General features: G+C 48.6%; 240 protein-coding genes, 1 pseudogene, 2 riboswitches and 2 other annotated features (2 of these 245 running past the window's edge). Of the genes and pseudogenes, 78 read left to right on the forward strand and 163 right to left on the reverse strand.

Annotated features, from left to right (window positions below; all coding sequences use genetic code 11):
* On the forward strand, window positions 1–29 hold the end of the coding sequence (locus tag KNP04_RS05135) for a hypothetical protein (RefSeq protein WP_214694419.1). 133 nt of this gene lie to the left of the window's left edge; 29 of the gene's 162 nt are visible here — the last part of the coding sequence; its start codon lies off the left edge, out of view; it ends in the stop codon at window positions 27–29.
* Between the two features lie 46 nt (window positions 30–75).
* Here KNP04_RS05135 and KNP04_RS05140 read toward each other — a convergent pair whose 3' ends face one another.
* Window positions 76–792: a peptidoglycan DD-metalloendopeptidase family protein gene (locus KNP04_RS05140; RefSeq protein WP_214874907.1), complete on the reverse strand. Its 717-nt coding sequence runs from the start codon at window positions 790–792 to the stop codon at window positions 76–78.
* A gap of 194 nt (window positions 793–986) precedes the next feature.
* Window positions 987–1,463 carry a DUF305 domain-containing protein gene (locus KNP04_RS05145; protein ID WP_214874908.1) on the reverse strand — a complete coding sequence of 159 codons (477 nt, stop codon included), beginning with the start codon at window positions 1,461–1,463 and terminating at the stop codon, window positions 987–989.
* 168 nt (window positions 1,464–1,631) lie between these two features.
* Here KNP04_RS05145 and KNP04_RS05150 point away from each other — a divergent pair, with 168 nt between their 5' ends.
* From KNP04_RS05150 to KNP04_RS05160, 3 genes are read left to right on the forward strand one after another with little or no spacing between them, the layout of a single operon-like run.
* Entirely contained in the window at window positions 1,632–1,970 is a 339-nt protein-coding gene (locus KNP04_RS05150) for a hypothetical protein (protein ID WP_214874909.1), read from the forward strand.
* Between the two features lie 30 nt (window positions 1,971–2,000).
* Window positions 2,001–2,675, forward strand: a complete 675-nt coding sequence (locus tag KNP04_RS15485) for a response regulator transcription factor (protein ID WP_353047906.1) — start codon at window positions 2,001–2,003, stop codon at window positions 2,673–2,675.
* The gene (locus KNP04_RS05160) at window positions 2,672–4,081 is read left to right on the forward strand and encodes a sensor histidine kinase (RefSeq protein WP_214874910.1); all 1,410 of its coding nucleotides are present in this window, start codon (window positions 2,672–2,674) and stop codon (window positions 4,079–4,081) included. Before KNP04_RS15485 ends, KNP04_RS05160 begins: the two co-directional genes overlap by 4 nt.
* Window positions 4,082–4,099: 18 nt before the next feature.
* Here the strand turns inward: KNP04_RS05160 and KNP04_RS05165 are convergent, their stop codons facing one another.
* Window positions 4,100–5,044: a F510_1955 family glycosylhydrolase gene (locus tag KNP04_RS05165; RefSeq protein ID WP_214874911.1), complete on the reverse strand. Its 945-nt coding sequence runs from the start codon at window positions 5,042–5,044 to the stop codon at window positions 4,100–4,102.
* 58 nt (window positions 5,045–5,102) lie between these two features.
* A complete protein-coding gene (locus KNP04_RS05170; RefSeq protein ID WP_251129830.1) occupies window positions 5,103–7,112 on the reverse strand; it encodes a heavy metal translocating P-type ATPase in 2,010 nt (669 codons plus the stop codon).
* Between the two features lie 133 nt (window positions 7,113–7,245).
* On the opposite strand from KNP04_RS05170, the gene KNP04_RS05175 reads away from it, so the two are divergent.
* The 4 genes from KNP04_RS05175 to KNP04_RS05190 all read left to right on the forward strand — a co-directional run bounded on the left by KNP04_RS05175 (window position 7,246) and on the right by KNP04_RS05190 (window position 11,486).
* Complete coding sequence (locus KNP04_RS05175; protein ID WP_251129831.1) at window positions 7,246–8,766, forward strand: multicopper oxidase family protein; 1,521 nt, start codon at window positions 7,246–7,248, stop codon at window positions 8,764–8,766.
* 169 nt (window positions 8,767–8,935) lie between these two features.
* Complete coding sequence (locus tag KNP04_RS05180) at window positions 8,936–10,078, forward strand: sensor histidine kinase (RefSeq protein ID WP_214874912.1); 1,143 nt, start codon at window positions 8,936–8,938, stop codon at window positions 10,076–10,078.
* 88 nt (window positions 10,079–10,166) lie between these two features.
* Window positions 10,167–10,310: a hypothetical protein gene (locus KNP04_RS05185; protein WP_026825140.1), complete on the forward strand. Its 144-nt coding sequence runs from the start codon at window positions 10,167–10,169 to the stop codon at window positions 10,308–10,310.
* A gap of 90 nt (window positions 10,311–10,400) precedes the next feature.
* The gene (locus KNP04_RS05190) at window positions 10,401–11,486 is read left to right on the forward strand and encodes a GGDEF domain-containing protein (RefSeq protein ID WP_214874913.1); all 1,086 of its coding nucleotides are present in this window, start codon (window positions 10,401–10,403) and stop codon (window positions 11,484–11,486) included.
* Window positions 11,487–11,526: 40 nt separating this feature from the next.
* Here the strand turns inward: KNP04_RS05190 and KNP04_RS05195 are convergent, their stop codons facing one another.
* From KNP04_RS05195 to KNP04_RS05225, 7 genes are all read right to left on the reverse strand, one after another.
* Window positions 11,527–12,201: a glycerophosphodiester phosphodiesterase gene (locus KNP04_RS05195; RefSeq protein WP_214874914.1), complete on the reverse strand. Its 675-nt coding sequence runs from the start codon at window positions 12,199–12,201 to the stop codon at window positions 11,527–11,529.
* Between the two features lies 1 nt (window position 12,202).
* The gene (locus tag KNP04_RS05200; RefSeq protein WP_214874915.1) at window positions 12,203–13,510 is read right to left on the reverse strand and encodes an ABC transporter substrate-binding protein; all 1,308 of its coding nucleotides are present in this window, start codon (window positions 13,508–13,510) and stop codon (window positions 12,203–12,205) included.
* Window positions 13,511–13,526: 16 nt separating this feature from the next.
* Window positions 13,527–14,336, reverse strand: a complete 810-nt coding sequence (locus KNP04_RS05205; protein ID WP_214874916.1) for a carbohydrate ABC transporter permease — start codon at window positions 14,334–14,336, stop codon at window positions 13,527–13,529.
* A complete protein-coding gene (locus KNP04_RS05210) occupies window positions 14,333–15,238 on the reverse strand; it encodes a carbohydrate ABC transporter permease (protein ID WP_214874917.1) in 906 nt (301 codons plus the stop codon). The genes KNP04_RS05205 and KNP04_RS05210 overlap by 4 nt, the downstream gene beginning before the upstream one ends.
* Entirely contained in the window at window positions 15,235–16,326 is a 1,092-nt protein-coding gene (locus KNP04_RS05215) for an ABC transporter ATP-binding protein (RefSeq protein WP_214874918.1), read from the reverse strand. Before KNP04_RS05215 ends, KNP04_RS05210 begins: the two co-directional genes overlap by 4 nt.
* Window positions 16,323–16,919: a glycerol-3-phosphate responsive antiterminator gene (locus KNP04_RS05220; RefSeq protein WP_214874919.1), complete on the reverse strand. Its 597-nt coding sequence runs from the start codon at window positions 16,917–16,919 to the stop codon at window positions 16,323–16,325. The genes KNP04_RS05215 and KNP04_RS05220 overlap by 4 nt, the downstream gene beginning before the upstream one ends.
* A 194-nt stretch (window positions 16,920–17,113) precedes the next feature.
* Window positions 17,114–18,595: a cryptochrome/photolyase family protein gene (locus KNP04_RS05225; protein ID WP_214874920.1), complete on the reverse strand. Its 1,482-nt coding sequence runs from the start codon at window positions 18,593–18,595 to the stop codon at window positions 17,114–17,116.
* 64 nt (window positions 18,596–18,659) lie between these two features.
* Between KNP04_RS05225 and KNP04_RS05230 the strand changes: the two genes are divergently transcribed.
* A complete protein-coding gene (locus KNP04_RS05230) occupies window positions 18,660–19,286 on the forward strand; it encodes a class I SAM-dependent methyltransferase (protein WP_214874921.1) in 627 nt (208 codons plus the stop codon).
* A 4-nt stretch (window positions 19,287–19,290) separates the two neighbouring features.
* On the opposite strand, the gene KNP04_RS05235 is transcribed toward KNP04_RS05230, so the two are convergent.
* The 6 genes from KNP04_RS05235 to KNP04_RS15445 all read right to left on the reverse strand — a co-directional run bounded on the left by KNP04_RS05235 (window position 19,291) and on the right by KNP04_RS15445 (window position 23,735).
* Entirely contained in the window at window positions 19,291–19,569 is a 279-nt protein-coding gene (locus tag KNP04_RS05235; protein ID WP_012727334.1) for a hypothetical protein, read from the reverse strand.
* Window positions 19,570–19,626: 57 nt separating this feature from the next.
* A complete protein-coding gene (locus tag KNP04_RS05240; protein WP_214874922.1) occupies window positions 19,627–20,676 on the reverse strand; it encodes a C45 family autoproteolytic acyltransferase/hydrolase in 1,050 nt (349 codons plus the stop codon).
* 63 nt (window positions 20,677–20,739) lie between these two features.
* Window positions 20,740–22,476: a methyl-accepting chemotaxis protein gene (locus KNP04_RS05245; protein ID WP_214874923.1), complete on the reverse strand. Its 1,737-nt coding sequence runs from the start codon at window positions 22,474–22,476 to the stop codon at window positions 20,740–20,742.
* A gap of 95 nt (window positions 22,477–22,571) precedes the next feature.
* The gene (locus tag KNP04_RS05250; RefSeq protein WP_214874924.1) at window positions 22,572–23,027 is read right to left on the reverse strand and encodes a hypothetical protein; all 456 of its coding nucleotides are present in this window, start codon (window positions 23,025–23,027) and stop codon (window positions 22,572–22,574) included.
* Between the two features lie 11 nt (window positions 23,028–23,038).
* The gene (gene fabZ, locus KNP04_RS05255) at window positions 23,039–23,461 is read right to left on the reverse strand and encodes a 3-hydroxyacyl-ACP dehydratase FabZ (protein ID WP_031422282.1); all 423 of its coding nucleotides are present in this window, start codon (window positions 23,459–23,461) and stop codon (window positions 23,039–23,041) included.
* A 13-nt stretch (window positions 23,462–23,474) separates the two neighbouring features.
* A complete protein-coding gene (locus KNP04_RS15445) occupies window positions 23,475–23,735 on the reverse strand; it encodes a DNA-directed RNA polymerase subunit beta (protein WP_214694488.1) in 261 nt (86 codons plus the stop codon).
* Between the two features lie 194 nt (window positions 23,736–23,929).
* On the opposite strand from KNP04_RS15445, the gene mscL reads away from it, so the two are divergent.
* Window positions 23,930–24,307: a large conductance mechanosensitive channel protein MscL gene (mscL, locus tag KNP04_RS05265; protein ID WP_214874925.1), complete on the forward strand. Its 378-nt coding sequence runs from the start codon at window positions 23,930–23,932 to the stop codon at window positions 24,305–24,307.
* Between the two features lie 26 nt (window positions 24,308–24,333).
* Here the strand turns inward: mscL and KNP04_RS05270 are convergent, their stop codons facing one another.
* The 4 genes from KNP04_RS05270 to KNP04_RS05285 all read right to left on the reverse strand — a co-directional run bounded on the left by KNP04_RS05270 (window position 24,334) and on the right by KNP04_RS05285 (window position 29,118).
* Window positions 24,334–25,431: a glycerate kinase family protein gene (locus tag KNP04_RS05270; protein WP_214874926.1), complete on the reverse strand. Its 1,098-nt coding sequence runs from the start codon at window positions 25,429–25,431 to the stop codon at window positions 24,334–24,336.
* 65 nt (window positions 25,432–25,496) lie between these two features.
* Window positions 25,497–26,279, reverse strand: a complete 783-nt coding sequence (locus tag KNP04_RS05275; RefSeq protein WP_214874927.1) for a flagellar hook-basal body protein — start codon at window positions 26,277–26,279, stop codon at window positions 25,497–25,499.
* A gap of 11 nt (window positions 26,280–26,290) precedes the next feature.
* Window positions 26,291–27,064: a flagellar hook-basal body protein gene (locus KNP04_RS05280; protein ID WP_214874928.1), complete on the reverse strand. Its 774-nt coding sequence runs from the start codon at window positions 27,062–27,064 to the stop codon at window positions 26,291–26,293.
* 98 nt (window positions 27,065–27,162) lie between these two features.
* The gene (locus KNP04_RS05285) at window positions 27,163–29,118 is read right to left on the reverse strand and encodes a HAMP domain-containing sensor histidine kinase (protein ID WP_214874929.1); all 1,956 of its coding nucleotides are present in this window, start codon (window positions 29,116–29,118) and stop codon (window positions 27,163–27,165) included.
* A 187-nt stretch (window positions 29,119–29,305) separates the two neighbouring features.
* On the opposite strand from KNP04_RS05285, the gene KNP04_RS05290 reads away from it, so the two are divergent.
* Together KNP04_RS05290 and KNP04_RS05295 are read left to right on the forward strand one after the other, a co-directional pair.
* Complete coding sequence (locus tag KNP04_RS05290; RefSeq protein WP_214874930.1) at window positions 29,306–31,087, forward strand: sensor histidine kinase; 1,782 nt, start codon at window positions 29,306–29,308, stop codon at window positions 31,085–31,087.
* On the forward strand, window positions 31,068–31,847 hold the full coding sequence (locus KNP04_RS05295) for a response regulator (RefSeq protein WP_214759775.1): 780 nt from the start codon (window positions 31,068–31,070) through the stop codon (window positions 31,845–31,847). The genes KNP04_RS05290 and KNP04_RS05295 overlap by 20 nt, the downstream gene beginning before the upstream one ends.
* A gap of 62 nt (window positions 31,848–31,909) precedes the next feature.
* Here KNP04_RS05295 and KNP04_RS15490 read toward each other — a convergent pair whose 3' ends face one another.
* From KNP04_RS15490 to glyA, 23 genes are all read right to left on the reverse strand, one after another.
* A complete protein-coding gene (locus KNP04_RS15490) occupies window positions 31,910–32,074 on the reverse strand; it encodes an SDR family oxidoreductase (protein WP_214875173.1) in 165 nt (54 codons plus the stop codon).
* 45 nt (window positions 32,075–32,119) lie between these two features.
* Window positions 32,120–33,106, reverse strand: coding sequence for a rod shape-determining protein (gene mreB, locus KNP04_RS05305; protein ID WP_074035900.1), 987 nt, complete (start codon window positions 33,104–33,106; stop codon window positions 32,120–32,122).
* Window positions 33,107–33,187: 81 nt separating this feature from the next.
* Window positions 33,188–34,489 carry a UDP-N-acetylglucosamine 1-carboxyvinyltransferase gene (murA, locus tag KNP04_RS05310; RefSeq protein WP_214874931.1) on the reverse strand — a complete coding sequence of 434 codons (1,302 nt, stop codon included), beginning with the start codon at window positions 34,487–34,489 and terminating at the stop codon, window positions 33,188–33,190.
* A gap of 242 nt (window positions 34,490–34,731) precedes the next feature.
* On the reverse strand, window positions 34,732–34,950 hold the full coding sequence (locus tag KNP04_RS05315) for a DUF1146 family protein (RefSeq protein WP_214874932.1): 219 nt from the start codon (window positions 34,948–34,950) through the stop codon (window positions 34,732–34,734).
* A gap of 200 nt (window positions 34,951–35,150) precedes the next feature.
* Window positions 35,151–36,341, reverse strand: a complete 1,191-nt coding sequence (locus KNP04_RS05320; RefSeq protein WP_214874933.1) for an EAL and HDOD domain-containing protein — start codon at window positions 36,339–36,341, stop codon at window positions 35,151–35,153.
* 149 nt (window positions 36,342–36,490) lie between these two features.
* Entirely contained in the window at window positions 36,491–36,901 is a 411-nt protein-coding gene (locus tag KNP04_RS05325) for a F0F1 ATP synthase subunit epsilon (protein ID WP_012727354.1), read from the reverse strand.
* A gap of 28 nt (window positions 36,902–36,929) precedes the next feature.
* Window positions 36,930–38,348, reverse strand: a complete 1,419-nt coding sequence (gene atpD / locus KNP04_RS05330) for a F0F1 ATP synthase subunit beta (RefSeq protein ID WP_074035892.1) — start codon at window positions 38,346–38,348, stop codon at window positions 36,930–36,932.
* Window positions 38,349–38,382: 34 nt separating this feature from the next.
* The gene (atpG, locus tag KNP04_RS05335; protein WP_074035890.1) at window positions 38,383–39,240 is read right to left on the reverse strand and encodes an ATP synthase F1 subunit gamma; all 858 of its coding nucleotides are present in this window, start codon (window positions 39,238–39,240) and stop codon (window positions 38,383–38,385) included.
* 36 nt (window positions 39,241–39,276) lie between these two features.
* On the reverse strand, window positions 39,277–40,785 hold the full coding sequence (atpA, locus tag KNP04_RS05340) for a F0F1 ATP synthase subunit alpha (protein ID WP_214694518.1): 1,509 nt from the start codon (window positions 40,783–40,785) through the stop codon (window positions 39,277–39,279).
* Between the two features lie 18 nt (window positions 40,786–40,803).
* Window positions 40,804–41,337, reverse strand: a complete 534-nt coding sequence (locus KNP04_RS05345; protein ID WP_074035886.1) for a F0F1 ATP synthase subunit delta — start codon at window positions 41,335–41,337, stop codon at window positions 40,804–40,806.
* Window positions 41,337–41,864 (reverse strand): F0F1 ATP synthase subunit B, encoded by a 528-nt coding sequence (gene atpF, locus KNP04_RS05350; protein ID WP_074035884.1) that lies wholly within the window; start codon window positions 41,862–41,864, stop codon window positions 41,337–41,339. Before atpF ends, KNP04_RS05345 begins: the two co-directional genes overlap by 1 nt.
* A gap of 71 nt (window positions 41,865–41,935) precedes the next feature.
* Window positions 41,936–42,157 carry a F0F1 ATP synthase subunit C gene (gene atpE, locus KNP04_RS05355; protein ID WP_214694520.1) on the reverse strand — a complete coding sequence of 74 codons (222 nt, stop codon included), beginning with the start codon at window positions 42,155–42,157 and terminating at the stop codon, window positions 41,936–41,938.
* A 65-nt stretch (window positions 42,158–42,222) separates the two neighbouring features.
* On the reverse strand, window positions 42,223–42,960 hold the full coding sequence (gene atpB, locus KNP04_RS05360) for a F0F1 ATP synthase subunit A (RefSeq protein WP_214694522.1): 738 nt from the start codon (window positions 42,958–42,960) through the stop codon (window positions 42,223–42,225).
* Complete coding sequence (locus KNP04_RS05365; protein ID WP_074035876.1) at window positions 42,960–43,367, reverse strand: ATP synthase subunit I; 408 nt, start codon at window positions 43,365–43,367, stop codon at window positions 42,960–42,962. The genes atpB and KNP04_RS05365 overlap by 1 nt, the downstream gene beginning before the upstream one ends.
* Window positions 43,364–43,591 carry a hypothetical protein gene (locus tag KNP04_RS05370; RefSeq protein ID WP_026825087.1) on the reverse strand — a complete coding sequence of 76 codons (228 nt, stop codon included), beginning with the start codon at window positions 43,589–43,591 and terminating at the stop codon, window positions 43,364–43,366. Before KNP04_RS05370 ends, KNP04_RS05365 begins: the two co-directional genes overlap by 4 nt.
* A 662-nt stretch (window positions 43,592–44,253) precedes the next feature.
* Complete coding sequence (upp, locus tag KNP04_RS05375) at window positions 44,254–44,883, reverse strand: uracil phosphoribosyltransferase (protein WP_074035874.1); 630 nt, start codon at window positions 44,881–44,883, stop codon at window positions 44,254–44,256.
* A 102-nt stretch (window positions 44,884–44,985) separates the two neighbouring features.
* Window positions 44,986–46,194, reverse strand: coding sequence for a hypothetical protein (locus KNP04_RS05380; protein ID WP_214874934.1), 1,209 nt, complete (start codon window positions 46,192–46,194; stop codon window positions 44,986–44,988).
* Between the two features lie 191 nt (window positions 46,195–46,385).
* Window positions 46,386–47,081, reverse strand: a complete 696-nt coding sequence (locus KNP04_RS05385; protein WP_214874935.1) for a hypothetical protein — start codon at window positions 47,079–47,081, stop codon at window positions 46,386–46,388.
* A gap of 108 nt (window positions 47,082–47,189) precedes the next feature.
* Window positions 47,190–48,425, reverse strand: a complete 1,236-nt coding sequence (locus KNP04_RS05390; protein ID WP_214874936.1) for a HAMP domain-containing sensor histidine kinase — start codon at window positions 48,423–48,425, stop codon at window positions 47,190–47,192.
* Between the two features lie 2 nt (window positions 48,426–48,427).
* Window positions 48,428–49,105 (reverse strand): response regulator transcription factor, encoded by a 678-nt coding sequence (locus KNP04_RS05395; protein ID WP_214744568.1) that lies wholly within the window; start codon window positions 49,103–49,105, stop codon window positions 48,428–48,430.
* A gap of 65 nt (window positions 49,106–49,170) precedes the next feature.
* Window positions 49,171–49,419 (reverse strand): hypothetical protein, encoded by a 249-nt coding sequence (locus tag KNP04_RS05400; protein WP_214874937.1) that lies wholly within the window; start codon window positions 49,417–49,419, stop codon window positions 49,171–49,173.
* A 99-nt stretch (window positions 49,420–49,518) separates the two neighbouring features.
* Entirely contained in the window at window positions 49,519–50,463 is a 945-nt protein-coding gene (locus tag KNP04_RS05405; protein WP_214874938.1) for a hypothetical protein, read from the reverse strand.
* A 4-nt stretch (window positions 50,464–50,467) separates the two neighbouring features.
* Window positions 50,468–51,721, reverse strand: coding sequence for a serine hydroxymethyltransferase (glyA, locus tag KNP04_RS05410; protein ID WP_074035858.1), 1,254 nt, complete (start codon window positions 51,719–51,721; stop codon window positions 50,468–50,470).
* A 128-nt stretch (window positions 51,722–51,849) separates the two neighbouring features.
* Here glyA and KNP04_RS05415 point away from each other — a divergent pair, with 128 nt between their 5' ends.
* The gene (locus KNP04_RS05415) at window positions 51,850–52,635 is read left to right on the forward strand and encodes an alpha/beta hydrolase (protein ID WP_214874939.1); all 786 of its coding nucleotides are present in this window, start codon (window positions 51,850–51,852) and stop codon (window positions 52,633–52,635) included.
* A gap of 49 nt (window positions 52,636–52,684) precedes the next feature.
* Here the strand turns inward: KNP04_RS05415 and KNP04_RS05420 are convergent, their stop codons facing one another.
* The 10 genes from KNP04_RS05420 to rho all read right to left on the reverse strand — a co-directional run bounded on the left by KNP04_RS05420 (window position 52,685) and on the right by rho (window position 60,895).
* Window positions 52,685–53,227 (reverse strand): TIGR01440 family protein, encoded by a 543-nt coding sequence (locus tag KNP04_RS05420; protein ID WP_483297965.1) that lies wholly within the window; start codon window positions 53,225–53,227, stop codon window positions 52,685–52,687.
* On the reverse strand, window positions 53,224–53,664 hold the full coding sequence (gene rpiB, locus KNP04_RS05425; RefSeq protein WP_074035852.1) for a ribose 5-phosphate isomerase B: 441 nt from the start codon (window positions 53,662–53,664) through the stop codon (window positions 53,224–53,226). Before rpiB ends, KNP04_RS05420 begins: the two co-directional genes overlap by 4 nt.
* A 4-nt stretch (window positions 53,665–53,668) precedes the next feature.
* Window positions 53,669–54,169 (reverse strand): low molecular weight protein arginine phosphatase, encoded by a 501-nt coding sequence (locus KNP04_RS05430; RefSeq protein WP_214694549.1) that lies wholly within the window; start codon window positions 54,167–54,169, stop codon window positions 53,669–53,671.
* A 21-nt stretch (window positions 54,170–54,190) separates the two neighbouring features.
* On the reverse strand, window positions 54,191–55,201 hold the full coding sequence (locus tag KNP04_RS05435; protein WP_214874941.1) for an L-threonylcarbamoyladenylate synthase: 1,011 nt from the start codon (window positions 55,199–55,201) through the stop codon (window positions 54,191–54,193).
* Window positions 55,182–56,042, reverse strand: a complete 861-nt coding sequence (gene prmC, locus KNP04_RS05440) for a peptide chain release factor N(5)-glutamine methyltransferase (protein ID WP_483297966.1) — start codon at window positions 56,040–56,042, stop codon at window positions 55,182–55,184. The genes KNP04_RS05435 and prmC overlap by 20 nt, the downstream gene beginning before the upstream one ends.
* Entirely contained in the window at window positions 56,039–57,109 is a 1,071-nt protein-coding gene (prfA, locus tag KNP04_RS05445; RefSeq protein WP_074036532.1) for a peptide chain release factor 1, read from the reverse strand. Before prfA ends, prmC begins: the two co-directional genes overlap by 4 nt.
* A gap of 82 nt (window positions 57,110–57,191) precedes the next feature.
* Window positions 57,192–57,803, reverse strand: coding sequence for a thymidine kinase (locus tag KNP04_RS05450; RefSeq protein ID WP_214744592.1), 612 nt, complete (start codon window positions 57,801–57,803; stop codon window positions 57,192–57,194).
* 106 nt (window positions 57,804–57,909) lie between these two features.
* Window positions 57,910–59,133: a cation:proton antiporter gene (locus KNP04_RS05455; RefSeq protein ID WP_214874942.1), complete on the reverse strand. Its 1,224-nt coding sequence runs from the start codon at window positions 59,131–59,133 to the stop codon at window positions 57,910–57,912.
* 99 nt (window positions 59,134–59,232) lie between these two features.
* The gene (locus KNP04_RS05460; RefSeq protein ID WP_012727387.1) at window positions 59,233–59,475 is read right to left on the reverse strand and encodes a type B 50S ribosomal protein L31; all 243 of its coding nucleotides are present in this window, start codon (window positions 59,473–59,475) and stop codon (window positions 59,233–59,235) included.
* A gap of 82 nt (window positions 59,476–59,557) precedes the next feature.
* Entirely contained in the window at window positions 59,558–60,895 is a 1,338-nt protein-coding gene (rho, locus tag KNP04_RS05465; RefSeq protein ID WP_214874943.1) for a transcription termination factor Rho, read from the reverse strand.
* A 381-nt stretch (window positions 60,896–61,276) separates the two neighbouring features.
* On the opposite strand from rho, the gene KNP04_RS05470 reads away from it, so the two are divergent.
* A complete protein-coding gene (locus KNP04_RS05470; RefSeq protein WP_214874944.1) occupies window positions 61,277–62,242 on the forward strand; it encodes a C40 family peptidase in 966 nt (321 codons plus the stop codon).
* A 40-nt stretch (window positions 62,243–62,282) separates the two neighbouring features.
* On the opposite strand, the gene KNP04_RS05475 is transcribed toward KNP04_RS05470, so the two are convergent.
* The 10 genes from KNP04_RS05475 to KNP04_RS05520 all read right to left on the reverse strand — a co-directional run bounded on the left by KNP04_RS05475 (window position 62,283) and on the right by KNP04_RS05520 (window position 71,231).
* Window positions 62,283–62,768, reverse strand: a complete 486-nt coding sequence (locus KNP04_RS05475; RefSeq protein WP_214874945.1) for a DUF421 domain-containing protein — start codon at window positions 62,766–62,768, stop codon at window positions 62,283–62,285.
* A gap of 16 nt (window positions 62,769–62,784) precedes the next feature.
* A complete protein-coding gene (locus tag KNP04_RS05480; RefSeq protein WP_214874946.1) occupies window positions 62,785–63,555 on the reverse strand; it encodes an ABC transporter permease in 771 nt (256 codons plus the stop codon).
* Window positions 63,545–64,471, reverse strand: a complete 927-nt coding sequence (locus KNP04_RS05485; protein ID WP_214874947.1) for an ATP-binding cassette domain-containing protein — start codon at window positions 64,469–64,471, stop codon at window positions 63,545–63,547. Before KNP04_RS05485 ends, KNP04_RS05480 begins: the two co-directional genes overlap by 11 nt.
* 77 nt (window positions 64,472–64,548) lie before the next feature.
* Window positions 64,549–65,520 (reverse strand): class II fructose-bisphosphatase, encoded by a 972-nt coding sequence (gene glpX, locus KNP04_RS05490; RefSeq protein ID WP_214874948.1) that lies wholly within the window; start codon window positions 65,518–65,520, stop codon window positions 64,549–64,551.
* 14 nt (window positions 65,521–65,534) lie between these two features.
* On the reverse strand, window positions 65,535–66,791 hold the full coding sequence (murA, locus tag KNP04_RS05495) for a UDP-N-acetylglucosamine 1-carboxyvinyltransferase (protein ID WP_214874949.1): 1,257 nt from the start codon (window positions 66,789–66,791) through the stop codon (window positions 65,535–65,537).
* Between the two features lie 27 nt (window positions 66,792–66,818).
* Window positions 66,819–67,469, reverse strand: a complete 651-nt coding sequence (gene fsa, locus KNP04_RS05500; protein ID WP_214784819.1) for a fructose-6-phosphate aldolase — start codon at window positions 67,467–67,469, stop codon at window positions 66,819–66,821.
* Between the two features lie 152 nt (window positions 67,470–67,621).
* On the reverse strand, window positions 67,622–68,476 hold the full coding sequence (gene fba, locus KNP04_RS05505; protein ID WP_214694578.1) for a class II fructose-1,6-bisphosphate aldolase: 855 nt from the start codon (window positions 68,474–68,476) through the stop codon (window positions 67,622–67,624).
* A gap of 161 nt (window positions 68,477–68,637) precedes the next feature.
* The gene (locus KNP04_RS05510) at window positions 68,638–68,997 is read right to left on the reverse strand and encodes a response regulator (protein ID WP_074035830.1); all 360 of its coding nucleotides are present in this window, start codon (window positions 68,995–68,997) and stop codon (window positions 68,638–68,640) included.
* Window positions 68,998–69,088: 91 nt separating this feature from the next.
* Window positions 69,089–69,445, reverse strand: coding sequence for a DUF1093 domain-containing protein (locus KNP04_RS05515; RefSeq protein WP_214694582.1), 357 nt, complete (start codon window positions 69,443–69,445; stop codon window positions 69,089–69,091).
* Between the two features lie 127 nt (window positions 69,446–69,572).
* On the reverse strand, window positions 69,573–71,231 hold the full coding sequence (locus KNP04_RS05520) for a glycerol-3-phosphate dehydrogenase/oxidase (RefSeq protein WP_214786243.1): 1,659 nt from the start codon (window positions 71,229–71,231) through the stop codon (window positions 69,573–69,575).
* A 261-nt stretch (window positions 71,232–71,492) separates the two neighbouring features.
* Here KNP04_RS05520 and KNP04_RS05525 point away from each other — a divergent pair, with 261 nt between their 5' ends.
* Window positions 71,493–72,608 carry an NADH-dependent flavin oxidoreductase gene (locus KNP04_RS05525; protein ID WP_214874950.1) on the forward strand — a complete coding sequence of 372 codons (1,116 nt, stop codon included), beginning with the start codon at window positions 71,493–71,495 and terminating at the stop codon, window positions 72,606–72,608.
* A 20-nt stretch (window positions 72,609–72,628) separates the two neighbouring features.
* Here KNP04_RS05525 and KNP04_RS05530 read toward each other — a convergent pair whose 3' ends face one another.
* On the reverse strand, window positions 72,629–73,174 hold the full coding sequence (locus tag KNP04_RS05530) for a GNAT family N-acetyltransferase (RefSeq protein ID WP_214875175.1): 546 nt from the start codon (window positions 73,172–73,174) through the stop codon (window positions 72,629–72,631).
* A 31-nt stretch (window positions 73,175–73,205) separates the two neighbouring features.
* A complete protein-coding gene (locus KNP04_RS05535; protein ID WP_214874951.1) occupies window positions 73,206–74,048 on the reverse strand; it encodes a TVP38/TMEM64 family protein in 843 nt (280 codons plus the stop codon).
* Window positions 74,049–74,366: 318 nt separating this feature from the next.
* Here KNP04_RS05535 and KNP04_RS05540 point away from each other — a divergent pair, with 318 nt between their 5' ends.
* Window positions 74,367–75,062, forward strand: a complete 696-nt coding sequence (locus tag KNP04_RS05540) for an ABC transporter ATP-binding protein (protein WP_214874952.1) — start codon at window positions 74,367–74,369, stop codon at window positions 75,060–75,062.
* The gene (locus KNP04_RS05545) at window positions 75,056–77,656 is read left to right on the forward strand and encodes an ABC transporter permease (protein WP_214874953.1); all 2,601 of its coding nucleotides are present in this window, start codon (window positions 75,056–75,058) and stop codon (window positions 77,654–77,656) included. The genes KNP04_RS05540 and KNP04_RS05545 overlap by 7 nt, the downstream gene beginning before the upstream one ends.
* A 57-nt stretch (window positions 77,657–77,713) precedes the next feature.
* On the opposite strand, the gene KNP04_RS05550 is transcribed toward KNP04_RS05545, so the two are convergent.
* From KNP04_RS05550 to KNP04_RS05560, 3 genes are all read right to left on the reverse strand, one after another.
* A complete protein-coding gene (locus KNP04_RS05550; RefSeq protein WP_214792861.1) occupies window positions 77,714–79,309 on the reverse strand; it encodes a CTP synthase in 1,596 nt (531 codons plus the stop codon).
* A gap of 248 nt (window positions 79,310–79,557) precedes the next feature.
* Window positions 79,558–80,037 (reverse strand): DNA-directed RNA polymerase subunit delta, encoded by a 480-nt coding sequence (gene rpoE, locus KNP04_RS05555; protein ID WP_012727404.1) that lies wholly within the window; start codon window positions 80,035–80,037, stop codon window positions 79,558–79,560.
* Window positions 80,038–80,117: 80 nt separating this feature from the next.
* Window positions 80,118–81,434: a hypothetical protein gene (locus KNP04_RS05560; protein WP_251129866.1), complete on the reverse strand. Its 1,317-nt coding sequence runs from the start codon at window positions 81,432–81,434 to the stop codon at window positions 80,118–80,120.
* A gap of 178 nt (window positions 81,435–81,612) precedes the next feature.
* Between KNP04_RS05560 and KNP04_RS05565 the strand changes: the two genes are divergently transcribed.
* On the forward strand, window positions 81,613–82,911 hold the full coding sequence (locus tag KNP04_RS05565; RefSeq protein WP_214874955.1) for a globin-coupled sensor protein: 1,299 nt from the start codon (window positions 81,613–81,615) through the stop codon (window positions 82,909–82,911).
* A gap of 38 nt (window positions 82,912–82,949) precedes the next feature.
* Here the strand turns inward: KNP04_RS05565 and KNP04_RS05570 are convergent, their stop codons facing one another.
* From KNP04_RS05570 to KNP04_RS05600, 8 genes and pseudogenes are all read right to left on the reverse strand, one after another.
* Complete coding sequence (locus KNP04_RS05570) at window positions 82,950–85,076, reverse strand: (Fe-S)-binding protein (RefSeq protein WP_214874956.1); 2,127 nt, start codon at window positions 85,074–85,076, stop codon at window positions 82,950–82,952.
* 92 nt (window positions 85,077–85,168) lie between these two features.
* The gene (locus KNP04_RS15345; RefSeq protein ID WP_251129834.1) at window positions 85,169–85,390 is read right to left on the reverse strand and encodes a hypothetical protein; all 222 of its coding nucleotides are present in this window, start codon (window positions 85,388–85,390) and stop codon (window positions 85,169–85,171) included.
* A gap of 15 nt (window positions 85,391–85,405) precedes the next feature.
* Window positions 85,406–85,885: a hypothetical protein gene (locus KNP04_RS05575; RefSeq protein ID WP_251129835.1), complete on the reverse strand. Its 480-nt coding sequence runs from the start codon at window positions 85,883–85,885 to the stop codon at window positions 85,406–85,408.
* Between the two features lie 7 nt (window positions 85,886–85,892).
* Window positions 85,893–86,411: a GNAT family N-acetyltransferase gene (locus tag KNP04_RS05580; protein ID WP_214874957.1), complete on the reverse strand. Its 519-nt coding sequence runs from the start codon at window positions 86,409–86,411 to the stop codon at window positions 85,893–85,895.
* A gap of 167 nt (window positions 86,412–86,578) precedes the next feature.
* Window positions 86,579–87,007 (reverse strand): hypothetical protein, encoded by a 429-nt coding sequence (locus KNP04_RS05585; RefSeq protein ID WP_074035800.1) that lies wholly within the window; start codon window positions 87,005–87,007, stop codon window positions 86,579–86,581.
* The gene (locus KNP04_RS05590) at window positions 87,007–87,423 is read right to left on the reverse strand and encodes a YwiB family protein (protein WP_214874958.1); all 417 of its coding nucleotides are present in this window, start codon (window positions 87,421–87,423) and stop codon (window positions 87,007–87,009) included. Before KNP04_RS05590 ends, KNP04_RS05585 begins: the two co-directional genes overlap by 1 nt.
* A 51-nt stretch (window positions 87,424–87,474) precedes the next feature.
* Window positions 87,475–87,795, reverse strand: a pseudogene (locus tag KNP04_RS05595) (GNAT family N-acetyltransferase); the annotation flags it as partial.
* 97 nt (window positions 87,796–87,892) lie between these two features.
* On the reverse strand, window positions 87,893–89,599 hold the full coding sequence (locus KNP04_RS05600; protein ID WP_214874959.1) for a glycoside hydrolase family 13 protein: 1,707 nt from the start codon (window positions 89,597–89,599) through the stop codon (window positions 87,893–87,895).
* Between the two features lie 213 nt (window positions 89,600–89,812).
* Here KNP04_RS05600 and KNP04_RS05605 point away from each other — a divergent pair, with 213 nt between their 5' ends.
* On the forward strand, window positions 89,813–90,277 hold the full coding sequence (locus KNP04_RS05605; RefSeq protein ID WP_214874960.1) for a GNAT family N-acetyltransferase: 465 nt from the start codon (window positions 89,813–89,815) through the stop codon (window positions 90,275–90,277).
* 47 nt (window positions 90,278–90,324) lie between these two features.
* Window positions 90,325–91,089: a MerR family transcriptional regulator gene (locus tag KNP04_RS05610; protein ID WP_214874961.1), complete on the forward strand. Its 765-nt coding sequence runs from the start codon at window positions 90,325–90,327 to the stop codon at window positions 91,087–91,089.
* 9 nt (window positions 91,090–91,098) lie between these two features.
* On the opposite strand, the gene KNP04_RS05615 is transcribed toward KNP04_RS05610, so the two are convergent.
* Genes KNP04_RS05615 through KNP04_RS05635 form a run of 5 tightly spaced genes read right to left on the reverse strand, consistent with a single transcriptional unit; the run spans window position 91,099 to window position 96,277 of the window.
* Window positions 91,099–91,758, reverse strand: coding sequence for a hypothetical protein (locus tag KNP04_RS05615; RefSeq protein WP_214874962.1), 660 nt, complete (start codon window positions 91,756–91,758; stop codon window positions 91,099–91,101).
* A gap of 19 nt (window positions 91,759–91,777) precedes the next feature.
* Window positions 91,778–92,356, reverse strand: a complete 579-nt coding sequence (locus KNP04_RS05620; protein ID WP_214874963.1) for a hypothetical protein — start codon at window positions 92,354–92,356, stop codon at window positions 91,778–91,780.
* Between the two features lie 12 nt (window positions 92,357–92,368).
* Window positions 92,369–93,511 (reverse strand): aminotransferase class I/II-fold pyridoxal phosphate-dependent enzyme, encoded by a 1,143-nt coding sequence (locus KNP04_RS05625; protein WP_214874964.1) that lies wholly within the window; start codon window positions 93,509–93,511, stop codon window positions 92,369–92,371.
* Window positions 93,508–94,347 carry an NAD-dependent epimerase/dehydratase family protein gene (locus KNP04_RS05630; protein WP_214874965.1) on the reverse strand — a complete coding sequence of 280 codons (840 nt, stop codon included), beginning with the start codon at window positions 94,345–94,347 and terminating at the stop codon, window positions 93,508–93,510. Before KNP04_RS05630 ends, KNP04_RS05625 begins: the two co-directional genes overlap by 4 nt.
* A gap of 13 nt (window positions 94,348–94,360) precedes the next feature.
* On the reverse strand, window positions 94,361–96,277 hold the full coding sequence (locus KNP04_RS05635) for a polysaccharide biosynthesis protein (protein WP_214874966.1): 1,917 nt from the start codon (window positions 96,275–96,277) through the stop codon (window positions 94,361–94,363).
* Between the two features lie 396 nt (window positions 96,278–96,673).
* On the opposite strand from KNP04_RS05635, the gene KNP04_RS05640 reads away from it, so the two are divergent.
* Window positions 96,674–97,426, forward strand: coding sequence for a homing endonuclease associated repeat-containing protein (locus tag KNP04_RS05640; RefSeq protein ID WP_214744652.1), 753 nt, complete (start codon window positions 96,674–96,676; stop codon window positions 97,424–97,426).
* Window positions 97,427–97,475: 49 nt separating this feature from the next.
* Here KNP04_RS05640 and KNP04_RS05645 read toward each other — a convergent pair whose 3' ends face one another.
* The 4 genes from KNP04_RS05645 to speE form a co-directional block, all read right to left on the reverse strand.
* Window positions 97,476–98,432, reverse strand: coding sequence for a sodium-dependent bicarbonate transport family permease (locus tag KNP04_RS05645; RefSeq protein WP_214874967.1), 957 nt, complete (start codon window positions 98,430–98,432; stop codon window positions 97,476–97,478).
* 217 nt (window positions 98,433–98,649) lie between these two features.
* Entirely contained in the window at window positions 98,650–99,009 is a 360-nt protein-coding gene (locus KNP04_RS05650; RefSeq protein WP_031422162.1) for a Na-translocating system protein MpsC family protein, read from the reverse strand.
* Window positions 99,010–99,891: an agmatinase gene (gene speB, locus KNP04_RS05655; protein ID WP_214694652.1), complete on the reverse strand. Its 882-nt coding sequence runs from the start codon at window positions 99,889–99,891 to the stop codon at window positions 99,010–99,012. It lies immediately after the preceding gene.
* Window positions 99,888–100,727, reverse strand: coding sequence for a polyamine aminopropyltransferase (speE, locus tag KNP04_RS05660; RefSeq protein WP_214874968.1), 840 nt, complete (start codon window positions 100,725–100,727; stop codon window positions 99,888–99,890). The genes speB and speE overlap by 4 nt, the downstream gene beginning before the upstream one ends.
* A 240-nt stretch (window positions 100,728–100,967) precedes the next feature.
* Between speE and KNP04_RS05665 the strand changes: the two genes are divergently transcribed.
* From KNP04_RS05665 to cls, 4 genes are all read left to right on the forward strand, one after another.
* A complete protein-coding gene (locus KNP04_RS05665) occupies window positions 100,968–101,867 on the forward strand; it encodes an EAL domain-containing protein (RefSeq protein ID WP_251129836.1) in 900 nt (299 codons plus the stop codon).
* Between the two features lie 189 nt (window positions 101,868–102,056).
* Window positions 102,057–103,241 (forward strand): chloride channel protein, encoded by a 1,185-nt coding sequence (locus KNP04_RS05670; protein WP_214874970.1) that lies wholly within the window; start codon window positions 102,057–102,059, stop codon window positions 103,239–103,241.
* Between the two features lie 65 nt (window positions 103,242–103,306).
* Window positions 103,307–103,657 (forward strand): hypothetical protein, encoded by a 351-nt coding sequence (locus tag KNP04_RS05675; RefSeq protein WP_214874971.1) that lies wholly within the window; start codon window positions 103,307–103,309, stop codon window positions 103,655–103,657.
* A 46-nt stretch (window positions 103,658–103,703) separates the two neighbouring features.
* A complete protein-coding gene (gene cls / locus KNP04_RS05680) occupies window positions 103,704–105,233 on the forward strand; it encodes a cardiolipin synthase (protein ID WP_353047907.1) in 1,530 nt (509 codons plus the stop codon).
* Here cls and KNP04_RS05685 read toward each other — a convergent pair.
* From KNP04_RS05685 to ypfJ, 9 genes are all read right to left on the reverse strand, one after another.
* Entirely contained in the window at window positions 105,209–105,742 is a 534-nt protein-coding gene (locus KNP04_RS05685) for a TVP38/TMEM64 family protein (protein WP_251129837.1), read from the reverse strand. The two genes, cls and KNP04_RS05685, sit on opposite strands and share 25 nt — an antisense overlap.
* Window positions 105,743–105,807: 65 nt before the next feature.
* Complete coding sequence (locus KNP04_RS05690) at window positions 105,808–107,085, reverse strand: dicarboxylate/amino acid:cation symporter (RefSeq protein ID WP_214874974.1); 1,278 nt, start codon at window positions 107,083–107,085, stop codon at window positions 105,808–105,810.
* 157 nt (window positions 107,086–107,242) lie between these two features.
* Window positions 107,243–107,746 (reverse strand): YwhD family protein, encoded by a 504-nt coding sequence (locus tag KNP04_RS05695; protein WP_214874975.1) that lies wholly within the window; start codon window positions 107,744–107,746, stop codon window positions 107,243–107,245.
* A gap of 55 nt (window positions 107,747–107,801) precedes the next feature.
* Entirely contained in the window at window positions 107,802–108,851 is a 1,050-nt protein-coding gene (locus KNP04_RS05700; protein WP_214874976.1) for a DUF871 domain-containing protein, read from the reverse strand.
* A gap of 60 nt (window positions 108,852–108,911) precedes the next feature.
* Window positions 108,912–110,285 carry a PTS transporter subunit EIIC gene (locus tag KNP04_RS05705; RefSeq protein WP_214874977.1) on the reverse strand — a complete coding sequence of 458 codons (1,374 nt, stop codon included), beginning with the start codon at window positions 110,283–110,285 and terminating at the stop codon, window positions 108,912–108,914.
* Between the two features lie 14 nt (window positions 110,286–110,299).
* A complete protein-coding gene (murQ, locus tag KNP04_RS05710; protein WP_214821371.1) occupies window positions 110,300–111,193 on the reverse strand; it encodes an N-acetylmuramic acid 6-phosphate etherase in 894 nt (297 codons plus the stop codon).
* A gap of 101 nt (window positions 111,194–111,294) precedes the next feature.
* The gene (locus tag KNP04_RS05715; RefSeq protein ID WP_214874978.1) at window positions 111,295–111,762 is read right to left on the reverse strand and encodes a GNAT family N-acetyltransferase; all 468 of its coding nucleotides are present in this window, start codon (window positions 111,760–111,762) and stop codon (window positions 111,295–111,297) included.
* Window positions 111,759–112,607 carry a MurR/RpiR family transcriptional regulator gene (locus KNP04_RS05720; protein ID WP_074035742.1) on the reverse strand — a complete coding sequence of 283 codons (849 nt, stop codon included), beginning with the start codon at window positions 112,605–112,607 and terminating at the stop codon, window positions 111,759–111,761. Before KNP04_RS05720 ends, KNP04_RS05715 begins: the two co-directional genes overlap by 4 nt.
* Before the next feature lie 94 nt (window positions 112,608–112,701).
* The gene (gene ypfJ / locus KNP04_RS05725; protein ID WP_214694680.1) at window positions 112,702–113,556 is read right to left on the reverse strand and encodes a KPN_02809 family neutral zinc metallopeptidase; all 855 of its coding nucleotides are present in this window, start codon (window positions 113,554–113,556) and stop codon (window positions 112,702–112,704) included.
* Window positions 113,557–113,730: 174 nt separating this feature from the next.
* On the opposite strand from ypfJ, the gene KNP04_RS05730 reads away from it, so the two are divergent.
* On the forward strand, window positions 113,731–113,919 hold the full coding sequence (locus KNP04_RS05730; protein WP_012727443.1) for a 2-hydroxymuconate tautomerase: 189 nt from the start codon (window positions 113,731–113,733) through the stop codon (window positions 113,917–113,919).
* Window positions 113,920–113,971: 52 nt separating this feature from the next.
* Here the strand turns inward: KNP04_RS05730 and KNP04_RS05735 are convergent, their stop codons facing one another.
* From KNP04_RS05735 to KNP04_RS05745, 3 genes are read right to left on the reverse strand one after another with little or no spacing between them, the layout of a single operon-like run.
* Window positions 113,972–114,625 carry a hypothetical protein gene (locus KNP04_RS05735; RefSeq protein ID WP_214874979.1) on the reverse strand — a complete coding sequence of 218 codons (654 nt, stop codon included), beginning with the start codon at window positions 114,623–114,625 and terminating at the stop codon, window positions 113,972–113,974.
* A gap of 21 nt (window positions 114,626–114,646) precedes the next feature.
* The gene (locus tag KNP04_RS05740; protein WP_214694684.1) at window positions 114,647–116,233 is read right to left on the reverse strand and encodes a Na/Pi cotransporter family protein; all 1,587 of its coding nucleotides are present in this window, start codon (window positions 116,231–116,233) and stop codon (window positions 114,647–114,649) included.
* 21 nt (window positions 116,234–116,254) lie between these two features.
* Complete coding sequence (locus tag KNP04_RS05745; RefSeq protein ID WP_214874980.1) at window positions 116,255–117,550, reverse strand: HD domain-containing protein; 1,296 nt, start codon at window positions 117,548–117,550, stop codon at window positions 116,255–116,257.
* 106 nt (window positions 117,551–117,656) lie between these two features.
* On the opposite strand from KNP04_RS05745, the gene KNP04_RS05750 reads away from it, so the two are divergent.
* Complete coding sequence (locus tag KNP04_RS05750) at window positions 117,657–118,499, forward strand: lipoate--protein ligase family protein (protein ID WP_214874981.1); 843 nt, start codon at window positions 117,657–117,659, stop codon at window positions 118,497–118,499.
* A gap of 8 nt (window positions 118,500–118,507) precedes the next feature.
* Window positions 118,508–119,353: a DegV family protein gene (locus KNP04_RS05755; protein ID WP_214874982.1), complete on the forward strand. Its 846-nt coding sequence runs from the start codon at window positions 118,508–118,510 to the stop codon at window positions 119,351–119,353.
* A gap of 39 nt (window positions 119,354–119,392) precedes the next feature.
* Here KNP04_RS05755 and KNP04_RS05760 read toward each other — a convergent pair whose 3' ends face one another.
* Window positions 119,393–121,342, reverse strand: coding sequence for a glycoside hydrolase family 3 protein (locus KNP04_RS05760; protein WP_214874983.1), 1,950 nt, complete (start codon window positions 121,340–121,342; stop codon window positions 119,393–119,395).
* Between the two features lie 321 nt (window positions 121,343–121,663).
* On the opposite strand from KNP04_RS05760, the gene lipA reads away from it, so the two are divergent.
* Both lipA and KNP04_RS05770 read left to right on the forward strand, forming a co-directional pair.
* Window positions 121,664–122,566 (forward strand): lipoyl synthase, encoded by a 903-nt coding sequence (lipA, locus tag KNP04_RS05765; RefSeq protein ID WP_353047915.1) that lies wholly within the window; start codon window positions 121,664–121,666, stop codon window positions 122,564–122,566.
* Between the two features lie 17 nt (window positions 122,567–122,583).
* Window positions 122,584–123,414: a lipoate--protein ligase family protein gene (locus tag KNP04_RS05770; protein ID WP_214874985.1), complete on the forward strand. Its 831-nt coding sequence runs from the start codon at window positions 122,584–122,586 to the stop codon at window positions 123,412–123,414.
* 33 nt (window positions 123,415–123,447) lie between these two features.
* Here the strand turns inward: KNP04_RS05770 and desA are convergent, their stop codons facing one another.
* The 4 genes from desA to KNP04_RS05790 form a co-directional block, all read right to left on the reverse strand.
* Entirely contained in the window at window positions 123,448–124,461 is a 1,014-nt protein-coding gene (desA, locus tag KNP04_RS05775; RefSeq protein WP_074035721.1) for a Delta(5) desaturase DesA, read from the reverse strand.
* 204 nt (window positions 124,462–124,665) lie between these two features.
* Window positions 124,666–126,207 (reverse strand): alpha-amylase, encoded by a 1,542-nt coding sequence (gene amyS, locus KNP04_RS05780; protein WP_483297967.1) that lies wholly within the window; start codon window positions 126,205–126,207, stop codon window positions 124,666–124,668.
* Window positions 126,208–126,385: 178 nt separating this feature from the next.
* Window positions 126,386–127,513, reverse strand: a complete 1,128-nt coding sequence (locus tag KNP04_RS05785; RefSeq protein WP_214874987.1) for a YfbR-like 5'-deoxynucleotidase — start codon at window positions 127,511–127,513, stop codon at window positions 126,386–126,388.
* Between the two features lie 11 nt (window positions 127,514–127,524).
* Window positions 127,525–128,544 (reverse strand): ion channel, encoded by a 1,020-nt coding sequence (locus tag KNP04_RS05790; RefSeq protein ID WP_214874988.1) that lies wholly within the window; start codon window positions 128,542–128,544, stop codon window positions 127,525–127,527.
* Between the two features lie 106 nt (window positions 128,545–128,650).
* Between KNP04_RS05790 and KNP04_RS05795 the strand changes: the two genes are divergently transcribed.
* The 5 genes from KNP04_RS05795 (at window position 128,651) to KNP04_RS05815 (ending at window position 131,738) form a co-directional block, all read left to right on the forward strand.
* Window positions 128,651–129,109 carry a hypothetical protein gene (locus tag KNP04_RS05795; protein WP_214694705.1) on the forward strand — a complete coding sequence of 153 codons (459 nt, stop codon included), beginning with the start codon at window positions 128,651–128,653 and terminating at the stop codon, window positions 129,107–129,109.
* The gene (locus KNP04_RS05800) at window positions 129,106–129,474 is read left to right on the forward strand and encodes a hypothetical protein (protein ID WP_012727458.1); all 369 of its coding nucleotides are present in this window, start codon (window positions 129,106–129,108) and stop codon (window positions 129,472–129,474) included. The genes KNP04_RS05795 and KNP04_RS05800 overlap by 4 nt, the downstream gene beginning before the upstream one ends.
* Window positions 129,471–130,700 carry a glutathionylspermidine synthase family protein gene (locus tag KNP04_RS05805; protein WP_214874989.1) on the forward strand — a complete coding sequence of 410 codons (1,230 nt, stop codon included), beginning with the start codon at window positions 129,471–129,473 and terminating at the stop codon, window positions 130,698–130,700. Before KNP04_RS05800 ends, KNP04_RS05805 begins: the two co-directional genes overlap by 4 nt.
* The gene (locus tag KNP04_RS05810) at window positions 130,697–131,110 is read left to right on the forward strand and encodes a DUF350 domain-containing protein (RefSeq protein ID WP_074035708.1); all 414 of its coding nucleotides are present in this window, start codon (window positions 130,697–130,699) and stop codon (window positions 131,108–131,110) included. Before KNP04_RS05805 ends, KNP04_RS05810 begins: the two co-directional genes overlap by 4 nt.
* Before the next feature lie 70 nt (window positions 131,111–131,180).
* Window positions 131,181–131,738, forward strand: coding sequence for a hypothetical protein (locus KNP04_RS05815; protein ID WP_214874990.1), 558 nt, complete (start codon window positions 131,181–131,183; stop codon window positions 131,736–131,738).
* 41 nt (window positions 131,739–131,779) lie between these two features.
* Here KNP04_RS05815 and KNP04_RS05820 read toward each other — a convergent pair whose 3' ends face one another.
* Window positions 131,780–132,880 (reverse strand): globin domain-containing protein, encoded by a 1,101-nt coding sequence (locus tag KNP04_RS05820; RefSeq protein WP_214874991.1) that lies wholly within the window; start codon window positions 132,878–132,880, stop codon window positions 131,780–131,782.
* A 186-nt stretch (window positions 132,881–133,066) separates the two neighbouring features.
* Between KNP04_RS05820 and KNP04_RS05825 the strand changes: the two genes are divergently transcribed.
* Window positions 133,067–133,507, forward strand: a complete 441-nt coding sequence (locus KNP04_RS05825; protein ID WP_214874992.1) for an RrF2 family transcriptional regulator — start codon at window positions 133,067–133,069, stop codon at window positions 133,505–133,507.
* A gap of 19 nt (window positions 133,508–133,526) precedes the next feature.
* On the opposite strand, the gene KNP04_RS05830 is transcribed toward KNP04_RS05825, so the two are convergent.
* Window positions 133,527–134,462 (reverse strand): ring-cleaving dioxygenase, encoded by a 936-nt coding sequence (locus tag KNP04_RS05830; protein ID WP_214874993.1) that lies wholly within the window; start codon window positions 134,460–134,462, stop codon window positions 133,527–133,529.
* Window positions 134,463–134,578: 116 nt separating this feature from the next.
* Here KNP04_RS05830 and KNP04_RS05835 point away from each other — a divergent pair, with 116 nt between their 5' ends.
* From KNP04_RS05835 to KNP04_RS05855, 5 genes are all read left to right on the forward strand, one after another.
* Window positions 134,579–134,788 carry a helix-turn-helix transcriptional regulator gene (locus KNP04_RS05835; protein ID WP_214694717.1) on the forward strand — a complete coding sequence of 70 codons (210 nt, stop codon included), beginning with the start codon at window positions 134,579–134,581 and terminating at the stop codon, window positions 134,786–134,788.
* Window positions 134,785–135,252 (forward strand): hypothetical protein, encoded by a 468-nt coding sequence (locus KNP04_RS05840; protein WP_214874994.1) that lies wholly within the window; start codon window positions 134,785–134,787, stop codon window positions 135,250–135,252. Before KNP04_RS05835 ends, KNP04_RS05840 begins: the two co-directional genes overlap by 4 nt.
* A gap of 129 nt (window positions 135,253–135,381) precedes the next feature.
* Window positions 135,382–136,710 carry an MATE family efflux transporter gene (locus tag KNP04_RS05845; RefSeq protein WP_214821402.1) on the forward strand — a complete coding sequence of 443 codons (1,329 nt, stop codon included), beginning with the start codon at window positions 135,382–135,384 and terminating at the stop codon, window positions 136,708–136,710.
* Complete coding sequence (gene gshAB / locus KNP04_RS05850) at window positions 136,694–138,985, forward strand: bifunctional glutamate--cysteine ligase GshA/glutathione synthetase GshB (protein ID WP_214874995.1); 2,292 nt, start codon at window positions 136,694–136,696, stop codon at window positions 138,983–138,985. The genes KNP04_RS05845 and gshAB overlap by 17 nt, the downstream gene beginning before the upstream one ends.
* A gap of 137 nt (window positions 138,986–139,122) precedes the next feature.
* A complete protein-coding gene (locus tag KNP04_RS05855; protein ID WP_214874996.1) occupies window positions 139,123–139,623 on the forward strand; it encodes an SRPBCC family protein in 501 nt (166 codons plus the stop codon).
* Between the two features lie 45 nt (window positions 139,624–139,668).
* Here KNP04_RS05855 and KNP04_RS05860 read toward each other — a convergent pair whose 3' ends face one another.
* The 8 genes from KNP04_RS05860 to KNP04_RS05895 form a co-directional block, all read right to left on the reverse strand.
* Entirely contained in the window at window positions 139,669–140,040 is a 372-nt protein-coding gene (locus KNP04_RS05860; protein ID WP_214874997.1) for a YidH family protein, read from the reverse strand.
* A gap of 8 nt (window positions 140,041–140,048) precedes the next feature.
* Window positions 140,049–140,693 carry a response regulator gene (locus KNP04_RS05865; RefSeq protein ID WP_214874998.1) on the reverse strand — a complete coding sequence of 215 codons (645 nt, stop codon included), beginning with the start codon at window positions 140,691–140,693 and terminating at the stop codon, window positions 140,049–140,051.
* Window positions 140,680–141,705, reverse strand: a complete 1,026-nt coding sequence (locus KNP04_RS05870; RefSeq protein ID WP_214786117.1) for a PAS domain-containing sensor histidine kinase — start codon at window positions 141,703–141,705, stop codon at window positions 140,680–140,682. The genes KNP04_RS05865 and KNP04_RS05870 overlap by 14 nt, the downstream gene beginning before the upstream one ends.
* A gap of 154 nt (window positions 141,706–141,859) precedes the next feature.
* Window positions 141,860–142,420 (reverse strand): hypothetical protein, encoded by a 561-nt coding sequence (locus tag KNP04_RS05875; protein WP_214874999.1) that lies wholly within the window; start codon window positions 142,418–142,420, stop codon window positions 141,860–141,862.
* Between the two features lie 16 nt (window positions 142,421–142,436).
* Entirely contained in the window at window positions 142,437–143,630 is a 1,194-nt protein-coding gene (locus KNP04_RS05880; RefSeq protein WP_214875000.1) for an NAD(P)/FAD-dependent oxidoreductase, read from the reverse strand.
* A gap of 272 nt (window positions 143,631–143,902) precedes the next feature.
* A complete protein-coding gene (locus KNP04_RS05885) occupies window positions 143,903–144,967 on the reverse strand; it encodes a threonine aldolase family protein (RefSeq protein WP_214875001.1) in 1,065 nt (354 codons plus the stop codon).
* Between the two features lie 55 nt (window positions 144,968–145,022).
* The gene (locus KNP04_RS05890) at window positions 145,023–146,003 is read right to left on the reverse strand and encodes a zinc-binding dehydrogenase (RefSeq protein ID WP_214875002.1); all 981 of its coding nucleotides are present in this window, start codon (window positions 146,001–146,003) and stop codon (window positions 145,023–145,025) included.
* A 2-nt stretch (window positions 146,004–146,005) separates the two neighbouring features.
* Entirely contained in the window at window positions 146,006–146,497 is a 492-nt protein-coding gene (locus tag KNP04_RS05895; protein WP_012727473.1) for a lactoylglutathione lyase family protein, read from the reverse strand.
* Between the two features lie 118 nt (window positions 146,498–146,615).
* Here KNP04_RS05895 and KNP04_RS05900 point away from each other — a divergent pair, with 118 nt between their 5' ends.
* The gene (locus KNP04_RS05900) at window positions 146,616–146,924 is read left to right on the forward strand and encodes a winged helix-turn-helix transcriptional regulator (RefSeq protein ID WP_031422089.1); all 309 of its coding nucleotides are present in this window, start codon (window positions 146,616–146,618) and stop codon (window positions 146,922–146,924) included.
* A gap of 28 nt (window positions 146,925–146,952) precedes the next feature.
* Here KNP04_RS05900 and KNP04_RS05905 read toward each other — a convergent pair whose 3' ends face one another.
* A complete protein-coding gene (locus KNP04_RS05905) occupies window positions 146,953–147,333 on the reverse strand; it encodes a VOC family protein (protein WP_214875003.1) in 381 nt (126 codons plus the stop codon).
* Window positions 147,334–147,408: 75 nt separating this feature from the next.
* On the opposite strand from KNP04_RS05905, the gene KNP04_RS05910 reads away from it, so the two are divergent.
* Window positions 147,409–147,891, forward strand: coding sequence for a GNAT family N-acetyltransferase (locus KNP04_RS05910; RefSeq protein ID WP_214875004.1), 483 nt, complete (start codon window positions 147,409–147,411; stop codon window positions 147,889–147,891).
* Window positions 147,892–147,907: 16 nt separating this feature from the next.
* Here the strand turns inward: KNP04_RS05910 and KNP04_RS05915 are convergent, their stop codons facing one another.
* The 5 genes from KNP04_RS05915 to mtnK are packed head-to-tail and all read right to left on the reverse strand — an operon-like array spanning window position 147,908 to window position 153,538.
* On the reverse strand, window positions 147,908–148,909 hold the full coding sequence (locus tag KNP04_RS05915; protein WP_214875005.1) for an ABC transporter permease: 1,002 nt from the start codon (window positions 148,907–148,909) through the stop codon (window positions 147,908–147,910).
* A 1-nt stretch (window position 148,910) separates the two neighbouring features.
* On the reverse strand, window positions 148,911–150,284 hold the full coding sequence (locus KNP04_RS05920; protein ID WP_214875006.1) for a sugar ABC transporter ATP-binding protein: 1,374 nt from the start codon (window positions 150,282–150,284) through the stop codon (window positions 148,911–148,913).
* On the reverse strand, window positions 150,284–151,363 hold the full coding sequence (locus KNP04_RS05925; RefSeq protein ID WP_214875007.1) for a sugar ABC transporter substrate-binding protein: 1,080 nt from the start codon (window positions 151,361–151,363) through the stop codon (window positions 150,284–150,286). The genes KNP04_RS05920 and KNP04_RS05925 overlap by 1 nt, the downstream gene beginning before the upstream one ends.
* Window positions 151,356–152,390 (reverse strand): S-methyl-5-thioribose-1-phosphate isomerase, encoded by a 1,035-nt coding sequence (gene mtnA / locus KNP04_RS05930; protein WP_214875008.1) that lies wholly within the window; start codon window positions 152,388–152,390, stop codon window positions 151,356–151,358. Before mtnA ends, KNP04_RS05925 begins: the two co-directional genes overlap by 8 nt.
* Window positions 152,387–153,538: an S-methyl-5-thioribose kinase gene (gene mtnK / locus KNP04_RS05935; RefSeq protein ID WP_214875009.1), complete on the reverse strand. Its 1,152-nt coding sequence runs from the start codon at window positions 153,536–153,538 to the stop codon at window positions 152,387–152,389. Before mtnK ends, mtnA begins: the two co-directional genes overlap by 4 nt.
* 82 nt (window positions 153,539–153,620) lie before the next feature.
* Window positions 153,621–153,723: riboswitch (SAM riboswitch) on the reverse strand.
* Between the two features lie 205 nt (window positions 153,724–153,928).
* Window positions 153,929–154,030, forward strand: a riboswitch (SAM riboswitch).
* 70 nt (window positions 154,031–154,100) lie between these two features.
* Between mtnK and KNP04_RS05940 the strand changes: the two genes are divergently transcribed.
* The 4 genes from KNP04_RS05940 to KNP04_RS05955 are packed head-to-tail and all read left to right on the forward strand — an operon-like array spanning window position 154,101 to window position 157,063.
* Window positions 154,101–155,255 (forward strand): 2,3-diketo-5-methylthiopentyl-1-phosphate enolase, encoded by a 1,155-nt coding sequence (locus KNP04_RS05940; RefSeq protein WP_214875010.1) that lies wholly within the window; start codon window positions 154,101–154,103, stop codon window positions 155,253–155,255.
* Window positions 155,252–155,902: a 2-hydroxy-3-keto-5-methylthiopentenyl-1-phosphate phosphatase gene (locus KNP04_RS05945; RefSeq protein ID WP_214875011.1), complete on the forward strand. Its 651-nt coding sequence runs from the start codon at window positions 155,252–155,254 to the stop codon at window positions 155,900–155,902. The genes KNP04_RS05940 and KNP04_RS05945 overlap by 4 nt, the downstream gene beginning before the upstream one ends.
* A complete protein-coding gene (locus KNP04_RS05950; RefSeq protein WP_214759857.1) occupies window positions 155,899–156,516 on the forward strand; it encodes a methylthioribulose 1-phosphate dehydratase in 618 nt (205 codons plus the stop codon). The genes KNP04_RS05945 and KNP04_RS05950 overlap by 4 nt, the downstream gene beginning before the upstream one ends.
* A 13-nt stretch (window positions 156,517–156,529) precedes the next feature.
* Window positions 156,530–157,063 carry a cupin domain-containing protein gene (locus tag KNP04_RS05955; RefSeq protein ID WP_214694760.1) on the forward strand — a complete coding sequence of 178 codons (534 nt, stop codon included), beginning with the start codon at window positions 156,530–156,532 and terminating at the stop codon, window positions 157,061–157,063.
* A gap of 38 nt (window positions 157,064–157,101) precedes the next feature.
* On the opposite strand, the gene KNP04_RS05960 is transcribed toward KNP04_RS05955, so the two are convergent.
* Complete coding sequence (locus KNP04_RS05960) at window positions 157,102–157,932, reverse strand: TerC family protein (RefSeq protein WP_214694762.1); 831 nt, start codon at window positions 157,930–157,932, stop codon at window positions 157,102–157,104.
* Window positions 157,933–158,189: 257 nt separating this feature from the next.
* Here KNP04_RS05960 and folE2 point away from each other — a divergent pair, with 257 nt between their 5' ends.
* On the forward strand, window positions 158,190–159,101 hold the full coding sequence (gene folE2 / locus KNP04_RS05965) for a GTP cyclohydrolase FolE2 (protein WP_214875012.1): 912 nt from the start codon (window positions 158,190–158,192) through the stop codon (window positions 159,099–159,101).
* 38 nt (window positions 159,102–159,139) lie between these two features.
* Here folE2 and KNP04_RS05970 read toward each other — a convergent pair whose 3' ends face one another.
* The 3 genes from KNP04_RS05970 to pta form a co-directional block, all read right to left on the reverse strand.
* Window positions 159,140–159,304 carry a hypothetical protein gene (locus tag KNP04_RS05970; RefSeq protein ID WP_012727488.1) on the reverse strand — a complete coding sequence of 55 codons (165 nt, stop codon included), beginning with the start codon at window positions 159,302–159,304 and terminating at the stop codon, window positions 159,140–159,142.
* Window positions 159,304–159,603: a rhodanese-like domain-containing protein gene (locus KNP04_RS05975; protein ID WP_074035656.1), complete on the reverse strand. Its 300-nt coding sequence runs from the start codon at window positions 159,601–159,603 to the stop codon at window positions 159,304–159,306. The genes KNP04_RS05970 and KNP04_RS05975 overlap by 1 nt, the downstream gene beginning before the upstream one ends.
* Before the next feature lie 104 nt (window positions 159,604–159,707).
* Window positions 159,708–160,697: a phosphate acetyltransferase gene (gene pta, locus KNP04_RS05980; protein ID WP_214744764.1), complete on the reverse strand. Its 990-nt coding sequence runs from the start codon at window positions 160,695–160,697 to the stop codon at window positions 159,708–159,710.
* A 338-nt stretch (window positions 160,698–161,035) separates the two neighbouring features.
* Between pta and hemQ the strand changes: the two genes are divergently transcribed.
* Entirely contained in the window at window positions 161,036–161,812 is a 777-nt protein-coding gene (gene hemQ / locus KNP04_RS05985; protein ID WP_214694768.1) for a hydrogen peroxide-dependent heme synthase, read from the forward strand.
* A 75-nt stretch (window positions 161,813–161,887) separates the two neighbouring features.
* Window positions 161,888–162,034: a hypothetical protein gene (locus KNP04_RS05990; protein ID WP_012727492.1), complete on the forward strand. Its 147-nt coding sequence runs from the start codon at window positions 161,888–161,890 to the stop codon at window positions 162,032–162,034.
* A 3-nt stretch (window positions 162,035–162,037) separates the two neighbouring features.
* Here KNP04_RS05990 and KNP04_RS05995 read toward each other — a convergent pair whose 3' ends face one another.
* A complete protein-coding gene (locus KNP04_RS05995; RefSeq protein WP_214875013.1) occupies window positions 162,038–162,976 on the reverse strand; it encodes an ATP-grasp domain-containing protein in 939 nt (312 codons plus the stop codon).
* Between the two features lie 152 nt (window positions 162,977–163,128).
* Here KNP04_RS05995 and KNP04_RS06000 point away from each other — a divergent pair, with 152 nt between their 5' ends.
* Window positions 163,129–164,619 (forward strand): potassium/proton antiporter, encoded by a 1,491-nt coding sequence (locus KNP04_RS06000; RefSeq protein ID WP_214875014.1) that lies wholly within the window; start codon window positions 163,129–163,131, stop codon window positions 164,617–164,619.
* 41 nt (window positions 164,620–164,660) lie between these two features.
* Here KNP04_RS06000 and trpA read toward each other — a convergent pair whose 3' ends face one another.
* The 5 genes from trpA to trpD are packed head-to-tail and all read right to left on the reverse strand — an operon-like array spanning window position 164,661 to window position 168,886.
* The gene (gene trpA, locus KNP04_RS06005; RefSeq protein ID WP_214875015.1) at window positions 164,661–165,428 is read right to left on the reverse strand and encodes a tryptophan synthase subunit alpha; all 768 of its coding nucleotides are present in this window, start codon (window positions 165,426–165,428) and stop codon (window positions 164,661–164,663) included.
* On the reverse strand, window positions 165,425–166,612 hold the full coding sequence (gene trpB, locus KNP04_RS06010) for a tryptophan synthase subunit beta (RefSeq protein ID WP_214744775.1): 1,188 nt from the start codon (window positions 166,610–166,612) through the stop codon (window positions 165,425–165,427). The genes trpA and trpB overlap by 4 nt, the downstream gene beginning before the upstream one ends.
* On the reverse strand, window positions 166,609–167,163 hold the full coding sequence (locus tag KNP04_RS06015; RefSeq protein WP_214875016.1) for a phosphoribosylanthranilate isomerase: 555 nt from the start codon (window positions 167,161–167,163) through the stop codon (window positions 166,609–166,611). Before KNP04_RS06015 ends, trpB begins: the two co-directional genes overlap by 4 nt.
* The gene (gene trpC, locus KNP04_RS06020) at window positions 167,139–167,900 is read right to left on the reverse strand and encodes an indole-3-glycerol phosphate synthase TrpC (RefSeq protein WP_214875017.1); all 762 of its coding nucleotides are present in this window, start codon (window positions 167,898–167,900) and stop codon (window positions 167,139–167,141) included. The genes KNP04_RS06015 and trpC overlap by 25 nt, the downstream gene beginning before the upstream one ends.
* On the reverse strand, window positions 167,897–168,886 hold the full coding sequence (gene trpD / locus KNP04_RS06025) for an anthranilate phosphoribosyltransferase (RefSeq protein ID WP_214875018.1): 990 nt from the start codon (window positions 168,884–168,886) through the stop codon (window positions 167,897–167,899). Before trpD ends, trpC begins: the two co-directional genes overlap by 4 nt.
* Window positions 168,887–168,941: 55 nt before the next feature.
* Window positions 168,942–169,169: a binding site (T-box leader), on the reverse strand.
* A gap of 48 nt (window positions 169,170–169,217) precedes the next feature.
* Window positions 169,218–169,447: a binding site (T-box leader), on the reverse strand.
* 194 nt (window positions 169,448–169,641) lie between these two features.
* On the opposite strand from trpD, the gene KNP04_RS06030 reads away from it, so the two are divergent.
* The gene (locus tag KNP04_RS06030) at window positions 169,642–171,003 is read left to right on the forward strand and encodes an amino acid permease (protein ID WP_214875019.1); all 1,362 of its coding nucleotides are present in this window, start codon (window positions 169,642–169,644) and stop codon (window positions 171,001–171,003) included.
* 84 nt (window positions 171,004–171,087) lie between these two features.
* Here KNP04_RS06030 and KNP04_RS06035 read toward each other — a convergent pair whose 3' ends face one another.
* The 3 genes from KNP04_RS06035 to KNP04_RS06045 form a co-directional block, all read right to left on the reverse strand.
* Window positions 171,088–172,596 (reverse strand): murein hydrolase activator EnvC family protein, encoded by a 1,509-nt coding sequence (locus KNP04_RS06035; RefSeq protein WP_214875020.1) that lies wholly within the window; start codon window positions 172,594–172,596, stop codon window positions 171,088–171,090.
* 421 nt (window positions 172,597–173,017) lie between these two features.
* Window positions 173,018–173,383: a DUF423 domain-containing protein gene (locus KNP04_RS06040; RefSeq protein ID WP_214875021.1), complete on the reverse strand. Its 366-nt coding sequence runs from the start codon at window positions 173,381–173,383 to the stop codon at window positions 173,018–173,020.
* Between the two features lie 12 nt (window positions 173,384–173,395).
* Complete coding sequence (locus KNP04_RS06045; RefSeq protein WP_012727503.1) at window positions 173,396–174,001, reverse strand: trimeric intracellular cation channel family protein; 606 nt, start codon at window positions 173,999–174,001, stop codon at window positions 173,396–173,398.
* Between the two features lie 93 nt (window positions 174,002–174,094).
* On the opposite strand from KNP04_RS06045, the gene KNP04_RS06050 reads away from it, so the two are divergent.
* Window positions 174,095–175,732, forward strand: a complete 1,638-nt coding sequence (locus KNP04_RS06050; protein WP_214875022.1) for an ABC1 kinase family protein — start codon at window positions 174,095–174,097, stop codon at window positions 175,730–175,732.
* On the opposite strand, the gene KNP04_RS06055 is transcribed toward KNP04_RS06050, so the two are convergent.
* On the reverse strand, window positions 175,671–177,254 hold the full coding sequence (locus KNP04_RS06055) for a GNAT family N-acetyltransferase (RefSeq protein ID WP_214875023.1): 1,584 nt from the start codon (window positions 177,252–177,254) through the stop codon (window positions 175,671–175,673). The two genes, KNP04_RS06050 and KNP04_RS06055, sit on opposite strands and share 62 nt — an antisense overlap.
* The gene (locus KNP04_RS06060; protein ID WP_214759871.1) at window positions 177,251–177,763 is read right to left on the reverse strand and encodes a glycerol-3-phosphate acyltransferase; all 513 of its coding nucleotides are present in this window, start codon (window positions 177,761–177,763) and stop codon (window positions 177,251–177,253) included. The genes KNP04_RS06055 and KNP04_RS06060 overlap by 4 nt, the downstream gene beginning before the upstream one ends.
* A 93-nt stretch (window positions 177,764–177,856) precedes the next feature.
* Here KNP04_RS06060 and KNP04_RS06065 point away from each other — a divergent pair, with 93 nt between their 5' ends.
* The gene (locus tag KNP04_RS06065) at window positions 177,857–179,269 is read left to right on the forward strand and encodes an NAD-dependent succinate-semialdehyde dehydrogenase (RefSeq protein WP_214875024.1); all 1,413 of its coding nucleotides are present in this window, start codon (window positions 177,857–177,859) and stop codon (window positions 179,267–179,269) included.
* Between the two features lie 46 nt (window positions 179,270–179,315).
* Here KNP04_RS06065 and KNP04_RS06070 read toward each other — a convergent pair whose 3' ends face one another.
* From KNP04_RS06070 to KNP04_RS06095, 6 genes are all read right to left on the reverse strand, one after another.
* Window positions 179,316–179,948 carry an HAD family hydrolase gene (locus tag KNP04_RS06070; RefSeq protein WP_214875025.1) on the reverse strand — a complete coding sequence of 211 codons (633 nt, stop codon included), beginning with the start codon at window positions 179,946–179,948 and terminating at the stop codon, window positions 179,316–179,318.
* 115 nt (window positions 179,949–180,063) lie between these two features.
* Window positions 180,064–180,429: a rhodanese-like domain-containing protein gene (locus KNP04_RS06075; RefSeq protein WP_214875026.1), complete on the reverse strand. Its 366-nt coding sequence runs from the start codon at window positions 180,427–180,429 to the stop codon at window positions 180,064–180,066.
* A gap of 108 nt (window positions 180,430–180,537) precedes the next feature.
* Window positions 180,538–180,816 (reverse strand): DUF5327 family protein, encoded by a 279-nt coding sequence (locus KNP04_RS06080; RefSeq protein WP_214759879.1) that lies wholly within the window; start codon window positions 180,814–180,816, stop codon window positions 180,538–180,540.
* A 62-nt stretch (window positions 180,817–180,878) separates the two neighbouring features.
* Window positions 180,879–182,165: a DUF2252 domain-containing protein gene (locus KNP04_RS06085; protein ID WP_214875027.1), complete on the reverse strand. Its 1,287-nt coding sequence runs from the start codon at window positions 182,163–182,165 to the stop codon at window positions 180,879–180,881.
* Window positions 182,166–182,178: 13 nt separating this feature from the next.
* Window positions 182,179–183,129 (reverse strand): peptide-methionine (S)-S-oxide reductase MsrA, encoded by a 951-nt coding sequence (gene msrA, locus KNP04_RS06090; RefSeq protein ID WP_214875028.1) that lies wholly within the window; start codon window positions 183,127–183,129, stop codon window positions 182,179–182,181.
* Between the two features lie 82 nt (window positions 183,130–183,211).
* On the reverse strand, window positions 183,212–183,394 hold the full coding sequence (locus KNP04_RS06095; protein WP_214821456.1) for a hypothetical protein: 183 nt from the start codon (window positions 183,392–183,394) through the stop codon (window positions 183,212–183,214).
* Window positions 183,395–183,618: 224 nt separating this feature from the next.
* Here KNP04_RS06095 and KNP04_RS06100 point away from each other — a divergent pair, with 224 nt between their 5' ends.
* On the forward strand, window positions 183,619–184,695 hold the full coding sequence (locus KNP04_RS06100; RefSeq protein ID WP_214875029.1) for a diguanylate cyclase: 1,077 nt from the start codon (window positions 183,619–183,621) through the stop codon (window positions 184,693–184,695).
* 128 nt (window positions 184,696–184,823) lie between these two features.
* On the forward strand, window positions 184,824–185,348 hold the full coding sequence (locus KNP04_RS06105; RefSeq protein ID WP_214875030.1) for a hypothetical protein: 525 nt from the start codon (window positions 184,824–184,826) through the stop codon (window positions 185,346–185,348).
* A 261-nt stretch (window positions 185,349–185,609) separates the two neighbouring features.
* Here the strand turns inward: KNP04_RS06105 and cydC are convergent, their stop codons facing one another.
* The 8 genes from cydC to arcA all read right to left on the reverse strand — a co-directional run bounded on the left by cydC (window position 185,610) and on the right by arcA (window position 197,261).
* Window positions 185,610–187,325 (reverse strand): thiol reductant ABC exporter subunit CydC, encoded by a 1,716-nt coding sequence (gene cydC / locus KNP04_RS06110; RefSeq protein ID WP_214875031.1) that lies wholly within the window; start codon window positions 187,323–187,325, stop codon window positions 185,610–185,612.
* A complete protein-coding gene (cydD, locus tag KNP04_RS06115) occupies window positions 187,322–189,046 on the reverse strand; it encodes a thiol reductant ABC exporter subunit CydD (protein ID WP_214875032.1) in 1,725 nt (574 codons plus the stop codon). The genes cydC and cydD overlap by 4 nt, the downstream gene beginning before the upstream one ends.
* Window positions 189,047–189,168: 122 nt before the next feature.
* Window positions 189,169–189,858, reverse strand: a complete 690-nt coding sequence (locus KNP04_RS06120) for a Crp/Fnr family transcriptional regulator (protein WP_214875033.1) — start codon at window positions 189,856–189,858, stop codon at window positions 189,169–189,171.
* Window positions 189,859–189,970: 112 nt separating this feature from the next.
* Entirely contained in the window at window positions 189,971–192,313 is a 2,343-nt protein-coding gene (locus tag KNP04_RS06125) for a glycoside hydrolase family 31 protein (protein WP_214875034.1), read from the reverse strand.
* A gap of 161 nt (window positions 192,314–192,474) precedes the next feature.
* Window positions 192,475–193,437, reverse strand: a complete 963-nt coding sequence (arcC, locus tag KNP04_RS06130; RefSeq protein ID WP_214875035.1) for a carbamate kinase — start codon at window positions 193,435–193,437, stop codon at window positions 192,475–192,477.
* Between the two features lie 14 nt (window positions 193,438–193,451).
* Window positions 193,452–194,927, reverse strand: coding sequence for an arginine-ornithine antiporter (gene arcD / locus KNP04_RS06135; protein WP_214875036.1), 1,476 nt, complete (start codon window positions 194,925–194,927; stop codon window positions 193,452–193,454).
* A gap of 54 nt (window positions 194,928–194,981) precedes the next feature.
* On the reverse strand, window positions 194,982–196,010 hold the full coding sequence (argF, locus tag KNP04_RS06140; protein ID WP_214875037.1) for an ornithine carbamoyltransferase: 1,029 nt from the start codon (window positions 196,008–196,010) through the stop codon (window positions 194,982–194,984).
* A 21-nt stretch (window positions 196,011–196,031) separates the two neighbouring features.
* Entirely contained in the window at window positions 196,032–197,261 is a 1,230-nt protein-coding gene (gene arcA / locus KNP04_RS06145) for an arginine deiminase (protein WP_214875176.1), read from the reverse strand.
* A gap of 324 nt (window positions 197,262–197,585) precedes the next feature.
* Here arcA and mgtE point away from each other — a divergent pair, with 324 nt between their 5' ends.
* Window positions 197,586–198,944: a magnesium transporter gene (gene mgtE / locus KNP04_RS06150; protein WP_214875038.1), complete on the forward strand. Its 1,359-nt coding sequence runs from the start codon at window positions 197,586–197,588 to the stop codon at window positions 198,942–198,944.
* A 64-nt stretch (window positions 198,945–199,008) separates the two neighbouring features.
* Here the strand turns inward: mgtE and KNP04_RS06155 are convergent, their stop codons facing one another.
* The 4 genes from KNP04_RS06155 to KNP04_RS06170 form a co-directional block, all read right to left on the reverse strand.
* Window positions 199,009–199,281, reverse strand: a complete 273-nt coding sequence (locus tag KNP04_RS06155; RefSeq protein WP_214875039.1) for a hypothetical protein — start codon at window positions 199,279–199,281, stop codon at window positions 199,009–199,011.
* Window positions 199,282–199,423: 142 nt separating this feature from the next.
* On the reverse strand, window positions 199,424–200,500 hold the full coding sequence (locus tag KNP04_RS06160) for an RNA-guided endonuclease InsQ/TnpB family protein (RefSeq protein WP_214875040.1): 1,077 nt from the start codon (window positions 200,498–200,500) through the stop codon (window positions 199,424–199,426).
* A gap of 4 nt (window positions 200,501–200,504) precedes the next feature.
* Window positions 200,505–200,906, reverse strand: coding sequence for an IS200/IS605 family transposase (tnpA, locus tag KNP04_RS06165; RefSeq protein ID WP_214875041.1), 402 nt, complete (start codon window positions 200,904–200,906; stop codon window positions 200,505–200,507).
* Between the two features lie 109 nt (window positions 200,907–201,015).
* Window positions 201,016–201,339: a hypothetical protein gene (locus KNP04_RS06170; protein WP_214875042.1), complete on the reverse strand. Its 324-nt coding sequence runs from the start codon at window positions 201,337–201,339 to the stop codon at window positions 201,016–201,018.
* Window positions 201,340–201,533: 194 nt separating this feature from the next.
* Between KNP04_RS06170 and KNP04_RS06175 the strand changes: the two genes are divergently transcribed.
* Entirely contained in the window at window positions 201,534–203,312 is a 1,779-nt protein-coding gene (locus KNP04_RS06175; protein WP_214875043.1) for a solute:sodium symporter family transporter, read from the forward strand.
* A 21-nt stretch (window positions 203,313–203,333) separates the two neighbouring features.
* Here KNP04_RS06175 and KNP04_RS06180 read toward each other — a convergent pair whose 3' ends face one another.
* Entirely contained in the window at window positions 203,334–203,966 is a 633-nt protein-coding gene (locus KNP04_RS06180; protein ID WP_214875044.1) for a sensor domain-containing diguanylate cyclase, read from the reverse strand.
* Entirely contained in the window at window positions 203,967–204,233 is a 267-nt protein-coding gene (locus tag KNP04_RS06185) for a hypothetical protein (protein ID WP_214875045.1), read from the reverse strand. It abuts the gene before it with no gap.
* A 147-nt stretch (window positions 204,234–204,380) separates the two neighbouring features.
* Here KNP04_RS06185 and KNP04_RS06190 point away from each other — a divergent pair, with 147 nt between their 5' ends.
* The 4 genes from KNP04_RS06190 (at window position 204,381) to KNP04_RS06205 (ending at window position 206,819) form a co-directional block, all read left to right on the forward strand.
* Window positions 204,381–205,421 (forward strand): serine hydrolase domain-containing protein, encoded by a 1,041-nt coding sequence (locus tag KNP04_RS06190; RefSeq protein ID WP_214875046.1) that lies wholly within the window; start codon window positions 204,381–204,383, stop codon window positions 205,419–205,421.
* Window positions 205,418–205,780: a GNAT family N-acetyltransferase gene (locus KNP04_RS06195; RefSeq protein WP_214875047.1), complete on the forward strand. Its 363-nt coding sequence runs from the start codon at window positions 205,418–205,420 to the stop codon at window positions 205,778–205,780. The genes KNP04_RS06190 and KNP04_RS06195 overlap by 4 nt, the downstream gene beginning before the upstream one ends.
* A gap of 38 nt (window positions 205,781–205,818) precedes the next feature.
* Window positions 205,819–206,526, forward strand: a complete 708-nt coding sequence (locus KNP04_RS06200) for an SDR family NAD(P)-dependent oxidoreductase (RefSeq protein ID WP_214875048.1) — start codon at window positions 205,819–205,821, stop codon at window positions 206,524–206,526.
* Window positions 206,527–206,609: 83 nt separating this feature from the next.
* On the forward strand, window positions 206,610–206,819 hold the full coding sequence (locus KNP04_RS06205) for a hypothetical protein (protein ID WP_214744831.1): 210 nt from the start codon (window positions 206,610–206,612) through the stop codon (window positions 206,817–206,819).
* Window positions 206,820–206,837: 18 nt separating this feature from the next.
* On the opposite strand, the gene KNP04_RS06210 is transcribed toward KNP04_RS06205, so the two are convergent.
* Entirely contained in the window at window positions 206,838–207,260 is a 423-nt protein-coding gene (locus KNP04_RS06210) for a hypothetical protein (RefSeq protein WP_214875049.1), read from the reverse strand.
* 143 nt (window positions 207,261–207,403) lie between these two features.
* On the opposite strand from KNP04_RS06210, the gene KNP04_RS06215 reads away from it, so the two are divergent.
* Window positions 207,404–208,396, forward strand: coding sequence for an MDR family oxidoreductase (locus KNP04_RS06215; protein ID WP_214875050.1), 993 nt, complete (start codon window positions 207,404–207,406; stop codon window positions 208,394–208,396).
* A 67-nt stretch (window positions 208,397–208,463) separates the two neighbouring features.
* Here the strand turns inward: KNP04_RS06215 and KNP04_RS06220 are convergent, their stop codons facing one another.
* From KNP04_RS06220 to KNP04_RS06235, 4 genes are all read right to left on the reverse strand, one after another.
* Window positions 208,464–208,808 (reverse strand): YflT domain-containing protein, encoded by a 345-nt coding sequence (locus KNP04_RS06220; protein WP_214744836.1) that lies wholly within the window; start codon window positions 208,806–208,808, stop codon window positions 208,464–208,466.
* A gap of 96 nt (window positions 208,809–208,904) precedes the next feature.
* Window positions 208,905–210,365 (reverse strand): UDP-N-acetylmuramoyl-L-alanyl-D-glutamate--2,6-diaminopimelate ligase, encoded by a 1,461-nt coding sequence (locus KNP04_RS06225; protein ID WP_214875051.1) that lies wholly within the window; start codon window positions 210,363–210,365, stop codon window positions 208,905–208,907.
* 150 nt (window positions 210,366–210,515) lie between these two features.
* Window positions 210,516–210,716: a helix-hairpin-helix domain-containing protein gene (locus tag KNP04_RS06230; RefSeq protein WP_074035562.1), complete on the reverse strand. Its 201-nt coding sequence runs from the start codon at window positions 210,714–210,716 to the stop codon at window positions 210,516–210,518.
* Window positions 210,713–210,946 (reverse strand): hypothetical protein, encoded by a 234-nt coding sequence (locus KNP04_RS06235; protein ID WP_214744842.1) that lies wholly within the window; start codon window positions 210,944–210,946, stop codon window positions 210,713–210,715. Before KNP04_RS06235 ends, KNP04_RS06230 begins: the two co-directional genes overlap by 4 nt.
* Window positions 210,947–211,068: 122 nt before the next feature.
* On the opposite strand from KNP04_RS06235, the gene KNP04_RS06240 reads away from it, so the two are divergent.
* Window positions 211,069–211,284: a zinc ribbon domain-containing protein gene (locus KNP04_RS06240; RefSeq protein WP_214786007.1), complete on the forward strand. Its 216-nt coding sequence runs from the start codon at window positions 211,069–211,071 to the stop codon at window positions 211,282–211,284.
* A gap of 156 nt (window positions 211,285–211,440) precedes the next feature.
* Window positions 211,441–211,746 carry an RNA polymerase sigma factor gene (locus KNP04_RS15495; RefSeq protein ID WP_214875052.1) on the forward strand — a complete coding sequence of 102 codons (306 nt, stop codon included), beginning with the start codon at window positions 211,441–211,443 and terminating at the stop codon, window positions 211,744–211,746.
* Here KNP04_RS15495 and KNP04_RS06250 read toward each other — a convergent pair.
* Window positions 211,692–212,492, reverse strand: a complete 801-nt coding sequence (locus tag KNP04_RS06250; RefSeq protein ID WP_214875053.1) for an HAD family hydrolase — start codon at window positions 212,490–212,492, stop codon at window positions 211,692–211,694. The two genes, KNP04_RS15495 and KNP04_RS06250, sit on opposite strands and share 55 nt — an antisense overlap.
* Before the next feature lie 398 nt (window positions 212,493–212,890).
* Between KNP04_RS06250 and KNP04_RS06255 the strand changes: the two genes are divergently transcribed.
* The 4 genes from KNP04_RS06255 (at window position 212,891) to KNP04_RS06270 (ending at window position 215,344) form a co-directional block, all read left to right on the forward strand.
* Entirely contained in the window at window positions 212,891–213,451 is a 561-nt protein-coding gene (locus KNP04_RS06255; protein ID WP_214875054.1) for an RNA polymerase sigma factor, read from the forward strand.
* A complete protein-coding gene (locus KNP04_RS06260; protein ID WP_214875055.1) occupies window positions 213,448–214,170 on the forward strand; it encodes an anti-sigma factor in 723 nt (240 codons plus the stop codon). The genes KNP04_RS06255 and KNP04_RS06260 overlap by 4 nt, the downstream gene beginning before the upstream one ends.
* Window positions 214,171–214,233: 63 nt before the next feature.
* Window positions 214,234–215,139, forward strand: coding sequence for a Gfo/Idh/MocA family protein (locus KNP04_RS06265; RefSeq protein ID WP_214875056.1), 906 nt, complete (start codon window positions 214,234–214,236; stop codon window positions 215,137–215,139).
* A 13-nt stretch (window positions 215,140–215,152) separates the two neighbouring features.
* A complete protein-coding gene (locus KNP04_RS06270) occupies window positions 215,153–215,344 on the forward strand; it encodes a hypothetical protein (protein WP_214875057.1) in 192 nt (63 codons plus the stop codon).
* A 43-nt stretch (window positions 215,345–215,387) separates the two neighbouring features.
* Here the strand turns inward: KNP04_RS06270 and KNP04_RS06275 are convergent, their stop codons facing one another.
* Window positions 215,388–216,287, reverse strand: a complete 900-nt coding sequence (locus tag KNP04_RS06275) for a DMT family transporter (protein WP_214875058.1) — start codon at window positions 216,285–216,287, stop codon at window positions 215,388–215,390.
* Window positions 216,288–216,612: 325 nt separating this feature from the next.
* Between KNP04_RS06275 and abc-f the strand changes: the two genes are divergently transcribed.
* Window positions 216,613–218,457, forward strand: coding sequence for a ribosomal protection-like ABC-F family protein (gene abc-f, locus KNP04_RS06280; protein ID WP_214875059.1), 1,845 nt, complete (start codon window positions 216,613–216,615; stop codon window positions 218,455–218,457).
* Between the two features lie 17 nt (window positions 218,458–218,474).
* Here abc-f and KNP04_RS06285 read toward each other — a convergent pair whose 3' ends face one another.
* The gene (locus tag KNP04_RS06285) at window positions 218,475–218,639 is read right to left on the reverse strand and encodes a hypothetical protein (RefSeq protein WP_198930028.1); all 165 of its coding nucleotides are present in this window, start codon (window positions 218,637–218,639) and stop codon (window positions 218,475–218,477) included.
* 567 nt (window positions 218,640–219,206) lie between these two features.
* On the reverse strand, window positions 219,207–220,055 hold the full coding sequence (locus KNP04_RS06290; RefSeq protein WP_214875060.1) for a Cof-type HAD-IIB family hydrolase: 849 nt from the start codon (window positions 220,053–220,055) through the stop codon (window positions 219,207–219,209).
* A 133-nt stretch (window positions 220,056–220,188) separates the two neighbouring features.
* Between KNP04_RS06290 and KNP04_RS06295 the strand changes: the two genes are divergently transcribed.
* The 8 genes from KNP04_RS06295 to KNP04_RS06330 all read left to right on the forward strand — a co-directional run.
* Entirely contained in the window at window positions 220,189–221,703 is a 1,515-nt protein-coding gene (locus KNP04_RS06295; RefSeq protein WP_214875061.1) for a glycine betaine uptake BCCT transporter, read from the forward strand.
* A 138-nt stretch (window positions 221,704–221,841) separates the two neighbouring features.
* Window positions 221,842–223,116: a kynureninase gene (gene kynU / locus KNP04_RS06300; RefSeq protein ID WP_214875062.1), complete on the forward strand. Its 1,275-nt coding sequence runs from the start codon at window positions 221,842–221,844 to the stop codon at window positions 223,114–223,116.
* A gap of 12 nt (window positions 223,117–223,128) precedes the next feature.
* Window positions 223,129–223,968, forward strand: coding sequence for a tryptophan 2,3-dioxygenase (gene kynA / locus KNP04_RS06305; protein WP_074035540.1), 840 nt, complete (start codon window positions 223,129–223,131; stop codon window positions 223,966–223,968).
* Between the two features lie 15 nt (window positions 223,969–223,983).
* Window positions 223,984–224,604 (forward strand): arylformamidase, encoded by a 621-nt coding sequence (gene kynB / locus KNP04_RS06310; RefSeq protein ID WP_214875063.1) that lies wholly within the window; start codon window positions 223,984–223,986, stop codon window positions 224,602–224,604.
* Window positions 224,605–224,916: 312 nt separating this feature from the next.
* Window positions 224,917–225,735 carry an SDR family oxidoreductase gene (locus KNP04_RS06315; protein ID WP_214875064.1) on the forward strand — a complete coding sequence of 273 codons (819 nt, stop codon included), beginning with the start codon at window positions 224,917–224,919 and terminating at the stop codon, window positions 225,733–225,735.
* A gap of 15 nt (window positions 225,736–225,750) precedes the next feature.
* The gene (locus tag KNP04_RS06320; RefSeq protein ID WP_214875065.1) at window positions 225,751–226,632 is read left to right on the forward strand and encodes a DJ-1/PfpI family protein; all 882 of its coding nucleotides are present in this window, start codon (window positions 225,751–225,753) and stop codon (window positions 226,630–226,632) included.
* An 83-nt stretch (window positions 226,633–226,715) separates the two neighbouring features.
* Window positions 226,716–227,618, forward strand: a complete 903-nt coding sequence (locus tag KNP04_RS06325; protein WP_214875066.1) for a helix-turn-helix domain-containing protein — start codon at window positions 226,716–226,718, stop codon at window positions 227,616–227,618.
* A 139-nt stretch (window positions 227,619–227,757) separates the two neighbouring features.
* Window positions 227,758–230,686 carry the 5' portion of a glycosyltransferase family protein gene (locus tag KNP04_RS06330; protein WP_214875067.1) on the forward strand. It continues 1,487 nt past the right edge of the window, so the window shows 2,929 of its 4,416 coding nt (coding positions 1–2,929); its start codon is at window positions 227,758–227,760; its stop codon lies beyond the right edge, outside the window.

The raw sequence follows: 230,686 nt of genomic DNA on the forward strand, positions 1-230,686 counted from the left end.
GACGAAACAAACGAACAACGATCCACTAACCAAAAAGCACGCGCTCCCACTGATTGGGGAGCGCGTGCTTTTGCGTTAAAACATCGTATACGGATTGATACTATTTGCTGGCGATGAACTGCTATACACATAGCTGTTCCGATGTACTTCGAAATGGAGATGGTTTCCGAACGAGTTGCCAGTATTTCCGACAGCTCCGATCGTCGCTCCTTTTGTGACCGTCTGTCCTTTGACGACATTGAGGCGGTCGAGGTGTGCGTACACCGTGATGTATGTTTGCCCGTTCAACTGATGGGTCATCATGATGTGATTCCCGTACGCCCCGTAATTCCGGGCGACGATGACTTGTCCAGACGCGGCAGCAATGACCGGTGTCCCTCTCGGTGCCGCCAAGTCGATGCCGTTATGGAACGTGTAGCCGTATTGTCCGCTAGCAGGACCATATTTTTGCGTCAACGTCCCTTTTGTCGGGATGACCATCTTCGCTGTCGACGTCGTCGAGAGTGTCGTCACACTATACTTCTTCACATATGTACTCGATACGTAACGAGCTGTGCCGTTGAAGTTGATTTTCGTCCATCCCCCGCTCACGCCAAGGTATTTGAACGATTGTCCCAACTTGGCACTGCCGACGATCGCATACGTCGTGCCTGGGCCCGAACGGACGTTTAAACTGTTGGTCGTGACTTTGACATGATAGGTGGTCGCCGCTTCAGCAGGCGTACCGGCTGGGGTGAAGATTCCGACGGTGAGCAAGACGGCACAGAGGAGAGAGAGCATCTTTCGTTTCATGTTATGGTAAATCCTTTCAATTATGTATTTAAATTTTTAATTTTTATATTATCTTGATGAAAAAATTTTACCACCAAAACGAACCGACAAATATGTCATTTATATTTCAAATAAAGGAAAACAAAATATAACTTACTCCCCTTATTTTCCCTCTAAAACAAATAAACACAGTCGATGACGACTGTGTTTGTCAATTATTCTTGATTCTCTTCTGCGTTCTCTTCTTCATCCTCTAAATCTTTAATCAATTGCTTCATCTCTTCGATTTCACGGCGCTGTGCCTTGATGATCTCTTCCGACAGTTCTTTGACGCGCGGGTCCTCAATTTCGGCGCGCTCACTCGTCAAGATGGCAATCGAGTGGTGCGGAATCATCGCTTTCATCCAACTGACGTCATCGACCGTCGTTTGACTACGTACGAGCCAGAGCGAGGCACTAAAGACGAGGGCGCTGACCCCTAGGATGATAAAGTTAACTGTTTTATTCTTATACATTCCCCACATAAAGAGAAGCATGACGATCGCCATGACCGATCCCATGATGAGTGCCATATACAACCTGGTCTGACTATAGAAGATATGATTGAACTGAAACACGTTTAAATACATGAGCCAATACATAATAAATGTAGAGACCGCGATCATGATTCCAAATTTTCCGTACGATTTCATCTCGTTCACCCTTTCTTGTTATGCATGTAGAAGTACTTTTACCTAGTTGTTCTACACTCAAACCTGCATGTTTCTTAGTCATGGCGTGTTTTTATAGCTTTTCACTTCTTTTTCACAAACGTCGGGTACACTAGTGAAATTGAGATGATTCAAGGAAGGGGAACGACAATGCAAGAGCTGACGTTACGTGACGTATTGGCAACACTGGATTCTGTCTTATCTTGGTCGTATCTCGACCGTCCTGAAGAGATGGCGATTCGCGGCATCGGAACGACACCAGAAAAAATAAAAAAAACTTTTTTATATGTATGCACACGTCCGATTAATGAACGGGGTGTCGATTTAGTGAAGGCGGCCATCCGGAACGGGGCAGTCGCCATTGTCACGGATCGCCCGATTGACGCGAGAGTGCCCGTCATTTACTGTCGAGACGTCGCACGCGCATGTGAACAACTACAGACTCTTTTCGCCACGGAAGGAAATCACGCGAAGCACGCGGAACGATAATAATAAGAATAAAGAAAGGAGGAGTACAAGGTGAAGATTCTCATTGTAGACGATGAAGAAAAAATGAGACATTTGATTCGTCTGTTTCTTGAGGGTGATGGGTACTCTTGCATCGAGGCGAGCGATGCTCGTTCCGCACTCGACAAAATCGAAGAGCGACCGGATCTCGTCCTTTTAGATATTATGATGCCAGAAGTAGATGGGATTTCACTTTGTCGTCAGTTAAAGACGATGGACCCGACATTACCTGTCGTCTTATTGACGGCACGTTCAGACAATGAAACGACCATCCAAGGATTAGATGCGGGGGCAGATGATTACGTCACCAAACCGTTCGATGGGAACGTGCTCCTCGCCCGTATTCGCGCCGTCTTACGCCGGACCCGTGTCGTCAACATCCAATATGGACCACTTCGTTACGATGAGGAGAGCGGACGCGTTTTGTATGAAGAACAAGAGATTGTCCTCACACCGAAAGCGACGGCCATCTTAAAACTGTTCCTTCAGCACCCGAATCGACTCTTCAACCGCCTAGATTTATTTGACCTCGTCTGGCCCTACTCTGCAGAATCCGACCCTCGCACAGTTGATGCGCATATTCGTATGATTCGAGAAAAGTTAGGAGATGCAGGATTTCCGATTGATGATTATTTAAAGACGGTATGGGGACGTGGATATCGATGGACAGAGGAGCGTTCCGGATGAAGCGAAGTCGTAACAGTCTACCGTTTCGCATCAGCCTCGTCTTTCTCCTATCAACCCTATTGATTGAAGGTGTATTGTTTCTTCTCCTCTATCACACGCTTCTCGGCGAACGCGTTGTAGAAGAAATCAATCGCCTTGAATCTCGGGCCGAGAGCCATGCGAGCGTATTAGCTATGAATTTTTCCGAAGAGACGATTGATCATGTAGCAACCATGGAAAGTGAGACCGATACGAAAGTCGCCATCACCGATTCGACTCATGAGGCGCTACAAACTTCGCGCTCTTTTCCTCAAGTTTTAGTCGACACCGTCGATGCGAAAAAACAAACTGGCCCCTTCGACGACACGACTGTCCTCGAGGACGACTGGGAAAACGAACCGTATTTGAGCGTTCGTACGCCAATCACAGATGATACCGACAGACGGTATGGATACGTCTATATGTTTTTACCGACCGAAATCATTCATGGAATTAGCCATCGGCTCCAGTGGCGATTCCTATATATCACGGCGATCGCGCTCGTGACGACCGTCTTGACGTTCATCCTCTTGAGTCGATTGATTTCAAAACCAATCCAATCATTGAAACAAGCAACGGAGAACGTATTGACAAACCCAGACGATTTACAGTTACCGACGAATCGTGTCGACGAAATCGGTGAATTAGCGCGTGCCATCGAATCGATGTCAGTGGAACTATCAAGACTACGGCGGGAACGTCGTCAGTTTTTATCCGACCTATCGCATGAAATCAAGACCCCCCTCACGTACTTGAGGGGTTACGCCGAAATCGCTTCGAAAGAGAGCACGCCCGAATCATTACGCAAACAGTCGATTCAAACGATTTTAGATGAGAGCCGGTCGCTCACAGAGCTCGTCGAAAATGCGTTTCAATTGGCACAGCTCGATGAAAACACGTTCTTGTTGCATCGAGAAGAAGTGACCGTCACGACGTTTTGTGCGGACTTACGTCGAATGCTCGATACGATGTTCCGGATGACGACGATTCGCTTCGATGCTGCACCGAACGCGGGACAACAAGACATCGCTCTTACATTGGATCGGCACCGGATGCTCCAAGTCTTCCGCTCCATCGCCCATAATGCGATTGAACATAGTGAGGCCTCTCATGTCTCCCTGCGCTCAAACGTCACGGACACTCACCTGATTCTGACCATTACAGACGACGGGAAAGGGATTCCTGAAGAAGATTTACCGCACATTTTTGACCGCCTGTATCGTGTGGAAAAATCACGGTCCCGACAGACCGGTGGCAGTGGACTCGGACTCGCCATCGCTGACCAAATCGTCAACCGTCACGGCGGAGAATTGACAGTCACGTCTGACGCATCGGGCACTTCTTTCACCGTCACGCTTCCACTCGACAAAAAGACGCCTATCCTTTAATGGAAAGGCGTCTTTTGATCAGTTGAGCTCACCTTTGTCGAGGCGCATCTCCCATTCCCCGTCTGTAAACTCATATACGCTGTTATCCGATGTGACAAGCAACATGCGCTCCTCTTTGACTGCCAATTCGATTGGCACAGCGTCTGCTTGAAGCTCTGGAAGATTGAACGTCTCTGTCGACTCATCGTCTAAGTTGAAACGAACCCCTTCGAAAGAACCATCTGTCTGTCTTACGTAGGCCAACTGCCCCTCATCCGCTCCGACCATGACGACCTGTTCTGCTTCAACAAGTGGCTCGAACGAATCTCCAGAGTCATTCGAAACGAGGATGCCGGACGGTCCATAGAAGAAGACGCGCTCCGCATCCGTCGCATCGGCGACGATTCCTGCCACTTGCGCCTCCTCTATTCCTTGTACCTGCATCGGTTCAAATGAGCTCCCACCATCGATGGAACGATAAAATCCCGGCTCTAGCTCCGAGGTCGCTTCTTCCAAATAAACGTAGAGTGTACCCGTGGCATAACCGGCGCTCATATAGTGGAAATCTGCCTCGCCTTCAAGCGACCGACTCTCGAGTACCGCCCCATGATTTTTTCCATGCATGACCCCAAGTGGATTTTTGAAATCTGTCCGACGATCGGGGTGACCGCTCGCATAAAATCCATCCTCGACGACTTCGAACCCCATATAGTCATGGCGATTTGTCGGAAGCGTATACCAACCGTCTTCTCGATATTCCATCAACCCGGCATGTGTTGCGATGACAGGACGTTCGTCGTCTTGCCAAAATCCTGCCCCGTGGATGTGGGAGACCATTTCATCCGCTCCCACGCGTTGCCACACGTCCTGTGTCTCTGTCGTTTCATTTTCTGATTGGTTTGTATCCGATGGCGCCTCTTCTGCACCACACGCCGACAAGAGCAGTGGAGTCAGTAATAGTGATAGCATTAACGTTCGTTTCATCTCGATCCCTCCATCATTAGCATCCCCTCTAGCATACGTGCTAAAGATGAAAAACTTGTTAAATCTTCAAAAGTCGAGCGTTGATAGCGACAATGACAGTACTTAGACTCATCAAAACGGCACCGATGGCTGGTGATAGGATAATGCCAATTGGCGCCAACACGCCCGCAGCGAGTGGGATGGCGACGATGTTGTAACCAGCGGCCCACCACAAGTTTTGAATCATCTTCCGATATGTGTTTTGTGAAAGTTCCAAAATCGATAGGACATCTTTCGGATTGCTGCGGACGAGGACGATGTCTGCTGTCTCGACAGCAACGTCTGTCCCGCTCCCGATTGCGATTCCGACATCAGCTTGCGCTAAGGCCGGGGCATCATTAATCCCGTCTCCGACCATCGCTACTTTGCTACCATCTTTCTGGACGTCTTTTACCTGGTTCGCCTTGTCGTCTGGTAATACTTCGGCATACACGTCATCGATACCGAGCTGACCCGCGACCCAATGTGCGACCTTCTCGTTGTCACCCGTCAACATGATGGAGCGGATGCCTTTTTCACGAAGGGCCTCGACGGTCTCCTTCGCCTCTTCCCGTACTAAATCGGCCATCGCAATCATACCGACCCATTCCCCGTCCTTCAAGACAAAGACGACGGTCTTTCCTTCTTCCGATAATCGCGTGAACGTCTCTTCATCGATTTGAATGTGCTGATTGCGAATGTGTCGTGGACTGACGACTTGTATGTGCGCACCGTCGACCGTTCCTTCTAAACCGACACCTGTCATCGAGCCAAAATGGTCGACAGCGGAGAGCTTCAACTCCCGTTTTTCTATTTCTCTCAAAACTCCTTGTGCGAGTGGATGTTGCGACTCTCGCTCAACCGATCCTGCAAGTTGTAACACGTCTTCTTCCGTATAAGATGAGCTCGCCTGTACGTCCGTGACGCCGAAATTCCCTTCCGTCAACGTACCGGTCTTATCAAAGATGACGGCATCGAGTCGACGCGCTTCTTCAAATTGGGTCCGATTACGGATGAGAAGACCTTGTTTCGCCGATAGCGTTGTCGAAACGGCTACGACGAGCGGTGTCGCCAGTCCGAGTGCATGCGGACACGAGATGACCATGACCGTCACCATCCGTTCGACCGCCGTTCCGACCGAGTAGCCGAGCATGAACCAGATGGTGAACGTGATGACTCCAGCAGCAATCGCGATGTAAAACAAGTATTTTGCTGCACGATTCGCTAGGTTTTGAGCACGTGACTTCGATTTTTGTGCTTCGCTCACCAACTCGATGACTTTTGACAAATACGTAGTTTCTCCCGTACCGATTGTTTCAATCGTCAAACTACCTTCTTGGTTGATGGAACCTGCGATGACGTCCTCACCTTCTGACTTTTCGACGGGGAGCGATTCACCGGTCAACATCGACTCATCGATTGTCGTCTGTCCTTTGATAATCTTCCCGTCTACCGGAACCTGTTCCCCTGGTTTGACGAGAATCCGATCTCCTTCTTTAAGCTCAGAGATTGGGACGTCTTCCGTCTCTTCCCCGTTGATGCGATGCGCCTCGTTCGGTAACAGTTGGACGAGTTGCTCCAACGCATTTGACGCCCCCATGACCGAACGCATTTCAATCCAGTGACCGAGTAGCATGATCACAATCAGTGAAGCGAGTTCCCAAAAGAAGTCATGGCCACTTCCGTATCCAAAGACGACAGCGGCACTATAAAAGTAAGCGACACTGATTGCTAAGCCGATCAGCATCATCATACCCGGGCTACGATCCCGCAGCTCCTCCATACTCCCTTTTAAGAATGGCCATCCACCGTATACATACACAATCGTTGCTAAGACAAATAAGATTGTTTTTTCAAATGGAAAATCAAGTTCAAATCGAAGCCATTCTTGAATCATATCCGACAACAGGAGGATCGGAATCATCAGACCGAGCGAAACAAAAAAGCGCCGTTTAAAGTCTTCAATCATATGTTCATGTCCATGTCCTCCGTGATGAGAATCATGACTCTCTTCATGGTGTTCATGGTGTTCGTGATGTTCATGTTCCATTATTCATCCTCTCCTTTATACGGATGATATACCCCTATGCGGTATATAAATAAACGAATTTGGGCTTTCATGTTTCTTTCACAATTAAGTGGTAAAACAAAGTAAGGACTGATAGATAAAGGAGTGTTACAAGATGAAATCAAAAGGAATATGGTTCCTATTAACGGGGATATTGATCGGGATCATTGTAGTTCTACTGTTCGTCTTATTCAATGGAAGATGGAACATGAACAATATGAATCATATGTGGGGCGACAATTCAACGTTTGAACAGATGGATGATTATATGATGGGCAACGATGGAATGACAGGAAATGGCGGACCGATGGGACACGGAACAACGCAAGCACTCGAGGCATCTGACGAACCGGAACAATCGCTTCCGATTCCCTCCCCCTTGAAACCAGACCGCGTCACGGACAGTACCGTCTATTATACGGTAGTAGCAGATGAAGGAACGTCACGGTTCTTTCAAAATGGAAAATCGACAGAAACGCTTGGATATAACGGGAACTTACTCGGACCGATGCTCGAGCTCCCAAAAGGAAAGACGGTCGTGATTGATACAATCAACCGATTGGATGAACCGACGACGTTCCACTGGCACGGTCTTGTTATCCCTGCCGAAATGGACGGAGGGCCGCATCAAGCTGTAGCAGCGGGTGACCGTGCACAAGTTCGACTCGATATCGACCAAGAGCCGAGTACGCTTTGGTTTCACCCCCATCCGATGGGATCGACAGCTGAACAAGTTTACAAAGGGCTCTCCGGTCTTCTTTATGTGACCGACGATGCACAGAGTGGTCTCCCGAATGACTATGGTGTCGACGACATCCCGCTTATCGTACAGGATCGGCTCTTCACAAAAGATGGTGAACTTGACTACGATGCTCATATGAACGCCGACGGGACGACGGGTGATACGATTCTTGCGAACGGAGCCATTAATACAACGTTTGATGTCCAGACTGAAACGCTCCGAGTCCGCCTTGTCAATGGTTCGAACGCGCGCGATTTTGACTTTACACTATCAAACGGGGAAAACATGACGCAAATCGCGGCAGACGGCGGGCTGTTGGAACAACCGGTTTCTTTGAAGACCATCTCGTTGACACCAGGCGAACGGGCCGAAGTGTTGATTGATTTTTCAGAAATAGAAGATGATGTCGCCTTAGAGGCTGATGGAGTATCTTTCACTACGTTTCGTGTTGGTGAACTCGACAAAACGTCCATCGATATACCAACGAGCAAGAAAACAATGACTCCAGTGAATACGAAAACAGACCGTCAGCTCACCTTGTTCGGGATGGGGAATATGGTGTCTATCAACGGCGATACGTATGATCCAGATCGAATCGATATAAAAGTGAAACAAGGGGACACAGAGATATGGGAAATCGAGAACAAACCAGACATGATGGGCGGGATGACGCATCCTTTCCACATCCACGGCGTCCAGTTCCGAATCATCAGTCGAGATGGCAATCCACCAGCCGATTATGAGAAAGGTTGGAAAGACACGGTCGCTGTTGCTCCTGATGAACGGGTAAAAATTGAACTTACCTTCACCGAAACCGGCACGTTCATGTATCATTGCCACATCCTCGAACACGAAGAAAATGGAATGATGGGGCAACTGAAAGTCACTAAATGAATCGAATCTCTCCGCTTACTATGCGGGGAGTTTTTTTTGTTGCGATTCGTATAATTCGTCCCGATTTCGGTACGTTTCTGTTAGGACTATTGCCCGTATATGGATTCCCTCTCGAATGTCGTATACTTGTTGTGAATGAATGTACAAATGTTCGCGAGGAGGTATGTCAATGCGCCGATTCCGTAGGGTTAGGCAGAAACGCTCCGCTCGTCAAAAACAGGAACGCCATACGTTCTCCATCGCTTCCGTCGTGGAAGAAGTGCAGGATGCGATGTGTTATATCGATTTCTCGAAACACCGTCTCTATACAAATGATCTCCTTCATCACTGGTGCCCTTCGATGACGACTCAATCGTTCACCTCGATGGAAGTATTGACTCGCTTTCTCTATACGACGTTCGAAGAACATGGTGCCGACATGTCCCAAGTCACCCATTTGATTCAAGAACTGCTTGAGTGCGAGACAGAGAAATGGCCAAGCATGACGTCACGACGTATTCAATTCGATGATCGGACGCTACACTTGATCTTCAATTTCACCCGAACACCTCGGGGCGTCTTCATCATGTGGCGTGACCAGACGGAAGCCGTTCGCTTTGAAGAACGAAAAGATGCATTTCTCGCCGAATTATCCCATGACTTCCGTACCCCTTTGACCGCAATCCATGGCTATACCGAATTGTTGATGGCGCGTCATGAAGGTTCCGAGAAGTCTTATCACATGCTGGAACAAGTGAAACAAGAATCGGAGCGGCTCGAGCGCCTCGTCGATAATTTTTTGGACTACCAAAAAGAAAGCTATACGGCCGAACAATTGACCGTGACGACATTCGCGCTTCGCCCCCTATTAACAGACGTCATGGCGAGTTATCAAACGACTTCGCCACTTCATACAGTGACCTTTGAGACGAATGACGTCTGGATTCAAGCAGACGAAGAAAAGTTACGGCAATTGCTCCATAACTTGATCGGGAATGCCATCAAATATTCTCCAGATGGCGGGACCGTCCATACACAAGTCGAGGAATGTGACGGTACGGTGGTATTGTCTGTATCTGATACCGGCATCGGGATTCCGGAAGATGCGCTCCCTTATGTATTTGACGAATACTATCGTGTCGACTCCCTCGCTCATCAATCCATCAAAGGCACGGGGCTCGGTCTACGGATTTGCAAACGAATCGCTGAAGCCCACGGTTGGGGTATCCATGCAGACTCCACATACGGAGAAGGTACGACGTTCACGATTGAGCTTCATACCCGGCACACATGCCCCTTGCCACGAACATCCTTTACAATCACGTCCGACTGATTCGTTCAATCGGACGTTTTTTCATTTCATGATGTAAACCGATTCAATTTTGGGAATAGAGAAGTGACGAAGAGAGGAGGAAATGAAGATGAAACAACGAGGATACTTATCCATCCCGGTCGCTGTCGTGTTCGCCGTCGTTTTTGGTCTCACGCTCGATAACTGGTGGCTCGGGATTGGGATTGGCATCGCCATGTTCTTTGCGTTTCGAGGCACGAAGAAAAAAGCGTGAAGACGAAGTGAATTTTTGCACATCTCTGATTGACATTATTTTGAAGACTGCTACGGTTAATGTATAGTCTACCGAAAAGGTCGTGAAGGAATGACGCTCACCGTCTTGTTACTGAACGCCTGTGTTGCGTTCACCGGATTTTACATCATCTCAAAAATTTATCACTCTTCACTATTCAATTCGCAACGTCTTCGTAGTTTCGTGATTGGATTATTGGCCGGTGCGCTCGGTCTCTTTTTAATGTACAATGCCGTCGAGGCCAACGATACGGTGCGTGTGGACTTACGTCATCTACCGCTCGTCTTACTCGCGTTTTACGGAGCTCGGACACCATTGTTTATTGCGACACTCGTCATTGCGAGCACGCGCTTCCTGTTCGGGATGACGGAACAAGCTTTCATCGCCTTTATTGCGACGTTCATCGTCAGTGTCGGGATGCTATGGATTCATCGTCTCCTTCGCGAACGACTTTTCATGCAAAGTATCTTCTTAAACGTATGGGCGCTATTCGTCATCTCGATTGCCGTCTACATCAATATGGGATGGAGTACAGCATACGTGTCCCTCGTCTTGACCATTTGGATGGTCGGAATGCTAGTCGGTCTGCTGTCGAGTATACTTACGATTGACTTAGAGAAGACGACTCGACGTGCGCTCGAATATAAACGCTCCGCTGAACGAGACCATCTGACAGGTCTGTTCAATCGTCGCGTCTGGGACCGTTACACCGCTTCACTCGGTGAGGACGACCGCACGTACAACATCCTTGCGCTCGATATCGATCACTTCAAACATGTGAACGATACATACGGTCACGGAAATGGCGACCTCGTCTTGCAACAGTTTGCTGACATTCTAAAAGTGGAGACACGCGCACACGATACGGTCGCTCGGATCGGTGGCGAAGAGTTTGTCATCTTGATGTATGATTTGACGCCAGAGAAAGTGGATAAAGTGGCTAACCGGATTCGGGAACGTGTTGCCACTGAGACGTTCTACTTGAACGACTTCCCACCGATTCAAATTACGACGTCCGTCGGGGTCGCACACGGTACCGCCCATCCTATCAAACGGATGGTCGACCTCGCAGATTCGGCGCTCTATCAAGCAAAAAATGAAGGACGCAACCAAGTCGTCGTCTCGACGGTTGCATCACCAGAACCCATCATGACATGAACGAACCCCGCTCCTTCATAGGAAGCGGGGTTTTGTCTGCTTATTTTGCGAACCGTTCAACTTCATCCGTCATGATGGCTGCTACCGGCATCGAAGGCAGGTCTTTCACGTCGTTGATCGTGTAGACACGTGTCTCGAGTGCCGTCCGTTTCGTCTCTTCCCACGCTTTTGAGCCGATAAACTCGGTCTGTGCGTGGATTGCCTCTGCTCGAATCGTTTCAGCGAACGAGACGGTATCTGCTTCTCCCGTGAGCGTCAACACGGCAAGGCGTGCGTGCGGTGCCACATCCCGCATCCGGACGAGCGTCTCTCGATTGAACGAGGAGAAGACGACGCGACCCGTCATGTGAAACTCATCGACGGCGAGCCAGGCGAGTCGTTCGATTCCAGGATACGCGTATTGATCTGTCTTCAATTCAACGTTCAGTGTAACGTTACTCCGCCCAATCAAGCCGAACACTTCTTCTAACGTCGGGATCCGTTCGTACCCATCAATCTTCAATTGACGTAGCTCCTGAAGTGTCATGTCTTTCACCCATCCGGTCCCATCGGTTGTCCGATCGACGGTCTCGTCATGGATGACGACGAGCCGACCGTCTTTTGACAGTTGCACGTCGAGCTCGATTCCGTCCACATGTGGGAGGGCCGCCTCGAACGCGGACAACGTATTTTCCGGATAATTGGCGCTATACCCGCGATGTGCGTAAATCAACATCTCACTGCCCCAAGGTGGAAGTCGTCTCTTCGGCCGCACGTTTCAATGCGTCTTCAACCGATACACCTTGATACAAACTCTCCATCGCATTGACGACACTTTGTCGTGATTGTGGGAACGTCGAAATGAGTGCACCTTGTGTCGCTGGTGATGGCTTCGTCTCGCTGAGCTGGTCGACCGTTACTTTGAGCTGTGGATATTTCGCCCACATCTCTTCGACGATTGGTTCGTTGTATGCGTCAGGGTTGATCGCGAAGTAGCCTGTGTCGACATGCCACTGGGCTTGTGCTTCCGTTGAAGACACATACTTCATGAACTCCCATGCACCTTCTTTCGTTTCTTCGGCGATGCCGTCACCCATCCAGAGTGATGCGCCACCGATGACGACACCTTGGCGGTCTGCTTCGTTCGGCACTGGCAAGTACGAGGCACCAATCTCAAAGTCTGCGCTGTCCGCTACGGTACGGATCCCGGCTGACGAGTCAAGATACATGGCGACTTTACCAGATTGGAACGCTGCACGCATATCGTCCCAGTTTTGACCGACGTTCATGAACGTCTTCTCATCGTACATCTCTTTGATTAAGTTGAACGCATTCTGCCCTTCTTCCCCATCGAACACAGCCTTCGTCGGCTCACCACTGCGTCCGTTATCGTTATCGACGTAAAGTCCACCTTGCGCGGCGACAAGCTGTTCGAAGAACCAACCATAGTTGAGCATCGTGAAGCCGGTCTGGTCGTCCGTCGTCAACTTCTTCGCTGCTGCTTTCAATTCGTCATACGTACGCGGTGCCTTCTCCGGGTCAAGTCCTGCCTCTTTAAATGCATCCTTGTTGTAGATAAGGACTGGTGTCGAAGAGTTGAACGGCATCGAGTATTGCTTGCCGTCTACTTGGTAATAGCTCAAGATGTTCTCTTCCCACATGCTTGTGTCAAAGTCCTCTTTGTCGATGAACTCTTGGACCGGTGTGATCTTATTCGAATCAATCATGTATTTCGTCCCGACCTCGAACGTCTGCATGATGGCCGGTGCGTCTTCCGAACCGGCGACCGCATTAAACTTCGTCAGTGCCTCCTCGTACGTTCCTTGAAAGATCGGTTTTACTTCATAGTCGTCTTGCGAAGCGTTGAATGCATCGACCTGTGTGTTCAATGCTGTCTCCAAATCCCCGCTCATCGCGTGCCAAAAGACGACTTCTGTCTTTCCGTCTTCCGTTGTCGCCGCGACCGGCGCCGCTTCTTCACTGCCACATGCCCCGAGTAACAATACCGAACTTGCCAACCCTGCGAATAGTCCAAACTTTTTCATCTGTTATGTCCCCCTATTATTTGATCGCGCCTTGCGTCAATCCTTCTTGTAGATGTTTTTGTCCTGCGAATAACAATAAAAGTGTCGGAATGATGATCAAGACGACCGCTGCCATGACGACGCCCCAGTCCGAGGCGACCTCGTTCGACTGCATCTGTTTGATTCCGATTTGGACCGTCCGCGCCTGTTCCGTGTTCGTGACGAGAAGCGGCCATAAGTACATGTTCCAAGTCGTCAAAAAGCTATATACCGACAATGTGACGAGTGGTGTCTTCGATACTGGCAAGACGACATTCCAGAAGAAGCGGAATCGGCTGATCCCGGCGATTTGAGACGCTTCATACATCTCATATGGAATCGTCTTGAACTGTTGCCGGAGTAGAAACGTCCCGAATGCGAGTGCGAAGAACGGCACCGATAGTCCCCAGGCGGTGTTGAGCCATCCGAGTGACTGGATTGTCAAAAAGTTCGGCACCATCGTCGCTTCCCATGGGACCATCATCGTCGCGAGGAAGAGCATGAAGATGAGCCCTTTTCCTTTAAAATCGATGAAGACGAATGCGAATGCCGCAAGACTCGATAAGACGACCTGTCCCATCATCACGAGGAGCGCGACAACCAGACTGTTCACTAAGTACGTCATCATCGGGATTCGTTCGAACGCGGCGATATAGTTTTCAAATGACGGGTCGCGTGGGAGCAGATGTCCCTGAAGTACTTCCTTCCCGTCCATCAGACTGATTGAGAACGCATAGGCGATCGGGAACAGCATGACGATGGCGCTCAAGAAGAGAAGGACATATACGCCTATATTCCGTAGTCTCATTGGTAATGCACCTTCCTTTCGACCAATTTAAATTGGAGCCATGTCAACAGAAGGACGGCGATAAATAAGAGCACGGCTTGTGCACTGGCACTCCCGACGTTGTAGTTGATGAACGCATCTTTATAGATGGCATAGACGATGACGTTCGTCGCATTCGTCGGTCCGCCTTTCGTCAACAAATCAATCTGTCCGAACGTCTGGAAGGCGTTGATGAGCGAGATGATGCCCACGAAAAAGAGCGTCGGCGACAACATCGGGATCGTGATCGCGCGTAACTGTGTCCAATAGCTCGTCCCGGCGATATCCGCACTCTCGTATAGCGTCCGGTCGATGTTTTGCAGACCGCCGAGAAGAATCAAAAACGTGAAGCCGATGTTCATCCAGACGGTCGCAATCGAAACGGATAGGAGCGCATATTGCGGGTCTAGGAGCCACTGTACGCCGCTGGCACCGATTGCCTCGAGGAACCGGTTGAAAATGCCGATTGACGGGTTGTACATGAACATCCAAATGACCGATGAGGCGGCGACACTCATTCCCATCGTCGCCGAGAATGCTGTTCGAAAGATGCCGATGCCCTTTAATTTCTCATTGGCAAGTAGCGCGAGCCCGAGTGCGATGAGAATCGTCAGCGGGACCGTCAAGAGGACGAATCCGACCGTCGCCTGGATGCTTTGCCAAAACGCCGCACTCGTGAACAAGTTGCTGTAATGACCGACGCCGACAAATTCGAGTGGCGTCCCTTGCGTGTCCGTCCGAAAGAAACTCAAGTACATCGTCCGGAGGAGCGGATAGACGAGAAAGACACCAAACAAGATGATGGACGGGGACAAGTACAACAGCCCGCTCGCCGCGTCCGACAGTCTCGCGCGGACCTTCTCCCTCGGTAAGGCGACCGTCATTGGAACACCTCCAACGCCTCAAACAGCTTCGGCTGTCGTGGCTCGATGCGATGCCCGTTCGCGTCAAAGAGCGACATCTGTTTCGAATCCACATAACACGCGACTTTTTCTCCGACGGTGAGCGGCCATTGTCCTGGCCATTTCGCCAACCATTCATTGCCACCGACATCGAATGCGAGAATCGTCTCGGTCCCGAGTACTTCGATGTTTTTAAGCTCCGCATAAAACGTCACGTCTTCGTCGGCAGGTTTAATCTGTTCTGGACGTACGCCGAGCGTCGCTTCTGACACTTCTGTCAATGCGTTCGGATGGAACAGGCGTCCGTCCGCTGCCATCCACCCTTTTTCTTGTCGGGTGACCTCGACTAGGTTCATCGGGGGCGACCCAATGAACGAGGCGACGAACGTGTTCGCTGGTTTGTTGTATAGGTCGAGCGGCTTCCCGACTTGTTGCACTTCCCCTTCATTGAGAAGCATGATGCGATCCGCCATCGTCATCGCTTCGACTTGGTCATGAGTGACGTAAATCATCGTCAGTCCGAGCTTTCGTTGCAACTGGCGAATCTCCGAGCGCATCTTCGCACGCAGTTTCGCGTCCAAGTTCGAGAGTGGCTCATCCATCAGGCAAATCGGCGCCTCCGTCACGATGGCTCGCGCCAACGCGACCCGTTGTCTCTGACCACCTGAGAGTTCACGCGGCTTCCGTTTCAAATAATCAGTGAGCCCGAGCGTCTCGGCCGCCTGGATGCAACGCTCTCGTTGCTCTAGTTTCGTCAGCCCTTTCGTATGTAGCCCGAACGTGATATTTTTCTCGACCGTCATATGTGGATAAAGGGCATAGTTTTGGAAGACCATCGACAAGTGACGTTCGCTCGGTTTCATCCCGTTTGCTGCCACTCCGTCGATGCGAAGCGTTCCGCCCGTGATGGATTCGAGCCCTGCAATCATGCGAAGCATCGTACTCTTGCCGCATCCCGATGGTCCGACAAGCGCGAAGAACTCTCCTGCTTCGATCGTCACGTCGATACCCCGAATGACTTCCGTCTCCCCGAATGATTTTGTCAGTTGTTGTAGTTGGATCGTTTTCATACCAATTCCTCCTTCTGACTTTGGACCTTCCAAAGTCGTTCGTCCCCGGTCGAAACCGCGAATGCCCCATGATCAAGGGCGCGATGTACATCGATTGGTTGACGAATCATGCCACCCGTCACAATCGGGAAAGAGACTTCCTGGGAAATCTTCTCGACGACACTCGGAATCAGACCAGGCATGAGTTCGATCGCATCCGGTTGTTGCGCTTCGGCGAGTTTGAGCCCGCTCGTGACCGCGTCCGAATCGACAAGAAACAGTCGCTGAACCGTCAACAGCCCTGCCCGTTTTGCGTGCTGAAGTACCGATGCTTTCGTCGTGACAATCCCGTCGGCGCCGACACGTTTGGCGAGATAGTCAATGCCATCTCGGTCGAGGCTGATCCCATTGATCCGCTCGGCGTGGAGGAAGACCGTTCGATTCTCTCGTTTCAAATGCGCCACATAGCGGTCGAGCGTACTGAGCGTCCCCATCATGAGGAACGTCGTCGTCACATCCGTCTTTAAAAACGCTTCGATTTGTTTCGGACTCTTGATTGAGGCAATCATCCGTTCCTGCCCCATTCGTGCAATCGCTTCATTCACTTGAATCATCCTTTCTTGAAAAAAGGACCAACAGAAACGACACGTCATGGACGTACGGGCTTCTGTTGGTCTCTCAAAGGTTCTACCGGTAAGTATTCACTTGGATAGTGAGGGGGTCTCACAGCTCTTATCGTAGCGGACGATTGTAAAGCTACCATAAAGGAATCGCTAAGTTTCATGAAGGAAACGTAAAAAAAACCGATTCACGGGGAATCGGCTAATGTCTGTTCAGCTTTCGCTAAAATATCTGATTTGACGTCATCATCTCGCCCTTGCCAATTGCGGACCATCATCTTCATCCGCTGATTTTTCGAGAATCTTTCCTCGTGCCGATCGATGAAACGCCAGTAAAGGGCGTTGAATGGACAAGCATCCTCTTCGGTCGTATGTTTCGGGTTATACGGACAGTCTCCACAGTAATCACTCATTCGGTCGATATACTTCCCAGAGGCGACATATGGTTTCGTGGCAAGTTTCCCGCCGTCCGCATGGAGGGCCATCCCGAGCACGTTCGGTAAGACGACCCAGTCATGGGCATCGATATACATCTCATTGAACCAGTCGCTCGTCTGCTTCGGTGAGATTTCAAACAACGTCGCGTAGTTTCCGAGCACCATCAGCCGCTGGATATGATGGTTGTGGGCATGCGCCACGACCGGCTTTAAACTTTGATGCAGACAGTTCAAGTCCGTCTTTGCGTCCCAAAAGAAGGACGGTAAGTCGCGTTCATGCTTGAACGTGTTCACCTCTTCATAGCCCGGCATGACGGCGAGGTAGACGGCGCGCATATATTCCCGCCATCCGAGTATTTGGCGAACGAATCCTTCGACCGATGACAAAGGGGCGTCGGCCTGACAAGCCGCCTCGACGACTTCATGTGGCGTCAACAAACCGATGTTGATGGCAGCCGACAATAGGCTGTGTGACATCTCCGGTTCATCCGTCATCATCGCATCCTGATACGGACCGAACGTCTTGAGCCGCTCGTTCACAAACCGATTCAACGCCCGTCTCGCCTCGGTGTGTGTGACCGGCCAATGAAACGGGGTCACCTCGCCCGGGTGATCCGAGAATGTCGACTCGACTTTTTCGATGACATCTTTCGTGATCGCGTCCGGGCGAAAATGGATGGCAGACGGAAACATCAGCCCTTCTTTCGGCGGTTTCCGATTCTCCGCGTCAAATGACCACTTCCCACCACGCGGCTTCCCGTCTTCGAGCAAGATATCGAACCTTTTGCGCATCTGGCGATAAAACCGATCCATCCGCCAAGGTTCGTTTCCGAGTGTATCTGTCGCTTCTTCTTTCGATAAGTAGAAGAGCGGGACATCCGTATGTTCGATAATCTGATGTTTCTTACCAAATTGCTTGAGCTTTTTAGCCATCGGTTCATCCGTGACGGCGGTGACATGAACCTCGTCCGGCTCGTACTGGTTGAGGTGGTTGTCCCATGCCTCCTGAAACGAATCCGCTTCATGGTAATCGACGGTGTACCCTTTGTCGCGCAGTTCTTCCGCAAAGTGTCGCATCGCCGAGAAGATGAGGACGAGTTTTTGCTTATGGTACGGACGCCACGTCGCGCGAGACGTTGCCTCGATCATGACGATGACGTCATCTTCTTTCATATGCTTCAACATCTCGAGTTCATGTGAGAGTTGGTTGCCGAGTATCCAAAATGAACGCATGTTGTTGACTCCTTTGTCTCATCAATATGCTACAATCGAGCTACTTTCGAAGTGAGGTGACAGTATGCTCCCACAAGTGTTCAAAAACTGGGTGGACAGTCAGTACGAAAACCCACGTGGTCCCGTCGGAAAATATATCGGGGAAAAGATGGTGCGCCAACACCGTATCGAAGTCGAGTGGACGATCGAACAGTTACAGATGCATCCAAACGCCACCGTACTCGAACTCGGGTGTGGAGCCGGTGATGCGCTATCGACGATTCTTCAAAAGTGGGAAGATGTGAACGTGATTGGCCTCGATCGCTCGAAGACGCTCATCACTTCTGCCGAGAAACGTAACGCTGCGTCCATCCAAAAGGGACAAGCTCGCTTGATTGAAGGAGATTTTCATCAGTTGGCGATGACCGACGCATCCGTCAATCACGTCTTCAGCATCCACACGCTATATTTTTGGGAAGATGCCACGACCGTCTTGTCTGAAATTGAACGTGTCTTGAAACCGAACGGCACATTTATCATCACGTACTGTGATGGAAAAGGCGATGTGCAATGGGATGGGATTGCCAACATGATTCATGAAGAGTTCATTCCCAAGGCGACGAAACTCGGATTCCAGGGCGTATCAGTGCGACGCGGTCCCGACTCGCGTGACTATCGTACGGTCGCAGTAATCGGTAGAAAGTCGGGGTAATCACTTACCCCCGACTCTTCCGTGTTAACGTCAATCCACCAAATCCACTGATGACGGCAATATAAAACCCTAAATCGTAAAACCAGCCGGTATTGTTCACTTCATACACTCGATACGTGTCATTGAATAACCCTAAAATGAGTGAGATTGGTGCAATCCACCCGTGCCAGATCCCCCAGAAAAAGCCTGCCGGGTCCGTCGTGTACGTCCCGTCGCCGGGCACACATCCACCGAGTAACGTCACAAGCGTCAGCATAATGAGTATGATACCAAATCGTTTCATCTTTCATCCCTCCTGTTATGTGTATTCCCGTTTCTACAAAAAAAGCACTGACAAACGTCAGCGCCAAAGTTGGACCGTATTCGCAAACTCGATATCGGTCGCAAGTTCCCCGTCAAGCGCATGAAGGTCGAAGTCTTCCCCATCGAGCCATTTTTGGAAGTCGAAGATGACCGGGTCCCGGTCCCCACCGAGCGCGAACCACGTCTCGAGCGTTTCTGGGAAATAGGCTGCTGTATGAATCGTCCCCGCCCAGCTCTTGTACAGTTCCGAGAAAACGCCCTTGTCGGTGTCGTTCATGAGGCGGAACGCACTCTCCGCGTCTTGAATCAAGTGTTGTACTACTTTGATTTCCATCATGCGACGCGTGGAATCGTCCAGGTGGTAGCGATTCTCGTGTTGCAGTAACTCGAAATGATTCGTACATATATTCGATTCCCGCACCTGAATATCCCGCGGTGTCGCCTCAATCACGCGTGTCTTCGACGACTTGTCATGGACGACGTACGTGAAGGAACCGCGATGCGGAATCTCTTTTAATAAGTCGACTGCTTCCTCCACGGTCGCGCACGTCTCGAGAATGATGCGCCCAATCATCTGGCAGACAAATCCGTCACCCGGTCGACGACGATTGATAAAGTTGTACCCCATCGCGAGACCTTTCTCATTCATCCCGTCCATGCGGCCCGTGACACGAGAGACCGGTCCGATGACAGCATATCCATCATCCGGTTGAAAGACATTGTAACGCCCGTCGTACGTCATCGGATGATAGTCGTAATTTCTCACAAGGAAATTGTCCCCTGTCAGAATCGAACACCCGCTGATTGGATTATTGACGCGGAAATGTCCGAAATGGAGCAACGTATCATTGAGAGACAGTTTGAGCTCGTCTTGAAGCCCAATCAATTCTTCCCAAATCTTTGGAGCAACTGCATCAAAAGCAGCCTTCGCCTCCGTCGCGTCAATCTCAAATCGGGGCACACGTAGCTTCCATTGGTCCGTACGGTTTTCGAGCAGTTGACTGCGTTTTATATATTGTCCTTGAAATCGACCGAAGTTGTAATGACTTCCTCGAAATTGCGTCAGTTCACTAGAGAATTGTTGCATGAAAAAACCTCCCTTGCGCCCATTATAGCGGACACAGGAGAGGTCTGTCTGAAGTGAGACTGCTTACAACTTGAACTGGCGACTCATCTGTTGCATCGATTCCGCTGTCGTCGACAAATCTTTGACGAGACGGTTCATCGTCTCACTCGTCGCCGACATCTGCTCCGTCGAAGCGGCCACTTCCTCGTTCCCGGCCGTGCTCTCTTCTGAGATGGAAGCAATCTCTGACAAGCCGTGCTGGATATGGTCTTGGTTCGTCTTCACCCGATCGAGCTGACTACGCATCGAGCCCGTCAGCTGTTGCATGTGGCGGACACTTCGCTCGATTTCTGTGAAGGCACGTTTCGTCGACTCGAGCGTTTCCTTTCCTTCCTCTGCTGCCGTCATACTCTCCGTGAACGTCTGACCAAGGGCGATCGAATTTTGTTTGACGCTTCCGACAATTTCTGAGATTTCACTGACGGACTCGGCGACACTGTCAGATAGCTTCCGAATCTCCGAAGCGACGACTGCAAACCCTTTCCCGTGTTCACCCGCACGTGCCGCTTCGATTGCCGCGTTCAATGCGAGCAGGTTCGTCTGTTGCGAGATTTGGCGAATCATCGTGACGAGCTCCGTCACTTCATCCGCCTGTTGTTCGAAGTCACGGACTTGTCCTTGTGACGACTTCACCTGTTCATGGATATGTGTCATCTGGTCGACGGCACTCTCCATATAGCGAAGCCCATCCATCGTCACCCGACTGACGACTTCTGCCTGTTCGCTCACTTGATCTCCGTCTGACGTGGTTTGCTCGACGAGCGTCGAGAATTCGTTCATATGCCCGTATAAGCGCATCGTCAACACACTTTGATTTTCGACACCGCTCGCAATCTCTTCCATCGTATAAGCGATTTGACGAGACGCGTCATTCACTTCTTCCGAGATGTTCGAGACGTTCCCACTCTCGTCCCTGACCGTCTGTGCCGACGTTTGGATACCAGCGATTAAGTCTTTTAACATGTGGGTCATCTTGTCCATCGATACAGTTAGACGCTTGATTTCATCATTCGATTTCAATTGAATAGTTTCTACTTCTTTCGTTGCCGTCGCCAAGTCGCCTTCTGCAATCGACGTCGCAACGCGTTCTAGCGCTTGGAGAGGACGTAACTTCCAGCCAAGGTACTTCCAGATGATGACGCCTGCGACAACAAGTAAGATAAGGAGACCAATCAAGATTGGCGGCAAGCTCTCAGTCAGCACATCTCCTGTGATCGCTGCGACTTCTGTTGCTGCCTTGTCAATTCCGAGGACCCCGATGACCTCGCCACCTTGTTTGATCGGAACGAGCACTGTGACATACTGCCCGTATTCCGGGTCATCAATCACGTCCGTCGTGACAGTCTCCCCTTGAAACGCAGCTTTCGCTTCCTCGTACGTTAGCGCAGTGGTAGGTGTCCCAATGTCTGCTGCGTCTTCCTGACTCAAGCCATCAATGATGATTTGAACTTCTTCGCCCTCGGTGGCAATCGTATACACATACATGGCCCCGATTTGTTGACGATATGTATCCAAGTATTCTCGCAACTTTTCATATTGCTCGCTTTTTGACGGATTCGCCATGAAGGATGCATATTCATCGCCATCCATCGTCTCCAAAATACGTTCGCCGTCTTCAATCAGGGTGGCATGCAACGTGCTAAGTACGGAATGCTTCGTACTAAAATATTGCACGACCCCGAACAAGACGATGAGCAGGGTGACGAAGACTAACATCGCTGCTACGATACGCTTTTGTAACGACTGTGATTTCTGTTTCATCTCGATTTCCTCCATTCTGTCCTTACTCTTTGTATCGGATAGAATGCATCAATCTCCATAAAAAAACAGACGATTTTCGACAAAATCGTCTGTTTTTATTCAATGTTTGTCGAATCGATGACTTCGAGTGGGATCGTAACTTCTGCCTCACCTTCCTCCACGAGATGGAAGAGTGGAAGTGTATCCGATACGAAAAGATCAGGATCGACGTCGGTCTGATATTCATACGTTCGAATGTCTTCTTCCCGCTCTGCAATCAGTTCGCCGAACGGAATCGCGATTCGTTCTCCATCGACCTCATAACTCATGACCGTCGTCGGATCGAGGCGGCGATTTTCAAGCATACGAATTGTGAAGAGCATCGTTGTATTGTTCGTCCGTTCAAGCGAAACGGCAATCGCATCGGATTGTCCTGCCCGCTTCTCAATCATCGCTTCATCCACGTTCTGTTCATAGACAATGTTCTCTTCGTTCGACTCTTCCGTCTGTAGTTGCTGACAGCCCACAATCGTCATTAAGCCAACTAGTAAAACAATTACTAAAGCACGCATCCCATTTCTCCTTACTTCAAGGCGAAAGTGAGTTCTGCTTCACAAGCAACTTCTCCATCGACTGTGGCCACGGCACGTCCTTTACCGATGGGTCCACGAATTTTCATGATTTCTACTTCAAGGCGAAGCTGATCACCCGGGACGACTTGACGTTTGAAACGACAGTTGTCAATCCCTGCGAAAAAGGCGAGCTTGCCTCGATTCGATTCGTCTTTCAACATTGCAAAAGCACCGACTTGTGCGAGTGCCTCGACAATCAAGACGCCTGGCATGACGTTATAGTCTGGGAAATGCCCGTTAAAGAACTCTTCGTTCGCCGTGACATTTTTTAATCCGACAGCACGCTTCTTTTCTTCGACTTCGATAATTCGATCAATTAACAGAAACGGGTATCTGTGTGGAATTACTTCTTTAATTTGCTCAATTGTATACATCCATCCACCGCCTTTAAGAGGTTAGCCAAAAATCGGTGATATGGCGCCACGTCTCGATGTCAAACACATCTCTCCAGTCGCCTCCGCCAATGACGCTATATCCAATGATTGCTCCAAGGGCGAGCATCGCGATTGCCAACACTAAAACGACGAGTACACGCAGTAAGATCGGGAATCGACGATGATTCGACAATCGTGATCGCTGCTTCTGCTTCGTCTCTTGTTCTGGTGAACCCTTTTGTTCTTCCGAACTCGTTTGTTCATCGTTCGCCACGTCCAACCATCCTTTCAGCTAAAATGATTATATCATATTAGTACCTGGTATTAAAATGCGTAAATTGCTACCTTTTTAGTGTACCCTATGCACAAATGTCGAACAAGCATCCTTCCCTGACAGAAGCTGAACGATTTTTTCCTTTTCCCATAAATATGCTACGCTTATGCTATTCCATATCAGGAGGTTTATTTATGTTAAAAGAGTTTAAAAAATTCGCGATGCGCGGGAATGTCATCGATCTCGCTATCGCCGTCGTACTCGGTGCGGCGTTCACGGCCATCGTCAACTCGCTCGTCAATGATATCTTTATGCCGCTTCTCGGAATCATTATCGGAGGAATTGATTTTTCTACCTTAAAAGCGAGCGTGCTCGGAGTTGACGTCTTATACGGGAACTTCATTCAACAGATTGTATCATTTATCTTGATTGCTTTTGCCCTCTTCCTAATCGTCAAAATCATCAATCGTCTACAACGTGAGAAAGAAGTCGAAGAGGCGGCTGCCCCGACTCCTACGAAAGAAGAGCAGTTGTTGACTGAGATTCGTGACTTATTAAAAGAACGCCCATAACAAGCAAAAAGCGCTTTGACGAATCGTCAAAGCGCTTTTTCGAGGACATGGCGAACCCGTTGGACTGCATTCGTCAGTAACGGGGCGGCTTCCCATATCGCTTCTTCTAGTGTCATGATGCGGGACACGATTGGAAAGACGGCGACAATCCCCGATTCCGCATGAGCGGTCAAGTCAGATTGCCCGGCGAACACGAGTGTCGGAACCCCATACGTGTATGCGAGACGCGCCAACCCGTAAGGCGCTTTCCCCTCTAAACTTTGCGCATCAAACTTTCCTTCTCCCGTGATGAGCCAATCCGCCCCTTTCACATGGTCTTCGAACCTTGACCAACGGACGACTTCTTCGATGCCACTCATATAGGTCGCCCCAAGCTGCAAGAGCGCGAATCCGATACCGCCTGCCGCACCGGCTCCGTCGAGTGACTTCATATCCTGATTGAAGTGACTCGCATAATCACCGAGTAACTGATCGTAGCGAACCACGTCATCCGCCGCCAAACCTTTCTGCGGACCGAACACGTGCGCAGCACCTCGATTCCCTATCAATGGATTACGTACATCCGAAGCCATTCGCCACTCAACGTCCCTTACTCTCGGATCGAGTCCTGACCAATCGATGGAAGCGACTTCCGCAAGTTGATGTGGCATCGAGGATAAAACTGCACCATTTGCATCCAGAAAACGAACTCCTAGCGCTTCAAGCATTCCTTTCCCACCATCGATTGTCCCGCTCCCGCCAAGCCCGATGGTGATGCAATTCGCTCCCCGTTCTAGCGCTTGAACAATCTGGTGACCGACGCCGACTGAACTATAGCGCCATGGATCAACGTGGGTGAGGAGCGTTAACCCTGTCGTTTCCGCTACTTCAATCACGGCGTGTTTCGTTAATGATTCGAAACCAAAACGTGTGGGACGCTTCATCCCATCCAAGCACGTAACGACATCTTCCACCACGACTGCACCCTCGTGCGTCGCGAGCCACGCATCAAGAAACCCTTCTCCTCCGTCTGAAATCGGGATGACGATGACGTCATGTCCCGGCAAAGCACGACGAACAGCTTGATTCGCTTCCATACTCGACAATGAACCTTTGAATGAATCCATGGCGACCACGATTTGCATCTCGTTGACCTCCTTCTCCATAACTTATACAAAAACCGCCTCTCTCATGGAGAAGCGGTCATGCTTTATGGTCGTAATGCCGTGACAAGTCCCATCATCTGATCACTCATCGAAAGGGCGCGCGAGTTCATTTGATACGCACGTTGCGTAATTGTCATATCGGTCATCTCTTTCGTCAAATCAACGTTTGACGACTCGAGTGTCCCTTCCATCAATAAATTCCCTAACGGGCGATCGACTTCGGTCTCGAGGTCGGCTGCGAACACGTTATCACCGAGCGGGCGCAGTTCAGACGTATTCCGAACTTCCACGATATCGAGTCGTCCAAATTCCTGTTCGACACCGTTCACGCTCGCCACGACCATACCATCCTGACGAATCCGATGATTCGTTGCCTCGTTCGGCATCGTGATTGCATTACCGTCATCTCCAAGAAGTGGGTTTCCGTTCACATCGACGAGTGTCGTCTCATCACCGACAGACAGCTGCATGTTTCCGCTACGTGTCACACCGACACCGTTCGGCGTGTCCACGACGAAAAATTGACGGCTCGCCTTCAAGAAAACATCGAGCCCGCGATCTGTCATGCGCACTTGTCCGATATTGAATTGTTGGGTGATATCGGCGACGTGGCCACCGACTCCGATGCGAATGCCGTTCGGTGTGTCCCGCCCGACTTCGAATTCTGGACGTGGTTGGTTATCATACGCTTGCGATAAGAGTGATGCGAAGTGTCCTTGTTGACGTTTGAAGCCGACCGTATCGACGTTCGCGATGTTATGACCTGTCACATCCAGTTGACGTTGAAGCTGAGACAGGGAGTTGACCGAATTATAAATGGACTGCATGGTGTTCCTCCTTAACGAACGCGAGCGATTTCGATAGCCCGCTCGGCACTTTTATCATACGCTTGGACGACTTTTTGGTTTGCTTCAAATTGGCGATACGTCATCATGAGATCGGCCATCGTCTGGTCGAGATTGACGTTTGCTTCCTCGATGAAGCCCTGTAACACCTCTACTTGTGCCGGTGCAGGTGCATCGCCTGTCACGCGCCAATCGTTCCCGACTTGTTCGAGTGTCGTCAAATCATCGATCTGATAGGCACCAAGTGTCGCCACGTTTTGACCGAGCGACGTGATGACCCCGTCTTTCCCTACCTGAAATTCGCTCGATGGGAGCTGGATGCGTTCCCCTTCATCAGAAAGGACGTATCCACCATCTGCTGAGCGAAGGAATAAAGCTTCATCGATCGAGAAGCGGCCATTCGTCGAATACAACGTCTCGCCTGCCTGTTCGACCGCAAACATCGGTGCACCTGTGAAATCTGCACCTGCTTTTAAATAGATGTCAGTTGGACTACCCGATTCCGTGATACTCCCTGCTGAGAAACGTGGCATCGTCTCTTGAAGATAGACGCCCATTGAAAGGGTGCCGACTTCCCCGTTCACACGCGACTTCCCATTATCGGGATTGCTAACCTGCGCGAGCAACATCTCCGGAAACGATCGGACCACGCCGTCAGACGCCTTGAAACCCGGTGTTCTCACATTGCCAAGGTTATTGCTTAAAATTTCTTGTTGGCGCTGAAGAGCATTCATCGCGCCTGCCGCTGTATATAATCCGCGTAGCATTGTCGTCTTCCTTTCGTCCTGTAACATGATTCACTCTTTATATCGTACCAAACGAGCGATGCATTCACCGTTTTTTCAAAAAAAGTTCATCCTATGATTTAGGATGAACGTTCTTCGCTTACATGATCGACCATCGGTAACTCGACAATCATCGTCGTCCCTTCTCCAATTTGAGAACGGACGTCAATCGTGCCACCATGCAACTGGACGATTTCTTTACAGATGGATAATCCTAGTCCTGTTCCACCAATTCGTTTACTTTCTTCAGATGCGGAACGATAAAACTTATCAAAAATACGCTCAGCATCTTCCTCAGAAAGCCCAAGTCCTTCATCCGTGATCGCGATTTGAATTGTATCCTTTTCACACGTCACATCGACACTCACATTCCCACCGTCCGGAGAATATTTAATGGCATTGTTCAAAATGTTCGAGAACACTTGTCGGAGCTGGGCCGGATCTCCTGCCACAAAGAGCGTTTCATCACAGTCAAAGTGGAAGAGATGGTGTTCTGTCGATCCCGCATGAATCTCGAGTAAGTCAGATAGTAAGTCATACAAACTCTCGACTTTAAACTCAGGCGTCCCCATGCCCGCCTCCATTTTTTGAACGTCTAACAAATCGCTCACGAGACGTTCGAGACGCTTCGTCTCACTCGCGATCATCTCCAAGTACCGAGATCGTTTTGTCTCTTTTAAATCCCGACTCTTGAGCAATTCTGAAAATCCGAGAATTGATGTGAGTGGTGTCCGCAATTCATGGGACACGGTTGCGACAAGTTCGGTTTTCATTTGATTGATTTCTGTTTCCTGGGTAATATCTCGCGAGACGAAGATGACACCGACACGTTCATTCTGCAGGTCAATCGGTTCGGCATACATCCGAATCGTCTTCTGACCGTCTTGCATCGTGTATGTGAACGTCTCATCGAACATTCCTTCTTCTTTCGCACGTGTCGTGAAACGGTTCAATCCTTCTTTATCGTCAATTTGATCCATGAACATCGGATAGTACATCGCAATCGGATATAAACTTCCACGTTCTGTTGTTGGAATCGGATGTTCATATAAATCAAAGAGCGCGCTGTTACCAAATCGTTCATTAGTCTTGAGTTCCGTATAGACGATTGAGTCGCGCATCGTGTGCAAGATTCGCGCGGTCTTCTCACGCTCCAGGTCGACTTGATCTTGTTGATTCCGAAGCGAGGTCGCCATCTCGTTAAAAGCCTTAGATAACTGTCCGACCTCATTTTTTAGAGGCTTAATTTGGATGAGAGTCGCACTCGGATTCGTCGCGAGCCGCTCACTGTTCGTCATAAGCGTCTGCAACTGATTCGTCAGTCGTAAAATATATGGTTGTAGGCCAACGAACAACAAGAAGAGTGCACCGAGTAAAATCAAGAGCCACATCCATTGGGCTTGCACTAACTGTTTCGAGAGTGCATCGCGTAATTCACTTTCTTGAAAGTCGAGATCTGCCCGATAGTCGGTAAAGACCGACTCCATATCGACGATGCTTGCACTCATGTCCGCAGCGTTACTTGAGTTGAGCTTAAATCGCGTCTGGGTAGACGTCTCATTTTTCGGCATGAATTGCCCGACCGTACGCATCTGCAGGAACTCTTCATCCACTTCCCCTGCCTGCTTCGCAATCACATATTGTTCAAGCGCGGGCATAACGCGTGTCGTATAAATGGAAAAGAGGAGTCGCGCATCTTCCGCGAATTGCGTTTCTTCTTCATTACTTGCTTGTGTTTCGAACCAGGTCGTTTGCTCATCGATGTTCGCTTGAGCCTTACGCACTTCCTCTAACAAGGCGTTTTCCCCAAGGAGGACGTGACCGCGTAACTCATACTGCATCGATTGCCACGTTTCAAATAAATCTGTCGCCCGTGCACGTTGCTCACTAATCCGTTCCAATTGAACGGTCGTTTGTTGAATCGATTGTTGCGTATAAAAATAGGTCCCAACCGATGTGAGCGTGACTAAGGCAATCAATATATAAAAAATGGTCATCACTTGTCGACTAATGCGTTGTTCAATCCAACGTTTCATGGAATGCCTTCTTCCTTTACTCCTGGAATGTCTCATTTCGCACGGTGAATGACTTTTTCTGTTCAAACAAAAAAAGTTCGGGTACGATGATGAGACGGAGAGTCACTGCAAAAAATCCATTCACCTATTAGGAAGAATAACGTAATGACCTCACAAGAAACTCACAAAGAATGAAGGGAATGTGCGCATGACTCGTAATCGAATGACGTTTATCTTCATCCTTGTGATGTTGATTGGCGTCAGCCTCACTTTATTGATTCGACATCAGTCAATCAATCCAACTGTCACCGTGAAACAAGGCGAAGCCTCGCTTCTTTCTTCTTCGGTTGACGAAGAGATTCTGCGCCTCGATGGATCGTGGCGTTACGAATCCGGGATTGTCTCAAACGTTGATCGTCGTTCCTATCGAACCATCCCATTTACGACACCATACAAAGCATCCACATATGAAATCGATCTCTCACTTCCAGAAGGAACGTATGCGCTACTCATTCCTTCATCACTGTCCTCTTCAACGATTTTGATTGACGGAGTGTCTGTTGACACATCACGAATCGGAAACAATCGTTCAGGTGAACAACCTTCTCTGCTGTTACTTGACGATCAACTGCAAGAATTCCGATTAACGATTCAACATACACAACAGGCAGGGAATTCTTTGCCGATTGAAGAAAGTATATTGATCGGACCGTTACATCAAATCATGACGGCTCAAAATGCTTATACCGGATACGAATTTTTCATGTTTCTCATTTCAATGCTGATTGCTATGTTCTATGCCATCGTTTACTTGTTCCATCGAAACGAACGGTTGTACGGCTATGGAACTGCCTTCTTCATGTTGGTGAGCCTCTCCATCATGTCTCGAGACGGCATGTGGATCTCAGGAAATGACAAGTTGACGTTAAGTTTGACTTTATTGAGCATCATCATGTTGATTGAATTTGCGAGATGTTTAGAGCGTGTATCGTTCGATCGATTTTTGGCGATTTTAAGATACCCGCTTTATGGAATGACCGTGTTAGCCATTATCCTGCCGCACTCCATCTATAGTGTATTCGAATACTTTGTATGGATTATTGTATTGTTCATTTCGTTCTTTTGGGTCGGATTGAACATTGGATGGCTTCTTGAAAAACACAAAAACACGAATACACTTGAATTATTAACATTCACACTTGCCCAAATCATCGGATATATCGGGATTATGATGTCGACGTTTATTGTGTCGTCCAATCAACAATTATATGCCAATACGTTTACCATCATTTACTTCTTATTGATGTTTTTATTACTCCCGATTCACTTGTCTACGGATAAAAAGAAAAAGCAACAAGTCGAAGCACTGGCCTCACAACACGAGATGTCATTCTTCAACGCTCAAATCAAACCACACTTCCTCTACAATACGTTCGGGAATGTGATTGCACTATGCTATACATCACCACCTGATGCCGCTCGTCTCCTTAGTCATTTGAGCACGTACGTCCGTTTTATTTTCGAAAATGGTCGGACGGATCACGATATTTCCATTCGACAAGAAGTGGACATGATTGACTCTTATCTTGCCATCGAACAGACTCGGTTCCGTGATTCGTTTGAAGTCGTGAAAGAGATTGACGACACGCTGTTAGACTATACGATCCCGTCGCTACTGATTCAGCCACTCGTCGAAAATGCAGTTCGTCATGGTCTTTACCGGCATCCAGGGCAAAAGCGGATCACGCTTTCCATCCAAGAACAAGGTGGGATGATTGATATCCGAGTTCGTGATACAGGGAGCGGATTTGACACTGGGCAGTCGAACGAATCATCAGGTATCGGTATCTGTAATATAAAACGCCGGATTGAACATCTTCCTGGTGCAATATTTGATTTAACCTCTACTCTAAATAGAGGGACTGCCGTTCACTTGCGATTACCCAAACAAGAAAGGACGAATCACGTAAATGCGTACGATTTTAATTGAAGATGAACATCATATTTTAGGGATGATGGAACGAATTGTGAAAGAAGAGCCTTCTCTTGAATGGGTCGGTTCGTTCCAAAGTCCGACTCAAGCTCTCACGTTTATTCAAGAACATCCGGTCGACCTCGTCTTTTTAGATATCGAAATGCCTGAGATGACCGGTCTTGAGCTTGCGACCTATTTGCCGGAACGGACGCAAGTCGTCTTCACCACCGCACATCAACAGTATGCCGTCGAAGCGTTTAATCTGCATGCGACGCATTACTTGCTGAAGCCGATTACAGAACAGATGATCCATAGCGTCATCCCACGTATCGTTCAGCGCTATGAGGCAATCCAACAAAAAAATCCGCATCAATCTTGTCGTATTCAATTCCTTGATCGTTTTTCGGTTCGAACGCAGGATGGAAATCTTGTGAAATGGCCCACTCAAAAAACCGAAGAGTTATTCGCCTACCTGGTCTATCATCGCAAACAGGTCATCAACAAATGGGTGCTCGCGGAAACACTCTATCCGGACATCGATGAACCACAGCGTGCCCTACACAATGTGTACAACGCCATCTATCGCTTGAAGAAGACGCTAGCGGAGCACGAACTAGATATTACGGTGAAGACAATCAATAATGGTTACTCCATCGAACTCGGTGAGTCCTGTGCGTGTGATTATTACGAATGGCTTGATTCAGCACAACCTTCAATCCCTAAGACTGAACTACAGAATCGATTGTTTGTCGATAAAGACTATACGTGGCATTGAGAAAAGGCATCTCGCCAAAAAGCGAGATGCCTTTGTGATGTTATTCAATTCCACCCCACCCATTAGCGCCCTGTGAATCCACCATTCACATGAAGATGTTGGCCATTCACCCATGCACCGTCTTTCCCCGTCAAGAAAGCGACGAAACGGGCCGTATCTTCTGGTGTACCTACCCTATTGTATGGGAATAATGGGAGCAGATGCTGACGAATCTCATGAGTCTCAATCTAACCTACACAAAAACAGGCGACCTCGTGCGGTCGCCTGTTTGTTTATTTCAATCGATCTAAGTTTTCGAGCATGATTCCTGTACCGTGCGCGACACTGAGCGTTGGCTCTTCAGCCATCATGACTGGGAGCATGACACGCTCGGCGACGAGTTGGTCGAGACCGTGAAGGAGTGATCCCCCGCCTGTCATGATGATACCACGGTCGATGATGTCAGCGGCAAGCTCCGGTGGTGTCTGTTCAAGGACACGTTTCGTCGCTTCGACGATCTCGTTCGCTGATTCGGCCATCGCTTCACGGAGTTCTTCCGACGTGATCGTCACCGTACGCGGCAATCCACGTACCATGTCACGTCCGCGAATGTCCATTGATTCGTTACGTCCACCTGGGAACACCGTCGCAATTTCTTTCTTGATTTGCTCGGCTGTCCGTTCCCCGATGATGAGTTTATGCTTCTCTTTGATGGCACGGAGAATATCCGTGTCGAAACGGTCCCCTGCAATCTTGATCGTTTCACCGCAGACGATGTCACCCATCGAGAGGATGGCGACATCTGTCGTCCCGCCACCGATGTCGATGATCATGTGACCGACCGGCTTCCAGATGTCCATGCCCGAACCAACAGCTGCTGCCTTTGGTTCTACGGCGAGGAAGACTTCTTTCGCCCCTGCTTTTTCAGCAGCCTCACGAATCGCTTTCGCTTCGACCGGCGTCACGTTCGCAGGTGTACAAATCAACATGCGAATGCCTCCGAAGAAGCCACGGACTTGAATTTTCTCGATGAAGTGACGGAGCATTTCTTCTGTGGTGGCGAAATCGGCGATGACTCCATCACGAAGAGGACGGATCGCCACGATATCACCAGGTGTACGACCAACCATCTCATACGCTTCTGAACCGACTGCTAGCACTTTCCCTGTAGAGCGTTTCATCGCAACGACTGAAGGTTCGTCTAAGACGATTCCTTTCCCTTTTACGTGAATGACAACGTTTGCTGTCCCTAAATCAATCCCGATATCTTTTGAAAACATGATGTATAGGTTCCTCCGTTCATTTCTTCATTGAAAAGAGCGAGAAGAGTCTCTCCTCGCTCTCGAATTCGTGCTCGTTACTTAGTTCTGAACCATTTCACTCGCAACTTCGACAGTTCCTTGAATGCGCTCGATGTCGGCACCGAGTGCTTGAAGTTTTTTGTGGAAGTCTACGTATCCACGGTCGATATGATATAAATCACCGACGCGTGTCTCTTCTTCTGCAATGAGACCTGCTAGTATAAGTGCTGCTCCGGCACGAAGGTCAGTTGCGACGACCTCCGCTCCTTGAAGGTGAACGCCACCTTTGACGATTGCTGAACGTCCTTCAATTTTAATGTCCGCATTCATGCGACGGAATTCTTCCACGTGCATGAAGCGATTCTCAAATACTGTTTCTGTAATCACTGATGTGCCGCCTGCTTTCAAGACGAGAGCCATCATTTGTGATTGCATGTCTGTCGGGAATCCAGGGTGTGGCATTGTCTTCACATCGACCGGCTTCAACTCATCCGGCGCTGAGACGCGCATGCCTTCCGCTGTATCTTCGAAGTGTACACCCATCTCTTCCATTTTTGAAATGAGTGGACGAAGGTGTTCACGCTCTGCACCGATGACTTCGATGTCACTTCCAGTGATCGCACCAGCGACGAGGAATGTCCCTGCTTCGATACGGTCAGGAATAATCGAGTGTTCTGCACCGCGGAGTGTTTCCACGCCTTCGATGCGAATCGTTTCTGTACCTGCGCCACGTACGTGTGCGCCCATTCCGTTCAAGAAGTTCGCAAGGTCTACGATTTCAGGCTCTTTCGCGACGTTCTCGATGATCGTTGTGCCTTCTGCAAGCACAGCTGCCATCATGATGTTCTCCGTCGCACCAACAGATGGGAAGTCCAAGTAGATTTTCGCGCCTTGGAGACGACCTTCTACAGAAGCTTCCACAAATCCGTTACCGATGACCGTCTTCGCACCCATCGCTTCGAATCCTTTTAAGTGGAGGTCAATTGGACGTGAGCCAATTGAGCATCCGCCCGGCATCGCTACACGAGCATGACCGAGGCGAGCCAAAAGAGGTCCCATGACGAGGATTGAAGCACGCATCTTCCGAACGTACTCAAGCGGTGCTTCATCTTTGATGTCGCCCGACGCATCGACAGTTACTTCATTCTTCTCTTCATTGAACGACACCTCTGCACCGAGGTGACGAAGTACTTTATTAATCGTGTACACGTCAGCAAGACGTGGTACGTTTTGTAAGATTGACTTTCCTTCGCTAGCTAACAGAGTGGCAACCAATGTTTTGAGTACAGCGTTCTTTGCTCCCTCAACGCGCACAGTACCTGACAGTTTACGTCCTCCACGGACTACAATCAAATCCTTCATATCTCTCTTTGTCCTCCAACTTCATTGTTTTTTTATATAGTGCGTCGATATCCGATTTCGGATGTGATGATGTCGATTATTAGAATGGTTTGTAAAACGTGATCGTTTCTTCATTCGTAAATAAAATCGTAATAAATAAGTTCAAACCGAATGAAAAAACATCATGTCAGACGAATTTATCCTACATGATAAACATATAGGAGTCGTTACAGCAGGATTACAGTTTATTAAATATTCTGTGGCTACTGTATAGGTGCGAGTTCTTGCGCCAGTCGGATATACTCCAAAAAGAACTGAGCAATCAACGAACCGAAGACGACCGCTACGAGAACACGCAAGACAGCTGCTTGCGGGCTCCTCACTTGATTGAGCAACTTGTCCCATTTGACGGGTACGAGTGCCCACCAAGCGACGTAAATCGCTATGACATAAATCGCTAGCGAAAGTACGGTATTAACCATCGACGATTCCCCTCTTTTCTAAAATTCGTACCATTTTTAATCATATCATGTCATGTTAGAGAAAAAAAGACACAGTGTCTTAAGATTCGAGCGGTTTAACCCATTCGATCAACTCACTTTCTCCACAAACACACTAAAAGGGACGTCATCCGCAGTAAGGCCTTACTACAGTAATTGACGCCCCTCACATATTTCAAACATTATTCATTCGATTCGTCAAGGTTACGTGACCATCGAATCGCTTCAAGGTAATATTGAGTCCAATCCGAATCTGTGTTATGGATAGGGATTGTCAACCGCTCATAGGCGATCACATCCTCGAGTAACACCCGCAATCCGTTCGATTCTCCAAGTAGCGCCGCTTTCACAGGTGGGGCTACAGGAAGCTCTGCAATCAACGTCTGCATCGCCTCGTCCAGAATGACATCGAGCGATGAGAAGATTCCCGTAATAAAGGCATCAAATGAATTGACGCCACTATTTGTGTCCTCCGCAATCAACTCCATCATTTTCCCTCGAATGACGCTTTGTTTAATCAATTCCTTTGATTCGGACGTCTGCATCTCGCGAAGTAACATTAGATACGACCAGCGTTTCAATTCATCTAACCCGATTCGGGCGACGGCTTGTTCGATTGACTGAATCGTGCGACGTCCTTTTTGATACACCGTATTGACGGAACGAAGCATTTTATACGATAAATCGACACTTCGTTCAATTTGCGACGAAATGCGACGGAAACTCGGCTCCGGGCGATCCAGTTCTTTCAACACCTCAATGAGCGTATGGCGCAGTGGATGGACCTCTGCCCCGTGTACCACGATTGGTCTGCTAAAGAAATAACCCTGGAACATCTTATACCCTAATCGTTTCGCAATCTCGTACTCTGCCGGTGTCTCGATTTTTTCTGCCAAAAACTCGACCCGGTGTCCAAGCGCATCAATCAGCTTTTGTTGCTGCTCAACGGGTGTAGCTTGGTAATCAATTTTGATGATGTCAGCCAATCCAATCAAAGGTCGATACTTTTCTTCAAACACAAAATCATCGAGTGCGATCGTATACCCTTGGCGTCTGAGCGAACGAAGAGACTGCAAGACTTTTTCAGTCGGTTCGACGTGCTCGAGCACTTCCACGACGAGTGATTGACGAGGTAGTAACGATGGCACTTCCCCTTCAATCAACGTCTGTGGAAAGTTAATAAAAGCTCTCGTCCCTTCTGTTAATTCCCGAAAATTAAAGACGAGATAGGCATTATGAATCACGTCAGCCGTTGCTAACGAATCATCGACATTCTCGAACATGTTATTTTCGCTACGGCGATATAACAGTTCGTAGCCGCAAACACGTAATTGTTGGTCAAAAATCGGTTGTCGCGCAACGTAAACTTTCATTTCCTACTCCCCTTTACAATCATTCCCCTTTTATTATCGGTCATCGTCTCTACATTATTTACTAGTTCCATGATTTAGGAGTGCGACGAAAGACCTAACTTTTCATTTAATCATAAAAAAACTCCCACACTTTCGTGTGAGAGTCATTGTTATTCTTTCATATCGCGAATGCTCAAGCGGTTGATCGCTTTTTTGAGCGCAAGTTCCGCACGACGGAATTCGAGTTCTGAGAGCTTCGTGTCTTGAAGACGACGCTCGGCCCGAACCTTCGCCGCAGAAGCGCGGTCATAGTCGATCTTATCCGCCATTTCGGCTGTTTCAGCTAAGATCGTCACCGTATCGGGACGAACTTCCATGAAACCGCCGCTGATTGCGATCAGCGTGCGTCCACCATCTTCGTGGCGCAGTTTGAGGACTGAGACGTCGAGTGGTGTCACCATCGGGATGTGCTTCGGTAAAATACCGAGCTCACCAGTGACCGATTTGGCGATGACCATTCGTGCGTCCCCTTCAAAGGCTGCACCATCCGGGGTGACGACGTTGACGTGAACAGTATTCATCGTCTAGTTTCCCCCTTCCGCGTAGGTCTTAGACCAACGTCTTCGCTTTTTCGATGACGTCTTCGATTGGACCAACGAGACGGAATGCATCTTCAGGAAGATCGTCGTGTTTACCTTCGAGGATCTCTTTGAAGCCGCGTACTGTCTCTTTGACTGGCACGTATGAACCTTTTTGGCCCGTGAACTGCTCAGCCACGTGGAAGTTTTGTGATAAGAAGAACTGAATACGACGTGCACGGTGAACCGTGAGTTTGTCGTCTTCAGACAACTCGTCCATCCCGAGGATTGCGATGATGTCTTGAAGTTCTTTATAACGCTGAAGCGTCTGTTGAACGTTACGCGCGACTTCATAGTGCTCTTTCCCTACGATTTCAGGAGAGAGGGCACGTGAAGTTGATGCGAGTGGGTCAACGGCTGGGTAAATCCCCATCTCCGAAAGACGACGCTCAAGGTTTGTTGTTGCATCAAGGTGGGCGAACGTTGTTGCTGGAGCCGGGTCCGTATAGTCATCGGCTGGTACATAAACCGCTTGAATCGAAGTTACCGATCCTTTTGCAGTCGATGTGATTCGCTCTTGAAGCATACCCATTTCCGTAGCAAGTGTCGGCTGGTAACCTACCGCCGATGGCATACGTCCGAGAAGGGCCGATACCTCAGAACCTGCTTGTGTGAAACGGAAGATGTTATCAACGAAGAGAAGAACGTCTTGTCCTTGCTCGTCACGGAAGTATTCTGCCATTGTCAAACCAGTCAAGGCAACACGGAGACGTGCACCAGGTGGTTCGTTCATCTGACCGAAGACCATCGCTGTTTGCTTGATAACGCCTGAGTCCGTCATCTCGTGGAACAAGTCATTTCCTTCACGCGTACGCTCACCGACTCCTGCGAATACAGAAATCCCGCTGTGCTCTTGCGCGATGTTGTTAATGAGTTCCTGGATGAGGACGGTCTTCCCTACACCAGCACCACCGAAGAGGCCGATTTTACCACCTTTGATATATGGTGCGAGAAGGTCGACGACTTTGATTCCTGTTTCAAGGATTTCAACTTTCGTTGACAATTCGTCAAATGTTGGCGCTTGACGGTGAATCGGTGCACGAAGCACGTCAGCTGCCACTTCTTTATCATCGATCGGGTTACCGAGAACGTTAAAGACACGTCCAAGTGTCATTTCTCCAACTGGTACCGAAATCGGTGATCCTAAGTCAAGTACTTCCATACCGCGGCGAACGCCGTCAGTTGAGTCCATCGCAATCGTACGGACCGTGTCGTCACCAAGGTGAACAGCTACTTCGAGCGTCAAGTCGACACTAACATCGTCTGCTGTCGCTGCCACGTGAGTGACTTTGAGAGCGTTATAGATGTTCGGTAAGTGGTTGTCGAACTTAACGTCGATAACTGGGCCCATGACTGCGACTACGCGGCCTTTCATGCCGTATTCGTTCATCGTGTTAGCCTCCTACAATCTAGAGAGCGTGCGCTTATTCAAGCGCCGACGCACCTCCGACAATCTCTGTGATTTCTTGTGTGATCGCTGCTTGACGCGCGCGGTTGAATTTGAGCTTGAGTCCGCGAATGAGTTCATCCGCATTGTCTGTCGCACTCGACATCGCCGTCATCCGTGCTGCGTGCTCTGATACTTTCGCATCGAGCAATGCACCGTAGATGAGTCCTTCCGCATAACGTGGGAGGAGCGCCGCTAAGATCGTTTCTTCTTCTGGTTCGTATTCATACATCACATTGGATGCGGACTGTTCGATATCCCCGAGCGGGAGCAATTGTTGAATCTTCACTTCTTGGCTGATGACCGAGATGAACGAGTTGTAGCAAAGCTTCAATTCATCAATCTCGCTCTCGCTGAAGGCACCAACCGTCTGCTTGACGATTTCGGCGACTTCAACAAAAGTTGGTTGGTCGTTTAGCCCTGTCATCGCGCTATACACCGGAATGTTGCGTGACTTGAAGAACTGGACACCGACTTTTCCGATTACGTAAAGACGATACTCATCTGTTGATGTGTGCTTGTCTTTGAGTTCACGGTACACGTCACGCAAGACGCTGGCGTTGTATCCACCTGCGAGTCCGCGGTCTGACGTGATGACGATATAACCAGTCCGTTTGACGGGACGTACTTGAAGCATCGGGTGTGTCGCGCCTGATGTACCACCGGCGATCGACGAGATGACTTCTTGCAACTTGTCCATGTACGGTTTGAAGTTGGCGTTGTTCCCTTGAGCCCGGTTCAACTTCGATGCCGACACCATGTTCATCGCTTTCGTGATTTGCTTCGTGCTTTGGGTCGAGGTGATCCGCATCTGGATCTCACGTAATGATGCCATTTCGATTCACCACCTTAATAGACGCTCGTCACCGGATTAAACCGATGGCGAGAACGTCTTTTTGAATTCCGTAATTGCGTCGACCATTGCCTCGTCTGAAGGAAGGTTTCCTGTCTGACGGATTTCACGGCAGAGGTCTTTACGGTTTTGGTCGAGCCATGCGTTCATTTCTGTTTCGAAACGACGGATGTCTGTGACTGGGATGTCATCGAGATGACCTTTCGTGAGTGCGTAGATGATGATAACTTGCTTGTCTACAGAAAGCGGTGCGTTCAAGTCTTGTTTCAAGACTTCAACCGTACGCTGACCACGGTTCAACTTCGATTGTGTCGCTTTGTCGAGATCTGACCCGAACTGAGCGAACGCTTCGAGCTCACGGTAAGACGCGAGGTCAAGACGAAGTGTACCAGCAACTTTCTTCATCGCTTTCACCTGTGCCGAACCACCAACACGTGATACTGAGAGACCGGCGTTGATCGCTGGGCGTACCCCAGAGAAGAAGAGGTCCGACTGAAGGAAGATCTGACCATCCGTGATCGAGATAACGTTTGTCGGGATATATGCTGAGATATCCGATGCTTGTGTCTCGATGAACGGAAGTGCTGTCAATGAACCGCCGCCGAGTTCGTCGTTCAACTTCGCTGCACGCTCAAGAAGGCGTGAGTGGAGGTAGAAGACATCCCCTGGGTAGGCTTCACGGCCTGGAGGACGACGGAGAAGGAGCGAGAGCTCACGGTAAGCTGCCGCTTGTTTCGAGAGGTCATCATAGACAACGAGGACGTGTTGTCCGCGGTCCATGAAGTACTCACCCATCGATACCCCTGCGAATGGTGCGAGGTAAAGAAGTGGTGCCGGCTGTGATGCCGATGCCGAAACGACGATTGTATAGTCGAGCGCGCCGTTTTGACGAAGCGTCTCTACTACGCCACGTACAGTCGATTCTTTCTGACCGATTGCGACGTAGATACAAATCATGTTCTCTTCTTTTTGGTTGATGATCGCATCGATGGCAACAGATGTTTTACCTGTTTGGCGGTCACCGATGATGAGCTCACGCTGACCACGACCGATTGGAACGAGGGCGTCAATCGCCTTAATTCCTGTTTGAAGTGGTTCGTGAACCGATTTACGTGCCATAACGCCGTAAGCTTTACGCTCAATTGGGTTATATGTGTCTGTTACGATTGGTCCTTGACCATCGATTGGTTGTCCGAGCGGGTTCACGACACGTCCGAGGAGTGCCTCACCGACTGGTACTTCCATGATGCGGCCTGTACGTTTGACAGAGTCGCCTTCTTTAATGCCTTTGTAATCGCCAAGGATGATAATCCCGACGTTACCTTCTTCTAAGTTTTGCGCCAAGCCCATTACGCCGTTAGAGAACTCTACGAGTTCCCCCGCCATAACGTTATCGAGTCCGTGTGCACGAGCGATACCGTCACCTACTTGAATGACTGTACCTGTCTCGCTGACTTCGATTTCAGAACCGTACGAAGCGATTCGTTCTTTTAGCAGGGCGCTAATTTCTTCAGCTTTGATTGTCATTGAATTCACCCCTATTTCTTACGCATTCAACAATTCACGCTCGAGGCGTGTCAATTTCGTTTCGATCGTATCATCGTACGTCGTGTATCCGACTTGGACACGGAGTCCACCGATGACTTCTTCATCGACGACGTTCTTCAATTGGAGCGTCTTCCCGAGCTTCTGTCCGAAGACGAGTTCGACGTCTTTCAAGTCTGTTGCCGACAACGGGTAGGCGCTTGTGACAATACCCTCTGCAATCCCACGGTAGTCGTTGATGTAGTCGCGGACGTAACGTGGCAAAGCGCGAACCTCTGCCGCACGGTCGTTTTCGACCATGACGAGAAGTGTGTTCACGACAATCGCCGTCATATCACCAAAGCTGTCTTTTAAAAGCTGTGCAAGCTCGCTGTCACTGACTGCAGGATTCGTTAAGAGATCCATGAGTTCAGGAGTCGCGTGGAGCACTTCATCGAGCAGACGCACTTCCGCTTCGACTTGGTCGAGCGTGCCTTGTTCCCGTGCTAAGTCGAAGAGCGCTTTGGCATAGCGTTTTGCTAGTGATGCGTTCATCAGTTCGCACCTTTCGCTTTAGACAGGAAGTCTGTGACGAGGGCACGTTGTTTCGCTTCATCGCCTTTAAGGTCTGATTGAAGGACGTGGCGTGCTGCCGAAAGCGCCTGTGTGACGACTTCCGTTTGAAGAGATTGCTTCGCAAGCTCACGCTCACGCTCAATCGCTTTCTCTGCCTCGATTTTAATTTGTTCAGCTTCCAAACGCGCCTGCTCCACCAAGCGTGCTTGTTCTGCTTCTGCTTGTCGACGGCTTGCGTCGAGCATTTCTTTCGACTCTGTACGTGCCGCACTGAGTGCATCACGTTGTTCGACGACATAGTTTTCCGCATCTTTGCGGCTCTTTTCAGCGAGTTCAATCTCGTTCGCTACATACTCTTCACGCTGTCTCATCATTCCAAGGAGTGGTCCCCAAGCAAATTTCTTCAACAGGGCCAAGAGTACGAGGAATGTGAAAATTGTAAAGATCATATCTAGAATGCGGAGGCCTTCGCCACCAGCACCAGCTGCAATCATCATCGTATCCATGCATACCCTCCTCTTGACTAAATAAGTGAGGGAGACGTGCTCCCTCTCATGCTATTCTCGTTAACTCGGAATCAAGAGTTGAGGAGAAGGAAACCGACAGCCACACCGATGATCGGGAGGGCCTCAACCAAACCGATACCGATGAACATTGTTTGACGAAGTTCGTTTTTGAGTTCTGGTTGACGTGCTTGTCCTTGTACTGTTCCGTATACGATCAAACCGTTACCGATACCAGCTGCGAGTGCTCCAAGACCGATAACAATTGCTGTTGCGAGAAGATTAAGTTGTTCCATTGTGTATATTCCTCCTAAAAGTTAAGTAAATAAGTTGTTTGTAACGCTTTGGCGAGATGTCCGAATCAATGTTCGGCCGAAGCTTTGTGCCCGATGTACACCATTGCAAGCGTCAGGAAAATGTAGGATTGGATAACCCCGATAAAGATTGAGAAACCTTGCCATAGAATCATTGGTACGACCGCAAAGATTGCGCCGAGCGGGTTGAGTGCTCCTTCGGCTGTAATCGCGAGTCCCAAGATGATGGTAATCATGATTTCACCGGCAAAAATGTTACCGTATAGACGCAAACCGAGCGTCAACGTGTTTGCAAACTCCTCGATCAATTTGATCGGAAGTAAGAACCAGACTGGTTTTACGAATTCCGTCGAATAGTGCTTGAATCCGTGTAGCTTCACCCCGTAGTAATGCGACATTGCAACGACGAGTGTCGACAACGCCAAGGTTACGTAAGGATCGGCCGTCGGTGAGTTGAACCACAGATAGTGTCCGGAAATGACGTTAAACGGTAGACCCATCAAGTTTGAGAAGAGAATGAACAAAATCAACGTCATCCCAAATCCGATAAAGCGTCCTCCTGTCTTCCAGTCCATCGCACTAGCGATGATTCCACGCACGAACTCCGCGAAGAATTCCATGAAGTTTTGTTTGCCAGTCGGCTTCATAGCCAAACGTCTTGTTCCCCAGATGGCGAATACGAAGACGAGTAACGCTGCTATTAGCACTGTAATGACGTTCGTCCAGCTCCCGTATAACGTATAGTCCCCAAAGTGCAGAGAATATGTGGGAAACTCATGACCCATTAATATTCACCTCTTTTCCTGCTGAGCTGGGCAAGTGTGAACTCGCCAAATTGTATGATGTGGCCGGCGATTAGACCAGTTACCACCGCGATGACGGATACCCGATCCTCATAGAGAAGACCGACTATCACTGCTAACGCACCAACCGCCATTCTTGAAACGGTCCCGTGCGACTTTGGTCGTCGTCCATGCTCGATGACGTCATACATGCGAATGACGCTTCGATTCTGCATATGTAGAATGATGAGACTTCCGACCCCGCCGATGAATAGCCCGAGAAATACGGCTTTATACATCGGGATGATGAATGCGCCGATGAGCAAAATCGCAAACCAGACGGTAAACCATTTCGTATAACGCTTCATCAGTTCTTTCTGTGCTTTTCTGTCTGCTTGAATCGTATTCATTCGTCCTCTCCTGTCAATAAACTCCGAAGGGTGAGAACTAGCGCCGTAATCCCGAACACGAGTCCGAGGATGATCGACACATTCCAACCAAACGTGCCCCAAAATTCACGTCTTTCGCCGTACTGTCCGACGAGATAACCGATGACGATTGGTCCAGCAAGTGCTGTTGAAATTTGTGAAGCGAGCGAGGCATAGGATAGGTAACGATTGTCTTTTTTCGCCATCCTGGCCCCCCTTTCACGCACGATGCGCTTCTCTCTTCTTCACGGATTCACACTCGCGTGACCATCAAAAGTCACACAAGTTCAGAGTAATAGAAATGGCATAAGAAGTCAATGAATTTCACAATTATAAAAGCGCTTTAAATCAAGTCGTATCAATAGTTTTACGCACTTCATAAACTAAATGATTGATGCACTTTTTAAAGAAAGTGTGAAGAAACGTTGAAATAAAAATGTTGACTTTATAACATTTCATAAACGGAATCAGATGAAGAATAGTTCAGTTATACCCCCACGTTTTGGAAATTTCAATCGGTAAACGTTTACGTTCACAAAGAGTTACGAAACGGTCGTTGACTTCATTTTGAAATCGTTTTCAACGTCCTGTTTTAGTATACCGAGGATGTTTTTGCCATGTCGAGCGATTTTGCCCATTTTTTTGTGAGGAATCTCATTGCTCTCAATCGACACATTTTTACGTGGCGTCCTCACGGAGAATTGTCGAATTCTATTAAATAAGAAGAAACAGCATTTGATTGTCTCCCATCTGAATTTTTCACAGCTCACTTTTGTGTCTATTTTGTGACATCTCCAAATGACAAATATAATTCGAAACGAATCATGAAAAAAAAGCGAAAATCGTATAGACGATTCTCGCTTCATTCTTATTTCGTACCAAACAAACGGTCACCCGCATCCCCAAGTCCAGGAACGATATAACCGTGATCATTTAATTTTTCATCGAGTGCTGCGAGATAAATCTCGACATCCGGATGTTCTGCTTGCACACGCTCGACACCTTCTGGTGCTGCACAAAGACAAGCCAACTTGATTGACTTCGCTCCATGTTTTTTAAGAGCAGCGATGGCATCAGCAGCCGAACCGCCCGTTGCGAGCATCGGGTCGACGACGATGAAGTCGCGTTCCGTCACGTCTGTCGGGAGCTTCAAGTAGTATTCATGTGGCTCAAGTGTTTCCGGATCGCGATAGAGACCGATGTGGCCAACTTTTACGTTCGGCATCATTTTGAGGAACCCATCCACCATACCAAGTCCTGCACGTAAAATAGGGACGATTCCCAATTTCTTGCCGGCAATCATCTTTTGAGTGGAAACAGAGACCGGTGTCTCAATTTCTACATCTGTTAGGGGTAGGCTGCGCGTGATTTCGTATGCCATAAGTGAAGACACTTCGTCGACGAGTTCACGGAACTGCTTCGTCCCCGTCTCTACTTTTCGCATAATCGTCATTTTGTGCTGAATCAAAGGATGGTCATAAACATGTACTTTTCCCATCTTGCTTCACTCCTCTCTCATTCTCTCTCGAGCATTGTACCCTAACTCTATTGAGATGGGTAGAGCCAACTTCTATTTTATCAGAGGTCAGACCCCTTAACGTTAATTGACTTGGAAATAATCATTTGTAGGAAGTTCATAGGATCGAGACGTGTTTTGGTCAATCAAGTAGAGCTCTGTTTCCGTCTTCCATACGTCGAACGACTGTTTCGTTAATTCTCTATATAAATGTAATTGCCCCATATTGACGGCGTCAGTCGGCTTCTCCCGCATTTGGATGTGAGACAACTCATCAAATAACTCTTGGGTTTTTGGTCCGTCTAACCAAACCGTATCCCGACTAGATTCAAAGACAGCGAGTTGCATCTCCTCATCCGCTGGTCGTGACGACATTTTGTTCAGGACCGGTCGACGGACATGTCCCCAGATTTCAAGGACGGTTCCGTATGTTTTTGAAAGTGCGAGTGAGGTTTTTTCAGACACGTTCTCCTCGATCGGTTGTTCCGAAAGAATGATTCGTTTCATCAGTTCTCGATGGTTTCCTTCGAGCGAGAGCTCTTTTTCTTTAGCATCGACTTTTATGTACGGTGCCTCGTACATACTCGGAAGAACGAGCTGTCTGAGCGACGGTCCCTTTCCAATTTGCAGGGCGATTCGATCGTCCGCCCGCTTCGTCAAGAAAACATAACCTTCATTTTTTCCACTTTGAAACGGAAATAGTCTCGGTTCGACAATCGGATCAAGCGTCCGTCCGTTCCGAATCGTCTCGAATGTCACATAAATTGCTCCTGTGTCAGGAGTAGTATAACGGAATGAAGAATCTGGGATGACCGTTTCATGTGCATCGTTCACCTTAAACGCACTCGTAATTTCTTTCATGTCCTCGACGCGATCAAACTCAATCGTCGAGACGACCTCTGACTCGACGAATCGTTCCTTGTCGAGTGCTTCAAACTCTGGAATCGGTTCGATCGCAAACGTCCGCTCCATCAATTGGTTACTGTTGGCACAAGTGAGATATCGCTCTTCTCCCGCAGCAAAATACTTCACATTTTTATAGCCGAGTGCTTCGTAAAGGGGATGACGGAATGTCACTTCCGCTACCTTTGCCCTGCGCTTTGGTAAAATATCCGTTGTACGTTGCTCGCAATATGTAAACATATCCCCTTTTGTTTGTTCGGTTAATGCCACCTCAGGATCTTGTTCGACTCGATAAGATGACAAAGGACGTAACTCAATCGCGTTCAACGTCTCGGCACCACATCCACTCAACAAGATACAACTGAGTAAGATCCCCCAGTACGTCCGCATTGATGTCCCCCCTCATTCCCAATTAGGTGAAAACCACCTAAATTTTTCTTGTACATCATAACATATAACCTATTTTTGTGATGATTTCAGATTTATTACGTTTCTGATGGCTGAGTAGAAGATGTTGATTGGATATACGTCTACAAAAAAAGAACCAACCTCTTGAGAGATCAGTTCTTTCGAGTCTTTGATTAATCATTCTCACGTTCATCTTCAGAAGAGTCATCTTGTGATGAATCGTCCTGTGAAGAATCCTCTTGCTCATATTGGTCATCGTCGGATTCATCGTCCACTTCGATGACTTCTTGATCTCGATTCAATTCAAGTTTGACAAAATCTCCGACCCGAGGTGTGTCGTCATCGATTTCAGATCGTGCAGCGAGCGGATACGTCTTATCTTTTCCATCGATGTTGATTGTGACTTCTTGATCTGTGAGTTTAACGAGCGTTCCAGTAATATATGCATCGTCACCTCCGCTCTCACGGTCCACTTCTTTCACTTCATCATTTCGATTCAATTCGAGTTTCACTCGGTCCCCGACTTGCGGTGTATCATCGTCAATCTCATGTGTCTGTGCTAAGCGGTACGTCGATTCTTTCCCATTGAAGCTGATCGTGACATCTTCTTTTGTCAGACTGACAAGCGTCCCATATAATTCATAGTCATCTTCTACTTGTGAAGATGATGAGTCGTCGGATGCGTTGACGCTTGAATCCTCTGCTGACGAAGAATCATCCGCTTGGTCTTGTGAAGGGTCGTCACTCGCTTGATTGATGGCTTGCGGGACGATGACCGTGTCCGTCTGATTCCCACTCACATAAAATCCAATCCCTACAATTGCCATGACGCCAAGTAAAGCTCCGATGATCCAGCCGATGCGTTTCATGTTCATTTCCTCCTCGTTATGTGTTCTTCTTATTTTCATCATAAGCCTCGTGTGTGAGAGCGCATTTAAGGCTTCATTAGAAGTTGATGAGAAAATGCGAAATGTTCATCATCGAGTGAGAAAAAATACGCTGCCATCAGGATCATTCGGTTCGCTTCCGATTGTCCAGCCGTTCACATCTGCGACTTCCTTCGCAATCGCAAGACCAAGTCCACTGCCGCTCCGGTCTCGTGCTTCATCCAATCGATAAAACCGGTCGAACAGACGAGCTCTTACCTCATCTGATAAGACAGGTCCTCTGTCGCGCACTTCGATTCGATTGTCTGTCAGGTGAAGGTTCGTCTCTTTTGCATATTTCAAACTATTATCGATCAAGATGACGAGAATGCGTTGTAACGATTCACGATGGCCATACCAGCTACCGTTCGCATCAATGGGAAGGTGTACGCCGTGCGACCGTAAAAATCGTTCTGTCAACATGTCGCCAAGCTCAGCCAAATCGATGTCTTCTCGGTCGACCTCTTCAAGCGCAGCGAAGCGATTTAATTCCAACATCGGTTCAATCAAGTCGGTTCGCATCTGTCGCGACTCCGTCAAAATATGATCGATGGCCTCGGCGCGGACACTCTCGTCCTCTTGTCCCCAGCGCTGCAATAATTTCGCATAGCCTTCGATGACGGTCAGCGGTGTTTTTAGTTCATGTGAAACATCGGCGACGAAACGACGCTGTTGGTCCATCGTCCCTTCGACCCGCTCAATCATATGGTTGAATCCGTTTGAAAGGAGTGTCACTTCGTCCTTTCGGTCATCGACTTCAATCGTTTCTAATTTGCCCGATTCAGTAATCCGTTCCATCGTCTCCGTCAATCGACGTAACGGCGACAGCCCTTGGCGTAAAATCCACCATGTACCGAGGAACGTCAAGAGGACGGCTAGAAAAAACATGACGAGAAAAATTGTCGCCAACGCTTGAATCGTGTCACTCACCGCTCGGTCTTGAAACCCGAATGCCAGCCCATCCGTCGTGGCGACGACAAACCAGTCATCGATGAGTGCCGGTTCGCCGTAATTGATGGGAAAAGTCGTCCCGTCCGGCACTTCTCCACCGATGATTCCCCACTCCCCGTTTTCTTGACGCTCTAGAACGACACTGTCCTTGTGAAGGGACAACACGGCATCGCTGTTTCGGACGTCTTCTTCTAAAAGATTTAACGCTTGCAGCAACACGTCAAAACGTGAATCGACGATCTCTTGTCTGGCGACGAACCATGTCACGCCAAACGAGACGAGAAGGAGCAGCAACATGAACCCGGTCATCGCCCAGGCGATTTTTGTACGTAACATGCTCACTCACCACGCTTCAACATATAACCGACACCGCGGACGGTTTGAATCCAAGAACCGGTCAGTTTCTTTCGGACATAACGGACATATACGTCCACGACGTTCGTGTCACCAAAGTAATCAAATCCCCACACATGTTCGACGAGTTGATCACGGGTCAAGACGCGCTCAGGATTCTCTAAAAAGAAGACCAATAAATCAAACTCACGTCGCGTCAAATCGATTTTATTTCCCTCGCAATACACTTCATGTCGATTCACATCGACCTTGAGTGTCTCATAGGTCAGGACATGCTCGGAATGATCCTGTCGAACGAGCTGGCGCATACGCAAAAACGCCCGGATTCGAGCGAGCACTTCTTCGATTTCAAACGGTTTCGTGATGTAGTCATCGGCACCTAGGTCGAGTCCACTCACTTTGTCATAGCGGTCTCCCCGAGCCGTCACCATGAGAACGGGCAACAGCGGTCGTTCTTCTTTTAATCGACGGACCACCTCGAGTCCGCTCATTTGAGGCAACATGATATCGAGTAAGACGAGGTCGATCTCGTCGGCGACAGCCCGCTCTAAACCACTACGCCCATCTGTCGCCACGACGACTTCATACCCTGCGTGCTTCAATTCTAGTTCCAGTAACCGTGCAATCTTCGAATCATCTTCTACGACCAGAATCGTCTGCATTCTGCTCACTCCTTTGAAAAAACGCCGAGCGGACCGCTCGACGTATTGGTATTCATTTCCCGAAATCAATCCTCAAAAAACAGATGGACGCCTTCCGGGATTGCTGATTCCACTTGTCGTTCGAGGCGGTCTTCCCATTGGTCCCACGTTTCATCCACTTGCTCGATTTGCTGCTCGATGCCCGTTGCCGCGACCGACAGTTGCGCGAGGCTTGATTGCCCCGGTGTCGTAAAGAACAAGAAACCGGCAAGTCCGATTCCCATCAGGCCGATTGCCAACAAACTAGTCCCAATTGTTTTAAGTAAACGTTTCATTCACGCATCCCTCCTACTCGCATCATACGAGGTGAAAACGAGAAATCGAGGTGGAGTTCATTAGAATTTCATGAGAAAAGGCGCTGCTTGCGCAACACCTCACTCGTCGAGCACGGATTTCGCAATCGGCGCCCAATACGTCCCTTTCATTTCTGACACGGTCGTCAACGTCTCTCGATAAGCGGGATCGTCCGCTTTTTTCTCGGCGATCCCTTTCATCCATAGGACATCTGCCTTATACCCAGACTCAGGATAGGAATCGAGATAAGAAGCGTAATCCGCGATTTTCGCTTTGCCTAACTTGTTGTCGACAAGGAGTCGATAAAATCCGACCGCCTGCTCTTGACCTGCTTTCGCTTTCCCATCAAGCAACTGTTCAGCTTGCTCGTACTGTTTGTCTTGTACGAGCGCTTCGACCTCCGCTAACGGCACGACATCAGTCGCTTGTTTCGGCTTCTCTTCCGCTGAATCACTTGATGCTTCTTCTTGACCTTGTAGCTGTTCATTTTCCTTCTCAAGTCGAGCGACTTCCGCTTCTAGTTCCTTCAAGCGCTCTGCCATCGCCTCTTCCTCGGTCACCGTCTCGACGACGACTTGATCGGTCTCGCTTGGCGGGACAATCGGAGGTTCGGCATCTGGCCAAAACACGAGCGCAGCGGCAGCAAGTCCCACGACGAGCGGGAGACCGAGCCATTTCTTGTCAAACTTGAACGCCTGTCGCCACTCGGCTAAATCTGAATGCTGGATGACGGCCGGAGAAAACGAACGAAAGCGGCGCTTGGCCGCTTTTTTCCCGTTCGCCTTCACTTCTAGCGCAAGACCTAGTCGATGGAACGCTGCGGGCACTTTCATCCCGAGGAGCGGTACGATTCGTTCGCTCGCTTCTTCGTAATAGCCATGGTCGAGGAGCGTCGTGATGACCCCGAATTCACTGGCTACAAGACGGAAAGATGGGTCGTGTTCCCCCTTACGAGCCAACCATTCCGTCATATCGAACAATGGGAGTTCGGATAGCTCTCGTTCTGCTAGTGTCCGGATTTCCATTGACTCAGCCTCGTTCTGGGTAAAGTGGGAACTTCGCAGTTAACGTACGCACGTCTTGAAGTGCTTCTGCGAGTACCGACTCATCTTCATGTTGTTTAAGCACACGACCGATCAGGCGTGCCACTTCTTGCATATCGTCCTCTTTGAAGCCACGCGTCGTCATTGCTGCCGTACCGAGACGGATTCCGCTCGTGACGAACGGTGATGCTGGGTCGAATGGGATTGTGTTTTTGTTGACCGTGATCCCTGCAGCGTCGAGCGCATGCTCCGCCGCTTTCCCTGTGATGTCGATTCCTTGAAGGTCGACGAGTAAGAGGTGGTTGTCCGTTCCGCCCGATACGATTCGGAGCCCCTCTTCTTCAAGACCAGCCGCAAGTGCCTGTGCATTGGCGATGACTTGACGTTGATACTCTTTGAATTCTGGTTGGAGTGCCTCTCCGAACGCGACCGCTTTCGCTGCGATAACGTGCATGAGGGGACCACCTTGGATTCCTGGGAAGATGGACTTATCGATTGCTTTCGCGAACTCTTCTTTACAAAGAATCATACCGCCACGTGGTCCACGAAGCGTCTTGTGCGTCGTCGTCGTGACGAAATCCGCATGCTCGACCGGGTTCGGGTGAAGACCTGCCGCCACGAGGCCAGCGATGTGTGCCATATCGACCATGAGGTACGCATCGACACTGTCCGCAATCTCACGGAACTTCGCGAAGTCGATTGTACGTGGGTAAGCCGATGCTCCCGCGACAATCAATTTCGGTTTATGTTCTTTCGCGAGCGCTGCGACGACGTCATAGTCGATGTGTTCTGTCTCTTTGTCTACACCGTATTCGACGAAGTTATACTGCACTCCCGAGAAGTTGACCGGGCTACCGTGCGTCAAGTGACCACCGTGTGACAGGTTCATCCCGAGCACCGTGTCTCCTGCTTCAAGCACTGTGAAATAAACTGCCATGTTTGCTTGTGCACCTGAGTGTGGTTGTACGTTCGCATGTTCTGCACCGAACAATGCTTTCGCACGGTCACGCGCCAAGTTTTCAGCGACGTCGACAAATTCACAGCCACCATAATAACGGCGCCCTGGATATCCTTCGGCATATTTGTTTGTCAATACGCCTCCTTGCGCTTCCATGACCGCTTCTGAAACAAAGTTTTCTGAAGCGATGAGTTCGATGTTGTCGCGTTGACGACCGAGCTCGTGTTGCATTGCCTCAAACAATTCTGCATCCTGCACTTTTAACTTCGTCGTGTTTACCATGTGAAGACCCCCTCTAAATGTCTAAAAATCAACACCCCCATCGTACCACACGCTTGTTTTTTTGGGTATCGCTATAATCTGACGAAAAGTTGGGTATCATTTAGAGAGAATCCAAAGGAGGTCACTTCATGATTGAGACAAAAAAAATCACAATTACACCGTTCGAACGCACCCGAACGGTTCGGGTCTTTACACCTGCCGACTATGAGACGTCGGAAAAACGGTATCCCGTTCTCTATATGCATGACGGGCAAAACTGTTTCGCCGATGAGGAGGCAAGCTATAACATGAGCTGGCGTGTCGGTGAATATTTAGACGCCTCGAAACGCGACTTAATAGTTGTCGCTCTCGATAGCGCACCTGGGGAAAAGCGACTAGATGAGTATGGACCGTGGGAAAATCCATACATCGGGGACAGCCTGCTCGGACGTGACATCGTCCTCGGCGGAGAAGGATCGGCCTACATCGAATATGTCGCCCAAGAATTGAAACCTAAAATCGATGCCGACTATCGGACTATTCCGGAAGAAACGGCGATGATGGGAAGCTCGATGGGTGGACTCATCTCGGTCTACGCAGCGTGTGTGTATCCTGAGATCTTTAAACGTGTCGCTTCTTTATCGTCTGCCTTCTGGTTCAATCAAACCGAGCTGGAGCAATTGATTGAGGCGAGTGACTTAAAAGGTGTCGAGCGTCTCTACTTAGACGTCGGTGCTAAAGAAGTCGAAGAACCGATGGAGAACGGACCGACGAACGAGATGTATCTGGAGTCGAGCGAACGGGTGTACAACCTGTTAAAAGACAAGGTTGAGCACATCCGTTTCGAAGTGATCGAAGAAGGCGTCCATAACGAACTTGCCTGGCGTGAACGTTTCCCGATGGTCGTGTCGTATTTATTCGGAGAAGAACTATAATCACAAAAAAGCATCGCATTCGGTCGAAAAACCTGAATGCGATGCTTTTTTATTTGTTTGGATAGTGAGCTCGTGGCCCACCAATCAGTTTTGGTCTCGTGATTGCGAACGTGACGTACGCTTCGCCGAGATGTTTCGACGATAGTCGGACCGGGATAGCCACTGGTTTCAAATGCATCCCAATCAACGTCGAACCGATATCGATTCCCGCATCCGCTTGAATCGATTCGACGACACATGGTTCCTCGAAGTTCGCATATGCCTTCTCCGACATCGCCCCACCCGCCGAACGAATAGGAACGACCGTCACCTCTGTGAGACCGAACTGCTTGAGCGTCCGTCGTTCCACGGTAAGGGCACGATTGATATGCTCGCACCCTTGGAACGCCAAATGGACACCTGTCTTCTCTCTAAACTCAAGGAAAGCTTCCATCAACTCTTCTGCGACGTCGATGGACCCTGCCTTCCCAATCGTCTTCCCAAGCACTTCACTCGTGGAGCATCCGATGACGAGAATACGCTCATCATTCAACGGGAACCGTTCGTGAAGCTCCGTTAATAATCCGAGAAGTTCCGTCTTCATCGGGCTCACTTCGATTCGTATGCGCTCATCTTGTCGACACGGTTTGAATGGCGACCGCCTTCAAAGTCCGTTTCGAGCCACGTCGCCACCAAGTCGACCGCAAGGCCAGGTCCGATGACACGCTCGCCCATCGTCATGATGTTCGAGTCGTTATGCTGACGTGTCGCTTTCGCACTGAATGAGTCGTGAACGAGTGCCGCACGAATCCCTTTGACTTTGTTCGCTGCGATTCCGATTCCGATTCCTGTACCGCAAATCAAAATCCCACGATCGAATTCGCCTGCCGCGACAGCTTCTGCGACCGGAATGGCTACGTCTGGGTAGTCAATCGAGTCGGCCGAGTGCGTGCCAAAGTCTTTATACTCATGTCCGAGTTCCTCAAGCAATGCTACGATGTCTCTCTTTAAGTTGAATCCGCCGTGATCGGCGCCAATTGCAATTTTCATTCGTTCATTCCCCCGTCTTCTTTGGTAGGCGTCTCGGTGGTTTCGTCACCTTTGACCCATCATTCGTTAATTTTAGCACAAGTCGATTCACGAGTGGCTCGAGTTCGTTTCGCACTTGACGATACACATTCATCGAACCGCCGAACGGGTCGTTGATGTCTCGCTCAAGCCCTGTCACGAATTCGTAGAGCGTGTACGTTCGCTCCGCCAAATCCGGGTATGTATCCCGAATTTGTTCACGATGCGCACGTGTCATCGTCAAGATGATGTCCGCCCAATTGCCTAACACCTCGTCGAACGTCTGGGTGACGTGATCGAGCTCAATCCCACGTTCTCTGAGAACTTGCAGTGCATTTTCAGAAGCATCGAATCCTTGCATTGTCCGTAGACCGGCTGAGCGAATATCAAACTCGTCCCCCGTCATTTTCGAACGGAGCAAGGCCATCGCCATCGGGCTTCGGCACGTGTTGCCACTACATATGAATAATACGCGTTTCATTGACATCGCGTGTCCTCCTCTATGTCTTTAGGCATCTTTCGTCGGGTGAACGACCTTCCCTCCCGCCGCTTTGTACAAGCGGTTGTAAACGGCTAAGGCGACCCCGACCGGTTCAATCTTGTTCACATAAATCTCATCGACGTCCGTTTCATCAAATCGACGAAGGGCATCGTATAAACGTTGCGCCGCCATTTCCATCGAAGTACCGAGGGAATAGGTGACATCAGCCATTGTCGGCTCTTCATCGAATACGAGTGCACCGATCCGCAATCCCGCTTGCTTCCGCTCCTCGATGACACGTTGCAAATCCTCACGTGTGCCATCGACTAAAAAGACGGGCGCCGTTGGGGCATAATGCGTGTATTTCATTCCCGGTGATCGTGGTGCGGCTTTGTCGTCACTCAAATTGGCATCTAGGGCGACCGGTCCGATGACAGCTTCGATTTCTTCTCGCGTCACGCCACCCGGTCGTAAAATCGTCACCGCGTCACCCGTACAATCGATGACGGTAGACTCGACGCCGATTCCAGTTGGACCTCCATCGACAATCCCCGCAATCCGCCCGACCAAATCATCAGCCACATGTTGAGCGGTCGTCGGAGATGGACGCCCGGAACGGTTCGCACTTGGTGCCGCAAGTCCTAAGCCTGACTCGCGAATCAACTCAAGTGCCGCCGAATGATTCGGCATCCGAAGTCCGATGGAATCCAGTCCTGCGGTCACGAGCGATGAGGCTCGGCCGTTTGAAGGCAAGATGATCGTCAAAGCGCCTGGCCAAAACGCATCCATCAAGCGCTTGGCAACGGGAGGAATCGTATCGACAAACAACTTCGTTTGTTCGATTGAAGCGATATGGACGATGAGTGGGTTATCCGACGGTCGGCCCTTCGCCTCAAAAATCTTGCGAATCGCCACATCATTCATGGCGTCCCCTGCGAGACCATAGACCGTTTCTGTCGGCATGGCGATGATTTCACCCGCTTGAAGAAGACGTACCCCCTCTTCAATCTCATTCGATTTAATCCATTTCGTTTCCATACGCAATCCCTTCCCTTACGGCATAGACGATACGGTCCTTGCCGTTTATATCTTTTAAAATACCCGTTTCTGCTTCAGGATAACGTTCAGACAGTAATGATTTCACATCTTGTCCTTGGTTATACCCGATTTCAAACGCAATCAATTGCCAATCGGCACGTAAGACGCGCACTGACTCTGAAATCAGTTGGCGATACATGTCGAGCCCATCCGCTCCGCCAAAAAGAGCGAGGTGTGGTTCATAACCAACAACCGTCTCATCTAATAGAACGTCAGCCTCGATATATGGTGGGTTCGAGACGAGAATTCGAATCGATTGATCGGCAATCGGGGCGAGCCCGTCTCCTTCAAAAAAGCGAACATTCGCACCGAGCGCTTCCGCATTCCGTTTCGCGACCGCAATCGCTTCCGGGGAAATATCGACCGTCTGTACCCGGACACCGAGTTCTAAACTGAGCGTGATCGCAATCGCTCCGCTCCCTGTTCCAATATCCACGATTTCATCGTCCGCTACGTGACGAATTTGTCCGAGAAGCCAGTCAATCAATTCTTCTGTTTCCGGTCTTGGGATCAAGACGTCCCGATTCACTTCGAACGAGCGACCATAAAACGGTGCCTGTCCGATCACGTGTTGCACGGGTTCTCCAGTCAATAGACGCTCGATTCCAGCTTCGAACCGTTCCGCTTCATCCATGGATAGTTCATCCGACAATCGAATGAGGAGACCCGTCCGGTCGACATCGAGCACATGCATGAGCCACCATTCGGCAGCCGCACGGTCGCGCCCGACCTCTTGAAGCCGTTCCTCTGTCTGCTTAAGTAGCGCGGCGACACGCATCATTCCGCATCCTCCATAAGACGCGCCTGTTCATCCATGATGAGGGCGTCAATGATGTCCTCGAGTTCACCCGCTAATACACGATCTAACTTCTGGAGCGTCAATCCGATACGGTGATCGGTGACACGACTTTGTGGAAAGTTATACGTGCGAATCCGTTCAGAGCGGTCCCCTGTCCCGACAGCGGATTTCCGTTGTGCCGATAGCTCTTCCATATGCTCGCTTTGCATCTTGTCATACAGGCGTGCCCGAAGTACCTTCATCGCTTTGTCTTTGTTTTTATGTTGCGACTTCTCATCCTGACATGAGACGACGAGACCGGACGGGATGTGTGTCAAACGGACGGCGGACTGCGTCGTGTTGACGGACTGTCCTCCTGGACCTGACGAAGTGAACGTATCGACACGTACATCTTTCATATCAATGTGCACCTCGACATCTTCCGCTTCAGGCAAGACGGCAACCGTCGCCGTAGACGTATGGATTCGTCCACCCGACTCCGTCGACGGGACGCGTTGTACACGATGCGCTCCGTTCTCAAACTTGAGTTTCGAGTAGGCACCTGCCCCGTTAATCATGAACGTGACTTCTTTGAACCCACCGAGCTCGGTATAGTTCGCGTCAATCAGTTCAACTTTCCAGTTTTGACGCTCGGCGAATCGCGTGTACATCTTATAGAGGTCACCTGCAAAAAGGGCTGCCTCGTCTCCTCCTGCCGCACCCCGGACTTCGACGATGACGTTCTTATCATCGTTCGGGTCTTTCGGAAGCAACAAAATCCGCAACTTCGCTTCAAGCTCTTTCACTTCCGGCTCCAAGAGGTTCATCTCTTCTTTAGCAAGCTCGCGCATGTCGGCGTCGAGCGTCCGGTCTTCGAGCATCGCCTTCGCTTCTTTGAACGCCTCGCTCTTCTCTTTATATTGACGATACATCTGTACCGTCTCTTCTAACTGCGCCTGTTCTTTCGAATATTGTCTCAACTTCGTCGAGTCGCTGAGCACTTCTGGATCGGCGAGCATTTCATTCAATTGCATATAACGATCTTCTAATACACTTAAACGGTCAAACATGATGATCCGTCCTTTCTCCGTCAAATCAAACTCTATCTATTATAGCAAAAAAACGGACCGCCGAGGGCGGTCCGTCGATTCATCAGTCTGCCACCGTATGGCGGACCGGATGTGGTTTATTCGGTACGTCATGACAATGACGGCATCGCGGTTCGTACGACTCCGAAGCGCCGACCAAGATGACCGGATCTTCATAACGAGCCGGCTGTCCGTCAATCAAACGTTGCGTCCGGGAAGCCGGTGCACCACATGACAAACAGATCGCCTGCAGTTTCGTCACAAACTCCGCACGCGACAACAGTTCTGGCATCATCGTGAACGGTTCACCTCGGAAGTCCATATCGAGCCCGGCACAGATGACGCGTTTGTCCTCGTTCGCGAGCTGTTCGATGACATCGACGATGCCTTCGTCAAAGAATTGTACCTCATCAATCGCGATGACTTGCGTTTCTTCGCGCACGGCATCGTATAAGTCTTGGCTCGACGCGACGGGTACCGCCACGACCGAGTTGCCAGTATGTGAGACGACGTTCTCTTCATGATACCGGTCGTCGATTGCTGGTTTGAACACTTGGACCGGAATCTTTCCATAGTGAGCGCGGCGGACACGGCGAATCAATTCCTCCGACTTCCCTGAAAACATACTCCCACAAATCACTTCAATCCAACCATATCGGTTCGTCACATGCATCATTGTTCTTCGCCCTCTCCATCGATAATCGCTTTCCGATTATACCTATCTTTCGAGTTGAGGAAAAGGGTTGACTTCTTCCAAATTTTCTTAGAAGTGACTCCGTCCTTTACTCGTCGGCTTTCGCTTCTTTTTGTACATCAATTAATTTCAATTTACGTGCAAGAGGTCGGATTGTGAGACCATGTAATGTCACGGAAATGAAGACGAGACCGAGTGTGAGCGGCAACATTTGTTTCGCATCGTCAATCCCGAGATGTGCGACTTCTTCAGCAAAAAATCCAGCGACCGTCATCGCGACGATTCCACGCGGCGCAATCCATCCGATGAATCCTCGTTCTGCAAGTGGCAAACTTCCACCGATGGTCGACAAGTAAATCGCCACTGGACGGACCAAGAACAGAATACCTGCAATCGTCAAGAGAAGCGGCCATTGGAAAATATTCAGAAGCTCTTCCCGTGAAAGCGACGCCGTCAATAAAATGAAGACAGATGAGATCAGCAAGATTGAAATATCTTCTTTAAACGATTGTAGTTCTTCGATAATCTCTTCATCACGATGTTTCGTGTTGGCCATCGTCATCCCCATCGCGGTCACCGCAAGCAGTCCGACTTCGTGCATCATGAGCTCACTGAGTGAGAACAAGATGAGCACGGCCGTCAATGTAACCGAAGCACGTAGATAACGAGGTACTTTTTCTGCGACAAACCATCCCATGAGGAGATGTCCGAACAAATACCCGAGTCCAATCCCGACAATACAAGCACCTGCAAACAAGAGCTGCATCCATAAATCCATTCCTTCATATACAATATAGCCGAGTCGGACGACGAATAGACCGAGTAGTGCACCAACCGGATCAACAATAATCCCTTCCCACTTTAAAATCGCTCCGACGCGATCTTTCAAGTGCGCCTGTCGCAATAACGGGATGACGACAGTCGGACCCGTCACGACGAAGAGCGCTCCCATCGTCCACGCGACGACCCAATGTAGTCCTCCGACGTGCTGGATGAGTAACGACATTCCAACGAACGACAGCGCGACTCCGACCGTGACGATGCGGACGATTGACCGACGGAACTGATTAATCTCGCTGAAGTGAAGACCGAGACTTCCTTCAAATAAGATGATAGCGACCGCAAACGAAATGATGGGACTATATAAATCACCTAGCAATTCTCGTGGATCAAATAGCCCAAAAATCGGACCCGCTAATACTCCAGCAAGCGTCATAATGATGATTGCCGGAATTTGATAACGCCATGCCAACCATTGGGACATGATGCCGACTCCGATCAATAAGCTAATACTAATGAGTATAAATTCCATAACGGCCCCCTAACGACAGTCTTTCGTCTTTTTACCCGCAATATTGTATCAAAAAACCGCCAAGGGCGATCCCAAGGCGGTGAGCATACAACTTTACGATTAACGTTGGTATTTCTTGTTGAAGCGCTCGATACGACCATCTGCAGATGCGAATTTCTGGCGACCTGTGTAGAACGGGTGCGAATCAGAAGATACATCGACACGGATGAGTGGGTACTCGTTTCCATCTTCCATCGTGATTGTCTCGTTAGAGTAACGAGTTGAACCAGTGATGAATTTGAATTCAGTCGTCGAGTCCATGAATACGACTTTACGGTATTCTGGGTGGATTCCTTGTTTCATTGCTTTTCAACTCCTTCGGCCCTAAGTATTCTTTCAACCTAGAGAAAGTTCACTAGAATATAATATCACCCTACTATAGGATTTACAAGTCTGTTTTCGTTTTTTTCACCGGTCGTCTTTTTTTCTTATCCGCCTCTAGCGCAGCGAAAAAGTCGAGGTTCGTTTTCGTCTCGCGGACACGGCGTAAGAAGTGTTCGACGAAGTCTGGAGACTCGTTCATCGTGCGGCGAATCGTCCATAGCGAGTCGAGTTCGTCCTTGCCGAGTAACAACTCTTCTTTCCGCGTCCCCGAACGACGAATATCGATTGCCGGGAAGATACGGCGTTCCGCCAATTTCCGATCCAGGTGGAGTTCCATATTCCCCGTTCCTTTGAATTCCTCATAGATGACGTCATCCATTCGTGAACCGGTATCGACGAGTGCGGTCGCAAGAATCGTCAAGCTACCTCCGTCTTCGATATTTCGGGCTGCCCCGAAGAATTTTTTCGGTTTGTGGAACGCTGCCGGGTCAATCCCTCCAGAGAGCGTCCGTCCGCTCGGCGGAACGGATAGGTTATACGCACGCGTCAATCGTGTGATGGAATCAAGTAAGATGACCACGTCTTTCTTATGTTCCACGAGACGCATCGCCCGTTCGAGGACGAGTTCTGAAATGCGCGCATGGTTTTCCGGTGTCTCATCAAACGTCGAGAAGGCCACGTCCGCATCCGGTACAGAACGTTGGATGTCGGTCACTTCCTCTGGTCGCTCATCGATTAATAGAATGATCAATTCGACGTTCGGATGATTCGTCGTGATCGAGTTCGCAATCTCTTTTAAGAGCGAAGTTTTCCCCGCTTTCGGTGGCGCGACAACCAATCCACGTTGTCCGAATCCGACAGGGGCAATCATATCCATGACACGTACAGAAAGATGTTTCGGCTCTGTCTCAAGCACCATCTGTTGTTCCGGATAGATCGGCGTAAGTGCCGGGAAGTAATCGCGTGACCGCATCGAGTCCGTCGACTCCCCGTTGACCGCTTCTACACTCAACAACCCTTGGAATCGTTCGTTCTCTTTCGGTTTGCGGACTTTCCCCGTCACGAGGTCCCCATTTCGGAGGTTGAAACGACGAATTTGTGAAGCAGCGATGTAAATGTCTTCTGAAGATTGAGAGTAATTGATTGGTCGGAGGAAGCCAAATCCGCCGTCATTTTGCGACTGAGGATTCGGTGGAATGATTTCTAGAATACCTTCGAGGAAGTATAAATCTTTTGATTCGGCCTGAGATTTCAAAATCCGGAACATGAGCTCACGTTTCCGTGCTTCTCGGAAGTTTGGAACTTTGACTTCTTTGGCGATCTCATATAATTCTTTTAACGTCTTCGTCTCGAGTTCACGAAGCGTGTAATTTTTTGTCGGTTCTGTCTGTTGACTCATTCAAGTCACCTATCTTTCTACATTTCATTACAAGAAGTATTCAACTTGATTATTTTTGTTCTGTCATCATCTAATCACATTTTCTCCGTGTCGTCACCGTGCAAAAATCACCTTTTGCTCATGCGTTTCCCTCTTGTACAAAACCTTACACAGTAAAAGATGATTTTGTAACAAAATAAGTGCTATATCCACATATTGTTTCATTTCTGTTACAAGAAAACGCTTTTTTGACTTGTGATTGAAAAATGCCATCGGTCTTGCGCATGATATAGTTTATTTGCACAGGAAACCGGGTAATACTCGCAACTTGTGCTCGACTATAAAATACTCGACTTTGTCATATAATAACGATTTGATTTTAAAAACGGAGGGAATTACACAATGTTAAAGCGTATTGCATCTATCGTCGTCGCTGCTACTGTTGCTTTCTCGGGTCTCATGTTCTCAACTGGTGAACAAGCAGAAGCCGCTACCGGCACTTTCGCTTACTCGAAAGTCAACGGCTTGAACATCCGCACTGCCCCGTCACTTACGTCATCGAAAGTTGTCGCGAAGATGGATAAAGGTCAACGCTATACATACCTTGGTAAATTCGGTTCGTTTTATAAGATCAACTACAAAGGTACACACCGTTACATCTCAGCTTCTTCAACGTACACGTACTTGAAGCCGAGAACATCAACTTCAACAACGACGACAGTTTCGAAGTCATCAACCACTACGTCATCGGTTGCTACCGGCACTTTCGCTTACTCGAAAGTCAACGGCTTGAACATCCGCACTGCCCCGTCGCTTACGTCATCAAAAGTTGTCGCGAAGATGGATAAAGGTCAACGCTATACATACCTTGGTAAATCCGGTTCGTTCTATAAAATCAACTACAAAGGTACACACCGTTACATTTCAGCATCTTCAACGTACACGTACTTGAAACCGAGAACATCAACTTCAACAACAACGGCAGTTTCAACGTCATCATCAAGCAAACGTGCGAAACTTGTTGCTGAGTCGAAAAAGTACCTCGGTACACCTTACCGTTATGGTGGAACAACGACTGCTGGATTTGACTGCTCAGGCTACACTGGACATGTTTACAAAAAAGCAATCGGCAAAACACTCCCACGTTCTTCACGCCAGCAATACTCAAGCGCGAAAAAAATCTCGAAGTCATCGATTCAAGCTGGTGACCTCGTCTTCTTCTCACACTCAGGTGGGACGATCCAACACGTTGGGATGGCACTTAGCAAAACACAAATGATCAACTCAGAAACAGGCGGCGTGAAATACGCGAGCTTCACTTCTGGATACTGGGCACCACGTTACGTTGGCGCTGGATCATACCTCTAATACAACATCACGACTCGGTTCATGGGAACCGAGTCGTTTTTTATTTGTTTACATGTTCCATTACATCTTGAGAATCCTTTAGTACCGAGAACGTTCCATCCGTCTCTAAGACAACCGCTTCGACTTGTTCTAGAGGAGTTCCACTCGCACGAATCGCTTGAATGACTTCCATTTCTAATATTCGTTCTTTCCGTAAATATTCTTGTAAATAATCCCCTCTATAAAACAGTAACGTCGGTTCCGATTTAATCATTCGATTTACCATTGAAAATCGCTTGGACAATTTCGCCAACATATACTGTAAGATGACTAGCGTTCCAAATGCCGTTAACCCTGCAAGCAATGTTGTTTGTTGACTCGTTAACGTAGTCGCTAATATAGAACCCATCGCCACCGTCACGATAAAGTCGAATGCATTCATTTTAGCTAACGTTCGTTTACCAGAAATACGCAACATCAAAATGATTGATATATACGCACCAACCCCTGTCAAAACAATCCGAATCATCGTCGAAAGTTCTTGCATCCAACTCCCCCCTTATTTATTTTTGTTTCAATGCTCCTCTCGCATTCGTCGCCGCAAAGACAATCATGAGTACACTCATCGCACCAGCGACCGCGAGCCCTGCCGATAGAGCACCCCAGTCAATCTCTGGTTGGGTCAAAACGGCCCGCATCCCTTCAAAAATATACGTGGTCGGATTGAATGTCGCCGCCACTTTCAGCCACTCCGCCTCAATCAATTCTTTCGGAACAAACGTCGTCGATAAGAAAATGAGAGGGAAGAACAAAAGCGTACCCGCCTGCGCTGCTTGCGCATTCCGCGTCTTTAGCGCGACGCCTACGGAATAGCCCGCAAATCCAAGACCGAACCCGATGGCGAGTAATACCGTAAAGAAAAAGCCGACCGCGCCAACAGGGATTGTGAGACCAAGGAGAAATGCGACCGCGAAGATAAGTAGCGTTTGAACAAGTAGCTGCAACATCCCCGCAATCATTGGTCCGAGCACAATTGCGGTCCGAGTCGCCGGAGTCAGCAATAACCTCGCAAAATACCCACTCTCGATGTCACGAACAAGCGCCTGTCCGGTCCCCCCTGCCCCACCGACCGCACCCGAGACGATTGATACCGGTAAGATGAAGTTCAAGTAGTCGCTTCCTTCGAATTGAGGAAGGGACGCCACGCTCGATAGTCCGCTCGTATACACGAGTAAAAAGAATACAGAGATGATCAAGTTCGGAATAAAGGAAAACGGATTTCGGATTGTCGTGACCAAACTCCGTTTCGTGAATAACCACGTCTCAGTCCACACGAAGCTCGCCCCATTCATAAGATTCGCCCGTCACTTGTAAGAACACGTCATCAAGCGACGGTTGTTTCACCGTCAAACGCTCAGGTTGTAGTCCTTGTTCGTCTAACGCCCGCACGATTTCGGTCAGTGTCACATCACGTAGTTCGAACGATACATGGTTCCCGTTCGCCGTCGTCTGAAAGTGTGTCGCGGCAGTCGTCGCGTCTGATTCGTTTGAAAAGTCCATCGCAATCGTCTCACCGCCGACAAGTTGTTTCAGCTCTTCCGCCGTTCCTTCACTGACAATCTTCCCGTGATGGATGATGGCAATTCGGTCAGCTAGTTCATCTGCTTCTTCTAAGTACTGGGTCGTCAAAAAAATCGTCGTCCCAAACTCTTGATTCAGTCGCCGTACTTCGTTCCATATCTCAATCCGACTCGCCGGGTCGAGACCCGTCGTCGGCTCATCTAAAAACAACACGGTCGGGCGATGAACGAGCGTAAGTGCCAAGTCGAGACGTCGCCGCATCCCACCTGAATACGTGCCACTCCGTCGATCTGCGGCATCTGTCAGGGAGACGACTGCTAATAACTCATCCGCACGACGGTGCGCCTCCTCGTTTGACATCTTAAACAATCGCCCTTGTAAAACGAGCAGTTCACGCCCCGTCAGCACTTTATCAATCCCGGTTTCTTGTAGGGCAACCCCAATGGACAGACGGACGTCTTTTTCTTGTTTCACGACATCAAATCCGTTGACTCGTGCCACTCCGGACGTTGGACGCACGAGCGTCGTCAACATTTGTACTGTCGTCGATTTACCGGCACCGTTCGGTCCTAAAAACGCAAAAATTTCCCCTTCATTCACGGAGAAGGAAACATCGTTCACCGCCGGAACATCTTTAAATGTCTTCACGAGTCCTTCCACTTCGATCATCACACCCACCTCCTGACTACCCATTCCCGTTTTCACCACAAAAAAGTCGCGGACGTTTACACATCCGCGACTCCATGTTATTCAGGTTTCATGACCATTTTTGGTTTTTTCGTAAGGGAGTGATTCCCTTCTACGAAGCGTACGGTACCAGACTTGGCACGCATGACAACGGAATGCGTCTGCCCACCTTGCGACGTGAATTGGACGCCACGTAACAATTCACCGTCCGTAACACCTGTCGCCGCAAAGATACAATCCTCACCCTTCACTAAATCATTGAGGAGAAGAATCCGGTCCGTGTCTTCGATTCCCATGTCATGGCAACGTTGTTTTTGTGCCTCGTCTTCGGGGAGCAAACGTCCTTGGAAGTCTCCACCGAGACACTTCATCGCGACAGCGGCGATGACGCCTTCCGGTGCCCCACCTGAACCGAGTAGCAAGTCGACACCTGTTTTCGGGAAGGCCGTGTTGATGGCTGCCGCAACATCCCCATCTGGAATCAACTTGATTCGTGCACCGGTCGACCGGACTCGCTGAATCATTTCTTCATGTCGGTCCCGATGTAAGATCGTCACAACGACATCTTCCACGTTTTTCTTCTTCGCCTTCGCCACAATCTCAATGTTCTCTTCAATTGAGTTATCGAGACTGACGAGACCAGCGGCTTCCGGTCCGACTGCGATTTTCTCCATATACATGTCCGGTGCATGAAGAAGGTCTCCCGCATCGGCGACCGCGAGAACAGCAAGAGCTCCCCATGTACCGGTTGCCACGATGTTCGTCCCTTCTAACGGGTCGACCGCCACATCGAGACGTGAACCATAGCCGTTCCCGACCTTTTCCCCGATATAGAGCATCGGGGCCTCGTCCATTTCGCCTTCTCCGATCACGACAATCCCCTTCATCGGAATCGTATCAAAAACATCTCGCATCGCTGTTGTCGCTGCATCATCTGCCTCGACTTTCAAACCGCGACCCATCCAACGGGCTGAAGCAAGTGCTGCTGCTTCTGTGACCCGAACTAGTTCCATCGATAAACTTCGTTCCACCCGAAATCTCCCCTTTATGCCTCGGTGTGATCTTCCACCCAAACGAGCGCACCGAGTTGTTTTAATTTGCCGACAAAGTCGACATATGAATCATTCAACCGTTCTGCATGAAGTAACGTCGATTCTCCGGATGCTTGAAGTGCTGATAAGACAAGTGACGCGGCACTTCGCGCATCTGTACATTCCATTTCTGCGTTTGCAAGCTTATTTCCTCCGCGAATCACAGCTGACGCATCTTCTAGTGTGATTTGCGCATTCATTCGACGCATCTCGGCGATATGTCGGAATCGTTGGGAATACAACTTGTCCGTGACAACGCTTGTCCCGTCTGCCTTCAACAAAGCCGCTGACATGATTGGCTGCAAGTCACTCGGATATCCCGAATAATGGAACACGCGAATGTCTGTCGGCAAGGACTGATTGGCGGTGACCGTGACCGACTCCTCGCCAACTTCCACCTCCGCACCATAATCCAATAGTTTTTGGATGACTCCTTCTAAGTGCGTCGGAATGACCGGTTGCACGGTCACACTACCCGACACCGCGCCGAACATCATGAACGTGCCTGCCTCGAGGCGATCCGGGATTAACGTATGGGTACACCCATGCAAATGTTCGACTCCTTTGATGCGAATCTCATCGGTACCCGCTCCACTCACGTGTGCGCCCATCGATGTGAGCATCGTTGCCACGTCGACGACTTCAGGGTCACAGGCCGCATTCTCGATGACCGTCGTCCCTTTCGCTAAGACCGCCGCAAGCATCGCACTCACAGTTGCCCCGAACGACCGTAAGTCTAAGTAAATCCGATTCCCGACGAGTTCTTTGACTCGAACGTGATAGAGACCGGATTCATTCTCGACATGAATGCCGAGACGTTCCAACGCTTTCAAGTGTAAATCAATCGGCCGTGGACCAATCGCATATCCCCCAGGTAGCCCGACCGCTCCTTTTCCAAATCGAGCGGCGAAGACACCGAGTAAATAGACAGCGGCACGAACTTTCCGCGTCTCAGAACCGAGAAGAGGCATGGCGACCGCTTCATTCGAATGAATGGTCATCCGTTCGCCTTCACGCTCGACCCGAACCCCTAGCTCTCTCAACAAGTTGACCATCACTTCTACATCCTCAATCATCGGGACGTTTTCAATCGTCACCGATTCTTCTGTAAGAAGTGCAGCCACTAGACAAGGGAGTGCGCTTTGTTTCGCTCCACTAATTTCGACGGTTCCTTCTAATTTTTGCTGCCCAACGATATGGAGAATTTCCACGCTGATCAAAACCTTTCTACGACGGACTTATTTGGATTGAGCGTTGTTCCAATCCGCTAAAAACTGCTCAATGCCTTTGTCTGTGAGCGGATGTTTCATCATCTGTTCGATGACTTTGTAAGGGACTGTCGCAATGTCAGCCCCGAGGAGTGCGGCTTTCGTCGCGTGAACCGGATGACGTACAGATGCCGCGATGATTTCTGTCTCGATACCATGAATCGCAAAGATGTTGGCAATCGTCTCGATGAGATCGAGTCCATCTTGACCGATGTCATCCAAACGCCCAATGAATGGAGAAACATATGAAGCGCCGGCACGTGCCGCGAGCAAGGCTTGGTTCGCGTTAAAGATGAGCGTCACGTTCGTTTTGATCCCGAGCTCTTTAAACTGTTTGACCGCTTCCATCCCAGCTGGTGTCATCGGTACCTTTACCGTAATATTCGGCGCGATGGCAGCAAGTTCCTTTCCTTCTTCCACCATACCCTCTGCATCCAATGCAATAACTTCCGCGCTGACCGAGAGATCCCCGACGATCTCACAGATTTCACGAAGTCTTGTATGGAAGTCGACACCTTCTTTAGCGACGAGCGACGGATTCGTCGTCACGCCTCCGATAACGCCCATCTGGTGAGCTTGTTTGATGTCTTGCACATTTGCTGTGTCAATGAAAAAACGCATATGTGTCTCCTCCTCAATTTGTGATCGCTTACAACTTCTATTATGAGGAAAGAACAGGTGAATTACTACACCCTTTGTCAGATTCAGAGCCTGATGACAGTCGAACATACAAAAAGTCGGTCCTCATAGAGAACCGACTTGATCAAACAGGATTATGCTTGGTTGCTAGAACCAAACTCACGCATTTTGCCAGTTACGACGTTGTAGATCGCTTCGATCCCAGGTCCGATAACTTTACGTGGGTCATATACTTTCGAGTCAGCGTCAAGCTTCTCACGTACTGCACGAGTCCACTCTTGTTGGCACTCTGTGTTAACGTTGATTTTGCTGTGTCCGAGCTCGATTGCTTTTTTAACTTGGTGCTCAGGAATACCTGATCCGCCGTGAAGAACGAGTGGAGTTTGTGTCGCTTTCGCGATTTCTTCCATCTCTTTGAAGCCAAGCTTCGGCTCACCTTGGTATGGTCCGTGTACAGAACCGAGTGCTGCAGCAAGTGCATCCACTTTCGCTTCTTTAACAACACGTACACACTCTTCGAGGTCAGCGTATTGTACGCCACCGATGACGCCGTCTTCTTCGCCGCCAACTGTACCGACTTCTGCCTCAACAGAAGCGCCTTTAGCGTGCGCGTACTCGACAACTTGTTTCGTCATTTCGACGTTTTCGTCGATCGGGTGGTGTGAACCGTCGATCATGACTGATGTGAATCCAGCGTCGATCGCTGCTTTACACTTGTCGAATGAAGAACCGTGGTCAAGGTGGATTGCAACTGGAACAGTGATGTTGTAGTCGTGCATGAGACCTTCAACCATTTTGACAACTGTTGTGAAGCCACCCATGTACTTCGCTGCACCTTCTGATACACCGAGGATTACTGGTGATTTCTCGTCTTCCGCAGCGCGAAGAATCGCTTGCGTCCACTCGAGGTTGTTGATGTTGAATTGGCCGACTGCATACTTGCCTTCGAATGCTTTGTTAAGCATTTCTGTCATTGATACTAATGGCATAATGACATCCTCCTGTCTGTTCGCTATTATACACGTTTGGGAAAAGTTCCCCCGTGCAATTCGTTCCCATTATAACACACCGTAAAACATGTGCCTATGCTATTCGGGCATAGAAATGGCTTAGCGCAAGCGTTTACATATGTCATCTTGGTGACGAAACGTCAAATTTTCAAGACTTCCTTCACTTTTTCAATCATTCCGTATATATCAAACGGCTTTTCAAATTGCGCAGTAATTCCGAGGCGACGCACCTCGTCAATCACCGTTTCTTCTCCGAACGCCGTCATAATCATAACAGGTGTCTCTAGTTCTTGTTCTCTCATCCGACGCAACACTTCATGACCGAACATACGAGGCATGTTCATATCGAGAAGTACTAAATCGTATTGCTCTCGCTCTAAAAATTCCCAGGCCTTGATGCCGTCTTGTGCCGTGTCCACGTCAACACCCATGTTCGTGAACACTTGTGCGAGCATCGTACGAATTCCGTCCTGGTCATCTGCAATCAACATCCGTGACATGCATGTCCCTTCTTTCATTCATCATTTTCCATAATCAAACAATTTAACCTTACCAAACTCGCCTCTTTTTCGCGATGCCTATCTTTTGAAATCAAGGGAACGATGACTCGGTATCTTCTTGCTGTTCTTCTTTCAACTGTGCAGGTACTTCTAACGCATTCACGCGTTCATAATCGGTCACTTCGGGAGCTTCCTCTTTGACATACACTTTCAAAAAGTCCCCTTCTGCAAATAATGAGGGAGTCGCAATGGCGAGCGGTCGCTTCTTCCCGTCTTCATCGTAGCCGATGAGGTCGTACCGATATCCGTTCGATGTCTGTGTCGCCACTTCCGCGCTCGGGACCTTGACATAATACACATCGGCTAACAGACGATCCAGATTGACATAGCGCCAGCCTACTATGAATAGAACGCCGATTAATAAGACGGCAATGAGCTTTCGTATCATAAACAGTTCTCCTTCAACGTGAGAGTGACTACTTATGAGATATACCGTTATTCCGAAGTCATGAAACCATTCCACATAAAGAGGTTCATCCTGTTCAGAATGAACCTCTCGTGTGACGCGTTGGATGTTATGATTCGACAGTCACTGGAACAACTGCGATTTCAATCTCCTTCTCGACCTCTTCACGCTCCTCTTTCAAACGCTCATCTGACCATTTGAAGACATCGGCCATGCAACGAAGGACACCGTCTTTATATTGACGGACGAAGTCGATATCGAAGAACATTGCGCCCGTGCGGCGAATTAAGAAGTCGATGGCACGTACGACTGATTCTTCTTCGATTCCGTAAACTAATTGCGCATAGACGATTTCAGGAAGGTCATATGCGTTAGCATCCATCCGTTCGATGACACGATCGATATTCGATCCGTATAGACGAACGAGTTCTTCCGCGTGGTTTGCGTCTAAGCCATGATTTTGAAGTTCTTTTGTTTTCTTCTCAAGGAAGTCTTTGAAGCCTTTCGAACCGCCGACATGACCACCTGACATCGGCATATGCTTCGTCCGGCTGGCCAAATAGACGACACCGTCTTCTTCTTTCAACAGTTTCGCGACGAGGTCGACGACCGTTTCTGACATCTTGCGATATCCTGTCAACTTACCGCCGGCAATCGTGATCAAGCCGCTGTCTGACTGCCAAATTTCGTCCTTACGTGAAATTTCAGAAGGGTCTTTTCCTTCTTCATAAATCAACGGACGAATACCTGCCCAGCTCGACTCCACATCATCCGCTGTGACATTGACGTCTGGGAACATATAGTGAATGGCTTCTAAAATATAATCGCGGTCTTCCGTCGTCATGCGTGGATGCGCTTTGTTTTTATCGAAGAACGTATCCGTCGTTCCGACGTATGCTTTGTTTCCGCGTGGAATCGCAAAGACCATGCGACCGTCTGGTGTATCAAAGTAAATCGCTTGTTTGAGCGGGAATTTTGACTGGTCGATGACCAAGTGAATCCCTTTCGTCAGGCGAAGCTGCTTCCCTTTTTTCGAGTTATCTTCTTCTCGCAACTCGTCGACCCATGGACCTGTCGCATTGATGATTTTCTTCGCATAGACGTCATACGTTGACCCGTCAATCTGGTCTTCAACGTGTACACCGGCCACTTTGCCGTTTTCGTAAATCAACCCTGTCACTTTGGCGTAGTTCATGAGAAGCGCACCATGATTCGCTGCTTCTTTCGCCACTTCAATCGTCAATCGTGCATCATCTGTGCGGTACTCGACGTAATAACCGCCTCCGACCAAATCATCTTTTTTCACGAGCGGTGCCTTTTTGATGACCTCATCTGGTTTGAGCATCATGCGACGTTCTGCACGTTTAACACCTGCGAGGAAGTCGTATACCATGAGTCCGATCGATGTTGAGAAGGGACCGAACGTACCTCCCTTGTGCATCGGTAAGAGCATTTGTTCCGGTGTCGTGACGTGTGGACCGTTCTCATATACGATGGCCCGCTCTTTCCCGACTTCTGCGACGAGCGCCACTTCGAATTGTTTCAAATAGCGGAGTCCCCCGTGAACAAGCTTCGTCGAACGACTTGATGTCCCTGCCGCAAAGTCTTGCATCTCGAGGACAGCTGTCTTCATCCCACGCGACGACGCATCGAGCGCAATCCCCGCTCCGGTAATCCCTCCACCGACAACAAGAACGTCATGACGTTCACTTGTCAGTTGCTCATATCGTTTCGCTCGTTCTTTCGCTGAGAAATTTCTGATTTCCATCTTATTCCCTCCTATAGTAAGTACGGTTCAATGAATAGAAAAAGAGACCACAACAAAAACAAGGCTTCCCCCTTCTGTTGTGGTCTCTCTATTGTCTCGAACCGAATATCAACTTTTCTCCTGTATTATACCCTATTCTTTTGAGTTCAATCATCTCTTACGCTTGAGTAACCTGTAATGTGTTCATTCACAAGCATCCGACTCGCATTTTTGAGTCGAGAAGCTTAGACTTCAAGGTATCATGTTGAAGGAGGATTTCAGATGAAACGTATGTTACAACCTTTTCAGTTCAAAAATGGCGTCGAAGTACCGAACCGTCTCGTATTGGCACCGATGACACATTACTCATCAGAACCAACGGGCGAAGTATCCGAGCATGAGCTCGCCTACTATCGGAAGCGCGCACAAAACGTCGGGCTCGCCATCACGGCTTGCGCCTACGTGACAGAAGACGGGAAAGGGTTCCCGAACGCATTCGGGGTCAATGACGACAAATTCATCCCGGGTCTCCGTCAATTGGCGGAAAGTTTAAAAGCGGAAGGCGCAAAAGCCATCCTTCAAATTTTCCACGCAGGACGGATGTCACCACCTGAACTCGTCCCGAACGAACAACCTGTCAGTGCAAGTGCCGTCGCACCTGTCCGCGAAGGCGCCGCTACACCACGTGCCCTCGAGACCGAAGAAGTCGAAGCCATCATCGAGGCGTTCGGCGAAGCGACGCGTCGCGCCATCGAAGCCGGATTTGACGGAGTCGAGATTCACGGAGCGAACACCTACTTGATTCAACAATTCTTCTCACCGCACTCCAATCGCCGTGAAGATCGCTTCGGCGGTGATGTCCATGGACGTTTGACGTTCCCACGCGAAGTCATTCGCCGTGTCAAAGAAGCAGCCGCAGATGCGGAAAACTTCCTCGTCGGCTATCGCTTCTCACCAGAAGAAATCGAAGAGCCAGGCATCACGCTCGACGACACGGATGTGTTGCTCGATATGATTTTAGAAGAAGGCGTTGATTATATTCACGCTTCTCTCTGGAATTTCAATACAGCTTCTATGCGTGACGAGAACGTCACGGAACGTTCGATTGATCGCATCGCAAAACGAATCAATGGTGCCATCCCACTCATCGGAGTCGGGCAGCTCCAGCGTCCGGCGCAAGTCGAAGACGCACTCGAGGTCGTCGACCTTGCCGCACTCGGTCGTGAACTCATCATCGACCCAGAATGGTTTGAAAAAGTGAAGTCGGACCGCGAAGACGAGATTGAGACAGAACTCGACTTGAACAAACAAGCCGAACTCGCCGTCCCCGCTCCACTTTGGAATGCCATCACGACTCGTGCCGGTTGGTTCCCGATTAAAGATCAAGAAGTGAAATAACACAAAGCACCGCGGACTTTTTATCCGCGGTGCTTTTGCGTAATCCATTCTTCCCGTAACATACCCATCCGAATCGAATCATAGCGCTTCTCGTTCACGACACGCACTTGACGGATTCGACCTTCAAGTTGCATACCTACTTTTTCAGCGACCCGCATCATCCGTTCATTTCCTGACCATGTCGTCAAGCCGACACGGACGACTGGTAACGTCTCAAATAAATGTTCGGTCCATAGACGAAGGGCACGCGTCCCGACACCACGATTCCAGCGGTCGGACTGATGCAAGATGATGCCCATCTCGAGCCACTCTCGTCCGGTATCTTCGAAATAGTAAGAAACGGTCCCATATACGGTTCCATCCACTTCAATGACCCACATGTCATCTTTTTGGATGAGCGACTGCTCGATTTGCTGAAACTCTTCGTAGGACATCGCCTTGTGTTCAAAGTAAGGGGCGTCCCATTGTTTCCACTCCGGTGTCGCATCCCGATAAATCAATTCCCATAGTCGTGATAAGTCTTGTTCTTCAATCGGTCGAATGACCACTTCATTGTCTTGTCGCATCTTGTCTTCCTCTCTATAGATCGTCATTACCTTATTCTTGCGTCCCATTCGAATCTCCTTTTTTTCGCTTGCGCCAGATGAACGCAAGAATCAAGACAATCAAACTCGCCATGACGGAAGCGATCGCAATTGGACTCGAATCGGTCATAAACAATTGTCCGATGGAGACAGAATAGGCAAGTCCGAACGAAGTGACGAGTTTTGCACCGAACGCGATGCCCGCGAAACGCGGAAACGGCACACGGCTGAATCCGGCCGCAAGACAGATGACCTCGTCCGGTAAAATCGGAATGATGAATAAGACGAGCAAAATTCCAAGACCATACTTCTCGACATATCGGTCGTACGTCTTCAACTTCTCCTCATCGACCCAGCGGATGATCCGTTCACGACCGAACCTGGCCAACCCATACATGACAAAGATACCAAGCGTAGTCGAAATACTCCCGACTAAAGCGGCACGAAACGGTCCGAGCGCTACGCTTCCAATCGGCACACTGACCGCTTCCGGGACCGGCAAGGCAATCGGCTGTAAAAAGCTGAATGCCGCGAACACCCAGACCGCCTGTCGTTCATATTGTTCTAATAGACGATCTAATCCGTATGTGTCATAGAGAACAAGTCCGAACGAGACGTAATAGACGAGAACGAAAATCAAGAAGAGAGAAAACGTAATTTTCCACATCTGCTTCAGGATGACGTTCGAGCCGTCCCGAATCGCCCGTAGTAGTCCGACCGAGAGTGCGAGTAAGACAATGCCCGTCCACCCGAGCTGGTACGGTAATAGGAGGGAAGGCAAGACGATGAACGGCAACAGACTGAGCGCGACGAGCCCCAATCCATATCCAAGATAAATCGAATGTCGTTCTTTCATGAGCCATCACCCTCTCCCCGTTCTACTTCTAGTGTACCCACAAAGTGAAGGGGATGTATCCTGCCAAGGGCACCTTCCATCTCATGCTTTTGATGTAGAAAAATACCTATAATCTTTTGTTCACAAATCAATTCTCAAAACTGTTTTAAGTCACCACACACTTTCAGTCATTCGTCAAAGGAAAACCCATATTCTCTTGTCTCGTGAACCCGGAATAATTTCACACGTTCTCTATCTTTCATTATTGTAAATTAAAGGAAAAAGTTTTATTATCAATATACATATAATGAATATTCTGAAAATAAAAGGAGCGATTTGATGCCTTCATTCATTTCTATTAGTGAGTTGGTTCATACGTTTAGTAACTTAGGGCACAATGAAACAATCATCGATCAATTAGATTGTGTATTTAGTAAAAATGAAATCACAGCTATCGTGGGGCCATCTGGATCTGGGAAATCTACTTTGCTCAGTCTGATTGGCTCTCTAGAGAAACCAACTTCAGGCACGATAACGTTTGACGACGTTGATTTGAATAAATTGAATAATGCTGAGTTATCCTCTTTTCGCTTTGAAGAAATCGGATTTGTATTTCAACAATTCCACCTCTTACCGTCTTTAAGTGTTTTCGAAAATGTCATGGCTCCTTTTTTAACGAAAAAAGTGGATTTCAAAAAAGAAGAACGTGTTAAAGAAGTGATTCACCAGGTCGGATTAGAGACCAAGTCCCATGTCCTCCCTTCTCAACTATCAGGAGGTCAACAACAACGAATCGCAATCGCGCGTGCGATTGTCAATCGACCAAATTGGATCCTTGCGGACGAACCGACTGGAAATCTAGATAGTACAAATAGTGAGCTGATCTTTGATTTATTAGTGGACCTTCATGAAACTCAACAGTGTGGCCTTATTTTCGTGACACACGATTTAGATTTGGCACGTCGAGCCAATCGAATCATTCATATGCAAGACGGTCGGATTGTAGAAGATCAAAAAGGAGAGCGTGTATGTTGAAGTTCATTCTACAATATTGGCGAAACCAAAAGGCAAAACTACTTTTATTATTGATTGGCGCTTTGATTATTGCTACAGGTTTGAATCTTATCTTTAAATTGAATGAAACAAACAAAGGTGTGGTGGAAGAAACACTTCAAAAGCGCTGGTCGTCTGCCTATGATATTGTAGTTCGTCCTTCGACAAGTAGACTCACTACTGAAGAGCATGACCTTCTTGAACCAAACTATCTGAATGGAATTGTAGGCGGAATTACATTTGAACAATATGAAAAAATAAAAACGATGGAACATGTGGATGTGGCTGCTCCTGTCGCAATCATCGGGTATACGCAATTAAATGTGGATATACCGAATATGCTGAAGATACCTGACCAAGGACTGTTCCGTCTGACGCATCGTCAGTTCGATGAGACCGGTTTAGAACGAGAAATGATATCAGAGGAAGTTATACATATTGCGAACGGAACGAATGAACTCTTGCCGAGGGGAATCGGATTGCTCCCTTTTAACCAGGTTGGAAACGCCGTCACTCCAGGGAGCCTCAATTTAATCGTGGCGGTTGACCCTGATGAGGAAGCCAAGCTTGTGGGTCTCGATCAAGCGATCACCTCTTCCTCTTATTTTTCAACCGATGATCGGGCGGTGTCATTAAGCAGTGAACAACAACATGTCCGAATACCTATTCTTATTAATCCTGCCTCGTTTAACAAGGGGTACCATGAGTATGAACTTGAACAATTAGATGTACCCTTCTCATCATCTGATGACCAGAAAAAAGTATTACAAGATATCGCGTCTGAATCTGACTTGTTACGTTACGACGTAAAAAATATTCAGTCGTTGAGCATTCCATCGAAGGACCTTGAAGCGATTTATTTTAACCAACTGCAAGGAAAGAAGACACCAGACCATCCGGGTGCTTTGATCAATGAGGGATCTCAACTCATCTTCAATTCAGGTTCCTTGGAAATGAAAGAGACAGACAGTCCTTTTCCGGAGCGATGGGGACATGCTTTTCAGATCGATAGTCAACCCATTTCATTTACAAATAAATGGCTTCCTCCATCCATTTTACCGAAACAAGGTTTTAGACCAGTGAACAGCATGGAGATCCAAACGACGCTTCCGGAATCCGATGACCTCATTTACTTAAGCCCGGTCCTTGATTTTGAAGTGGTCGGGACGTTCGATCCAGAAAAAATCGCGGTCTCCAAAGATCCGTTGAATGAACTCCCTATGGAAACGTACCGTCCCGCGTCAGCCGATCTTGTGCTTGATCAAGATGGCTCACCACTCAATCCATCTGTGAGCATCAATACCTCTGGAAATCCAGCTGGACTGCTGACAAACTCACCAAGCATTATCACAACTCTAGATGCCGCTCGTCTCTTAAACGGAGAGAAATCCATTTCTTCGATTCGCATCAAGGTAAACAATGTCGATACATTGAATGAGGCATCGGAAGCAACCTTGCAAGAACTAAAGGAACAGATTGAAAGAGATACAGGTTTAATTGCCACAATCACAACAGGGTCCTCCCCGCAACCTGTGATCACAAAAGTCGTGAAAGAAGGAAATACGCTTGGATGGATTGAGCAGCCATGGATTCACTTAGGTGCAGCCATCACGATTTTCCGAGAGACAAGTGCAGGATATTCGGGTGTGATCTTGTCCATTATTGGCGTGGCTATCATTTATGTATTGACGACAAGCTATATCACGATGCTTTCAAGAAGACGTGAATTTGCGATCCTACTCTCTTTAGGTTGGAGTCAGAAAGATTTGTACAAAATTATATATCTAGAAGCGATTATTTTAGCGTTTCTCGTTTCGATTGTATCGCTAGCAATCGAATCCGCTTTTTTCATCGTGCAGGGAGAAGGGTTCAGTCTCTGGAGCTGGTCCTTGATTACAGCTTTTAGTCTTCTGATTTATCTGAGCGGTGCAACATGGTCAGCACTTAACATTAGAAAAATACAACCATATGAAGTAATTAAAGTTGGTGAGTACGCAAACACTTCGAGCTCTATCATTCTATTAAAAAACATGGGCTCTTTGGCGCTTAAAGAAATGGTAAGCAAGTGGCGTCGAAACTTATTGTCGGTGGCATCAATCGCTGTCCCGACATCCTTACTCGTATTTTTCGTTTATGTCACGTTCCATCTTCAAGGTGTCCTTTATACATCTTGGCTTGGGCAATTCGTTGCTGTTCAAATCGGAACACTTCATTATGTAACCATAGGTGTGTCGGTATTGATTGCAATATTAACAACAGGAGAAATCATTTGGCAAAACGTTCAAGAACGTGAAGATTCTTTTGCCTTATTAAAAGCGATTGGATGGACAGATCATTCCATTCGTTATTTAGTTGTGATTGAGGGATTGATTGTTGGACTGATTGCTGGAATGCTCGGTTTAGGTTTGGCTTACATCACCATCTATTTCGCATTTGGGCTTATTCCCTGGTCCAATGCATATCTTGCTTCGTTAAGTTTACTTTTACCGACAATTGTAGGTGGGATAGCTTCCCTAATCCCAGCTTCAATTGCTTCTAAAATAAATCCTTATGAGTCACTTAAAAAAATAAGTTGAGATAAATATGTAATCAAGAAAAGCCACGACCCATTACGGGTCGTGGCTTTCAATTCATTATTCTCCAAGTGAAGCTTGGATGAAGTCATGGAATAGACGTTGCGGACGTTCTGGACGTGAGATGAGCTCAGGGTGGAACTGTGATGCCACGAACCACTTGTGTTCTGGAATCTCAATGATTTCCACAAGACGACCGTCTGGGCTCGTACCTGAGAACTTGAAGCCTTCTGCTTCAAACGCTTCACGATATTCGTTGTTGAACTCATAGCGGTGACGATGGCGCTCGTATACGAGCTCTTGATCGTAAGCCGCATGTGCTTTCGTCCCTTTTTCAAGTTTACATGGGTAGAGTCCGAGACGGAGTGTACCCCCAAGGTCTTCGATGTCCTTTTGTTCTGGAAGAAGGTCGATGATCGGATACGGTGTCGATGGGTCGATTTCAGCCGTGTGCGCGCCGTCCAACTTCAAGACGTTACGGGCAAACTCGACCGTCGCGAGTTGCATCCCGAGACAGATCCCGAAGAATGGGACGTTGTTTTCACGAGCGAAACGTGTCGCTTCAATCTTCCCTTCGATTCCACGCTCACCGAATCCACCTGGGACGAGGATTCCGTCCGCATCACCGAGGATGTCCGAGACGTTTTCAGCCGTCACGTCTTCCGCGTTGATCCAGTCGATGTCGATATCCGCATTGAACGCATAACCCGCATGTTTAAGTGCTTCCGCAACCGAGATATACGCATCACGCAACTCGACATATTTCCCGACGAGTGCGATTTTCACTTTCTTCTCAAGGTGTGTGACCGTGTGGACGAGTTCTTTCCACGCCGTCATGTCAGCAGCCGGTGAATTGAAACCGAAGTAGTCATTGACGAGTTGGTCCATTCCTTGTTTTTGAAGGTTGAGTGGTACTTCATAAAGTGTCGATGCGTCTTGCGCCTCGATGACTGCCTCTTTGCGCGTATCACAGAAGAGTGCGATTTTCTCACGCATGTCTTCTGGGATATCGTGCTCGGTACGAAGGACGATGATGTCCGGTTGAATCCCGTAACTGCGAAGCTCTTTGACACTGTGCTGTGTCGGTTTTGTCTTCATTTCACCTGCGGCACGAAGGTAAGGAACGAGTGTACAGTGGACGTACATGACGTTCTCTTTCCCGATGTCATTCTTCACTTGGCGAATCGCTTCGATGAACGGGAGGGATTCGATATCCCCGACTGTTCCACCAATCTCTGTGATGACGACATCGGCGTTCGTCTCGCGTCCTGCACGGAAGACACGGTCTTTGATTTCGTTCGTGATATGCGGAATGACCTGAACCGTTCCACCGTTATAGTCTCCACGACGCTCTTTCTTCAAGACAGTCGAATAAATGCGCCCTGATGTGACGTTCGCGTTTTGCGACAAGTTGATGTCGATGAAACGCTCATAGTGTCCGAGGTCAAGGTCAGTCTCAGCGCCATCATCTGTGACGAATACTTCTCCGTGTTGATACGGGCTCATCGTACCTGGGTCAATGTTGATGTATGGGTCAAACTTCTGAATCGTGACGTTGAGTCCTCGATTTTTGAGTAGACGCGCGAGTGAAGCTGCCGTGATCCCTTTACCGAGCGAAGATACTACCCCGCCTGTTACGAAAATGTACTTTGTCATGTTTCTTTCTCCTCTCTTGAATACCAACCATCGGGAAACGAAAAAACAAAAAAAGCAAAAGTGCCCCCGTGAATGGAGGACACTTTTGCTGCATCGTTACGTGCTAAACTAGCCCATGACTAATTTACGCCAGAGACGATACAGTCGTCAAGATATTATTTTTTCTTTTTTTCAAGTCGGTGAAAACGACTAAAAAAGAAAAAGAGACACGCCTAGCCGGGCGCGATGCCCGGCTTTTTTGCGGTCTCTTATAAATCATCCTCGTCTTCGAGATCGAGGTCGTCGTCCAAGTCGTCATCCTTGAAGTCATCAAGGCCTTCTACTTTTTCTTCTTCGTCCTCATCGTCAAATTCAGATGAATCATAATCTTCTACTTTTGCGAATACATCCAAGTCATCTTCGATATCGACGATGCCTTCGTCTGCTTCTTCGAACTCTTCTTCGAATTCGTCAAGTTCACCACGTTGACGTGCTTCGATGACGAGATCCTCATCCGACTTGTCGAATGGGTACCAAACGCGAAGCGCCCAACGGTTTGCTCCCAAGTTGACGAACAACCCGTCGATGTTCAAATCGGTGTAAAGTTGTGCGATTTTCTCGAGCTCTTCTTCTTCACTCGCAAACGTATAGTTTTGCTTGATCTTTTCGCGAATCTCATCAAAAGAAACAGGCTGTTCGCCAGTTTCTTGGAGAAGTTCATAAACGAAATCAATCAACGATTTATTCATTAAAGGACACTCCTTTTCCGTCACTAGTTAAACATCACTCCTCATTATAAACAAAAGCGATATGAAAAAGCTAGAGGAAATTATGATTCATTGGATACCTCGGCTCGAACACGGAACCAATAAACACTGATCAACCCGATATTGAACAACCACGTCAGTCCCAGAACGCCAAACATCCATCCTCTCGGAATTTGAAATGACAATTCCGCATTGACGGTCTGTCCAACGTATAAACCGTACGCTAATAATCCGACCATCAAGAACGAATATGATACGACCATCCCGAATCGCTTCCATAATTGGAGAAGTAATGATGCGAACTCTTTATTTTCACCATACTCACCAAATAGATACGTGTGACTCACATTAGAATACATCGTCTGTGTATATCCACTTACGAACAATACCGGTATGAACGCAAGCGGATTAAGAAAACCAAGGAAAAACACAAGGGAAGAAATCAGTAAAACGAGATAAGGGTGTCTCGCAAAATCAAATATATGGCCAAACAAGATCCATCCAATCACGCCGGCTAAAAACGGAACGAACACATATATCATTAACACTTGGAACGAATAGAGAGCAATGCTGACAAACACAGCACCAATCAACGTCCAACCGCCGAACAATCCAATGACAAATGACAATAATTGAACTTGGCGCGTCCGACTCGCCCCAATGAAGGCGCGAACCCGTTTTTGGAATAACAACCAACCCACATATGCTAACAAAATAATCATCAGACTAAACACTTCGATGTAACCTCGCGCTCCTTCCAAGAGACTAAGGAGACGACTAATCAACGTAAAGACGGTGACTGCGATAAAGGCGCGGAGAAAAGAACGGGTTTCAAACTGCCATGTCGCAGATTTTTGAAGGGGCAACTTGCGTACGAATAGCCAAGGCAAAATGAGACTCACTATGAATAAGGCGATGGCAAGATTGTACGACTGTGACAATGCGTAAGAGAACACAGCGATCCAGCCGACTAACGCGAGGACTAATGGTAATGAACTGCCACTCTCTTCATTCGAGTCAGCTTTCGCAGCAGGCTTCAATTCATTCAATTGCGATAAAATCGTCGTCATGATGGTACCGACTCCAATCGAGCCGACGCCTACCAAAAATGCGCTCCATTCAATGGCACGATCAAATGGAAGCACAAAACACACGAGACCGGCCAGAAGGACAGACAAAGCAATTAAAAACGTATCCTTTGAACCGCGTCGACCGATGACATACACCCACAATAAAAGACCGGACATACTCGCCACATAAAAAATCAGGAATGGAATGAGACGCCCAACCCCTTCTTCGACTGCCATGATGGATAAAAACAAAATCTGGGGAAGGATTTGGCTACTGAGCGCACTGACAATCGTCAACAAAACAACCATATTTTTCACGGTCCGCACCCCTAACTCAAGATTGAATATTCTGCTCTTCAATCATCCTTTCCCATATCCGTTTATCGGTGAACCTTTTTCGAAACACATCGACTTCTCAGTTTCTTCATATTTCTGCCGATATAGAAGAGAACGCCAATTTTGATGTAAATAGAAGGAGAATAAACATATGGCACTTTTTCGTAAGACCACTTCAACTCATTTCGTCGCTTCCGAAGGTTTTCCCGAGATTCAGACAATCGCCAAACCATCTGACTCGAGTTTGAGGGGACGTGCTCACTATATGGGGTATACGGCCTCTCAGGTGAAGCGCCTACAAGAGATGGCTCCGCTCGTGGAGTCCGTGCTAGACGAAGTACTTGAAAACGTACTCGATCACTTAATGCTTCAACCCGAAATGGTTCGAATCGCGAACGCCTCATCGACGAGAGAACGTTTAAAAAACGTATTCGCCGATTACTTTCGTAGTTTGTTGACGGGGAACATCGATGACAAGTTCTTAGCCATGCGAAAACGAATGGGACAGACACATCACCACTTCGCGGTCCCTGTCGTCTGGTTTCTCGCGACGTATTCTGCTTTTAACACACTACTTGTACCAAAAGTCGTCGAGACGTATCAACATAACCCGGCTACTTTGACAGAATCGCTTTTGGCCTTATCGCATGCGATGAACTTAGACGCTCAAATCGTTACCGAACAATACGTGAACGCCCGACTCGATGAACTCGAGTCCGCGAACCAATCCCGTGCCGCGCTTTTAAGCGATGTCTCACGCGTCAGTTCAAAAGTCGCCACTACGATGGAGCAAACGGGACAAGCGATGTCTGAAACGAGTGATCGCGCGCACCAAGTTCTTGCGGAAACCGAGCAAACGGAAAAGATGAGCCGTCATTTGATGACGTTGACGCACACGAACGGAAGCCAAATCGAACAGATGGAGGCGGAGTTCAAACAGTCGGCTACATACGTAGACACTTCGCTCGATCGCATCACCGCTTTAAAAAATGGATCTCAAGAAATCGTCAGCATGACTAAGAGCATCGAACAAATCGCCAACCAAACGAACTTGCTCGCCTTGAACGCTTCAATCGAAGCGGCTCGAGCAGGAGAACATGGGAAAGGATTTGCTGTCGTCGCCACCGAAGTGCGCACACTCGCAGAGAACGCGAAACAACTCAGCAGTCAAATCAATGCGCTCATTCATGAAAATGAAGCAAATATCGCAGCACTCTTCGATCAAATGGGGCATATGCATCGGACGAACGATGAAGCAATGCGTCAACTGAACGCAGTCAAAGCTGGTTTTTCGACCGTTCAAGATGAAATGGGGCAATACGTCCTTTCGTTTGAACGGAACAAACAAGACCTCGGACAGATGGTTGAAACTATTTCATCCATCAACGAGACGACACAAGGTTTATCTCACTTGACCTCTTCGCTTCTCTCTACCTCTGAAATGCAATAAACAAATAAGGCACGGTCCACGGACCGTGCCTTCCTGTATTATTGTACAACCGGTTCTGGTATCTCGATGGCTTTCAGTGAGCGATCGAGTAATTCGACGACATCGAACGTGCCGACCGTCTCATCGACTTCCTTCGCTTTCGTTCCATCAGACAACATCGTCAAACAGTACGGACATGCCGAACCGATGACTGTCGGTTTCGTTTCAAGCAGTTGTTCCGTCCGAGCCACGTTGACACGTGTTCCGACTTTTTCTTCTTGCCACATGAGACCACCACCGGCTCCACAACACATCCCGTTTTCACGGTTACGTGTCGCTTCGACGAGTTCGACACCCGGAATCCGCTCGAGGACGAATCGTGGTGCATCATAAATGCCGTTGTAACGACCGAGGTAACATGAGTCGTGATAGACGACACGTTCGTTCACTTGAAGATCCGGCTGAATCCGACCCGTATCGAGCAACTCGGCGAGCAACTCCGTATGGTGATACACTTTCACACCATCAAGCCCGAAGTCTGGATACTCGTTTTTGAATGTGTTATAGGCGTGTGGGTCAACCGTGACGATCTTCGTCACCCCATACTTCTCAAACAATTTAATGTTCGCTTCGGCGAGTTCTTGGAAGAGTAACTCGTTTCCGATTCGACGAGGTGTGTCCCCTGAGTTCTTCTCTTCGTTTCCGAGAATGGCGAATGAAACGCCCGCCTTGTTCAAGACGCTCGCAAAGCTCTGCGCGACTTTTTGGCTACGGCTATCGTAAGATCCCATCGCGCCGACCCAGAAGAGGTATTCGAATTCTTCGCCTGCTTTTTTCTTCTCTTTCGCTGTCGGGATGACGAGTTCTGTATCCTTACGCCAGTTCTCGCGTTCTTTCCGGTTCATTCCCCACGGGTTTCCTTGACGCTCGATGTTTGCGACCGTGCGCTGGGCCTCAGGGTCCATCTTCCCTTCCATCATGACGAGGTAACGACGAAGATCGATGATTTTATCGACGTGTTCGTTCATGACCGGACATTGGTCTTCACAGTTGCGGCAAGTCGTACACGCCCAGATTTCTTCTTCCGTGATGACGTTCCCGATCAACTCGTCTGCGACGAGCATGTGACCTTCTTGCGCCGCAGCTGCAATCTCGGCGCCTTGCGTGTTTTGGAACATAAGTGCTGGTGCCCAAGGTGATTTTCTTGTGACCGCCGCACCTTTCATATTCATATGGTCGCGAAGTTTGACAATCAAGTCCATCGGCGACAACATCTTACCCGTACCGGTTGCCGGACACACATTCGTACAACGTCCACACTCAACACAAGCGTACAAGTCGACGAGCTGCTTCTGGTTAAAGTCTTCAATCTTGTTGACCCCAAACACAATCTCTTCATCTGACTCTTCCGCTTCTTCCATCGCTGAAAAATCAACAGGTGCCAAGCGACCGACTTTGTGCGTGCGCCCGAGCCAGACGTTGAGTGTTCCGGCAATCAAATGCGCGTGCTTTCCTTGTGGGATGTAGACCATGAAACTGAGCAAGAACAAAAGGTGCATCCACCAAAAGACGACGAACAATGCGAAAGCGACCGACCCAGGTACCCAAGCAAACGCTGAACCGATGAGTGTCGCAACCGGCTCACCCCACATCGGAAGCTCTTCTTTATAGACGAGGTAAAACCCGTTCCCGAACAAGACGGAAACCATCAACCCGCCGATGAAGATGAGGGCAAGACCAGCTAAGAAGTTTCGTTTTAAGCGCACGAGCTTCTCGACGTAACGACGGTAGAATCCCCAAACGACCGCGACGAGAATCATGAGCATGACGATTTCTTGCATGAACGTGAAGATTGGATAGAGCGGACCGAGCGGGATGTGCGGGAAACGTGTTCCGACCGCTAGTCCTTTCCAAATAAAATCAATCGCCCCGAATTGGACGAGGATGAAGCCATAAAACATCATGACGTGAATGGCGCCACTCTTTTTATCCTTTAACAATTTCTTTTGACCGAACACGTTGATCATGACCTGTTCGAGTCGTTCTTTGTTCGTTTGGCTCCATTCTGCCTTCTTCCCGAGCTTGATGAATGTATAACGCTGGTGAACCAGCGAAGCAAATAAATACACCCCATAGCCGAGGACGAGCAAGAATAGAATCCAGTTGACGATTAAAAATGTAGACATCCCCAAAACTCCCCCTTTTGAAAACGGATTCAATCTTGAATTCAGTATATCAAATGATGAATGAACAGTCATTCATTTTTGTGAAGTTCTCATCAGAAGTTTAGAAGATGTTTCAAGATGAGCAATAATCCCCCACAACTGCATACGGCCAATACGAATGTGCGGAAGTGCAGATTTCGGTCGGACGGGAGTTCAAACTTCACGATATTGAGAATCATCGCACCGGCCACGAACGCAAAACTGAGCGCTTCGACGTGCGCGGGCAAGTCAATCCAGCGTGAAAAGAACCCACTGAGCAAAATCCCACCGCTCAACAAGTAGCGCCCTTGTCACATATAACGTTCTCCATAATGACGGTTCAAGTCATGCCCGAGTGCCAAAAAGTGGACACCGAGCGCCGTCGCATAGAAGCTTCTCGCAACGAACGTCATGGAGTCGGCCGTCACCACATACGCTGAAAATGTCATGTATGCCGTGAGGAGTGTCACCTGTAGCCAATACGAAACGGCCCGATCAACCGCCTCATCTTGAAAATGAGGCGTTCGAACGAACCGCATCGTACCGTAGAACAACGTAAACCCGATAAGACTGACGATGTAGATCTCTGAAGGTAAGGCCAGATTCAACCAATCGACGCGAAGTGTGTCCTGGCGTTTATTCAGCGACGGCAAGAGATACATGAAGAAGTACGTGATGGCGACCCCGCTCGAGAAAGAGAACCACTTCTTTGAAGGAACGGTCTCTTCCCGGAACAAATAGATGCCGAAGAAGTTAATCAGCGCCAAATAGATGATGGTCCAGTTCGCCATCTCGTCTTCATCCTCTCAAATCAATCCAAAACCGCTCGACAATCGTCCCATCTTCCTCCGTATACGGTGTGTCCGCGACGCCCCCATTGTTTAAAATGACTTGACGGGAAGCGACGTTTGTCCGATTACACGTAATTAAGGCACGCTCAATGCCTAGCTCTTTCACTTTCTCAAGCGCAAGTTGTAATTGAATCGTAGCGAGCCCCCGTCCGCGCGCACTCGGTTTCACTCCATATCCGACATGCCCACCAATCTTCAAGAGCGATTCGTTTAATTCATGACGAATGTTCGCCGCCCCGAGAAGCTCCTCTCCGTCCGTGAGCCAATACGTTGTGCTCGGGACCCAGCCGTCCTCTATGTTCTCACGTAACTCTTTCTGACGTAACGTGTTGACGTATGCCTCGAAGTCTGTCGTTTCACGGTCCACCGAGGTCGGAACAATCCGCTCATCCCGTTCGTACCATTCCTCTAAAAATGCGAGAATCTGTTCTTTTTGTTCGACAGATGTCTTGATTAGTCTTAACATCACATTTCCCCCTTTATTCATTTCCATTCGCGCTCTCTAAATTGATTTCCTTGTTCCTTCATCTTAGAGAACGGACACGCCATTTAAAATAGACGTCCGGAATGAATTGTGTCCCCTTTCAACCATAAAAAAAGTGCCATCCTGTTCGGATGACACTGTCGGTATGCTTATTCTTCGAGTCCGAGACGTTGCGGCATGTGCGGAGCGAGTTGTCTCGCTTCTTCTAACCGTCCTGCTTCAACGAGTGTATGGAAATGTAAGAACTGTTCGTGCGATGCATCGCTGATAGCAGCCAAATAATCGACGTACCGATCGTAGACCGCTTTGTCTTCTGGGCGTGCCTCGATGAGTGCGATATACAGGCGAACGGTATCCTCTCCGTAAAGGAGCGGGAACTCATCGTTCAATTGAAGCAGTTTATCGATCGAATTGACATCGACACCGTTCTCCTGATCGTAGTGCGTGATGACTTGTTCGGCATGGTCCTCGAGGCGACCGCGCCACTCTTCATACTCTTCTTCGTTCGTTTCGAGCATCTCGAACCAGTCTTCGTTCAACATCTCTTCAATCTTGTTTACGCGTTCTGTAAAGTTCATCAGTCTTCTCCTCCTTCAAATGTCCATGTGACATGTACTTCATATATGCCAACATCTTCTTCATTCATGGACAACTCATATACGAACGTACATGATTCTTCTGACACATCGAGGCGCGATGTCGTCGTCGCCATCGTCATCGACATATATGGATTCTTGTATAAGCTTTGCGTGAAGCGACCTTCGATGAAGGAGTGATTCATCTCGATCGGTCCTTTACAGATCAGCGCCAATCGTTCCGGCGTATACTTGATTGTCGTCGGGACCGGTCCGTCCTCTTGTTGTTGGTCAAACATTAAAATAAAGCCAGTCTTCAATGGATAGTATAAACCGTCAGCCGAGAGTTCGATCGACTCTGGCATGTCACTCATCCGTGTTGTTTGCTGGACACGCACGCGAAGTGGTTCAATCGCCATGCTCATCCCCCTTTCCGTCAATTCATCGTACCATATGTGGTAGGAGTCGTTCTATCGACGGCGCTTCGTTTTCACGTAGACGAGATGGTCTACCCAATCTTCGTTCTCGAAGATAAACCCTTCTCTCGTGCACTCGTACGACATGCCGACATGCTCCGCGAGACGAATGGATGCTTCATTATCGAGATTGATATGTGCCTCGATTCGTTGAAAGTTCAAGTCGTCAAAAGCAATACGCATCGCCAGGTCGACTGCTTCTGTGCCATACCCTTGCCCCCAATGCTGATTATGAATCGTATACCCGACCCGACCCCATTGAAACGCATCTCGCGCAAGAGTAGAAAAATCCACCATACCAAGGTGTGTCCCATCTCCCTATAAGGAGTTCGCATGAGTCGCCGTTATCCCCTTTTTCCAACAAAAAAGGGCGTAGACGAATTTTCGTCCACGACCTTGGAGTCCTGAAAAATTAGCTGATTTTATACACGCGACCTTCGAACGGCTTCAAGTGAAGAAGCGTCGATTCTGCATCGCCCTCGACCGGCATGTTGCTCAAGACGACGTCTTTCGCACGAAGTGTTTGATCCATATCGAACATCGTCTCTTTCGCCGTCAAGTTCGTGACGACAAGGTATTGCGTGTCACCGAGTGTACGCGTATACGCATAAACTTCTGGGTGATCCGGTAAGACAACATCATACGCCCCGTATACAAACGTCTCATCGTCTTTACGAAGTTGAATCATCTCTTTATAGAAGTTATAGATGGAGTCCTCATCTTCAAGCTGTGATTCAACGTTGATGTCCGTATAGTTCGGATTGATACCGACCCATGGCTTCTCTGCGAACGTGAAGCCGGCATTTGGTGCATCACTCCACTGCATCGGTGTACGCGTGTTGTCGCGTGATGAGTTCCACGTGATGCGCATCATCTCATCATGACTCTTCCCTTGCTCGACGCCGATATAGTAGCGATTGCGTGTCGCGATATCGTCATATTGGTCGATCGAATCGAATTTGACGTTCGTCATCCCGATTTCTTGACCTTGATAGATGAACGGCGTTCCTTGCATGAGGAAGTACATCATCGCAATCGACTTCGCACTTTCTTTCCAGTAACGCTCATCATCTCCCCATTTCGAGACCGTACGTGTTTGGTCATGGTTTTCGACGTAAAGTGCGTTCCATCCGTCAGCTTCAAGTCCTTTTTGCCATTTCGTTAATACGTTCTTCAAGTGTACGACATCAAGTTTCGAATCGGCGTCTTCACTCCATAGGTCCATGTGTTCGAATTGGAAGACCATGTTCATCTTCCCTTCTTTTTCACCAACCCAAAGGTGTGCATCGTCAGGTGATACGCCATTCGCCTCACCGACTGTCATGATGTCATGTTTATTGAACGTCTCGTCACGAAGTTCTTCTAAATAGTCGTGAATCCCGTCCACGTTCATGTGCATCTCGAACGACGGTACAAAGTCTAGGTCGTTCGGGTTCGGTAAGTCAGCGAACGTCTGGTTTTTGCGGATATGACTGATTGCATCGACACGGAACCCGTCGATTCCTTTTTCGAGCCACCAGTTAATCATGTCGTATACGGCTGTACGCATCTCAGCGTTTTCCCAGTTGAGGTCCGGCTGTTTTTTCGAGAAGACGTGCAAGTAGTATTGCTCCGTCGTTTCATCGAATTCCCAAGCCGAACCGCCAAAAATCGATTCCCAGTTGTTTGGCTTCGACCCGTCCGGTTTCCCGTCGCGCCAAATGTACCAGTCACGTTTCGGATTGTCTTTTGAGCTCTTCGATTCAATGAACCAAGGGTGCTCATCCGATGTATGGTTGACGACGAGGTCGAGCAACAGTTTCATACCGCGCTGATGCACCTCGTCCAATAAACGGTCGAAGTCTTCCATCGTACCGAATTCGTCCATGATGTCCTGGTAGTCACTAATGTCATACCCGTTGTCATCGTTTGGCGATTTATACATCGGGCAAATCCAGATGACGTCAATGCCAAGGTCTTTTAAATAGTCGAGCTTATCAATGATTCCTTGAATGTCTCCGATTCCGTCTCCGTTCGCGTCATAAAAACTGCGCGGATAGATCTGATAGGCGACGGCTTCTTTCCACCAGTTGCGTTTAAGCGTTTGTGTTTGTTGTTGTTCTCGTTGTAAAAGTTGCATGTGATCTAGATACTCCTTATCCCAAAACTCACTGCTCATCATTTATAATTATCTTATTCGTGCTGTGAACTTTATATCATTAGCGCAATCGTTTGCACGATGCAATAGATTTATCTTACCAAAAAACATTCGATGATACAAAGATGTTTCATCAGCATATTCAACGTGTACCCTACACGATTTTGAAAAGAAATGAAAGCGAGGTGCTCCATCATGTTTCGATTTGCAACACTTGATGATTTTTCAGCAATCGACGAACTGATTGTAAAGAAAGCGAAAGAGTTTCAGACAGCCGGAAAGTCCCAATGGGTCAAATATTTAGAGCCGAGTCGCTCGGATTATGTCCGACACGATTTAACGAAAGGGACCGTGTTTGTGTATGAACGTAATCACCAAGTCGTCGGTGCCGTCAGTCTCATCCCACCGACCGATTGGGACCATAATCTATGGAATGACGCGGACGGTGCCGTCTACTTGCATCGGCTCGTCACAGATTCGACCTTGAAGGGGGAGCGGATTGGTGAACGGTTGATGCGGTACGCCCTCTCTCACACTGCTTCGACCGTCCGATTGGATTGCGTCGCAGACAACACGTTCTTGAACGGATACTATCCACAGTTCGGCTTCCGTTACATCGGGGAGCGGAACGGATTTTCGTTATTTGAAAAACAGGCTTGACCTTAACGTGACGTCAACCCTTACGCTTGTGCTAAGGAGGTGAAGGGATGTATACGATTCAACAACTTGCGTCACTCGCCGGCACGACGACGCGGACGCTTCGACATTATGACGCGGTGGGGCTCCTCGTCCCCACCCGAGACGACAACGGTTACCGCCGTTATACGTCAAGCGACGCCGAACGTCTACAGCTCATCTTACTGTATCGAACACTCGACGTTCCTCTCGACCAAATCGGACAATTGCTCGATGCATCGACGTTTGATCGGGTCGAAGTATTGAACGAACATGTCGAGGCGTTACGACAAAAAGCCGCCTATTTCTCGCAACTTGCGGAGACGGCGGAAACGACCCTCACCTCACTCAAAGGAGGGATTCCAATGGAAGACAAATCATTGTTCAAAGGATTGTCTTATGAAGAGATTCAAGCACATGAGGCAAAACATCAAGACGAGGTAATTGAGCGTTGGGGAGAGAGTTCTGCTTACAAAACCGCACAAGAACGAGCATCGAAGCGATCGAGAGCGGACTGGGAGCAAATCAACCAGATGCAACTTGATTTGATTGCGCCACTCGTCGACCTGTTTCGTTCACAAGTCGCAATCGAAGATGACCGGGTTCAATCGATTGTCAAAGACAATCATCTGTTCATCCACACACACTTTTATGACTGTTCGCTCGATATGTTCAGCGGACTCGGACAGATGTATGTAGCGGATGAGCGATTCACTGCCTATTATGACCGCTTCGAACCAGGTCTTGCATCGTACTATAACGAAGCCATCCAATATTATTGTATCGCCAACAGTTAAGTCCAAGCCTCAGGCTTGGACTTTAATTTGTCGTCGGTCTAGTTGTACGAAATCTAGTGTTTCGATGTGTCTGCGTAATATCGGCAAGACCGTGGTCAATTGTAAATAAGGATATGTGGCAAAATTGTCGCTTCCGCCTTTATAGATGACCGCCCGATCGAGAACGCGCCATCCTTGTGTCGTCCATTGTTCGAGCGTCGCCTCACAAAACGAAGGCTCAGATTGAATCGCCCAATAGGCTTGTAGCTGCCCTTCCGCTATAGATGGACGAACGGTGATAATCGGGCATGGCAATTGGTTCAAACGACTCGATTCAATCGGTCCAGTCTCATGAATCACGAGCAGTTTCGGTGCAAGTCGTTCGAGCCACATGAGCGTTTTGTCATCGTTCAAGGATGAGACATGGATGAGATGATGAGGAGGAATCGGAGAATCCTGTAATGGATAACGCTCTCTCACTTCTCGAATACGCGCTTGACTCCTCCATTTCATAAATGGTGTCGCCCATCGAATATACAGGTGAATGATCCATTGTTTGAGCGACTGCGGTCGATGTTCAGTGGGACCGTCTTCTTGAATGACATGTGTCACGCCTAAATCGCGGATAGCGTGATAGATGAAAGTAGATGTATGATGGTCACTAATCATGAGTACAATCGGTCTGGTCATCTTTCGATCCCTCCATTGATCACTTTTGATCCGTCATTTCATGAATCCCTAGTTCGCATAACGCTCGTTTCCAAGAACCAAATCGTCTCGATACTTTTGCGACGCTCGGTTTATTGAAACGTTTAGCCCACTTTTGATACGTAATCGCATTGAAAGGTGTTAATACTCGATACGCTTCATATAACGCTTGTACAATCTCCGCTTTGTCTTTGGCAGGTTGTACGGTGAAATGCTCTTCTTCTAAACGCTCGACCGCTTTGACGGCGAGACTCCACGACCCGAAGTGGGTAATAATATCGCCTAATGAAGGAACACTTCGTTCTGATGCCCAGTGCCGATATTGAGCACTTGTCAGTTTTCCTTCTTCTGCCGATGCGAGCCGAAGTGCCTGAATCATATCATGGGATTCATAACGTTTTATTTCTAACAATCCCGATGCCTTCAGAGCATTCGTCCATGTCCCATATACAGATAAAATGTCTAGAAACGTGGGAGCATTTTGTCCTTGGCTCCATCGTTGATATTGTGTCACCGTGAGAGATGGAGTCAGAGATGCTGCGGTTTGAAGCGCTTGAATGATCTCTGCTTCCGTTTTCATTTCATTTCCTCCTTACACGCTTTTTTCTTTTACGAAATGGCGTGTATCTAGCACGGCCTGAATCACTTTCTGTTGTTCACCAATCGTCAAGCTCGAACTCGATGGCAAGCAAATACCGTTTTCAAATAAGTGACGACTCACGTCATCCCCATCGACCGTGACATATTCAGCATCTCGATAGAGCGGTTGTAGGTGCATCGGTTTCCAGACTGGCCGTGATTCGATCCCGGCATCGCTTAACTGTTGAATCAACTGGTCGCGACTGGCAATGTCTCTTCCGACTTGCATGGCGGTCAACCAACGATTCGCACGAGAGAAAGGGATTTCTTGTTGATACGTGACATCAATCGTCGAAAACATTTGTTCATACCGACGAAAGACGTTACGTCTCGCCCGGACTCGTTGTTCGATGACCTCTAGCTGTCCACGACCGATTCCTGCCGACACATTGCTCAAGCGATAGTTGTACCCGACTTCTTCATGCTCGTAATGTAAAACGTTCTCCCTTGCTTGCGTTGCAAGCTTCAACGCATATTGGCGCTGACTTTCAGAGCCTAGCAATAACATCCCTCCACCGGACGTGGTGATGATTTTGTTCCCATTGAACGAATAGAATCCGATGTCACCAATCGTACCAGTCATCTGCCCTTTCCAAGTCGCTCCGAGCGATTCCGCGGCATCTTCAATCAATGCCACCCCGAACTCTTGGCAAATTTGACGAATCTCGCCAATCTTCGCGACCACCCCGTATAGATGAACCACGATGACCGCTTTCGGTAACTTTCCTTTCGTAGCGGCTTGAACCAATGCTTTTCGCAATGCTTCCGGTGACATGTTCCACGTTTCCTTCTCTGAATCGATGAATACCGGTGTCGCCCCGACATACATAATTGGATTGACCGAAGCGACGAACGTGAGCGACTGACAAAAGATCACATCTCCTCTTTCAATTCCTAACGTCAACAACGCGAGATGGAGCGCCGCTGTGCCAGAACTCGTCGCGAGTGCATGCGAGTGATCAACGTACTTCCCAAGCTCGTCCTCAAAGGCGTTAACGTTCGGACCGAGTGGCGCAATCCAGTTACTTGCGAATGCTTCTTCTACGTAAGCCATCTCTCGTCCGGACATGTGCGGTTTTGATAATAAAATAGTCATGTGCTCATGTCCTCCTTCATCATCGTTTGATAGGCGTTGTACCATTCGATTGTCTTCCGCAACCCCTCGTGAAGCGGGGTGCGTGGTCGAAATCCAATCATCGCTTCTAGCGTAGGCAAATCTGTTTCTTGAAAGACTTGGTCACGCATCGGTAGAGATACATGGACCGGTTGATGCATCTGGTGTCCAATTTCGGTGAGCAGCGTTTGGACGTGTACATAATCCGAGGCATCGATCCGGAACTGCCCAACGATTGGTAAGCCTGACTGAATCAATTTGATGACGCGAACGACGGTTTCGACCACATCATCGATATAAGAGGCTTTTACAATGTCCGTTGCATAGAATCCGACCATACGATGACCTTGGTCAATCGCGAGTACCGCTTTCGAAAACAGGGTTGTCGAATCATCCCAAGGTCCGTATACGTCCTCTGTAATCAGATGAAGGGCTGATGAAGAATGACGAGTCTGTTCCATCGGAAGGTCGAACGTGATGAACGACTGGATCGGCACCCGACTTTTTTGATTCATGACGAGTTGCTTCACTTGTTCGTAACGCTCTATTTCACGATTTTGATAGACCCCACTGCATAAGATGACGTGATTCGGTTCATACATCGTCATGATTTGGCGCATATGTGGCTTATGGGAGACATCCGTTCGAATGAGATGAAACAAGGGGTGAGACAAGACGTACAATCGTTGTCTTGCAATTTGTGTTTTCGCTTCTCCTTCATCATCAATTCCAATCACTTCGTATCCGTCTTTTAGTAGTCGCTTGGCAAGATGAAACCCTTTGAACGTGGACACACCGATCACCATGACACGGTCCATTGCACTCCCCCCTTTAATTTCCATCGACGACCCGGATTCGCACGTGCTGGGCCGGGATAAACTCGAATCCACTTGCAAAAATTCGTTGTAAATCTCGGTCAATATCATTACTGTTCGCGACAAATAGCAACGCGTCTGTCAATGCCGGACCGTTCTGTCGAAAGTGTTCGATCAACCGTAAGATTGGAGCGACCGATGTGAAGGGACGGGTACAACCGACAAAGATTTTCGGGAAAATATTCGCCTCTGGGTCTAACTCATTTGTAGCCAGCAATTCTTCATATAGCTTTTCACCTGGGCGAATCCCCGTCACTTCAATCGGAATTTGATCAATGGTAAATCCGCTGAGCTCAACCATTTTTTTCGCCAAATCGATAATTTTAACCGGTTCTCCCATATCGAGCACGAAGATTTCTCCGCCTCGGGATAACACGCTCGCTTGAATGACGAGTCGACTCGCCTCTGGAATGGTCATGAAGTAACGTGTCATCTCCGAATCCGTTACCGTGACCGGTCCTCCTTGGGCAATTTGTTCTTTGAAGAGAGGGACGACCGAACCACGGCTACCGAGAACGTTACCGAAGCGAACGACAGCGAAAATTGTATCGCTTGAACGTGCTTTTTCTTGAACGATCATCTCTGCGATTCGTTTCGTCGACCCCATGACGTTCGTTGGATTGACCGCTTTATCGGTCGATACCATGACGAATCGATCGACCCGATATTTTGAAGCCACATCGACCATATTCTTTGTGCCATAGATATTATTTTTGACTGCTTCAAGCGGATTGTCTTGCATGAGCGGAACGTGTTTGTGTGCCGCCGCGTGATAGACGATTTCTGGGCGATACGTTTGAAAGACATGTTCGAGTCGCTCTAGGTCTTGTACATCCCCGATGACCGGATGAAGTTTCGTCTCGAGACCCAGTCCGTTTAACTCTTTTTCAATTAAATAAATGCTATTCTCACCATGTCCGAAAAGGATCATCTCGGCCGGTTTAAATTTGATCAATTGACGACACAGCTCCGAACCGATCGATCCTCCAGCTCCTGTCACGAGGACCGTCGCTCCTTCTACGTGTTTCGAAATGCCTGAAATATCAAGTTGTACGGGTTCTCGTCCCAACAAGTCCTCAATCTTCACTTCGCGAATTTCGTTAATCGAAACGTTTCCGGTCGCAAGTTCGGACAACATTGGGAGTGCATGTGATTCGACGCCAGTCTTTTCAATCCGTTTCAACAATTCAATTCGTCTCGCGTGCGCTAGACTCGGAATAGAGAAAATCACGACTTCGATTGCTTGCTCCTCAATGATTTGTTCTAAATCGTCCGTCGTTCCGAGAATCGGGACACCGTGTACGTATAAGGAGGCGAGCATCGGATCGTCATCGAGAATTCCAACCACATGGAGGACGTTCGTCCGATACTCTTTCAACTCACGTACGATGAGCTGTCCAGAGTTCCCTGCTCCGATGATCAGTGTTTTCCGGCCTTGTGGAGCAGTGTGCGGCTTGAACGTATGCAGAACGTGATGACGGGCCAAGAAACGCGTGAATAAAATCATGTTGAATGCTAATAGCCCTTGAACTGCAATCATGACACCGAGCCCGCGTCCGAATTGAAACTGGTTGTAGGCGAATAGAATCAAGTCGCTACTAACCAACGCAATGGTTACTTGTTTCATTTCATGGATTGAAGCGTATCGCCAATCGATTCGATGAATTTTCAAAAGCGCTCCGACAAGCATGAAGCTAAACATTTTGATTGCCACCATCAGTAACAAATCGTATGTTGTTGCTGTGAACGGCATCACTTTCGAAAATAAAATATCAAACGTCATATATAAGACGATTGAGACGATTGCGATATCGACGCAGAAGAATAATAAGTTTCTGCGATTTCTTCGATATACGTTGACGAGTGTAGCCATTGTGTATTGCACCTCCAAATGTCTAAGTTGTGTAATCGTGTTGGGTATGGTGTGCGAAGAATACGTTGATGCTAGTAAACTACCCGAGTCGTTGTAACAAATTTAAGGATAATGCGAGCTTTTTGTTATTAATGAAATCGCTGTAACAAATAAGTTCACAAAGTTATTCTCACCTTTTCATTCACATAATGAATATTTTTCTCCTAAGCGGGAATGGAAAGAACATACCAAATAAAATTGGATGTTGTTGACAACTGTGTTTTGAATGAAAAGGAGGAACCGTAAGGCATCGCTGTTTTACTTCTGTACGACCAATCTGACAACATACATGTTCATTCACACCAAGAGACCTTCTGAGACGCCCGTGAGCGTTCACACAAAAGGAGAGACACCAAGATGAAAAAATGGACAAGACCTCAAATCGTACAAGCTTTGCAGTTGGCTGCCCAAGAATACGCAGAACTTGATTCCAAACAATACAGCGTTTGGTCTCATGACAAAAATGTCCCTTCCCTTTCTACCGTCATTCATCAATTTGGTTCGTGGCGCGAAGCCCTCGTTGCAGCACAGATTAAGCTTTCGTTTCATTATTATTCAGACGAAGATATTCTACGTGCGTTAAACAAAGCTGCAGAAGAGCTCACGCTATTCACGAGTCAAACGTACCGAGAATGGTCAAAAGTGACACGATCGCCCTCTCTAACACTCATCAGTAGTCGTTTTGGTTCATGGTCAAATGCACTCCGAGAAGCCAAACTTCAAACGACAGCCGCTAAAAATAGTGAAGAACGCATCATCCAAGCCTTGATTGAAGCATCGGAAGAACTTGAACGCCTTACGTCTCAGCACTATGCTGTTTGGGCACAGGAACGGGGCTATCCGACCGTTGCGACCATCGCTAGAAAGTATGGTTCTTGGAGCTATGCTCTTTTCGTATTGGATATCGCTCCACCGAAACGAAAATGGGATGAGGAGGATGTGATTGAAGCGCTCCGGCTCGCGAAAAAGGAATTGCCTCATTTCAGTATCCTCCATTATCGAAAATGGGCGGAAGGACGGAACGTACCGAGTACATCGACCATCAATGTCCTCTTTGGAAGCTGGACGGCCGCTCTTAAGTGCATGGAGGCGCAAAAAGTGACACAATGATGCTCAACGAACACACAAAAAGCGCCGACTCAGAGGAGTCGACGCTTTTTCATGTGACGATTGCAATATACAACGGAATGCCAATCAACAAGTTGAACGGGAACGTGACCGCAAGGGAGAGGGTCAAATAAAAGGACGGTTTCGCTTCCGGGACCGAGGCTTGTAACATCGCAGGCGCGGCGATGTATGAACCGCTCGCTGCTAACGTCATGAGAAGAATCGTTCCTCCTTCTGAAAGACCAGCGACACCCGCCGCCAAAAAGCCAACAAGTGCCCCAATCAACGGGAACAACATTCCCATGACAACGAACTTCAGCCCATACGTCGGTACCGTCTTCAACTGTTGTCCGACTTTCACCCCCAACCCTAACAAGAAGAGAAGCAACACCCCTGGGAACAAGTCTACAAAGAAAGGTTTGAGCGGAGTCGCATCTGGTGTCACGAGTCCAACCACAAGACCCGCTAGCATAAGCAGGATACTCTTCGAAAATAAGCTATCTCGAAGGACAGACAACGAATTTGTTTTGCCTGACGTTGCTGTGATGCCCATCACCTGTGTTTGATTGTATAACAGTAACGCCACAATCAATCCAGGAATTTCGAGCACGACGACCAACGTCGTCATGAACGGCTCATACCCAATCCCAAGTCGTTCTAGCTGCGTCGATGCGGCCACATAGGTCACAAGCGAAACAGAACCGAACGTCGCAGCCATGGCGATCCGTTCAGGAAAAGTAAACTTCAGAAGACCTCCTGCAAGAAAAGCGAGGACCGGTAATAAGATTCCAATCAATAACGTCACGGTCAACGGCCGTGCGATTTCTTCCAATGACACTGAGGCGAGTCCCATCCCACCTTTTAACCCAATCGCGAGTAGTAGGTAAATGTTGAGCGTCGTGCTCAGTGAATCGGGAATCTTCAAGTTCGACTTCCCGACTGCGGCAATCACGCCCGTCACAAATAGAAGCACGGGAGCGCTCGTTAGTAAAAATAAAAACAAATCCATACATGTTCCTCCTTGGCGACAAAAAAGCGCACACCTAAAGAAGGCGTGCGCTGTATGCCGACGGCTCGAATATTCGCTCCGTCAAGCCGACAACTGTCGGTTGATTAAATTGTTCAGTAGCTCCGTAAGAAGATCTCGAAAGCACGCCTCGTGACGACTCGTCCATTCGCTCCTCTCACGTCTCTGAATTTTATTTTAAAAAGTCGACGTTCCGTTGTCAATCGGTTTGATCCCAAGGTGCGTCCAACCGAAAGACGATGAGACGCTCCCCGGTTTTCGTACTGATGTCCGTGTGGAGCGAAACAATCGAACGGCCGAGCACTTGCCCGACAATCGTTTCAAGTTGGCTCCGTCCCGATTCGACGAGATTGTTGCGGTATTTTTTCAATTGCTCGCGACCTGACGACTTGGTGGCCAAGTCATACTCGGCCGGTGTCAACACACCTTGGAGTGTGACGATGGCGAGGTCCCGAAGCAGGTCTGCCTTACACGTCAATGACCCGCGACCCAAGTATTCTTTCTCCCATTGGGTGATTCGGGCGCTCAGTTCCATTTCCAGCTGACCTTTTTTCCGCATTTACTTCACGAATCCAATCATCATCTCACGAAGAATTTTTGCTGCCGCGATGGCCGTCATATCCGACTGATCGTATGCCGGTGACACTTCGACAAGGTCTGCACCGATGATGTCGAGGTCTGCGTTCGCGATGGCGTGTACCGCTTCTAACAATTCTTTCGTTGAGATGCCACCGATTTCTTGTGTGCCTGTCCCTGGTGCTGCTGAAGGGTCAAGGACGTCGATGTCGATGGTGACGTATACTTTTTTCCCAGCGAGTGTCGGTAAGACGCGCTTGAGAGGCTCGATGACTTCAAATTGATGCATGTTGTAGCCGACTTCACGTGCCCACTCAAACTCTTCTTTCATCCCTGAACGGATTCCGAACGAGTAACAGTTCGATGGTCCAATCAAGTTTGCCGCTTTTTTAAGCGGAGTCGAGTGTGAGAGCGGCTCGCCTTCATACTCATCCCGAAGGTCCGTATGCGCATCCAAGTGGATGATGACAAAGTCGTCGCCGTACACATCGTGCATCGCTTTGATGATCGGCCATGTGACGAGGTGTTCGCCACCCATTCCGAGTGGGAACTTGCCTGCTTTGACGACATCTTTGACAAACGCTTCAATGAGGTCAAGTGACTTCGGTGCGTTCCCGAATGGAAGTGGGATATCCCCAGCATCGTATACCGCCGCATCTGCCAAGTCACCATCTAAATACGGGCTGTATTCTTCAAGTCCGATTGACACTTCACGAATTCGGTTCGGACCGAAACGTGAACCCGGACGGAAACTGACCGTCCAGTCCATCGGCATCCCGTAAAGAACCGTCTTCGCCTCTGTCACCTCTGGGAGACTGGCGATAAACACTTTACCTGAGTATGCTTCATCAAAACGTTTAATCATTTTGTCAAATCCTCCACGAATTTTGGAAGGACGAACGCCGCGTTGTGAAGCTTCGGCGTGTAGTATTTTGTTTCGATGTCATGGAAACGCTCAACCGATACTTGTTCCGGATCATACTTCTTCGAACCGATTGTGAATGTCCACATACCGCTCGGATACGTCGGAACGTTTGCTGTGTACAATTTCGTGATTGGGAAGATTTCCTTCACGTCACGTTGAACCGTTTGGATGAGTTCAGGTGTGAACCATGGGTTATCCGTTTGTGCGACAAAGATGCCATCCTCTTTGAGCGCTTTCGAGATTCCTGCATAGAATCCTTTTGTGAAGAGGTTCGCTGCTGGTCCGACCGGTTCTGTCGAGTCGACCATGATGACGTCGTACTCGTTCTCTGACTTCGCAATATGCATGAAACCATCACCGACGATGACTTCAACGCGTGGGTTATCAAGTTCACCGGCAATGTTCGGCAAGTATTTCTTCGAATATTCAATGACTTTCCCGTCGATATCCACGAGAACTGCTTTTTCAACTGATGGGTGTTTCATGATTTCACGGATGACACCGCCGTCTCCCCCACCGACAACAAGCACATGCTTTGGATTCGGGTGTGTAAAGAGTGGGACGTGTGCGACCATCTCGTGATAGACGAATTCGTCCTTATCCGTCGTCATGACCATCCCGTCAAGTAACAACATCGTTCCGAACTCGTCCGTTTCGACCATTTCTAGTCGTTGAAACTCCGTTTGTTCGCTCTCATAAACGTGGTTTACACGGAACGTGATTCCGTAATCTTCTGTTTGGTGCTCCGTAAACCATAATTTTAATTTTTGGTCCATCGATAGAACCCCTTTCTATTCAAAAAGTTGTTCGTATGCGAGTGGCGTTTTGAGGCGCTTCTTAATCATACGATAGGAAGTATACAAAACCTGTACCCATTTTGCACGATTTTTTTGAAGAATGGTTCCCGAATGTGAGATTTTTGTGAGACGTGACCGATATACTGAATGAACCGATTTGAAAAGGAAAGGTGGAATAGTATGTGGTCACCCTGCGCTTCTTGTAACACCACAATTCCTTTGATTGCTCAAGGGACACTCGTCACGACATTCAAGGAATACCCGTATATATCATTTGAAGAACTAGATGCACTCCTCGCACGTGTGGAAGGAACGGTATACTGTGTTGATCCTACATCGAACCGTCAGACCCCACCGCTTGCGGTCGAAGCGCTAAAAGATCAACTTGCACATCGGCATATCATTGAACAGATTCAACACGGCACGTTCGAGAGTCACCTCCAACCAATCATCTTCCTCGATTCTACGGAAACATTCGGGTATGAGGCACTTCTCCGTAGCAGTGCCAACATTTCGCCTTATGATTTATTCCGGACGGCAAACCGTTTCGGTCTTCATTCGAAGCTCGATCAGCGGGCTCGTGCCGAAGCCATCAAAGCGACATACGAAGCCGTCGCCCCTCACCAAAAGACATTTATCAACTTCTTACCGTCGACGATTTACAACCCGGACTATTGTTTGCAGCATACGTTCGATCTCATCGACCGATATCAACTTAGTCCGGACCGCTTTATCTTTGAAGTCGTGGAGACGGAGAAGGTACATGACGTCGATCATTTGCAGCACGTCTTTTCGACATATAAAAAGCGGGGGATGCAAGTTGCGCTAGACGACGTCGGTGCAGGTTTCTCGACCATCGACATGTTGAAGCGGCTCGAACCGGACTATGTCAAAATCGACCGTTCGTATGTTTCATTTTGTGACGAGGATGCCGAAAAGCGGGATTTCCTCAAAAAAGTGCGTGCGTTGACCCACTCGATGGGCATCACGCTCCTCGCTGAAGGTGTCGAGCGCATCGAAGAAGCGGATGTGTGTCGTGAACTCGGATTCGACTTGGCCCAAGGGTATTTCTTCGGAAAACCGGCTCCTGCGAAAGAGCACGTCATCAAAACAGCATAAGCACGTTTCTTTATTCCAAGTGTGGGCATCGACGTTATCGAGTGTCCGCACTTTTTTGTTTTTCGTATGAAGTGGTTGTCGTTTTCATCACTTCGATACGGTTTCATCGTTTTTTAGGTTTCGGTCTGAGGTGTTCAGGAGATAGCATATTATAGAAGGTCGACGCGAGCGAAAGAGGTGGAGATGTAGATGAAATCATGGATTGTCAGTGGCTATGCGACCGTACTTGGCATCATCATCGGTTTAGTAAGTTGGCTTTTCTTATCCGTTGTCTATAAAGGGATTCATGTTGTGTGGCATACGGTACCTGAGCAATTTGATATTCCGTTTTATGTGTTTCTCGTGCCGGTCATCGCCGGTATATGCATCGGTCTGTTGCAACGTCGGTATGGGCGAATGCCCCGTCTCATGCCTGAGGTGCTAGAAGAACGAAAAGGAACGGGACGCATTGACTATCGTTTGATCGGATTTACGACACTGACCGCCCTCCTCGTTCTCATCGGAGGCGCAAGTCTCGGTCCCGAGGCAGCGCTCGTCGGCATCGTCGGCGGACTCACGACATGGTTCTCGGAGCGTATTCGCTACGTCCGTCAAGAGCTAGGGGAATTACAAGAAGTCGGTCATGCCGTCGTGCTCGGGATTGTCTTCAACGCGCCACTATTTGGTGCCATTGCGGCGGAAGAAAGCGAGCAGAAAAAGCAACCGATGCTGAACCTGCTTGCGACACTCGCCGGAATCGGGACGTTTTATTTACTCAACCAACTTGACGAGCGTCCACCGTTCATCATTAAATTTCCCGCGATTGAAAGTGTCCAGATCGATTGGACGATGTTATGGATTGTTCTTGGCGGCATGGTTCTCGGCTGGCTTTACTTGGTCAGTGAACATGCATTGATGCGCCTCTTCTCAAACGTGCCTATTCTAATTCTCACGACACTCGGTGGCGTCGGAATCGGGATCATGGCTCTTCTTTATCCGGACCTCCTCTTCTCTGGAGAAGAAACGATTCTTGAGTATATCGACGAATGGAGTCTGATTCCGCTCTACACCCTTCTCTTATTTAGTGTATTGAAACTGCTCTTTACGGCGTTCTGTCTAGCGACGGGATGGCGCGGTGGACATATTTATCCGCTGCTCTTCTCTTCGTTCACGCTCGGTTATTTTTTCAGCCTCTTGTTCGAACTCGATATGACGTTTACGGTCGTTCTGACGACGAGTGCCTTACTCGCCACGGCAATGCGACAACCGCTGGCCATCATCGTATTACTCGTACTCTTTTTCCCACCGAATAGTTGGCTCTATGTATTTGCGGTCGTGGCAATCGTTTCTAAAATTCCACTTCCCTCATTCATCCATTCACCAGTGAAACCTTGATTTTAGAAATGCAAAAAAGGGTAATGGATGTATAGTTATGCAATCTCTCGAAAGGAGGAACGGTTGTGAGCGAATACGAAATGGCAGTTGAAAACCTAATTGACGCAGTTAGCTCGGATTGGATTAGCATCATTTTAGCTATTTTAGTCGTGATTATGGGGATTGTCGTCTTCATTTTTGTCGTCATGACAATCGTCGACATGTTTTTATCCAAGGACATCGTCTGGGGAATCGTTGAAGTCATCGCTCTATTCGTGGGACTGGCAGTGCTCTTGTCCGTCTTCTACTATTGGAATCGGAATCGGGTTAAAGCACAGTTCGGTCTCTTCCTCGTCTTGTTCTCTCTCGCAGTGAATGTATACTTCTTCGTTCGTTACGCGGACGAAATCAACGCTGTCTTGAACAGCGTATACTAAAAAACGAGGGGAATTCCCCCTCGTTTTCATCGTTTATAGAAAGGTGGTGTTTCCTTTGAAACGTCGCGTCATTCAACTCATCATCATGATCATCAGCGTCATCTTGCTCGTCGGTCTCTTGTTTTGGCTCGATGTCCTCATTCCCGTATTAATCGGGATTGCCATCGTCGCACCGCTCGTCGTCGGTTGGCAGATTTTATTTGACCAAGTACAGCCCCAAGGGAAGCTCGCCTGGTTATTGACCGTATTCTTCATCCCATACATCGGCGTCTTGGCATGGGTCATGTTCGGCCGTACCCCACGCCGCCACCGACGCTTTAAACGGACATCGTCAGAAATACGGATGTTAAGGCAAGCGGTTGAGAGTGAAAAAATCGAGACTTCTCCCGATATCGTGTCTGCCTATCCATTGACACGGACACTTGAAAAACTAGGAGCAACCGGTGCGGACGCTCACACGTCGACAACTCTCCTCATCAACGGCGAAGAAAAATTCGACGCACTGTTAGACGCCATCAATAGTGCGACAGACCATATTCACATTCAATACTATCTATTTAGAACCGATGAGATTTCACTAAAGGTCCGAGATGCACTCATCCAAAAATCAAATGAGAATGTCATCGTTCGCTTTTTATATGATGGACTCGGTAGCCAAGAAATCGGGGAAGATTTTATTCAGCCGTTACGGGAATCCCGTGTCCACGTCCAAGCATTCGATCCGGTCCTGCACCCTTATCTCGTCTTCAATGCCAACTTCCGCAACCATCAAAAATTGATTGTCGTGGATGGACGAATCGCGCTAACAGGCGGGTTGAACGTCGGTGATGAATATCTCGGAAAAAATGAGAAGCTCGGTTTCTGGCGTGACACGCATCTACGTCTCGAAGGTCCGCTTGTCCGAGAACTCCAACAGCTTTTTGTCGAGAACTGGTTATATGCGGGACAAGGGACAATCGATGAGACGTGGGACCTATTCGCAGATGAAGAGCATCTCTCTCAGTACTTTGTGAATGAACCGAAAGGACAAAACGGGGCGACACAACTGCTCGTCACGTCACCGGGTAAAGACGTGACGATTCGTGACGGGTTGATGCGTCTGTTGATGGAGGCAAAAGAGTCGATCTGGCTCACCACCCCATACCTCGTCCCTCCACCTGAACTGTTGGCGATTCTCGAAGTCGCAGGTCGTAGCGGCATCGATGTACGTATCGTCGTACCAGGCAAGGGGGACGAATGGTTCAGCTTCCATGCGACCGAGTATTATTTCGAACAGCTGTTGAAGCGGAACATTAAAATTTATAAATACAATCGCCATTTCATTCATGCGAAAACGCTTCTGATCGATGGCAAAGTTGCACTCGTCGGGTCAGCCAATTTCGATTTTCGAAGTATGTTTCTCAACCATGAGATGATGATCGCTCAATTCGATACGACATCGATCCAACAACTTCACGAAGCCTTTTTAAAAGATTTTGAAGAATCGATTTTAATCGACTGGGCCGTGTTACGAAAGAAAACGACCGGTAAGCGATTCGTCGAGGCGTTTTGTCATATCTTTTCGCCTCTTCTTTGACGCATCCGCCAGACAAGGTAAGAAACACCGACGAGACCGACCAAAAACAATTGCCATCCGACCGTCAATTGCATCGCTGCTGTCACCGCTAGTCCTTCCATGATGAGGGCAGGCACTTTCCCAATCGTACTTGCGACCGCGAACGAGGCGAGTGTCATACGACTGAACGCTGCCGATAACGTGACGAGTCCAGACGGCACGAACGGCATGAGACGCATGCCAAGGACGAGAAACCATGCCTCGGCCCCTGCGGCCTCACGGAGTCGCTGAAACCGGCCACCGTCCGGGGACGTGTAACGATGTAGCGCTTTTCGGTAAAGGATGAAACTGACGATGGCTCCTACCGCCTCACCGACAATCGAGACGAGAATACCGGGTACGAGGCCGAGGACGCTCACGTTGATCGCCGTCAAAAAGGCACTCGGTAACACTCCGGCCACCGCAATCACACTATTTAGTATGATGCTTATGACTAAAAATAAAGGAAGCGGGAGCAGTTCCCATTCCATAACCATCACTCTTTCTATTCACAAAATAAGGACCATGACGCGTTTTGTCATGGTCCTTTACTATATCATAGCGATGATGAAGAGGTCGCACCCGCTTCATCCCACGAGTCTTCGTCGACTGGTGGTAGATGTTTTTCTTCCAATTTCGAAACGACAACCGCACATGCCGCATCCCCCGTGATGTTGACAGATGTGCGAAGCATATCGAGAATACGGTCGACCCCGATAATGAGGGCAATTCCCTCTACCGGCAAGTTGACCGACTGAAGGACGAGGGCAAGCATGACAAGCCCGACTCCTGGTACACCCGCTGTCCCGATTGAAGCGAGGACCGCCGTAATGACGACCGTCAACAATTGAGTCATTGTTAAATCAGAGGCGAATACTTGCGCGATGAAGATAGTTGCAACACCTTGCATGATGGCTGTTCCGTCCATGTTGACCGTTGCCCCAAGTGGTTGCACGAACGAAGAAATCGAACGTGGCACACCGAGTTTTCTCTGTGCGACTTCCATCGATACCGGAAGCGTCGCATTCGACGAAGATGTCGAGAATGCGAACGTCATCGCCTCATAGAAGTTTTTGAAGAAGAACACTGGGCTCATCTTCCCGATGAAGTAAACGGCTGCCCCGTATACAATCGTTGCGTGTAAGAAGAGCGTCAAGACAACTGCGATCATATACCATGCCATGGCGACGACCGCATCGAGACCGATACCTCCAATCGCCGAAGCAATCAATGCGAATGCACCGTATGGCGCGAGCTTCATGACGATATGGATGAGGTACATCATGATGCGATCACCTTGTTTGACGAATTGACGCCATGTCTTCGCCTTGTCCCCAAGGGCGATTAACGCAAATCCAATCAATGCTGCAAAGACGATGATTTGAAGCATGTTTCCTTCAGCGAGTGCCGTAATCGGATTCGTTGGAATCATATTGACGAATGTCTGTACGATATTTGACGATTCCTCGGTCGCTGTTGACTCAAATTCAAGACCTGTTGTTTGGAAGTCCCCACGTTCCCCTGGTTGTAGGACAGATGCGACGCCCATCGCTAACATAATCGCGAGTGCTGTCGTCGCTAAGAAGAACAAAATCGATTTCGTCCCGACCCGACCTAGCTCTTTCGGGTCCCCGAGACCCATGACGCCTAAAATAATCGAGAAGAAGACAATTGGCACGACTAACATTTTAATTAGATTCAAAAAGATCGTTCCGACCGGAGATAAAATATACGGATTCACAATCTCATAAATTGAATCTGGCAATCCCGCCAATCCGAGACCAACTACAACACCTAGCGCGAGACCGATTAAGATTTTTTTCGTTTCGCTCATCGTATCACCCTTTCTTTTTTTCACAATGTAGTCAGTATATCATAATACTGAATTTTCATACAATTACAAATGAATATCTCTTCAGTTACATAATTTCCTGTTAATCCCAAAAATGCGAAACAAAAAAGATTGGAGACGAAAAAATCGTCCAATCTTTTTACTCGGCGCCTAAGCGCTCGAGCTCTGCATGAAGTTCAGTCGAGTTTGACCAAATTTCTGGGCGATGTTCTTGTAGGAAATTCGCCAATACGCTGCGGGACGGAGCGTCCATCATGTCGATTAAAATCCGACCCTTCAACGATTTGTCCATCTGATTAACGTGATAAGGCAATAATTTATAGCCTCGTCTCGCTTCAACATCTACCAACATGTCACACGCCGCGATGCCGCCATAATAAAAGCCTTCTCGTTTTCGACCGACCGTCACCCAAACGATCCAGTATGGTTTCCCATTCGGTACCGCTTCTTGGTCCGTCAAAAACTTGATGCGCTTCTCGATGGCAGATTTTGCGTGCATCGCACCCATATCGATTGTTGCCGTGCCCGCTTCGACATCGATGATGACCGGGGACATGTTATTTAAACTAAGCGAACCGACACCAAAACCGCCGTGCCCGTCCGTCGCATCGTCTGAAATGATATTAAAATTAATGTCTTTCATGTTCCACCCTCCCTCTCTACTGTACACAATGATATAGGACGGTGGCAATCCTGAGTCACGTCCAGTCAATCTGGAAACGTCTTCCCGGTCCAATGTGACGAATGAGCCGGCGGTCCATTTCAATGACCCGACCGATGACGTTGACTCGTTCATCTGCCGGCAAATCCCGCTTCGTCACTTGCAGTTCTCCCGCATAACGTCCATATCGTTCGTTGTCCAACGTGATGCTGCCGAGCAGTCGTTCTTCTGTATTTTGCGATTGAATCAAATGGTCCCCAGGTCGTCCGTAAGCTCTCGATTCGACCGAGCGAATGACATCTCGGGCTGGGTCCATCCGGTTCGTATGCAGTGTCGGTAATGAATCGACACGGTACTCTGAAGTTGCACGAAGGACGATAATTCCTTCATCGTACGCCTGAAATTGTCGCATCGCCTGATTGGACACACGTGGATCACCAATCAAAATCCGGTCGACCGTCGCTTGTAAATCGATATAACACGAAAGCGGAGACTGATGGCGATGCTCCTCGAGTGTCGGTAACGTTTCATGAAGAGGTCCACGTAACTGTTCATCTCCAGGAATGAACGCCTGTACTTTGATTCCTTGCGCATGTAACCAGGCGTTTCTCTCGTCAAACCAGGAGCGGTCGAGCCCCGTCTCAGGTCGCGGGTAAAAATTATGCCACGCTTCGACGTGGTCACGTCGTAGCCCTTGTCGCAACATCTCTTCAAGCTCTGTTTCCGTGAGTGTACTGGCATTGAGTGCGACCATCATATGTCGTGACAAGTCGGCCACTTGTTTCGGTGTGACGCCATAGTCGACACGTAACCCCGTGACGCCCCAGTCCAACAGTGTATGGGCATCATTCCAGTCCTTGCCGAGCGCCTGTAGAGATGACGGGGCGATGTCTGCCACGAGCTCCATCTCAAGCCGTTTTGCCAACGCTCCTAACTGCTGGAGCCGTTCTGTATATAACGTCGAATCGTCTTCTGGAATATGAAGCGATGTGAAGATGCTTGTAAACCCGCTCTCTCGCATGCGTTCGATCCAATCAATAGACGCAGACGTCAGTTCCTCACTTAAGTAAACGGAAATCCCTTTCATCTATTCCCCTCCTCACAAAACGTATAGAAAAAGATGACTCGACCGAGCCATCTTTGTTTGTCAAATCCCGTCTGCCATCTCTTCTTTGAAGCCGAAGAAATAAGTGAACAAGAAGCCTGCCGTATAAGAAATCAATAGTCCGGCGACATACGTCAAGTACATTCCGTCGTCAATCAGTGGCGTAAGGGATAGACCCGATACGCCAATTCCAAGTGCAGCCGTCTTCATCGTTGCTTGGAAAGCACCACCGACCGCGGCGCCGAGACATGCCGTTAAGAACGGACGTCCGAGCGGAAGCGTGACCCCATATAAGAGCGGTTCGCCGATTCCGAGGAAACCGACCGGGATGGCCCCTTTGATAATATTACGGAGTCGCGGGTTGCTTGTCTTCACAAAGATTGCAAGCGCCGCACCGACTTGACCGGCACCCGCCATCGCCAAGATTGGAAGGAGCGCCGTCGTCCCAACTGTGTTTAACAGTTCTAAATGAATCGGCGTCAAACCATGGTGTAATCCGACCATGACGAGTGGTAAGAAGAAGCCGGCCAAAAGTGCCCCGGCGACGGGGCCCCCGACTTCAAGCGTCGCATTGATTCCTCGCATGATCCCATCTGACAATACACCCGCGACCGGCATGATCGCATAGAGTGCCGTAAATCCGACGATGAGGACCGTGAAGAGTGGTGTGAAGATAATATCGATCGATACCGGCATGAAGCGACGAATGTGCTTCTCAATATAAGTCATGAGCCAACCGGCAAAAATGACACCGAACAAGCCACCGCGTCCGACGACGAGCGGTTCCCCATAAATGACGATGTCCGCAAGGAGCGGGTTGAACAGAATCCCCCCGGCAATCGCCCCGAGCACCGGTGTCCCCCCGAACTCTTTCGCTGTGTTCCACCCGACAAGGATGGCTAAGTATGCAAAGACTGTGCTACCAAGCACGAGCAAGATCTGCATCCACGTCTCCGTTCGGTCGACACCGGCGTTGACAGCAAAGTTCGCCGCACCGTTGATAATTCCTGAAGCAACGAGACCTGGAATGAGCGGAATGAAGATATTCCCGAGTCGACGGAGGAATCGTTTGAACGGTGACTTTTGCTTCTCTTTTACTTTTTGACGTTCGACCGCTGCGCGTTCCTCTGGCGTCAAGTTCGCGTCCACGGACTCTTCTCCGATTGCAAGGCCCGTCTCATGACTCATATAATCCGCGACCCGATTCACCGTTCCCGGACCGACGACGACTTGTAACGTCTCATCATCAATGACACCCATGACGCCATCAATCTTCTTCAAGGCGTCAAGATCGGCTTTGGTCGGATCCTTCAACGACAGCCGGACACGCGTCATACAGTGAGCGAGTTGACGAATGTTCTCTTTCCCCCCGACATGTGCGAGGATGTCCCGTGCTAAAACCTCTTCTTTCTTCATCTCGATTTTCCCCCTTATAGCGCCTCGCGGACAAACCCGTTCGCACGCTCTAATCGTTTGATTGCTTCTTCGTAAGAGACGTCCGCCAAAATCATGACGATTGCTGTTTTGACATGTCCTTTAGATGACGCAAAATAACGCGCGGCCGTGTCCATGTCGACCCCTGTCGCTTCTGCGATCATCCGCTTGGCACGTACTTCTAATTTTTCGTTCGTCGGTTTCACGTCGACCATCAAATTTTGATACACTTTGCCTACTCCAATCATCGACGTTGTCGAAATCATGTTGAGGACCAATTTTTGTGCCGTTCCTGCCTTCAATCGTGTCGAACCGGTCAACACTTCCGGTCCTGTCTCCGCTTCAATGGCATAGTCTGCATGTCGACTAATGATTGCGTCCTGATTACAAGAGATGGCCGCAGTGGTTGCTCCAACTTCCCGTGCATAATCGAGACCTCCAATCACATATGGCGTCCGTCCGCTCGCCGCAATCCCAATGACAGTGTCGTCCGCCGTCAGTTGAAGCGCTTTCAAATCATCGACTGCCAATTCCTTGCTGTCTTCTGCTCCCTCGACCGCTTGAATGAGCGCACGCTCGCCACCGGCAATCAACCCGATGACCTGATCCGGGGACACCCCGAACGTCGGTACGCACTCTGCGGCGTCTAAAATGCCTAAACGTCCACTCGTACCCGCCCCGATATATATCAAGCGACCACCTTTACGAAAGGATGCGATGACCCGCTCCACAACTTGCGCGATGACAGGAATCTGATGTTGAATCACTTGCGGGACTTGTTGGTCCTCACTGTTCATGATCGTCAATCGCTCCTCAATTGACATCTCATCTAGTTGCATCGTTCGTTCATTCCGTCTTTCTGTAGCCAATTTCTCTAGCATCGCCACCATCCTTTCTTCTCTATGGTTTCATCGTACTACATTGAAATTTAAAGTCAATTTATTATTAGAATTAATTGAAACTAAGTTTCATAATTGAGTGAAAGAAAAACTCACTCCGGTCGAATGAGTTGTTTCTTCAGGACATGGACGCGCACGCCTTTATTCGTAATAGAATCCTTTTCGTATACATAGCCGTTTCGCTCCCAAAACCGAAGAGCGCGAAGATTGTCCGGAAGGACCCCTAATCGAAACACCGTCTGATAGGGGCGCATATACTCTTCTTCCACTTGTTCATATAACGTTTGCGCCAAGCCCGTCCCGTGAAGGGTTTCCTCGACGACGAACAATCCGAGCCAAAGCGAACCGTCCACGGGATGTCGTTTCAACAGGTCCACGATGGCGACAATCTGTCCATCTTTACGAATAATCAGACTGACGGTGCCATCCTCTTCGAAATCCGCCACGTTCTCATCACGGAACTTTTGTATAGACTGTCCATTCAACATAGCGAAGGTACGCTGCTTTACCAAAAAGTCTTCCAACTCCTGTCGATCTTCTTTCGAATACGGTCGGATCATCGGCGCAACTTCACCATCTCATCTCGCGCTTCTGCGTAGCGATCGATCAGACCTTCTCCTTTTCGGTGCAAGAGACCCATATATAACGTATCGACAATCGTCAATTGCGTCATCCGCGAGGCGATGCTCGCAATCCGAAAATCACTCTCGACGTTCGGCGTACAAAGGCGCACATCCGCTTCTCGGTAAAGTGGCGACTTGTCCAAGTTCGTGATAGCGATGACGGGAACACGTTTTTTCTTGGCGAAACGAACGAGTTCGAGCACATCTTTCGTCCGACCCGACGTGCTGATGGCGACGAATACGTCTGATTTTCCTAAATGCGGAATCAACGACAACATATAATGAAAGTCCGACGATGTCGTAGCCGCATACCCGAGCTTCGTGAATTTATATTGTGCATCCATCGCTGCGGTCGATGACCCACCGACCCCATAAAAGATGACACGGTTCGCGCGCGCGAATAAGTCCACCGCATGTTCGAGCTCACGTTTGTCCATCGCTTCGGCACACGCCTCGATGGCCGCTTTATTCACATGGATGACTTTTTGAAACGAATCGTATGGCGTATCCTTTTGCTGGAGAACGTTGAAGTCCGTCAATGTCGTTTCGGTGACGGCCAAGTCTTTCACGAGCGCAAGTTTAAATGCTTTAAAGCTATCAATCCCGACCACGCGGGCAAAACGGACGATACTCGCCTCGGACACATCCGTCTTTTGGGCAAGTTCTTTCGTCGTCATATTTGGAATGAGCGTTGAATGGGACAAGATATAGTCTGCGATTTTCTTTTCAACCGCCGTCATATCGTCTTTTGCTAAATCGATTTTCGTAAGTAAGGATTCCATCGGGTCATCCCCTTCCTGCAACTGTTGTTCTTTTATGATAGCGGATTCTTTCCTCATATTCCAATCGGCTAAAAAGGTCGAGCGTGCGCTCGACCTATAAGTTGTTCGTATTGAACGTATCCCCACCTTGAATCGACCCGTTCTCAAATCCTCTTTCGAACCAGCGCATCCGCTGTTCCGACGTACCGTGCGTGAACGAGTCCGGCGTCACATATCCTCGCGCCTGTCGTTGTAGCGTATCGTCACCAATCTGATGAGCCGCATTCATCGCTTCTTCGACGTCCCCTGCTTCAAGGTAACCGAGTCCTTGTGCATGATGCGCCCATACGCCTGCATAGTAGTCCGCCTGTAACTCGAAACGGACGAGATAGCGATTGAATTCAGTCTCGCTCATCTCGTTCCGAAGCGGCATAATCTCTTCTGTCGTTCCGAGAAGCGTCTGGACATGGTGCCCGACCTCATGGGCGACGACGTATGCCATCGCAAAATCACCCGGCGCATTGAAACGCTGACTCAGCTCATCATAAAAACTCAAATCAATGTATAGCTTTTGGTCACCCGGACAGTAGAAAGGACCGACCGCCGATCCGGCGATGCCACATGCGGATTCGACTTGTCCCGAGAACAAGACGAGCGTCGGTTCCTGATACGTCATGCCGTTCTCCGCAAAAATATCCGTCCATACTTCTTCTGTATCTTTCAAGACGACCGCGACGAAATCCGCCATCTCCTCTTCTCGCTCCGTACCGGTGTATGTTCCTTCGGTTTGTGGCTCGCCTAGTCCGATATTGTTGACGAGGTCGGTCGGGCTTCCCCCATTCAATAACGTAAAGACGATGACGAGAATCAATCCGAGACCACCCCCGACCCCGGCAATTCCTTTTCCTCCAATGCTACGCCCCCGTCGATCTTCGACATTACGACTCTGTTGTCTACCTTTCCACTTCATCTGCATTCCTCCTACATTCGCTCTGTTGCATTCCTCCTACATTCGCTCTGTCTTGTTCCTTACCCGAAATGTCGAAAAAATGAGCGCATGCTTTGAGGTGGACGAGAATTTTTCTTTTCTCGAAGAAGCGGATTCACTACAATGAAAGAGACTTCAGCAAAGGAGGAATGACCCATGCCTTACGTAACAGTAAAAATGCTCCCGGGCCGGACCGTGGAACAAAAACGTGCGTTGATTGAAAAAGTGACGGATGCCGTCTCCGAGACGACGAACGCTCCGAAAGAGAACATCACTGTCTTCATCGAAGAGATGGATGCGACGCACTATGGTCAAGCCGGCGTCATGCACGCGGACAAGAAATAAGTGACGAGCGGACTCCTTGAATCGGGGTCCGTTTTTTTGTCTAAGCATTACGTCAAATATGTATATGTTGAACTTCTTGAATCTTCGCTTGTAGCCCACAAAGAACCTCTTCAATGAAATCATCGACCTCTGGAGGTGACATATATACATATTCATGCCGGGGGTCAAACGGATGGGTTTTATAGAAGGACGTGATGTTTTGAATTTGTTGTCCTGTCTGTCCTTGAGGGAAGAACGGTAAGACGTCTTCGAACGCGTCAATGTGACAGAAATCCGTCCAAAAGATATGATTCGGATGTTTTGCCAAGTACTCAAAGTCGATCCCGTACCAGTCCGTTTTGACTAAGCGTGTGTAGTCTGGTGTTCCAACGATTGCCTGTACAATCGGTTCTTCTTTTTTCGCACGGGTCAACCGCACCCAATATTCGTCTGTGACCAGATGAAAATAGTAACCGACTAAATAAGACCATTCTGTATTCGATTTTGTGGTCCCTCCATCTAAATACGTCTGTTTGAACAAATCAGAAGAGATCCCGTTCTCTGTTTTGAAATGCGTGATGGTTTTCGGTGGTTCAGGACGTCCATCCGCTCCGACCAACCCACAGTCTGGACCGATATTTCCTACTAAAAAAGGTATACGCTCAAATGCGGAATCCGTCTCGAGAATCCGCTCCGCGATACGAAAGTGAGTCACCCATGTCGCCATTTCCACTCCTCCATTTCTAGTTTAGTCTTCTCGGTTCACTTCGAACCGTTCACTCGGCACAGTCGGCTTAATCAAGTGCCGTGTTGCCCGCCAAATGTGATAACCGATACGGTCAAGCCACAGCAATACTTGTACTTTTTGAATCGTCTGGTCCATCTCCAACTGATTCGCCGCTGTTTCTTCAAGCAGCTCAGAGCGATGTGCCTTCCGATATTCCGCCAACTGTTTTGACGCCTGTTTCCACATCTTCGAGTCTTCCGGTGGCGTATGATGATTCAATTGATGAACGAGATCGAGTTCGTGCAAGACGAGTTCCCGCGCCGCTAAAAAGTCCGTGTCCCGCAGTGACTGGACCGGTTCGATTTCTCGCAATACGTACAACCACCGTTCGAGATGGTCGATTGTATGCAGAAGGGACAAGTGTTGCCCGTAGTCATTTTGCTTTCCGACATCGTCTAGACGAATCGTACTCAAAAAGACGCGGACATCGCTCAGCGTCTTGTCGACGAGCGTCAACTCATCTTCCCGGAGACGTCCCTCCCGGACGAGCAACTCAGTCTCGTTCCCTAAATAGCGTTCAATCTCGAGTAAAGATCGCCGCGCCGCCTCAAGGGCGACCGTCGGGAGTTGGGACATGTTCTTGTCGAGCAGACGTGTCAGTTTTTCTGCTCGGCTCGGGATCCATTTTAGTAAGCGCCTTGCGAACGACTGATAAAATGGTAGGAACAAGAGGACGCCTAACACATGGAACGTCGTATGGAACAAGGCGAGGCGTAACAAGTCGTTCCAGTTGAACCAATCGGCTACTCGATTGACGACAAAGAAGAGAACGGGGAACGTCAGCCATCCGATGAGGACGATTGACACGTGGTAGATCGCATGCCCCAATACAATGCGTCGGGCCGACTTCCAGCCTCCAATTGAACCGAGTGCCACGACAAGACTCGTCCCAGCACTTTGACCGAGTACCAAAAAAGCGGCTTGCGGAAGTGAAATCGCGGCGGTCGCAAGAGCCGTCATCGTTAAGACGAGCCCAATCGTCGACGACTGAAGGACAACCGTCATCGCAAACCCGATGCCAATAAGGAACGCCTGTTGAGGAAAACTCATCGCCCCGCTTGGTCCGAACGAGAACGTGACTACATCTTGCATCGCCTCCTGTAGCGTCCCAATCCCGACAAAAATCAGACCGACACTGACGAACAATAGCCCGATTCGTCGTAGACGTGGTCCTGAGAGACGAAGTGCCATCCCGAGCCCAATGAGCGGCAAGAACACTTGACGTACGTCAACGTTATAACCAAGGACGGCGATGATCCATCCGGTCGTCGCGCTACCCACGTTCGCCCCGATAACGAGCGGCAATGCTTGCGTGAACGTGATCAATCCGGCGCTCACAAAACCAATCGTCATCAATGTCGTGACGGTAGAGGATTGAAATAAAGCCGTCAACATCGCGCCAAGTGTTGCCCCCGACAACGAGCCATCGGTGAATTGGTTCAACCGATGACGTAGTCGTGTACCGGCCCATTTTTTGAGCGTGTCTGTGAGTAACGTCATCCCGAGTAAAAAAATCCCGATGCCACCAATCAGTGTCGCAATCTCCATCGTGTCACGCCCCTTTTCGGGTTATTCGGATTTCAATGTCGACAAGAGCCACGATTTTTCATTCGCATGATCCCTTAAGTTCAGTAACACATCTTCTGGATAATAAATTTTTTCATCCGATTGTCTCGAGTTCAAAATCGACTGGACGAGCATCGACACTTCCGAAATCTCTTTCCGTTCCCCATCGTTCATCTGAAGATAAATGCCTTCATACTTGCCCTGCCCTTTGTACAAATCATACGGCAACTGACTCAACTGATCTTCGAGCAAGTAGTATTTCGGCGAAAGTCCGATGCCTTCCATCGTCTGACGTAGCCGTTCCATATAGCGGACGCGGTTCGCTTCCGGGAAGTTTTTATATTTCAATAAACGACGATTCACGAAACGGCTCGATAAATCGGCTAGAATCGCGTCGTCTTCCTCCATCCATTCCTGGAAATAGAAGTAGACGACCGTCTCGTCCAATTTCAAATATTGTTCAAGCGACATGTTGTTTTGCTCAAAGATCGGTAGGAAATGTTTCGGCATCATCTTGAATGCATAGCCGCTCTCATAAAGTTCTTGTGCCCGCTCGAGAATCGCTTTCAAGAGGAGGTCGCTCGAACGTGTCGCCGGATGAAGGTACACTTGCCAATACATTTGATAGCGGCGCATGATATAGTCTTCAATCGTATGCATTCCCGACTGTTTGACGACGACTTGGTCCTCATCTGGTCTAAGGACACGTAACATACGTTCCAAATCAAATTTTCCATAACTGACACCCGCAAAGTGCGCATCACGTAATAAATAATCCATCCGATCGACGTCGAGCTGCGAACTGAGCATATTGACGATCAAGCGGTTCGGGTGCGTCTTGTTGATGATGGAAGCCACCTCTTCTGCGAACCCGACACCCATCTCCGACAACACTTGGTTGACCTCGGTATCGCCTAAAATGATTCGCTCGGTCCACACTTCATGTCGAACAGAGAAGACGTGTTCGAACGCGTGCGAGAATGGACCGTGACCCACATCGTGCAAGAGCGCCGCCGCTAACAACAGTTCACGGTCGCGGTCATCCCATTCCGGATATTGTTGGAACTGGTCAATCAATTGGCGCGCGATCTCATAGACGCCGAGAGAATGATGGAATCGCGTGTGCTCAGCGCCGTGGAACGTTAAAAAGGACGTTCCAAGTTGTTTGATGCGACGCAAGCGCTGGAACTCTTTCGTGTTGATCAGTTCCCAAATCAGATGATCGTAGACGTAAATATAACGGTGTACCGGGTCTTTAAACACTTTCGATCCAGATAATTGTCCTCGTGACGAGTACATGACATGCCCTCCTACGTTTCGTTATGTTCTAGATTCGACTTCAAACGAATCGTTCCCTCCATGCTATAATGAGAAGGAAAATTATTTGTGAAAAGGAATTAAGTATATGATCCATCCATTATTAAAACAACCGAGCTATCGTGTGATCGACCAATCGAGCCTTGGCACGATGTTTCAAGCGGAACAATCGTTCGCGACTGATGACACGTTATGTGCTTCAACCCAACAATCAGGCGCTGTCTTACGCGCATGGGTACACACGAATACGATTGTACTCGGAATTCAAGATGCAAGGTTACCTCATTTAAAAGATGGGGTCCGGTATTTGCACGAGCGCGGCTTCCGACCGGTCGTCCGTAACTCGGGTGGGCTCGCCGTCGTGTTAGACGAGGATGTCTTGAACTTATCTTTAATCTTACCCGAGAATGACGGCATTCAAATCGACAGCGGCTATGAGGCCATGACTTCCCTCATCCAACACATCTTCCAAGACGTCACGAGCGACATCGTCCCAGGTGAAGTCGTCGGCTCGTACTGTCCGGGAAGTTTCGACTTGTCGATTGACGGCAAAAAGTTCGCCGGTATTTCACAACGACGCGTCCGTGGCGGCGTCGCCGTTCAAATTTACTTGAGCGTAAGACAGAGCGGGAGCGAACGTGCCGAAATCATCCGAGACTTTTATGATTTAGCCATCCAAGGGGAGGTAACCAAGTTCACGTACCCGACCATTGTACCGGAAACGATGGCTTCGTTAGAAGACTTGCTCGGTATCCCCCTTACGGTTCAGGACGTCCTCACACGGGCCTACCGCGTTCTTTCCACAGTCAGCACGCTCCAAAACGCGTCACTGACGGCTGAAGAGCAAGCGACACTCGTGAGTCAACTTGACCGGATGTGGAAACGGAATGAACCATTACGCGAGATTGAACAACAATTAACAGAGGAGTGATTCATCCAATGTTTAAACTGATCACAGACACCGGGGCCGATTTGACACACGATCAAATCATCGAGTACGGTCTTGAGATTTTACCGCTCGGTGTCATCATCGACAACGAAGAGTTTTTAGACGGGGAGACGATTCAACCGAAAGACGTGTACGATGCGATGCGTCAAGGTAAGACACCGAAGACGTTCCAAATCGAGGCGTCGCGAATCGAGCATTGTTTCCGTCAACATCTTGAAGCCGAAATCCCGTTTTTATACCTTGCTTTCTCTCGAGAACTCTCCGGTACATATCAAACGGCTGTCATGGTCGGTGAGATGCTCAAAGAGGAGTATCCAGACAGCAAGTTCAAGATTATCGATACGCGAACGGCTTCCGTCGGACAGGCATTGTTCGTCAAGACGGTCGCGGAGTACGGGCAAGACCATACGTACGAAGAGACGGTCGCGTATGCCGCTTCGCTCGTCGGAAAGATCCGTCACTTGTTCACGGTCGAGTCACTCGAATACTTGATGCGCGGCGGACGTGTCTCGAAAGCGAGTGCTTTCATCGGTGATTTGTTGACGATTCTGCCGTTACTGACGGTCGAGGACGGGAAACTCGTCCCGATTGAAAAGGTACGTGGTCATAAAAAGGTTATGCGCCGTATGGTCGAATGGACGATGGAATCGAAGCCACTCGTCGAGAACGGGGATCTTTTCATCGGTCACGGTGACGACCCTAAAAAAGCGGAACAGTTCGAGAAGATGGTCCTTGAGCATGTTCAACCGAAACACGTCACGAAAACACTTGTCGGCTCTGCCATCGGTGCCCATACCGGTCCAGGTCTACTCGTCATCGCCTATTTCGAGGCATAGAAAAATGAGCTCCCCGCCATCGGGTGAGCTCATTTTCATTTAGCGATTCCAGTTCGTAAATCCATCTCCAAACTGTGCATAGTTCTCGTCTTGGAACACACCGTCCACAAATTTCGGTACGTCTACTGGCAACGTCCCTTGCGGCTTCACTTCACCGAAGATGGCACGAATGCCCGCCGGCAAGTTTGGTCCGGCCGATTTCAGGTTCCCTGCTTCTGAGTCCGGTCCGTTCGGATCACCTTTGAACCCATAGATCAAGAGCTGCGCCGGAGCGTCTGGCTGAACGGCGACATCGTATGGGTTACGTAAGCTGAGCAAGACCGACTTCTTCCCTGTCTCGTTTGCGTAACGGAACACTTCAGCCGGCACGTAATGTTCGGCTGATGTCGGCTTCAATTTCGCGCTATTGTTCACGTTCGAACCGACGATAATGTAATCGGCTGCCTCGACTTTTTGCTGAAGTGCCGGATTTTGCGTTAAGTGTGGCGTTGATGCCGAATAGTTGGCCGTGATGACGTTCACGCCTTTCATATTCCCAGCGTTCTTCTCAAGCGACTTGATTGTCTTCACCATACTGTCCGTCTGATCTTTTGCTGGTGACAAGACGAGCACCGTGTCCCCTTTTTTCGGTTTGAACGGGAGTGTCTTGTCCTCATTCTTCACGAGGGTGACGGCTGCTTCTGCGATTTCACGCTCTTTCGCTTTATGCTCCGCACTACCTACGACTGCGGTCGCTTCTGCGAGCTTCGCCTCGAGCGTCGTCGAGTCAATCGTCTCTCCCCAAATGCCGCGTTCTGCCTTCAGTTTTAAAATACGCTCGACCGACTCATCGATAGTGGCCTCTGATAAACGCCCATCCTTCACCGCTTGGATGACTTCTTCAAAGATAGCTTCGAGTTTGATCACGTCTGCCTCTGAACGCAAAATCGTCGGCATGAGCGCGATATCGACGCCTGCCTCAAACGTCTTGATGACTGCCTCTGCTTCCGTGAAGTTGTCCGTGATGGCTTGCATATTGAGCGCATCGGTCACAACAATCCCATCATATCCGAGCTCCTCACGAAGCACTCCTGTAATGACGTCGTCCGAAAGTGTCGCCGGGAGCGGGAACGTGCCGCGATCCGACTCGACGACCTCATCTTCGATTTGTGGCATACCGATGTGTGCCGTCATAATCATATCGATCCCTTCCGTGATGGCACGTTTAAACGGGAGCAACTCGAGACCGCGCAACTCGTCGAGCGACTTATCGACAACCGGTAACCCATAATGCGAGTCGACCGCCGTATCCCCATGACCCGGGAAATGTTTCGCCGTCGCTGCGACACCTTGGTCTTGAATGCCTTGCGTCATCGCCGACCCGAGTTCGCCGACGAGTTCAGGGTCGCTCGAGAATGAACGGACCCCGATGACCGGGTTTCCTGGATTGTTGTTGACGTCGAGTACCGGTCCGAAGTTCACGTTTACCCCGAGTGCGTTCAATTCAGAACCGATGATGTTTCCGGCGTCATACGCATATTGACTGTTACGAGTCGCCCCGATGGCCATGTTTCCAGGTAAGTTCGTCCCTGTCCCGAGACGCGTCACGATACCCCCTTCTTGGTCAATCGTGACAAAGAGCGGAATGTCATTACTGTCGTCTTGCTTCACGACTTCTTGCAGATCATGAACGAGTTTCGTCGTCTGTTCCGTCTCCTTCACGTTCTCCGCAAACAGAATCACGCCACCGAGATCAAAACGATCAATCACACGCGCCACTTCCGGTGCAAGAGATGTATGATTTGCCCCGTTCCAAAGTCGGAAGTCCGGCATGATCATCTGCCCGATTTTTTGTTCGAGCGTCATCGATTCCAGCTTCGTGTTGACGCGCTGGTCAATCGACATCGTCGGCGTTCCTTCCGCTACGACCGCATCCGCTGCCGGAATCGATGAAACGAGTAGTGCCGTCGTCAATCCGAGTGTTGCTGTCCAGTTCAATGCCTTGTTCATGTTCCCACTCCCCTTAGTCCAATTTGACTGACCCCCAAACGAAAAGGCATGGAGGAAGAAGCGTTGCCTCATCAACGCTCGTTCACCCCATGCCTGATCGCATCAGTTACATTTGGTTCTTATTCAGGTGGTCAACAACAGTATAGCAACTCCATTTTTCAGAAACAATGACTCACTTGAAAGCGTAACCATTTTGAAACAATGTTTCTGTTTTGATACACAGAAAACTGTATTGGCAAAACCAATAATTTCCGTGGTTCGTTTTTGATTCTTTTTTTGGTAAACTCAATTCGATACAGGTTAACTTTCAAAAAGGGGGAAATTATTGTGGCAAGAGGGGAACTGAAACGAAAGCCGGAATGGTTGAAGATTAAATTAAATACGAACGACACGTATACCGGTTTGAAGAAGATGATGCGCGAAAAAAATCTACATACAGTATGTGAGGAAGCCAAGTGTCCGAACATCCATGAATGTTGGGCGGTACGTCGGACCGCGACGTTCATGATTTTAGGAAGCATTTGTACACGTGCCTGTCGTTTTTGTGCCGTCACAACCGGTAAACCGAACGAGCTCGATTGGGAAGAGCCAAAACGGGTCGCCGAATCCGTACGCCTCATGAATTTGAAGCACGTCGTCATCACTGCCGTCGCCCGCGATGACTTGAACGATTACGGGGCTACCGTCTTCGCGGAAACGGTTCGTGCCGTCCGTGCCATGAATCCAGAGACATCAATCGAAGTACTCCCGTCTGACATGATGGGTGACTTCTCTGCCTTACAGACGTTGATTGATGCGGGTCCTGACATCATGAACCATAACTTAGAGACGGTTCGCCGCCTCACACCAAGAGTCCGGGCCAAAGCGACATACGACCGCACGCTCGAATTCTTGAAACGCTCCAAAGAATTGAACCCAGATATCCCGACGAAATCGTCAATCATGGTCGGACTCGGAGAAACGAAAGAGGAATTGATTGAAGCGATGGATGACCTCCGCGAACACAACGTCGACATCTTGACACTCGGTCAATACTTGCAACCGACGAAGAAACACCTCGAGGTGGAACGTTACTACCACCCGGACGAATTCGCCGAGTTGAAAGAGATCGCACTATCGAAAGGATTCTCACATTGTGAGGCAGGTCCACTTGTCCGCTCGTCTTACCATGCGGATGAACAAGTACACAAGGCGCGTCGCCACACGATGTTGCCAATCGACTAATAGAAAGAAGAGAGATTATGACTGGTACGACGTGGCACTTACTTAGAACTGAATCCACTTCACCGGCTGAAAACATGGCGATTGACGAAGCCATCGCCAATTGGGTCGCGAAGGGAGAACTAAAACCGACGCTTCGTTTTTATTCATGGGCACCTCATGCGATCAGCGTCGGACGTTTCCAGCGGGCGACGCGTGACTTGGACCGTGACGCCCTCACGAAGAACAACATCCCGGTCGTCCGTCGCCTGACCGGGGGACGCGCCGTGTTGCACGCCGATGAGTTGACGTATAGCGTCATCTTGCCCGAATCGACTCCGGCCCTCCCAACGAATATCATCGAGAGCTATCGCTTGCTCACGGAAGGAGTCCGTCGTGGTTACCACGAGCTCGGTGTACCGGCCGAGTTTTCGGTGCCGTTGACAGAAGAGGACCGTGAGGCACTCCGCAAACCGAAATCAGCCGTCTGCTTCGATGCAGCCTCCTATTATGAGCTGGCCGTCAACGGGAAAAAGATTGCGGGTAGCGCACAAGTGCGCCACCAAGGGGCCGTCTTGCAACATGGGTCCATCCCGCTTTCTGTCGACGATGAGGTATTGTTCGACTGTTTCGCGATGGAGGAGCACGAAAAACGTGAAGCCAAAAGTCGGTTCAGCGAAAAAGCCGTCGCCTTGAACGATACGTTACAGCGTTTCGTCTCCTTTGACGAAGTAGCGGTCGCGTTCGAGACCGGCTTCAAAGACGCCTTCTCGTTGACGTTCGAACCGCTCGTCTTCACAGATGAACAGCAATCCGAAATCGACTTGCTCATCAAGAAGTATGAGAGTGATGAATGGGTCTGGAAACGCTAAAAAGATTGTCCCTTTTGACGGGGACAATCTTTTTTATGCCGCGTTCGTTCGGCGCAACAGATGGCGCACTTCTCGGAACGTGACGAATGTTTTGTTGTTCGCATCATACAATTTGTAGCGTAACGATTTCAAACTTGAAAACAGTCCGATTGTCGTTGCCCGCTGCAATGGCGGTGTCGACGTATGTGCCTTTTCCAAATGATAGTTTGGGACACGCGGGCTCAAATGGTGGACGTGATGGAAACCAATATTTCCCGTCACCCATTGAAGCACTTTCGGCAATTCATAATACGAGCTTCCTTCGATCGCCGCCTTCACATAATCCCACTCCTGCTCATCCTCGAAGTATGAATCTTCAAACGTATGCTGGACATAGAACAACCAAATCCCAAGCACACCAGCGATGAACATCGTCGTACCTTGAACAATGAGGAAAGCTTGCCATCCGATGACATAAATCAACGCACTGTATAACACAACGAGTGAGAGATTAATGATATACGTGTTTTGGCGTTCTTTCTTACGGGCATCTTTTCGATTGAAACGGCTCGTCACGAGAATGAGCCAGAGCGGTCCGAGTCCGAACATGACAAGCGGATGACGATATAGACGATACTTCAATCGCGTCCATTTCGAGGCTTCGATGTACTCCTCAATCGTCATGACCCAGATGTCCCCGACGCCTCGTTTATCCAAGTTTCCGCTCGACGCATGATGAATCGCATGCTCTCGCTTCCACTTCTCGTACGGGAATAACGTCAAGATTCCTGTAATGGTTCCGACAATCGCGTTCGCCTTCTTATTTTTGAAGAATGAACCGTGCGTGCAGTCATGGAAGATGATGAACATCCGCACGACAAATCCTGCTGCAATCAACGTGAACGGTAATGTCAGGAAAATCGAGACACTCAGTAGTTGATACGCTAAAAACCATGACACGAGGAACGGTAAAATCGTATTGATCATCTGCCGAACACTAATCCGGATATCGGACTTTTCAAACGGCGAGACGTGCTTTCTTAATTGGGCAATCTTTTCTTTACTCATAACAACCTCCTTGAATTCAACAGCGTGACAACGCAAAAATATAAATGAAACCAACAACCAACGTTGTTCAATGTGAATTCATGGATCGGAAAGTCGTCCCCATCAAGAATTAACACTAGGTCATTATATCACGTATAAAAAATATGTGGTGAAAATTCAGAAAAAGACTCGTCTCATTTTTTAGGTGAGACAAGTCTGATGGATTCATTGTTGTGTATAGATGGAAACCGAGCCACCGTTGACGAAGAACTCGCCCCAACCATCTGCGTTGATTGTTACGAGACGACTATTGTTGCCGGTCATGTCTTTCCATACTTCTCCCGCGTTCTGCTTCCCGACATACATCCATTTCGAACCACCCGGTCCGTCCGACAAAATCGTCGCAAGACCTGACTTCGCACGGTCTGTCACACCTTCACGTGTCCAACCGATGACGTCTTGGTGGTTGATGTAGTCATGTTGTGTGCCATAGGCGAAGTCTTTACGCGCTTTCAAAATCGGTTGAAGAGACCCTGACATGTTCGGAATCTCACGGTTCGTTGTCCCTTTCGTTCCGTAATAATCCCCGTAGAAGAGTGTCGGGTATCCTTGACCGCGTGTCATGATCGTCGCATAGGCGAGTGGTTTGAACCAATTGGCAACCGTCGACTCGAGTGATTGCCCAGGTTGTGAGTCATGGTTGTCGACAATGGTGACGGCGAGTGTCGGATGCTGCTCGACGACCGTTCCTTTTAGAATGTTGCGCATGTCATAGTAACCACCGCCGTTCCCTGCCGCTTGGAAGTTGTAGTGAAGCGGTACATCGAATACCGAGTGAGTATAGCCCGTCTTCGCCAAGTAATCATTGATGGCCCCAAGGTCGTTTTTCCAATACTCCGCGACGGTGAACATCTCTTTCCCTGTCGTTTGACGGACGCTTGTCACCCATTCTTTCAAGTACGAATGATTAATATGTTTGACTGCATCGAGACGGAATCCATCGAGACCGAGCGAATCCGCGTACCATTTCCCCCAGTTTTTCATCTCTTGTCGCACTTCTGGATGCTCGAAATCGACATCGGCGTACATCAAGTAGTCATAGTTTCCGTTCTCCCCGGACACTTCACTGTCCCACGCTTTACCCGTACTCTTGAATTTGTAGATTCGGCTCAAACTCCGTGACTGATCCCAATCGGTCCCGTCAAAGTGATACCAACGCCACTTGAACGGCGAGTATGTATTGTTGCGGCCTGCAAAATTGAATCCCGTCCAGGCAGAAATCGAATATTCCCCAGACGTCTCCTGATTTCGGTTAGAAGGATTGACCTCGACAGCTTGAACGGACTCGGTATAATCCGCTCCGCCCTTATGGTTCATGACCACATCCCCGTATACGCCAATCCCTTTTCCGCGTAAGTTGGAGATGGCCGACTGTAGCTGCGCTTTCGTTCCATACTTCGTGCGTGTCGTCCCTTTTTGATTGAACTCTCCTAAATCATACAAATCATAGGCCCCGTATCCGACATCATTTTGAGACGTCCCTTTATACGCCGGTGGAATCCAAACCGTGGAGATGCCGATGTCTTTCAAGTGCTGCGAATCGTTCGAGAGACGGTTCCAATGGAGCCCGTCGTTCGGGACATACCATTCAAAGTATTGCATCATCGTACCGTTCTGCGGAGTTGCCGCTTGTGCGACCGGTTGCCCCGAAAGCAGCGCAATCGATGTCACTCCAGCCAGCACGGCAATCCCTTGTCGTTTCTTCAACATCATTCATTCCTCCTCAACTAAATAATGAAAGCGCTTGCATAAATTATTGTGAAGGATTTTGATTTTGTTGCATAGACTAATGTCTAAAAACAGTTCTCTCTCCCTAACTATTTTTCATTTGAATAGTTCAGTTGAACGAAACAAAGACGGATGGCTTGTGCCATCCGCCTATACCTCAACTTGTGACGTAATCCAGGTCATGCAAAATATAGGCCAAGAAGAAAATCATACTCGGGTTCTCATAATGCATCTGGACTTTACGGAGCTGCTCGCGATACGTGACCTCATACTCGGCCCCGTTCATCTTCCGCTCCATGTTCATCTTGATGAGGGCATCGAGCTTGTCCATCATGTCGACGAGCATCCCTTCATATGTGTCATCTTTCGAATCAGCCATATATCGACGGAACGCCGGTTGCATATATGTCGGCAACAGCCCGAGAAGACGTTCACTCTCTGCCCGCTCGTACGCCTCGAACGCCGCTCCTGTCTCTTTCGTCGAATGTTTGACCGGCCCGAGCACGTCTCCAGTCACCCCTTCGACTAAGTCGTGACAGAGTAGTCGAGCGACAAGCTCGGCGACATCGACGTCAACATCATATTTTTCACGCTCTAGGAGTCCGCTGAACATGCCGAGCGCGGCAGCCCGGAAACCATGAATCGCATCGTTGTCGTCAATCGTATTGAAGCGCCCTTTCCAACGCCGGACACTGTCCATTCGCATGACGTTCTCGATGAAGCGTAACACATCGGTCTCTTCCTCGACCTGATCGAACAGCCAACGCACCGAATCAATCGGATGATGACGGAGGGCGGCTTTCATCTCTTCTAACTTGTCATCGAAATGAGGAGAGCCATGGGCGACTTCCCGTCGCACGAACAGCATCGCATCGAAAGAATCGATTCCGTCGACAATCCGTCCTTCGAACGAGTCATCTTCCGCCTCGACAACAAAACGGTGGAAGTGAGGACGTAACGACTGTGACAGCAACTCGACAAGGCCGAGGCTCGCTGTCCGTTCCATGCGCTCGATGTGACCGATCAAAGTCGGTTCTTTTTTCGTCCGGTGCATGATCGGACCCGTCTGTACTTCATTCATGTCGTGGAAAATGGCTTTCCCGAGCAAATCGAGCAAGTCGACGTCACGTCCATTTTCTTTTTCCACATAAGCCGCGATCAAGCTGAAGACCGCGACACGAAAGCTATGACTCGCTGCATTATCATGATAATGAGGGGCATATTCGTCCCATCGTTGCACGTTTTGCATGCGTGTCATCTTTCGGATAAACGTTCCGTTATGCATGGTTTCACTCCTTACGATAATCGTTCAAATACATTGTCATGACAGACGACATAGAGCATGTCTGTATCTTGTAGCGGCAAGTCGAGCATCGTTGCCACATCCAATCGGTCATTGACCGCGATGAGTGTCACCCCTGATTCAAGTAATGCTGTATTTGCTTGACGAACATTTTGCCACTCGACTTTTGGTTTCAACGCTTGGATGTTCCCGCCTGACTGCTTGCTTAACAGTTGACGGAAAATCGCCGTCGTCCCCGGTTGTAACGTCGCTTTCGCCATCAAGAGGGAGACTGAATCGTTCGCTAAAATAAAGTCGTCGACGCGGACGTGTTTAAATTTCGAGATATTCCGTTCTTCACATACTTCGACGACCGTGTGTAAATCGACTTTGTAATCATGTGATAACGCTTCTACCGCTGATGCGATCAATAACGACTTTCCGTCGGCGAGTAACGTCTCCGTGATGCGAGCATCCGCAAAAATGGCGACGCGTCGTGCTTTCAAAACATTCGCCTGCAGCAATACGGCTTCATCCGAGGCATCCCCTGAAACGAAGTGCACTTGATCGTGCACGTACGGCTCCTCGATCAATTGATCGATCAAGACGATTTCTGCCTTCGGTTCGTAGTTGAGCACTTCATCAATTGCCTTTTTTGTCTTCGGGGACCACCCGATATACACATAATGTCCTTCTCCACGATACACTAGTCTTCCCTCCCGTTTTAACCGTTGAAACGTCGCGCCGATTTCAACTAATTTTCCAATCAACGCCCCGATAATCCCGATCCCGAATAAGAACAAGAAGATTCCGAGCCATCGCCCTGCCACGGAGGCTGGATAAAAATCTCCATATCCGACGGTCGTCAGCGTCGTCATCGTCCACCAGAACGAATCAAATAATGATCCGAACGTTTCTGGTTCTAACCAGTAACCGAGCACGGTTCCTAGGATAATGATGCCAATCGAAGCTAAGATGACATTCAAAAATGATAATTTCGCTAACCCTTTCCATAAACGAAATAAGATATGCACTGTTTCCCCCTCCTTCTCTCTTATATACTAAACGTATCCACAAAAAGATTCACGAAACCATTTTGATGGTGATTCCGTATAAAAAGAAAAAAGGAAGGACTGACATATGAACTCAATCGTATTAGAGTATCGTCTCTATAAAAATGAATTATCGTTCGAACCACTATACCATTACACGTCTCTCGGATTAGATGAAGTGTTGGCTCGTCGCGAATGTGAGTTTTTCGTCAAAGACGGCATGACCTATAAACAGCGCTCGTCTGCCCTAGAAGGCGATCAATACTTTTTAATTTACGTCGACCGTTACACAGAAGGACCGATGGACAAACATGAAACGAGTGAGATTAAAGTCGAGATTCGTACGCTCGATGACCGCTTTGACAACCCGTTGCTCGAGGCCTATTACGTTGACCGTCACCTCGATGCGCTCGCCATGCTCGGCAGCCAATACTTGTACGTGGCCGGCAAAGAATATGAACGCGATTCAGCAGAAACAGATGAAGATCGTGGTGTGTATGTCATCTACGTCACACCGACGGGTTATGAATTGGAGGAATCAACATGAAGACAAGCAAGAAAATTTTAAGCGGACTCTCCGTCGCGGTATTGACGACTTCCCTTGCTGCTTGCGGTGGGGATGAATATGAAGAAGCGGCGCTCCCGGAAGAGCCGACCGGTTACGAATGTGACGATTGGGACTGGGATGACGAGACCGAGTCGTATTATTGCGATGACGACCGTTCTCCGCACTACGGCAGTTACTTCTTACTCGGAAGCCTGTTCCGCTCAAAAAATGCGTTGAAGAGTTCTTCGTCATATAAGACGTATAAAGCTAACGGTGGTGCGACTGGCGCCGTATCGAACGGCTCAAATTCAGGATCATCAAAATCTGGACTCGGCAGTGGCTCTAAAGGTGGATTCGGCGGATGACGCGTGACGAACTTTACAGTCAAATCCCTTATTTTTGGCCCGATTTAAACGATGAAGAATATGCCTTATACGATTGTTTCGAGATGACCGCCTCGCAGGTTGCCTCTGTCCGAGAGGCGACCGAGGCGGTTGACTCGATTTTCCGGAAGACGAATCAATTATTACGCACGCTACCGGACGAGACGCTCCGACTACTTGGTTATCCCGAGGCGAGCCTGCCGTTCTTACGGGAGAAGACCATGCCGCAAGAGACGATCATCGGTCGTTACGACTGGATCATGAAAGACGGTCAACTCAAGTTGATGGAGTTCAATGCAGATACGCCGACCTTTATTAAGGAGCTGTTTGACGTGAACGGCGTGGTCGCTTCTGAGTTTGGTCTCCTCGACCCGAACAGGGAAGCGACTGCTCAACTGAAAACCGAACTGCGCAAGGCAATCGTCGCCGCATGGAAACGACTCGAACGTGAAGGTACACCAAAAATCGTCTTTACGGCCCATGATGACAACATCGAAGACAAATGGACGGCGCGCTTTCTGCAAGAAACGCTCGACTTACCGTCTGAATTTGTACCGTTGCACGCTTTACTCGTCGACGAAGACGGCGTTTACACGCCATCGGGTGAGCGAATCGACATCTTATATCGTCAAACGTATCCGATTGAGCATCTCGTGGACGACCGCGCAGCAGACGGGGATTTGATCGGCATTCGGTTACTCGAACTGAACCTACAAAAACATGTGTCACTGCTCAACCCGCTCTCTGCTTTTCTCATGCAGTCGAAAGGCGTACAGGCCCTGATTTGGGAATTGTATGAGACCGAGACACTGTTCGATGAAGCCGAGCGTGACATCATCGGAACATATTTTTTACCGACTTACTTAGAAGACACACCGTTTCTCGGTGAATCGGACTACGTCAAAAAGCCGGCGTTCGGACGTGAAGGTGACTCCGTCATCTTGTACACGAAAGACGGTCAACCGTTTCATCGCGAAGCACTACAAACGTATGCGGAAGAGACGGCTGTGTACCAACAGTTCATTGAACTTCCGACACGGATGACGATGACCGTCAAAGGTCGGATCGAGACACATTATATGATCGGATGTTTTTGCTTGAACGGACACCCTTCCGCACTCGGCGTTCGCGCCGGTAGCATGATCACGAACAACCAATCTTACTACTTAGCCATTGGCACACCTACACAAAAGGAGACGAACTCATGACATTCATCACACTCGATTCAATCTTAAGCTTCCTCGCCCACCTCGGGACAGGATTCGGTCTCATTCTCGCGGGACTCATCATCTTCGCACTGACGACCAAATATTCGGAACGCAAGTTAATCAAAGAAGGCAACATGGCCGTCGCCTTAAAACTTTGGGGGAAAGCGCTCGGACTCGCCATCGTCATCTACACGGTTTGGGCGAACAGCGTCAACTTGCTCGATGCGTTCATCTGGGGACTCGTCGGGATTGTCGCCCAAGTATTGGCGTTCTGGACGTTTGAATATGTCCTCACGCCTGGCGTGAACTTAGAAAAAGAAGTCGAGAACGGCAACATGGCGATCGGTTTCAGCTTATTCGCCGCATCACTCGTTGTCGGCATCATCGTCGCCGCGAGCTTGACGTACTAATTCAAACACCCCATGCACGCATTCGCGAGGCATGGGGTGTCTCTATTTATAACAGATTGGAGGAAGAATCATGTCCAAACGAATCATCCTACTCACGATCGTCTCTGGTCTCATCGTCGTGGCCATCGCAGTCGGTGTCGGACTGTACACGTACACTAATATTCAGGCCGGCAACTCATACGAAAACGCCCAAAAAGAATTGAACCGCTACATCACGATGAACGACTGGTACAATTTTGAGATTCATAACATGGAACAGTCCATTCTATCTTTTTACACAAATGAAAATCGCTCCGTCATCGGTCTAGCCGAGATCGATGTCACGACAGGGTACCTAGGGTCTGTCACTAAACAAGTGACACCAGACCAGCCATTTGACTTTGTTGTGCTTGAAGACGGAGAAATCGAATATATCGCTGTCCATCTAAAAGAGCGCCCGGAAGATGTCGTTTATTTACGTTTGAACGGTGACGATGTCTCAAAAGATTTTCTCGTCAACGATCCCGAGAACGAAGGGTATGCGATGACATACGTCATTGAAACAACCAAACGGTCCGATGGCGCGTGGTATCTTGAAACTTTGGATGCCAACAAACAAGTCATACATTCAAGTGAACTCACAGAATAACCTATGTTGTGCATCAAGACGACTTTTTCCAGTCGTCTTTTTTAGTTGGTCGTGAGAACTCCAGACGGTCCGAAAAATTCATATCGTGCCTGAGGAATGACGCGTACGACCGTCTCCATCATCGCATTTGGTCCGCACGTATAGACATCATGTCCTTCGACATCGAGTGCCTCAAGTTGCGTCGCACTCATACAACCCGATTCGTCATCCACGTGTGTGATGAGGTGAAGCCCTTGATCCACAAGTTCATCAAGTTCGTCTCCGAGCGGACGGAGTGTTGTGCTGCGAACCGCGTGCAACAATGTGACCGAGCGCCCTTGTTCGAGTGCCGTCTTCGCCATATTGAAGAGCGGTGTGATGCCGATCCCTCCAGCAATCAGTGTGAGCGGACGATTTGACGCTTCAAGGATGAATTCGCCTGCTGGTGCGCTCACCGGGATTTCTGTACCGACCGCCTGTTCATGAAGCCAGTTTGAGACAAGCCCCTCTTTTTTAGGTGCGATCCAGTAGCCGTCTTCTGTTGTGTCGATGACACTATATTGCCGGTGGTGCACGATGTCCTCACCAGCGATTCGCGCCTGAACCGAGACGTATTGTCCTGGAATGGCTGTACCGACGACTTTATCTTTTGCGACAAGACGGAATCGCTTCACTTCCGGTGTGTCTTCAATGACTTCTTCGATGACAAACGATTTAAATCCGACCCACGGTGCGTCATCATACATCTGTTTCTCAAGTGAGATGAAGACGTCGGCAATCACGCCATACGCTTTTGCCCAGGCATCGATGATGTCTGGTGTCGCGGCTTCTCCGAGGACGTCTTGAATCGCTCCAAGTAAGTTTTCACCGACGATTGGATAATGCTCAGGGCGGATATTCAAACTCTTATGTTTATGGAGTGCCGGTTGAATGGCTGGAAGAATCGCTTCGAGCCGGTCGATATGAAGCGCTGCCGCATAAACCGCGTTCGCGAGTGCCTCTGGCTGACGTCCTCGTTTTTGGTTCGTATGGTTGAAGAAGTGACGAACTTCTGGATTTTGTTCAAACATTCGTTGATAAAAGTGCTTCGTGATTGTCACACCGTGTTCTTTTAAAACGGGCGCTGTCGCTTTTACAATTTCAATCGTTTGTTGATCTAACATGTGTATGTCCCCCTTTTGTTTCGTACACGTTCATTATGTGAGTCTAATCACTTTAAAGCAATATATGAAATACTTCTTTAAAACAGATTTCACGATTCCGACTCATTTCTGTCATCACCCTTTCACATTTACACGAATCGCACTTTTAGAGATTGTCTTGTACAATGAAACGAGAGGTGATGATGGATGAGACTTACGCAAACGTGTGACTACGCACTACGGACGTTAATGTATAGCGCCACGTTTTCACATCGGCTCGTCACGATTCAAGAAGTGGCGGATCAATATAACATCTCCAAAAACCATGTCATGAAAGTCGTCTACGAACTTGGCAAACATGGCTACTTGGAGTCGGTGCGTGGTCGCGGCGGTGGATTCCGTCTCGCGCGCCCGATGGAAGACATCAACGTAGGCGAGGTCGTTCGGTCGATGGAACCGCTTGAGCTCGTAGAGTGCTTTGGGGAAGGCCGATGCGTGATCGCGCCGGCCTGTGACTTACGCAGTGTGTTGAACGAGGCGATGTTGGCGTTCTTTCATGTGCTCGATCGTTACACGATTGCGGACCTCGTCGCCAATCGAACGAACGAACTCGCCATGCTATTGGGCATACAAAACCCGACAGACTGAAAAGTCCGTCGGGTTTTGGTTATAGCGGTTTTAGCTTTGCTTCGATGTCTGCTCGTCTCGGCTCCAGAAACGGTGGCAATGCCAAGCGTTCTCCGAGCGCTTCAACTGATTCATCCGTCGCGAATCCCGGTTCATCTGTTGCCAGTTCCACTAAAATCCCGCTCGGCTCGCGGAAGTAGATCGACTGGAAATAATAACGGTCGATGAGACCAGAGTGACTGATCCCATGTGCGTCAAGTTTCTCAATCCACTTCGCCATATCGTCTGTATCTTCCACTCGAATCGCCACATGATGCACACTCCCCCGTCCCGGTCGTTCCGATGGCAAATCCGGCCGATCGACGAGATGAATCTCTGTCGCCACGCCACCTTCTCCCGTCTCAAAAACACGCACATCGTGACCATCCCGTTCAAACGTCGTCACATATCGATAGCCGAGTATTTCAGTCAGCACCCGTGCCGTCTTCTCAATCCGCCGTACCGTCCATTCACTAAACCCGAGACCGAAGATGCCGACATCCGTTGGAACAGGACCATTTTTCCAAGGTGTCCCACTCCCCCCTTCCACAAGACAGAGGCGTTGACCTTCATGATCTTCAAACGACAACGTCGCCCGTCCGAGCACTGATTCGACTTCCCCATATGTTACACCGAACGTGTCGAAACGCTCTTGCCAATATGCGATTGCCCCGTCCGGCACTCTGAGCGCTGTTCGAGAGATACTGTTTGACCCTCGATACGTCTGCCCGAGAAACGGGAGCTCAAAGAACGTCAAATCGGTTCCGGGCGTCCCCGTTTCGTCCGCATAAAACAAGTGATACATCGATGGATCATCCTGGTTTACCGTCTTTTTGACGAGCCGCATCCCTAGTACTTCCGTGTAGAATCGTAAGTTCTTCTTGGCATCCCCGGTCATCGCTGACACGTGATGTTGTCCACTAATCACCTTCACCATCCATCTCCCCTTTCGACTATATCGTTATTGTATCATCTCCAATAAAGTAAAGTCTTCTTTACATTATGTGAAGTTTGTTTTACACTGGTGGTAGAAACTAGAAATGAGGTGGCAATATGCCATTAGTCAACCGCGTGAAAGAACTGCGTGCTCGGCACCAGTTAACCCAAGGCGACCTTGCCGAAAAGGTCGGTGTGACGAGACAGACGATCATCTCGCTCGAGAAAGGCAGCTACACGCCATCACTCATGCTGGCGATGCACATCGCACGCGTGTTCGAGGAACCGGTCGAATCTATATTTACAATCGAGGAGGAAACAAAATGAAACACGTCGTCGTTCAGTCAATTTCCAGTATCATCTTGTATGTCCTGATGGCTTTTCTATTCAGCTCGTTTTTGTCTGATGTTTCGAAGACCGTCATCGAGTCTGACCGATTCTTAGTTGAATTTAATCTACTTCCACTGCTATTACTCGTTGTTTTTGGCATTGTTTGGACAGTCTATTCGTTTAACACCCGCCCTAATAAACAGTTGAGCTTTACTCAATGGTCTGTCCGCATGACCGAGTTCAGTGAGGTCGATGAGCGTGAACAAATCATCACAGCGAAAGCGACAAAAGCGGCATACGTCTCGTTCGGCATTTCCGTTCCTATTTTTATGGGATCGTTTATGTTCTATCCGTTGTTTGAAGATACACTCCCCGCCTATCCAATTTATGCACTCGCCTCAACGCTCATCATCGCGACACTCGTCTATATGACGACCTGGATTCGCGGCTATCGACATTAAGGAATTCATCGCGAATTCCTTTTTTTGTGTCCATTTTTCATCGATTCGGACATCATGATTGCCAATTCTATTACACCGTGCTTATATATAACTAAATGGTTATATAAAGAATGTAAGGAGTCTTGCTTCGTGAAAACTGTCGATTTAACGATTGGAAACGTGCAACGTGTCATTCTGGCTCTCGCCCTTCCGCTCGTCGGTAGCTCATTATTACAGTTTACGTATAGTCTCGTCGACATGTTTTGGGTCGGTGCGCTCGGGAGCGATGCTGTGGCAAGTATCGGTGCGGCCAGTTTTTATATCATGCTCGGCCAGGCGATTCAATCGTTGATTGTTGTTGGCGCCGGCATCAAAGTATCACAAGCTGTCGGGAGACGTGACCTCGATCTGGTTCAGCGCTATGTCCGGGCCGGCAGGCGTCTGAATCTAACACTCGGTCTTTCGTACATCACATTGCTGATTTTGTTCGGTCATACCTTCATCGGCTTTTTGAATATGGGCGCCTCCGACGTGGAGCAGCTTGCGTACGAATATTTATTCGTCAGCGCGCCGATGCTCATCTTCTCTTTCTTTAATCTGTTGTTTGCTCGTCTATTCAGTGCATATGGCAATACGACAACGGCGATGCGAATCAATGCGACAGGCGTCATCCTCAACATGATTCTCTCCCCGATTTTCATTTATCCATTCCAACTCGGTGTGATTGGGGCTGCTCTTGCGACACTTGTCGCCAACGTCATCATGTTCGGATTGTTTTGGCACCGCGCTCGTACATTGTTCAGTTGGGATGAAGTCGTTCAGCCGACTCGAGCTGATTATGTAGAGGTGTTTCGTCTTGGTTTTCCGATGGCAACCCAACGTATTTTGTTCACGGTAATCAGTATTTTTCTTGCCCGCATGATCGGTTCGTATGGGACAGAAGCGATTGCGGCACAGCGCATCGGACTCCAAATCGAGTCGATTGCCTACATGATGATTGGTGGCTTGAACGGAGCAATGGCTAGCTATACCGGACAAAACCTCGGGGCACGAAAAGTAGATCGTGTGTATGAAGGTTACCGCGTAACGACCCGACTCGGGATGATCTATACGGGATTCATCATGTTGGTATTTTTAATCGTTCCGGATTTGCTCATTGGTCTATTCGTCGATGACATTCGAACCATCGAGATTGGGGCGAGTTACTTACGAATTATCGGCATTTCGCTCGTCTTCTCATCGATTGAAATGATCGGAAACGGATACTTCTCAGGACTCGGATTACCGAAAATTCCTGCGACCATCTCGATTATTTTCACAGTGGCCCGTATCCCGCTCGCATTTGTTCTTGAGCCTTATCTCGGAATCGATGCCATCTGGTGGAGTATCGCCATTTCAAGTATCACGAAAGGGCTTGTCTCCGCCCTCTTTGTCCGATTAACGAAAAAGGAAGTGATTTCCCTTGCAGAAGCAGTTTAATCAACTACCCCACCAGCTCATCACGAGTGGAAAATTTGCCATCGAGCGAGAAATGTTACGGGTCACGTCAGACGGCACGCTAGCTGTTACGAAGCATCCAAAAGCACTCGGTCATAAAGCGACACATCCATATATCACGACCGACTTCTCGGAAAGTCAAATCGAGCTCATCACCCCGACATTTCCGACAATCGAGGCGGCACATGACTTTTTAGAAACGCTATACGACATCACGGCACTAAACATAGGCGACGAACGTCTGTGGCCACAATCGATGCCATGCGCATTGCCGGAAGGCGGTACGATTCCACTCGCTGATTTTGGTGTGACTGAACTCGAAGCTAGCCGTTACCGGGAGCATTTGCTCCACAAGTATGGGGCGAAAAAACAACTCATTTCCGGAATTCATTTCAATTTTTCGTTTTCCGATGAGATGTTATCCGCACTGTACGAAGGGTCTCCTGAACAATATCGACACTTCAAAGATCAGCTTTACTTAAAATTGATTCGTCAATATTTACGGATGCGATGGCTCATCGTCTATTTGTTCGGTGCTACACCAGCCGTTCATGTGAGTTATGAAGAACAATGTGTCAGTCAGATGCAAGCGCTCCACGAAGATACTTTTTCAAATAAACAAGCATTGTCATATCGGAATAGCGACTGTGGGTATACGAATGTTGAACCGCTATATCCAAATTATGCGACACTCTCTAGTTATATAGATGATGTAAGATGGTTCATTGCCAAAGGCGAGATTGCCAATCCGAACGAACTCTACTCACCCATCCGATTGAAAACATCGAAAGGTGGTAACGATTTAAATCAACTCGAAGCACACGGCATCGATTATATCGAAATTCGCAATATTGATTTGAATCCGTTTGAAAAGACAGGAATTGCGCGTTCAGATTTACGGTTCCTTCATCTGTTTTTGCTGTACTTGACCTTTACTGAGGAGACACCTTATTTCGATTGGCAAGCTGAAGCGTACAATAATCAACAATGTGTCGCCAAAGAAGGCATGTCTCCTACAAGCATATTGACTCGAGATGGCCACGCCATACCTTTACACACGTACGCGACAGAACTTCTCGACACCATCGATGCGTTCAACACACACTATGACCTCGGCTTCGAAGATGTCTTTCCCGCTCTACGCGAAAAAATTGATCACGTGGACCGGACGTACGCTTCCCGATTAAAGACGATTATGACCGAGACGGGCTATCACGCATGGTCCCTCGCCCAAGCAGAACACTTTTATGAGGACGCCTATGCAAATCGTTTTCGCATCCACGGTTATGCCGACCTGGAACTGTCTACTCAAATCTTAATGAAATCCGCAATTAAACGTGGTTATCCTGTCGACGTCATCGATCGTTCCGACCAGTTCATTCGGATTCGAAAGGGCAAACACCATGAATACGTCAAACAAGCAACGAAAACATCAAAAGACAATTATGTTTCCGTCTTAATGATGGAGAATAAAACGGTGACAAAGTTTGTACTCGCAGAGCATGGAATTCGTGTCCCGGAAGGGGTAGAACTTCAAGAGGAATCGGATTTATCTCAGGCATGGCATTCATTTTCAAAACAACCCATCGTCTTAAAACCAAAGTCCACAAACTTCGGAGTCGGTATTCACATTTTTAAAGACGGAGCGACGTATGAGGAAGCACTGTCTGCATTTCAGTATGCGAAAACGTTTGACGATGTCGTTTTACTGGAGACATTCTTACCTGGAAAAGAGTATCGCTTCCTCGTCATCGGAGAGGAAGTCGCGGGCATCCTCCATCGTGTCCCGGCGAACGTCACTGGGGATGGCACCTCTTCCATTCGTCAACTCGTTGCGACAAAAAATGAAGACCCGTTGCGCGGGAAAGGATACAAGACACCGCTCGAGAAAATCGACATCGACGAGGTCGTCATCTCATTTTTACGTGCTCAAGGCAAGACACCCGACAGTATACCCGCTCTCGATGAGCGTGTCTTCTTGCGCGAAAACTCTAACATCAGTACCGGCGGAGATAGTATCGACTACACGGATCAAGTTTCTGACATCTACAAGCGTATTGCTGTCGATGCCGCTAAGTCAGTCGGGGCAACGATCTGTGGTGTCGATATGATGATTCCCTCTCTCGATCATGCGCAAATCGAATACGGCATCATCGAACTGAATTTTAATCCTGCGATCCATATCCATGCTTTTCCTTATGAAGGTAAGGAACGACCGATTGGTGAGATGCTACTTGATTTATTGTTTCAGGGTTGAACAGTTGTGTTTTGGACGATTGTGGTCAGGGCATATCCAACTATGAGGATAGTAACGAAACTCGCTTCTTTTTCCAAGCATTAGCCAATCTAAACGACTAGATGTATAACGGATTCATCCTGAGAGGAGAACGAATCATGAGTACGGTCAAATCACATGTAGAGGGCACGACATTGATCATGGAACGTCTGTTCAAGGCACCACGTCAACTTGTATTTGAAGCATTCTCGACACCCGCACATTTAGAAAAATGGTGGGGACCTACTGGATGGGAGACGAAAGTATACAGCTTCGACTTCAAACCAGATGGGATTTGGCATTATTGCATGACTTGTGTCGACAAAGATCAAGGTGACTTTTACGGTATGGAGTCATGGGGGAAATCGACCTTTATCGACATCGATCCCTACTCACGAATCGTCTATACGGATGCGTTCTCAGATGCGGACGGGCACGTCAACCCGGACTTACCTGTCATGACGATCACAAATGAATTTCTCGATACATCGGAAGGCACGTTATTCATTAGTCGCTCCGAATTCCCGAATGAAGAGGCTCTCCACCAAGTCGTCGAGATGGGCGCTGTCGAAGGGTTCACCTCTCAACTCGATCGTCTCGAAGCGATTGTGACGCAGTAACGTAAAAGGCACCGTCCTCGTAATAGAGGCGGTGCTTGATTGCTTTCAAAACAAGAAGTAGCTCACGACAAGGATTAGTGAAAAGATGAAGACCATCCCAATTGCCAAAGCAATGAGACTCATCTTCGCAGATTTGAATTGTTGCGTGTTAATCGTATGCACTTTTTTCAAATAGGAACGGGTTCCTACAAGAATTGTACTGATGCCAAACAAAATTGATAACATTCCGATTGCTGAGATCAATTGATGTTCTGCACCATTCAAATTCTCGCTTCGATAATAATGAAAGTTCGTCACTAAGAAACCGATCCCAATTACGGTAATCGCAGTACGAATCCATGCGAGGAACGTCCGCTCGTTCGCTAGGTGCTGCTGGATATATTGTGAATCGATTGTTTTTTCTACTTCTAACTTCATACCTTCCGTCATCCTTCCATTTCAATCAAATGATTTTTCAAGGCGTATTGCACCAATTCGTGTCGGTGCTTCATCTGCAGTTTGTTCATAATCCGAGCTTTATGATTCTCTACTGTTTTGGGACTGATTCCTAATTTTTCCCCGATTTCATTATGGCTATATCCTAAAGTCGACAACCGCACGATTTCTAGTTCCCGGCGTGTCAATAACGGATGATTGTTCTTTTGAAGGACAATCCTCTCCATCTGTTCCTCGGTCAACGAAGTGGCGTAATATCGTTTTCCTTCAAATACGCTCTCAATTCCCTCAGATAGCTGAGATGGATCGCTATTTTTCGACATATAACCTGGTACCCCTAGTTCAAGAGCGCGTTTGATATAAATCTCTTCATCGTGCATCGTCAGTAAGATGATTTTTGCGGAAGGCACTTCCTCAGCGAACGCTTGAACCGTCAAAAAACCATCCAACCCGTTCGGCATCGTAATATCAAGTAAAACGACGTCTGGACTGGTTCGAATCGCTTCTTGTATCGCTGCCGCTCCTTCCCCCGCTTCACTGACTACACGAATTCGCTCATTCGAACGAAACATCAGTTTCAATCCGCGACGAACCAGTTCATGGTCATCGACGATCAATACATCAATCGGTTTCATCATGACCTCGCTCTCTCGGAATCGACACTAAAATTTCAGTCCCGTGTCCGATCACCGAAACGATCTGAAACAAACCTTCTATTGTTTTTGCTCTCTCTTCCATGTGACGTAGCCCTAACCCTTTCGAAACTTCGCGAGAATCAAAGCCAATCCCATCATCCCAGAATAACAATTCGATTCGTCCATCATGCTCCGTGATTCGACAATCTATATGTGTCGGGTTCGCATATTTCATCGCGTTCACAAGTGCCTCTTGAACAATCCGATATACATTAATCTCAACAAGAGCGTCACATCGTGTCTTTAGTCGGAAGTCCGTATGAAATGCGACGTTCGGATACCGAGTGGCAAAACTATCAAATAACACGTGTAGTGCAGATTCCAGTCCAAATTGATCAAGTTCGACTGGTCTCAACTGTTTTGAATAATTTCTTACGTGATCCATTAGAAGACTCACTTCAGAAATGACAGAACTCAAATATTCTTTTTTATCGGGATCAACGACGTCTGATTGCAGTGAATTCAAGGCAAGCGTAATACTAAACAGCGATTGCCCGACCCCATCATGTAACTCTTGAGCCAATCGTTCATGCTCCTCTTCTCTCGCCCGAATCAATTCCCGAACCATTTGTTCTCTCAAAATATGCGCTTCCCTGCGTTTTCGTTCTGTGAAATCTCGTAAGACGAGCAGATAGTATGTCGCACCGGTCGTCGGATCATTTAAGATGCGCGCCGTGTTCATCTCGACATCAACCATGTTCCCAGAGTATGTCGGCATCTCCGAGGTGAAATATGGGGAACGTTCATGTTCAATCAAATAGCAACGTTCTTCGCCAATGTTCACGTTTCTCTTCTGACAAAAAGAACAATAAGGAACCGGTTCACCGATTTGCCATCCCGTCAATTGTTCGGCCGATTGATTCATCGAGATGATGGTTCGGTCATGGTCCATCACAATCACACCGTCTTTGAGTACGTCTAATATTTGATGTTCAAAGTCACGTAGTGTCAACGTTATCCCCTCCGCACTCTTTCAGTTCTTATATCCATAATACCCCTATGGGTAAACAAACCCAAATGATGCACTTCATTCCCTCATGAAAAAAGACGCGCCTCGAGGCACGTCTAATTTATTGAAAACTCTATTCATCATGATTCATTCATGTTTAACGTTTGATTGTCCGTTCGTTTAGTACATCAACAGTCGCTTGAACGTATTTAAGGCCGTGTTGAACTGATGGTTCTTTAATCCAACGCATGAGTGAAAATAGGGTGATGTGGCGGTCATCCTGTTCGACACGTTGTTGTACTTCTGTCCACATTTCTCGTGTCCATTCAGCCTTCTCTTTTGCTGGCACGGCATACTCTTCGATCCGTTGCTCAATTAATGCTTTTGTTTGTTCATCGTGGTATACATCTTGAACAAACGAGAACATGGACTCAAGTTGATTCGTCACCTGTAGTAACATCGGCAACTTTTCGGTCAGTTTTATAGCCGCTTCCAGCGTTTCGATTTGGATATTGGAATTGTCGATGGCCGCGTCAACTTTCTCTTTTACCGATTCATCTTTCATCGTTGCCATACCAAAATCAACAGCATCTTCCAAACGACGGAGAGACTGTTCGATTTTAGGTAGACGATCAATGAGTGCAATCAGCGCTTGCTCAACGTCGGGTCTTGTCAGTACGGTCTCAACCGTTTGCTCTTCAAGTGCAGAACGTTCCATCACGATCTCTCCTTTCTTACATCGTCCCTTTCAACATGCCATTCCAGTACATAATCGGTAAAAAGTCTTTTTTCAAAATATACATGCTCCGTCTTTCTTTTGCTTGATTGAACGGCATCGATTCTTGTGGAACTTTATCATAATCAAACTCTGCTAGAATCAATGAACCATATCCCGTTACAATCGGGCACGAAGAATAGCCGTCATAAGAAGCAATCGGCAAATGGCCATACATTGTATCCAGTACATTTTGGACAACGACAGGTGCCTGTTTTCGAATCGCTGCACCTGTCTTCGATGTTGGTAAGTTCGTACAGTCACCTAACCCGAACACATTTTTAAATTGTTTATGTTGAAGTGTATGTTTGTCGACATCGACCCAACCACCGGATTCCGCCAATGAACTGTTTCGAATAAATGCCGGAGCTTGCATCGGTGGTGTGACATGAATCATGTCATAACTCATCTCAAACGATTCACCAGAATCTAAGTTTTCAAAAATCGCAATTTTTTCATCTGCTTTTATTTCCGTTAAATTCACCCGGAAATGTGTTTCAATCTGTTTTCGTTCGAGTACCTTCTCCAACGCGTCCCGATACTTCGCAACATCAAAAATGGCAGGATTAGCTGAACCGAAGACCACTCGACTCGAATCTCGAATCCCTTTCTTCGCTAAATACTCTTCAGCCAGATACATGATTTTTTGAGGAGCGCCCCCACATTTCACTGGAGAAGCCGGGTGCGTGAACAATGCAGTCCCACCTGTGAATTTTTCGAGAGTATCCCATGTATAATCAACATGTTCGTATGAGTAGTTACTGCAGACCCCTTTTGTTCCAAGCGATTCTTTTAATCCTTTGATGCGTCCCCAGTCAATTTCAATCCCTGGTGACACGATGAGAAAATCATATTGAATCTTTCCGTGACTTGACGTTTCGACTTGATTGTTTTCAGGATCAAATGTCGTTACATGATCTTGTAACCACTTAGCCCCATCAGGGATGAGAGAATCCATCGGGCGGGCCGACTCTTCTTTCTTCACAATACCTGCTCCGACTAGTGTCCATAACGGTTGATAATAATGAGTAGTGGCGGGATCAATCAGTAGAATCTCATCTTTCAAATGATGTTTCTCTCGGAGTAATCTTGCCGCTACACTGATTCCCCCAGTTCCCGCACCGATAATGACAATACGATAATGCATACGCATCCTATACAGCCCCTTCCGTTTCATCACACGTTATTTTTTGACAAATAAGTGAACTGCTCTACAAATCAAGCATATTTGAAAGCGTATACATTTTATATAGGGGAAGTCCCTCAATTTTCGTCAAAACCGTTGATATATGTTGTATAGTACACTGGTTCATCGGAATTTTGTTTACGCGCTCTTCTTTTCAAAGTGACTTTAATCATTTTGAAAAGAGCTATTTTCCTCAATATAAAAAGCCTTGAAGATAAACGTTCTTCAAAGCTTTATGCTCATTCAGCATGTAATTGTCTAAATAAACCATCAAGTTGATTGGAAGTAATCTCAGGATATACATCACCAATACTGATTTCTGTGGAACAGTACCCTTCTTTTTCAACGAGATAACCAGTGATGCCAATCCCCGTTTTTTCTTGGATTCCTGCAATCCGCTCACCTACTTCCTCCTTTGCCCCATGGAAGTGAAGATGGAACATATTTGTGACCGGGATGTGTGGTGTCGTCCACACGCCATCGAGTTCATTGAAGCGCGCTGCCAATCGGACGGCCTCGTCTCGATACTCGGTCATCTTCTCTTTCCGCAACTCATAGTAATAATCCGAAGAAAGGATGTATGGATATAGGCTGATCAAGTCACCGCCATAGCGACGCTTCCAAACTTTCGACGTGTCGCAAAATGCCTTCGGTCCAGCAAGGATAGCCCCGGCAATACCACCGATTCCTTTATAGAATGAGACGTACACGCTATCGAAGAGCGCACAAATCTCAGACGCTTCTTTCTCATAATACGGAAGCGATTCGAACAGTCGCGCTCCGTCTAGATGTAGATAAATCCCTTTGTCGCGACAATGCTCGCTAATCGCTTCGAGCTCTTCGAACGTCGGCAGCTCTCCACCGATTTCGCGTTGTGGCAGTTCAAGCAACAGACACGCGATGTCTGGCAACGCTTGAATCTCTTCGAGTGTCATCAATCGATTTTCGTCCCCGACCAAGATCGGTTCGATGTGATGTAACTCTTTCAAGCCATCCTGTTCGTGAATCTCAAGATGACAGAGCGGATGATATGCGACCGTCTTCTTCCCTGTTTCATCACACCAAATGCGTAAGGCAATCTGTTGTGCCATCGTTCCACTCGGGAAGAATACCGCCGATTCTTTCCCGAGAACGTGCGCCATCTTCTCTTCGAACTGTCGAATCGTTTTCCCCTGTCCATACTGGTCACTCGGCTCATCTTCACGCACCTGTTCAAACGCGCGTTTCAACACCCTGACTTCCCGTTTCCCGTGACCGCTCAATTGAACGGTTGTCTGAAGATACGTGTCTACCAATCGCTCCATTCTTTCCCCTCCTCGACAAATAAGCTCCCTGTCAGTATAACAGGGAGCCATCTTTTCAGTCGCGAATCCGGACGATGAGTTTACCGCGTACTTTTCGCGTTTGTAGTTTTTCGAGACCTTCTTTCAATTGGTCGAACGACAACACTTCTGTCACGAGATCGTTCAGTTCATCCGCGTCGAGCAAATTCATCAACTCTTCGGCCATATACGCCAAGTTGCGAATCGCATGTTCGTCCTCGCTCGCATGCGCCGCCCCGAGCGCCACCTCGTGAATCGAAGGTGAAAGAGTGAAGCCTTTCATGTTCGTCATATCTGGTGGACCTGCGATATAGGCGAGATGTCCGCTAAATGCGAGACGATCTAAGTCAGCCGTCGCGACATCACGACCGACCGTGTTCAAAATCAAGTCGACACCACGTCCATCCGTCTCTTCCATGATCCGTGAAGTCACATCTTCGACGTTATAATCAATCGCCACGTCCGCCCCGAGTGACTCTACCCACTCAAAGTTTTCAGGAGATGCCGTCGTGAACACCTTCAGACCGAGTCGCTTCGCGAGCTGAATCGCAAAACCGCCGACACCGCCCGCACCGGCATGCACAAGAATCGTTTCTTTATCCCGTGTGTTCAGCTTCTGCATGACTGCTTCATACGCTGTCATTCCCGCGCACAGGATGGAGGCAGCTGCCTCGTCGCTTACACCTTGCGGGACGACCGCACACGCCCGGGCATCGACGACCGTATATTCGGCGAATCCTCCATATTTCGAAAGATCCGTATGCACGGCTACACGTGAACCGGTAATGATGTTGGCGATACTTGAACCGACCTCAACGACTTCTCCGACGAGGTCGACACCGAGAATATGTGGGTATGACCAATTAGGATTTCCGTTTGAGCCGACTTTATAATCGACCGGGTTCAAGGCGACCGCTTCGACACGAATCAATAGTTCTCCCGTTCCTGGGGTCGGACGGTCGATTTCTCCAATATGCAGATGATCAAGACCAGGTTGGTCGAGTAGCCATGCTTTCATGCTTAGTAAGCTCCTTCCGAATACGTGAGTTCGTATGAGTGTGAATAAATCTCGACGAGGTTGCCGAACGGATCTTCGCAGTACACCATGCGATATGGTTTTTCACCTGGGTAGTATTCACGAATCGGCATCCGTTGTTTGCCGCCATGAGCGACAATCTTCTCGACGAGCCCTTCGATGTCAGGGTCTTGTACGCAATAGTGGAAAATCCCTGTCTTCCAAAACTCGAAATTATCTTCTGGTGTCTCGTTGTTCGGGAATTCGAATAACTCAATCCCGATTCCATCTCCCGTTGACATATGGGCGATTCGGAATTTTCCCCAGCCCGGTCCGAAGACGTCCGTACACATGACCCCGATCGGTGAATCGTCCTCGACGACGTCTGACGGTGTCATGATGGTATACCATCCCATCACGTCCTCATAAAATTTAACGGCCTCGGTTACGCTCGGTACAGAAAGACCGATGTGTGAAAATGTTCTTGGATACGTCATGTTTCATCTACTCCTTTTTGTTTGCTCAATTTAGCGGATAACGATAAGATACTGTCATTGAAGCAAGAAAAAAAGTACGCACATTGAAGTAACTACCCGAAAGTGAGGCTCCTTGAACATGACCACATCGTTCCCCGTCAACCGTGCACTTGAGATTATCGGTGGCAAATGGCGCCCCCAAGTGTACTGCACGCTTCAAGATGGACCGCTTCGTTTTTCTGATATTCAACGGGCGATTCCTGACGTCAGCCGAAAAGTGTTGACCGACCAATTACGTGAACTCGAGCAGCTCGGCATGGTTCGCCGTGTCGACTACTCGACCGAGAAGCACCTGCACGTCGAATATTCATTAACCGAAGACGCCCTCGGACTGCAACCCGCCATGAATGCCCTTTGTTCATGGGGAGAGTGCCACGACAACAAATAATCCCGAGCCACATGGCCCGGGATTATTTTTATGAGGCGAACAGACTGATCAAATTCCCATCCGCATCGTACAGGATGGCGTAACGTTGACCCCAGAACGCATCCCACGGTGCTTTGTGTGACGCATATCCTTTTTCGAGAACCGTGTCATATAATCGATCAAGCGACTCACGGCTTTCACATAAGAAGGCGAGCTCGATCCGATACCCGTCTGCCTGTTTCCATTCCCCGTATACCGATTCGGCCACTTCCACCGTATCAAACGCGAGACGAACGCCCCCCTCATCGATTTCCACATGCGCTTCCCCATTCATCGCTTCCGGAATCTCAAACCCGAGCGCACGATAAAAGTCGAGCGACCGCTTCATATCCGTCACGACGATCCCGACCATGTCCAACTTGACTGCCATCACGTTCCCTCCCCTTATTTTCATGATACGCTTTGAGTGTAGCACGACCACTTCGATCAGAGACGAGGAATTTTTATGAGCCATACGTTTCATCCACTCACACAAGAGCAAGCCGAACTGATTGCCTTCGAATGGCGCTATGAAGGCGAATACGCGTTTTACAATATGGACGCCGACGAGGAAGACCTCGCCTTATTTTTAGATGCGGATGAACGGGGAGACACGACGTTCGCCATCCTTGAAACGAATGAGCTGATTGGCTTTGTCACGTTGGACTTCGAATCAGCGGAAACTGTTTCCATCGGTCTCGGCATGCGTCCTGATTTGACGGGATGCGGCAACGGACATCGATTTCTCACTTCAATCCTTAATTGGATCCAGGCGACATATGGGACTCGCACCATACGCCTTGCCGTCGGCACGTTCAACAAACGTGCCATCCGGTTATACGAATCACTCGGTTTCATCCCACAAGACACGTTCATGCAAGAAACGAATGGTGGCGTATATCCTTTTCTCTCTATGACACGTGAACAAAACGAACCCCCGAACGCTTAATGTCCGGGGAGGTTTGTTAGGTCAGCTGTTTCTTTTGAATATACGACAGACCGAGTGCTCCAATCAAAATCGTCCCTTTGACGATGTCTTGCGCATAATACGGAACGTCCCACATCGTTAGTCCGTTCAAGAGGATTCCAATCAAAATAGCTCCAATCAACGTTCCGATGACGTTCGGACGTCCCGTCCCAAAGACCGCATAACCGATATAAGCAGCCGCGACAGCGTCCATCAAGAGGGGCGCCCCAGCCGAAACTTGCCCCGTGCCAATCCGAGATGCGAGAATGATGCCGCCGATGGCCGCAAACAATCCGCTGAGCACGTAAGCGTATAACTTGATCCGATTCACGGCAATCCCGGAGCGGCGGGCCGCTTCTGCGTTTGACCCAACGTAATAAAACTCTCGCCCTGTCCGTGTGTAGGTCAAAAACAGATGAGCCCCGATGAAGAACACTAGCATGAGCAGGGCGACGAACGGAATCGGACCAACCGTCCCTTGTCCAATGAAGAGGAACGATGGGATGAAGCGTCCTGGTGCCGTCCCCCCTTCAATCGGCATGTTGTCATAAATCGAGAATCCTTTCGTATACGTCAACTGAATCCCGTTAATGACGTACATGATGGCGAGTGTCGCTAGTAAATCCGGTAACCGAAATTTGATCGTGACGAGCGCATTCAATAATCCGACGAGAATCCCTAGTGCGAGCGGAATCAGTAGGGCGACGAGAAGCTCTTGCCGATGAAGGACAAGGCTTGCCGCTGCCCCGATTGTCGCGAGACTCGCCGTCGATCCGACCGATAAGTCAAAACCTCCGACGATGAGCGAAAACGTGACGCCGAGGGCAAGTAACGACACGATTGACACCGATTTGATGATGTCACTAAAGTTTGCATACGTCAGAAATTGATCGTTCGTCACAGTAAAGACTGCGATCAACCCAAGGATTGCGAGTAATGTCCCGTATTGACCAATATGACTGCTGATTCGTTTTCGTTCTTTGACCACTAATTGTGCCATGTCATGCGCCTCCTTTCTCTACAAATTGTCCACGGTCGAGCCAAAGAATCCGATTGGCGACCCGTTCAAGTTCATGTCGCTCACTTGACGTGAACAACACGGTCTTCCCTTGTTTCGCGAGTGCGACGACGCGTTCATACACGTCTTGTTTCGCTGCGATATCAATTCCTTTTGTCGGTTCGTCGAGCAGATAGATGTCCCGGTCGTCGAGTAGCCATTTGCTAAAGACGACCTTCTGCTGATTTCCACCACTCAGCTCACGAACCGGTTGTCTCACGTTCTCATAGCGGACGCGAAGTGATGCCAATACGTCTGAGACAGTATCGTTCTTTCCTGCGACAGAAATCACATTCCTCTCAATTGTCTCGTCAAGAAATAAACCGTGACGACGTCTCTCCTCTGGAACGAGCGCAAATCCTAAACGTACGGCATCTGTCGGTTCTTGGATCACGTGCGTTGTTCCGTCAACCGTGATGGATTGACGAAGCCCAGAAAGACCGAACAAGGCTTCCACGAGTTCCGTCTTCCCGCTCCCCGTCAATCCTCCGATCCCGAGCACTTCCCCACGGTGCGCTTCAATAGAGAGATGCGTCCCGAACGCAGGGAGAGTCACCTGCGCGGACAAACGAATCTCCTCTTCAGGAATTGCCTTCTCTTGTGTCCCTTCAAATGTCGTCCCACTCAAAAAGGTTTGAACGGCTTCCGTGGAAAGGGGTTGAAACGGTCCCTCATATACGACGCGTCCGTCTCGAAGAAACGTAGATGTTGACGTGACGCGCGTCAGTTCGTCTGACCGGTGTGTGACCAGCACAATCCCCACCCCTTCTGCCGCCAGCGTTTGTAATAATTCAAGCAAGGCAGCGGCATCCGTTTCCGACAAGGCAGCGGTCGGCTCATCGAGTAATAAATACTTGGCATCACTCTCGAGTGCCCGGGCGATGAGAAGACGTTGCTTTACGCTGAGCGGATAGTGACCGGCAGGACGCGTTGGATCGATGTCTAAACCGACCCGGGATAGCACGTCTTTTGCCCGCTGTTTCAACAGTTGTGGGCGAATCCGCTTCACCGTCTGCCATGGGAGAACATTTTCGTATACAGGCAAGTCCAAATAGAGCGCATCATCCACTTCTTGCGATACGGTGATGATGCCTTGACGAATCGCTTCCGCCGGTGTGAGACGCGTGGTCGTCCCGTCAATGGACAGTTCACCAGACGTCGGTTCGACCGTTCCGTTCAGTAGTTTGATGAGTGTACTCTTACCCGCCCCGTTCAGACCGAGGAGTCCATGAATGTCTCCCGGTTTTAGGCTGAACGACAGCTGATCGAGTACGGTCACTTCACCATACTGTTTCGTGATTCGTTCCAAGCGAATCATCAGTCGGTCTCCTTCATCCAGTCCGACCATGCCGCATTCGACTCACCCCAACCCGGAACGTATTGTCCGAGGTCACTCATTGTGACAGGTTCATCCGGCAAGACGTCACGGTCCACTAAATACGGATCAACCGAGTGAATCGAAGGGGTTTCTTCCCCGACCACTTTTTGATAAGCGTAACGGACTTGAATGCGACCAATTTCGGCTGGATCCGTCGCGGCCGTCACACCCCACGGACTCCCGTCCTCTTGCATGAGTTGTAGGTCTTCGTCACTCAAGTCAATCCCGTAAACGGCAATCTCGTCACGTCCCGCCTGCTTGATGGCACGGCTCGCCCCTTTTGCGAACTCATCCCACATCGCAAACACCGCATCGATTTCGCCTTCCGGATACTTCTTCAAAATCGCCTCCATCTGACTTTGCGTATCGAGCGCTGTATTATTCGTCGCCGAACCGAACTTTGCAACTTCCTGGATGCCCGGATAGCGTTTCAAGAACGCGTCATAAATCGTATGACGACGTTCCATCGGCGTGAATCCGCCGACCCAGATTGTGACGATGTTCCCTTCCCCGTCCAAGTCTTCTGCGAGAGCTTTGAGTGAACGCCAAGCGAGGGAATAATCATCTTGGTCGATGACCGTCACCCCTTCATTCGTTAAATCGTTATCGAATGCGACGACTTTGATGCCCTTGTCGAGCGCCCGTTGAACGGGCTCTTTCAAGGCATCGGCACGCCCGTGGTCAATTAAGATCACATCGACCCCTTGCGTCGTCGCCGTATCGACATAACTCGCCATCTTCGATAAATCATTATCGGCGTTATACACTTTCACGTTGCCACCGAACGCTTCGACTTGCTCGGTCACCCCTTCGATATATTGCGAAGAGAACGTCCCAATCGACATCTGCATGACGAGGGCGACTTCTAGGTTTTTTGGAAGGGTCTCATTCGATACGCTGACTGTTTTTGTCTCCGTTTTATTTGTTGTCGCGGTCGTTTTCGGTTGCGCCTGTTCGTTCGTGCATCCGACAAGTGCTAAGATGACGGTCAACAGGAAGATGATGATTTTTTTAGACATATGCGTTTCCTCCTACGTGTTGTACAATGACCGACTCGGTCGGTTCGAGCACACCTGTCTCTGTGATCAGACCGGTGATGAGTTCTGGTGGGGTCACATCAAACGCCGGATTGAAGACGGTGATCCCGACGAGTGCCGTCGGATGTCCCCCGATATGAGTCACTTCATGCGCGTCCCGTTCTTCGATTTGAATCGTGTCGTCTGCTTCCAAATCAAACGTCGAATGCGGGGCTGCCACATAAAACGGGATGCCGTAATGCTTCGCCAAAATCGCGAGTTGGAGTGTCCCGATCTTGTTGGCCGTATGACCGGTACGGGTGATACGGTCCGCCCCGACGATGATGGCATCGATTTGTTTCGTCTGAATCGTCCATGCGGCCATGTTGTCCGTGATCAATGTGACGTCGATGTCTGCCCGGTCGAGCTCCCATACCGTCAACCGTGCCCCTTGAAGCAGTGGACGAGTTTCCGACGCGAATACGCGAAACGGGATGCCTCGTTCTTTTCCGACATAGAACGGAGCAAGCGCGGTACCGTATCGTGACGTCGCAATGGCACCGGCGTTACAAATCGTCAACACGTTCCCACCAGCAGGTAACACGGTCAACGCATGCTCACCAATCGTGCGATACGTGGCCACGTCTTGTTCATAGATTTCAATCGCACGCGCTTTGACGGCTTTTGCAATCTGTTCAAAGTCCTCCCCCACATTCAGTCGAAGGAGTGATTCGATGACATGTTGTAAGTTGACCGCTGTTGGTCTTGTCGCAATCAACCGTTGACCAACCTGATTCAATTGGAGATGAAAATAGGGATTGTCTTGCAGGCGTGACGCTTCTTTCGCAAGGACGAACGCCCCAAAATAAGCGATGGCCGGCGCACCCCGGACTTGAAGCGACTTGATCGCCTGTTCGGCCTGTTCGAGCGTCAACACTTCGATATAGCGCTCTTCTTGCGGCAACAGCGTCTGATCTAAAATCGTCAACACCTCGGTGTCGGCATCGAAATGAATACTTTGCACACTCATACCCGCACCTCCGATAGGACCGGGATCAGCTGGTCGATCGATTGAATCTGATGGCGCTGTTTGATGAGACGTGTCCCAAGTTCTAGGGCGTGACGTTTCCGTTCGATGCGAAGGTCGTCTGGTAATGTTTCCAAGTCAGCGACTCCCGCCAGACCGACCGTCCGACGAATCAATTCGCAGCCTGCGTAGCCGATCGCATCACTCAAAATCGATGGCAACAGTTCGTCCACGAATCCTACTGTGTTGAATGGCTCGACCGCCTGTGTGAAGCGTGTACGGAACGTTTTTTCGAACGTCTCCCAGACCGTGAGCACTTCTGTGAAGCGTTCGAACCGCTTCAACGGATGTGCATACGTCGAGAACACCAAGTGAGCGATGATTTGACCGATGTCAAAACCGAACGGACCGTAAAACGCAAACTCAGGATCGATGATTTTCGTTTCTTGACGAGTCGCAAAAATGCTTCCTGTATGTAAATCCCCATGTAGCAACGCTTCGTGTTTTGTCACGAACCCAACCTTCAATTTCGTCACTTCAATTTTCAAGGCGAGGTCTGACCACAGTTGCTCCACGTCCGGACGAAGAGCCGCTTCGATTTGATTCGATTCTGCATCACGATACGGGTCAGTGAAGATCAGTTTTTCTGTGATGTCGCATAGCTCTGGATTGTAATACTCTTTTTCGATTTGTTTCTTGGCGAGCGGTCCTTTCGCATAGTCAGATGTCGCAAACAACGTTTCCCCGAGGAATGTACCGACGTGACGCGCCAAATTCGGATAGCTCTCTCCTTTTAGGAAACCCGTCCGGACGATTTCAAACGCTGACAAATCTTCTAAAATCGTATAGGCGAGTTCACGGTCGCTACCGAGTACATCTGGTACGAATTGTGGTACGACTTTTGAAAACTCACGGAGTGCCAGTTGTTCGATCCACGAACGGTCAAGCGTGAGCGGCCAGCTCTCTCCAACGACTTTTGCATACGGCAACGCCTGTTTCACGATCAATGACGTTTCTCCTTGACGAATGCGAAAGACGAGATTTAAATTTCCATCTCCGATTTCCTCACATTCTGCAATCCCCTCTTCTAGTAACCCCAACTGTCGAACGTGTTCGACGACACTTTGTTCTGTAAACGCCTCATAAGCCATGAAGATTTTCCCCTTTCTTAACTCTATGCATGAAAAAAGCCCCTTTCTCCGCGAGAAAGAGGCACACCCAAATTGGTTGTTCCTCTCATCTTTCAGACATATGTCTGGTGGATGTAGCACCGTGCCAAATGGTCGGTTGCTGCGGCGTCGTAGGGCCAATTCCCTCTGCCAACTCGCGATAAGAGTAAATGATGTAATTGTGTTTGACGTGTTGAGACGAATATTACGGATTAGGCACGCTAGTTGTCAATCCTCTATTTTCGGTCGACTCCCTATTTTTGACACGCATATATAGAAACATTATTTTTAAACTTTTTTTCTCAAAAAAAGGAATTGACGAGTGAGCGATTCTATGTAAAAATTCAATTAAATTTCACAACTTCACAACTATTCTTATCAAGAGCAGACGGAGGGACAAGCCCGATGATGTCGCAGCAACCGACCAGTAATGGCACGGTGCTAATTCTTGCAGCTATCGCTGAGAGATAAGAGTTCATTGTTTTCGAATGACCTCTTGCCAAGCCAAGAGGTCATTTTTTGTTTGACCTGAAAGGAGGAACTTATGGGAGTCATCGCAACTTATGAAATCAAACATACCGATCACGTCGAACGCGTGGCTGAGAAAATCGCACATGAGCTGACCGTCGGGACATGGACCGAATTGAACCATCTCGAACAGCATCAACTACAGGCATTCCGCGGTGAGGTCATTGATATCTCCCAACAGGAAACGACGAGTCGCTTCTCGATTCGTTACCCGCTACATAATGTGACACCGGACTTTTCGTCCATTCTGACGACGACATTCGGAAAGCTGTCGCTCGACCCAAGCGTCCAACTTGTCGACCTAACGCTCCCGGACGAGCTCGCATCGGACTTTCCTGGTGCCGCATTCGGCGTTGAAGGTGTCCGCGACATCCTTCGAGTACACGACCGACCGCTCGCCATGAGCATCTTCAAAGGTGTCATCGGCCGGGATCTCGACTTTTTGGCGACACAGCTCCGTGACCAATTCAACGGCGGAATCGACCTCGTCAAAGACGATGAGATTTTATATGACAATCCGCTCACCCCATCGCTCGAACGGGCTCGAATTGGAGCATCGATCATTCAAGAACATCAAGAATTGACGGGTCGTTCCGTTCTATACGCCGTCACGTTGAGCGGACCCGTTTTCACCTTACGCGATCAGGCAAAACGTTTGATCGAGGCAGGCGCGACCGCATTTTTGTTCAACGTGTATACGTACGGGCTTGACGTGTTACGAGAGCTCGCCAAAGACCCTGAGATTCACGTCCCGATTTTGGCACATCCTGCTTTTGCGGGAGCGTTGACCGGATCGATTCGTCATTCCCTCCTCTTTGGGAAACTGATTCGACTCGCCGGGGCGGACTTGACGCTCTTCCCGTCGCCATATGGTTCACTCTCGACACCGAAAGACGAAACACAACAGATTCAAACGTATGCGACGGAATCCCATTGGACGAAACCGATTCTGACTGTCCCGTCTGCCGGGATTCACCCAGGACTCGTTCCGGATTTGATTCGTGACTTCGGAACGGATGTCGTCATCAATGCAGGCGGTGGGATTCATGGGCATCCCGACGGTGCGGTTGCTGGAGCGAGGGCGTTCCGCCAAGCAATCGATCAGGTAATCGGTAAAACGAGCGAGACCGATGCGTTATCGACTGCGCTGAATGCGTGGGGTGCGCGATGAGTACGCACGTCATCTGTGATTTCGACGGAACCATCACGGAAGAAGATAACATCATCGTGTTGATGCGACGCTTCGCCCCACCTGAATGGGTCGAACTCAAAGATGGTGTTTTGAACCAAACGCTCTCCATTCGAGAAGGCGTCGGTCAGATGTTCAGCCTGCTCCCGAGCCATCAGGAGACTTTGTATCGCGACTTTCTGCAGTCGACCATCACGCTTCGAGCGGGGTTTGTCGAGTTTTTGCAAGAGATACAATCACAGGGTTTTCGATTTGATGTCGTCAGTGGAGGCATGGACTTTTTCGTCCATCCGATTCTAGAAGGTCATGTCGCACCGGAACACATCTACTGCAATCACGTTGATTTTTCAGAAGCGACAGCGCGCGTCACATGGCCTCATTCATGTGATGTTCATTGTTCGAATGATTGCGGATGTTGCAAGCCGACGATTGCCCGACAGATCGTCTCACCTACCGACACGTTAATCGTGATCGGGGATTCCGTCACCGATTTTGAAATCGCCAAACGCGCCGACGTCGTGTATGCGCGCGGTCAACTGATTTCGCTATGCGAGGCGGAAGGAATTCACTATGTTCCGTTCGAGACATTCCATGACATTTCAGCTTATACGAAAGGAGTGAACGTATGACTGTACAAGAACGATGGGTCGAACTTGCCGACATTAAAGACGAGCTCGCCGCACGGGACTGGTTCCCCGGCACGAGCGGCAACCTGGCAATCCGCGTATCGGACGACCCGCTGACGTTCCTCGTGACAGCAAGCGGTCGTGATAAACGAAAGCGTACGGATGAAGACTTCGTTCTCGTCGATGCGACCGGTCAATTGATTGGAGAACAGTCAGGCAAACCGTCCGCGGAGACGTTGCTACACGTCGAAATCTTTAACAACACGAACGCAACCTGTTCCCTTCACGTGCATACGGTCGACAATAACGTCATCTCGGAGCTTTATGCAGCAAAAGGTCATGTTACGTTCACGGGTCAAGAAATCATCAAGGCACTCGGCCATTGGGAGGAAGCGGCAATTGTCCGGATCCCGATTGTCGAGAACCATGCGGATATCCCGACGCTTGCCCGTTCATTTGCCCCACATGTTACAAGTGATGCCGGTGCTGTTCTCATCCGGAACCATGGGATCACCGTTTGGGGCGAAACGCCCGCTGCGGCAAAACGTTATTTAGAGTCATATGAATTTTTGTTTAGCTATTCATTAAAATTACGCGCCTTAGGCGTCCATTCATAAGGAGGAATTCAACATGGCAACGATTTATTTTCAACAAACCGAAGAACGTGTCAGTGATCAACAAGAGGTACGTGACTTTTTAGAATCACGAGGCATCCTTTACGAAGCATGGGACATCGCGAAATTACCGGCTTCCCTTCAAGAGAACTATCAACTAACAGACGAAGACAAAGCCGTCATTTTATCGACGTTCCAAGACGAGATTCAAGACGTATCGACGCGACGTGGTTACCAAACGGCTGACGTCATCTCCTTGTCCGATGCGACGCCGAACTTAGACGAACTGCTCGTCAACTTCCAAAAAGAACATCACCATACGGACGACGAGGTTCGTTTCATCGTCAGTGGTCACGGCATCTTTGCGATTGACGATGCAGAACGCGGTTACTTCAATATCGAGCTCAATCCGGGTGACCTCATCTCCGTACCGGTCAACACACGTCATTACTTCACATTGCAAGAAGACCGCCAAGTCGTCGCCGTTCGTATTTTCGTGACGACCGAGGGCTGGGTGCCGATTTACGAAAAAGAGAACGTGCAGGCATAAGAAAAGGTCTCTCGCTTAAAAACGAGAGACCAATTTTTTTAATGTTTGACCGCTGTCGGTTTCGATGAGAACCAGCCCCATGTTGCAATCCCGACCATGACTGACCAAAAGAAGATTGTCCAAGCTGTCGAGTGGACGAAGCCGTCTGGGAGTCCCATGAATTCGAACGGCGTGCCGGCAATCAACTCTTTGAAACCTGGGTGTTCGAGTACGAGAACCGTTAATTTGACCCCGACCCAACCGACGATGATGAAGGCGGCCGTTTCAAGTGTAGGACGTTGATGAAGCAACTTGACGAAAATACGTGCCGCAAATCGCATCAAGACGACCCCGATGAGTCCACCTGTCAAGACGACGAAGAACTGACCTGAGTCAATTCCACCGATTTCACCAAGACCGAGTGGTGGCAAGCTGACCGCAAGCGCGACCGCTGCCAAGATCGAATCGACCGCAAAAGCGATGTCCGCAAACTCGACTTTCGCAACAGTGAGCCAAAACTCTTTCTTCGATACCGGCTTTTCTGTGACAGCCGTCTCTTCTTTCGCTTCGGCCGCCAACTCCTGTTGCGGCTCCATCTTCCTCGCCTTATAAGTCATATACAGGTGTCGCGCACTCATTCCGATTAAGTAAAGTGCACCGAGTGCCTGTACTTGCCATACGTTGATCAAGAACGAGATTAAGAACAATGCGATAAATCGGAAGACGAACGCCCCTAAGAGTCCGTAGAACAATGCCTTCTTCTGTTCTGTACGCGGCAAGTGTTTGACCATGACGGCCAAGACGAGCGCGTTGTCTGCAGATAATAAGCCTTCCAAACCGACGAGTACGACGACGATCCAGGCATACTGCAGGACTAACTGCCAATCCATAAAAAACATCTCCTTTTGTTTTTCAGTTCCTTCATATTTAATAGTGATCTATTTTTTAAGTTCACAGGACCATTTTATTCCCGTTCACAAAGTAAAGCAATCCTCTTTCTTTAATATCTTGAGGATTTTTTTTGCGATTGCATATTGAAAACATGTTATGAGAGCAAAATCATACCCGTTCAGCCATCATTTCGTGATAAAATCCTAACAAGAACGAGTGGTCCTTTGAACCGCTCTAAAAAAAGGAGAATCCGATTATGTCTACAAGCCATGTCGCTTTACCTACTAAAGCAGAACGACATAAATTGTTCGGGTCGGTCCCACCGATTAAAGGAACAAAGCCGACCGAGAAAGAACAGATGGTCGATTTACAAAATACACCGAAAAACTTCTTATTCGCCCTCGACAGTGTCGGCATCTCAAATGTGAAGCACCCTGTGAACGTCGAGACGCCAGAAGGGGTCCAATCTACGGTCGCTACATTCGAATTGACGACATCGCTCGTTCAAGACCGTAAAGGAATCAACATGTCTCGTTTGACGGAACAGCTCGATGCGTACCATCAACAAGGATGGACGGTATCGAACCGTTCGTTGATCGAGTTCGCACAGGAACTTGCCGAGCGTATGGAACAAACGGAAGGGCAATTGACAATCCGTTACCCATGGTTCTTCACACGTAAAGCACCTGCGACAGGTCTTAGCGGTTTGATGAACGCAGACGTCATGCACCGTGTGACGTACAACCTTGAAACGGGCGTCGCAAACGTGACAGTTGGTCTCATCATCAACGTCACGACGCTTTGCCCATGTTCAAAAGAAATCAGTGAGTACAGCGCCCATAACCAACGTGGATACATCACGATCGAAGCAGGTCTTGATGAGACGTCGATGGACGGATTCGACTGGCGCACTGCACTTCTCGATGCAGCGGAATCGAACGCCTCAGCACCACTCCACCCGGTCCTTAAACGTCCGGATGAAAAGCGTGCGACTGAAATCGCGTACGAAAACCCACGTTTCGTAGAAGACATGGTCCGCTTGATTGCGGCTGACTTGTACGAGATGAAAGAAGTCGTGAACTTCTTCGTCGAATGCCGTAACGAAGAATCGATTCACCAACACGATGCCATCGCATCAATCACATTTGATAAACGCCAAGACGCATAAAAAATGCGGAACCTTCTTTAGAAGAGGTTCCGCATTTTTTATAGACTTGTCACGAGTTCGATCGTCAATAAGATGATGATGAGCATCACCCAGACTGCCCAGACGAGTCGCCACTTCTCCCAGTCAAATCGCTTCATCACCGCATAGACAGTAAGGTAAAGCGCGATGAGAAGGGGTACGACGACCCAAGGATTTTCTAACATCACGCTTCGATGTCGCCATCCCAAGCGAGCATCCCGCCGTCGACGTTGACGACTTTGTAGCCTTGTGACTCTAAGTAATCACACGCTGTTTGACTTCGTCCACCTGAGCGACAGATGACGTGATACACATTGTCTTGTGCCAACTTTTCTGTCACATGTGGGAATTCAGATAGTGGATAGAGCGGTACGTTCGGGATATGCCCTGCATCATATTCATCTTGTTCGCGCACATCGATGATATGGAGAGACTCCCCGTTCTCTAACTTTTCTCGTAATTCCGTCGCATGAATGCTTTGCATACATAGCTCCCCTTTCGATAATGGATTCCTCTTTTAGTTTACCTCAGCTACCATTCAAAAAAACACAAAAAAAGCACCCTTCTATCAAGAAGGATGCTCCGGACTTACGCTTCGTTGCGCTCGTCGATTGCTTGTGCTGCTGTGATGAGCGTCAATTTGTAGACGTCCTCTTCGTTACAGCCACGTGATAAGTCGTTCACTGGTTTGTTGAGACCTTGAAGAATCGGGCCGATCGCTTCGAATCCACCGAAACGTTGAACCATCTTGTAGCCAATGTTTCCTGCTTCAAGACTTGGGAAGACGAATACGTTCGCCTTACCAGCAACGTCAGAACCCGGTGCTTTCTTCGCCGCTACGCTAGGGACGAATGCCGCATCGAATTGAAGTTCTCCGTCGATTGGAAGGTTCGGTGATTTTTCTTTTGCAAGGCGAGTCGCTTCCACGACTTTCTCCGTTTCAGGTGACTTCGCAGAACCTTTCGTCGAGAAGCTAAGAAGCGCGACTTGTGGGTCGATGCCGAATGTCTTCGCTGTCGCTGCCGACAAGAATGCGTTCTCTGCTAAGTCTGCAGCGTCCGGTGCGATGTTGATTGCACAGTCCGAGAAGACGTATTGCTCGTCGTCACGTACCATGATGAACACACCTGACGTCTTTTTGATCCCTGGTTGCATTTTGATGATTTGAAGTGCCGGACGTACCGTATCGGCCGTCGCGTGCATCGCGCCTGAGACAAGACCTTCTGCTTTGCCTGTATGAACGAGCATCGTTCCGAAGTAGTTCACGTCTGATGTGAGGAGTTCGCGCGCTTGTTCAGCTGTCGCTTTCCCTTTACGACGCTCGACGAATGATTCGACAAGAACATCGATGTCTTCGTATGTCGCTGGGTCGTATTGTGTCAAACCTGAGATGTCAAAACCGTGTTTTGCCGCAACCGCTTCGACGTCTGCTTTCGCACCGACGACGATTGGTTCTACCATACCGTCCGCCTTTAATCGAACAGCCGCTCCAAGAACACGCTCATCGACGCCTTCTGGGAAGACGATCGTTGGACGAATCGGACTGACTTTTTGCTTCAACGTTTCAAATAATTTCATAACGAATGAACCCCTTTTCTCAATTTACAGCATGACTGCTAGTGGTTTTGCCGTTGACTTGTGTCTTTACGCGATTTCAATTATACACAGTACCCTTTTTAAAATAAACTATTCTGCCCATTTCGCCATAAATCGCTTAGAATCAATCATTATATGAATAGAACAGTTTTGACAAATCGACTGATACAGCCATTTTTGTAGCCGTTTTCATGTTTCTGTCCTCTGTTCTTTACCCTTCGTGAATCGTGATAACCCTCACAGTGTCTCAAAGTTGCCAGTCAGTGAAGCGTGTGTGGTAAAATAGACGGCGAAGCCAAGTCCCGAAAGGAGATTTTTTTATGTCAGAACGTCCAGTACCTACAACAGATACACAACATGCCGCCGCCACGTTAGACGGATGGTATACCCTTCATGATTTCCGCACAATCGATTGGGCTCGATTGAAGCTCGTCGACGCCGAGAAGCGTCAACAGATGATTGACGAGTTCACTGCGTTCCTCACTTCTCTTGAAGAAGTCGAAGCAAAAGGTGAAGGAAGCCACGCCTTCTACTCGATTCTCGGTCAAAAGGCAGACCTCGTCTTGATGGTGCTTCGCCCAACGTTTAACGAACTTGAAGACGTCGAGCGCGCATTCCGCAAAACAGCGCTATACGACTATATGATTCCGTCGTATTCGTACGTGTCAGTCATCGAGCTCGGTATGTATCGTGGATCTGGAGATGGGGACCCATATCAAAACCCTCATATCCGCTCACGTCTCTACCCGACACTTCCAAAAGCCGCACACATCTGTTTCTATCCGATGAGCAAGGCTCGTCGCGACGGCGACAACTGGTACATGTTGTCGATGGATGAGCGCAAAGACCTCATGTATCGCCACAGCATGATTGGCCGTAGCTACGCCGGTAAGATTCAGCAGTTCATCGGTGGGTCGACTGGATTCGACGCATGGGAATGGGGCGTCACGCTCTTCGCTGAAGATTCACTTCAGTTCAAGAAGATCGTCTACGAGATGCGCTTCGATGAAGTGAGTGCGAAATACGGTGAGTTCGGCGACTTCTACGTCGGAAACATCTTACCGAAAGAAAATTTGAGCACATTCTTTAGCGTGTAAAAGGTTTACGCGTATAGCACCTCGGGAATTAAGGATGATGTAAGCAAGTTATCCTAATCAACGAGGTGAACAACGATGCGCGTGTTTAAAGAAACCGATCGTGACACTGCGGAACGTTTAGATTCGTTCATCGAACGAATGGCACCGACAGCAGAATTAGTCCAACATCGATTTGAAGAGCAACTCAAACATACACAGCAAAAGGGTCAGGCGAGCGCCTGACCCTTATTTTGTCGTGGTGACGTGAAGCGCGTCGCCTAAGAAAGTAGCCAATTCAAGCATCCCATAGCGCCCTGCTTTCGCTTCAGCGTCGGAATTATAGTTCGTGTTCGTATTGACGTCGTAGGCGTAGACGTTACCGTCTCGGTCTCGGATAATCTCAATTCCGGCGATATCAATCTCATTCGCTTTCAGGAACTGTTCGAGCTGTGGAATGATCGGGTCATCGAATCCTTCGACGATTTCAAACTTCGCCGGTGGCGTCTCCCCGACCGGGCAGAACTGGTCTTCAATCGAGCAGGCATCTGCCGGGCAGAGCTGGAATCCTTCCGATGTATCGACACGCACCGCATAAAGGAACTTCCCACCGATGAATTCACAACGGGTAATATACGGTTCCGGGGCTTCAATATACTGTTGGATGAGCGTGATGCCGTCAATCGAGTCCTCAAACGAGGCACCATACACATAATCCTTCAATCCTTCGATCGTATGGAACAATTGGACCCCGAGTCCTTTTCCGGCACGATTATGTTTCGTGATGAACGGTGTCATGTCTAGCTTTTCGGCCGCCTCGATGATTTGGTCTTTACCGACCGCCGCAATCGTCTTCGGCACACGAATCCCTTCGCGGCGAAGCGCCGTGTACTGATTGACTTTACTCACTTCTAGACGGATGGCACGCGTTCCGTTGAACACGGTACGGTCATGCGCCTCTAGCCAAGCGAGGACACCTTCCGTCAACTCAGGCGCGTACCGATGCCCGCGTGTGTGCGAAGAAGCACTCATACGATTATAAAAGACACCTTCCGGGGGGATTGCTTCGAGATCAATCGTCCCTTGGTCCAAGTGCCATAGTTCATAAGGCAACTGTAGTTCTTCTAAACGATGAACCAGGTGGTTCGTCCATTCTTCGTTCTCATGAATGACGTGAATTTTAGACATCATCATCCCTCCTTATTCGATGTCCTCACTTTACCACATCCATAACTCATAATTCCAATGCGCAAGGTTGGTCTAATCGTTAATTCTGAAATATCAGACGATTTCATGGTACAATGAACTCAAGAGCTTTGTTTTGAAAGGATGTGTTGTGTTTGCCCGTACCTGTTATCAGTACTGATGTACTCATTTTACTCTTCGGTCTACTCCTTGTAGCCGGTGTCATGGCGACGCGAATCTCGACTCGATTCGGCTTACCCGCCTTGATCTTGTTTATGGGGATCGGCATGATCATGGGAAGTGATATTACCGGTCTCATCTTCTTCGACGACTCCAACCTGGCACAGCTGATCGGGGTTGCCGCCCTGATTGTCATTTTGTTTGAAGGGGGTCTTCAGACGAAATGGTCATCGATTCGGAGTGTTCTCGCGCCAGCTGCCTCACTTGCGACATTCGGTGTCTTAATCACTACGACCGTCGTCGCTGTAGCCGTTCGTTTCGTATTTGGTTTCGATTGGATTGAATCTTTCTTATTCGGTGCGATTATCGGTTCAACCGATGCGGCGGCCGTCTTTTCTGCATTTAAAGGAAAGAACATCTCACCGAAAGTCGGTGCGACACTCGAAGCCGAGTCCGGCACGAACGACCCGATGGCGATGTTTTTAACGATTCTCGCCCTCGACTTCATGATGAAGCCGGATACAACCATCTGGGACGGGATTTGGATGTTCATCCTTCAGATCGTTGTCGGAGCGCTGATTGGTGTACTGTTTGGTCATCTATCTCGTTTGATGATTAATCATTTGCAACTTGATTCAAGTGGACTTCATGCAGTTCTCATGATTTCAATGGCATTTTTCACTTACGGTGCCGCAACTTATTTGTCTGGTAGCGGACTTCTCGCTGTATACTTGACTGCCATGATTATCGGAAACGCACATACGGCCCACGAAGTGACGATTCTTCAATTTTCAGAAGCACTTGCATGGATCATGCAAATCATTATGTTCGTCATCCTCGGGTTGCTCGTTTTCCCTCGACAACTCATTGAACCGGACTTGATTTGGAAAGGAGTACTCATTTCATTTGTTCTCATGTTCTTGGCCCGTCCGATCGCCGTCTATCTATCGACGCTCGGCATGGCATTCACGAGAAAAGAGAAACTATTTATCTCTTGGGCCGGATTAAAGGGAGCTGTCCCGATTGTATTAGCTACCTTCCCTCTAATCGCAGGAATTGAAGACAGTCAGCTCTTATTCAATGCCGTCTTCTTCGTCGTCGTGACGAGTGCCTTGATCCAAGGGACGACGTTGACACCGCTCGCTGAAAAATTAAACCTTCTTGGTCCCGATAAATTGAAACCGCCATATACGATTGCTCTCGTTTCTTGTAAGCAGTCGCAATATCAACTTGCCCCTTATGTGGTCACCGATCGATCATCACTAATCGGTAAGACGCTAGCGGACATCACGCTCCCACCGAACACCGTCGTGAACGCCATCGTCCGAAACGAATATTTGATTCCACCGAATGGACAAACATCGATTGAAGAAGGCGACTTACTATATGTGCTCGCCTCGATGTATCGCCATGATCAACTCGACCAAACATTTGGTGAAGACGGTCTCGACCGTGTGGAATTATGAGTAAACGAATAACCGGCGCCTCTTTTGAAGCGCCGGTTTTCTTATGCGTGTATGTGCTTTGCCGATCGAATCAACGTCTCGACGTCATCTGTTCGTCCTTCATGAAGTGCCTCGACGATGAAACTCCCGACGACAACACCATCACATGCTTGTCCCAACGTCTGTACTTGCTCAGGACGGTGTACGCCGAATCCTGCCAAGACGGGAACCCGTGACTGCTCTGTCAATCGAGTCAAATAGGCGAGTAACTCGTCCGGGAACACATCCGCTTTCCCAGTCGTTCCTTTGAGCGTGACCGCATAGACGAATCCTTCTGCTTTCTCTAAGATGGATGCCGTACGTTCTTCACTACTCGTCAATGTAACGAGTGGGATGACGGCGACGTCATGCCGGTCGATATTCGCGAACAATTGAAGACTCTCTTCAAACGGGAGATCCGGAATGATGACCCCACTTACACCACATTCGTTCGCCCGGTCAAAGAACGGTTGAATCCCGAACCGAAACACTGGATTCAAGTATGTCATCAAGACGATTGGAACGTTAAATTGATCATTTCCTTCTATTAAATGGTTCAATACCATTTTGAGCGTCACACCTGCTTCAAGAGCACGCATTCCTGCCGCCTCGATGATTGGACCATCTGCCACCGGGTCCGAGAAAGGAATTCCGAGTTCAATCGCCGTCGCACCCATCCGTTCTAGTTCTACAATGGTCGGGATGAGTCGGTCCATCCCGCCATCACCAGCCATGATATATGGGACGAATGCTGCCCCTTCTCGCTGTCGAATTGCTGTCTCTAGTTTCATCGTGTCGCCACCTTCTCTCGGATTGTGTGGACGTCTTTGTCTCCGCGTCCTGATAAACAAATCACCAATGTTTCGTCTTCACCCATCGTCTTCGCGAGCGTCTCTGCGTAAGCGAGAGCGTGAGAAGACTCCAAGGCAGGAATGATGCCTTCTTGTCGACTGAGAGCAAGACACGCATCGAGTGCCGCGTCATCTGTAACAGCTGCATACCGCACCCGCTCAATATCTTTCAAGAAGCTATGCTCTGGTCCTACCCCTGGGTAATCGAGCCCGGCTGAGATTGAATGTGCCTCCTCGATTTGACCTGCCGCATCTTGTAGGACATACATGAGCGAACCATGTAGGACACCGACTTCCCCTTTCGTAAGGGTTGCCGCGTGTTTATCTGTATCAATACCACTACCTGCTGCCTCGACACCGTAGAGGGCGACCGACTCATCGTTCAAGAACGGATAGAACATCCCCATGGCGTTACTTCCTCCACCGACACAAGCGACCACGGCGTCTGGGAGGCGTCCGGTCTGTTCGAGGATTTGACGACGCGTCTCTGTTCCAATCACGCTTTGGAAGTCACGTACCATCTGCGGGAACGGGTGCGGTCCGAGTACAGAGCCCATCACATAATGTGTATCGTCGACATGTTTGACCCAGTAACGGAGCGCTTCATTGACGGCATCTTTTAGCGTACGGCTGCCTGATTTGACAGGGACGACTTTCGCTCCGAGCAGTTCCATCCGAAAGACGTTTAACGCTTGGCGCTCGACGTCGACCTCACCCATGAAGATGGTGCACTCTAAATCGAGTAATGCACATACCGTCGCAGTCGCGACGCCGTGCTGACCAGCACCCGTCTCCGCGACGACTTTCTGTTTCCCCATCCGCTTCGCGAGGAGCGCCTGCCCAATCGTGTTGTTGATTTTATGGGCACCGGTATGGTTCAAGTCTTCCCGTTTCAAATAGACATTCGTCCCGAGGCGACGACTCAAGTTCGACGCATAGTAGAGAGGTGTCTCACGTCCCACGTATTCGCTTAATAAAGAAGAGAAGCGTTCTTGAAACTCAGGATCTTGCTTCGCTTCTTCGTAAGCGACCTCTAATTCTTCGACCGCTTGCATGAGCGTCTCCGGAATGTACTTCCCACCGTATTGTCCAAATTTCCCGTTCACTGGTTGTGCATACATCATAGTTCCTCCTTGGCGCGTTGAATGAACGCACGAATTTTTTCGATATCTTTCACACCGTCCGTCTCGACACCGCTCGAGACGTCGACGCCGTCTGGTTGAATCGTTTGAATCGCTTGTCTCACATTATCTGGGGATAGACCACCCGCTAGCCAAAACGGACGTTTCGGCCGGTCGATTGCGTCCCAGTTCAATACTTGCCCACTTCCCGGATTCGGATGATCCATCAACCGGACATCCGCCGTCTCCTCGATCGACGCATCGATAACCGGTAACCCGAAGATGCGGAGTTCTTCCATTGATTGTGTCCGATGGTGAATTTGTAAATCCGTCAGCCCGACGTCCATCGCTTGCTCGATGTCTTCCATTGAAGGACTTAAAAACACACCAACGATTCGAACCGATTGTGGGATCTGTGTAGCTAGCGCCTTCGCTGTCGCCACGTCGATTTGACGGGAACTCGGTGCGAATACGAACCCGATGGCATCCGCTCCCGCCTCGACCGCTGCCTGGACAGCTTCTTCTGTCTTTATTCCACAGATTTTAACGAACATGTTTTCAACTCCTCGAGTAACCGGGTCGGGTCTTCTTCACGCATGAGTGCTTCCCCGACGAGAATGGCGCTTGCCCCAGCTTCTTGTAAACGCGCAGCTGCCTCGATCGTACTGACACCACTTTCGCTGACAAATGTGACGTCGGGGTAGCGTTTCATCAAATCAATCGATGTCTCGAGGGATACATCGAACGTTTTTAAGTCTCTGTTATTGATGCCAATCAACACGTCATCAAGTTCGAGCGCGATGTGTAACTCCGCCTCGTCATGTACTTCGACTAAGACGTCGAGACCAATGGAGCGGGCATATCGCGTCAACTCGTGGAGACGTGTCGGATGAAGGGCTGCCACGATTAGAAGTGCCACACTCGCTCCGTAATGCTTCGCATAGTCGAGTTGTCGTTCATCGATGATGAAATCTTTACAGAGCACCGGAATCGTGACAACGTCGGCGACTTGTCGCAAATCGTCAAACGATCCGTTGAAATACGTTTTGTCTGTCAGAACGGAAATCATCGTGGCACCGGCTTGTTCATATTGACGAGCCCGTTCGGCGACGTCGACCGTTTCTCGAATCATTCCTTTCGAGGGGGATGATCGCTTGATTTCCGAGATGATATGGAATCCATCATTCATCATATTTAAAAGAGCAACCGGTTTTGTCACAGCAACATCGATAGGCTGCATGTGACTGACCTCTTCGATTTTCGTTCCGATGATTTTCGTTAAATAACTCATGCCTCTACCTCCGTACGTTGTAAGTGTTGTAACACGCGCAAGGCGTGTCCTTCGTCAATGCTTCGTTTCGCCTCTTTCACTCCCTCCCGGAGCGTTGAAGTCGTGCCGTACGTGCAAAGGGCCAGCGCCGCGTTCAGTAAGACGACGTCTCGTGCTGGACCGGTTTCTCCGTTCAACACGGCGAGAAGTGTTGCGGCGTTCTCTTCCGGTGTGCCTCCGCGTAATGCTTCGAGCGGCGCCCGCATCAAGCCGACATCTCGTGGGTCGACCGCGTAACGCGCCGTCTGTTCCCCATCAAAGAAATACACATCGTTCACACCAGCAAGGCTCGCTTCATCGAGGCCTCCCGCACCGTGTACGACCATGCCACGCTCTACACCAAGATGCCGCATCGCGGTCCCCATTTTCTCAAGTAGCGACGGATGATAAACACCGATCAATTGTCGTTTCGGACGAAGCGGATTCGTCAACGGTCCGATTTGATTGAAGATGGTCGCCGTTGCGAGCCGTTTCCGGACCGGCATGACGTGTTTCATAATCGGATGTACATGTTGGGCGAAGAGGAAACTCAAATTCGTTCGCTTCAAGTCGGCATGTACTTCTTCTGCCGTCTTCACGATTGGAACGTTCAATGCTTCGAGGACGTCGGCGCTTCCCGATCGACTCGATACGCTTCGGTTTCCGTGCTTGGCGACTGGAATACCGAGACCGGCTAGGACGAACGCGACGGTCGAACTGATGTTGAACGTGTTCGCCCCGTCGCCACCAGTGCCGCACACATCGAGTACCGGTAAATCAGTCGGGGGGAACTGTGCCGCTTCACGGATGTACGCTGCGAGTCCCGCCATCTCTTCTGCCGTCTCCCCGCGTTCTTTCATCGCGAGTAGCACCCGTTCGATTTGTGCCTCATCCGCTTGGAACATCTCGCTTGCTGCCACTTTCATATCTGCTGTCGATAATGCGTTTGTCTCCAATTGTTGAATCATCGTCTGTTCCCCCTCTAAAAATGTGTATAAAAAAACTCCACACGACAGTCGTCGTATGGAGGACGGTTCTAGACCGCGGTGCCACCTCTCGTTGATTCCAAAGAATCCACTCTCCGATGCAATCACATCGTATCCCGATAACGGGGGAAACCGTCACGACCTACTTCATTCAGCCATGCTCTCATGAGCCCATTCACGCGGACGCCTCGGTCAGGATCTCACCATCCCTGACTCTCTGGACGAAACGTCTTCTCGCGCTACTCTTCTCAATCCTCGATTTGTGTTATTGAAACGAAAAAGGGGTCACCCGTCTCCTCATAGCTTACGCTACAAGAAGGACGAGTAACCCCGTGGTGCCACCTTCGTTGGTTCTAACAGAACCCACTTCACGGACAATCATCCGCTTCCCCGTGATAACGGTGGGTAACCCGCTAAAGCCTACTCAAAGTTCGGTTTAGAGCTCAGAAGTCCATTCGCGACGTCCTATATACTGATTCGCACCAACCATCAGCTCTCTGTCATACAGGATTCGTCGTTACTTCTCTTCGTCGACGCCTTTATTCGTTTCAGTTAAGTTAACTCGTACTATACAGGGCGGATGAATCCATGTCAAATAAAAAAATTCAAAAAACTTTGCCTCTATATGTGCACCCCGAAATGGAGAAGCTTCACCGATTTTTCGAATTGACATCGTTTTTTTCCGTCTGCTATAGTCGTCCACAACAACATTTCACTCAACTAAAGGAGAATCGATTTTGGAAACAAACAAACTAAAACGTGAGCTGTCCACCCGGCAACTCACGATGATTTCCCTCGGGAGCGCCATCGGAACCGGGCTTTTCCTCGGAAGCGGGCTTGCCATTCAAACCGCTGGTCCGAGCGTGCTCGTCAGTTATGCCATCGGGGCGTTCATCGTCCTCTTACTGATGGGCGCACTCGCCGAAATGACGGTCGCTCATCCAACATCCGGATCATTCGGAACAATTGCCGAGCGCTATGTCCATCCACTCGCAGGCTTTCTCGTCCGTTACTCTTACTGGGTCGCGAACGTACTAGCTGTAGGGGTTGAAGTCAGTGCCATCGCCATCTATATGCGTTACTGGTTCCCGGATGTGAACGGGTTCGTTTGGGTCGCCCTCTTCGGTGGACTACTCATTTACGTCAACGCCCGTCACGTTCATACGTTCGGAACAACCGAGTACTGGTTATCATTCATCAAAGTAACTGCCATCATTCTATTCATCGTCCTTGGTGCCGCTACATTGTTTGGCGAACCAGGATCACCGATCGAATCGATCACGACAGGAAACGAAGGATTCTTCGCTTTCGGATTTTATGGGATGTGGGTGACGATTTTCATTTCCCTCTTCAGTTTTCTCGGGACCGAACTCGTCGCCGTCACAGCCGGTGAAGCGAAAGACCCGGACCAGGCCGTCCCACGCGCTTTACGCGCTACCGTGTTCCGCTTGACGTTCTTCTATGTCGTCACGCTCGCCATCATGCTCATGCTCATCCCATGGCAGCAAGCAGGGATTGATCAAAGTCCGTTCGTGCTCGTCATGGAACAGTTTGACGTCCCGTTCGCGGCAGGCATCCTCAACTTCGTCATTTTGATTGCAGCTTTGTCTGCGATGAACGCACAGCTTTACGCGTCGACACGGATGATGTACTCACTCGCAGAAGCCGGTGATGCACCGAAAACATTCAAAAAAATCAGCAAAAATGGTATTCCGATGTTCGCGCTACTCGTTTCAACGGGCGGGATCGTCCTTGCCGCTTTGCTACAAGTGTTCATGGAGTCATCGTATCCGTTCTTGATGGGAATCTCGATGTTCGGAGCTATTTTCACTTGGTTCATGGTCTTCGTCTCCCACTTGTTCTTCCGTAAGAAATGGACTGGGCGAAAACTCCCTGTCCGTATGATGGGGTATCCGTTCCTCCCATTGCTCGGAGCAGTCTTACTCCTCAGCCTAATGATCACGACATGGTTCACGGACTTCAATATTTTGCTGAAGTTCGGAATCCCGTGGTTAATCGGCTTGACGATTATCTACTACGTGCGTGAACGAATGCGTAAAAAACAAGATCATTCAAGCGATATCGAACAAGCCAACTAACAAGCATCCCTTCGCGACAGCGGAGGGATTTTTGTACGCACAAAAGCTCCTTTCGCAATCGAAAGGAGCTTTCTGTATGAGGCATCAGAAGAACTGACGCGGGTTGACTGTGCTACCTGCACTCGTTGCCGAGTATGAGTAGCCGCCTTTATGAATCTCAAAGTGCAAGTGCGGACCTGACGAGTTCCCTGTGTTTCCAAGTGTCCCGATGTTCGACCCTTGTGTCACACGCTGTCCAGAGCTGACCGATACCGAGTTCATGTGCGCATAAACCGTCGTCCAAACTTGACCGTTGATGACGTGCGCGATCATGACATGGTTCCCGTATGCGCCACCCCAACCTGCACGAATGACCGTACCTGTCGCAGATGCACGAATCGGTGTCCCTGTTGGACCTGCAATATCTAAACCATTATGGAACGTGTAACCATACGCACCGCTCGCAGGACCCCATCCTTGTGAGTAGCGTCCTGAAGCCGGTTGAATGAACATCGAGCTAGACGGTGCTGGTGTCGACGTCGTCGGTGCCGGTTTTGGCGCTGGTGCTGGTGCTGGCTTCGGTGCCGGCGCCGGTTTTGGTTCAGGTTTTGGTGCTGGTGTTGATGAAGCCGTGTTGTTTGAAGACGACGAAGACGGGGTATTCGTCTTATTGTCCTGCTTTTGTTGTGCAGCTTGCTTCTGTTGTGCAGCTTCACGAGCCGCTTCAGCTTCTCGTGCTGCCTCTGCCTTACGAGCAGCTTCTGCTTGGCGTGCTTCTTCTGCTTTACGTGCCGCCTCTTGACGAGCTGCTTCTTCAGCACGACGACGAGCTTCCTCTTCTTCACGACGTTGTGCTTCGATTTCAGCCGCAATCGCCTGTTCTTGTGCGACTAACGTCGCTTCAATCTCTTGAAGATCGAAAATTTGCGATTCGAACTTGATGTTCTTCTCTTCAAGCTCTTTGATGCGTTTTTCACGTTGCTTCATTTTCTTCTCAAGTTCGGCTTGACGAACTTCGAGTGCTTTTTGCTGTTCGAGAAGTGAAGCGCGTTCTGCTTTCAAGTCAGCCTGTGCTTCTTTCAACGACTTCTGTGTCGCTTCATAGTCATCGAACAATTCTTGGTCACTTCGCTGGATTGTTCCAGCCGTAATCATACGCGTGACGAGGTCAGAGAGGTTTTTTGAACCGAAGATGAATTCAGCCCAGTTGATCGAACCGCCACCGTTCTTTTGCATCGTGGCCATCCGTTCTTTCATCATCGCTTCTTGTGCCTTCATTTTTTCCTGATAATCTACAATGTCGGCTTCAAGATCTTCGATTTTCATCTCGGTGCGTTTGATTTCTTGGCGCTTCATAGCGACATCATTGATGATGTCCTGCAATTGTGCGTCCATTTTATTGACCTCTGCCTGAACTTTTGAAATCTCTTCTTTGTTCACTTCAATCTTTGAAGACGTGTCGGCTTGGTCTTTTTTCACGCTATTGCGTTTTTCTTGTACTTTTTGTTGTTCTTCTTGCTTTTCTTTAATCGAAGTCGATGCATCGGCAACTGTATGTGTGCTGATGAGCATCACACCAAGCGTCAGCGTCGAGACTGTGCGTTTCCAATTCATGAATGGGGTACATCCTTTCTTAAATAACAAACGTGGGTACCTACTACACTACATATTTTTAAAGCCGTTTCAGTATGTAACAAAAACGATCATTTAGTTGAGTTTCAACACGACTAATTATATCTAACTGCTAGATATTTTCCTGTTAAAGTTATATTTCAATTTTATTACGCACAGACAGACGCGCAGGCAACGAAATCGTCTAACTTATTATTTATCAATACCTTTTCGAATCGTTCAATTTGAAATCTTCCTGTAATGTTTTATGTAAATAGAAAACGCTTTACCCTATTTTCAAATAATATTTTGAATACATCATTCATAAGTTTCCAATTGATGGAACGATCCATCAAAAAAATCCACGTCCTCGCCTCATGTACACATGAGCAAAGACATGGATGTCGATTTGATCGGTCTTCTGTTATAACTTTGTTGCGCCAGCGATCACAAAAATCCAAGCGGCGATGAATAATACGCCACCAATCGGAGTCACGGCTCCGAGTTTTGTGATTCCTGTCAATGCCATGACGTACAAGCTTCCCGAGAAAAAGATGATTCCGGCAAACATGAGCCATCCGGCAATGTTAAATTGACTGATGCTCACACGCATGAGCAGTGTCGCGATCCCAATGATACCGAGTGCGTGGATCATATGGTAAAGCACCCCGGTTTGCCAGTTCGCCAACATGTTTGGTGACAGCCTCTCTTTTAAGGCATGGGCACCGAACGCACCGAGTGCCACGCCGAGTGCCATCAATCCGGCACCAATCATTAATAAGATTTTCATTTGTGTTCCCCCTTATCTGACTTTACGTGCTGGTAAATTCCACTTCCGATAGTAGGATATCACTCGAAGTGTCGCTACGACAATTAATAGTGCATAGACGGCAAGACCCCCTTCGAGCTTGAAGTAATATGTGATGACTGCGATGAGAATCGCCCAAATCGCATACACTTCCGACTGCAAGACGAGCGGTTTTCGTCCGGCCAGTAAGTCGCGGACCACACCACCCCCAACACCTGTCAGGACAGCCGCCGCAATCGCTGCCGATAATGGCAAATCCAGTTTGATGGCGACCTGTGCTCCTTGAAAGGCGAAGGCGACCAACCCGATGGCATCGACAATGACACCCCAACGTTCCCAGTGTGGCAATACGACACTAGGTAGCAGGAAGATGAGGAGTGCAACAAGAAAACATAAAATAAATAAATCATTCTGTTGCCAAATCAAACTGACGGGGTTTCCTAATAGGACGTTTCGAATCGCACCGCCCCCAAAGGCAGTGATAAACGCGAGCAGCCACACCCCAAAAATATCGTATTTTTCATCCATCGCAATGATGGCTCCGCTCGCCGCGAACGCAATCGTCCCGACGACGTTGAGCAATTCCCACTCCATGAACATCCCTTGCCCTTTCTTCAACACATTGTATGGTAAAGTATAGTTACAAAAAATCAGGTCAGTCGAGCGACTGTCGTAAAGGATGTCGGTATTACTATGAAACGTATCGCTTTGTTCCGCATATGGATTATCGTCACCATGTTCGCCCGATTCATCATTCGGCTGTACGCCTTTTCACGTAAACAACAACAAGGCGTCGCCACGACAGAAGAATATGAAGCACTCATGCTCAAGCTCGCGCGTGAGTATAAACGAAATGCGTTACGGCTCGAAGGCTTGTTAATCAAGCTCGGACAATTTTTGTCCATTCGTGCAGACTTATTGCCACCCGCCGTCCTGAATGAGCTCTCTGAACTTGTCGACCGTGTCCCGACATCGGGTTGGGAGAAGTCGCGCGCGATTCTAGAGGCTGAATGGGGCGTTCCTTACTCGCAAGTCGTCAAAGACGTCGGAATCGATGCCGTCGCCTCCGCCTCGATTGGGGAAGTATACGGCGCCACATTGCTTGAAAACGGCAAACGGGTCGCCATCAAAATTCAACGTCCGAATATCGAAAAAATCATTCGTACGGACTTCCGTGCCATGCGGATTGTCACGTCGATGTTGAAGCGGACATCCCTCGCTAAATCGACCGACTTAGATAGCTTATATCGCCAAATGATTTTTGTCATCGGGGATGAACTAAATTTTCAAACCGAATTAAAAAATGCTCTCTATTTTAAAGCAAAGTATGCCGATAACCCGGACGTTTATATCCCGGATTATCACGAGCACCTCTGTACAAACCGTGTCTTGACGATGGACTGGGTCGATGCGAGACGAATCACCGATCTCGCCTTCTTAAAAGAAAATGACATCGATCGCTCCGCACTAGCCGAACGGCTGTTCACGCTCGCCGCCGAACAGTTGTTGTTCGGTGGACAGTTCCATGCCGACCCACACCCCGGAAACGTCCAAATTCGGGCGGACGGTACCATCATCTTACTCGACTTCGGGATGGTCGGACAGACGACGGCGCAAGACATGGCAACGATTCGAAACATTCTACAGGCGTTCATCTCGCTCGACTATGACAGCATCGTCGACGGACTAGAAGATTTACGGTTCCTGTTACCGACGGCGAACAAACAAAACATCCGCCAAGCACTCGAAAAGGCCGTGACGTTTTATTTGGAGACCGATATCGATACGGTCGATACGAAGTTAATCGAGAAAGTGTTGCAAGATATTCAGTTGCTCGTCAAAAATGAACCAATTCAACTCCCGGCGGAATTTGCCTTCTTCGGGCGGGCCGCGTCGACCTTGCTCGGCATCCTGCAAATCCTCGACCCGAAAATCGACCTGTTCACACTCGGTAAACCGATTGTCATCGAATGGCTCGAGGAAGACGGGACAACGCTTCAAAACCGATATGTGAAGACCGGAATCAACTACGCGAAGAAGTTATTGAACGTCCCGCCGCTTCTCGACAATTACTTAAAAGAACCGACGCGAAAACGCCTGTCGGAGCAAGCGATGTTCCAACGCAACTTGGAATCAAAAGAACTGTTGCACCGCCAGACGTTCAATGCCATCGTCATCTTGCTCGGGTTGCTCGTCGGACTACTCGGCTATATTCGACCGGATGAATGGCTGTTCTGGTCGGGTGGCATCGTCTCCGTACTGGCTTACTTCAATTGGAGACGCCTCGGACGAAAAATTCGTCACTTGGCACGTCAGGATTTTCGAGTTTGAGCGAACCGTCACTCTCAGGAGTGACGGTTTTTTGTTGCATCCACTCGGCAATATAGGCCCCGACGTCACGCATCATACGAGGTGTCGTCCAGCCCATCGTCGATACTTGGATGACGTTCGCCCGCTTCAAATATTCACTCTCATATTGCACGAGATAACCTTGATACGACAGCTGTCGACCGAGCTCGATTGAAGACTGTCCGAATGGGACCGGGATCGTGATGATACCGGGTGACTGGGCAGGACTCAGCTCGATTTGTAAGCCGTTCTCACGGAGTGAGTTGATCAGGACGATCATCTTCTCTTCGTGCGACGCGACTTCCTCTTCTGTCAATTCTTCTAATGCGACATCCATCGCCGCAAGGAGCGGTTCTGACTGTGTGAAGGCGATTGGTTGGTAAAGGGATAAGTCAAAGTAGCGAGGCACGTCTCGTAACGCTTCTGCCCGCTCTTTCATGGCAACGAACGCGAGACCTGGGGCGTTCCGTAGCGCCTTTCCTGAGGAGAAGGTCACATAATCAGCAAAGGAATAGTTATAGACGCACGTTCCGACAGCACTAATCGCATCGACGGCAACGACACCTTGCCACGCATAAAGTGGGGTGAGATCGATTAAAATTCCTAAGGATGTCTCACAGTGCACCGTCCACACCCAGTCTGGTTCAATGCGTTCAAGTTCAGAAACACCCCACTTCCCTTCACTGTCCGCTTGAATGACATCAAACGAGAGACCGGCGCGGGATGCGTGATCCATGAGACGTTCGCCGAATTCGCCGGCGCATAAAATGACACCGTGTCCACTCAATCGTGAAGCGACCGCATCGTTGGCCACCGTGCCACTTCCTAATAGCGTATAGACATAAGGAAGCCCGATTCGTTTCGTCAATTGTTGCTGAACGGATTCAAGCATGCGGCTCGTCTCGTTTGAACGGTGTGGGAGCGGCTGTCTCGAGAGTCTCGCCCTTACACGCTCCGAGCATTCGACAGGACCTGCGAGCAAACTTTTCGGTCGAAGCGTCGACGCTGACTTTGATTCATAAAATGCCGAACGTGTTAACACCATCGGCACATATCGTGCTTCCTCAGGACCGATTGGATCCGCAAATGGGACAAATCCGAATCGGTGATAGAGCACTTGTTCACGCGTCGTCCCACTGATGACGATGCCATCGACATCATGATCGGTCGCATCTCCAATGACTGCTCTCATCAATCCGGCGAACGTACGATTGCGCCGATACGCTTTCTTCACAGCAAGCAACCGAACCTCGAGCCAATTCCCTTCAGGAATACACACACCTTTTTGTTCCAACGAAAATGGTCGCTTGCCACGTAGCGCGCACATCGCAATCACTTCACCATTCACTTCTCCGATCCAATATGTATTTTCTTCATGAAACTTGTCGACGAGGCGTCGCTCCAGATTCGGCGGATGTTGCGGAATCTCTTCGACGAACGTTTCGTAATTTAATCGATGAATGGCGTCAAAATCAGATGAACTGGCTTTTCGATAAACAATCATGTCGTTCCCTCCTTCACATGATGATAGACAATCACGATGGCAATGAGCGTGGCCCAGATGAAATCCCCGATACTTCCGAGTGCAGCTAACGGAAGTAAGACGAGCATGATGAGCCCGGTCTCACGCGAATTGCCCGTCATTTTGATCAAAAGTAATAAGATCAGGAGACCACCGATAAACCACCACGGATCGTATGCCCATATGATTCCAGAAAAAACGGCATATCCCTTCCCGCCTGCGCGGATTCGCCAAAACGGATAAATATGACCGAGTGTGAGTGCAAGTGCCGTCTGCCAAAAATACGGTCCACTCACCTGGAGGACAAGAATCGTCTTCAGCAGGTCGAATCCATATACGATTAGAAACGCCTTCACCCCTCCGATGCGATGCGCATTGCGGGCACCGGTATTGTTTGAACCAGATGTCGCTAAATCATGACCACTTAACAACCCATATAGTCTTCCCCCGAGCAGACTCCCGACTAGATAACCGACGATAATGATCCACATTGTATCCCCTCATTTTCTTGGAAAATTGTGTGTGTTTTAAAAAAACGGGTATCCTCTAATTAACTGTGCACTTTTTGGAAAGGGGAAATCAAGATGCGAGAAGAGAAAAACTTCATTAACGGGGAATGGACAGAGACGGAACAGACGATTGAGGTACGAAATCCGGCCACAGGAAATGTGATGGCCGTTGTGACAAAAAGTGATACCGCCGAAGCGACACAAGCTGTCGATGCGGCGCATGAAGCGCTACAGGAATGGCAACAGAAGACGGCGGACGAACGAGGGGCTCTACTGAATGAGTGGCATCGTTTGATCGCAGAACATACAGAAGAACTTGCCCGGACAATGGTCGAGGAGCAAGGAAAGCCACTGAAAGAAGCCATCGGTGAAATCAATTATGCGAACGGCTTTATCGACTGGTATGCGGCAGAAGGACGACGTGTGTATGGGGAGACGATTCCCGCCTCTTCGAACCAAAAACGAATCTTTGCCATCAAGCAACCGGTCGGCGTCATCGCCGCCATCACACCTTGGAACTTCCCGGCTGCCATGATTACGCGAAAAGTCGCACCAGCGCTTGCTGCCGGCTGTACGGTTGTCATGAAACCCGCATCGGCGACTCCGTTGACGGCGATTGAATTGGTCAAATTGGCCGAAAAAGCAGGATTCCCAAAAGGAGTCATCAACCTCGTGACAGGACAAGCGTCTGACATTGTCAAAGCGTGGCAACAAGACAAGCGGGTGCGAAAATTGACATTCACCGGGTCGACAGAAGTCGGGAAGATGCTTATGCGTGACGCTGCAGACACGATGAAAAAGATTTCGCTCGAGCTCGGTGGACACGCCCCGCTCATCGTCACGGCCAAAGCAGATCTGGATAAAGCCGTTCCACAAGCCGTCGCCACGAAGTTCCGTAACGGTGGACAGACGTGTGTCTGTGCGAACCGGATTTATGTCGAACGAGCCGTCGTCGATGAATTTTCGGAACGTTTCATTGAAGAAGTCGAAGCGCTAAAAGTCGGGAACGGATTAGAGGAAGGTGTCGATATTGGCCCACTCATTGATGATGATGCGCTCAGTAAAGTCGAAAAACATATCGAAGATGCTCAAATTCGTGGCGGTGAAGTATACGGTGGCGACGTATTAGACGGTTTATTCATTCGTCCGGCGGTCATTCGTTATGCGAATGAAGACATGCTCTGCATGAATGAAGAGACATTTGGTCCGGTCGCACCGATTGCAACATTCGATTCACTCGAAGAAGTAATTAAACGAGCAAATAATACACCGTTCGGCTTAGCCGCTTATCTATTCACACAAGACATCAATGAAGCCGTCTATTTAGCGGAGTCGTTAGAGTACGGAATCGTTGGTGTGAATGATGGTCTTCCGTCAACTCCTCAAGCGCCGTTCGGTGGATGGAAAGAAAGTGGACTCGGGCGTGAAGGTGGTCACCACGGCATCGAAGAATTTTTAGAAGTCAAATACATCTCACTCGGGTTGTAAGTATAGGCATACAAAAAGGCTTGTCGCACATGCGACAAGCCTTTTCTTATCGGTTGACCCATTCGACTAAATCGTTCGGCGATTTGATGACGTGATCCGCAAGCGCCCACTCTTCTTCATTTCCAAATCCGAACCCTGTCAAAACGACTGGGAAATCATGTGCCCGTGCTGCCTCGACGTCCGATTTGCGATCGCCGACCATAATATAGTCCGCCTCACCGTGACGGACACGGTGTGCTGTCAGAATGTCTGCTTTCTTTTCGCCACTGACAGATTCCAAGCATTCCGGTGCCGTCATGTAGGAGCGAATCTGTTGCGTATCTAAAATCAAGTTCATGTAATGAACACCGCAGTTGCTCGCCGTCGTCAACGTATGACCTTGTTCGTGAAGCGTCTCCAACATGTCACGAATGCCATCGAATAAGACGTTTTGCCCTTCCATCGTCTTCTCGAGCGTCGTGTGACGCAATCTCCGAATGAGACGGATCTCTTCGATTGTCGCTTCCGGGATGACATGCTCCCAAAACGCGTTACCTGCCAAGCCATATCCTGAACGGACCGCCTCTTCACTCGGTTTCGGAAGGTGCGGAAGTTCCTCGAGCGCCTCATGAATCGCCAGTGTCATCGGCCCGGTCGTATCTACTAACGTGCCATCGATATCAAATAAAATCACTGCCATTGGATTAATCCCCTCTCTTTCACTCTCTCCCTACCGTAGCAGAATCCCCGAAAATGCAAAAGCGAAAACGTGGTGACAAAAAAACGACTGAACCGATTCGTTCAGTCGCAATCTATTATCCACGCCAGAAGTTCATTCCGCCTTTTACAGAATAGACGTCGGTATATCCGGCACCCTTAAGCATCGCTGCAGCACGTTGGCTACGCATGCCACTTTGACAGATGACGTAGACGGGACGTTCCTTTTCTTTCGGATATTTCGCTTGTGCGTTCCCGAAACCAGAAAGTGGGACGTTTTTTGCTTGTTTAATATGTCCCCCGCGGTATTCATGCGGTTCACGTACATCCAACAATTGAATGTTCCGCTCTTCTGCGATTCTACGCTTCAAATCATCCGTTGAGACCGTTTTAACATTGTTTCGGCGACTCCACCAAAAATACACGATTCCAATGACGACCGCCACAAAAAGAAAGTCCAACATATTCACGCCTCCATTTGCTTTTCATTTCTTACACCCATTATACCCCCTATGGTATTTAAGTCAATGAAAGTGAATCTACAAAAAAACCACACGTGATGCACATGTGGTTCAAAAATCGAGCAATGAATCGGATTTCGGTTGTTCGTCTTCTTCCATGGGAATCCCGAGAAAAGCGGCCATCTGACGATCAAGCGGAGGTTTTTCCTCACTCGCCGGTGTCGTCATTTGTGGCGTACTGACACCTTTCACTTCAGACGTCTCCGCTAATAGTAGTTCGCAAAAGCCCATCAACTTGGCCAAATGACGCTTTTGTACTTCGCCCGTTGATGACTCAATCTGTGTCATCACCTGACGCATCTGGGCGATGACTTGTTGTTCTGTAATCATGGTCCTTACACATCCTTTACGTTTCCATTGTGCAGGATTTGCCCTTCGATTCGCAAATGTCCTCAACGTTTCCTTGATTCGACCCAGTTCAAAAAGGCATCGTAATCAAAGCGAACTTGATTTGCATAAAAATCGGCCCATCTCGACAACTGCCGAATGAATAACGATGGGGAGTCCCCGATGGCCGCCGCGATTCGTTCACTCGCCGTATAATCTAGCACGTTAGACGTTGCATCGGCCCGTGCGTGAATTTTCGCTGTGATTTGTGCTTGCACCTTCAACGTCTCAATGAGTGACGTCTCGTCTTTCATATGCTTCGCCTTCACTTTTCGTTTGTACGGCGAACGCTGCCTTACATAATACTCTTTCCCATCAATCGTCAAATAGCCGAGATAAGGGTCACGACTGTGAACCATCGCCCGCTGCGCGGCAACGACACGCGCCCCTTGGTGCGACAATCCATTCTCAAATAGCGGATGCGTCGGCAGAAATAGCGACGGAACGGCGGACTGTGCCTGTTTCATCTCTAAAATAACATCTTCATCGTGCTCTTGATCGGCCCCTTCAATCAAAATGTAATAACGCTCTAGACCGATGGAAGCCGTACCACTTTGTAGCTTGATGGCGATGTCTTTGATTTCATAATGATCCGCATGATGGCGATGCTCATCCGACAAAGAAGATAAATAATCTCCCCAGGCCGCCTCGATTTTCTCACGCATGCCCGGTGAAAGAGGAATCAGATCATCACTTGTTGAAAAGTAACGTTCTTCGTCCCTTACTTCCGTCCGTTCGGACATAAATTCGTCTTTCTTTTTCTCCGCTTTTTTAATGACTTTCTTCACAGCTTTACACGTATTCTCTTTTGTAAATTGAATATGTTCACTTTTTCCTTTCGCATGCTTCTCAATCGCCTCCGCATACGAGCGTGCAAATGCTTCGATGGCCGCTTTGCCGTCAAACCCTGACTCGGCCGCAAATAAATCGACAGAGACTGCCATCCGCAACAAGTCGAACAGATAGGAGCCGATATACGCCTCGTCAAAATCATTTACATCATAAATGATTGTACCGGCACCATCCTCGAACACACCGAAATTCTCAAAGTGCAAGTCTCCTTGAATGAACGTCGGGTGGTCGGGACCTGTGTCAAACGCGATGGGGACTTTCGCAAAGTCGTAATAGAACAAGTGCGAGCTCCCTCGAAAGAAGGAGAACGGGCTCGAACTCATTTTGGCGTACTTCTCTTGTCTCGCTTCTTCCGAAAGATGTCGAATCGACTGGTCGTAAAAATCAAGGACGGTCCCAATCGTTTCGCACCGAATTTGTTGTTTGACGGCTGTGAACATACGACTCTCCCCTTCACTTGTTGAATAAGTGTTTATATTCCCCGTACCCAGCTTCTTCAAGCTCTTCTACAGGAATGAATCGGAGAGCGGCCGAGTTGATGCAATAGCGTAAACCGCCGAGTTCTTTCGGTCCATCATCAAAGACGTGACCGAGGTGACTGTCACCTTGTTTTGAACGGACTTCCGTCCGTACCATGTGGTGCGTCGTGTCCATATTCAAGTCGACTCGTTTCTCTTCGATCGGACGTGAGAAGCTCGGCCATCCACAGTTTGACTGGAACTTATCGTGAGATGTGAACAGTGGTGTTCCATCAACGATGTCGACGTATAATCCTTCACGTTCTTCGTCCCAGTATTCGTTTTTAAACGGCGGCTCTGTTCCGTTTTCTTGTGTGACTTTATATTGCATCGGCGTCAAGCGCTCACGGAGTGCCTGTTGCTTCTTGCGATCACTCCATGCTTCTTTTACGAATTTCGCGCGACCCGAGCCGACCCGGTACATTTCGTAGCGGAACGGATTCTTTTTATAGTAGTCCTGGTGGTAATCTTCCGCTTCCCAGAACGTTTTCGCAGGGCGAATGTCGACTTCAATCGGACGATCAAACCGTCCTGAGTCTTCCACTTCTTGTTTCGAGCGCTCAGCTGCGTCCCGTTGTTCTTCTGAATGATAGAAAATTGCCGGACGATACGATTCGCCTCGGTCATTGAATTGTCCCCCACCGTCTGTCGGGTCGATTTGACGCCAATAGATGCGAAGCAACTCCTCATACGAGATGATCTCAGGATCGAACGTGATCTCAACCGCCTCTAAATGCCCCGTCGTCTCTGAACAGACTTGTTGATATGTCGGATTGTCGACATGTCCACCCGTGTATCCGGAAATGACACGTTCGACCCCCTCATATTTATGAAACGGTTTGACCATGCACCAAAAACAGCCTCCCGCAAATGTAGCTTTTGCCATAAAAAATCCCTCCTTACTTTGTAGTGTACCCAAAAAAGTCGCAAGACAACAAAAAACGAGAACCACAAAATGTGTTCTCGTTTTAGTCTTCTTCGACTTGGTTCACATGACGCATCACTAAAAATAAGATGACTCCTACAATCGCAGCCCCTAAAATCGTCAACACCATGTTATCTCTAGCCGATAAAGTATAAAAGATCGCTAATCCAATTAAAATGAGCGCAATCGGAATAAACGCTCGCTTAAAATGATCCCAGTAACGCACGGACAGTCCTCCTTTTCTCTTATCATACCAAACTTTCGATTTTCGATAACGAAAGTTCTAAAAGTTGAAACATGTCTGTGAAACCGAAAAGGAATGATTGGAGTTGCACTTGAATTCTAATCAAGAGTAATTCTCTATTAGGTCGCAGGTTAATCCTACCTGTTTCCGATAAGATGCTTTATACTGTAACTAAATATTTCCATACAAGGTAAGGGGGAGCTTCGATGCTCACAATCGTTAACGCATTCTTTATCAACCTGTGTATCTTGTTCACGCTCTTCACGATTTCCTTTTTACCGTTCCGCAACCGCCCTCGTTTGACACCGCAGTCCCCTTTAAAAGGGCGAGTTTTACTCGGTGTGCAAACCGGCTTGATTGCTATCCTGCTTTTAGTAAACGCCTTACCTCTTGAAGGGGTGCTCATTGATTTACGCGCCATCCCGATTATACTCGCTGTCCTATACGGAGGTTGGGTGAGCGGAACGGTCGCCGGTATCGTTTATCTGATTGGACGTACTTTCGTCGTATGGTATACAGATGGTGCAATGATTGGACTGTATTTAGCATTTGCGACAATGTTCGTTCTCGTAGGGACCATCAGTATCCTTAGAAAACGAATGGATAATACACGTCCGACACTACTTGTATTCACTATAATCAACATTGTCATCTTTGGGGCAGCCATCTATGCCGCGCTACCGCTCAATCTGTTCTATCCCGTCATAATCATCTACTCGTTAATGTCTTATATAGGAGCCTGTGCTGCCTATCGATTATTGCTCGAATTACGCCGTCACTTTGAGAACGTCCAACATCAGCAACAGCTTGCGCGTACTGATGCGCTCACCGGAATTGCCAACCGTCGTTTGTTGAATGAAGCGATGGCTAACTTGACGGTCGAGGCAGAAGAATATGCGTTAATCTTAGTCGATATTGATCACTTTAAACGAGTGAATGACACGTATGGGCACGACGTCGGCGATGACGTGTTACGTGAACTCGGTATGCTTCTCGTCAACGAAAGTGAAGAGCGGCATTTGGTCGGTCGCTTCGGTGGAGAAGAATTTTTAATCGTCATGCCACACGCTACGCGGGATGAAGTGTCTCGCCTCGCAGAATCTATCCGAGAAAAAGTTTCGACGTTCCCGTTTGAAACGAGTGCAGGAACACTACACATCACCGTTTCGCTAGGAGCCTGTCATTCGAACGATATTGAAATCGATAGTGTGTTGAAGCATGCAGACGAAGCGTTATATCACGCAAAAGAGTCTGGACGAAATCGATTCATCCTTGCTTCTTAAAGGATTGAACACTTCACACTTGAGCATGTTTTCTCACTTTACTTTCTCGAAACGAATCGTTAAACTAGGCTAGACTTTGGTTCAGATTGGTACATCAGGATTTATTCAGAAAAGGGGAAACATCGTTCATGTCAGTTTTGTTATCTTTGTTTGGAATTATGTTTATCAGCTCGTTCGCGATTGACTATAAACGTGGGAAGACACTTCAACAATCGGCACTCGGGGGAATTCGTTCGATTCAACAAAATTTATGGATTTTTTTCCGTACGTCGCTCTCGATGATGATCGTCATCGGCCCACTCTTACTCATTTCAGGATTCGTATTCTCAGATTTAGTGGCATTTAACACCGTCCCCTCATTCTTGATTGCCGTGCTCAGTATCGGTTTTGCTGAACGGATTATCGGAATGACCGTCGCACCACTGATCCGTACGTTTTGGCATCAGCGGGGTCGTCTCATGCCACTTTATTTAGACGCTGCTCTTTATGTATTCTTGCTATCGATTCTCGTCTTAGAGTTTTTGATGAACATTCCTGGAATCGACCTCCAGTCACCGTTCATCGCGCTATTTTACGCGTTCGCGCTCTTCTTCACGAGATACTTGTTCAGTCTCATTCGATTCACCGTTCAAAAAGGTGTCGCCTCGAACTAATTCGAGACTCCGTCCATACGTGTTCGCACGTATGGATATTTTTTTCGTTATTCTCGTTGACAATGAGAATCGTTATCAACTATACTCTAGATGTAGCTTCCTAAAAGCTTGACGTGCACGTTCCCCAAACCAATCACGTCACGTGGATTCCCCTCCACGACACTCTTTTTGAAAGCATTGCTGCGACAACCCCCATTTGTTGCACCCATATTTGCCAAAAACAAGACGAGCAGCCCACCGACGGGGCTGCTCGTCTTTTTGTTATGCGAACACTTCTTGTTCGATTTGTTTCAATTCGTAGAACGTACCACGTTTCATCATCAGTTCCTCATATGATCCAAATTCGACGATTCGTCCAGCTTCCATCACGATGATTTGATCGAAGGCTTCGAGTCCCGTCAAGCGGTGACTGACAAGGATGAGCGTCCCTGACCCTGCTTGATGCAACAGTTCAGAAAAGACATGCGCTTCCGTCCCAGCATCAAGCGCTGAAGTAGGCTCATCGAGCAACCAGATCAGTCCGTTTTTCAGAAGGGCTCGTGCAATCGCTAACCGTTGACGTTCTCCACCTGATAAGTTCGCCCCTTTTTCAAGGACCGGCTCATCGAGTGAAAACGATAAACGGACACGTTCAAGCGCCACAAGCATCTCCTCATTGGTAAAGTCACCGGCTAATGCCAGGTTCTCCCGTATGGTTCCGTAAAAGAAGTGATTGTCTTGCAAGACGACACTCGCATGCTGCCAGATTGAAGTTTGTTTCATGTCATTCAAGTTGTCATGATCGAGTCGGATCGTCCCGTCTTCTGTCCGGACAAATGCCAACAACAGTTGGAGCAACGTCGATTTCCCGGAGCCGCTCGGTCCGACGATGACCGTCTTCGAACCGCTCGGGATGTGTAACGACACATCGTCAATCACATCCCGATACGTATCCGGATAGCGATAGCGAACATGCTCAAATGAGATGGATGGCGATGTCGTGAACGTCACATCATGACGCTTCGCTTCGAGCGCCTCAATCGTTTCACTCGGCTCCATCACTTCAAACAATCGATCGGCCGCTTGTTTACTATCTGCAAAGTGTCCCGGGAACACAGCCATCGGTGTCGTGTTCTCAAACGCCGTGAGTGACATCATGATGAGCATCGCCAAGAAGAGCCCATTCAAATCCCCATCTACGACTTGATAGGCACCGATTGCCAAGACTCCCCATGAGACGAGTAAAGAGGCCGCGACGACGAGTGCGGAGTTGAAAAATTGATTCGTCGTGTCTTTCCGCTCCGCTTCCATGTAGCGTTCGCTGCGCGAATACACAGCTTGCTTCGTACGATCGAGTTGATGATGTAGTTTTAAATCTCGATATCCGTACATCATCTCGGTCAACTGAATCGATACATCCCCGCGCAATGCACGAATCGTCTCGTCATGACGAGCACGAATCCGAGCAAATCCGAGTGGAATCAAAAACCCGGTGACGAGTACACCAAGTAAGATCCATAGGCTGACCGCGAACGAGAAGAACGTCACAAAGAAGATTGTACTCAAGAACACGAGCACGAGTATGATTGGCGGATAGAATACGCGGAGAAAATAGTTTTGCAGGCTCTCCACATCTCCGACGACACGTGCAAGCAAATCTCCACTCCGATATTTCGCAAAAATCGATGGGACGAGCGGTTCAAGTTGTCGATAAAAGCGGACACGTAGCTCGCTCAATATCGTAAACGTCGCCCGGTGTGACGCGAGGCGCTCCCGATAACGACTTCCTGCCCGAATGACCCCGAACAGTTTGATGAGGACGACGGGTACCATGAGCGCATACAAAGGCGGGACGAGCCCCGCCCGTGAGACGAGGTATCCACTTGCTGCAAACAGAGCAACCGCCGCAATCCCGGCTGCATATCCAAAGAAGACGGAGAGAAGGATATCTTTCTTCTCGCGCATCATCCATTTTGTAATCGTCCAAAGCGAGTTCATCGGCTCACCCCTTTCTGAAGCGCAAACAGTTCAGCATACTCTGGGACGGCGAGCAACGCGTCATGCGTTCCTTCTGCAATCCGTTGCCCATCCTCCATAAACCAGATGGTATCCGCCTCTTTGATTGTATGCAGGCGATGAGCCACCGTGATCAACGTTGCCTCTTTCGACAACTCAGTAATCGAACGTCTCACAATCTGCTCCGTCTTCAAATCGAGACCGGTCGTCGGTTCATCGAACAAGAGGATACCAGGTCGTTTAAAGAAGGCCCGGGCGAGCGCGAGACGTTGTCGTTCCCCACCCGATAGACCAAATCCGCCTTCTCCAAGCTCCGTCCAGATTCCGTTCGGTAATTGATCGATCACCTCAGAAAGTCCTGCCGCATCGGCCGCTTCCCGTAACGCGAGCTCATCGGCCTCTTCGCCTAAGGTGATGTTATCGGCAAGTGTTCCGGCGAATAGGTAAGGGTTTTGCGAGATATAGGCAATGTTTCCGTACCAGGCAGACTCGTCAAACGACTGAAGAGGTTCACCGTCTACGAGGACACGTCCTGATTTCACCTGTAGCAATCCGGAGATGACGTTCAGTACTGTCGTCTTCCCAGAACCACTCGCACCGACTAAGGCCAGGTGGGTACCGGACGGAATCCGACCATTCAACGGTTGAAGTACAAAACGTCCGCCTGCATATTCGAAGGAGACGTCTTCGAGTTCAAGGTTTGGTGTTCGTGAACCCAGTGATTTCGTTCCCCATTCGATGCGATCATCGGGGGCGTCTAATACCTCAAAGATTCGGTCGGCTGCGCCCATACTTCCACGTCCTGTATGGAAGGCACTCCCTAAATCTTTAATCGCCAAGTAGTACTCTGGCGCTAACACAAGAATCAAAAAACCAGAGAAGAACGTGAGGTTCTCCCAGACGACCATTTGTAACGCGACTTCTAACGCGACGACACCGGTACTGAGCATCGAGATGAACTCGAGCATAAGTCCCGATAAGAAGGCCGTCTTCAAAACGACCATCGTCACATCCCGAAAGTCGAGACTGCTCTTCTCAATCGCCTTCGCTTCTTGCTCGGTGCGATTGTAAAGCTTGAGCGTCGTCAATCCTTGTAAGACATCTAAAAACTTACCGGAAAACTGATTCATCTTCTCCATCTGTTCTTCTGATTTTTTCTGAGTCGCAATTCCGATAATGATAAAGAATAGCGGGATGAACGGTGCCGTTACCATCATGATCACACCAGAAATCCAGTGTTGGCTGAAGACGACGACCAAAATAAGGAGCGGGATGATCGACGTTTGGATGACCTGTGGCCAGTATTGACTGAAGTAGGCATCCACTTCGTCAACAGCATCCATGAACACACTGACCTTTTTACCCGATTGTCCTGTCAAAGACGACTCGACCGGACTCGTGGCGTACCGATCCAACAATTGAAGGCGTAACGTCTGTTTCGCCTTTTCGGATAAACTCGCACCGATGCGTCCTGACACATATCCAAAAAGCGCTCGTGCCAATAAAGCAACGACGAGCCATAGTAAAGCCGGAAGGATGGCTTCGAATGATTCATCCTTTAAAAAGATTCGGTCGACGATGTCGACGATTAAATACGCTTGCGCCAAAATCGATAGTCCAATCATGACCGCGGATAACACGAGTCCGATGATGTGACCCCTTTCGGCGAAAGCAAGGGCTTGCAGTCGTTTCACTGCATTCATCCTTTCTCTATTTACAATTCCATTGCTTTGTGAGATTCATCACTAATTATACAATATGCCACGTTTTGAAGCGAACGCCCCGCTCGTATGAACATGTAAAAGACGCCCTCATTCGAGTGGCGTCAGTCGATGTCTTGTTCAAAATATTCAGGATGCCCAATGACAAGTTGATGGGCGTCGATGCGCAGTATATCTTCTTTTCGAAGTTTGGCTAAAATCGTCGAAACCGTCTCTCGGGACGTGCCAGACAGACGAGAAAGTTCGATTGCGGTAAACGGGCATCGGACTCGAACGCCTTGTTCGTCCGGTTCCCCTAAATCTTCAATTAAGAAATGGAGCGTATTGATGACACGCTCTTTCGCGCTCGGCGTGATGATTTCTTGGACACGTCGCTCATGCAAATCAAGAATACGGTTCATCTGGCCAATGATATAGAGCAGCATGCTCGACTGCGTGGACACGAACCGCTCAAAGCGGTCTGTTGGGATGTAGATGACCTCAATGTCCGTCACCGCTTCAGCCGTATGACGATAGTCTTCCCCTGTGAATAAACCGTTGTATGGGAAAAATTGTTTCGGTTTCACGTAGTCGGCGTAATGATGGGTCGCATTCTCATTCATCCGTTCGAGTTTGATATAACCGCTCATCAAGAAATACACACGCTCACGCGGATCCCCTTCCATGAACAACAGTTGTCCTTTCCGATACGTCCGGCAATAGACGTGCGGAATCAACTGTTCAAGTGCTCGACTCGGACATGTCTCAAACAGCGTCAACTGCCGTAAATCGTCAATCGTCCACATGTGTCGCATGTTCATCCCCTCATTTCTATTCTTCTATCTTCAGTATAGTGGGATTTTTATTGAAAGCGCTTTCTAAATCCAACAGTTTTCTGACATGACAAAAGGGGGTCTCCCCCCTTTTTTAGTCCAACATAAGTTCCAATAGGGCGTCCTGTAAATCACGATCGAGCTCTAACGCATGGAGGTCAAACAACCATGCCTCGAGACGTGTCTTCGTGGTCGCCATCTGATATAAACGATCTTTTAAGTCATAAGCGATTTCGGCGCGGTCTAAGAACCGATAGAGACGGTCGAGTCGATGTGCGTTTTGTGTCAGATCGACCGGAAGCGTCACGGTCTGCTCCCGTTTCCATTCACCGAGTGGGATGTGTAACGTCTGCGTCTCCGCATCATAGTCCCCTTCTCCGACGACCCCGCGGACAAGAATCGTCAACGTCCGATTCGCCGGGACGAGTGTCAAATCACCTGACGTCTCGATGTGAAGCGTACGCGCTTCCCAATCGAGCGTGAACGTCGTTTCGAGTGACGCCCCCGTCTCATAATCACGGCTTTCCCCGTCATCTTCGTACATCGTGAACGTGTTCGAGGCACCTGGAAAGACGAGTACTTCTAGCTCGCTCGGGTTCCCCGTTTCGTTCGCATGCGGTTCATGCGGCATCATTGGAATGATGGCGCCCGCTTTGGCGAAGACCGGTTGCCCTTCGAGTCCACGGAACACACGAATCGACTTGTCGCCTTCATAACGATGACCCGTGAAGAAATCGAACCATTGCCCTTTCGGCAACCACACGTTCGCACCCGCGACATGGAGCTGTCGGTCCATTGGTGTGACAATCGGGGAGACGATGAGTTCACTTCCGAAATAAAACTGATTCGGCACCTGATAAGCCGCTTCATCATCGGGATGTTCGATATACATCGGTAACACGAGTGGCAACGCTTCTGCATGGTTCCGATAGTTCATCGTATACAAATAAGGAATGAGTTGATGACGCAGGCGTAAGAATCGCTTCATCGACTGTTCGGCTTCGATTCCGAAACGCCAAGGCTCTTTTCCGTTGAACGTGCTGAACGTCGAATGGAGGCGCATGATTGGACTGAACACTCCGTATGCGACCCAACGCGCCGCGAGCTCGTCGTCTTTTTTACCACGATGATGCCCTCCGATGTCATGACTCCACCATCCATACCCGATGTTCGTAGCTGTTGCCGTGAAATACGGCTGGAAGGCGAGTGATGCCCAAGAGATGATTGTGTCCCCTGAGAATCCGACCGGGTAACGGTGGCTCCCTGGCCCAGCGTAACGAGAAAAAATGAGCGGGCGTTTGCCGTCACGGGCGATGTCGATGGCGTGATAATGATTCAACATCCATAACGGATCGAGTCCCTCCATCTTCGATGTCGATCCTTGTTGCCAATCAATCCACCAAAAATCAACGCCGTCCGCCTCATGCGGGTGATGCATCTGTTCGAAATACGCTTGAATGAATCGCTTGTCCGAAAAATCGAAAGGGATTCGGTCACCCGATTCCGGATCGACCCCCATCGCCTCAGCCATCGCCGCATACTGGTCTTCAAACGCACGGACCCCGTCGGCGGGGTGCAGGTTCAATGTCACCATCATCCCTTCATCTTTTAACCATTTGAGGAATCGCTTCGGTTCAGGGAATAAGTTTTTATTCCACGAATAGCCCGTCCAGCCACTCCCATACTCTTCCGGGATATCTGTCACGTGCCAGTCCATATCGATGACGCTGACCGAGAACGGGATGTCTTCGGATTTGAAGCGGCGCATCAACGCCTTATACTCTTTTTCGTCGTATCGCCAATAGCGGCTCCACCAGTTTCCGAGCGCTTTACGAGGAAGCATCGGCGTCGGACCCGTCAACGTGTAAAAGTCTCGAAGTGCCTGTTTGTAGTCATGACCATATCCGAAGTAGTAAATATCATGAATCCCTTTTCGTCTCGGCTCGACGAAGCGGTCATCCGTCATCAAAAACGAGGATGAATCATCAATGATCGCATACCCTTGCTTGGAGAGAATCCCTTCTTCTAACTCCGTCGCCCCGTCCACATGGTCGAGCGTCCGCGCCGTTCCTTTCAGCGTCCGCTCTGGACCGTTGAACATGTAGCGGCTGTAATACGTACTGAAGTTCCCTTTCACGTCCACATAGAGCGTGTTCGGTGCGAACGGTCCTTTCGTATAGTATAAGTGAACGTGTTCCGTGATGATTTGGAGCTCTGCCTCGTCTTCGATCACTCGGAATTGTGGAACGTCAAATTCTCGATTCCACGCCACTTGGGTGGCGCGGTCTTCAAAAATCCCATCCTCCGCGTACTCCATCCGAATCAACTGACTCGTCAATACGGTGAATCGATAACAGCTTCCTTGCACGATTGCCTCTTCTCTTGCTTTTGGTCTCATCCACGATTGATATACATGATTTTCTTCGAATAGGCGCATACACTCGAGCGTTTCCGCTCTCCGTCACTTCCTTCCTGAAATTAGTGCAAACGTTTACACTGAATATGATAGCAATCTCATTTTTGGCATACAACATTCCTTCCCCTTGAATCGGGACAGAAAACAAAAAGTCGCAAACGTTTCACGTTTGCGACACATTCTTATTGTTGAAGGGATGGAGCCAAACGGACGCGTGTTCCGGCATCTCCATAAATGGCAGCTAACGCCTGGTCGAGTGACGTGATGATCGCGACCCGATTCGTACCGGATTCTGCGAACTGCAGTGCCGCTCTTACTTTTGGTAACATGCTTCCCGGAGCAAACTGTCCTTCGGCGATATACGTCTCCATCTGTTCTTTTGAGGTCTCTTGTAGCGCCATCTCGTCTGGCTTCCCAAAGTTGACATACACATGTTCGACCGCAGTCAGAATGAGCAATACGTCTGCGTTGACGAGGTCCGCGAGTTTCGCAGCCGCGAAATCTTTATCGATGACCGCCTCGATTCCGACGTATCCTTCAGCCGTCTCCATGATCGGAATACCACCACCGCCGGAAGCGACGACGATGTGCCCCGCTTCAACGAGCGTTCGGATGACGGCGTGTTCGGCGATTTTCATCGGGACCGGGCTCGGGACGACACGACGGTATCCACGTCCTGCATCTTCTTTGAATACGTAACCCGTCGTCCGTTCGAGATGAAGTGCCTCTTCTTCCGTATAAAACGGACCAATCGGCTTCGACGGATGATGGAACGCACTATCATTCGGATCGACCACGCTTCGTGTGACGAGAGAAGCCACATCTCGTTCAAGACCGCGCGCACGCAGTGCTTTCGTCAGCGCATTTTCAAACCAGTATCCAATCATTCCTTGCGTCATCGCACCACATACATCAAGGGGCATCGCCGGCGTAGCCGTACTGTCTGATGCGGCTTGTTGTAACATTAAATTTCCGACTTGCGGACCGTTCCCGTGTGTGATGATGACGTCGACCCCTTCCGCAATCAGTGCTGCGAGAGATTCTGCCGTCGCCTCGACCGCTCGCATTTGTGCTTCCGCTGTCGCATCTTTACCTTGTTGAATCGCATTTCCGCCTAGGGCGATGACCACACGTTTTTTCTCCATATCGATACCTCCGATCAGATGACTGAGATATTACCAGATAGTATGCGTACGACTGCGAAAATGGCGAGTGCGGTCAACACTCCGGCGACCAACCATTCCGTTTTGTTGAGTGACTTGATGCCATTTTCACGTTGCGCTTTCATGTAGAGAAGTGTTCCTGGTGCGTATAGAAGGGTCGTGAGCAGTAAATAATCAATTCCTGCCGCATAGATGAGCCACAATCCGTAAATGGAAGCGACCAATCCAATCGTCAAATCGCGTGTTCTCCGTTCACCGGCGCTATAACCGATTCCATTTTTCGATACCTTCACTTGGTAAAATGCCGAGAATACATACGGGATCAAAATGGCACTTGAAGCGAGGGAGAACGCAAAATTATAGGCCGCATCTGAAATCAAGAAGGTAAAGAGGAAGAGCTGAATCAACCCGTTTGTTAACCAAAGTGCGTTGACGGGTGCCTGATTTTTATTCTCTTTCGTGAACCATTTCGGGAACACGCCGTCTTTCGCAGCCACGAACGGAATCTCAGCCGCGAGAAGCGTCCAACCGAGCCATGCCCCGAGTACGGAAATGACGAGTCCACCATTGATGAGCATCGCGCCCCAAGGACCGACTGCTGACTCGAGCAAGTAAGCCATCGCAGGTTGCGAGGCGTTCGCCACGTTTTCCGGTGTCATGAGACCGAGCGACATGATGGAGATGAGCAGATAGATGACGAGTGTACCGAGTAACCCGATGACAGTCGCCTTTCCGACGTCAGAACGCTTCCGAGCCCGACCTGAGAGAACGACCGCTCCCTCGACGCCGATGAATACCCAAAGCGTGACGAGCATCGTCGAGACGACCTGGTCGCGAACACTTCCCCATGAGAAGCCGCCTTGTCCCCAAAAATCGAAGGTGAAGTTTTCGAGATTGAAGAAGAACAACGTAATCGTAATGAATGCAAAAATCGGAACGAGCTTGGCAATCGTGGTGACGATGTTGATCATCGACGCCTCATGCACCCCACGAAGAATGAGCGTGTGTACGAGCCAAAGCATGATGGAGGCTCCGACGATGGAGGCAATATTTTGTCCCCCTTCAAAAATCGGGAAGAAATAGCCGATCGAACTGAACAGCAGTGTGGCATACGCCACGTTTCCGAGCCAGGCAGATAACCAGTATCCCCAGGCCGAGTTGAATCCGACGAACGAACCGAAACCGGCACGGGCATAGCTATAGACACCACCGTCCAAATCAGGGCGACGCATCGTCAAGTTTTGAAAACTGAGACCGAGCGCGATGATCCCGATTCCGGTGATGACCCACCCAATGAGAATGGCACCCGCGTTCGCGCCTTGCGCTAAATCGGCGGCCAAGTTGAAGGCGCCACCGCCAATCATCGATCCGACGACAAGTGCCGTCAACGCTCCGAGACCTAATCGCTTGTCTTGCTTGTCAGGATGTACTCCAGCCGAACCACCTGAGTCATGCTCCAACTTCGTAGACATTCTACTCATCCCTTTCGCTTATTTTGAAACGGGAGGGGAAGTCCCCTCCCCCCGTCAACGTTCAAGCCATTCGCGTGTCTCTGTGAGCGTTGCCGCCATTACCGCCTTGATCGTATGCATCCGGTTTTCCGCTTCATCAAATACGAACGAGTGACGACTGCGGAACACTTCATCGGTCACTTCCATTTCCGTCAATCCGTATTGTTCGTGAATCGCTCGACCGACCTCTGTCTCTAAGTCGTGGAAAGCAGGGAGGCAGTGTAAGAACATGATGTCCGGGTTGCCGCTCTTTTGAAGCATATCCATGTTCACTTGATATGGTCGCAACAATTCGATCCGTTCTGCGAAAGCCGCCTCTTCGCCCATCGACACCCATACATCCGTGTAGACGACGTCTGCCTTGTCCATCGCTTCTTCAATGCTCTCCGTCAATGTGATGACGGCGCCTGTTTCAGCAGCAACCGATTTCGCATAATGGACGATTTCGTCAGATGGCCAAAGTGATTTCGGTGCGCAAATCCGCATATCCATCCCTACTTTTGCGCCACCAATCAATAGGGTATTCCCCATGTTGTTCCGGCCGTCGCCGACGTACACGAATTTGATTCCGGCTAACTCTCCTTTTTGTTCTTTCACCGTCAAGAAGTCGGCCAAGATTTGTGTCGGATGATAGAGGTCGGTCAATCCGTTCCAAACCGGCACCCCTGCATCTTTCGCGAGACCTTCGACTGTCTCGTGGGCGAACCCTCGGAATTGAATGCCGTCAAACATGCGCCCGAGGACGATGGCCGTATCTCGCACCGATTCTTTCTTCCCGAACTGGATATCATTTTTGCCTAAATACTCAGGATGCATCCCTAAGTCGATTGCGGCGACCGTGAACGCACAACGCGTCCGCGTCGATGGTTTTTCAAAGAGTAAGGCAATGTTTTTGCCTTCACAAATCCGATGTGGGATACCTTGTTTCTTTTGACGTTTGAATGCAGCAGACAAATCGATCAAATAATTGATTTCTTCACCAGAAAACTCGTTTAACGATAAAAAGTGACGACCTTTCAAATCAAAATTGAACGTTGTAGACATACTGCTTCCTCCTTATCACATTTAGATGTCTTGGCGGATAATCGGACAACTCATGCAACGTGGACCTCCACGTCCGCGCGATAGTTCACTCGACATGATTTCAATCACTTCGACGCCTTCTTTACGGAGCAGTTCATTCGAGACATAGTTTCGGTCATACGTGACCACGACACCCGGTGCGATGGCAAGCGTATTCGATCCATCGTTCCACTGTTCGCGCGCCGCTGCGATCGGGTCGCCGCCTCCACAAGGAATCAACGTCGCTTCCTGTAGGCCGAGGACGTCTTTTAACACGTTCAACAAATCGGTATGCTGCGTGATCTGCAATTCACCTTCTGCATTCAATGAAAGTTCGAAAATGTTCATCTTCCCTTCCGGTCCTTGAATGAACGGATGGATGGTGAATTTATCATGGTCGACCATCGTAAAGACGGTATCGAGATGCATGAAGGCACGTGATTTTGGAATTTCGATGGCGATGACTTTTTTGAAGCTGTCTCCATGTTTGAGCAAATTGAGGGCGACGCGCTCGATCCCTTGCGCGGTCGTTCGTTCAGAGATGCCGATGGCGACGACTTCTTTCGATAAGACAAGCTCGTCCCCGCCCTCCATCGCAAATCGATAGTCGCGGTCTGACCAAATCGGAACATCATGTTTCGCAAAGCGAGGGTGATAGCGCATAATATATTGCGTGAAGAGTGATTCACGGCGACGTGCCGGTTCTTTCATTCGGTTGATAGAGAGACCATGACCGATTGCGGCGGCCGGATCTCGTGTGAAATAGAGGTTTGGCATAGGATCTAAAAAGAAGGGGTACGTATCTTCAATCATTTCGTGTAAATGTCGGCGTTTCTCCGGCTTGATCTCCGATTTCCGGATACCGGCCATCACCGTTTCAATCAACATCTCATTATCAAAATCCAGTAAATATTCTTTTAACGTTTCATAAGAGCCGTTGATATTTGATTTAGACTCCGATAAGATATCCGCGACAAACTTTTCGCGCACACCAGGGAGCGACAATGTCTCAGCCATTAATTTTTCGAGATAAAGGACTTCCACACCGCGATTTTGGAGCGCACTCGCAAAATAGTCATGCTCTTTTTGAATGACCGGCAAATGGGGAATATCATCGAACAAGAGGCGCTCTAAATATTCCGGGGTGAGGTTTTCTAATTCCCTTCCCGGTCGTTTCAGCAATACCGTTTTTAATTCTCCAATTTCTGAATACACATGAATCGGATGTTTCAGCGTCGTATCTTGTGAAATCGGTTGATTCGTCATTGAGATCATCTCGCTTCCTCCTTGTGATTCGGGTGTGTGACTACCCTTACCTTATCACTTTACCAAATTTGCGAATGTCTAATCCGGCAGTTCACCTGTTAGTGATTCCACATGGCTATGTATAAACCTTCACCTTTGTGAATGAACAAACAATGCATGAAAAATCGGCGTCCTGACAAGGGGAAATAAGATGTATGGATGATGAATATAATCCTCCTAAAAAAGATGAAAAACTTTTTTTTTAGACCTGCAGAGTAAGCTGAAAAATGCGAAAGATCAGGATGTGAGCAAATGAAAATAGAAGAAATGGAATACAACGAACATGAAGCGGCACTTCGCACATTGATTCAAAAGGGAGACCCGGTCGATTTTCAAGACCTCTTCCTCTCCCTCCACCCCGGTGAACAGGCCGATCATTTTATCGAACTCGATCAGCATGAGCGTGCGTTCGTATATCGAACAATCTCACCTGAAGTGTTTACTGACCTTTTTGAAAAACTGACGTTAGAAGAGCAATGTACATTCATCCAAGAAACGCCTCAGCCGTATGCTGTCCGGATTTTAAATGAGATGTATTCAGATAACGCCGCCGATTTGATGCGGGAGTTACCCGATGCATTCATGGACACGTTATTTGAACAGATGGACGATATCGAGGAACAAGAAGTCAAGGACTTGATGCAATACCCGGAAGAGACGGCCGGATCGCTCATGACGACTGAGTTCGTCGTCCTTCAAGCGAACAAGACCGTCGGACTGACTTTAGAAGAGTTGCGTGAACTCGGACCAGACGCTGAGACGATTTATTATTTATATGTGGTCGACCAAGCGCACCAACTGGTTGGTGTCGTCTCATTACGTGATTTGATTGTCGCGCCGCTCGAGGCGAAAATCGAAGACATCATGGGTTTTCGTGTCATCTCAGCAAACGTCATGACCGACCAGGAAGACTTGGCTCGGATTGTCCAAAAGTATGATTTATTGGCCCTTCCTGTCATCGACGATCAGCAAAAGCTACTCGGCATCATCACGGTCGATGATGTGTTAGACGTCATCGAACGCGAAACGACGGAAGACTTTGAAGAACTTTCCGCGACGAAGGGGTCGTCCGATATCAACATGAGTCCGTTCGAGGCGGCGAAAAAACGTGCCCCGTGGATTGTCAGCCTCATGTTTCTCGGGATGATTACGGCTTCGACAATCGGTGGTTTTGAAGAGACGCTTGAAACAATTGTGCTCCTCGCTGTCTTCATGCCACTTGTCATGGGGTCTGCCGGGAACGCGGCCACCCAGTCACTCGTCGTTGCTGTTCGTTCGATTGCGCTTGGTACGATCAATCGTAAGAACGTCATGAAGATGATTCGACGCGAGCTCGGGACGGGCATCATCTTAGGAATCGCTTGTATGATTGTCATTTTCGGGGTCATCACCATTCTTTATGACAACATGCTCATCGGCTTCATTGTCGGGATTTCCATTTTTGCCGCACTCAGTGTCGCCACGATGATTGGAACGATTGTCCCGCTGCTCATCAATCGCCTGAAGTTAGACCCCGCTGTTGCCTCGGGACCGTTTATCACGACACTGATGGACAACCTCGGTCTCATCATCTACTTCACGGTCGCGACGTCCATGCTCCAATTTCTATGACATTTATAAAAGTTCACACGAAAAAGCGGTGCTGATTTCATCAGCGCCGCTTTCATTCGTTATATTATTGAGATTCCTCTAACAGACGTTCTTGAGTCTCGTTGAAAGCTTCAATGTCTTCATCCGTCATCACGTCGTTTTGTTCTGCCATATAAGGATTGTCGTTCAATAATGTCTCTAGTTTACTCAAGTCAGCACTTCGTCCGCTTTCTTGATAAAGATTGGATTCTCCTGCCGAAATCAATGTCCCCGTCCGGTTCACTTTGAAATGTCCTTGTTGTAGACCGACAATCCGATACGCGTGCTCAATCACGGGTCCTTCGTATTTTTTTGACACTCCCACGGCTAAAGCCGCAAGCTCACCCTTCGGGATGAGTGGGATTCTGAAGTGCTTGTGCGAGCGCAGTCCATTTCTGTTTTGCTCAAACCTCCAGATGAGGGTGTGCCATCACCCCTCCTGAGACAGATCATATAGATTCTCAGGCTGATTGACTTTTACCATCAACCACAGGTGCGGTTCGGATATTCATCGCACCGACTACATCTCGATGTTTATTAAATCCGCAAGAACACGAATAGGTACGGTCTTTCGCTTTATTCCGACTCCCGCAAGAAGGGCATGTTTGAGATATATATGCAGGATTGACATATTCAACCTTGATTCCTTCTAGTTTCGCCTTGTACTCGATAAATAATGCCAAGCGATAGAACGACCATGTATGCAGATTCTTATTGTTTTTACGGCTTGTTCTTGCCGTCTGCCGGATATTCGCTAGCTTCTCTAGGCGAATGACAGAAATATTGTTCTCTTTTGCGAAGTCGACGATCTCACGGCTCACCTTGTGATCCTTGTCTTTCATCCAACGCTGTTCCTTGTTGTCCAGTTCCTTGATCGCGTTCAGCTTCTTCTTTTGACCGAGCTCTTTTCGTCTCGCCCGGAGCTTACGTTTCATGAACTTGTTCTCGCGACCGTTCCCAAAGAACCTCACCTTGTCGCAATCGGTCGATGCGACCGCCGAGACTTTTAGACCGAGGTCGACACCAAGAACCTTCGTACCGGTCTTCTCCGTCGTGGGGATTGTGACGGCGATTTGAGCCATCCATTTCTTCGACTTCTTCGTGATACGAAGCGTACCCAGCTTGTTATTCAGAAGGGAGAAGTTACGATTGTCTCGATTGACCATCTCGGCACGGATCTCTGTCCTTTTGACCTTCCCGTCTACCATGATTGGAAGAAAAACGGACTCAAAATCGAACGAATAGTTCTGGTTGTTCCATGTGCAATAAGGTTTCTTCAGGACAGGGACGACCTTGTATTTCGACTTCTTCACTTTCCGGAAGACACTCTGGGCATCTTTGATGACCTGGTTCTTGACGGCACTAGGCAGATGGGCGCAAACACTTTTACTTGTCAATTTGAGCATCGCTTTAGCATCCACCATATCAGAGATAAGTTGATTGACCGTCTCGATATATGTTTCTGCCATGCTTTTTAAAACAACTTCCTGTTCTTTTGTCGGCTTCAGTTTAATGTTAACTGTCAGCGTCTGAGACACGGTGTCACCCCCTTGTTTTTTGTTGTCCGACATAACGTTTAATCGTTTCGCTCGATACATTTCCAGCGGTGGAGACGAAATAGGATCGTGTCCAGAGACTCGGCAAATGTTGAAGATGAGGAAATTCCTCTCTTAACTTTTTAGACGTTACTCCCTTTATTTTTGCCATGATGTCAGCAGGACTCAGTGTTGGAGGGGCGTCAAGGAACATATGCGTATGATCTGTATCGCATTCCAAGGCTATAATTTTGATATTCAGTCCTTCGCATATTTCGGACATCAAACCTTTGAAACGTATTTCTACATCGTCACGAAGGAATATCTTTCTTCTGTATCGAGGACAGAAAACGAAGTGATAATTGATTAGAGAAACAGTGGTATGAGTTCTTCTATAGTTGGTTTCCATATGAATATTGTGTCAGTTTAACCAACAAACTGCAACAAGAAGATTTCCAGATACTTGAAGCGCCAAAACCTTCGGATTCTTTACTGACACTCCGCATCCTGCCGAGCTTTCATCCCCCCCCTAAAGGAGTGGGCTTCCCCGCTCGGAAATTTTGTAAGAGGGTAATTGTAGCGGTTTGCTGCAGTTCATGACTCACGTCTCGATAAACACGCTCCACTTGAATGTATGATTCAAAGAAAGTGACCGATTGATGTGTAAACGGTTTTGGAACACTGCTGACTTTGCCGACAATGACAATCGGTGAGCGTGTAGCTAAATCGTCTATGTGTCGGAAGCTATCGGTCACAGCCAAATCACTCGTGTTTCCTTCTTTCAGGATTTCACTAAACATGACATAACCTGCTACCACTGCAACAGATAATATTCCAATCATCCATTTCCTCAAAGAGATTCCTCCCACCGATTCACCCTATTGAATTTCTAATCGATTTCATTGAGAACTTTATTAATTTATGCATAGCCCATGACTTTTTATCATTCTATCAAGATAAGAGGACTACTTTCTTACACTTTAGGGTATTTTCTACAAATACATTATAAAACATAAGTAAGAAGTGAGGGGATTCTATGACAATTCAGCAAGTACTCTACATACTCGTGACTGGTGCTTTGTTCATGGCACTCGTCGCCTACGTCTCATATCGTATGACGAGAGGAAAAGTCGAAAGTGCCGATGATTATTTCTTGGCCGGTCGCGGATTGACGGGCGTCTTCATCGCAGGTTCGCTCCTCTTGACCAACTTGTCTGCTGAACAATTGATTGGTTTGAACGGTCAATCGTTCGCAGGCAATATGTCGGCAATGGCTTGGGAAGTCACGGCCGGGATTGCCGCCATCATCATGGCACTGTTTTTGTTGCCTCGTTTTCTTGGAATCGGGATCTCAACCATCCCTGAATTTTTAAGTCAACGCTATGACGAGGACGTTCGTCGATTGACCGTCTTGTTGTTTTTACTCGGATACATGTGTGTCACGATTCCGTCCATGCTCTATTCTGGTGGATTAGCTGTCCTTCAACTATTCGACGTGCCTGCCCTTCTCGGGATTAGTTTTGAACAGTCTCTTTGGATTGTCGTCTGGTTCATCGGAATCATCGGGGCGATTTACGCCATCTTCGGCGGGCTTCGCGCGGTCGCCGTTTCCGACACGCTAAACGGGATTGGTCTCATCATCATCGGCTTCCTCGTTCCAACGCTCGGTTTCCTCGCACTAGGTGACGGGAATCTGTTGGACGGGATGAAGACGATTGCGACGACGAATCCCGAAAAATTAAACGCCATTGGCTCGGCCAATGACTCGGTCCCGTTCCTCTCCATTTTTACGGGGATGATTTTTGCGAACTTGTTCTACTGGGCACTCAATCAATACGTGATTCAACGCGCTCTCGGCGCAAAAAACTTGGCAGAGGGACAAAAAGGAGTACTTTTTACGGGTTATTTAAAACTACTTGTTCCCATTTTTATGCTCTTGCCTGGCGTCATCGCCTTCCATTTGTATGGATCGAACGTCGAGAAAGCCGATTTAGCGTATCCGAGCTTGATTGCCGAACTACTTCCAATGTGGCTCATGGGCTTTTTCCTTGCCGTCTTACTCGGTGCTGTGTTCAGCTCATTTAACTCACTGTTAAATAGTATCGCGACGCTATTCGTTCTCGATATTTATAAACCAAAGTTCAAGCCGAATGCTTCTGACCAAGATTTAATTCGCGTCAGCAAATGGTTTGGCACATTCGTGGCGCTCGTCTCTTTCTTTGTCGCCCCAAATCTCATGTATGCACCAGATGGGCTATGGGATTTGATTCGTCGTTTTACAGGCTTCTTCAACATCCCGATTCTTGTCGTCGTCTTGATCGGTATGCTCGTCAAACGAGTTCCCCCGATTGCCGCGAAGACCGTCGTTTTCTTCCACGTCATCGCTTACTATTTCCTCGTGTGGGGAACAAAGCAATGGTTCGGTGTGGAAATCGGGATTAACTTTATTCACATTTACGGTATCCTCTTCGTCGTCGAGACGGCTATCATGCTCATCTTCGCTCGCGTACGACCGATGCTCCAAGCGAATCCGATTCGAATCGAGCTCGGACGAGTCAAACCATGGCGTCACGCGTTATCGACTTCAATCTTGCTTGTCGCTTCGATGATTTTCGTCTATCTCGTCTTTTCACCAATTGGACTTGCCTACGCGGATGGAATTGTTTCCGGATGGTTCGCTCCATTGACGATTGGACTCATTGCCGTGACGACCCTTCTGATTTGGGCATCTTATCGCTATGGACTCGCACGATATGAATGCTATCTCAATAACTTAGGTGAAGAACCACCTGAAGTAGAGGAAGCGAGTAGTTAACGAAAAAGAGATTTTCTTGAACTAAACGTCAAGAATATCTCTTTTTTGTTGCTGCTTTTGTTCATACATTGCGTCATCTGCTTCTTGCCAGAGTACTTCGATTGATTCTGGATGAGATGCCCAAGCCAACCCGATGGCCACTGAGATTTCCTCTTCTCGGCATGTCGTTTCGATCTCATGAACCATCTTCTCGCATGCTTCTTCTGACATCATCTGAAGAAACAAGACGAACTCGTCTCCTCCAATCCGATAGACAGAGGACTCGATGGTTTGAAGGAGGTTACCGACACGCTTCAACAAACTATCACCGGCAGAGTGTCCTTTTTGATCGTTCACGACTTTCAAATCATTCACATCGAGTACGATGATTCCGATGTTTCTCATCCCTTCCGCTTGACCGATTGTCTCTTCAAACGCCCGACGATTGAAGACACCCGTCAAACTGTCATGACGACTTTCATACAGCAGACGCTCACGCTCGGTCATGGCCGCCTCAATGTTCCGAATCACACCTTGCACCGCCACAATCTCACCGTTCTCATAGATCGGGGTCGTATACTCTTCGAACCATACATAAGTCCCTTCATTCGTCCGCCACCGCTGAAGAATTGCTTCTTCATAGTCGACGCGCCCCAACACTTTGTCTAGCAACAATCATCGATCGTCCGGATGGATTCTACGGAAACATTCCTGCGCATTCGAATAACTACGCATGACGGTCCCTTCCCCTAAATATAAATCTAAAGAAGGACTAATATACCTAAAACGCCACTTTGGTTTCGTTTCAAAAATATAGATGACATCTTTCGTTTGGTTCCCGAAATGCATGAACGAAAGCGTCTGTGGATGTGACCGTTGACGCTTATGTAGCCACAAAGCAATCAAACATCCAACGAGTATCCCTAAAAAGAATAGCGTCATTGAATACACTTCCTCTCTGTTCGCCCATATCGTACCACGTTCGAAGTCAGACACCTGTCTCAATTCCTGTTATTTGGTAAATGTTTTTTTGAATATTGAGTAAATTTATGGATGGTCCATTTAGACGTGATATAGTCGAAGTACTTGATGACTCAACAATTGGAGGTTCTTTTGCAAAACATCACGCATCTCACATTGGACGAAACATTCTCTGGTGTCTATTCCGTCACCAACCCGGATACGTCCATTCATCAATCCCTTGGCTATGCTAATCGCTCGGAACAGATTCAACATGAAGTCAAAACGAGATTCGGAATCGCTTCTGGTTGTAAACTGTTCACAGCAATCGCCATTTGTCAGTTAGTCGAACGAGGTCGACTCTCTTTTTCAACTTCACTGGATTCGTTTCAGACATTCGACCTGCCCTACATATCCTCAGAAGTTACAATCCATCAGCTATTAACGCATACGTCGGGCATCCCTGACTATTTTGATGAGTCCGTCTCTGACGACTTCGAAGCGTTGTGGCGTGATGTTCCGATGTATCGTCTTCAACAACTACGAGATTTTTTACCGCTATTTCAACAAAAAACGATGAAGGATGAACCAGGTTCCCGATTCTCCTATAACAATGCCGGGTATATCCTGTTAGGGTTGATTGTCGAAGAAGTGACCGGGCAACCCTTCACCGACTATATCGAACAGTCGATTTTTCAACCTGCTAACATGAGTGCTTCCGGATATTTCTCGCTCGATGCCTTACCCGCCAAGACAGCGCTAGGTTATATCGATCATTCGGACGGCTCATGGCGTACGAATCAATATGCGATTCCGGTCAAAGGCGGAGCAGATGGCGGAGCTTATGTGACCGTTCAAGATATGACTCGTTTTTGGGAGGCTTTGTTTTCACATCAACTTCTTGATGCCGCCTCCACGTCCCTACTTCTCACACCACATGTGACGGTCAATGACCGAGGTGGTAGTTATGGATACGGGGTTTGGATTCAGCATCATTCGTCAGGAGACATTTATAAGTACCATGTGATGGGATATGACCCGGGCGTCAGCTTTCATTCCGGGTACTACCCGGAAACTGAGGTCATTTCGGTCGTTTGTTCGAATCAATCAGACGGTGCGTTTGATGTGATGAAGCAAATCGAAGCACAGATTGGAGAGCGAATCGAATGAAGATCCGTGCATATGTCGCATCTGATTTTGAACACATCCAGCAACTCAATCGCGAGGAAGGCTGGACTCAACTCGTCGAACGGGGGGAGCTGACCTGTGAAGCGTGGCGTCAATCGAACGTCACGTATGTCATGGAATCTGAGGATCGGGAGGTCGTCGCCTACTTACGGGGAATGACCGATACGATAGTCAGCTTGTATGTCTGTGAATTGTTGGTCGCTTCCGCCTATCGAAAGCAAGGACTTGGTGAGCAGCTTCTCCAACATGTCCATACGCTCTATCCCGAAACACGTCTTGAGATGCTAGCGAGTCAAGCCTCGCACACATATTACGAAAAACTGCGATTCCGTCCGTTTTAAGGCTTTCGGAAAACCATTCACGAATAGGAGGAATATATATGAAACTTGCACTCGTCACCGGGGCATCACGTGGTCTCGGTCGTGCCATCGCCCAAGAACTCCAAGCTCGAGGTTATGACGTGATCGGTCTCTCACGTTCACAGACCGAAGACGTCACGTATGAACAACTACCCGTCGACCTCTCAGACGTCTCAGGAATCGAAACGGCCATTCTAAATATCATTCCACTTCTAGAGAATGCCGATTCGATTCTTCTCGTTCAAAATGCCGCATGGATTGAACCGATTCATCGTGTCGGAAAGTTGGATGGGAAGAAAGTGACGGCTCATGTCCATGCCAACCTACTCGCACCGATGCTATTGGCGAACGCGGTCCTCGCTTTCAACAAGCCGACCGATTTGATTCATGTGACGTCTGGCGCGGCCAAACGTCCAATTTCAGGTTGGAGTGCGTATTGCGGCACGAAAGCAGGACTCGACCATTTCACGGAAACGCTGGCACTTGAGCTCGAAGGTACCCCGCATCGTGCGGCACTATTCAATCCTGGCGTGATGGATACATCGATGCAGGCGGAGATTCGTTCTTCTTCAGAAGAGGCGTTCGCTGACCTCGAACAATTCCGTTCATACGAAACAGAGGGACGACTCCGCTCTCCCGAGACGGTCGCGCGTGTGTTCGTCGAACAATTGATTGACCGCCCTCTTGAAAACGGCAAGACCTATTCGATTTACGACTTAATCAAATAATTTACCTGGTCAAAAATAGAGTCACCCTCTTTTCGGTAAACCGTCTACACTACTTCCATAGACATGTGAAAGGGTGAATCATGATGAAGACGATTGCCGGAGGATTACTGTTATTTGGATTATTTAGTTTGACGATGTCGTTCACGATGATTGGAGATACCGCTGTCGTCGGGGCAATGGTCAGTGGTGTTGCACTATTGTGTAGTGTCGGTCTCTTTTTCGGGTCGACCGAGCTTGCCCGCGTGCGCAGCGATTTGCTTCATGACAAAAAAACGTCTTTCCCATCTGAATGAGGGAAAGACGTTTTTGATTCAATCTTCTTCGTATTCTTCTAATAAATCGTCGACATCATATTCTTCAAAGTCTTCTTCGTCGATAAAGATATCGCGATCGTTTACAACGTGGATTGGCCCATTGGCCACATCGATGCGAATCGTCCACGCCCAAGGAATGCGTAATCGGTTATAAACCCCTGTCCAGAACTCCATTGATTCTTGTTCATACTGTTCAAATTCTGTCAGAAGTTCTTTGAACGAAACACCTGATAGCTGGAAATTTGAGTCCTGAAGCCGTTGAAGCGCATGATGTTTCGCTTCTAATTCGGCCGCTCGGACCATTTCTTCAGCGGTCGCCATCTCGAGGATCGTGCCGTCTGGTGGGAGAATATCGTATACGTTGAACAATTCGCCTTCTTCTACTTCTACATCGTCAAACTCATAGTCATCGTGCCGCATACTACATTCCTCCTTACGCAATTTGAATCCCCTTTATTATACCACTCTCGATCCGATTCCCCCTAAAGATTCGTGCATATATTTTATTTGTCACGGGAAACACTGTTAGAGTGAAGACAACCATATGAAAAGAGGTTATGCAGATGAATGAGTCATTCCAAGCACTCGTGCTCGACCAGCACGATGAACACCTTCATGCCGAAGTAAAAGACGTAAAATCTGACGTCCTTCCGAAAGAAGAGGACGGGAACGTCTTAGTGGAAGTTTACTACTCCGCGCTGAATTATAAAGACGCACTCGGATTAACGACATCAGGCAAAATCGTAAGCCATTATCCATTTATTCCAGGATGTGAATTTGTCGGGAAAGTAGTCGAATCGGACCACCTGGATATTAAAGTTGGGGACGAAGTCATCGCCACCGGTTTCGGGATCGGGGAACGTCATTTCGGCGGCTTCAGTCAATACGCGCAAGTACCCGGCAACTGGCTCGTCCAATTACCGAAAGGGATGAGCATGCGGGATGCTATCGCAATCGGGACTCCAGGACTCACAGCCATGCTATCGATTGATGCACTCGAGCATGCTGGCGTTCGACCTGGGGAAGAGGTGCTTGTCACAGGAGCGACGGGTGGTGTCGGAAGTTTCGCCATTACACTGCTTCGTCGCCTTGGCTATCATGTCGTCGCCTCGACTGGTAAAACGGATTCACCATATTTACGCTCACTCGGTGTCGAAACCATCATCGACCGAAGTGAATTAGAAGGACCTGCTCGTCCACTGGCTAAACAACGCTTCGATGCCGCCATCGATTCGGTCGGCGGGAATACCCTCGCCAACATTTTGAGCCAAACCCGATATGAAGGTGCTGTCGCCGCATGCGGGCTCGTCGGAGGCGCCGACTTGCCAACGAGTGTGTATCCGTTCATCCTTCGTGGGGTAAAATTGATTGGAATCGACTCGGTCATGCAACCGATGGCACGCCGTACGAACGCATGGGAACGACTTGAGGAACTCATTGATCCGAAAGTGTTGAACGACATGATCCATGAGATTCCGCTACACGACGTTCCACGTCACGCCGAAGCGATGATGCGCGGCGAGTTGAGCGGTCGCACTGTTGTTCGTCTTCGCTAAACACATCAAAAGAGGCTGAATCGCTCACGATTCAGCCTCTTTTCTCTCTATTCTCCATGGTGTGGAATTAGATGGTAAAGCCAGCCGGTGCGTCTTTCACAACGACGAGCACTTTTCCTTGGTCTAGTTTTTCTTCTAAACGTTCCGACTCTTCTTTCGTGAAGCCAAGTTCCTGGAACTCAGCGCGAAGCTCGTCCCCTTTTTTGCGGAACATGTTTTTAGCGGCTGTCCCCAAGCCGACGTCACTTGCAGAAACGGTGTTCGCATCCGCGTTGTCCGCAACACGTTTACTTCTGTCATCGTCATGTGTGATGACGTAGATGTTGGATTCATCTATCCCATTTGATTTCATCGATTGAACGGCGGTTACGACTTCTTCATCATTTGTAAATTCTTTGTACAAAACTGACATGTCTATTCTCCTCCTTCAATTCTACTACACTATTATGTATTGCCTTCCTCGTCATTCTTCACACATTAAAAAACGATGACAAACGTCATCGTTTTGTTAAACGGCAGGTTCCTGCCCTTTTTGTTTTTTCAATTCTTCCAATAAAATATCTGATTCATTGAACGGAATCGAACGTCGACCAATTCGCTCGATGTGATCGTGTCCTTTGCCGACGACCACGACTCGTTTCCCTTTTAACGCCTGCATCGCCGCATGGCGAAGCGCATCTTCTCTCGCTTCAAATGTCACGTACTTCACGTTCGGCTGGATCCCTTTGACTAAATCGCCAATGATTTGTTTCGGGTCTTCCATACGCACGTCATGTACAGTAACAATCACGTCGTTTGAATATTGACTCGCGATGCGACCCATGTCTTGACGTTTCGTCGGGTCACGGTCTCCTGCCGCACTTAAGACGACGACGAGAGATCGGTCGTCTTGTTGTAACGTGGATAGGCATTTCTCTAGACCGTCTGGAGTGTGTGCATAATCAATATAAATTTCGGCATCTTCTGTATCGAGGCGCTCAAGACGTCCTTTTGGCAACGTAAGACCTGGTACGTTCGAGACAATCGTCCGAAGTGCCATATCAGAAGTGGAGACAAGTCCGATTGCCGCCGCCAAATTCGAGGCATTGAATGCGCCCATAAACCGGACGGGAACTTCTAGCTTAAATTCTTTCATATGAACAAGAACCGTATCCTCACGCCAGATGACTTGAATATCGGCCTCTATTTGCTCTGATGTACTATACATGATGGTTTGGCGTGTCGGTGCAAATTCGGACATGACTCGGCTCGCCTTGTCTTCCGCGTTCAACACGATCGCGTCTCCATTCGTCACTTCTACCTGTTCAAATAATCGTGCTTTTGCACGAGCATATTCATCCATTGAACGATGATAATCCAGATGATCATGCGTCAAATTCGTAAATGCGGCCGCATGAAAGTGAATTCCGGCCACACGTCCCTCCATCAATGCATGCGATGACACTTCAAGTACACAGTCCGTGACACCTGCATCAACCATATCCGCTAAAATACGATGTAAGACGACGGCTTCAGGCGTTGTATTGGCCGTCTCAATCGTTTGATTGTGGAAACGAGCGCCAATCGTACTGACAATCCCTGCACGAAGTCCAGAGAGACGCAATAAATCATAGGTCAACGTCGCTGTCGTTGTTTTTCCATTCGTTCCCGTCACACCATATATACGCATCCGATGGGACGGGTGATCATAAAAAGCGCTCGCAACCGCTCCTGCCGTCTGCTTCGTATCGGCAACAACCACATTCGGTACATCAAGATCGAGTGGATATTCTGAGATGACCGCACTCGCACCATTAGCCACGGCGTCTTCGGCAAACTTGTGCCCATCAACCGTATAGCCACGAATGCAAATAAAGACATTCCCTGAACTGACCTTTCTGGAATCCGTTTCGACTCCGGTCACCCATGGATCAAGCTTCATGTCATCCATCTCATTTTGTAAAATGGCGGATAAACGTTTCGTTCTCATGCTGTGTACGTCCTTTCTCATGGGTGTCGCTAGGTGTATAAACCTTATCGTCATGTTACTAGATTTTAACGGCAATTGAGATAACAAATATATTACTTCCCGTTTTCAATGAAAAGCAATCACTTCACGAAAAAAACCTAGACGTTTCATTCACGTACTAGGTTCCTCTCTTTTGAATGTTAGATGATGTTTAGTTAACTCGTTTTGTAGGACGTGGATGGCATTTGGTCCAACGCCATGCCAACTCTCTACTTCACGACGCGTGTAGAGAGATAAGTCATCTAAAGAATCGACGCCTTTTGACGTCAAAGCTCTTTTGGCTGGTGCAGCCAATTTCGGTAAGGCAATCATCCAATCTCCACCTTCCGCTTTCTAAATCGTTCGTTGATGGGAAGACAGGCAAGCACTTGTTCGATTCGAAATGTTCGTCTGGCCCGTTTATTCAAATCCCACGCCACGACATGTTCTCCCTGCACTTTTATCAATTTGACCCGCCGCTTTGAAAACACTCCATGTCGATCTACATATACCATTTCTGTGACCAGACCTGATCGCATCCATCGTAACAATTCTTCTCTCATCCCGCTTTCCCTCCTTTAATCTTATTATACAGAACACTTGTTCTCATTTCTATTGATAAGCTGTTCGCTTATGTAAATTTCGATTATGATGGAAGAAATTCAACAGGAAAGGAAAGAAAACGATGACCTACGTTTTATTACTCATTTTAGCGGTCTTTTTATTCGGCGCGATGATTTTCGCCGCACTGGCATTACCCAACCTTCGAAACATTTTATTCAACCGCGGCAGTTTGTTCAATCAACAGAGCGAGACCGTCACTTGTCCGAAGTGCAAAACGTCGTTTAAACGCGCACCGGGAGATGCACAGACGTGTCCGAATTGTTATCACACGTTTTGAATCGTTGAGGAATATTGCATATTCGACCGCTATTTTTCATATTCCTTGGTTTGAATGAGAGCAAATGAGTGAAAGAACAGAAAGGACGCTTTATCTGAGTAAAGTTCCTGATTCTTTTATCGTTGACACCTTCATTCCATACGAAAGGAGTTGCATATGCTTCCTACACTCGACGAGCGCCTAATCGATCAAATTCGTTTAAAAAATCGACAAGCCCTAGAACATTTATATGCCCGCTATGAAAACTTACTCTATCGATATGCGCTTCATTTAAATAACCATCCCGCGACTGCTGAGGCAGCTTTGACGGACTTATTTTGTCACGTCTGGCAACAACGCCTCAACTTCGAACCCCATAAAGAAACTGTTCGCGCGACTCTTATGCGTTCGTTAGAACACATCATTCATCAGATGAACGAAGAAACATCCGCCTCCAGTATTTCTAAAATTCCTTCCGCATAGGGATTTTTTGTCACCTTTGAATGCAATCGCTTCGCCTGTTCGGTCGCGTTGTTCACTAAATATCCGTTACCGACATATGCTAGCATGCCAATGTCGTTCCCGCTGTCTCCAAAAGCATATGTATCTTCTCGTACAAAAGAAGAAGTGGCACATACATATTCAATACTTGAGACTTTCCCGGCATGGATTGGATAAAAATCGATATCAAACGCATCAGCCGGGTCACCTGCATTCGGATTACATTGACTGATGTTGACTGCGATGCCAGCTGAATCTGTCAGCATCCGAAGCGTTTCTCTCCATGAACCAACTTGGTCGCGGACATAGTAACTTCGAATCCAAGGACTCATCCCATTCCCCGGCTGTTCATCTAATTTAAAACGCATCTGCCCTGTCTGTGACACGATGCGTTCCACACGTGATACAAAATCGCTCGGAAATAGTTTTTGATAGACCTTGTCCTCAACGAACGTTCCGTCCGTCTCGATTCGATATAATTCTGTGCCGAGACTCGAGGCAATTCGATGAGGCCAAAAGCGAAGATTCGCCCGTTTTACTTTTTCGTGTAACGACGCCAGCGAGCTACCCGTCACCCACATCGTCGACACGTCTGAAGAATGTCGTTCCAAAAAATCTTCGAGCCGACGGACGGAGGCTAGTTGGGCATTGGAACACGCATGTGGAAAGTAGGTCTCATCAAAGTCGAAACAAACGAGTGTACGCCCTTCGTGTGTAAATCGTCTCATTCTATCGTCTCCTTATCGTTTTCTCTTTCTCCTATAGTACAATGAAACAAAGGAGGCATCTTATGATTCAACGATTCTCTCAAACCTATTGCCAAATGAGTAGCCTGATCACAGGATTTTTCATTGTATTTGCTTTTCTTTTTGGCATCCGCTCTTATTTCTTTTGGGCGACGGTAAGCTCTCCCTTAATCGCAATCGGATTGATGCTAATGACATCCATTGTGTTAAGTGTCATTGCCTATATCCTTTCAGAAAAATTACGCTTGTTCATTTATACAAAGCTTCCAGTCCAGTCATCATCATGTTCAATAAATAGTCACACAAAATAGTCATCCATTTTTCTGTTTTGTACGTTAGATCAATACAAGGGACATCCCTTCTGCGCAAAGGAGTATGTTATGACTGATTTAGAGTTATATGAGCGTGTCAGGCAAAAAGACAAAGAAGCGCTCGAATTATTGTATGATCGGTATGAACGAATTTTATACGCTTTTGTCCTACAGCTGACAAAGGATCGTGACTTAGCTGAAGAAGCCATGCAGGAAGTATTTATCAAACTGTGGCGTGGCGGCGGAATCTATGATGATTCGAAAGGCAAGTTCAGATCATGGCTTTTTACAATGAGCCGTCACGTGGCCATCGACTTGATCCGCAAGCGTAAACCTGATTTACAACTAGACGAATCGTACGCCGAGGCCATTCCTTCTGAGTCACCATCCGTTGAAAAAGAAGTGGAGTGGCAAGAAGAACGCGCTCAAATCGAGACGGCCATGGCGACACTGCCGGCCGAACAACAGCAAGTCGTCCGACTCATGTACTTCCAAGGGTTAAGTCAGCAAAAGATTGCTGATGCATGTGGCATCCCGCTTGGTACAGTGAAAGGAAGGATTCGACTGGCGCTGAAGCAACTGAGGAAACAGTTATCCCATGAATTCATCGGAAAGGAGGTAGAACAATGAACGCATGCGACCAATTGATTGACTATTTCAACCAACATCTATCGGAAGATGAACGAGAGAAATTCGAACAACACTTAGCATCGTGTAAAGATTGTCAAGAAGAGCTCGAGCAACTCGAAGCACTTGTCGGTGGCGTCGCGTTCTTGTCTACTCCGATTGAACCACCCCGAGGCATGAAAGCACGTGTCCTCGATCGTGTATTCGAAGAAGAAGACAATGAACCCGTGACATCGTCCGTGACATCCGAATCTGTTCCACCCGTCACGCCTTTCAAACAGAAACGAGAACGGAAAGTACCTGTCTGGGGAATGGTTACGCTCGCAGCGGCGCTCCTGCTCTCTTTGATTGGAAACGGGTATCTGCTTACCAATCAATCCGATTCACCTGGCATCGCACTGACCGAATCGATTCCACTTGAAGGTGAGTCTGAAGGAACCGCTTATCTTGCAGAACAGGATGGTACAACACAATTGATCGTTCAAACGAACGGCTTAGCCTCACTCGACGACAATGAAGTGTACCAAGTGTGGCTGTTAAAAGATAATGCCCCGATTCCGACCGGCGCCTTCGTCACAGACGATAAGGGCAACGGGACGGTCATCTATACGCTCGACTCAGATGAAGTCGACGTCGACTGGGATACGGTCGCCGTCACAAAAGAACCGAATCGTGGCAACGAGACGCCAGAAGGTGAAATCGTCTTAAGCGCAAGTTTATAATTCCCTAACCGGACGCATCTGCTGTCCGGTTTTTTGTTATGATGGACCAAAGGAGTGAATGGGATGCAAAAACCTAAAATCGGGATCGTCGGACTCGGAAACATCGCTCAAAAAGCGTATTTACCAATCCTTGCGAACCACACCCTAATTGATGTAATCGGTGCATTTTCTCCGAACACATCGAAGCGGGAAAAGATTTGCCAAACGTATCGGATGACCTCGTTCGTCACGTTGGAGGAACTCGCCTCATCGGTCGATGCGGCATTCGTACATAGTTCGACTGAAACCCATTATGACGTTATCTCGTATTTACTAGAACGCGGGGTCGACGTTTACGTGGATAAGCCGCTCGCCGCAACATTAGATGATGCGGAACAACTAGTCGAGCAAGCCGAGCGGCTCGGCCGCAAATTGATGGTCGGGTTCAATCGACGCTTTGCCCCGATGTATAGATGTCTTAAACAAGAATCACCCTCACATATGATCGATGTGGTGAAACATCGGGAGAACGATGTCGGTCCACGGGATGCGATGTTCACCCTTCTCGACGATTATTTGCATGTCGTTGACACGTTACGTTTCCTCGCCGGAAACGAGCTTCGACTCGTATCAGGTCAACTCGAGGTCAATGACAAGCAAGAACTTCGCTTCGCCCGTCATGTATGGCAAGACGAGCACGGGATGCATACGACATCGATGCATCGCTCGGCCGGAGCGAACCATGAGCATGTCTCTATCGTCCGTAATGGAGAACGACTATCCGTCGACGAGATGGTCACGCTACATCGCTTCAACGATGGACGACATGAAGTGGAGGCGTTCGGATCGTGGGACTCGACACTCAACCAACGTGGTTTCCAAGGAGCAATCGATCACTTCATTTCAGCCCTCATCGATGATACACCCATTCAAACAGACGGTCGTGTTGCGCTAGAGACACAGCGACTTGTTGCGAATTTATTCACATAAAGGAGGAATACACATGGATTTCTTTTTCTACATCATGGTCATGGTAATCGTCGTTTCGTCGGTCGGTGCAAATACGATTATCAAAACGAGAGAAGCTCGTGTCGAAGAGCGTCGCCTAAAAATTGAAGAAGAGAAGCTCGCCATCCAACGTCTTCAACTTGAAATGAAACGCGAACAAGACAAGCTCGAGCATCATGGATTTTAATAAAAACGGTCGCCCTCTAAACATGAGGGCGACCGTTTTGTCGTCAAAGATTTCGCTCTGAAACGGGCAGTTGTTGTCGCCGCTCGGCGAGCGTCGACCACGTCACGGCCGTCATGATACAACCGGCACCGATAAAGAAATTCAGATGAAGCGTCTCATTCAAGACGAGCCATCCGAGCGTCCCTCCAACCAAAGGCTGGAAGAAGAAAAAGAGTGACCCGACACTCGCATCCATCAACTCAAGCCCTTTGTTCCAAAAGAAGAACGCCCCTGCCGTCGACACGACACCGATATATAGGACACTGAGCCAAAGAACACCATTCAATTCTGGAAAGCCGTTTTGCATGACCTCTATACTCATCAAAGGGGTCATCAACAACCAGGCGACTCCAATCGCAAACGTCGTCAGTGTCAACGTCGATAAGGTCTGTGTCCCGATTTTTACGTAAATCGACATGAGCGCCCACGTCACGGCGGCTAATACGAGTATAAAACTACCTACGCGATACGTCCCTTCCCCTTCCCAACCGACCACAATGAGAACACCAACCGTCGCCAGTCCGAGCGCTCCTACTTTGACTGGAGTCAATCGCTCCTTCAATAGGATTCGAGCGAATAAGACCATGAACGCTGGCGTCGCTGCGGTCACGAGAGATCCGGTATGCGCATCCGATAGCTTCGTTCCGATAAATTGAAACGAAATCGAAGCGACGTACCCGATGACACCGACGAGTCCAATCCATTTCCAATCTGTCCGCCGAATCCGCTCCCGTCCAAACCGAAGCCAGACGACGAATAGGACCATAAATGCAACGGCATATCGTAACCAGACAAACGTGAACGGTTCAATATAAGCGAGCGCATACTTACTGACCACATACATCCCGCCCCATATACTCGCCGCAAGTGTCAAACTGAGTGCTCCTAGCCATTCTTTCCTCATGCTCTCGCCTCCTCAATGGCGACTATATACGACGTCCTTGTGTCCATTTCCTTTATTTTCATTGTCAGTCTCAAGAAAAACGCTTACAATCAAGACATAGATGAATGAAAGGAGGGAGAAAGGTGAAATTTGTCGACCGTACGCATTGGACAACTGAACATTTGTACATTTTGCGTGCGATTTTTCACGATGTCGCTTAATCAAGGGACCCGTCTGTCCTTTTTTAGACATTGCTGAATATACGACAAAGCGCCTCTCTCTCTAAACCGAGCGCTTCTTTGCGCTCGGTTTTTTTGATAGGCCCTGATCTCAGGAGGAACCTATTATGTTAATCGATTTACAACACATTCAAAAACAATACGGTGGTCACGCCGTTCTCACAGATGCGAACTTAATGATCAATGAAAACGAACGAGTTGGGCTCGTCGGTCGGAACGGCAGCGGTAAAACAACACTGTTACGCATGATCGTCGGCTCTGAAGAGCATGACACCGGAACAATTTACCGTCGGCAACGACTCTCTATCGGCTATTTGGTCCAACTTCCCGACTATCCCGGAAACAGTGGACGCGATGTCCTTCAGACCGCCTTCGAGGAAGTCCTTCGCCTTCGCGAGAAGATGTCTCGCCTCGAGGAAGAGATGTCGACGACCGAACAGCTCGAACGTCTTCTCGAAACATACGGGACGGTCCAAGCGCAATTCGAACATGCGGGCGGCTACGTCTACGAGTCAAAAATCAGTGCGATGATTGACGGGTTGAAGCTGACCTCATTCGTGGACCAACCGTTCGATACGTTGAGCGGCGGGGAACGTACAAAAATCGGTCTCGCCTTGGCGCTTCTTCAAGAGCCAGAGCTACTCATTTTGGATGAACCGACGAACCATTTGGATTTAGAAGCGATGACGTGGCTCGAATCCTATTTACAGGATTACGATTCAGCGCTCCTGATTGTGTCCCACGACCGGGTTTTCTTGGATGCGGTCGCCACGCGAATCGTCGAGTGTGAAGACGGCGAGTTGACGAGTTATCCCGGAAACTATACCGATTTCGTCGCTCAAAAAGAAAAACAATTGCTCGATCAGTTCCATGCCTATACCGAGCAACAAAAGAAGATTAAAAAGATGAAAGAAACGATTCGGCAGTTACGGCAATGGGCCAACGAAGGCCATCCACCGAATGAAAAGTTCTATCGTCGCGCCAAATCGATGGAAAAGGCTCTTGAACGAATCGAGCGGATCAAGAAACCACAACTCGAAGCCGACCAACCGAACATCCACTTCACGACGAACGGACGAACGGGACGTGACGTCTTCGAAGTGAGTGACGTGACACTCGCCTATGATCGTCCTCTATTTGAAGACGTGCATTTTTACACGGGGCATGGAGAACGCGTCGCCATCGTCGGACCGAATGGGAGCGGGAAGTCTTCGCTGTTAAAGATATTGCTCGGTCAAGTCGTGCCGCAAGCCGGAACCGTAAAGCGAGCTGACCAAGCCAAAATCGGTTATCTATCACAACACATCACCTTCGATGAGTCGCATCGGTTGATTGAAGCGTTCCGAGACCGAATCGCGGTCGATGAAGGAAAAGCGAGATATCTCCTTGCTCAGTTTTTATTTTATGGTCCAAGCGTATTTAAACCCGTCTCAAATTTGAGCGGCGGTGAGAAGATGCGCCTCATGCTTGCGATTCTCGTTCATGAAGAAATCAATGTCCTCGTCTTAGACGAGCCGACAAACCACCTTGATATCGAATCGAGAGAGGCACTTGAAGAAGCGCTCGAACGTTTCCCTGGAACGGTCGTTACTGTCTCCCATGACCGCTACTTCTTAAATAAATTGTTCCCCATCACGTATTGGCTCGACGGGACGATGACGCGGTTTGAAGGTAATGTCGCTTATGCCCTCGACAAACGTGGACAGGAATCGAAAGAGGAACCTATTACGGAACACGTTAAACCATCGAAATCGGTGAAGCAGACGAAATCTACTCCATCTACGATTGACGAGGAAGCTCACCTGACCCGATTAGAGGCAGAACATCAGGCACTGCTCCAACGAATGAATGAATTGGATGACCTCGATGAATTGATGGTGCTACAACAACAAGTTGATGCACTGCAAATCGAAATCGATGACGTGATGACACGTTTACTCGAATCCCTATAAAGAGAAGCGGCACCCCATCAAGGGCGCCGCTTCTTTTGCTCAAATCGAGTCTGTATGAGATAGCCAATGACCGCGATGGCCATCAACCCAATCGGGAGTATACGGTAAAGACCTTCCGTCGTTCCCGTGGTCAAAAGAATCATTCCACTAAGGAACGTCCCCAACCAATATAGCTTTGGCATATGATCCCTCCATCGGTCGCATTCATCCAATAGGATACCATAAGAAAAGCGCCCTCACTCGGCGCTTTTCTTGATTCTCTAGTCCCCGGACTTTCATCCAATCAAGCCCCGCTCGATTGACCGTCCCATCTATGATTTGGTTCGACTAGAGATGTCCAAGCCAGCGTGACGCATCATTCGAATCGGTTCATTGTCTATTGGTTCACCAATTGTTTTTCATGACATAACATGAAATCGAACAGGTGACTCGTAGACATTTGGATTGAATGGGCACGATAGACTTGGCACCTATACTGTCCACAACTGACGCGGATCATGTGGAATTCCATATACAAACAGTCTGTCTGGTATGCTTGCTCGTATGACAAGCAGAGGCCGACGCATCATCGTTTGGAATACACGATTCACGCTCATATGGACTTTTCCCATCCCTTCCATCCATAAGCGACAGGTGACGAAAGTGCCTCCCCGTTCCCCGACTCATTTTAGAAAGTGAATGGTTACATGTATACAATATCCGTTTTAAGTGAGATTCAATCCTCGTTCACGATTTCTCCATAATCCGATTCATACATAATGCGTCAGCGCGTAAGCGACCCCGTCCTCTTCCACATCTTTAGTAATATGCGTGCTCAAATCTTTTAGCGGGTCCACGGCATTCCCCATCGCAATTCTTGTCTCTGCTACTTCAAACATCGACACGTCATTCAAATTGTCTCCGATGGCAACGACATCACGAATCGAAATCTGATAATGCTCTGCTAGCTGTTTTAGCGCCGCTCCTTTACTCGCATGAGGATGTCCAATCTCAATTTTTGTCCAACCCGCTGTCGTAATCAAAATGTCGTTCCGTGGTTCATAAACTTTGCGCAAGCGATGTAGCTTTTGGCGATCGAACGAGTAGACAAACACCTTGTACACTTCATCTCGTGCAAAGTCGATGTCTGCCATCGAGTCCATGTACGTCAGACCAAACTGTTCATTTTGAATTTCAATCTCACGTTCTGCCCACTCGCGAGTGAACGATTGATCGTGCGGCAACACTTCATCGAGTTCCCGCTTCAATAAATCGCTTCCTGAACGAAGCACTTTCACGCCTGCATTCGTATAAAATTCGACGTACGCATCGTCCGCTTTCGCAATCTCCCATAGCTCATCTACAACTGCTTGGTCCATCGAATGATAGTAAATTCGCTCGTTCTCATAAAACCCAATCGCTCCGTTACCTGACAAAATCGGACAGACGAGGTCACTCCGTTTCAGCAACTCCTCGATATCATGGATGGAGCGTCCTGAACAAATGGCGACGATATCACCATTTTCTTGTCGACGACGAATCGCCTCCTGGTTCGCCTCTGTAATCACACCCGTGCGCGATAACAGCGTTCCGTCTAAATCAATCGCAATCAATTTCATAGCATTCCCTCCTCTTTGGTTCTTTTCCCGATTCAAGTATGTAAAACACGATGAAACGCACCTCCTGTTTGCAATGTGGAGATTAGGGAACAGTTTATTAGGGTTACATAATATTTTTTGAAAGGAGACATCTATGAAAGATTCTACACAAAAGCCACGTTTGAATCGCGTCTTTTACATTTCAGCAAGTTTAATCGCCTTACTCGTTCTATTCGGAGCCATCGCTCCAACCACGTTTGCTTCAATCGCAGGAGCTATTTTTGACTTTACGACTCGCTCGTTTGGTTGGTTTTATTTACTGTCCGTCTTCTTGTTTGTGCTCTTTTTAATCTTTTTAGCGTTTAGTAAATACGGAAAAATCCGTCTCGGGAAAGATGACGACCGTCCCCAATACCCGTTCTTCACTTGGATTGGTATGTTATTCTCCGCTGGATTCGGTGTCGGACTCGTTTTTTGGGGTGTTGCCGAGCCGATGAGCCATTTCTTCACGCCACCATACGCGGATACGGAGGCACTGACGGTTGAGGGAGCACGTCTTGCGATGGCCTATTCGTTCTTCCATTGGGGTGTCAGTCAATGGTCCGTCTTTGCGATTGTCGGACTGATCATCGCCTACTTCCAGTTCCGTCGTAATGCGGACGGACTCATCTCGACTAGCCTTTCACCGCTTATAAAAGAGCGACCGTACAAACAACCGTTGAATCAGACGATTGATATTTTAGCGGTCATCGCCACTGTCATGGGTGTCGCGACGTCACTTGGTTTAGGCGTTCTTCAAATCAATGGCGGACTGAACAGTGTATTCGGGCTCCCGAACACCGCTTGGATGCAAGTCGCCATCATCGTCGTCTTGACCGCCCTCTTTTTAACATCGACCACGACAGGGCTCGATCGCGGCATCAAGTGGTTGAGTAACATTAATTTAGGGACCGCACTCGTGTTGATGGTGTTTGTCTTCTTTGCCGGTCCAACCATCTTCATCCTAGAGACTCTCACCCTTGGCTTAGGTGACTACTTACAAAATTTCATTCGCTATAGTCTACGTTTACAACCGTATCAGCAAGGGACGTGGGTCCGAGATTGGACCATCTTTTACTGGGCGTGGGCCATCGCCTGGTCACCGTTCGTTGGAGCGTTCGTCGCACGTGTCTCACGAGGACGCACCATTCGCGAGTTCATCGTCGGCGTCCTCATCGTTCCTCCGTTCATCGCACTCTTATGGATTGCCGTGTTTGGCGGCACTGCCCTCCATTTAGACTTGTTCGAAGGGACTTCTATCGCCGAAGCCGTCAATGCGGACGTGACGAGCGCGTTGTTTGTAACGTTTGCCGAGCTTCCGTTCAGTTTCATTCTTTCAGTGTTGTCGATTCTCTTGATTTTGACGTTCTTGATCACGTCGGCCGATTCTGCTACCTATATCATCAGCAGCATGACGACAAACGGTAGCTTGAATCCTCCTCTCCCCGTTCGAATCGCCTGGGGTGTTCTGTTAGGAGGAATCGCCGCCGTCCTGTTGATCGCGAGCGGCTTAGAAGGACTTCAAACCGCATCGTTGATTTCCGCCTTGCCGTTTACCATCATCCTTTTGTTGATGGTCTTCACACTATTCAAGTTACTCCGACAAGAGAATGTTCGAAAAATAAAATAAGCTACACTCCTAAACGCTCAAGATTACGCTTGAGCGTTTTTTAGTTTGACTCGCCGACACCTCGTTGTTTGTTGACTTCCTCATGACCGATTGCTACGATTTTGACAACGTACACAGCATGAAGGGGGAAATGGGGATATGAACGATTTCACACGTGCCTACGCACAACAACTAGACAAACAAGACCCGCTCGCATCGTATCGGGAAGAATTTTATTTACCGGAAGACGGGATTTATATGGATGGGAATTCACTCGGTCTCTTATCGAAACGAGCCGAGCGCACACTCCTTGAATCGCTTGCGGACTGGAAAGAGCTCGGGATTGACGGCTGGATGTCCGGTCGTCACCCTTGGTTCAACTTGTCCGAAGAGTTGGCCGCACTGAATGCGCCGCTCATCGGTGGAAAGCCAGAAGAAGTGATGGTCACCGGTTCGACGACAGTGAACTTGCATCAACTCGTTGCTTCGTTCTTTAAACCAGAAGGAAAACGCACGAAAATTTTAGCAGACGCCCTCACATTCCCGTCTGACATTTATGCTTTGAAGAGTCAGCTCGAACTACGTGGACTCGACCCTTCTGAACACCTCGTTCAAGTCGACAGTCCGGATGGGCGCTTCTTAGTAGAAGACGACTTGATTGCTGCGATGACCGACGAGATCGCCCTGATCGTGTTGCCGACTGTCCTCTATCGGAGCGGTCAGATTTTAGATATGCCTCGTCTGGCGAAAGCGGCGCATGAGCGCGGTATTTTAATTGGATTCGATGCTTGTCATTCCGTCGGTGCCATTCCTCACGACTTCCACGACTGGGGTGTCGACTTTGCTTACTGGTGCAACTACAAACATTTGAACGGTGGTCCGGGAACGGTCGGCGGCTTGTTCGTACATGAACGTCACTTCGGTACGACACCGGGACTCGCCGGATGGTTCGGTTCACGCAAAGACAAACAGTTCGATATGGACCATACGATGACACCGGCTGAACATGCCGGTGCTTTCCAAATCGGGACGCCACATGTCATGAGCCTCGCTCCGCAGCTTGGTGCCCTCGAGATGTTTAACGAGGTCGGAATGGAAGCAATTCGTCAAAAATCACTCTCGCTCACGACATATATGATGGAGTTGATTGAAGACATGCTTGCACCACACGGGTTCTTCATCGGAAGCCCGACAGACACACGTCAACGCGGTGCCCACTTGAGCCTCGAGCACCCTGAGGCGGCACGCATCTGTAAAGCATTGAAAAAACATCACATCATCCCTGACTTCCGGGCACCGAACATCATCCGTCTCGCACCGGTCGCATTGTATAACACGTTTACCGACGTGTATGACGTAATCGTGACGTTGAAAAAAATCATGGATGACAAAGAATATGAGGCGTTCGAGAACGTCCGCGAAGTGGTCGCATAAGGGGGAACTGTCATGAGTGAACGTATGGAACATAAAGTGGAAAAAACGATTCAAACCGACTTCTCTAAAGATATGTCGTACGGGGACTACCTCCAGCTCGACCCGATATTATCGAGCCAGCATCGCCTTTCCGACCATCACGATGAGATGCTCTTTATCATCATCCATCAGACGAGCGAGTTGTGGATGAAGCTCATCTTGCATGAATTGACGGCAGCCACGACGGCCATCACGAACGGGGAGCTCGAGCGCTCATTCAAGATGCTCGCTCGCGTTTCGAAGATTCAGCAGCAACTCATCCAGTCATGGGGCGTCCTCGCGACATTGACACCGGCCGAGTATTTAGAGTTCCGAGACCAACTCGGCTCTTCATCTGGTTTTCAGTCTTATCAAAACCGACAGATTGAATTCGCGCTCGGCTTCAAAAACGCACGAACGCTCAGTGTCTATGCGCATGATGAAAAACTATATCCGCTGCTCGAAGGGTCGCTTCAAGCACCTAGCATTTATGACGTGACCGTCCGTGAGATGCATCGCCGTGGTCTTCCGATTGATGCGAGCGTGCTCGAACGAGATGTCACGCAGGACTGGGAATGGAACGAGAGTGTCGAGAAGGCATGGGTCGAGGTCTATCGCGATGTCGACACGTATTGGGATTTGTATGAGCTCGGTGAAAAACTACTCGATATCGGGAGCCAGCAACAGATGTGGCGCTTCAACCATATGAGTACCGTAGAACGCATCATCGGACAGAAGATGGGAACAGGGGGCTCGTCCGGTGTGAACTACTTGCGCCGCGTGCTCGATCATCGTTTCTTCCCAGAGCTTTGGACGGTCCGAACATCATTATAAGAGGAGCTGAACGAAATGACATGGATTGATGTATCCCAACCGCTTCATGCCGATGTGACGACATGGCCGGGAGACACGAAGTTTTCGTATGAGATCGCTTGGCCGATGGCACAGAGCGGTTCAGTGAATGTCGGGAAAGTGACGATGAGTTTACATGTCGGGACGCATATCGATGCCCCATTTCACTTTGACGACCACGGGAAGCGTGTCATCGACCTCGACCCTTCCCTCTATATCGGTCCAGCCCGTGTCATTCATATGCCACATAAGTCAAAAATTGAAGCGTCTGACTTGGACGGTCATGACTTGACCGGGGTCGAACGCCTCATTTTGAAGACGGATGGTTGGCCAGATAAGAGCGTCTTCCCAGAGACGATTCCTGAACTGACGCCGTCTCTTGCCAATCGTCTCGGAGAACTCGGAATCTTTTTAATCGGACTCGACTTGCCATCTGTTGATGCGATTGACAGTAAAGAGATGGGTGCCCATCATGCGTTAACACGAAACGGTGTCCATATATTAGAAGGGCTCGTCCTAGACGATATTTTGCCTGGAGATTATGACTTGAATGCCGTCCCTCTACCAATCGTCGAAGGTGACGGAAGCCCCGTTCGTGCACTGCTTCGCCCCATGTAAATAAGTTTTTTGGACTAGCACGAAAATGGGGATAAAAGTAATTTCAATATTTTCAAAAGACGTTGATTCTCTTTATTTTTTCGAGAATTAACGTCTTTTTGTTGTACATAAAACTCAAAATGTATACGGTATTCAAAATACAGAGTCGAGACCGTGTTCAGAAAATAATTTAACATTCCGGATTTGTATTGAAGTTCATCAGATTCGTATAAGACCCCGTACTTTTTCCCGAATTATAATATAAATAAATATCAATCTTAAAAATATTTTATGAAATGAATTTTAATTTAATTTTTTTTAAGGAGGATTTATATGAAACAAACTGTGTTTATTACAGGTGCGTCAAGCGGTATTGGGAAAGCGACGGCAAAGCGGTTCAAGGCAGAAGGCTGGAATGTAGTTGCTACAATGCGAAACACACAAGATGGTGCTGATCTTAAAGGAGATCGTGTTCTTGTCACAAAGCTTGATTTACTCGATTCAGAAACAATTAAAAGTGCGGTCCAACAAACAATAGAACATTTTGGAAAAATAGATGTTTTGATTAACAATGCAGGTTATGGCGCTTACGGTCCTCTAGAAGCTACACCGATGGATGTATTAAGAAGACAATTTGATGTAAATCTATTTGGATTAGCAGAAGTCATTAAAGAAGTACTACCTATCATGCGAGAAAATAAAAGTGGAACGATTGTAAACGTATCATCCATCGGGGGACGAATGACCTTCCCTTTCGGTTCTCTATACCATGGTTCAAAATGGGCTGTAGAAGGACTTTCAGAGGCGTTACATTTTGAAGTACGTCTTTTTGGTGGTCGCGTTAAAATCATTGAACCGGGCGGTGTGAATACAGATTTCAGCGGAAGATCTTTTGTTTTTTCAAATGACGAAAACTTAGAGGAGTACCAACCACTTGTAGGGGCGTTCATAGAGGCGATGTCTAATATGGATACTTCTAGAAATCAAAACCCTGAAGAAGTAGCAAATGTTATTTGGGAAGCAGCAACAGATGATAGCGATCAGTTGCGATATATCTCTGGAAGTGACGCGAGAGCAACATTGGAAAGTCGATACTCAAGCGATACAGATGAGCAATTTGTAGAGTATATGAGAAAATCATACGGCTTATAATCAAGGAGGGTCATAATGGCAACAGTTATAAAGAGAGCATTAGGTATTGCCCCGACCAAAGAAAAAAATGGTAGAGGATTTATTCCTTCACCGCTTGGGTTACTGCTAGGTGTAGATAAAAAGAGTGGCTACAAGCATAACGATAGTATTGCTGGTAAATATAAAGGGAATAAAAAAATATTAGTGCTATGTACAGAAGAACGTTACTTTAAAATGGAAAATGGTTCTTTATTTTCTACCGGAAACAATGTTCAAGAAACTGCGGTTCCATTGATGCATTTAACGAATGCGGGGGTTGATTTTGATGTAGTGACACCAACAGGTTTATCAGCAGTACTAGAAGAATGGTCGATTCCACGAAAAGATCATGCAGTGTTAACATATATGAAAGAAAATAAATCGAAATTTGATACACCACTTTCACTTCAAGATATGATTAGCCGTGGAGACCTAAACGATGACTCCCCCTATGTAGCGCTTTTTTTACCAGGTGGCCATGGTTCAATGGTCGGCTTACCAACAAATGAGCATGTTGGGACACTAATACGTTGGATCCATCAATCTGATCGCTATATGGTCACTGTTTGCCACGGTCCTACTGCACTATTGGCTGCATCCGTAAATACGAGTGAGTCTCACCCATACAGCGGCTATAAGATGGCTATTTTCCCAGACAGTGTTGACAGACAATCACCTTCACTAGGATATCTACCTGGAAAGCTACCTTGGTACCAAGGTGAAAAACTTTCTAATCAAGGTTTGAGTTTCATTAATAAAAAAGTTGAAGGAGCAGTATATGTCGATCGAAAACTCTACTCTGGGGATAGTCCTAAAGCCTGTGACCAACTTGGGAAATTAGTGGCTAAAGCTTTACTAGAGGAACTGACACAATCGTAAAAATATAATTCTTTCCATTTATGAGCCATTTTAAAAATCTTAAAGTAAATTGAAGAAAGAATAAATCATATAGGAGAATGATTATGAATACCGTCCGTATTGAATCAATAAGTGACATGCATAAGCTTCTCGGACTAACTCCTCCTCAACATCCTCATATTAGTATTTTCAATTGGGAGGATGTTCAACCTCAAGAAGTTGCAAATGAGAAGAATGATTTACTAGCAGTTTTTGACTTTTATATTATTAGTGTAAAAGACTTTCCTTGTGGTCAGTTGAAATATGGTAGAAACACTTACGATTTTAGTGAAGGTTCAATGATGTTTGTCGGGCCCAACCAAGCAATGAGTAGTACTGATGATACAACCTCTTCTGGATGGGCATTGATATTTCACCCCGAACTGATCCGTCACAGCAAATTGGCAAAAAAAATGTCTGAGTATACCTTTTTTCAATACGACGTTCATGAAGCCCTCCACTTATCCGAAAAAGAAAAAAGCATCATTAGCGCACTAGTCCATCAAATTCGTGAGGAATATTCGAACAATATTGATGTTTTCACGAAAGAAGTAATTGTGTCACAACTAGAGCTTCTATTTAATTATTCTCAAAGATTTTATAGTCGACAATTTATCACCAGAACAGCTCACAATAGTGATCTTGTATCCACATTCGAAGCTCACCTTATAGATTGGTTTGATTCAGGTAAAGCTAGTGATATGGGACTTCCGACTGTAAAACAGTGTGCTGATAAAGTAGGCATGTCTCCCGATTATTTGTCTGATATGCTGAAGCAAGAGACAGGCAAAACTGCGCAAGAACACATTCATTACATGTTAATCGACCGAGCAAAAAATGAACTTCTGAGTACCTCAAGTTCTGTTAGTGAAATTGCCTATGCGCTAGGTTTCGAATACCCACAATACTTTAGCAAACTCTTTAAAAGTAAGACAGGAATGACCCCGTCTCAATATCGTTTAATTTAATGGAAGAATTTTTATCAATCCATCAGCAAGATGTCTTAATGAGATAGCCGGAATCGGCTGTCTCTTTTTTGATTAGACAGGGATAGTCCAACGTTTGGCGAAATAGATGACATACGTGATGAAAGGAGGCAGATCGGATTTGCAACGCATCTTATCTACACTACGAAACGGTCTGCATACGTACCGTTACGACCTCATCGCCTTGACGATTATGCTGGCATGTATCCTTGCCTATGCGTACCCGCTCTTTTCGTCGGGGATGGTCGTCTTTAGTGATATCGCTTTCGGTCTATCGTCCGACCGTTATATCGAAGAGATTTTTGGTGCCTGGAATGAACGATGGAGCACGACGACATTGTTGAATGTGCCTCGACTCGTCTTCATTGCACCGCTGTATGGATTGAGTTTATTGTTTGGTGCGTCTGGACCATTCCTCATCAAATCATTCATCCTGACGTTGCTCATCGTCTCGGCACTCAGCATGTATGCGCTCGTCAAACGACTTCACTCGATTTATATCACAAAACATTTTCAGTTGATGACACTCATGACGTTCACGCTTGCTGGGCTCCTTTACGCGTTGAACCCGTGGATCATCACACGCATTCAACATATTTATCTCCTGTGCGGCTATGCGTTGTTCCCGTTCGCACTCCTACTCTTCTTCAACTTGTTCGACCCGAAATTCCGACGTCAGTTGGATCCAGATTTTTCGTTTAACAAACGACTCTCACCGAGAATCTGGATAGACGCCATCGGGTTGTCCGTCACGTTCATGTTCATGTCGGCCGGAATTCATTACTTTTTCTTTTCGGCCATTTATATGGGCATCATGCTCGTTCTGATTGTGCTCAAAACGCTTTGGACCGAACGGAAGACGCTATTGTTCAAATCCTATTTCTTCTACTACGTTCGCCTCATCACAGCGGTTGGGTTCGTGTTCATCTTGTTCAACGGCTACTGGTTCTTTATGTATGTCGGTTCCATCCTGTTCGGGGCCCAGGCATCCCAACATAATATTAACGTCACCGAGACGTTGATGCTGTTCAGTCGCAACTCGTCGATTGAGAACGTGTTGTATACCATCAGTTATTGGTGGCCGATGTTCGACTTGCATACACTTCCACTGACGTTTTGGGTGGCCGGAGGAATCTTGCTCTTCTTCATCGGCATCGGTCTTCTCGGAAGCTATAAACGACCGATTCACCTGTTCTTCGGCTTGCTCGGCATCGGTTTGATCATCTTTGCGACTGGAACGTATGAATGGGTCGCGACGGCATTCGTCGCGCTCGTCACGTACACACCGTTGATTGGTCCGATGTTCCGCGACCCGAATAAGCTCGTCGGTCTATTGATTGTCAGTTACAGTTTGCTGCTCTCTCTCGGTATCGGGATTGTTGATGCCAGACAATCTAAAGCGATACCACGTCCGCTCTATCGCGGTATCCTTTTCATCGGCAGTTTTGTCGCGTTGACGCTCTTTATTTATCCGTATCGCACCGTGTATATGGAAGGTTTTTATAAACCGGTCGACGTTCCTGAAGAATACGCGACCGTACAACAAGAAATCGATGGGAAGTGGCTACAGTTCCCCGTTGCCGATGAGATGACCCAGCCGATCACCGGGGTGGCGACACCGAGATGGAACGAAAATCCCGCACTCGGCGAGACGGTCAAACCGACCGGGGACTTCCACGTGTACAGTTCGCTTGAAAATACGGTGTTCCATCATGAAGGGTCGACACCTGCGATTCGTTATCTGTTTTCACTCTTACAATACTTGCTCGATACAGGACGTTCAGACGAGGCAAGTAATTTGATCAAAGTGTTCGGTGTCGACCAGTTCGCATATCGCGATGAATATTTAGGGATGGAAGAGCGACAGCAGTTCAACTTAGATATACTCGCATCGCAACGTGATTTACTACGGACGAAACAAGTCGGTCTATTCACCTTGTTCGATGTCGTCGCACCGCTCACCGATCGGACCGTTCCACAGCTCATCGTGACGCCTTACGGAATCGACCGTTCCATCACATATGGAACGATTCCTGGATATGAGCAAGGAAAGCAATCGATTTTATTCACGACACAGCGACATAGTGAGGACTTTGATTGGATTCGTCCGGGTGATGCAATCGAGATGATTGAACAAAAAGACATGCTGCTCAGTCAGGTACCCGATGATTATTACTGGAAGCCATTTGAGGCGATTGATTCCGCCAACCCGTTCCTCACATGGGGCAAGACCCTTTTCGCGAACAGTGACTGGCGTTGGTATCAACAAACACAAGGTGTGAAAGACCCTGCGTTCGACCTTGATTTCGGAGACGGTGTCGGACTTTCCTTCGCTTCTGCCCGAATCGATGCTCCCCCTTACGAGCTCGATGATTTGTCGACGAAACAAGTCGCATCGTTCAACTCGATGCTTGAAGATGAAACGTTTTTTAAAGCCGATAATCCGGACATCGTCGACTTGTCACCTAACCCGTTGTCTTCAACGAACGATTTGCCCCTTCTTCAAGCGGAGGTCGCCAAGGGAGACCCGAACTACATTTGGCAAGTCGCAAAGTCCGGCCTGTTGCCGGCACTCCCGAATAACGCATATCGTTTCGATATCGTTGCATCGGGTCGAGGGGTCGATCGCTTGCACGTGAAAGTCCGCTTCTTCGATGCATCCGGTGAAGAAATCGACCAGTCTTACGTCGTCGCCCCGAGAGATTCCGGGAATTTAGACGGAGTTCACCTTCGTGGGGAATACGTGACGCCACGGGCTGCCGAGACGATGCGCATCGACTTACTAAGTTATCAAAAACCAGAACGGAAGACGTATTGGTGGATTCACGATGTTCAAATCGAGAGCTTCGAGTCACACATGGTGCCGAACACATTCTCCATTACGAAAGAGACACCGCCGGGGCGTTACATTGGATTCGCTCGTGTTTTGATGAATCAGAGTGGCGGACAACTTGATGTGACCATCAATGATGACGAGCAAATCGTCGAAACGACCCGACAAACGGGAGCAAGGCTCGAGTGGGTACCGCTTGGGATACATGATGTCGGTA

The organism is Exiguobacterium sp. CH10, from assembly GCF_018617635.1.
Taxonomy (GTDB): domain Bacteria; phylum Bacillota; class Bacilli; order Exiguobacteriales; family Exiguobacteriaceae; genus Exiguobacterium; species Exiguobacterium aestuarii_A.

Coding starts and splice junctions, on each gene's coding strand:
- KNP04_RS05690 (WP_214874974.1), bottom strand. CDS start 107,085: ATGAGCGAAACGAAAAAAATCTTAATCGGTCTCGCGCTAGGTGTTGTA.
- KNP04_RS05880 (WP_214875000.1), bottom strand. CDS start 143,630: ATGCGTATGCATTATCGTATTGTCATTATCGGTGCGGGAACTGGGGGA.
- KNP04_RS05685 (WP_251129837.1), bottom strand. CDS start 105,742: ATGGAATGGGAACTGCTCCCGCTTCCTTTATTTTTAGTCATAAGCATC.
- KNP04_RS05915 (WP_214875005.1), bottom strand. CDS start 148,909: ATGGCACAATTAGTGGTCAAAGAACGAAAACGAATCAGCAGTCATATT.
- KNP04_RS05415 (WP_214874939.1), top strand. CDS start 51,850: ATGATTGAGACAAAAAAAATCACAATTACACCGTTCGAACGCACCCGA.
- kynB (WP_214875063.1), top strand. CDS start 223,984: ATGACATGGATTGATGTATCCCAACCGCTTCATGCCGATGTGACGACA.
- KNP04_RS05960 (WP_214694762.1), bottom strand. CDS start 157,932: ATGGATTGGCAGTTAGTCCTGCAGTATGCCTGGATCGTCGTCGTACTC.
- trpA (WP_214875015.1), bottom strand. CDS start 165,428: ATGAAACTAGAGACAGCAATTCGACAGCGAGAAGGGGCAGCATTCGTC.
- KNP04_RS06015 (WP_214875016.1), bottom strand. CDS start 167,163: ATGTTCGTTAAAATCTGTGGAATAAAGACAGAAGAAGCTGTCCAGGCA.
- KNP04_RS06035 (WP_214875020.1), bottom strand. CDS start 172,596: ATGAATTGGAAACGCACAGTCTCGACGCTGACGCTTGGTGTGATGCTC.
- trpD (WP_214875018.1), bottom strand. CDS start 168,886: ATGATTCAACAATTGGAGACAAACGCATTATCGACAGCAGATATGAAA.
- KNP04_RS05810 (WP_074035708.1), top strand. CDS start 130,697: ATGACATTCATCACACTCGATTCAATCTTAAGCTTCCTCGCCCACCTC.
- KNP04_RS06075 (WP_214875026.1), bottom strand. CDS start 180,429: ATGTTGGACTTTCTTTTTGTGGCGGTCGTCATTGGAATCGTGTATTTT.
- argF (WP_214875037.1), bottom strand. CDS start 196,010: ATGTCTACAACGTTCAATTTTGATTTGAAAGGTCGTCACTTTTTATCG.
- KNP04_RS06060 (WP_214759871.1), bottom strand. CDS start 177,763: ATGTGGATCATTATCGTCGGTTATCTAGTCGGGAGTCTGCTCGGGGGA.
- KNP04_RS05855 (WP_214874996.1), top strand. CDS start 139,123: ATGAGTACGGTCAAATCACATGTAGAGGGCACGACATTGATCATGGAA.
- KNP04_RS05920 (WP_214875006.1), bottom strand. CDS start 150,284: ATGATTCGCTTGGAACGAATCACGAAACAGTATGGTGAAGTGACCGTA.
- KNP04_RS05470 (WP_214874944.1), top strand. CDS start 61,277: ATGTTAAAGCGTATTGCATCTATCGTCGTCGCTGCTACTGTTGCTTTC.
- KNP04_RS05830 (WP_214874993.1), bottom strand. CDS start 134,462: ATGGTGAAGGTGATTAGTGGACAACATCACGTGTCAGCGATGACCGGG.
- speE (WP_214874968.1), bottom strand. CDS start 100,727: ATGGACCAAAAATTAAAATTATGGTTTACGGAGCACCAAACAGAAGAT.
- KNP04_RS05820 (WP_214874991.1), bottom strand. CDS start 132,880: ATGTTAGATCAACAAACGATTGAAATTGTAAAAGCGACAGCGCCCGTT.
- KNP04_RS06175 (WP_214875043.1), top strand. CDS start 201,534: ATGACAATTCAGCAAGTACTCTACATACTCGTGACTGGTGCTTTGTTC.
- KNP04_RS05800 (WP_012727458.1), top strand. CDS start 129,106: ATGAAGACAAGCAAGAAAATTTTAAGCGGACTCTCCGTCGCGGTATTG.
- KNP04_RS05575 (WP_251129835.1), bottom strand. CDS start 85,885: ATGGCGAACTGGACCATCATCTATTTGGCGCTGATTAACTTCTTCGGC.
- KNP04_RS05195 (WP_214874914.1), bottom strand. CDS start 12,201: ATGTTGATTTACGCACATCGCGGGTATAGCGCCAATTATCCGGAAAAT.
- KNP04_RS06210 (WP_214875049.1), bottom strand. CDS start 207,260: ATGCGGCACGATGACTATGAGTTTGACGATGTAGAAGTAGAAGAAGGC.
- KNP04_RS05185 (WP_026825140.1), top strand. CDS start 10,167: ATGAAACAACGAGGATACTTATCCATCCCGGTCGCTGTCGTGTTCGCC.
- KNP04_RS05535 (WP_214874951.1), bottom strand. CDS start 74,048: ATGAAAGAACGACATTCGATTTATCTTGGATATGGATTGGGGCTCGTC.
- KNP04_RS05900 (WP_031422089.1), top strand. CDS start 146,616: ATGACCACATCGTTCCCCGTCAACCGTGCACTTGAGATTATCGGTGGC.
- KNP04_RS05385 (WP_214874935.1), bottom strand. CDS start 47,081: ATGAAACGCATCGGCTGGATCATCGGAGCTTTACTTGGCGTCATGGCA.
- KNP04_RS05640 (WP_214744652.1), top strand. CDS start 96,674: ATGAAAAAATGGACAAGACCTCAAATCGTACAAGCTTTGCAGTTGGCT.
- hemQ (WP_214694768.1), top strand. CDS start 161,036: ATGTCAGAACGTCCAGTACCTACAACAGATACACAACATGCCGCCGCC.
- arcC (WP_214875035.1), bottom strand. CDS start 193,437: ATGGAGAAAAAACGTGTGGTCATCGCCCTAGGCGGAAATGCGATTCAA.
- KNP04_RS05145 (WP_214874908.1), bottom strand. CDS start 1,463: ATGAAATCGTACGGAAAATTTGGAATCATGATCGCGGTCTCTACATTT.
- KNP04_RS06270 (WP_214875057.1), top strand. CDS start 215,153: ATGGATTTCTTTTTCTACATCATGGTCATGGTAATCGTCGTTTCGTCG.
- KNP04_RS06235 (WP_214744842.1), bottom strand. CDS start 210,946: ATGAGAGAAGAATTGTTACGATGGATGCGATCAGGTCTGGTCACAGAA.
- KNP04_RS05995 (WP_214875013.1), bottom strand. CDS start 162,976: ATGTCTAAAATTCACGTCATTCATGAGAACGAAGAATGGACGAACCAC.
- KNP04_RS05600 (WP_214874959.1), bottom strand. CDS start 89,599: ATGCAACTTTTACAACGAGAACAACAACAAACACAAACGCTTAAACGC.
- KNP04_RS05890 (WP_214875002.1), bottom strand. CDS start 146,003: ATGAAAGCATGGCTACTCGACCAACCTGGTCTTGATCATCTGCATATT.
- KNP04_RS05795 (WP_214694705.1), top strand. CDS start 128,651: ATGAACTCAATCGTATTAGAGTATCGTCTCTATAAAAATGAATTATCG.
- KNP04_RS05320 (WP_214874933.1), bottom strand. CDS start 36,341: ATGAAAGTTTACGTTGCGCGACAACCGATTTTTGACCAACAATTACGT.
- murA (WP_214874931.1), bottom strand. CDS start 34,489: ATGAAGGATTTGATTGTAGTCCGTGGAGGACGTAAACTGTCAGGTACT.
- KNP04_RS05165 (WP_214874911.1), bottom strand. CDS start 5,044: ATGAAACGAACGTTAATGCTATCACTATTACTGACTCCACTGCTCTTG.
- KNP04_RS05565 (WP_214874955.1), top strand. CDS start 81,613: ATGGCACTTTTTCGTAAGACCACTTCAACTCATTTCGTCGCTTCCGAA.
- KNP04_RS05825 (WP_214874992.1), top strand. CDS start 133,067: ATGAGACTTACGCAAACGTGTGACTACGCACTACGGACGTTAATGTAT.
- KNP04_RS06170 (WP_214875042.1), bottom strand. CDS start 201,339: ATGATTGGAATATTATCTGTTGCAGTGGTAGCAGGTTATGTCATGTTT.
- KNP04_RS05460 (WP_012727387.1), bottom strand. CDS start 59,475: ATGAAACAAGGAATCCACCCAGAATACCGTAAAGTCGTATTCATGGAC.
- upp (WP_074035874.1), bottom strand. CDS start 44,883: ATGGGAAAAGTACATGTTTATGACCATCCTTTGATTCAGCACAAAATG.
- KNP04_RS06125 (WP_214875034.1), bottom strand. CDS start 192,313: ATGCGCCTATTCGAAGAAAATCATGTATATCAATCGTGGATGAGACCA.
- KNP04_RS05835 (WP_214694717.1), top strand. CDS start 134,579: ATGCCATTAGTCAACCGCGTGAAAGAACTGCGTGCTCGGCACCAGTTA.
- KNP04_RS05885 (WP_214875001.1), bottom strand. CDS start 144,967: ATGGAGCGATTGGTAGACACGTATCTTCAGACAACCGTTCAATTGAGC.
- KNP04_RS05865 (WP_214874998.1), bottom strand. CDS start 140,693: ATGAAACCGATTGATGTATTGATCGTCGATGACCATGAACTGGTTCGT.
- KNP04_RS05590 (WP_214874958.1), bottom strand. CDS start 87,423: ATGGCGATTGAACCACTTCGCGTGCGTGTCCAGCAAACAACACGGATG.
- KNP04_RS05140 (WP_214874907.1), bottom strand. CDS start 792: ATGAAACGAAAGATGCTCTCTCTCCTCTGTGCCGTCTTGCTCACCGTC.
- KNP04_RS05160 (WP_214874910.1), top strand. CDS start 2,672: ATGAAGCGAAGTCGTAACAGTCTACCGTTTCGCATCAGCCTCGTCTTT.
- KNP04_RS05570 (WP_214874956.1), bottom strand. CDS start 85,076: ATGTCTACATTTTTAATCGTCAACTGGATTCTATTCTTGCTCGTCCTC.
- tnpA (WP_214875041.1), bottom strand. CDS start 200,906: ATGGAAACCAACTATAGAAGAACTCATACCACTGTTTCTCTAATCAAT.
- KNP04_RS06065 (WP_214875024.1), top strand. CDS start 177,857: ATGCGAGAAGAGAAAAACTTCATTAACGGGGAATGGACAGAGACGGAA.
- KNP04_RS05430 (WP_214694549.1), bottom strand. CDS start 54,169: ATGTCAATGAAACGCGTATTATTCATATGTAGTGGCAACACGTGCCGA.
- atpD (WP_074035892.1), bottom strand. CDS start 38,348: ATGAACGAATACGGCATGAAAGGCCGCGTAGTCGCAGTCATGGGCCCA.
- KNP04_RS06070 (WP_214875025.1), bottom strand. CDS start 179,948: ATGGCAGTGATTTTATTTGATATCGATGGCACGTTAGTAGATACGACC.
- KNP04_RS05380 (WP_214874934.1), bottom strand. CDS start 46,194: ATGCGGACGTACTGGGGGATCTTACTCAGTTGTATCTTGTTGAGTGGA.
- KNP04_RS05875 (WP_214874999.1), bottom strand. CDS start 142,420: ATGGAACGTTCTGCACTTGAAGAGCAAACGGTTGAGACCGTACTGACA.
- KNP04_RS06105 (WP_214875030.1), top strand. CDS start 184,824: ATGTCAGTTTTGTTATCTTTGTTTGGAATTATGTTTATCAGCTCGTTC.
- KNP04_RS05950 (WP_214759857.1), top strand. CDS start 155,899: ATGACTGTACAAGAACGATGGGTCGAACTTGCCGACATTAAAGACGAG.
- KNP04_RS05405 (WP_214874938.1), bottom strand. CDS start 50,463: ATGGAAATCCGGACACTAGCAGAACGAGAGCTATCCGAACTCCCATTG.
- prmC (WP_483297966.1), bottom strand. CDS start 56,042: ATGATGCGTGTCGCCGCGCTACTTAAGCAGACAGAGGAACGGCTTCAA.
- atpG (WP_074035890.1), bottom strand. CDS start 39,240: ATGGCATCATTACGTGAGATCCAGATGCGGATCACCTCGACCCAAAGC.
- atpA (WP_214694518.1), bottom strand. CDS start 40,785: ATGACAATCAAAGCTGAAGAAATTAGCGCCCTGCTAAAAGAACGAATC.
- atpB (WP_214694522.1), bottom strand. CDS start 42,960: ATGGGTCATGAGTTTCCCACATATTCTCTGCACTTTGGGGACTATACG.
- rpoE (WP_012727404.1), bottom strand. CDS start 80,037: ATGAATAAATCGTTGATTGATTTCGTTTATGAACTTCTCCAAGAAACT.
- KNP04_RS05735 (WP_214874979.1), bottom strand. CDS start 114,625: ATGGCGACATGGGTGACTCACTTTCGTATCGCGGAGCGGATTCTCGAG.
- KNP04_RS05700 (WP_214874976.1), bottom strand. CDS start 108,851: ATGAAAGGGATTTCCGTTTACTTAAGTGAGGAACTGACGTCTGCGTCT.
- rho (WP_214874943.1), bottom strand. CDS start 60,895: ATGAGTCAACAGACAGAACCGACAAAAAATTACACGCTTCGTGAACTC.
- KNP04_RS05615 (WP_214874962.1), bottom strand. CDS start 91,758: ATGACCAGACCGATTGTACTCATGATTAGTGACCATCATACATCTACT.
- KNP04_RS06055 (WP_214875023.1), bottom strand. CDS start 177,254: ATGATTGTTTATCGAAAAGCCAGTTCATCTGATTTTGACGCCATTCAT.
- KNP04_RS05270 (WP_214874926.1), bottom strand. CDS start 25,431: ATGCAAATCGTGGTCGCCATGGATTCATTCAAAGGTTCATTGTCGAGT.
- mreB (WP_074035900.1), bottom strand. CDS start 33,106: ATGTTTTCAAAAGATATCGGGATTGATTTAGGGACAGCAAACGTTGTC.
- KNP04_RS06195 (WP_214875047.1), top strand. CDS start 205,418: ATGAAGATCCGTGCATATGTCGCATCTGATTTTGAACACATCCAGCAA.
- KNP04_RS06190 (WP_214875046.1), top strand. CDS start 204,381: ATGACTCAACAATTGGAGGTTCTTTTGCAAAACATCACGCATCTCACA.
- KNP04_RS06215 (WP_214875050.1), top strand. CDS start 207,404: ATGAATGAGTCATTCCAAGCACTCGTGCTCGACCAGCACGATGAACAC.
- KNP04_RS05550 (WP_214792861.1), bottom strand. CDS start 79,309: ATGACAAAGTACATTTTCGTAACAGGCGGGGTAGTATCTTCGCTCGGT.
- KNP04_RS05955 (WP_214694760.1), top strand. CDS start 156,530: ATGGCAACGATTTATTTTCAACAAACCGAAGAACGTGTCAGTGATCAA.
- kynA (WP_074035540.1), top strand. CDS start 223,129: ATGAGTGAACGTATGGAACATAAAGTGGAAAAAACGATTCAAACCGAC.
- KNP04_RS05815 (WP_214874990.1), top strand. CDS start 131,181: ATGTCCAAACGAATCATCCTACTCACGATCGTCTCTGGTCTCATCGTC.
- KNP04_RS06275 (WP_214875058.1), bottom strand. CDS start 216,287: ATGAGGAAAGAATGGCTAGGAGCACTCAGTTTGACACTTGCGGCGAGT.
- KNP04_RS05715 (WP_214874978.1), bottom strand. CDS start 111,762: ATGATCCGACCGTATTCGAAAGAAGATCGACAGGAGTTGGAAGACTTT.
- rpiB (WP_074035852.1), bottom strand. CDS start 53,664: ATGAAAATTGCAATTGGCGCCGATCACGGCGGATTCAACTTAAAGAGA.
- KNP04_RS05250 (WP_214874924.1), bottom strand. CDS start 23,027: ATGCGTGCTTTAGTAATTGTTTTACTAGTTGGCTTAATGACGATTGTG.
- fabZ (WP_031422282.1), bottom strand. CDS start 23,461: ATGTATACAATTGAGCAAATTAAAGAAGTAATTCCACACAGATACCCG.
- trpB (WP_214744775.1), bottom strand. CDS start 166,612: ATGATGTATGCACAACCAGTGAACGGGAAATTTGGACAATACGGTGGG.
- KNP04_RS06185 (WP_214875045.1), bottom strand. CDS start 204,233: ATGACGCTATTCTTTTTAGGGATACTCGTTGGATGTTTGATTGCTTTG.
- pta (WP_214744764.1), bottom strand. CDS start 160,697: ATGAAATTATTTGAAACGTTGAAGCAAAAAGTCAGTCCGATTCGTCCA.
- KNP04_RS05275 (WP_214874927.1), bottom strand. CDS start 26,279: ATGCAGTCCATTTATAATTCGGTCAACTCCCTGTCTCAGCTTCAACGT.
- KNP04_RS05650 (WP_031422162.1), bottom strand. CDS start 99,009: ATGCGGAAAAAAGGTCAGCTGGAAATGGAACTGAGCGCCCGAATCACC.
- KNP04_RS05945 (WP_214875011.1), top strand. CDS start 155,252: ATGAGTACGCACGTCATCTGTGATTTCGACGGAACCATCACGGAAGAA.
- KNP04_RS05585 (WP_074035800.1), bottom strand. CDS start 87,007: ATGAACTTTACAGAACGCGTAAACAAGATTGAAGAGATGTTGAACGAA.
- KNP04_RS05560 (WP_251129866.1), bottom strand. CDS start 81,434: ATGGTTGTTTTGTTGACGATTGTCAGTGCGCTCAGTAGCCAAATCCTT.
- KNP04_RS05970 (WP_012727488.1), bottom strand. CDS start 159,304: ATGTTAGAAAATCCTTGGGTCGTCGTACCCCTTCTCATCGCGCTTTAC.
- KNP04_RS05635 (WP_214874966.1), bottom strand. CDS start 96,277: ATGGCTACACTCGTCAACGTATATCGAAGAAATCGCAGAAACTTATTA.
- KNP04_RS05605 (WP_214874960.1), top strand. CDS start 89,813: ATGTTTCGATTTGCAACACTTGATGATTTTTCAGCAATCGACGAACTG.
- trpC (WP_214875017.1), bottom strand. CDS start 167,900: ATGAGTTATTTAACGAAAATCATCGGAACGAAAATCGAAGAGGTCAGT.
- KNP04_RS05435 (WP_214874941.1), bottom strand. CDS start 55,201: ATGGAAACGAAATGGATTAAATCGAATGAGATTGAAGAGGGGGTACGT.
- KNP04_RS05990 (WP_012727492.1), top strand. CDS start 161,888: ATGCGCGTGTTTAAAGAAACCGATCGTGACACTGCGGAACGTTTAGAT.
- speB (WP_214694652.1), bottom strand. CDS start 99,891: ATGATTAAACGTTTTGATGAAGCATACTCAGGTAAAGTGTTTATCGCC.
- KNP04_RS05455 (WP_214874942.1), bottom strand. CDS start 59,133: ATGGAATTTATACTCATTAGTATTAGCTTATTGATCGGAGTCGGCATC.
- desA (WP_074035721.1), bottom strand. CDS start 124,461: ATGAGTAAAGAAAAGATTGCCCAATTAAGAAAGCACGTCTCGCCGTTT.
- mtnK (WP_214875009.1), bottom strand. CDS start 153,538: ATGGCTTATGAGGCGTTTACAGAACAAAGTGTCGTCGAACACGTTCGA.
- KNP04_RS05805 (WP_214874989.1), top strand. CDS start 129,471: ATGACGCGTGACGAACTTTACAGTCAAATCCCTTATTTTTGGCCCGAT.
- KNP04_RS05545 (WP_214874953.1), top strand. CDS start 75,056: ATGTTGAAGTTCATTCTACAATATTGGCGAAACCAAAAGGCAAAACTA.
- KNP04_RS05290 (WP_214874930.1), top strand. CDS start 29,306: ATGACTCGTAATCGAATGACGTTTATCTTCATCCTTGTGATGTTGATT.
- KNP04_RS05210 (WP_214874917.1), bottom strand. CDS start 15,238: ATGACGGTCGCCTTACCGAGGGAGAAGGTCCGCGCGAGACTGTCGGAC.
- KNP04_RS05370 (WP_026825087.1), bottom strand. CDS start 43,591: ATGGCGAAAAAAGACAATCGTTACCTATCCTATGCCTCGCTCGCTTCA.
- KNP04_RS06265 (WP_214875056.1), top strand. CDS start 214,234: ATGCAAAAACCTAAAATCGGGATCGTCGGACTCGGAAACATCGCTCAA.
- KNP04_RS05540 (WP_214874952.1), top strand. CDS start 74,367: ATGCCTTCATTCATTTCTATTAGTGAGTTGGTTCATACGTTTAGTAAC.
- KNP04_RS06240 (WP_214786007.1), top strand. CDS start 211,069: ATGACCTACGTTTTATTACTCATTTTAGCGGTCTTTTTATTCGGCGCG.
- KNP04_RS05520 (WP_214786243.1), bottom strand. CDS start 71,231: ATGGAAATCAGAAATTTCTCAGCGAAAGAACGAGCGAAACGATATGAG.
- KNP04_RS05475 (WP_214874945.1), bottom strand. CDS start 62,768: ATGCAAGAACTTTCGACGATGATTCGGATTGTTTTGACAGGGGTTGGT.
- KNP04_RS05280 (WP_214874928.1), bottom strand. CDS start 27,064: ATGCTACGCGGATTATATACAGCGGCAGGCGCGATGAATGCTCTTCAG.
- KNP04_RS05895 (WP_012727473.1), bottom strand. CDS start 146,497: ATGACGTATCCAAGAACATTTTCACACATCGGTCTTTCTGTACCGAGC.
- KNP04_RS05510 (WP_074035830.1), bottom strand. CDS start 68,997: ATGTCACGGATGTTGATTGCAGATGACCAGGACGGAATTCGTACGATG.
- KNP04_RS05925 (WP_214875007.1), bottom strand. CDS start 151,363: ATGTCTAAAAAAATCATCATCTTCCTGTTGACCGTCATCTTAGCACTT.
- KNP04_RS05580 (WP_214874957.1), bottom strand. CDS start 86,411: ATGTTAAGACTAATCAAGACATCTGTCGAACAAAAAGAACAGATTCTC.
- glyA (WP_074035858.1), bottom strand. CDS start 51,721: ATGGTAAACACGACGAAGTTAAAAGTGCAGGATGCAGAATTGTTTGAG.
- fsa (WP_214784819.1), bottom strand. CDS start 67,469: ATGCGTTTTTTCATTGACACAGCAAATGTGCAAGACATCAAACAAGCT.
- KNP04_RS06100 (WP_214875029.1), top strand. CDS start 183,619: ATGCTCACAATCGTTAACGCATTCTTTATCAACCTGTGTATCTTGTTC.
- KNP04_RS06290 (WP_214875060.1), bottom strand. CDS start 220,055: ATGAAATTGATTGCGATTGATTTAGACGGAACGCTGTTATCGCGCACG.
- KNP04_RS05905 (WP_214875003.1), bottom strand. CDS start 147,333: ATGGCAGTCAAGTTGGACATGGTCGGGATCGTCGTGACGGATATGAAG.
- KNP04_RS05720 (WP_074035742.1), bottom strand. CDS start 112,607: ATGGAATCCTTACTTACGAAAATCGATTTAGCAAAAGACGATATGACG.
- folE2 (WP_214875012.1), top strand. CDS start 158,190: ATGTCTACAAGCCATGTCGCTTTACCTACTAAAGCAGAACGACATAAA.
- atpE (WP_214694520.1), bottom strand. CDS start 42,157: ATGGAACAACTTAATCTTCTCGCAACAGCAATTGTTATCGGTCTTGGA.
- KNP04_RS05620 (WP_214874963.1), bottom strand. CDS start 92,356: ATGAAAACGGAAGCAGAGATCATTCAAGCGCTTCAAACCGCAGCATCT.
- murQ (WP_214821371.1), bottom strand. CDS start 111,193: ATGGTGGCGATGCTAGAGAAATTGGCTACAGAAAGACGGAATGAACGA.
- KNP04_RS06285 (WP_198930028.1), bottom strand. CDS start 218,639: ATGCCAAAGCTATATTGGTTGGGGACGTTCCTTAGTGGAATGATTCTT.
- atpF (WP_074035884.1), bottom strand. CDS start 41,864: ATGGATACGATGATGATTGCAGCTGGTGCTGGTGGCGAAGGCCTCCGC.
- KNP04_RS06255 (WP_214875054.1), top strand. CDS start 212,891: ATGACTGATTTAGAGTTATATGAGCGTGTCAGGCAAAAAGACAAAGAA.
- KNP04_RS05645 (WP_214874967.1), bottom strand. CDS start 98,432: ATGGATTTGTTTTTATTTTTACTAACGAGCGCTCCCGTGCTTCTATTT.
- kynU (WP_214875062.1), top strand. CDS start 221,842: ATGAACGATTTCACACGTGCCTACGCACAACAACTAGACAAACAAGAC.
- KNP04_RS06325 (WP_214875066.1), top strand. CDS start 226,716: ATGAATACCGTCCGTATTGAATCAATAAGTGACATGCATAAGCTTCTC.
- mscL (WP_214874925.1), top strand. CDS start 23,930: ATGTTAAAAGAGTTTAAAAAATTCGCGATGCGCGGGAATGTCATCGAT.
- KNP04_RS06205 (WP_214744831.1), top strand. CDS start 206,610: ATGAAGACGATTGCCGGAGGATTACTGTTATTTGGATTATTTAGTTTG.
- KNP04_RS05170 (WP_251129830.1), bottom strand. CDS start 7,112: ATGGAACATGAACATCACGAACACCATGAACACCATGAAGAGAGTCAT.
- msrA (WP_214875028.1), bottom strand. CDS start 183,129: ATGGCAAAAGCTACATTTGCGGGAGGCTGTTTTTGGTGCATGGTCAAA.
- KNP04_RS06050 (WP_214875022.1), top strand. CDS start 174,095: ATGAAACGTATCGCTTTGTTCCGCATATGGATTATCGTCACCATGTTC.
- KNP04_RS05150 (WP_214874909.1), top strand. CDS start 1,632: ATGCAAGAGCTGACGTTACGTGACGTATTGGCAACACTGGATTCTGTC.
- KNP04_RS05770 (WP_214874985.1), top strand. CDS start 122,584: ATGACTGGTACGACGTGGCACTTACTTAGAACTGAATCCACTTCACCG.
- KNP04_RS05315 (WP_214874932.1), bottom strand. CDS start 34,950: ATGGTTAATACCGTACTTTCGCTAGCGATTTATGTCATAGCGATTTAC.
- KNP04_RS05730 (WP_012727443.1), top strand. CDS start 113,731: ATGCCTTACGTAACAGTAAAAATGCTCCCGGGCCGGACCGTGGAACAA.
- KNP04_RS06200 (WP_214875048.1), top strand. CDS start 205,819: ATGAAACTTGCACTCGTCACCGGGGCATCACGTGGTCTCGGTCGTGCC.
- KNP04_RS05975 (WP_074035656.1), bottom strand. CDS start 159,603: ATGCAAAGCATTCATGCGACGGAATTACGAGAAAAGTTAGAGAACGGG.
- KNP04_RS05530 (WP_214875175.1), bottom strand. CDS start 73,174: ATGCGACAAGACAATGAAGTGGTCATTCGACCGATTGAAGAACAAGAC.
- KNP04_RS06080 (WP_214759879.1), bottom strand. CDS start 180,816: ATGATTACAGAACAACAAGTCATCGCCCAGATGCGTCAGGTGATGACA.
- KNP04_RS05325 (WP_012727354.1), bottom strand. CDS start 36,901: ATGAATACTGTTCACGTCAACGTCGTCACCCCGGATGGTGCAGCCTTT.
- KNP04_RS06315 (WP_214875064.1), top strand. CDS start 224,917: ATGAAACAAACTGTGTTTATTACAGGTGCGTCAAGCGGTATTGGGAAA.
- KNP04_RS05740 (WP_214694684.1), bottom strand. CDS start 116,233: ATGGAGATTGCGACACTGATTGGTGGCATCGGGATTTTTTTACTCGGG.
- KNP04_RS05395 (WP_214744568.1), bottom strand. CDS start 49,105: ATGCAGACGATTCTGGTCGTAGAAGATGATTCGAAGATTGCACGGTTA.
- KNP04_RS05840 (WP_214874994.1), top strand. CDS start 134,785: ATGAAACACGTCGTCGTTCAGTCAATTTCCAGTATCATCTTGTATGTC.
- cydC (WP_214875031.1), bottom strand. CDS start 187,325: ATGAACTCGCTTTGGACGATTACAAAATGGATGATGCGCGAGAAGAAA.
- KNP04_RS05750 (WP_214874981.1), top strand. CDS start 117,657: ATGATCCATCCATTATTAAAACAACCGAGCTATCGTGTGATCGACCAA.
- KNP04_RS05695 (WP_214874975.1), bottom strand. CDS start 107,746: ATGAAAGACATTAATTTTAATATCATTTCAGACGATGCGACGGACGGG.
- fba (WP_214694578.1), bottom strand. CDS start 68,476: ATGCCATTAGTATCAATGACAGAAATGCTTAACAAAGCATTCGAAGGC.
- KNP04_RS05610 (WP_214874961.1), top strand. CDS start 90,325: ATGTATACGATTCAACAACTTGCGTCACTCGCCGGCACGACGACGCGG.
- KNP04_RS05705 (WP_214874977.1), bottom strand. CDS start 110,285: ATGAAGAAAGAAGAGGTTTTAGCACGGGACATCCTCGCACATGTCGGG.
- KNP04_RS06225 (WP_214875051.1), bottom strand. CDS start 210,365: ATGAGAACGAAACGTTTATCCGCCATTTTACAAAATGAGATGGATGAC.
- KNP04_RS05175 (WP_251129831.1), top strand. CDS start 7,246: ATGAAATCAAAAGGAATATGGTTCCTATTAACGGGGATATTGATCGGG.
- KNP04_RS06220 (WP_214744836.1), bottom strand. CDS start 208,808: ATGTCAGTTTTGTACAAAGAATTTACAAATGATGAAGAAGTCGTAACC.
- KNP04_RS05860 (WP_214874997.1), bottom strand. CDS start 140,040: ATGAAGTTAGAAGTAGAAAAAACAATCGATTCACAATATATCCAGCAG.
- KNP04_RS05205 (WP_214874916.1), bottom strand. CDS start 14,336: ATGAGACTACGGAATATAGGCGTATATGTCCTTCTCTTCTTGAGCGCC.
- KNP04_RS05240 (WP_214874922.1), bottom strand. CDS start 20,676: ATGCAACAATTCTCTAGTGAACTGACGCAATTTCGAGGAAGTCATTAC.
- KNP04_RS05245 (WP_214874923.1), bottom strand. CDS start 22,476: ATGAAACAGAAATCACAGTCGTTACAAAAGCGTATCGTAGCAGCGATG.
- KNP04_RS05345 (WP_074035886.1), bottom strand. CDS start 41,337: ATGAACGCATCACTAGCAAAACGCTATGCCAAAGCGCTCTTCGACTTA.
- KNP04_RS05515 (WP_214694582.1), bottom strand. CDS start 69,445: ATGATACGAAAGCTCATTGCCGTCTTATTAATCGGCGTTCTATTCATA.
- KNP04_RS05755 (WP_214874982.1), top strand. CDS start 118,508: ATGTTTAAACTGATCACAGACACCGGGGCCGATTTGACACACGATCAA.
- KNP04_RS06120 (WP_214875033.1), bottom strand. CDS start 189,858: ATGCGACACATGTGGACGATTGACGATTTACGGCAGTTGACGCTGTTT.
- KNP04_RS05910 (WP_214875004.1), top strand. CDS start 147,409: ATGAGCCATACGTTTCATCCACTCACACAAGAGCAAGCCGAACTGATT.
- KNP04_RS05390 (WP_214874936.1), bottom strand. CDS start 48,425: ATGTTACGTACAAAAATCGCCTGGGCGATGACCGGGTTCATGTTGCTG.
- mtnA (WP_214875008.1), bottom strand. CDS start 152,390: ATGAGTGTGCAAAGTATTCATTTCGATGCCGACACCGAGGTGTTGACG.
- KNP04_RS06230 (WP_074035562.1), bottom strand. CDS start 210,716: ATGATTGCCTTACCGAAATTGGCTGCACCAGCCAAAAGAGCTTTGACG.
- KNP04_RS06295 (WP_214875061.1), top strand. CDS start 220,189: ATGAAAGATTCTACACAAAAGCCACGTTTGAATCGCGTCTTTTACATT.
- KNP04_RS05760 (WP_214874983.1), bottom strand. CDS start 121,342: ATGAACAAGGCATTGAACTGGACAGCAACACTCGGATTGACGACGGCA.
- KNP04_RS05365 (WP_074035876.1), bottom strand. CDS start 43,367: ATGAATACGATTCAAGCAGACAGAAAAGCACAGAAAGAACTGATGAAG.
- abc-f (WP_214875059.1), top strand. CDS start 216,613: ATGTTAATCGATTTACAACACATTCAAAAACAATACGGTGGTCACGCC.
- KNP04_RS05630 (WP_214874965.1), bottom strand. CDS start 94,347: ATGGACCGTGTCATGGTGATCGGTGTGTCCACGTTCAAAGGGTTTCAT.
- KNP04_RS05215 (WP_214874918.1), bottom strand. CDS start 16,326: ATGAAAACGATCCAACTACAACAACTGACAAAATCATTCGGGGAGACG.
- mgtE (WP_214875038.1), top strand. CDS start 197,586: ATGAAAATAGAAGAAATGGAATACAACGAACATGAAGCGGCACTTCGC.
- KNP04_RS05190 (WP_214874913.1), top strand. CDS start 10,401: ATGACGCTCACCGTCTTGTTACTGAACGCCTGTGTTGCGTTCACCGGA.
- KNP04_RS05745 (WP_214874980.1), bottom strand. CDS start 117,550: ATGTACTCGTCACGAGGACAATTATCTGGATCGAAAGTGTTTAAAGAC.
- KNP04_RS05525 (WP_214874950.1), top strand. CDS start 71,493: ATGAAACGTATGTTACAACCTTTTCAGTTCAAAAATGGCGTCGAAGTA.
- ypfJ (WP_214694680.1), bottom strand. CDS start 113,556: ATGAAGTGGAAAGGTAGACAACAGAGTCGTAATGTCGAAGATCGACGG.
- KNP04_RS05235 (WP_012727334.1), bottom strand. CDS start 19,569: ATGAAACGATTTGGTATCATACTCATTATGCTGACGCTTGTGACGTTA.
- KNP04_RS15495 (WP_214875052.1), top strand. CDS start 211,441: ATGCTTCCTACACTCGACGAGCGCCTAATCGATCAAATTCGTTTAAAA.
- arcD (WP_214875036.1), bottom strand. CDS start 194,927: ATGTCTACGAAGTTGGAGCATGACTCAGGTGGTTCGGCTGGAGTACAT.
- KNP04_RS06040 (WP_214875021.1), bottom strand. CDS start 173,383: ATGAAAATCTTATTAATGATTGGTGCCGGATTGATGGCACTCGGCGTG.
- KNP04_RS06260 (WP_214875055.1), top strand. CDS start 213,448: ATGAACGCATGCGACCAATTGATTGACTATTTCAACCAACATCTATCG.
- KNP04_RS05285 (WP_214874929.1), bottom strand. CDS start 29,118: ATGAAACGTTGGATTGAACAACGCATTAGTCGACAAGTGATGACCATT.
- KNP04_RS06045 (WP_012727503.1), bottom strand. CDS start 174,001: ATGTTCATGGAGTGGGAATTGCTCAACGTCGTCGGGACGATTGCGTTC.
- KNP04_RS05230 (WP_214874921.1), top strand. CDS start 18,660: ATGCTCCCACAAGTGTTCAAAAACTGGGTGGACAGTCAGTACGAAAAC.
- cydD (WP_214875032.1), bottom strand. CDS start 189,046: ATGAATGCAGTGAAACGACTGCAAGCCCTTGCTTTCGCCGAAAGGGGT.
- KNP04_RS05940 (WP_214875010.1), top strand. CDS start 154,101: ATGGGAGTCATCGCAACTTATGAAATCAAACATACCGATCACGTCGAA.
- KNP04_RS05450 (WP_214744592.1), bottom strand. CDS start 57,803: ATGATGCATGTGACGAACCGATATGGTTGGATTGAAGTGATTTGTGGG.
- KNP04_RS05785 (WP_214874987.1), bottom strand. CDS start 127,513: ATGCATAACGGAACGTTTATCCGAAAGATGACACGCATGCAAAACGTG.
- KNP04_RS06250 (WP_214875053.1), bottom strand. CDS start 212,492: ATGAGACGATTTACACACGAAGGGCGTACACTCGTTTGTTTCGACTTT.
- KNP04_RS05670 (WP_214874970.1), top strand. CDS start 102,057: ATGAAATCATGGATTGTCAGTGGCTATGCGACCGTACTTGGCATCATC.
- KNP04_RS05200 (WP_214874915.1), bottom strand. CDS start 13,510: ATGAAAAAGTTTGGACTATTCGCAGGGTTGGCAAGTTCGGTATTGTTA.
- KNP04_RS05625 (WP_214874964.1), bottom strand. CDS start 93,511: ATGACTATTTTATTATCAAAACCGCACATGTCCGGACGAGAGATGGCT.
- KNP04_RS05485 (WP_214874947.1), bottom strand. CDS start 64,471: ATGATCGAAGTGGAAGGACTCGTGAAGACATTTAAAGATGTTCCGGCG.
- KNP04_RS05400 (WP_214874937.1), bottom strand. CDS start 49,419: ATGAAACGTTTACTTAAAACAATTGGGACTAGTTTGTTGGCAATCGGC.
- KNP04_RS05225 (WP_214874920.1), bottom strand. CDS start 18,595: ATGCGTTCATTTTGGATACTCGGCAACCAACTCTCACATGAACTCGAG.
- KNP04_RS06320 (WP_214875065.1), top strand. CDS start 225,751: ATGGCAACAGTTATAAAGAGAGCATTAGGTATTGCCCCGACCAAAGAA.
- KNP04_RS06085 (WP_214875027.1), bottom strand. CDS start 182,165: ATGTTCACAGCCGTCAAACAACAAATTCGGTGCGAAACGATTGGGACC.
- prfA (WP_074036532.1), bottom strand. CDS start 57,109: ATGTTTGACCGTTTAAGTGTATTAGAAGATCGTTATATGCAATTGAAT.
- KNP04_RS05295 (WP_214759775.1), top strand. CDS start 31,068: ATGCGTACGATTTTAATTGAAGATGAACATCATATTTTAGGGATGATG.
- KNP04_RS05180 (WP_214874912.1), top strand. CDS start 8,936: ATGCGCCGATTCCGTAGGGTTAGGCAGAAACGCTCCGCTCGTCAAAAA.
- KNP04_RS05220 (WP_214874919.1), bottom strand. CDS start 16,919: ATGATTCAAGTGAATGAAGCGATTGCACGAATGGGGCAGGAACGGATG.